This window comes from Pseudomonas sp. Teo4, from assembly GCF_034387475.1.
Classification (GTDB): domain Bacteria; phylum Pseudomonadota; class Gammaproteobacteria; order Pseudomonadales; family Pseudomonadaceae; genus Aquipseudomonas.
Genome location: NZ_JAXCIL010000001.1, coordinates 2,909,909 through 3,140,594 on the forward strand (window position 1 = coordinate 2,909,909; position 230,686 = coordinate 3,140,594).

Annotated in this window: 167 protein-coding genes, 1 other RNA gene and 2 pseudogenes (1 of these 170 only partly in view); 84 read left to right on the forward strand and 86 right to left on the reverse strand. The window is 62.6% G+C overall.

Annotation, left to right across the window (positions count from 1 at the left end; all coding sequences use genetic code 11):
• Positions 1-1,071: the 3' portion of an efflux transporter outer membrane subunit gene (locus tag PspTeo4_RS13175; protein ID WP_322364221.1), read on the forward strand. Its footprint begins 441 nt before the window's first position; only the last 1,071 of its 1,512 coding nucleotides appear in the window; its start codon lies beyond the left edge, outside the window; the stop codon is at positions 1,069-1,071.
• Between the two features lie 272 nt (positions 1,072-1,343).
• Here the strand turns inward: PspTeo4_RS13175 and PspTeo4_RS13180 are convergent, their stop codons facing one another.
• The 18 genes from PspTeo4_RS13180 to PspTeo4_RS13265 form a co-directional block, all read right to left on the reverse strand.
• Entirely contained in the window at positions 1,344-2,039 is a 696-nt protein-coding gene (locus PspTeo4_RS13180; protein WP_322364223.1) for a response regulator, read from the reverse strand.
• Complete coding sequence (locus tag PspTeo4_RS13185) at positions 2,036-4,690, reverse strand: sensor histidine kinase KdpD (RefSeq protein WP_322364224.1); 2,655 nt, start codon at positions 4,688-4,690, stop codon at positions 2,036-2,038. Before PspTeo4_RS13185 ends, PspTeo4_RS13180 begins: the two co-directional genes overlap by 4 nt.
• Positions 4,691-4,839: 149 nt before the next feature.
• A complete protein-coding gene (gene kdpC / locus PspTeo4_RS13190) occupies positions 4,840-5,391 on the reverse strand; it encodes a potassium-transporting ATPase subunit KdpC (RefSeq protein ID WP_322364225.1) in 552 nt (183 codons plus the stop codon).
• 10 nt (positions 5,392-5,401) lie between these two features.
• Positions 5,402-7,456: a potassium-transporting ATPase subunit KdpB gene (gene kdpB / locus PspTeo4_RS13195; protein ID WP_322364226.1), complete on the reverse strand. Its 2,055-nt coding sequence runs from the start codon at positions 7,454-7,456 to the stop codon at positions 5,402-5,404.
• Positions 7,457-7,466: 10 nt separating this feature from the next.
• Positions 7,467-9,161, reverse strand: coding sequence for a potassium-transporting ATPase subunit KdpA (kdpA, locus tag PspTeo4_RS13200; protein ID WP_322364227.1), 1,695 nt, complete (start codon positions 9,159-9,161; stop codon positions 7,467-7,469).
• 9 nt (positions 9,162-9,170) lie between these two features.
• Positions 9,171-9,260, reverse strand: a complete 90-nt coding sequence (gene kdpF, locus PspTeo4_RS13205; protein ID WP_322364228.1) for a K(+)-transporting ATPase subunit F — start codon at positions 9,258-9,260, stop codon at positions 9,171-9,173.
• A 142-nt stretch (positions 9,261-9,402) separates the two neighbouring features.
• A complete protein-coding gene (locus PspTeo4_RS13210) occupies positions 9,403-10,617 on the reverse strand; it encodes a hypothetical protein (protein ID WP_322364229.1) in 1,215 nt (404 codons plus the stop codon).
• A 9-nt stretch (positions 10,618-10,626) separates the two neighbouring features.
• Positions 10,627-12,480: a hypothetical protein gene (locus tag PspTeo4_RS13215; RefSeq protein WP_322364230.1), complete on the reverse strand. Its 1,854-nt coding sequence runs from the start codon at positions 12,478-12,480 to the stop codon at positions 10,627-10,629.
• Between the two features lie 8 nt (positions 12,481-12,488).
• Positions 12,489-13,343: an SH3 domain-containing protein gene (locus tag PspTeo4_RS13220; RefSeq protein ID WP_322364231.1), complete on the reverse strand. Its 855-nt coding sequence runs from the start codon at positions 13,341-13,343 to the stop codon at positions 12,489-12,491.
• Between the two features lie 69 nt (positions 13,344-13,412).
• Positions 13,413-13,589 carry a hypothetical protein gene (locus tag PspTeo4_RS13225; protein ID WP_322364232.1) on the reverse strand — a complete coding sequence of 59 codons (177 nt, stop codon included), beginning with the start codon at positions 13,587-13,589 and terminating at the stop codon, positions 13,413-13,415.
• A gap of 151 nt (positions 13,590-13,740) precedes the next feature.
• On the reverse strand, positions 13,741-14,793 hold the full coding sequence (locus PspTeo4_RS13230; RefSeq protein ID WP_322364233.1) for an AI-2E family transporter: 1,053 nt from the start codon (positions 14,791-14,793) through the stop codon (positions 13,741-13,743).
• Positions 14,794-14,805: 12 nt separating this feature from the next.
• The gene (locus PspTeo4_RS13235; protein ID WP_322364234.1) at positions 14,806-15,600 is read right to left on the reverse strand and encodes a DUF4892 domain-containing protein; all 795 of its coding nucleotides are present in this window, start codon (positions 15,598-15,600) and stop codon (positions 14,806-14,808) included.
• Positions 15,601-15,709: 109 nt separating this feature from the next.
• Positions 15,710-16,564 (reverse strand): alpha/beta hydrolase, encoded by an 855-nt coding sequence (locus PspTeo4_RS13240; RefSeq protein WP_322364235.1) that lies wholly within the window; start codon positions 16,562-16,564, stop codon positions 15,710-15,712.
• On the reverse strand, positions 16,561-17,349 hold the full coding sequence (locus PspTeo4_RS13245; RefSeq protein ID WP_322364236.1) for an alpha/beta hydrolase: 789 nt from the start codon (positions 17,347-17,349) through the stop codon (positions 16,561-16,563). The genes PspTeo4_RS13240 and PspTeo4_RS13245 overlap by 4 nt, the downstream gene beginning before the upstream one ends.
• Before the next feature lie 88 nt (positions 17,350-17,437).
• On the reverse strand, positions 17,438-17,821 hold the full coding sequence (locus PspTeo4_RS13250; RefSeq protein WP_322364237.1) for a hypothetical protein: 384 nt from the start codon (positions 17,819-17,821) through the stop codon (positions 17,438-17,440).
• A gap of 99 nt (positions 17,822-17,920) precedes the next feature.
• Positions 17,921-18,379 (reverse strand): phosphohistidine phosphatase SixA, encoded by a 459-nt coding sequence (gene sixA / locus PspTeo4_RS13255; RefSeq protein WP_322364238.1) that lies wholly within the window; start codon positions 18,377-18,379, stop codon positions 17,921-17,923.
• Positions 18,376-18,723: a DUF4389 domain-containing protein gene (locus PspTeo4_RS13260; RefSeq protein WP_322364239.1), complete on the reverse strand. Its 348-nt coding sequence runs from the start codon at positions 18,721-18,723 to the stop codon at positions 18,376-18,378. Before PspTeo4_RS13260 ends, sixA begins: the two co-directional genes overlap by 4 nt.
• A 34-nt stretch (positions 18,724-18,757) precedes the next feature.
• Entirely contained in the window at positions 18,758-19,783 is a 1,026-nt protein-coding gene (locus PspTeo4_RS13265; protein ID WP_322364240.1) for an NAD(P)H-dependent glycerol-3-phosphate dehydrogenase, read from the reverse strand.
• Positions 19,784-20,192: 409 nt separating this feature from the next.
• Between PspTeo4_RS13265 and PspTeo4_RS13270 the strand changes: the two genes are divergently transcribed.
• The 5 genes from PspTeo4_RS13270 to fabB all read left to right on the forward strand — a co-directional run bounded on the left by PspTeo4_RS13270 (position 20,193) and on the right by fabB (position 27,114).
• Positions 20,193-22,340 (forward strand): TonB-dependent receptor plug domain-containing protein, encoded by a 2,148-nt coding sequence (locus PspTeo4_RS13270; protein ID WP_322364241.1) that lies wholly within the window; start codon positions 20,193-20,195, stop codon positions 22,338-22,340.
• Entirely contained in the window at positions 22,340-23,230 is an 891-nt protein-coding gene (locus tag PspTeo4_RS13275) for an ABC transporter substrate-binding protein (RefSeq protein WP_322364243.1), read from the forward strand. The genes PspTeo4_RS13270 and PspTeo4_RS13275 overlap by 1 nt, the downstream gene beginning before the upstream one ends.
• Positions 23,227-25,158, forward strand: coding sequence for an ATP-binding protein (locus PspTeo4_RS13280; protein ID WP_322364244.1), 1,932 nt, complete (start codon positions 23,227-23,229; stop codon positions 25,156-25,158). Before PspTeo4_RS13275 ends, PspTeo4_RS13280 begins: the two co-directional genes overlap by 4 nt.
• A gap of 208 nt (positions 25,159-25,366) precedes the next feature.
• On the forward strand, positions 25,367-25,882 hold the full coding sequence (gene fabA, locus PspTeo4_RS13285) for a 3-hydroxyacyl-[acyl-carrier-protein] dehydratase FabA (RefSeq protein ID WP_322364245.1): 516 nt from the start codon (positions 25,367-25,369) through the stop codon (positions 25,880-25,882).
• Positions 25,883-25,893: 11 nt separating this feature from the next.
• The gene (gene fabB, locus PspTeo4_RS13290; RefSeq protein WP_050706509.1) at positions 25,894-27,114 is read left to right on the forward strand and encodes a beta-ketoacyl-ACP synthase I; all 1,221 of its coding nucleotides are present in this window, start codon (positions 25,894-25,896) and stop codon (positions 27,112-27,114) included.
• A gap of 212 nt (positions 27,115-27,326) precedes the next feature.
• Here fabB and PspTeo4_RS13295 read toward each other — a convergent pair whose 3' ends face one another.
• Positions 27,327-28,328 (reverse strand): amidohydrolase family protein, encoded by a 1,002-nt coding sequence (locus tag PspTeo4_RS13295; RefSeq protein WP_322364246.1) that lies wholly within the window; start codon positions 28,326-28,328, stop codon positions 27,327-27,329.
• 114 nt (positions 28,329-28,442) lie between these two features.
• Between PspTeo4_RS13295 and PspTeo4_RS13300 the strand changes: the two genes are divergently transcribed.
• Positions 28,443-29,306: a pirin family protein gene (locus PspTeo4_RS13300; protein ID WP_322364247.1), complete on the forward strand. Its 864-nt coding sequence runs from the start codon at positions 28,443-28,445 to the stop codon at positions 29,304-29,306.
• Between the two features lie 108 nt (positions 29,307-29,414).
• Here PspTeo4_RS13300 and PspTeo4_RS13305 read toward each other — a convergent pair whose 3' ends face one another.
• From PspTeo4_RS13305 to PspTeo4_RS13320, 4 genes are all read right to left on the reverse strand, one after another.
• Positions 29,415-30,140 carry a dienelactone hydrolase family protein gene (locus tag PspTeo4_RS13305; RefSeq protein WP_322364248.1) on the reverse strand — a complete coding sequence of 242 codons (726 nt, stop codon included), beginning with the start codon at positions 30,138-30,140 and terminating at the stop codon, positions 29,415-29,417.
• 64 nt (positions 30,141-30,204) lie between these two features.
• A complete protein-coding gene (htpG, locus tag PspTeo4_RS13310) occupies positions 30,205-32,109 on the reverse strand; it encodes a molecular chaperone HtpG (protein WP_322364249.1) in 1,905 nt (634 codons plus the stop codon).
• A 70-nt stretch (positions 32,110-32,179) separates the two neighbouring features.
• Positions 32,180-32,662: a PaaI family thioesterase gene (locus PspTeo4_RS13315; RefSeq protein ID WP_322364250.1), complete on the reverse strand. Its 483-nt coding sequence runs from the start codon at positions 32,660-32,662 to the stop codon at positions 32,180-32,182.
• A complete protein-coding gene (locus PspTeo4_RS13320) occupies positions 32,659-33,135 on the reverse strand; it encodes a PaaI family thioesterase (RefSeq protein ID WP_322364251.1) in 477 nt (158 codons plus the stop codon). The genes PspTeo4_RS13315 and PspTeo4_RS13320 overlap by 4 nt, the downstream gene beginning before the upstream one ends.
• A gap of 154 nt (positions 33,136-33,289) precedes the next feature.
• Between PspTeo4_RS13320 and PspTeo4_RS13325 the strand changes: the two genes are divergently transcribed.
• Positions 33,290-33,574: a hypothetical protein gene (locus tag PspTeo4_RS13325; RefSeq protein WP_023381347.1), complete on the forward strand. Its 285-nt coding sequence runs from the start codon at positions 33,290-33,292 to the stop codon at positions 33,572-33,574.
• 67 nt (positions 33,575-33,641) lie between these two features.
• Here PspTeo4_RS13325 and PspTeo4_RS13330 read toward each other — a convergent pair whose 3' ends face one another.
• The 11 genes from PspTeo4_RS13330 to sdhC form a co-directional block, all read right to left on the reverse strand.
• The gene (locus tag PspTeo4_RS13330; protein ID WP_322364252.1) at positions 33,642-34,391 is read right to left on the reverse strand and encodes a DUF599 domain-containing protein; all 750 of its coding nucleotides are present in this window, start codon (positions 34,389-34,391) and stop codon (positions 33,642-33,644) included.
• Between the two features lie 283 nt (positions 34,392-34,674).
• On the reverse strand, positions 34,675-35,988 hold the full coding sequence (brnQ, locus tag PspTeo4_RS13335; protein ID WP_322364253.1) for a branched-chain amino acid transport system II carrier protein: 1,314 nt from the start codon (positions 35,986-35,988) through the stop codon (positions 34,675-34,677).
• A gap of 444 nt (positions 35,989-36,432) precedes the next feature.
• Positions 36,433-37,317, reverse strand: a complete 885-nt coding sequence (gene sucD / locus PspTeo4_RS13340; RefSeq protein ID WP_023381350.1) for a succinate--CoA ligase subunit alpha — start codon at positions 37,315-37,317, stop codon at positions 36,433-36,435.
• A complete protein-coding gene (gene sucC / locus PspTeo4_RS13345; RefSeq protein ID WP_023381351.1) occupies positions 37,317-38,483 on the reverse strand; it encodes an ADP-forming succinate--CoA ligase subunit beta in 1,167 nt (388 codons plus the stop codon). Before sucC ends, sucD begins: the two co-directional genes overlap by 1 nt.
• Before the next feature lie 172 nt (positions 38,484-38,655).
• Positions 38,656-40,092: a dihydrolipoyl dehydrogenase gene (gene lpdA, locus PspTeo4_RS13350; protein ID WP_003254207.1), complete on the reverse strand. Its 1,437-nt coding sequence runs from the start codon at positions 40,090-40,092 to the stop codon at positions 38,656-38,658.
• Positions 40,093-40,185: 93 nt separating this feature from the next.
• Positions 40,186-41,409 (reverse strand): 2-oxoglutarate dehydrogenase complex dihydrolipoyllysine-residue succinyltransferase, encoded by a 1,224-nt coding sequence (gene odhB / locus PspTeo4_RS13355; protein ID WP_322364254.1) that lies wholly within the window; start codon positions 41,407-41,409, stop codon positions 40,186-40,188.
• Positions 41,410-41,451: 42 nt separating this feature from the next.
• Positions 41,452-44,283 (reverse strand): 2-oxoglutarate dehydrogenase E1 component, encoded by a 2,832-nt coding sequence (locus PspTeo4_RS13360; RefSeq protein ID WP_322364255.1) that lies wholly within the window; start codon positions 44,281-44,283, stop codon positions 41,452-41,454.
• Between the two features lie 246 nt (positions 44,284-44,529).
• Positions 44,530-45,234, reverse strand: coding sequence for a succinate dehydrogenase iron-sulfur subunit (locus PspTeo4_RS13365; protein WP_012315348.1), 705 nt, complete (start codon positions 45,232-45,234; stop codon positions 44,530-44,532).
• Between the two features lie 11 nt (positions 45,235-45,245).
• On the reverse strand, positions 45,246-47,018 hold the full coding sequence (sdhA, locus tag PspTeo4_RS13370) for a succinate dehydrogenase flavoprotein subunit (protein ID WP_016393098.1): 1,773 nt from the start codon (positions 47,016-47,018) through the stop codon (positions 45,246-45,248).
• A 3-nt stretch (positions 47,019-47,021) separates the two neighbouring features.
• Complete coding sequence (sdhD, locus tag PspTeo4_RS13375; RefSeq protein ID WP_322364256.1) at positions 47,022-47,390, reverse strand: succinate dehydrogenase, hydrophobic membrane anchor protein; 369 nt, start codon at positions 47,388-47,390, stop codon at positions 47,022-47,024.
• Entirely contained in the window at positions 47,384-47,770 is a 387-nt protein-coding gene (gene sdhC / locus PspTeo4_RS13380; protein ID WP_077068487.1) for a succinate dehydrogenase, cytochrome b556 subunit, read from the reverse strand. Before sdhC ends, sdhD begins: the two co-directional genes overlap by 7 nt.
• 352 nt (positions 47,771-48,122) lie before the next feature.
• Here sdhC and gltA point away from each other — a divergent pair, with 352 nt between their 5' ends.
• Positions 48,123-49,412, forward strand: coding sequence for a citrate synthase (gltA, locus tag PspTeo4_RS13385; RefSeq protein WP_322364257.1), 1,290 nt, complete (start codon positions 48,123-48,125; stop codon positions 49,410-49,412).
• A gap of 168 nt (positions 49,413-49,580) precedes the next feature.
• Here the strand turns inward: gltA and PspTeo4_RS13390 are convergent, their stop codons facing one another.
• The 9 genes from PspTeo4_RS13390 to PspTeo4_RS13430 form a co-directional block, all read right to left on the reverse strand.
• Entirely contained in the window at positions 49,581-50,186 is a 606-nt protein-coding gene (locus PspTeo4_RS13390) for an START domain-containing protein (RefSeq protein WP_322364258.1), read from the reverse strand.
• A 33-nt stretch (positions 50,187-50,219) separates the two neighbouring features.
• Positions 50,220-50,474: a YkgJ family cysteine cluster protein gene (locus PspTeo4_RS13395; RefSeq protein WP_322364259.1), complete on the reverse strand. Its 255-nt coding sequence runs from the start codon at positions 50,472-50,474 to the stop codon at positions 50,220-50,222.
• A 132-nt stretch (positions 50,475-50,606) separates the two neighbouring features.
• On the reverse strand, positions 50,607-51,086 hold the full coding sequence (locus tag PspTeo4_RS13400; protein WP_322364861.1) for a hypothetical protein: 480 nt from the start codon (positions 51,084-51,086) through the stop codon (positions 50,607-50,609).
• A gap of 62 nt (positions 51,087-51,148) precedes the next feature.
• Positions 51,149-52,591, reverse strand: a complete 1,443-nt coding sequence (locus tag PspTeo4_RS13405; protein WP_322364260.1) for a PLP-dependent aminotransferase family protein — start codon at positions 52,589-52,591, stop codon at positions 51,149-51,151.
• Positions 52,592-52,760: 169 nt separating this feature from the next.
• The gene (locus PspTeo4_RS13410) at positions 52,761-53,573 is read right to left on the reverse strand and encodes an OmpA family protein (RefSeq protein WP_322364261.1); all 813 of its coding nucleotides are present in this window, start codon (positions 53,571-53,573) and stop codon (positions 52,761-52,763) included.
• Positions 53,570-53,923, reverse strand: a complete 354-nt coding sequence (locus PspTeo4_RS13415) for a DUF4398 domain-containing protein (RefSeq protein ID WP_322364263.1) — start codon at positions 53,921-53,923, stop codon at positions 53,570-53,572. Before PspTeo4_RS13415 ends, PspTeo4_RS13410 begins: the two co-directional genes overlap by 4 nt.
• Before the next feature lie 9 nt (positions 53,924-53,932).
• Positions 53,933-54,754: a substrate-binding periplasmic protein gene (locus tag PspTeo4_RS13420; protein ID WP_322364265.1), complete on the reverse strand. Its 822-nt coding sequence runs from the start codon at positions 54,752-54,754 to the stop codon at positions 53,933-53,935.
• Between the two features lie 128 nt (positions 54,755-54,882).
• Complete coding sequence (locus PspTeo4_RS13425) at positions 54,883-55,812, reverse strand: electron transfer flavoprotein subunit alpha/FixB family protein (protein WP_322364266.1); 930 nt, start codon at positions 55,810-55,812, stop codon at positions 54,883-54,885.
• Positions 55,813-56,562 carry an electron transfer flavoprotein subunit beta/FixA family protein gene (locus PspTeo4_RS13430; protein WP_167070356.1) on the reverse strand — a complete coding sequence of 250 codons (750 nt, stop codon included), beginning with the start codon at positions 56,560-56,562 and terminating at the stop codon, positions 55,813-55,815. It abuts the gene before it with no gap.
• Positions 56,563-57,102: 540 nt separating this feature from the next.
• Here PspTeo4_RS13430 and PspTeo4_RS13435 point away from each other — a divergent pair.
• On the forward strand, positions 57,103-58,785 hold the full coding sequence (locus PspTeo4_RS13435) for an electron transfer flavoprotein-ubiquinone oxidoreductase (RefSeq protein ID WP_322364267.1): 1,683 nt from the start codon (positions 57,103-57,105) through the stop codon (positions 58,783-58,785).
• A gap of 61 nt (positions 58,786-58,846) precedes the next feature.
• On the opposite strand, the gene PspTeo4_RS13440 is transcribed toward PspTeo4_RS13435, so the two are convergent.
• From PspTeo4_RS13440 to PspTeo4_RS13460, 5 genes are all read right to left on the reverse strand, one after another.
• Positions 58,847-59,248 (reverse strand): type II toxin-antitoxin system MqsA family antitoxin, encoded by a 402-nt coding sequence (locus PspTeo4_RS13440; RefSeq protein WP_322364268.1) that lies wholly within the window; start codon positions 59,246-59,248, stop codon positions 58,847-58,849.
• A gap of 2 nt (positions 59,249-59,250) precedes the next feature.
• Positions 59,251-59,547, reverse strand: coding sequence for a type II toxin-antitoxin system MqsR family toxin (locus tag PspTeo4_RS13445; protein ID WP_322364269.1), 297 nt, complete (start codon positions 59,545-59,547; stop codon positions 59,251-59,253).
• A 94-nt stretch (positions 59,548-59,641) separates the two neighbouring features.
• Positions 59,642-60,967: an MFS transporter gene (locus PspTeo4_RS13450; RefSeq protein ID WP_322364270.1), complete on the reverse strand. Its 1,326-nt coding sequence runs from the start codon at positions 60,965-60,967 to the stop codon at positions 59,642-59,644.
• A gap of 69 nt (positions 60,968-61,036) precedes the next feature.
• Positions 61,037-61,522 carry a histidine kinase gene (locus PspTeo4_RS13455; RefSeq protein ID WP_322364271.1) on the reverse strand — a complete coding sequence of 162 codons (486 nt, stop codon included), beginning with the start codon at positions 61,520-61,522 and terminating at the stop codon, positions 61,037-61,039.
• 174 nt (positions 61,523-61,696) lie between these two features.
• Positions 61,697-62,170, reverse strand: coding sequence for a sigma-70 family RNA polymerase sigma factor (locus tag PspTeo4_RS13460; RefSeq protein WP_322364272.1), 474 nt, complete (start codon positions 62,168-62,170; stop codon positions 61,697-61,699).
• A 217-nt stretch (positions 62,171-62,387) separates the two neighbouring features.
• Here PspTeo4_RS13460 and PspTeo4_RS13465 point away from each other — a divergent pair, with 217 nt between their 5' ends.
• Genes PspTeo4_RS13465 through PspTeo4_RS13475 form a run of 3 tightly spaced genes read left to right on the forward strand, consistent with a single transcriptional unit; the run spans position 62,388 to position 66,941 of the window.
• Positions 62,388-63,566 carry an efflux RND transporter periplasmic adaptor subunit gene (locus PspTeo4_RS13465; RefSeq protein ID WP_322364273.1) on the forward strand — a complete coding sequence of 393 codons (1,179 nt, stop codon included), beginning with the start codon at positions 62,388-62,390 and terminating at the stop codon, positions 63,564-63,566.
• Complete coding sequence (locus PspTeo4_RS13470; protein ID WP_322364274.1) at positions 63,567-65,531, forward strand: MacB family efflux pump subunit; 1,965 nt, start codon at positions 63,567-63,569, stop codon at positions 65,529-65,531.
• A 3-nt stretch (positions 65,532-65,534) separates the two neighbouring features.
• Entirely contained in the window at positions 65,535-66,941 is a 1,407-nt protein-coding gene (locus PspTeo4_RS13475; protein ID WP_322364275.1) for an efflux transporter outer membrane subunit, read from the forward strand.
• A gap of 149 nt (positions 66,942-67,090) precedes the next feature.
• Here PspTeo4_RS13475 and PspTeo4_RS13480 read toward each other — a convergent pair whose 3' ends face one another.
• Positions 67,091-68,713, reverse strand: coding sequence for a PvdJ/PvdD/PvdP-like protein (locus PspTeo4_RS13480; RefSeq protein ID WP_322364276.1), 1,623 nt, complete (start codon positions 68,711-68,713; stop codon positions 67,091-67,093).
• 169 nt (positions 68,714-68,882) lie between these two features.
• On the opposite strand from PspTeo4_RS13480, the gene pvdM reads away from it, so the two are divergent.
• From pvdM to PspTeo4_RS13505, 5 genes are all read left to right on the forward strand, one after another.
• On the forward strand, positions 68,883-70,235 hold the full coding sequence (gene pvdM, locus PspTeo4_RS13485) for a pyoverdine-tailoring dipeptidase-like protein PvdM (RefSeq protein WP_322364278.1): 1,353 nt from the start codon (positions 68,883-68,885) through the stop codon (positions 70,233-70,235).
• An 8-nt stretch (positions 70,236-70,243) separates the two neighbouring features.
• Positions 70,244-71,524, forward strand: a complete 1,281-nt coding sequence (locus PspTeo4_RS13490) for an aminotransferase class V-fold PLP-dependent enzyme (protein WP_322364279.1) — start codon at positions 70,244-70,246, stop codon at positions 71,522-71,524.
• A 30-nt stretch (positions 71,525-71,554) separates the two neighbouring features.
• Complete coding sequence (locus PspTeo4_RS13495; protein ID WP_322364280.1) at positions 71,555-72,472, forward strand: formylglycine-generating enzyme family protein; 918 nt, start codon at positions 71,555-71,557, stop codon at positions 72,470-72,472.
• A gap of 220 nt (positions 72,473-72,692) precedes the next feature.
• Positions 72,693-74,342 carry a cyclic peptide export ABC transporter gene (locus tag PspTeo4_RS13500; RefSeq protein ID WP_322364282.1) on the forward strand — a complete coding sequence of 550 codons (1,650 nt, stop codon included), beginning with the start codon at positions 72,693-72,695 and terminating at the stop codon, positions 74,340-74,342.
• 105 nt (positions 74,343-74,447) lie between these two features.
• Positions 74,448-76,892 (forward strand): TonB-dependent siderophore receptor, encoded by a 2,445-nt coding sequence (locus PspTeo4_RS13505; protein ID WP_322364283.1) that lies wholly within the window; start codon positions 74,448-74,450, stop codon positions 76,890-76,892.
• 178 nt (positions 76,893-77,070) lie between these two features.
• Here PspTeo4_RS13505 and PspTeo4_RS13510 read toward each other — a convergent pair whose 3' ends face one another.
• The 7 genes and pseudogenes from PspTeo4_RS13510 to PspTeo4_RS13530 form a co-directional block, all read right to left on the reverse strand.
• Entirely contained in the window at positions 77,071-78,015 is a 945-nt protein-coding gene (locus PspTeo4_RS13510) for an alpha/beta hydrolase (RefSeq protein ID WP_322364285.1), read from the reverse strand.
• Positions 78,016-78,079: 64 nt separating this feature from the next.
• Positions 78,080-89,917 (reverse strand): amino acid adenylation domain-containing protein, encoded by an 11,838-nt coding sequence (locus PspTeo4_RS13515; RefSeq protein WP_416196954.1) that lies wholly within the window; start codon positions 89,915-89,917, stop codon positions 78,080-78,082.
• Positions 89,917-91,836 carry an amino acid adenylation domain-containing protein gene (locus tag PspTeo4_RS29905; protein ID WP_416196955.1) on the reverse strand — a complete coding sequence of 640 codons (1,920 nt, stop codon included), beginning with the start codon at positions 91,834-91,836 and terminating at the stop codon, positions 89,917-89,919. Before PspTeo4_RS29905 ends, PspTeo4_RS13515 begins: the two co-directional genes overlap by 1 nt.
• Positions 91,828-94,905: pseudogene (locus tag PspTeo4_RS29910) on the reverse strand (amino acid adenylation domain-containing protein); the annotation flags it as partial. The gene PspTeo4_RS29905 and the pseudogene PspTeo4_RS29910, both read right to left, overlap by 9 nt.
• 36 nt (positions 94,906-94,941) lie before the next feature.
• Positions 94,942-96,321: pseudogene (locus PspTeo4_RS29915) on the reverse strand (condensation domain-containing protein); the annotation flags it as partial.
• A 77-nt stretch (positions 96,322-96,398) separates the two neighbouring features.
• A complete protein-coding gene (locus PspTeo4_RS13525) occupies positions 96,399-99,722 on the reverse strand; it encodes an amino acid adenylation domain-containing protein (protein WP_416196956.1) in 3,324 nt (1,107 codons plus the stop codon).
• Between the two features lie 28 nt (positions 99,723-99,750).
• On the reverse strand, positions 99,751-107,655 hold the full coding sequence (locus tag PspTeo4_RS13530) for a non-ribosomal peptide synthetase (RefSeq protein ID WP_322364291.1): 7,905 nt from the start codon (positions 107,653-107,655) through the stop codon (positions 99,751-99,753).
• A 168-nt stretch (positions 107,656-107,823) separates the two neighbouring features.
• Here PspTeo4_RS13530 and PspTeo4_RS13535 point away from each other — a divergent pair, with 168 nt between their 5' ends.
• Positions 107,824-108,795, forward strand: a complete 972-nt coding sequence (locus PspTeo4_RS13535) for a siderophore-interacting protein (protein WP_322364293.1) — start codon at positions 107,824-107,826, stop codon at positions 108,793-108,795.
• 245 nt (positions 108,796-109,040) lie between these two features.
• Here PspTeo4_RS13535 and PspTeo4_RS13540 read toward each other — a convergent pair whose 3' ends face one another.
• From PspTeo4_RS13540 to PspTeo4_RS13550, 3 genes are all read right to left on the reverse strand, one after another.
• Positions 109,041-110,432 carry an aspartate aminotransferase family protein gene (locus tag PspTeo4_RS13540; RefSeq protein WP_322364295.1) on the reverse strand — a complete coding sequence of 464 codons (1,392 nt, stop codon included), beginning with the start codon at positions 110,430-110,432 and terminating at the stop codon, positions 109,041-109,043.
• A 218-nt stretch (positions 110,433-110,650) separates the two neighbouring features.
• Positions 110,651-111,973: an ATP-binding protein gene (locus tag PspTeo4_RS13545; RefSeq protein ID WP_322364297.1), complete on the reverse strand. Its 1,323-nt coding sequence runs from the start codon at positions 111,971-111,973 to the stop codon at positions 110,651-110,653.
• The gene (locus PspTeo4_RS13550) at positions 111,970-112,653 is read right to left on the reverse strand and encodes a response regulator transcription factor (protein WP_322364299.1); all 684 of its coding nucleotides are present in this window, start codon (positions 112,651-112,653) and stop codon (positions 111,970-111,972) included. The genes PspTeo4_RS13545 and PspTeo4_RS13550 overlap by 4 nt, the downstream gene beginning before the upstream one ends.
• 269 nt (positions 112,654-112,922) lie before the next feature.
• Between PspTeo4_RS13550 and PspTeo4_RS13555 the strand changes: the two genes are divergently transcribed.
• From PspTeo4_RS13555 to dsbG, 6 genes are all read left to right on the forward strand, one after another.
• Positions 112,923-114,269, forward strand: a complete 1,347-nt coding sequence (locus PspTeo4_RS13555; protein ID WP_322364301.1) for a DUF6861 domain-containing protein — start codon at positions 112,923-112,925, stop codon at positions 114,267-114,269.
• Positions 114,270-114,284: 15 nt separating this feature from the next.
• Positions 114,285-114,908: a GAD-like domain-containing protein gene (locus PspTeo4_RS13560; RefSeq protein WP_322364302.1), complete on the forward strand. Its 624-nt coding sequence runs from the start codon at positions 114,285-114,287 to the stop codon at positions 114,906-114,908.
• A gap of 28 nt (positions 114,909-114,936) precedes the next feature.
• Complete coding sequence (locus PspTeo4_RS13565; RefSeq protein WP_322364303.1) at positions 114,937-115,557, forward strand: GAD-like domain-containing protein; 621 nt, start codon at positions 114,937-114,939, stop codon at positions 115,555-115,557.
• A 146-nt stretch (positions 115,558-115,703) separates the two neighbouring features.
• Positions 115,704-117,416, forward strand: a complete 1,713-nt coding sequence (dsbD, locus tag PspTeo4_RS13570; protein ID WP_322364304.1) for a protein-disulfide reductase DsbD — start codon at positions 115,704-115,706, stop codon at positions 117,414-117,416.
• Positions 117,416-118,252, forward strand: a complete 837-nt coding sequence (locus PspTeo4_RS13575) for a prolipoprotein diacylglyceryl transferase family protein (protein ID WP_322364305.1) — start codon at positions 117,416-117,418, stop codon at positions 118,250-118,252. The genes dsbD and PspTeo4_RS13575 overlap by 1 nt, the downstream gene beginning before the upstream one ends.
• A 1-nt stretch (position 118,253) precedes the next feature.
• On the forward strand, positions 118,254-119,012 hold the full coding sequence (gene dsbG / locus PspTeo4_RS13580) for a thiol:disulfide interchange protein DsbG (RefSeq protein ID WP_322364307.1): 759 nt from the start codon (positions 118,254-118,256) through the stop codon (positions 119,010-119,012).
• Between the two features lie 361 nt (positions 119,013-119,373).
• Here the strand turns inward: dsbG and PspTeo4_RS13585 are convergent, their stop codons facing one another.
• Entirely contained in the window at positions 119,374-132,324 is a 12,951-nt protein-coding gene (locus PspTeo4_RS13585) for a non-ribosomal peptide synthetase (RefSeq protein WP_322364309.1), read from the reverse strand.
• Between the two features lie 374 nt (positions 132,325-132,698).
• On the opposite strand from PspTeo4_RS13585, the gene PspTeo4_RS13590 reads away from it, so the two are divergent.
• Entirely contained in the window at positions 132,699-133,229 is a 531-nt protein-coding gene (locus tag PspTeo4_RS13590; RefSeq protein WP_322364311.1) for an RNA polymerase factor sigma-70, read from the forward strand.
• 107 nt (positions 133,230-133,336) lie between these two features.
• On the opposite strand, the gene PspTeo4_RS13595 is transcribed toward PspTeo4_RS13590, so the two are convergent.
• Positions 133,337-134,350 (reverse strand): GNAT family N-acetyltransferase, encoded by a 1,014-nt coding sequence (locus PspTeo4_RS13595; RefSeq protein ID WP_322364312.1) that lies wholly within the window; start codon positions 134,348-134,350, stop codon positions 133,337-133,339.
• A gap of 65 nt (positions 134,351-134,415) precedes the next feature.
• Positions 134,416-135,216 carry an ABC transporter substrate-binding protein gene (locus PspTeo4_RS13600; RefSeq protein WP_322364862.1) on the reverse strand — a complete coding sequence of 267 codons (801 nt, stop codon included), beginning with the start codon at positions 135,214-135,216 and terminating at the stop codon, positions 134,416-134,418.
• Positions 135,217-135,379: 163 nt separating this feature from the next.
• On the opposite strand from PspTeo4_RS13600, the gene PspTeo4_RS13605 reads away from it, so the two are divergent.
• Together PspTeo4_RS13605 and PspTeo4_RS13610 are read left to right on the forward strand one after the other, a co-directional pair.
• Entirely contained in the window at positions 135,380-135,931 is a 552-nt protein-coding gene (locus PspTeo4_RS13605; protein ID WP_322364314.1) for an exonuclease domain-containing protein, read from the forward strand.
• Between the two features lie 76 nt (positions 135,932-136,007).
• Entirely contained in the window at positions 136,008-136,292 is a 285-nt protein-coding gene (locus PspTeo4_RS13610) for a pyrimidine/purine nucleoside phosphorylase (protein WP_322364316.1), read from the forward strand.
• Positions 136,293-136,389: 97 nt separating this feature from the next.
• Here PspTeo4_RS13610 and PspTeo4_RS13615 read toward each other — a convergent pair whose 3' ends face one another.
• Entirely contained in the window at positions 136,390-137,082 is a 693-nt protein-coding gene (locus tag PspTeo4_RS13615; protein WP_322364317.1) for an alpha/beta family hydrolase, read from the reverse strand.
• A gap of 50 nt (positions 137,083-137,132) precedes the next feature.
• On the opposite strand from PspTeo4_RS13615, the gene ccoN (PspTeo4_RS13620) reads away from it, so the two are divergent.
• The 16 genes from ccoN (PspTeo4_RS13620) (at position 137,133) to PspTeo4_RS13695 (ending at position 152,868) form a co-directional block, all read left to right on the forward strand.
• On the forward strand, positions 137,133-138,557 hold the full coding sequence (gene ccoN / locus PspTeo4_RS13620) for a cytochrome-c oxidase, cbb3-type subunit I (RefSeq protein WP_322364318.1): 1,425 nt from the start codon (positions 137,133-137,135) through the stop codon (positions 138,555-138,557).
• 13 nt (positions 138,558-138,570) lie between these two features.
• Positions 138,571-139,179, forward strand: a complete 609-nt coding sequence (gene ccoO, locus PspTeo4_RS13625) for a cytochrome-c oxidase, cbb3-type subunit II (protein WP_023381403.1) — start codon at positions 138,571-138,573, stop codon at positions 139,177-139,179.
• A 5-nt stretch (positions 139,180-139,184) separates the two neighbouring features.
• A complete protein-coding gene (locus tag PspTeo4_RS13630; RefSeq protein WP_023381404.1) occupies positions 139,185-139,376 on the forward strand; it encodes a cbb3-type cytochrome oxidase subunit 3 in 192 nt (63 codons plus the stop codon).
• Entirely contained in the window at positions 139,373-140,314 is a 942-nt protein-coding gene (gene ccoP, locus PspTeo4_RS13635; protein WP_322364320.1) for a cytochrome-c oxidase, cbb3-type subunit III, read from the forward strand. Before PspTeo4_RS13630 ends, ccoP (PspTeo4_RS13635) begins: the two co-directional genes overlap by 4 nt.
• A 632-nt stretch (positions 140,315-140,946) precedes the next feature.
• Positions 140,947-142,389 (forward strand): cytochrome-c oxidase, cbb3-type subunit I, encoded by a 1,443-nt coding sequence (gene ccoN / locus PspTeo4_RS13640; protein WP_322364321.1) that lies wholly within the window; start codon positions 140,947-140,949, stop codon positions 142,387-142,389.
• Complete coding sequence (gene ccoO / locus PspTeo4_RS13645; RefSeq protein ID WP_023381407.1) at positions 142,389-142,997, forward strand: cytochrome-c oxidase, cbb3-type subunit II; 609 nt, start codon at positions 142,389-142,391, stop codon at positions 142,995-142,997. The genes ccoN (PspTeo4_RS13640) and ccoO (PspTeo4_RS13645) overlap by 1 nt, the downstream gene beginning before the upstream one ends.
• A 5-nt stretch (positions 142,998-143,002) precedes the next feature.
• Complete coding sequence (locus PspTeo4_RS13650; protein ID WP_322364864.1) at positions 143,003-143,200, forward strand: cbb3-type cytochrome c oxidase subunit 3; 198 nt, start codon at positions 143,003-143,005, stop codon at positions 143,198-143,200.
• Positions 143,197-144,177, forward strand: a complete 981-nt coding sequence (gene ccoP, locus PspTeo4_RS13655; RefSeq protein ID WP_322364322.1) for a cytochrome-c oxidase, cbb3-type subunit III — start codon at positions 143,197-143,199, stop codon at positions 144,175-144,177. Before PspTeo4_RS13650 ends, ccoP (PspTeo4_RS13655) begins: the two co-directional genes overlap by 4 nt.
• Positions 144,178-144,478: 301 nt before the next feature.
• Complete coding sequence (gene ccoG, locus PspTeo4_RS13660; protein ID WP_322364324.1) at positions 144,479-145,894, forward strand: cytochrome c oxidase accessory protein CcoG; 1,416 nt, start codon at positions 144,479-144,481, stop codon at positions 145,892-145,894.
• A gap of 14 nt (positions 145,895-145,908) precedes the next feature.
• Positions 145,909-146,436 (forward strand): FixH family protein, encoded by a 528-nt coding sequence (locus tag PspTeo4_RS13665; RefSeq protein ID WP_322364326.1) that lies wholly within the window; start codon positions 145,909-145,911, stop codon positions 146,434-146,436.
• A gap of 72 nt (positions 146,437-146,508) precedes the next feature.
• Entirely contained in the window at positions 146,509-148,953 is a 2,445-nt protein-coding gene (locus PspTeo4_RS13670; protein WP_322364328.1) for a heavy metal translocating P-type ATPase, read from the forward strand.
• Positions 148,954-148,966: 13 nt separating this feature from the next.
• Positions 148,967-149,179, forward strand: a complete 213-nt coding sequence (ccoS, locus tag PspTeo4_RS13675) for a cbb3-type cytochrome oxidase assembly protein CcoS (RefSeq protein ID WP_322364329.1) — start codon at positions 148,967-148,969, stop codon at positions 149,177-149,179.
• Positions 149,172-149,855 (forward strand): sulfite exporter TauE/SafE family protein, encoded by a 684-nt coding sequence (locus tag PspTeo4_RS13680; protein WP_322364330.1) that lies wholly within the window; start codon positions 149,172-149,174, stop codon positions 149,853-149,855. Before ccoS ends, PspTeo4_RS13680 begins: the two co-directional genes overlap by 8 nt.
• Before the next feature lie 106 nt (positions 149,856-149,961).
• Entirely contained in the window at positions 149,962-151,344 is a 1,383-nt protein-coding gene (gene hemN, locus PspTeo4_RS13685; protein WP_322364332.1) for an oxygen-independent coproporphyrinogen III oxidase, read from the forward strand.
• A gap of 185 nt (positions 151,345-151,529) precedes the next feature.
• The gene (fnrA, locus tag PspTeo4_RS13690) at positions 151,530-152,264 is read left to right on the forward strand and encodes a Crp/Fnr family transcriptional regulator FnrA (protein ID WP_322364333.1); all 735 of its coding nucleotides are present in this window, start codon (positions 151,530-151,532) and stop codon (positions 152,262-152,264) included.
• Positions 152,265-152,319: 55 nt separating this feature from the next.
• Positions 152,320-152,868: an adenine phosphoribosyltransferase gene (locus tag PspTeo4_RS13695; RefSeq protein WP_322364334.1), complete on the forward strand. Its 549-nt coding sequence runs from the start codon at positions 152,320-152,322 to the stop codon at positions 152,866-152,868.
• A 147-nt stretch (positions 152,869-153,015) separates the two neighbouring features.
• Here the strand turns inward: PspTeo4_RS13695 and recR are convergent, their stop codons facing one another.
• The 3 genes from recR to PspTeo4_RS13710 all read right to left on the reverse strand — a co-directional run bounded on the left by recR (position 153,016) and on the right by PspTeo4_RS13710 (position 156,569).
• The gene (recR, locus tag PspTeo4_RS13700) at positions 153,016-153,618 is read right to left on the reverse strand and encodes a recombination mediator RecR (RefSeq protein ID WP_322364335.1); all 603 of its coding nucleotides are present in this window, start codon (positions 153,616-153,618) and stop codon (positions 153,016-153,018) included.
• 156 nt (positions 153,619-153,774) lie between these two features.
• Positions 153,775-155,082: an OprD family porin gene (locus tag PspTeo4_RS13705; protein WP_322364337.1), complete on the reverse strand. Its 1,308-nt coding sequence runs from the start codon at positions 155,080-155,082 to the stop codon at positions 153,775-153,777.
• A 158-nt stretch (positions 155,083-155,240) separates the two neighbouring features.
• The gene (locus tag PspTeo4_RS13710) at positions 155,241-156,569 is read right to left on the reverse strand and encodes an MFS transporter (RefSeq protein ID WP_322364338.1); all 1,329 of its coding nucleotides are present in this window, start codon (positions 156,567-156,569) and stop codon (positions 155,241-155,243) included.
• 347 nt (positions 156,570-156,916) lie between these two features.
• On the opposite strand from PspTeo4_RS13710, the gene proC reads away from it, so the two are divergent.
• Complete coding sequence (gene proC, locus PspTeo4_RS13715; protein ID WP_322364339.1) at positions 156,917-157,705, forward strand: pyrroline-5-carboxylate reductase; 789 nt, start codon at positions 156,917-156,919, stop codon at positions 157,703-157,705.
• A 108-nt stretch (positions 157,706-157,813) separates the two neighbouring features.
• On the opposite strand, the gene PspTeo4_RS13720 is transcribed toward proC, so the two are convergent.
• Together PspTeo4_RS13720 and dnaX are read right to left on the reverse strand one after the other, a co-directional pair.
• Positions 157,814-158,149 (reverse strand): YbaB/EbfC family nucleoid-associated protein, encoded by a 336-nt coding sequence (locus PspTeo4_RS13720; protein WP_322364340.1) that lies wholly within the window; start codon positions 158,147-158,149, stop codon positions 157,814-157,816.
• Between the two features lie 64 nt (positions 158,150-158,213).
• On the reverse strand, positions 158,214-160,256 hold the full coding sequence (gene dnaX, locus PspTeo4_RS13725) for a DNA polymerase III subunit gamma/tau (protein WP_322364341.1): 2,043 nt from the start codon (positions 160,254-160,256) through the stop codon (positions 158,214-158,216).
• A gap of 125 nt (positions 160,257-160,381) precedes the next feature.
• Here dnaX and PspTeo4_RS13730 point away from each other — a divergent pair, with 125 nt between their 5' ends.
• The 12 genes from PspTeo4_RS13730 (at position 160,382) to PspTeo4_RS13785 (ending at position 174,035) form a co-directional block, all read left to right on the forward strand.
• Positions 160,382-161,137, forward strand: a complete 756-nt coding sequence (locus PspTeo4_RS13730; protein ID WP_322364342.1) for a substrate-binding periplasmic protein — start codon at positions 160,382-160,384, stop codon at positions 161,135-161,137.
• Positions 161,138-161,461: 324 nt separating this feature from the next.
• A complete protein-coding gene (locus PspTeo4_RS13735; protein WP_322364343.1) occupies positions 161,462-162,763 on the forward strand; it encodes a site-specific integrase in 1,302 nt (433 codons plus the stop codon).
• Positions 162,764-163,459: 696 nt separating this feature from the next.
• Positions 163,460-164,152, forward strand: a complete 693-nt coding sequence (locus PspTeo4_RS13740; RefSeq protein ID WP_322364344.1) for an ATP-dependent Clp protease proteolytic subunit — start codon at positions 163,460-163,462, stop codon at positions 164,150-164,152.
• Positions 164,153-164,360: 208 nt separating this feature from the next.
• Positions 164,361-165,176 carry a phage antirepressor KilAC domain-containing protein gene (locus tag PspTeo4_RS13745; RefSeq protein ID WP_322364345.1) on the forward strand — a complete coding sequence of 272 codons (816 nt, stop codon included), beginning with the start codon at positions 164,361-164,363 and terminating at the stop codon, positions 165,174-165,176.
• Positions 165,177-165,508: 332 nt separating this feature from the next.
• Positions 165,509-166,345 carry a helix-turn-helix domain-containing protein gene (locus PspTeo4_RS13750; protein WP_322364346.1) on the forward strand — a complete coding sequence of 279 codons (837 nt, stop codon included), beginning with the start codon at positions 165,509-165,511 and terminating at the stop codon, positions 166,343-166,345.
• A 1,121-nt stretch (positions 166,346-167,466) separates the two neighbouring features.
• Positions 167,467-167,697: a helix-turn-helix transcriptional regulator gene (locus tag PspTeo4_RS13755; protein ID WP_322364347.1), complete on the forward strand. Its 231-nt coding sequence runs from the start codon at positions 167,467-167,469 to the stop codon at positions 167,695-167,697.
• Positions 167,698-168,068: 371 nt separating this feature from the next.
• Positions 168,069-170,090 (forward strand): alkyl/aryl-sulfatase, encoded by a 2,022-nt coding sequence (locus tag PspTeo4_RS13760; protein WP_322364349.1) that lies wholly within the window; start codon positions 168,069-168,071, stop codon positions 170,088-170,090.
• 95 nt (positions 170,091-170,185) lie between these two features.
• Positions 170,186-170,854 (forward strand): DUF3313 domain-containing protein, encoded by a 669-nt coding sequence (locus PspTeo4_RS13765; RefSeq protein WP_322364350.1) that lies wholly within the window; start codon positions 170,186-170,188, stop codon positions 170,852-170,854.
• Between the two features lie 95 nt (positions 170,855-170,949).
• Positions 170,950-171,480, forward strand: coding sequence for a hypothetical protein (locus PspTeo4_RS13770; protein WP_322364352.1), 531 nt, complete (start codon positions 170,950-170,952; stop codon positions 171,478-171,480).
• A 653-nt stretch (positions 171,481-172,133) separates the two neighbouring features.
• Positions 172,134-172,847 (forward strand): recombinase family protein, encoded by a 714-nt coding sequence (locus PspTeo4_RS13775; protein ID WP_322364353.1) that lies wholly within the window; start codon positions 172,134-172,136, stop codon positions 172,845-172,847.
• A gap of 318 nt (positions 172,848-173,165) precedes the next feature.
• Positions 173,166-173,381, forward strand: coding sequence for a hypothetical protein (locus PspTeo4_RS13780; protein ID WP_322364354.1), 216 nt, complete (start codon positions 173,166-173,168; stop codon positions 173,379-173,381).
• Between the two features lie 384 nt (positions 173,382-173,765).
• Complete coding sequence (locus PspTeo4_RS13785) at positions 173,766-174,035, forward strand: hypothetical protein (protein WP_322364355.1); 270 nt, start codon at positions 173,766-173,768, stop codon at positions 174,033-174,035.
• 51 nt (positions 174,036-174,086) lie between these two features.
• On the opposite strand, the gene PspTeo4_RS13790 is transcribed toward PspTeo4_RS13785, so the two are convergent.
• From PspTeo4_RS13790 to PspTeo4_RS13820, 7 genes are all read right to left on the reverse strand, one after another.
• Positions 174,087-174,452 (reverse strand): hypothetical protein, encoded by a 366-nt coding sequence (locus tag PspTeo4_RS13790; RefSeq protein ID WP_322364356.1) that lies wholly within the window; start codon positions 174,450-174,452, stop codon positions 174,087-174,089.
• A 110-nt stretch (positions 174,453-174,562) separates the two neighbouring features.
• Positions 174,563-175,645 (reverse strand): type I restriction endonuclease, encoded by a 1,083-nt coding sequence (locus PspTeo4_RS13795; RefSeq protein ID WP_322364357.1) that lies wholly within the window; start codon positions 175,643-175,645, stop codon positions 174,563-174,565.
• A 273-nt stretch (positions 175,646-175,918) separates the two neighbouring features.
• Positions 175,919-176,015, reverse strand: an RNA gene (gene ffs / locus PspTeo4_RS13800) — signal recognition particle sRNA small type.
• A gap of 241 nt (positions 176,016-176,256) precedes the next feature.
• Positions 176,257-178,587: an NAD-dependent DNA ligase LigA gene (ligA, locus tag PspTeo4_RS13805; RefSeq protein WP_322364358.1), complete on the reverse strand. Its 2,331-nt coding sequence runs from the start codon at positions 178,585-178,587 to the stop codon at positions 176,257-176,259.
• A 234-nt stretch (positions 178,588-178,821) separates the two neighbouring features.
• On the reverse strand, positions 178,822-179,697 hold the full coding sequence (gene zipA, locus PspTeo4_RS13810) for a cell division protein ZipA (RefSeq protein WP_322364359.1): 876 nt from the start codon (positions 179,695-179,697) through the stop codon (positions 178,822-178,824).
• A gap of 203 nt (positions 179,698-179,900) precedes the next feature.
• Positions 179,901-183,389, reverse strand: coding sequence for a chromosome segregation protein SMC (gene smc, locus PspTeo4_RS13815; RefSeq protein ID WP_322364361.1), 3,489 nt, complete (start codon positions 183,387-183,389; stop codon positions 179,901-179,903).
• 3 nt (positions 183,390-183,392) lie between these two features.
• Positions 183,393-184,052 carry a GntR family transcriptional regulator gene (locus PspTeo4_RS13820; RefSeq protein ID WP_322364362.1) on the reverse strand — a complete coding sequence of 220 codons (660 nt, stop codon included), beginning with the start codon at positions 184,050-184,052 and terminating at the stop codon, positions 183,393-183,395.
• Between the two features lie 269 nt (positions 184,053-184,321).
• On the opposite strand from PspTeo4_RS13820, the gene xdhA reads away from it, so the two are divergent.
• From xdhA to guaD, 4 genes are all read left to right on the forward strand, one after another.
• Entirely contained in the window at positions 184,322-185,776 is a 1,455-nt protein-coding gene (gene xdhA / locus PspTeo4_RS13825; RefSeq protein WP_322364363.1) for a xanthine dehydrogenase small subunit, read from the forward strand.
• The gene (xdhB, locus tag PspTeo4_RS13830; RefSeq protein WP_322364364.1) at positions 185,769-188,168 is read left to right on the forward strand and encodes a xanthine dehydrogenase molybdopterin binding subunit; all 2,400 of its coding nucleotides are present in this window, start codon (positions 185,769-185,771) and stop codon (positions 188,166-188,168) included. Before xdhA ends, xdhB begins: the two co-directional genes overlap by 8 nt.
• A gap of 117 nt (positions 188,169-188,285) precedes the next feature.
• On the forward strand, positions 188,286-189,131 hold the full coding sequence (gene xdhC / locus PspTeo4_RS13835) for a xanthine dehydrogenase accessory protein XdhC (RefSeq protein WP_322364365.1): 846 nt from the start codon (positions 188,286-188,288) through the stop codon (positions 189,129-189,131).
• Positions 189,132-189,141: 10 nt separating this feature from the next.
• Positions 189,142-190,446 carry a guanine deaminase gene (gene guaD, locus PspTeo4_RS13840; RefSeq protein WP_322364366.1) on the forward strand — a complete coding sequence of 435 codons (1,305 nt, stop codon included), beginning with the start codon at positions 189,142-189,144 and terminating at the stop codon, positions 190,444-190,446.
• Between the two features lie 6 nt (positions 190,447-190,452).
• Here the strand turns inward: guaD and PspTeo4_RS13845 are convergent, their stop codons facing one another.
• From PspTeo4_RS13845 to PspTeo4_RS13860, 4 genes are all read right to left on the reverse strand, one after another.
• Positions 190,453-191,088, reverse strand: a complete 636-nt coding sequence (locus PspTeo4_RS13845) for a hypothetical protein (RefSeq protein WP_322364367.1) — start codon at positions 191,086-191,088, stop codon at positions 190,453-190,455.
• A 3-nt stretch (positions 191,089-191,091) separates the two neighbouring features.
• Positions 191,092-195,489, reverse strand: coding sequence for a hypothetical protein (locus PspTeo4_RS13850; RefSeq protein ID WP_322364368.1), 4,398 nt, complete (start codon positions 195,487-195,489; stop codon positions 191,092-191,094).
• A gap of 88 nt (positions 195,490-195,577) precedes the next feature.
• A complete protein-coding gene (gene aqpZ, locus PspTeo4_RS13855) occupies positions 195,578-196,276 on the reverse strand; it encodes an aquaporin Z (protein ID WP_322364369.1) in 699 nt (232 codons plus the stop codon).
• A 137-nt stretch (positions 196,277-196,413) separates the two neighbouring features.
• The gene (locus PspTeo4_RS13860) at positions 196,414-197,169 is read right to left on the reverse strand and encodes a GntR family transcriptional regulator (protein WP_085625463.1); all 756 of its coding nucleotides are present in this window, start codon (positions 197,167-197,169) and stop codon (positions 196,414-196,416) included.
• A gap of 282 nt (positions 197,170-197,451) precedes the next feature.
• On the opposite strand from PspTeo4_RS13860, the gene PspTeo4_RS13865 reads away from it, so the two are divergent.
• Together PspTeo4_RS13865 and PspTeo4_RS13870 are read left to right on the forward strand one after the other, a co-directional pair.
• Positions 197,452-198,801, forward strand: coding sequence for an NCS2 family permease (locus PspTeo4_RS13865; RefSeq protein ID WP_322364370.1), 1,350 nt, complete (start codon positions 197,452-197,454; stop codon positions 198,799-198,801).
• A 106-nt stretch (positions 198,802-198,907) separates the two neighbouring features.
• Positions 198,908-199,903: an RHS repeat-associated core domain-containing protein gene (locus PspTeo4_RS13870; RefSeq protein ID WP_322364372.1), complete on the forward strand. Its 996-nt coding sequence runs from the start codon at positions 198,908-198,910 to the stop codon at positions 199,901-199,903.
• A gap of 93 nt (positions 199,904-199,996) precedes the next feature.
• Here the strand turns inward: PspTeo4_RS13870 and uraH are convergent, their stop codons facing one another.
• Positions 199,997-200,350, reverse strand: coding sequence for a hydroxyisourate hydrolase (uraH, locus tag PspTeo4_RS13875; RefSeq protein ID WP_322364373.1), 354 nt, complete (start codon positions 200,348-200,350; stop codon positions 199,997-199,999).
• Positions 200,351-200,746: 396 nt separating this feature from the next.
• Between uraH and puuE the strand changes: the two genes are divergently transcribed.
• The 7 genes from puuE to PspTeo4_RS13910 all read left to right on the forward strand — a co-directional run bounded on the left by puuE (position 200,747) and on the right by PspTeo4_RS13910 (position 207,795).
• A complete protein-coding gene (gene puuE / locus PspTeo4_RS13880) occupies positions 200,747-201,673 on the forward strand; it encodes an allantoinase PuuE (protein WP_322364374.1) in 927 nt (308 codons plus the stop codon).
• Complete coding sequence (uraD, locus tag PspTeo4_RS13885; RefSeq protein ID WP_322364375.1) at positions 201,673-202,188, forward strand: 2-oxo-4-hydroxy-4-carboxy-5-ureidoimidazoline decarboxylase; 516 nt, start codon at positions 201,673-201,675, stop codon at positions 202,186-202,188. The genes puuE and uraD overlap by 1 nt, the downstream gene beginning before the upstream one ends.
• Before the next feature lie 107 nt (positions 202,189-202,295).
• Positions 202,296-202,799, forward strand: coding sequence for an ureidoglycolate lyase (locus PspTeo4_RS13890; protein WP_027921248.1), 504 nt, complete (start codon positions 202,296-202,298; stop codon positions 202,797-202,799).
• Between the two features lie 43 nt (positions 202,800-202,842).
• Positions 202,843-204,162 carry a urate hydroxylase PuuD gene (locus PspTeo4_RS13895; protein WP_322364376.1) on the forward strand — a complete coding sequence of 440 codons (1,320 nt, stop codon included), beginning with the start codon at positions 202,843-202,845 and terminating at the stop codon, positions 204,160-204,162.
• Positions 204,163-204,377: 215 nt separating this feature from the next.
• On the forward strand, positions 204,378-205,733 hold the full coding sequence (locus PspTeo4_RS13900) for a nucleobase:cation symporter-2 family protein (RefSeq protein ID WP_322364377.1): 1,356 nt from the start codon (positions 204,378-204,380) through the stop codon (positions 205,731-205,733).
• A gap of 137 nt (positions 205,734-205,870) precedes the next feature.
• Positions 205,871-206,656: an outer membrane protein OmpK gene (locus PspTeo4_RS13905; protein WP_322364378.1), complete on the forward strand. Its 786-nt coding sequence runs from the start codon at positions 205,871-205,873 to the stop codon at positions 206,654-206,656.
• 356 nt (positions 206,657-207,012) lie between these two features.
• The gene (locus PspTeo4_RS13910; protein ID WP_322364380.1) at positions 207,013-207,795 is read left to right on the forward strand and encodes an outer membrane protein OmpK; all 783 of its coding nucleotides are present in this window, start codon (positions 207,013-207,015) and stop codon (positions 207,793-207,795) included.
• 65 nt (positions 207,796-207,860) lie between these two features.
• Here PspTeo4_RS13910 and PspTeo4_RS13915 read toward each other — a convergent pair whose 3' ends face one another.
• On the reverse strand, positions 207,861-208,175 hold the full coding sequence (locus PspTeo4_RS13915) for a hypothetical protein (protein WP_322364381.1): 315 nt from the start codon (positions 208,173-208,175) through the stop codon (positions 207,861-207,863).
• Between the two features lie 151 nt (positions 208,176-208,326).
• Here PspTeo4_RS13915 and PspTeo4_RS13920 point away from each other — a divergent pair, with 151 nt between their 5' ends.
• Entirely contained in the window at positions 208,327-210,282 is a 1,956-nt protein-coding gene (locus PspTeo4_RS13920; RefSeq protein ID WP_322364382.1) for an LTA synthase family protein, read from the forward strand.
• Here the strand turns inward: PspTeo4_RS13920 and PspTeo4_RS13925 are convergent.
• On the reverse strand, positions 210,272-211,180 hold the full coding sequence (locus PspTeo4_RS13925; protein ID WP_322364383.1) for a DUF808 domain-containing protein: 909 nt from the start codon (positions 211,178-211,180) through the stop codon (positions 210,272-210,274). The genes PspTeo4_RS13920 and PspTeo4_RS13925 overlap by 11 nt on opposite strands.
• Before the next feature lie 132 nt (positions 211,181-211,312).
• Between PspTeo4_RS13925 and PspTeo4_RS13930 the strand changes: the two genes are divergently transcribed.
• Entirely contained in the window at positions 211,313-211,924 is a 612-nt protein-coding gene (locus tag PspTeo4_RS13930; RefSeq protein ID WP_322364384.1) for a TetR/AcrR family transcriptional regulator, read from the forward strand.
• Between the two features lie 152 nt (positions 211,925-212,076).
• Here the strand turns inward: PspTeo4_RS13930 and PspTeo4_RS13935 are convergent, their stop codons facing one another.
• Positions 212,077-212,517: a GlcG/HbpS family heme-binding protein gene (locus PspTeo4_RS13935; protein ID WP_008091653.1), complete on the reverse strand. Its 441-nt coding sequence runs from the start codon at positions 212,515-212,517 to the stop codon at positions 212,077-212,079.
• Positions 212,518-212,774: 257 nt separating this feature from the next.
• On the opposite strand from PspTeo4_RS13935, the gene gcl reads away from it, so the two are divergent.
• The 9 genes from gcl (at position 212,775) to PspTeo4_RS13980 (ending at position 223,903) form a co-directional block, all read left to right on the forward strand.
• A complete protein-coding gene (gene gcl / locus PspTeo4_RS13940) occupies positions 212,775-214,550 on the forward strand; it encodes a glyoxylate carboligase (protein WP_322364385.1) in 1,776 nt (591 codons plus the stop codon).
• Positions 214,551-214,605: 55 nt separating this feature from the next.
• Positions 214,606-215,388, forward strand: a complete 783-nt coding sequence (gene hyi / locus PspTeo4_RS13945; protein WP_322364386.1) for a hydroxypyruvate isomerase — start codon at positions 214,606-214,608, stop codon at positions 215,386-215,388.
• Between the two features lie 175 nt (positions 215,389-215,563).
• Positions 215,564-216,457, forward strand: a complete 894-nt coding sequence (locus tag PspTeo4_RS13950) for a 2-hydroxy-3-oxopropionate reductase (protein ID WP_232856780.1) — start codon at positions 215,564-215,566, stop codon at positions 216,455-216,457.
• Between the two features lie 232 nt (positions 216,458-216,689).
• Positions 216,690-217,964 (forward strand): glycerate kinase, encoded by a 1,275-nt coding sequence (locus PspTeo4_RS13955; protein WP_322364388.1) that lies wholly within the window; start codon positions 216,690-216,692, stop codon positions 217,962-217,964.
• Positions 217,961-219,376, forward strand: coding sequence for a pyruvate kinase (gene pyk / locus PspTeo4_RS13960; RefSeq protein WP_322364390.1), 1,416 nt, complete (start codon positions 217,961-217,963; stop codon positions 219,374-219,376). Before PspTeo4_RS13955 ends, pyk begins: the two co-directional genes overlap by 4 nt.
• Positions 219,377-219,566: 190 nt before the next feature.
• Positions 219,567-220,442 (forward strand): urea transporter, encoded by an 876-nt coding sequence (locus tag PspTeo4_RS13965; protein ID WP_322364391.1) that lies wholly within the window; start codon positions 219,567-219,569, stop codon positions 220,440-220,442.
• 44 nt (positions 220,443-220,486) lie between these two features.
• The gene (locus tag PspTeo4_RS13970; RefSeq protein WP_322364392.1) at positions 220,487-221,308 is read left to right on the forward strand and encodes an ion transporter; all 822 of its coding nucleotides are present in this window, start codon (positions 220,487-220,489) and stop codon (positions 221,306-221,308) included.
• Positions 221,309-221,603: 295 nt separating this feature from the next.
• The gene (locus PspTeo4_RS13975) at positions 221,604-222,602 is read left to right on the forward strand and encodes a sulfate ABC transporter substrate-binding protein (protein WP_322364393.1); all 999 of its coding nucleotides are present in this window, start codon (positions 221,604-221,606) and stop codon (positions 222,600-222,602) included.
• 104 nt (positions 222,603-222,706) lie between these two features.
• The gene (locus PspTeo4_RS13980) at positions 222,707-223,903 is read left to right on the forward strand and encodes an alginate lyase family protein (RefSeq protein WP_322364394.1); all 1,197 of its coding nucleotides are present in this window, start codon (positions 222,707-222,709) and stop codon (positions 223,901-223,903) included.
• 20 nt (positions 223,904-223,923) lie between these two features.
• Here the strand turns inward: PspTeo4_RS13980 and PspTeo4_RS13985 are convergent, their stop codons facing one another.
• Complete coding sequence (locus tag PspTeo4_RS13985; RefSeq protein ID WP_322364395.1) at positions 223,924-224,850, reverse strand: class I SAM-dependent methyltransferase; 927 nt, start codon at positions 224,848-224,850, stop codon at positions 223,924-223,926.
• A gap of 56 nt (positions 224,851-224,906) precedes the next feature.
• Positions 224,907-225,806, reverse strand: a complete 900-nt coding sequence (locus tag PspTeo4_RS13990; protein WP_322364396.1) for a DMT family transporter — start codon at positions 225,804-225,806, stop codon at positions 224,907-224,909.
• 133 nt (positions 225,807-225,939) lie between these two features.
• Here PspTeo4_RS13990 and PspTeo4_RS13995 point away from each other — a divergent pair, with 133 nt between their 5' ends.
• The 3 genes from PspTeo4_RS13995 to PspTeo4_RS14005 all read left to right on the forward strand — a co-directional run bounded on the left by PspTeo4_RS13995 (position 225,940) and on the right by PspTeo4_RS14005 (position 229,123).
• A complete protein-coding gene (locus tag PspTeo4_RS13995) occupies positions 225,940-226,377 on the forward strand; it encodes an Lrp/AsnC family transcriptional regulator (protein ID WP_322364397.1) in 438 nt (145 codons plus the stop codon).
• Positions 226,378-226,845: 468 nt separating this feature from the next.
• Positions 226,846-228,378 (forward strand): NCS1 family nucleobase:cation symporter-1, encoded by a 1,533-nt coding sequence (locus PspTeo4_RS14000; RefSeq protein WP_322364398.1) that lies wholly within the window; start codon positions 226,846-226,848, stop codon positions 228,376-228,378.
• 16 nt (positions 228,379-228,394) lie between these two features.
• Positions 228,395-229,123, forward strand: a complete 729-nt coding sequence (locus PspTeo4_RS14005) for an aspartate/glutamate racemase family protein (RefSeq protein ID WP_322364399.1) — start codon at positions 228,395-228,397, stop codon at positions 229,121-229,123.
• Positions 229,124-229,456: 333 nt separating this feature from the next.
• On the opposite strand, the gene PspTeo4_RS14010 is transcribed toward PspTeo4_RS14005, so the two are convergent.
• Positions 229,457-230,650 carry a D-amino acid dehydrogenase gene (locus tag PspTeo4_RS14010; RefSeq protein ID WP_322364400.1) on the reverse strand — a complete coding sequence of 398 codons (1,194 nt, stop codon included), beginning with the start codon at positions 230,648-230,650 and terminating at the stop codon, positions 229,457-229,459.
• Positions 230,651-230,686: the final 36 nt, after the last annotated feature.

Consider the following 230,686-nt stretch of genomic DNA (forward strand, 5'->3'; position numbering starts at 1 on the left):
CAGCCCTTCACCCTGTATGAAGCTGGTTTCGATGCGTCCTGGGAGGTCGATTTCTGGGGCCGCGTGCGTCGCTCCATCGAGGCTGCCGATGCCCGTGTCGAGCAGCAGCAAGCGTTGCTGGAGAAGGCGCGGCTGGTGGTTGCCAGCGAAGTGGCACGCGGTTACTTCGAGCTGCGCCGGGTGCAGCAGTTGATCAACGTCACCCAGGAAGACCTGCGCGCCACCGAGGAGTCGCTCGAACTGGTGCAGGCCCGTGCCGACGGAGGCCTGGTCGACGACTTCGACCTGGTCCGCCAGCGTGCTCAACTGGAGCAACTGCGCGCCACCCTGCCGCAGCTGCAGGCGGCGCAGACCCAGGCGATCAACCAGCTTGGCGTGTTGGTCGGCGCGCAGCCGGGCGAGCTGCAGGCTCAATTGCTGGCACCTGTGACCAAGCCCTCGTCCTTGCCCGACCTGAGCCCTGGACTGCCCTCGGAAGTTGCGCGCAATCGCCCGGATATTCGCGCCGCCGAAGCCCAGCTGCACGCCGCGACAGCGAACATTGGGGTGGCAGTGGCCGAGCTGTACCCGAGCATTCGCCTGGGAGCCAGCTTCGGCTACTCATCCTTCGAAAGCGGCAAGTTCTCTGACTGGGGCAGCCGCCAGTGGGCGGTTGGGCCAAGCTTGAGCGTGCCGATTTTCGACAATGGCCGACGCCGCTCCCAGGTCACTCTGCGCAAGCTCGAACAACAGGAAGCTGCGGTCAGCTACCAACAGACCGTGCTCAAGGCCTGGCAGGAAGTGGATGACGCCCTCAGCAGCTACGGTGCCGAACGCCAGCGCAACGACCAGCTCAAGGCTCGCCTGGGCAGCGCCGGGCAAGCCTATGACATGGCCAAGGCGCGCTATGCCGGCGGGCTGACCGACTTTCTGGTGGAGCTGGATGCCCAGCGCAACTACCTGCAGGCGCGGCGTGACCTGGTAGACAGTGACAGCCAGCTTCGCCTCGACCTGGTTGCCTTGTACAAGGCCCTGGGCGGGGGGGGACCGCTGGGGACGCGATCCTTGGCGCGAGAATTGCCGCGATCATGAGACCGAGCGCCGCCCGCGCGGCGCATCGCGAGCAAGGCTCGCTCCTACGTTTGTTTCGGGCCAGTAACGTCAGTGACAGCCGCGCGCGACCGCCTTGTTTATACGACGCGATATCGAGTCGTACGCCAAAGCGTTCGCGCACAAATCCCACAGGCATAACTGGCCCGAAACAAACGTAGGAGCGAGCCTTGCTCGCGATGCGCCGCGCGGGCGGCGCTCGATTTATGCACCACCTCAACACTCAAATCAGGCCCTTCCCCCAAGATTCCGGGCTACGCGGCCGGCGTCACCAGCCGATACCCAACCCCCGCCTCAGTGATAATGAACCGAGGCGCCGTAGGGTCATCGCCGAGCTTCTGCCTCAAGTGCCCCACCACAATCCGCAGATAGTGGGTATCGTCCACATGGGTCGGCCCCCAGATGTCCTTGAGCAACTGCTGCTGGGTAATCACCCGCCCCGGGTGCCCGGCCAGTTGCGCCAGCAGCGCATACTCCTTGCGGGTCAGCGCCACCTCTACCCCATCCAGGGTCACCTTGCGAAAGGCAAAATCGACCGTCAGCGGCCCGAAACTCGCCACCACCTCGCCGCCACTGGCCTGAGGCACCTGACGCAGCAGTGCGCGAATGCGCGCCAGGAACTCCTGAATACCAAAGGGCTTGGTCACATAGTCGTTGGCACCACCATCCAGCGCATCGACCTTCTGCACTTCGCTGGCGCGCACCGACAACACCATCACCGGCACCGTGCTCCATTCGCGCAGCTCACGCAGCACCTGCTGGCCGTCCATGTCCGGAAGGCCCAGGTCGAGCACCACGAGGTCCGGCTTGGCCAGGGCGGCCTGCGTCAGGCCCTCGGTGCCGGTGGCGGCCTCGATCACCTTGTAGCCCTGGGATACAAGGCTGATACGCAGGAACTTGCGGATCTGCGGCTCATCGTCGATGACCAGTAAGGTGGCGGTCTGGCTCATGGGGCTTCGCTTTCGGCTTCAGGTTGATCGGGCAGCGGCAAGCATAATGTGATGCAGGTACCCTGACCATCGATGCCTTCACTGACCAGGATCTGCCCACCGTGGGCGCCGATCATGCCTTGGCAGATGGCCAAGCCAAGCCCGGTGCCCTGCCCGCCCCGGTCGCCACGGGCGGCGGTGTAGAACATGTCGAAGATCTTTTCCCGCTCCGCCACCGGAATCCCTGGCCCCTGGTCGCTGACCGCGAAGTGCAATAGCTGCTCATGCACCGACACCTGCAACTCCAGACGCCCCTGTGCCGGCGAAAAGCGCGCGGCGTTTTCCAGCACGTTGATCAGCGCCTGTTCGATCAACGCCGCATGCACGAACAGCAAGGGCAGTTCGGCGGGCACTTCGGTGTGCACGCGCAGGGGCGCCAGCACCGCGCGCAGGCGGTTGAGGGCACTGCCGACGATATCCGCCGGGGCCACCCAGTCGCGGGCAAGCTTCAGCCCGCCATGGCCCAGGCGGGTCATGTCGAGCAGGTTCTGGATGTAGCGGTCCAGGCGCTCGGCCTCGTTGCGCGTGCCTTCCAGCAGCTCGCGCCGATCCGGCGGTGCAATGGCATCGCCCAGTGCCAGCAGGCTGTCGATGCTGCCGCGCATGGCGGTCAATGGCGTGCGCAGGTCATGGGACACCGACGCCAGCAAGGCGCTGCGCAACTGCTCGGTCTCGCCGTGCAGGCGTGCCGCTTCCAGTTGCTCGGCCAGCCGCGCCCGGGCCAGGGCCTGGGCCAAGGGTTGCCCGAGGGCCATCAGCAGGCGCCGGCGCTGGGCGCTGAGCGGCTCGCCGGAACGCGGCCGCACGCCCAGCAGCGCCAGTGGCTGCTCATCCACCGCCAGCGGCCACCACCACCAGCGCCCATGGGGCAAGGTGTCGCTGCCATGGCCCGCGGCCTGGCCGTGCTGCCAGGCCCACTCGGCGGCGGCCCGCTCGTTGTCGGTCAGGGACTGCGCCTCGCCACTGGCCAGGTGCAGAAGGCCTTCGGCATTGCGTTCAAGCAGGCACACTTGCATGTCCTGCAAACCGTTCAAATGCTGGCCGGCCGCGGTGAACACCGCTTGCCGGTCGGTGGCCACGGTCAGCCGGCGCGAGAGATCCAGCAGTTGGCTGGTCTGCGCCTGGGTCTCGCGCAGGGCCTGCAATTGCCGGCGCTGGCGGGCCGCCAGGTTGCCGGTGAGGGCAGCCATCAGCAGGAAGAACACCAGCGTCAGCACGTCTTCTTCACGCTGAATGGTTAACGAGAAGTTCGGCGGAATGAACAGAAAGTCGTAGGTCAGGAACGACAATGCCGCGCAGGCCAGCGCCGGCCCCAGGCTGCTGCGCACCGCCACCAGCAGTACAGCGGCAAGAAACACCAAGGATATGTTGGGCAAAGCCAATATGCTTGCCACGGCCCAGGACAGGCTGGCCGCCGCCGCAGTGGCCAGCACGGCCAACAGGTAATGGCGCCAGACCCACACACGCTTGACCGAAGCACGCGACGCTTGCGGCTGGGCATCGCGGTCGAGCACGTTGATTTCCAGGCCATGGCTTTCACGCAACAACCTGGCGGCCACCCCGGCGCCGAACAAACGTCGACGCAAGCGATCACGGGACTGCCCGACCAGCACCAGGCTGGCCCGGCGTTCAGCAGCATGCTGAATCAGCGTGCGCGCCACTTCCCCCGCACGCAGCACGACCACCTCGCCGCCCAGGCGCTCGGCAAGCTGCTGCGCGGCCTGCAGGCGGTGGCGGGCGGTTTCGTCTCGCAGCCGGCCGTTGTCCACATGCACCAGGCTCCAGGGCAGATGCCGACGCTGGGCAACCCGACAGGCATGGCGCACCAGGCGCTCGGCCTGTTCGTCGCCATCGACCCCGACCAGCAAGCGCCCGCGCAGGGCGGGTGCTTCCTGGCCACGCTGGCGGTAGCCGTGGGCAAGGTCGGCATCCACCTGGGCGGCGGCCGTCTGCATGGCCAGCTCGCGCAGGGCGGTGAGGTTGGTTTGGGAGAAGTAGGCATCGATGGCCGCCCGCGCTTGTTCGGGCACATACACCTTGCCTTCACGCAGACGTGCGAGCAGATCGCGCGGCGGCAGGTCGATCAACACCAGCTCGAAGGCTTCCTGCAACACCCAGTCGGGCAAGGTCTCGCGCACCTGCACGCCGGTGATGTCACGCACCTTGTCGTTCAGGCTTTCCAGATGCTGGACGTTGACCGTGGTGTAGACATCGATTCCGGCGGCCAACAGTTCCTGGACATCCTGCCAGCGCTTGGCGTGGCGGCTGCCTGGGGCGTTGGTGTGGGCCAGCTCGTCGACCAGCGCCAGGGCCGGTGAGGCCTTGAGCAGGCCATCGAGGTCCATTTCCTCCAGCATGACGCCCCGGTACTCGCTGCGCAGCAAGGGTTGCTGGAGCATGCCGCCGAGCAAGGCTTCGGTCTCGGCACGGCCATGGGTCTCGACCACTCCGGCCAGCACCTGCACGCCTTGGCGCTGCTGGGCGTGGGCGGCCTGCAGCATGGCGTAGGTCTTGCCCACCCCAGGCGCGGCGCCGAGGAACACCTTGAGCCTGCCGCGCCCTTCCCGGGGCAGGTTGGCCAACAGCGCGTCTGCGCGGGTGGAATCACTCATGCTTCATCCTTTCTGTGTACAGCCCATACCGCAATTTCGGCACAGCTCATGTGGGAGCGGGTTTACCCGCGAATACGTCGGTGCATTCACTGCACCATTCGCGGGTAAACCCGCTCCCACAGGCCCCTGCCAAATCAATCAGCCCCGTGTCAGTTGCCGATATTTCCGAGCGCCTGGTTCAATGCCAGGACATTGACCACAGGCGGGCCGATCAATGGCCGAAGGGTGGCCTCTTCCACCAAGGCTTGCAAGCGCTCGACGGGCACTTGCCGGGCCGCCGCCACACGTGGCAGCTGATAGGCCACGGCTTCAGGCGGCAGATGCGGGTCCAGGCCGCTGCCAGAGGTGGTCACTAGCGCCAGCGGTACGCCCCCTTGCGCGGATTGGTAAAGCGCCGCCGCATCCCCCTTCACCCGCTCAGCCAACGCCGGGTTGCTTGGCGAAAGGTTGCTCGCGCTGCTCGCCACGGTGGCATAGGCACCCGCCGAAGGACGCGAGTGGAACCAGCCATCGCCCTGGAAGTCCTGGGCGATCAACGCCGAGCCACGCACCTGGCCTTGGCTGTCGCGCACCAGGCTGCCATTGGCCTGTCCGGGGAAGGCAACCTGGGCAATGCCCGTCACCGCCAGGGGATACAACGCGCCGGTGACCAGGGTCATCAGCAGGGCCAGGCTCATCGCCGGACGCAGGTAGGTGTTCATGTCGGCCTCCTCAGACCAGGTGCAGTGCATTGAGCAACATGTCGATGAGCTTGATCCCGGCAAACGGCACGATGAGCCCGCCCACGCCGTAGATCAGCAGGTTGCGCCGCAGCAGCTGGGCCGCACTCGCCGCCTGCACCCGCACACCGCGCAGGGCGAGTGGGATCAGCACGATGATGATCAGCGCGTTGAACACGATCGCCGACAATATCGCGCTTTGCGGGCTGGCCAGGTGCATCAGGTTGAGCACGCCCAATTGCGGATAGATGGCGGCGAACAGCGCCGGAAGAATGGCGAAGTACTTGGCCACGTCGTTGGCGATGGAGAAGGTGGTGAGCGCACCGCGGGTCACCAGCAACTCCTTGCCCACCTGAACCACATCCAGCAGCTTGGTCGGGTCGCTGTCCAGGTCGACCATGTTGGCCGCCTCACGCGCCGCCTGAGTGCCATCGTTCATGGCCATGCCCACATCCGCCTGGGCCAGCGCCGGGGCATCGTTGGCACCATCGCCGCACATGGCCACCAGGCGCCCGTCGTTCTGCTCCTGGCGAATGCGCGCCAGCTTCTTCTCGGGCGTGGCTTCGGCCAGCACATCGTCCACCCCCGCCTCGGCAGCGATGGCCGCAGCGGTCAGGGGGTTGTCGCCGGTCACCATCACGGTGCGAATGCCCAGCTTGCGCAGCTCGGCGAAGCGCTCGCGAATGCCCGGCTTGACCACATCCTTGAGGTGAATCACGCCCAGCAAGCGCTTGTCGATGCATACCAGCAGTGGCGTGCCGCCGCTTTGGGCGATGCGCTCGACTTCGCGGGCCAGCGCCGACGGCATCTCCAGGCGTTGCATGCCGACAAAGGCCAGCACCGCATCGACCGCACCCTTGCGGTAGCGATGCTGCTGGAAATCGACACCCGAAAGCCGGGTCTCGGCGCTGAAGGCGATGGGTACCAGCTGACTCGTGGTCGGTTCGATAAACGCGTGCAGTTGACGCAGGTACTCGACGATCGACTTGCCCTCGGCGGTGTCATCGGCCAGCGATGCCAGCAAGGCGCCCTCCCCTAGTTCCTTGGCCGTCACGCCCGGTGCGGCGTGCAGGGCGCTGCAACGACGGTTGCCGAAGGTGATGGTGCCAGTCTTGTCGAGCATCAGCGTGTGCACATCACCGGCCGCTTCCACGGCGCGCCCCGAGCGGGCGATGACATTGAGCCGCACCAACCGGTCCATACCGGCGATGCCGATGGCCGACAGCAGGCCGCCGATGGTGGTGGGAATCAGCGTCACCAACAAGGCCGCGAGGAAGATCAGCGGCAGGCTGCCGCCGGCGAAATGGGCGAACGGCTGCAGGGTCACGACCACGATCAGAAAAATCAGGGTCAGGCCGATCAGCAGGATGTCCAGGGCGATTTCGTTCGGCGTCTTCTGCCGCTTGGCGCCTTCAACCAGGGCGATCATGCGGTCCAGGGTCGACTCGCCAGGGTTGCTGGTGATGCGGATCAGCAACCAGTCGGACACCAGGCGGGTGTTGCCGGTAACCGCCGAACGGTCGCCACCGGACTCACGGATCACCGGAGCCGATTCGCCCGTGATGGCGGCCTCGTTGACGGCGGCGATACCCTCCAGCACTTCGCCGTCACCGGGGATCAACTCACCCGCCACCACCTTTACCACATCGTCCTTGCGCAACTGGGTCGCGGGCACGCTTTCGAAGGCGCCAGCGCGGTTGCGCCGCTGGGCGGTAAGGCCCTGGCTGCCAGCCTTGAGGCTGTCGGCGCGGGCCTTGCCACGGCCTTCGGCCAGGGCCTCGGCAAAGTTGGCGAACAGCACGGTGAACCACAGCCACAGGGCAATCTGCACCGCCACGCTGGTGCTCACGCCGCTGCCCGGCGCGAAACACAGCACCGTGGTAAGCACCGCCGTGAGGGCGACCACCAGCATCACCGGAGAGCGCTTGAGTTGACGCGGGTCGAGCTTGACGAAGGCCTGCAGCATGGCCGGGCGCCAGAGCGCGGCGAAGCGGGTCTGGTCCTTGGCGCTGGAAGGGGCTTTCACCTCAGGAATGGGCATGTTCATGGTTCGCTCCTCAGAAGCCCAGGCTCAGATGTTCGGCAATCGGCCCAAGGGCCAGGGTCGGCAGGAAGGTCAGGCCGCCTACCAGCAGGATGGTCACCACCAGCAAGGTGGCGAACAGCGGGCCGTGGGTCGGGAAACTGTTCAGCCCTTGCGGCGCGGTTTTCTTCGCCGCCAGGCTGCCTGCCAAGGCCAGCACCGGCAGGATGTAGCCGAAGCGGCCAATCAGCATGGCCAGGCCGATCATCAGGTTATGGAACACGGTGTTGGCGCCGAAGCCGGCAAAGGCCGAGCCGTTGTTGGCGGCGCCAGAGGTGTAGGCGTACAGCAGCTGGCTGAAGCCATGCGCGCCCGGGTTGCTCACCGCCCCCGCAGGGCCCGGCAGGCTGGCGGCGATGGCGCCAAGCACCAGCACGCCCACCGGCATCACCAACAAGGTCGCCACCAGCAGCTGCACTTCGCGGGCTTGCAGTTTCTTGCCCAGGTATTCCGGCGTGCGGCCAATCATCAGGCCTGCCAGGAACACGGCAATCAGCACGAACAGCAGCATCCCGTAGAGCCCCGCGCCGACGCCGCCGAAGATCACCTCACCGACCATCATGTTGGCCATGGCGACCAGGCCCGTCAGCGGGTTGAGGCTGTCGTGCATGGCATTGACCGAGCCGTTGGACGCAGCAGTGGTGGTCACGGTCCAGAGCACGGAACCTGTGGTGCCGAAGCGGCTTTCCTTGCCCTCCATCGGCGCGCTCGCTTGTACCTGTGCGCTCTCCAGTGCCGGGTTGGGTTGGTATTCCGACCACAACGCCGTGCCACCGCCGATCAGGAACAGGGCAAGCATGCAGGCCATGATGGCGCGACTCTGGCGCAGGTCCTTGACGTAGTGGCCAAAGGTAAACACCAAGGCTGCCGGGATCAGGATGATCGACGCCACCTCGAACAGGTTGCTCCAGGCCGTGGGGTTCTCGAACGGGTGCGCCGAGTTCACGCCGAAGAAGCCGCCGCCGTTAGTACCCAATTGCTTGATGGCGATCTGGCTGGCGGCCGGCCCCAGTGGAATGGTCTGGTCGGCGCCTTGCAGCGTCACGGCATGGGCGTAATCGGCGAAGGTCTGTGGTACGCCCTGCCACACCAGCAGCAGCGCCAGCACCAGACACAGCGGTACCAGGCCGTATAGGGTGGCACGGGTCATGTCGACCCAGAAGTTGCCCAGCGTTGCCGCCGAGCGCCTGGCGATGCCACGGCACAAGGCGACCAGCACGGCCAGGCCGGTGGCGGCGCTGACGAAGTTCTGCACGGTCAAGCCGAGCATCTGGCTCAGGTAGCTGACCGAAGCCTCGCCACTGTAGGCCTGCCAGTTGGTGTTGGTGACGAAGCTGACCGCCGTGTTGAAGGCCAGCGACCATTCCTGGCCGGGCAAGTGCTGCGGGTTGAGCGGCAGGTAGCCCTGCAACAGCAGAACCCCGAACAGCAGCACGAACCCGGCCAGGTTGAAGGCCAACAGGGCCAGGGCGTACTGCTTCCAGTTCTGCTCCTGATCGGTGCGCACGCCGGCCAGCTTGTAACAGCCCCGCTCCAGCGGGCCGATTACCGGGCTGAGCCAGGTACGCTGGCCTTCCATCACCTTGTAGTAGAAACGCCCCAGCCAAGGTGCAGGTAACAGCACGATGGCAAAGAAGGCCAACAGCAATGCGTAGTCGTAACTGTGCATGACCGCTCCCTAGCTGCGATCGGCGCGCAGCAGCGCCGTAAGCAGGTAAATCGCCAAAGCCACTGCCAGCAGCAGTGACAGCCCGTCGAGCAAGTTCATGTGTGCTTCTCCCCGTCCGTGCGGCGTGGGCCGCTATGGGGAAATTGTCCGAGCGAGGGGCGTAAAGGGGCGAGATCGGGGGATGGGTCAGCGCATAAAGAGTGCGTAAAGATGCAGCCCGTTACCGGGCTGCAGAGGGGCATCAGTTGGTCTTGAGTTCAAAGCCTTTGTTCACGAACAGCGACGCGAACAGGGTTTTCTCCGGGCGGAAGGTGTATTGCTCTTCAACCGAGCCCTCAGTGGCCAGTTTGGCGACGATGGCGCACTCCGAGTCACTGTACTTCTTCGCCTTGGCGCCGAAGTCGCTTTGCCAGGTCGACAGCCCCATCTGCGAGCAGAAAGCTTCGACTGGCGCCTTGCGGCCGGTGTTGAACGCCTCGAACTGTTCTTTCAACGAACTGAAACCTGTGTAGGTCAGCTCGTAGGTTTCCAGCTTGGCCTTGCGCGCGAAGTTGTTCACCGATTCAGCAAGTACACCTTGCCCGGTGAAAGAGCTGTAGGCACCGACGATGAAGGCGCTCAACGACGACTTCAGCATGTCCTGCACATCGTCCAGCTCTGGCAGCGAGGCAAAATGTGCCTCGCGCACGATCTGGCCGACCTTGCTGCCATCGTTGCGGTGGGTGACCACGAAGGTCATGGTCCCCTCCCCGTCATCCGAGCGCTTGAGGGTCAGGTCCAGGTCCACCGTGTTGCCGAACTCACCGCTCGCGGCGGTCAGGAAAGCCCCGGTAACCGGCATGCGCTGCGCCATGTTGGCGCCCCAGTCGTAGGAGGACTTGACCACATCGCCATACTGGCCGATCTCGTCGCGCGGTTGAATCTCATCGCTGACATCGGCCACCAGCACCACTTCCGCGCCCTTGCTGGACACGTACGGGTTGCTTTGGTCCATGCCCAGCAACTGAACGCGAATTTCGCCGTCCTTGCTGTCACCGGAATGGCTGAGCTTGAGGGCCTCTGCCCGCAAGTAGACGCCCCCTGCCCCACGCCCGGTAGTGGAAGCCATCTGGTATTTGCTCCAGCCCGCCAAGCCTTCGTCGCCAGACGCGCCACGGGCCGACTCGAGCATCGAGCTCAGACCGCGCAGGAACTTCTCAGCGCCGTTGGTTTGTGCCGCTGCCAAGCGAATTTCCGGGTTTTCCACGGTCAGATCACCGGAGAACACCGAATACGAGATCTCGCCTTCGGACAGCACGTCCTGCAGGAAGAAGCGGTCCTTGAAGTCATCGTAATACGCCAGGGCGGCCTTCTTGCCTGAACTGGAGAGCATGGCGGTCGCACCGCCTACCACCACAACCGCTGCGGCGATCGAGGCCAGCAGCAGCTGTTTTTTACTCATGGTCTTGTTGGTCATCACGCAGCCTTACTGGAGTTGGGCGGAAGCATTGTTCCAGGTGTTCACGTACTGCTGGGAAACCTCTGGGGTCCAGCTGAAGTCGATGCCTGCATCGGGGAATTCGCGGCCAAGCACCGCGCCGAAGGACACGCGGTCTGCGCAGGTGTCCTGCTCGCACGCCTCGGGTTCACCCACCGTGTAGGCCCTGAAGGTCGGCATGACCTTGCCATCGACCAGCGGCGCACCGGGGGTCATGTTCGCGACCTGAACCACATACCAGCCGTTGGCAAATTCATAATCGGCCACCAGCCGGCCTTTGCCCGGGAAGTCGATATCGTAGTAATCGCCGTCCTTGCCGGTCACATGCACCATCATCGGGCTGGCACGCTTGGAACTGGCCGGGTCCAGCATGGCCAGTGGTGCGCTGTAGCGAACGCGAATGCCCGCCAGTTGAGCCAGTGCTTCGGTCTCATGCCCTTCATATTCCTTCATGCCCGCCTTGAGCTGCTCGTAGCGTGCCAGTACTCGCGTGTGCAGGTCGGCAAGGCGTTCCTGTTGCCGGCGCAATTCCCGAACCCGTTGCTCCTCACGTTGCACGGCCCAGTTGGCCCCGTCGCGGACATCGAAGAAGAACTGGCCACGGTTTTCACCCAGGCGGTTGCGCACGATCTTGCCTTTGTCATCACCCCATCCAGTGGTCGAGTACAGCGAATCGAGGCTCTTGGCAACGACGAGGGTGTTCACGCCCACCGTGGAGGGCGAAGTCGTCTTGAGCAGCTGGAACACTTCCAGTGCCGCACGTTTGTACTGCGCAGGGTCCAGGGCAAACGATTCGTCCGGGGTGGTCACGACGTAGGAAGGGTCGTAGCCGAACGGCCCCATCACACCGTAGGAACCGCGCTGGAAAGCCAGATACAGCTTCATTTGCCGGGCAGGGATTTCGCCCAGCAAGAACAGCGCCTCGTCAGCTTTTGGCGAAAGGTAGGACAAAGCCTTGCCTTTGACGGCTTCTGCCTGCGCATTGGTGAACATCAAGCCGCTCGGGTGAACATAGACCCGCGTCCAGTTGCCACCACGGTAGGTGTTGGGAACCTTCCAGGCCACTTTGTCGAACTCGCCTTCGCTATAACCGGAAGTCGGGCACGGCATCGCCGGTGTGGACGAAAAGGCCAGGCTACCATCGCTCTGTTCGAGCACCGACTTGCTCATGGCCCACTTGCAACCAGCAGCGTCCGTGACCTGCACCAGTTGGGCGTGGCCCACGACCAATGCGCGGCCCAGGTCGCCGGTTGGCACGGCGGCCACTGCAGAGGGCGCCGCTGGCGCTGGAGCTGGTGCGGCTACCGGCTGTGCTGGGGCGGCAGGCTGCGCAGGCGCCGCCAAGGGTGGCGCAGCGACAGGTGCCGAGACAGCGGCAACGACGGGCGCTTCGACCACGGCTTGTGCCGGGGCTGCCGGCTTGGCTGCCTCGACGACCGGCGCAGGCGGCGGTGCTACCGACTCGACCGGAACTGGAGCCGGTGCTTCGACTTTTGCCGCAGCAGCGGCCAGGGTGACGATCCCCAGGTTGGCTGCAGTGCCCGAGCCACTGGCGTAAAGGTTGCCGGTGGCGTCAACCGCCTTCCAGCTGACCTTCGCGGCCGGGCAGTCCTTACCCAGCACGAACGGCAGCTTGGCCACCAGGCCAGACAAGAGTTCCTGGTTGTCCCAGGCAGGTCGGCTAATGGTCAACTCGATGTCAGATTTACACCAGGTGGTCGCGTCACCTGGAACTTCGACCTTGATGTGATCTTTTTTCGAATAAGCCAGTTCATGGGCGAAAGCGGGCAACGAGAGGCCACACGCGCCAGCAACGGCCAGCGCGAGGGTGCGCTTTTTCATGGTCATGCTCAAATCAGCTCCCAGGTGCCGTTGGTTTGTTTACAGAAGGTGTTCTGCTGTTGCTCGGCCTGGCCGCTCGCAGACTTCAGGTTGACCGTAACCGGCCGGCAGGCGGTTTCGGCGGCAACCTGTTCGGTCGGCAGCGACTGAATGGCGTCCAGGTCGAACGCCTGGGTTTCCTTGCTGGCAGCGACATCCATATCGTCCAGGTTGACCGCTGGAGCCGCGACTTTCGCCACTGCCAGGGCCTTGGGCTGCACGTAGTCTTTGTGTACGTAGCCCACGGTGACCCCTTTACGCCCCACCAAAACCCAATCACCGGTCGAACCGACAGCGGTGAATTCGGTATTGCTCGGCAACCCGCCGACCTTCTCGGCCTTGAGGTTTGGCGCCGCACGCACGTTGAGGCTCGACTTGCTGACGTAAGGTTCGTTGATCAAGGTCATCGACGGCACGGCCTGGATCTTCGGCGCACGCTTCACGGCCACGGTCTGGGTCTTGGTGTATTCCTTGCCTTGGGTGATCTGCGCGGTCGCACCGGAGTGGTCAGAGGACCAGGTGATCGGTTGCGACGTCGATACCACCGGCTGGCTCAGCGCTTCCTGGGTACGCAGCGCCAGCGCCTGCTGGTCCTTCTCGTCCAGCATGTGGCCGATACGGTTGCCGAGGTAACCGCCGATACCGGCGGCGATCAGGGTCGCAGCCACTTTGCCGCTGCCCTTGCCCATGGTGGCGCCGATGGCTGCGCCGGCCAGGCCACCGATCAAGGTGCCGGCCTGTTCTTTATTGATGCCCAGTTGAGCGCAGCCAGCGCTGCCGGCAATGGCGACGGCCAGAACCGAGGCGACAAACTTCTTACGCACGTTGAAACTCCATTTAATAAGTGAAACCCGCACTGCTTTGCGCAGCGGCGATGAGAGGTAGTCGGCAAATCAGGCAGGCAGCGCCCAACCGGGCGAGCTTGCCAAGGTGACAACGGAGAGGTGGATGGATGTCTGCGAAAGCGTTGGCGGGCTGTCCGCCAGGGAGGCGTTGCCAGGCGCTGCGCTGGAGCGCAGGCCACCGGCCAGGTGCACGGTTTTCGGGGCAACGGGCAGAACGAAGTACATCCGACGAATCCTTGTCAGAAAGAGGGGGCATAGTCCTGTATGCGAGGCGAAACATACCGCGAATGGCTGGCACGTGGCCAGCCAAATCGAAAGCAAGCTACTGACGTTCTTTCACCGCTTGCCAAACGATGTGGGGTAAATCGCTGCGGTTCTAGCGCTGAGGCGTCTGCTGCCCCGCGTTGCGGCTCCAGTCCAGCAACAGGCTGTAGCCCACCGCCAGCAGGGTCGGCCCGATGAACAGGCCGATGAAGCCAAAAGCGATCAGGCCACCAAATACGCCAAGCAACACGATCACCAGCGGCAGGTTGCCGCCGCGGCTGATCAGGTACGGTTTGAGCACGTTGTCCACGCCACTGATGACGAAGGTGCCCCAGATGCCCAGGAACACCGCCATGCCGTACTCGCCCTTCCATACCAGCCAGCCGGTGGCAGGCACCCATGCCAGCGGTGGACCCATGGGTATCAGGCTGAGCATGAAGGTCACCAGGCCGAGGATGATAGCGCCCGGAACACCTGCGATGAGGAAGCCGATCAATGCCAGCAGGCCCTGGGCTGCGGCCGTGCCGATCACCCCGTTTACCACGCGCTGCACCGTGCCAGCCACCAGTTCCAGGTAATACTCGGCACGCTCGCCCATCAAGCGCTGCAACAGGCGCAGGACGAATGCCGCCAATCGTGGCCCGTCGCGGTAGAAGAAGAACACGAACACCAGGCTCAGGGTCAGTTCGAGTACGCCACTGCCCAATTGCGCACTACGTGCCAGCAGCCAGTTGCCGACCTGGCCCAGGTGGGGCCTGAGCGAAGCCAGCAGCACTGCGCCCTGCTGGTCGAGGGACTCCCACCAACTGACCAGGCGTCCACCAACCAAGGGGACACCCGCCAGCCAATCCGGTGCATCAGGCAGGCCGTCGACCTGCACATCACGCACGAAAGCCGTGGCATCGCGAATGTGGTCCGCCAGATTGAAGCCTAGCCAGACCAACGGCAAGGCCACGACCAGAATCCAGACACTGGTCAGCAGGCTCGCCGCAAGGGTTTCACGGCCGCCCAGCACGCGGGTCAGCAGGCGCATCAGCGGCCAGCTGGCAAAAGCCAGAATCGCCCCCCACAGCAACGCCGAAATGAACGGCGCCATTACCCACAGGCCGGCCCCCAGCAGCGCCAGCAAGAGAATCTGGATCAACAGGCGGTCATTGTTGGCCATGGTGACGCTCGATCAACGAATCAGTTCAAGGTGCAGGCCATCGGTGGGGGCATTCCCGACCTCCAGCCGGTTGCTGCGCACCCCGGCCTTGACCAGTTGCTCACGCCAGGCTTCGGCCTCGGCTCCGCTGAGGCTGGCGCGCAAGGTGCTGTCGAGGTTCAGGCTGCGCCCAAGCAAGGTCACCCAGGCAGGTTGCGGCGCCCCCAGGTCAGGGTAGTCGAGCTTGCCGGTGTCGCGCATCTCGCGCAGCACGGTAGCTGGCGTGGGCAGCAATTCGCCCAGCGGGCTGCCCGCGACGAACTCTTCGACGTGCAGGTAGGCGCGGCGGTTGCCACGGGTAACGCTGTACAACGCCACCAGCGTGTCGGCCTCTTCGGCCGAGCGGCGCAACAGGATGAATGCCTGCTGCTCGTCACCGCCATTGAGCCGTGCGTTGCCGAACACATCGTTGGCCCACAGGCTGGCTTCGCCGCAATCGCGGCCCTGGCACCAGAACAAGGGATAACCGCCATCATGCTGCAGCTGTTCGCGAGCGCTGGTGAAGGCCTCACGGGCGGTGCGCTCGACGGGCAGTTCGTAGGTCACCGAGCTGACTTGGCCGCGGCTTTCGACCTTTTCGTCGACCCGCAGACGGCCGCTTATCTTGCGTAGCGGGCCCATGGGGTAGACGCGCTCCTGTTCGACGGCCGGGCGTTGGTCGACGACTTTGGCATCTAGTGGAACCGGCAGGCTACCCGCCCATGAAGCGGCGCTGGCAAGCGTGAGGCAGGCGGCGAAGGTGGTGCGGACGAAAACGAATACGCTCATCGGCCACCCATGGGGCGCGTGGTGACGAAGCGAAGCTCCAGGATGTGTGGCATGTGCATGGTTGTCTCCCTGTTCAACCCGCCAAGCCTCGGCACTTGTCCGGTGCAAGTCAAGCAAAGCCAAAGAAGCGATTGAAACAGTCTGCGACAAGGATCGCGCCCTGCTCATCGTTCAGGTGCAAATGATGCCCGCCGGGCAGCACCACCCGCTCAAAGGGTAGCTGCTCCAGCAACTCGGTGTGACGCCCGAGCATGCCATCGGCTGCCACCACCAGACAGCTCGGGCAACTGACCCGACGTACGTAGGCCATCGCCTGGGCCTGATTCAAGCGCACCGGCGAAGGCAAGGTCAGCCGGCTGTCGCTGCGCCAACTGTAGCCGCCGGGCACCGGCATCAGCCCACGCTGGGCCAGCAACTGCGCAGCTTCGTGGCTGACCGCGACCATCCCCTTCATGCGTGCTTGCACGCCCTCTTCCACCGAGGTGTAAACCGACTTGCGTTTGCCATCCAGGCGCAACTGCGCCTGCAACGACATGCCCAGACGCTCGGCCGCGTCCTGCTCTGCGCCGGTAGGCGGTATGACGCCGTCGATCAGCGCCAGGTGGCTGACCCTGTCCGGCAAGGCACCGGCCAGCTGCACCGAGATGATTGCCCCCAGTGAGTGGCCAAGCAGGGCAAAACGCTGCCAGCCAAGCTGCTCGGCAACCCGCAGCACATCGTGGGCGTAATCGGCCAGGGCGTAGCCAGCCCCAGGCGGGCGGTGTTCGGAATACCCATGGCCGGCCAAGTCCAGCGCGACGATGCGCAAACCCTGCAGGCGTGGCGCCAGGCGGGCGAAGCTGTTGGCATTGTCCAGCCAGCCATGCAGCGCGATCACCGGCAGCCCGTCCGGCGGCCCGAACAGGTGTGCGGCCAGCTCGATATGCCCCAGGTTAAGGCGCACCTCTTCGACGTGCAGGCTCATGCCTGGCTCCAGCGGTCGAACAAGCCCTTGATCAGGCTGGCGGTGTCGGCGGGGCGCTCCAGCGGGAACATATGGCCACCCGGTACGCTGTGGTACTCGCCGTTGGGCATGCCGCGCACGGCAAACGTGTGGTGACGACGAATCACCCGGCTACGGTCGCCACGCACCATCGCCAACGGCACCTGCAACTGCCGCGCCGGTGCCGGGCTGGCATGGGGGATGCTGCGGTAGATGCTGATCTCGGTGGCTGGGTCGAAGCGCAGCCGCAGCCCCTCGTCCACCGTTTGCAGGCCATGCTCCAGGTAGGCTTCAAGGCAGTCGGGGTCGAAATTGCGGAACAAGGTCTTGCTGGCAAAATAGTCCCGTGCACTGTCACGATCGGTAAAGGCCTCACGCCGCCCCAGGGTGCGACCCGCTGGTGTGATGCGGTCGATGAAACCAAAACGCTTGGCAGTGCGGATCAGCCATTGGTCTGCGCGGGTCAGCACCGGCGAGTCGAGCATCACCACGCCCCGGTATAACTCCGGGCGGCGCAGCGCGGCATGCAGGTGCAACACACCACCCAGGGAATGGCCGACACCCCAGACCGGCTGGTCCTGACGGGCCAGATGATGCAACAGTTCATCGACCAGGTTCTGCCAGTTGTCATCGACCGGGAAGCGCGGGTCGTGGGCGTGCTGGGCCAGGTGAGTCACCTGGTAGTCCGGCGCCAGCGCGGCGAACAGCTTGCCGTAGGTAGCCGAGGGAAAACCGTTGGCATGGGCGAAGAAGATCTGCTGCGACATGGCGCCAGGTCCGAACCGGGGATGGTCGCTCATTGTCAGCATCGCGAAGGCTCTCGGCAATGTCCGGAAAGGTCATCGCACAGGGCAATCAGGACAGGTCGAAACTGAGCAACGAGCGGCGCAGGCAGGCTTGCATGTAGGCCAGCTGGCTCTCGAGCACTTCACGGGCCAGGCGCTGGTCCTGGTGGTCGAGCTGCAGCCGGCGCAGCGCCAGGCAGCTGGTCTGCAACAGGTGGGACACACGCAAGCAGGCGTCCTGCAGCTTGCGCAGGTCTTCCTCGCTTTGAAGCCGGGTGGCTGGGTCCGGGCAGCTACTGCCCTGGACCTTACCCATCAGGTAATACAACTTGGCGTCCGCCGCTTCTCGCAAAAGGCTGTACTCGGCGAAGTCCAGCATGTCGTTGGCCTGCACTTTGTCCATCATGGGCTGCAAATTCGCACAGCGCACCAGCTCCAACCTTCGACCACTCATCCAGCACTCCCAGCCTCTAACATGCTTCCGTCATCTGGATGCAACGCTAGCAATGCCTCGCCAAAGGCGGCAACTGACAAAAATGCCAGTTGCCCAGTTTCAGTCTGGTGAATTAATCGCGTGCAGGGTCATCAGGCCTGCCAATGGCCACTCCCCTTCCAGCTCCGCCAGGCTGGCAGTGGTCATGGGCGCGGGTTGCTGGCCGTGACCATGCTCCAGCATTCCGACCAGTGTGCCCACCAAGGGTTGGTGGCTGACCAGCAGCACATGCTCGAGGCCCAGGCGCTCGATTTCGCCAATCACCTGCCGCACGTCGCTGTCCGGGGTCAGCCATGACACGGTTTGCACAGGGTCGGCAAAGCCCAGCGTGTCGTGCACCAACGCGGCGGTTTGCTGGGCACGCACATACGGGCTGGCCAGAATGGCTTGCAGGGGCTGGCCCAACAGGCGTGCGGCACTGTGCAGCACCTGCTCGCGGCCATGGGGCGTCAAGCGACGCTCGGCGTCGGTATTGGCCCGCGGTTCGGCCTCGCCATGACGCAGAATCCAGAGTTTCATAGCTTGGGCTCTTCATCGCGTACCGGGTGCGCTGCTGGCGCCACGGCGTGAGGCGCCTCGCCTTCAGGGGCACGCGGCGTCGGCCAGTCGGCGAACGGCCAGGGTTTCTGGTCGCTGTGGAAACTGCCGAAACGACCGATCTGTGCCAGGTACTGGCTGAGGCTGTCGCCGAAGTTCATCAGGCTGGCGCTGGGGGCGCCGTAGACCAGCCGGTAGATGAGCTGCACCAGGACCAGGCCACCCAGCAGCAACTCGGCCAGCTGCCAGACCACCAGAAACACCAGCATCCACAGCACCCGCAGGATGATCGACTCGCGTTGCGCGCGCTCGGGGGTATCGTTCATGTCTTGCTCCTTGCTCTTGTCAGCCGCTGAAGGCTCAGTTGAAACCGCTTGTGGAAATGAAGTCGACGTCGGTCTTGGGTTCGGCGCGCATCAGGTGCTCGATGACCTGGTTCAGCGTACGGCCTTCGAACAGGATCGCGTGCAGGCCTGCCACCAGCGGCATGTACACCTGTACCTCCTGGGCCTTGGCTTTGAGCACCTTGAGGGTATTGACCCCTTCGGCCACCTCGCCCAGGCGGCTGACCGCCTGTTCCAGGCTCAGGCCCTGGCCCAGCGCATGGCCTACCTGGTAGTTGCGGCTCTTGGGCGAAGAACAGGTGACGATCAAGTCGCCGACCCCGGCCAGCCCCAGGAAAGTCATGGGGTTGGCCCCCAGGCTCACGGCAAAGCGGGTCATCTCGGCCAGGGCGCGGGTAATCAGCATGCTCTTGGTGTTTTCCCCCATGCCCAGGGCAACGGCCATGCCGGCAATGATGGCGTAGACGTTCTTCAAGGCCCCGCCCAGTTCGACGCCGAAGCGGTCGCTGCTGGCATAGACCCGGAACGTGCGCCCGTGCAATACCGCCTGCACGCGCTGGCACAGGTCTTCGTCTTCACTGGCGACCACGGTGGCGGTCAGCGCATGTTCGGCGATTTCGCGGGCCAGATTCGGCCCCGACAGCACGCCAATGCGCGCCTGGGGGGCGATTTCTTCCAGAATCTGGCTCATCAGCTTGAAGCTCTGCGCCTCGATACCCTTGGTCAGGCTGACCAGGCACTTGCCGCGCAGCAGTTCGGCATGGGGGGCCAATACACTGCGCAGGGCGCTCGATGGCAGGGCCACGAATATCAGCTCGCAGGACTGCAGCGTAGCCAGCAGGTCGTTGACCGGCTCGACTCCATCAAGCAGGCGAATGCCCTTGAGGTAACGCGGATTCTCGCGATTGACGCGCATGGCCTCGGCCTGCTCGGGGTCGCGCATCCATTGGCGCACCGGCACGTTGTTCTCAGCCAGCAGGTTCGCCACGGCGGTGCCGAAGCTTCCGCCTCCCAGAACTGCAACAGGTTGCTGTTCAGTCATATTCAATCCGTTAAAGCCAAAAAGTTAAGTGGCGACCGGACCATTATACGGTGCGGATGCGACAGGAACAGTGCATGACGTGCGCGCTTCAGTGGCTTTGAGATCGCGCGCCGCCCGCGCGGCGCATCGCGAGCAAGGCTCGCTCCTACGTTTTTTTACGGCCAATAACACCTGTGACTGGCGCGCGCGACCGCCTTGTTTGTACGACGCGATACCGCGCCATGCGCCAAGGCGTTCGCGCGCAAATCCCACAGGCATAACTGGCCCGAAACAAACGTAGGAGCGAGCCTTGCTCGCGATGCGCCGCGCGGGCGGCGCTCGATCTTAACGCCACTACAAAAACACCGACAGGCACCCCGCCCCCCAAAGTCAATCCACAGCACTGGCAAAAGGCCCAAGGTCAGTTAACATGCCTGTTTCATCTCTGATACAAGGCCGTATCGTGTTCCCTGGCACGCCCCCTTACCCGCGCCTGCTGCTGCTGACCGCCCTGCTCGGTGGCCCGGCCATGGCCGATGACTTGTTCATCGACAATTCTGACTTGCCGCAGGTTCTGACCGCCACGCGCCTGAAACAATCCCCGGCGGCGGTACCGGGCAGCATGACCGTGCTCGACAGCGAGCTGATTCGCGCCAGCGGCGCCCGTGATATCCCGGAGCTGCTGCGCCTGGTGCCGGGCATGATGATCGGCTACGGTGCCGGCAACCAGCCGACCGTCAACTATCACGGCAGCAACGTCAACGAAGCACGGCGCATGCAGGTGCTGATCGATGGCCGCTCGGTGTACCGGGCGGGCCTTGCCACGGTGGACTGGAGCGATATACCCGTGGCCCTGGAGGATATCGAGCGCATCGAGGTGTTCCGCGGCCCGAACACCGTCAGCTACGGTGCCAACGCCTTGATGGCGGTGGTCAACATCCTCACCCGCAACCCCGCCGACAGCCACGGCACGCGGGTCAAGCTCACCCGCGGCCAGGACGGCATCAACGACTACTACGCCAGTCACGGCTTCGGCTGGGACGGCGGCGACCTGCGCCTGTCGGTGTCGGGGCAGCAGGATGACGGCTTCGACAGCGACCAGTTCGGCAACGACTACCGCGACAGCCGCCGCCTGAACCGCTTTAACCTGAGCGTCAGCCATAACCTGGCGCCCGACCAGACCCTCGAATGGCAACTGGCGGCCAAGGAAGGCAGCAACCAGCGGCCTTACACCTACCAGCCGGTGTTCGGCAAGTATGCCGCCGGCACCGACGCGGACGTCAACGCCAAGGATTACGCAGGCTCGGTGCGCTGGAACATCGACTTCAACCCAGAGCACAGCTTCTACATTCAAGGGTCGGCTCAACACTTCGACCGCCAGCAAGTCTGGCTGGCGTGCGACGCCCTGATGGCGTTCAGCCCAGCGTTGACCCAGCTCTGGCAGCTGAACCCGGACTTCGCCGAAAAGGTGGCACGCAATCTGTCGACCGGGAATCTGCCGACGACTACCGACCCGACACTTAGCGCCCTGCTGACCCAGGCACAGTCGCAATGGAACAACGGTGGCAAAAGCACTGTCTGTGGCGATGTCGACCAAAGCACCCGCGAAACCCGCTACGACCTGGAAATCCAGGACACCCTGAGCCTGACCGACAACCTGCGCCTGCTCAGCGGCATGAACTACCGCTATGACCGCGCCGACTCGCAGACCTACTTCAACGGCAGCATCGATGACCAGACCTGGCGCGCGTTCGGCCAGCTGGAGTGGCGTGCGGACGAACACTGGATCGTCCAGGGCGGTGCGATGTTCGAGGACTCGCGCCTGTCCGGCAGCTCGCTCACTCCGCGCATGGCGGTGAACTATCTGATTACCCCGCGGCACGGTCTGCGCGCGGTGTACTCCGAAGCGGTACGCTCGCCCGACATGTTCGAGAACAACGTCAACTGGAGCTACACGGTCAAGAACCTGACGCCCAATGCGTTCGGTCTGCAAAATGGCGAATACTTCGTCAAGACCCGCGGCCCCGGTGACCTCGATCAGGAACGCATGCGTTCGCGCGAACTGGGCTACAACGGTTACTTCAGCGACATCGACCTGAACATGGACGTAAAGCTGTTCTACGACGAGATCACAGGAATGATCAGCGAGCCTCTGAGGAACAACCAGTACATCGCCAGTAACGCCAACAAGGCCCGATTCAGCGGCAGCGAGGCGCAACTCGACTGGCGTGCGACCCAGCGCGACCGCCTGCGCCTGACCTACGCCTATGTCGACGCCTGGGCCAGCAACCCGCTGGACAGCGCCAACACCGCCCGCAACAGTGGCTCGGCCGGCTGGATGCGCGAATGGGGTGACGGCTGGTCCAGCGCCCTGTTCTATTACGGCGACGATGCGCTCAACCAGTATCGCTACGAGCGCCTGGACCTGCGCGTGGCCAAGCGTTTCCGTATCCAGGGCAGCAACCTGGAACTGGCCGCGCTGTGGCAGCAGCGTCTGGACGATGAACCGACCACGACGATCCAGAACCGCTACGACAGCCGCCACCGCCTGAGCGTGAGCGCGGAGCTGGAGTTCTGATGGTCCGTCTGCTGCGCCTGCTGCTGATCTGCCTCTGGCCCATGGGGTCGCTGTCCGCCAGCGAAATCCTGTTGGTCGGCGGCGAAGATCAGCCCGGCATTCGCAGCTTCGTGGCGGCCCTGGAGAGCCGCCGCAGCCACGACACGGTGCGTTTTCAGACTACCGCGACCTTGCCCCGCCCCGGCCAGCTGAGCGCCGACCTGCGCCTGATACTGCTCGATGGTGCGGCGCTGGAGTGGCGGCTCGCCGAGCCGGCCGGCCCTCCGGCACTGGCGATGCGTATCAGCCGGGTGCAGGCCCAGCAGCGCCTTGGCAAATCCCGCCCAGCGTACCTGTGCCTGCTGTGGAGCGACCCACCCCTGGCGCGGCAATTACGCCTGGCGCGCTACCTGCTGCCGCAGGCGCAGCGAATTGGCGTGCTGTACGGTGAAAACAGCCACTTCCTGCTCGAAGAGCTGCGCCATGCCGCCCACTCTCTGGGCCTGGAAATAGTCGCGCAGGACTGGCCGGACCAACGAGACAGCCGGCCACTGCAACACCTGCTGCTCAACAGCGACGTGTTGCTGGGCCTGGACGACCCCGACCTGTACAACTCGAAGACGGCCAAGAACCTGCTGCTCAGCAGTTATGGCCGACAGATGGCGCTGATCGGGCCGAACGCCGGTTTCGTTCGCGCCGGCGCCCTGGCCAGCAGCTACAGCGACCAGGATGACTGGCTGGCGGTCCTCGACCAGTTGCTCGACCAACCGCCCTCGCGCTGGCCACGCAGCCTCTATCCGGCGCGCTACGGCGTCAGTGGCAACCAGCAAGTGGCCCGAGCACTGGGCCTTGAACCGATCGATCCGAAGGCCGCTGCCCAGGCCCTGGCCGCAGGAGAATCCACCCCATGAGCAAACGTCTGAGCTGGGATATCCACACCCGCACCCAGATGATCAGCCTGGGCCCTGCACTGCTGCTGACCCTGCTGCTGATCAGTTTCTTCACCTTCGTGCGTATCCAGGACCTGCGCCAGGAGCTCAACCACACCGGGCAGTTGATCGCCAACCAGTTGGCGCCGGCTTCCGAGTATGGCGTGATCTCGGGCAACAACGAGGTGCTCGAAGGCCTGATGAGGGCCACCCTGAGCATTCCACACGTACGCTTTCTCGAGGTGCAGGACAGCCGCAACCATATTCTGGTGTACGTCGAGCAGACCGACGAGAGCAGCAACCGTGCCCAGCGTGTAGAGGTGTTCCAGGCGCCCATACGCCTGCAGCAGATTCGCCTGGACAGCGACTTCCTGCAGCAAGGCAAGGCGCCAACACCCGCCATCGGCGACGATTATCTGGGTCGGGTGATCGTCGGCATGTCCGATGATGCGTTCAGCCAGCGACAACAGGAGATCGTCATCAAGGCCGGCATTCTTGCCTTGTTCGCGCTGTTGTTCACCTTCCTGCTCGCCCGCCGCCTGGCCATGAGCCTGGCCAAGCCGATCAGCGACATGGGGCATGCGGTGAAGGCCATCCAGCAAGGCGAGTACAACGCCCCGCTGCCCGTGGTGGACGACAGCGAGCTTGGCCACCTGGCGCGCCACATCAACAACCTGGCCAGCGCCCTGGAGCAGGCCAGCGACGAACAGAAGCAGGCCATCGCCCAGTTGATCCAGGCCCGCGAGGAGGCCGAACAGGCCAACCGCGCCAAGTCCGACTTCCTGGCGATGATGAGCCATGAGCTGCGCACTCCGATGAACGGCGTCCTGGGCATGCTGCAATTGCTGGAAACCACCCAGCTGACCCCCGAGCAGGCCGATTACACCGCGGTCGCCAGCGAATCCACCGGTCACCTGCTCAAGGTGATCAATGACATCCTCGATTTCTCGCGAATCGAGCGCACCACCCTGGAGCTGGAGCAGATCGACTTCAACCTGGGCGAGCTGATCTCCAGCAGCGTCCAGTCGTTCCAGCACAGCGCCCAGCAGCGCGGCCTCGACCTTCAGTTGCAGTTGCCAGCAGGCATGCGGCAACTTGAAGTCAGCGGCGACCCGACGCGAATCCGCCAGATCCTGCTGAACTTGATCGGCAACGCGCTGAAATTCACCGAACGTGGCCAGGTTCAGGTACAGGCGCGCTGGCAGCCTCTTGACCGGCAATTGATCTGGTTCACCTGCAGTGTGCGTGACACCGGCATCGGCATCGACAGCGAGCGCCTGGAAACCATGTTCGTGGCCTTCCAGCAAGCCGACAGCTCGATTTCCCGACGCTATGGCGGTACCGGCCTTGGCCTGTCGATCGCCCGCACCCTGGCCGAGCGCATGGGCGGCAAGCTGCGTGGAGAAAGCCGCGAAGGGCTGGGTTCGACCTTTACCCTGGAAATACCTTTGACACTGGCCAGCGTGGCCACTGCGGCGTTGCCGGGCAGTGCCGCCGAAGGCAGCCTGGGGGCCGAGGGCGAGCGCATCCTGCTGGTGGAGGACAATCCGGTCAATCAAAGTGTCATCGAGGCCATGTTGCGCAGCCTGGGACTTGAGGTGAGCGTGGCGCTGGATGGCGTACAGGCCGTGGATCAGGTCAGCCAGCAGCGCTTCGCCGCAGTGCTGATGGATTGCCGGCTGCCCCGGCTGGACGGCTATGAGGCCACCCGGCGCATCCGCCAGTTGCCTGATTGCGACAGCCTGCCCATCATTGCCCTGACGGCGAATGCCTTGCAGGGCGACCGCGAGCGCTGCATGGCCGCCGGCATGAACGATTACCTGAGCAAACCCTTTCGTCGCACCGAGTTACAACGCGTGTTACAGCGCTGGTTACCCGGCCGGACAGCCGCGACTGGCGATAAATGCTAAAGTGCGGCAGTCTTAAGGACTGGACAGGACCTTCGTCGGCCCTGAAAATAGACGTTTCAGTGCACACCTGTACTTCTTTTTGCCAGGTGCGCTGTGACTTTCACCACAACGCAATAGTCTACCTGTAGGCTGCCGCCCCGGACTCAACGCACTCCGGGCCGGCCGGGAAGATTCATCCCCTGCCGCAGGGGGTTATTGAGGAGCTCGCATGACCAAACAACACGCCTTTACTCGGGAAGACCTGCTGCGCTGCAGTCGCGGTGAGCTGTTCGGCCCAGGTAATGCGCAACTGCCCGCGCCGAACATGCTGATGGTCGATCGCATCACCCACATCAGCGAAGAAGGCGGCAAGTACGGCAAAGGTGAATTGGTCGCCGAGCTGGATATCAATCCGGACCTGTGGTTCTTCGCCTGTCACTTCGAAGGCGACCCGGTAATGCCAGGCTGCCTGGGCCTCGACGCCATGTGGCAGTTGGTAGGCTTCTTCCTCGGCTGGCAGGGTCTGCCGGGCCGTGGCCGCGCTTTGGGCTCGGGCGAAGTGAAGTTCTTCGGCCAGGTATTGCCAGAAGCCAAGAAAGTCACCTACAACATTCACATCAAGCGCGTCCTGAAGGGCAAGCTGAACATGGCCATCGCCGATGGCTCGGTCAGCGTCGATGGTCGCGAGATCTACACCGCCGAAGCCCTGCGGGTCGGCGTGTTCACCTCCACTGACAATTTCTAAGGGTTATTCGCATGCGCCGCGTCGTTATCACTGGTCTGGGCATCGTATCGTGCCTGGGCAATGACAAAGCTACTGTCACCGAAAACCTGCGCAACAGCCGTCCGGGCATTCGTTACAACCCGGAATACAAGGAAATGGGGCTGCGTAGCCAGGTTTCCGGTTCCATCGACCTCAACCTCGAAGAACTGATCGACCGCAAGGTCTACCGCTTCGTCGGCCACGCTGCTGCCTACGCCTACCTGGCGATGCAGGACGCGATCAAGGACTCCGGCCTGACCGAAGAGCAAGTGTCCAACCCGCGTACCGGCCTGGTTGCCGGCTCCGGCGGCGCTTCGACCCTGAACCAGATGGAAGCGCTGGACACCCTGCGCGAGAAAGGCGTCAAGCGCGTCGGCCCTTACCGCGTAACCCGCACCATGGGTAGCACCGTGTCGGCGTGCCTGGCCACCCCGTTCAAGATCAAGGGCATCAACTACTCGATCTCGTCGGCTTGCGCCACCTCGGCACACTGCATCGGTACCGCCCTGGAGCAGATCCAGTGGGGCAAGCAAGACATCGTCTTCGCCGGCGGCGGTGAAGAAGAGCACTGGAGCCAGTCGTTCCTGTTCGATGCCATGGGCGCCCTGTCGACCAAGCGCAACGAAACCCCGGAACTGGCTTCGCGCGCCTATGACGCCGACCGTGACGGCTTCGTCATCGCGGGCGGTGGCGGCATGGTAGTGGTCGAGGAGCTGGAGCACGCTCTGGCCCGTGGCGCCAAGATCTACGCCGAAATCGTTGGCTACGGAGCAACTTCCGACGGCTACGACATGGTCGCACCGAGCGGCGAAGGCGCCATCCGCTGCATGCAGCAGGCGCTGTCCACCGTCGACACCCCGATCGACTACCTGAACACCCACGGCACCTCGACTCCGGTCGGCGACGTTGCCGAAATGAAGGGCGTTCGCGAAGTGTTCGGCGACAAGGCACCGAAGATCAGCTCGACCAAGAGCCTGTCCGGCCACTCGCTGGGCGCCGCTGGCGTGCACGAGGCGATCTACTGCCTGCTGATGATGGAAAACAACTTCATCGCCGGCTCCGCCAACATCGACGAGCTGGACCCGGAAGTCGCCGACCTGCCGGTACTGCGCAAAACCGAAGAGAACGCCAAGATCGACACGGTCATGAGCAACAGCTTCGGCTTCGGCGGCACCAACGCCACTCTGGTGCTCAAGCGCTGGACTGGCAAGTGATACGCTGATGCGGTAAACGAAAACGCCCCGACTGGTTCGGGGCGTTTTCATTTGTGGTGTCTGTTCTGGCCTCTTCGCGGGTAAACCCGCTCCCACAAGATTGCGCGACACCTGGACTCCCCCCAAGGGTTGGGTTTGTGTCCAACTTCTTTGGGGCAGTCCACACCTGTGGGAGCGGGTTTACCCGCGAAGAGGCCGGCACATACGAAATACTATTGTTTGGGCAACACAGCCAGAAAATTGGCTCGCGCCACCTTGTTCGCCACGTCCTCAGGCAAGGCATCCAGAAACGGCCTGAAGCCGTGCATCTGCTCCCCCAGGCTAGCAAACCGCCCCACCACGTCCGACCCCAGCATGAACCGGTCCGGGTGTTTCTCGACCAATTCGAGCCACTCCTTGCGCGGCACGCCCTTCTTATCCAGCAGATAAGGCTCAAGCACACTCCAGGACAGATCCACGTACAAATTAGGGTAATCCTCCAGCAGTCGTGCCAGCACCGGCAACAGAAAGTCCATCTGCGTCTGATGCCGATGAATTTCCATGCTGCTACCTGCATGCGCCCAGATGAAACGGGTGTGCGGATGATTGCGCAAAGGCTCTTCGATTTCCGCCAGGTAGAGCGGGTTGCGCTCGCGCTTGGAGGTGATGTTGGAGTGCAGCAACACCGGCATGTCGCGCTCGGCCGCCAAGTGATAGATGCGCGCCATGGCTTCGTTGTTGGCCCGCGGCGTGTCGCCACTGGTCAGCGCCGTCAGGTCGTCATGTCGCGTGAACACCTCTCCAATACCCTGCCAAAGCCCCGGGTACAGCTCGAGCATGCGCTCGATATGGCTGACGGCGTTCTTGTCCACGGGGTTGAAGCCGGTCAGAAACGGGTGGAATCGGCGGCGCTCATTGACCGGCAACTTCTCCAGCGCCGCCGCCACATACAAGTCGGTGGCGCTGTACCAATAGGCATCGGCATCATCGCCTGCGTAATAACGCGGGCGCTTGGGTTCGTCTTCGTGCCATTTCTTGGCCACCGGAATACCGGAAATCATCGAATGCTCGACACCCGCCTGATCCATGGCCTTGATCAAGGCAGGCATGCCCTCGGTTTCCTGGAAGAAATCGACGTAGTGCAGATGCGCATCGCTGTAACGATAGTCACGCGCCTGCGCCGCCTGGCCTAGACAGAAAGACAGCAGCACGCAGCCCACCACCCTGACGATCATCGATCCGCTCCTTATCCCGTTACGAAAGGGTAGACCGACCACCTGGCCCAGCGGTTCAGCAACGCCCGGCAAACCGCTATGCTTGGGGCATTTCCACCCTGTCTGGAGCCCATCATGAGCCGCCCCCTGGTCATCCGCCCACGCGCCGAATCGGTCGAGGGCCAGCCGATCCTGCGCCCCCTGCCATCGGCGCAATGCCGAAGCGTCGGCCCGTTCGTGTTCTTCGACCACATGCTGGAAACCGATTACGCGCCAGGCAGCGGCATGGATATTCGCCAGCACCCGCACATTGGCCTATCCACCCTGACCTACCTGTTCGAAGGCGAGATCCTGCACAAGGACAGCCTGGGGTCCGAACAACGGGTACAGCCAGGCGATGTGAGCTGGATGACCGCAGGCAGCGGTGTAGCCCATGTCGAACGCACCCCTGCCGATGCCTTCAGCGATGGCTCCCGGCTACATGGCCTGCAGGTATGGCTGGCATCACCCCGCGAGCATGAACAAGGGGCGGCCAGCTACAGCCATCATCCAGCGGCCAGCCTGCCGGTCAGCGACAACCTGGGCGTACGTATCTGCATGATTGCCGGCAGCGGCTTCTGCCTGGAGTCGCCGGTACCGGTACTCTCCCCTACCCTCTATGCCCATGTGTGCATGCAGCCAGCCACCACGTTGCTGGTGCCGGATGAGCATGTGCAACGGGCGCTGTACCTGCTGGACGGCGAGATGCTGATGAATGACGAAGAAGTCGAACCCTGCAGCCTGGTGGTGTTGCCTGAGGGTGAAGAAGTCACGCTCTATGCCGAGGGCGACTGCCAGCTGGTGCTGATTGGCGGTGCGCCGCTGGATGGGCCACGGAGGATGAACTGGAATTTTGTGGCGAGCGACCCAGAGCTGATCGAGCAAGCCAGGGCTAGATGGGCTGCGGGGGATTGGCCCAAAGTGCCAGGGGAGACTTCACGGATCGAGTTACCCAGATGATGCGGGGCCGCTTCGCGGCCCATCGCAGGCTCCCACGGATTCTCGAACAAACAGAAAGGTGGGAGCTTGCGGGGTCGGGGCACCGAACCGCAGCAGCCCCCACGCTTATCAGCGCTGGAACACTTCGGTCAGCAGATTGTGCATCGAGCGGAACGCCCGCTCCGAAGTGCGCCGGTCGTACTGCATCTTGCCCGGCACGTTGGCATTCGGGTCGGTGAACGAGTGCACAGCGCCGCCATAGCTGAGCAGCTGCCAATCAACCTTCGCCGCGTTCATTTCGTCTTCAAAGGCCGGCAATTGTTCTTTCGGCACCAGCGGGTCGGACGCGCCATGCAGCACCAGCACCGAGCCCTTGATACGCTTGGCATCTTCCGGGTTCGGGGTATCCAGCGTGCCATGGAACGACACCGCCGCCCTCAAGTCCGCCCCCGTGCGAGCCAGTTCCAGCGCACAGCAACCACCGAAGCAGAAGCCAAAGGTCGCCACCTTGCCAGGTTCCAGCAACGCCCTGGACTGCCCCAGCAGCTGCGCCAGAGCCTCTTGCATGCGCTTGCGCAGCTCAGCACGGTCATTCTTCAACGGCATCATCGCCGCCCCGGCTTCGTCGGCATTGGACGGACGCACCGATTGCCCATACAGGTCGGCAATCAGCACCACATAGCCTTTCTCGGCCACTTCCTTGGCGATACGCTCGGCACCTTCGCCAATGCCCATCCAGTTCGGCGCCATGACCAGACCAGGGCGGCCCAGCGCGCCCGGCTCATACACCAGGCGGCTTTCATAGGTCTTGCCGGACAGGTGGTAAACCAGCGATTCGACGATTACCTTGCTCATCAAGCACTCCTTAGGCATTCACCATTAAAAAAGCCCGCCGAAGCGGGCTTTGCAACGCATAAACTCAAGCAGACAGCTCGACCAGCAGCTTATTCAGGCGACGAACGTAAGCCGCCGGGTCCTTCAGGCTGTCACCGGCTGCCAACGCAGCCTGATCGAACAGGATGTGCGACAGCTCGGCGAAGCGGTCTTCGCTCTGCTCGTTATCCAGCTTCTCGATCAGCGGGTGAGCTGGGTTGAACTCGAAGATCGGCTTGGACTCAGGCACCTTCTGCCCGCTGGCCTCGAGGATCTGACGCATCTGCAGGCCCAGGTCCTGCTCGCCGATGGCCAGAATGGCCGGCGAGTCGGTCAAGCGATGCGATACGCGCACTTCGGCGACGCTGTCGCCGAGCGCAGTTTTCAGGCGCTCGACCAGGCCTTCTTTTTCCTTGGCGACTTCTTCCTGGGCCTTCTTGTCTTCTTCCGAATCCAGCTTGCCGAGGTCCAGATCGCCACGGGCGATGTCGACGAATGCCTTGCCGTCGAACTCGCTGAGGTAGCTCATCAGCCACTCGTCGATACGGTCGGTCAGCAGCAGCACTTCGATGCCTTTCTTGCGGAAGACTTCCAGGTGCGGGCTGTTCTTGACCTGCGCGTAGGACTCGCCGGTGAGGTAGTAAATCTTGTCCTGACCTTCCTTGGCGCGGGCCAGGTAGTCTGCCAGGGCAACGGTCTGCTCGCCGTTGTCGTCCTGGGTGGAGGCGAAGCGCAGCAGGCCCGCGATCTTCTCTTTGTTGGCGAAGTCTTCGGCCGGGCCTTCCTTCAGCACCTGGCCGAAGTTCTTCCAGAAGCCCTTGTACTGCTCAGGCTCGTTCTTGGCCAGCTTCTCCAGCATGTCCAGCGCGCGCTTGGTCAGGGCCGACTTCATCGAGTCGATGATCGGGTCTTTCTGCAGGATTTCACGAGAAACGTTCAGCGACAGGTCGTTGGAGTCGACCACGCCCTTGATGAAGCGCAGGTACAGCGGCAGGAACGACTCGGCCTGGTCCATGATGAACACGCGCTGCACGTACAGCTTCAGGCCGCGCGGTGCTTCACGCTGGTACAGGTCGAACGGCGCACGGGCCGGGACATACAGCAGCGAGTTGTACTCCAGCTTGCCTTCGACCTTGTTGTGGCTCCAGGCCAGCGGGTTCTCGAAGTCATGGCCGATGTGCTTGTAGAACTCCTGGTATTCCTCGTCCTTGATCTCGGTACGCGGACGGGTCCACAGGGCGCTGGCGCGGTTGACGGTTTCCCACTCGACGGCTGGCTGCTCCTCACCTTCGGCGGCAGCTTGCTCTTTAGGCAGCTCGATCGGCAGGGCGATGTGGTCGGAGTATTTCTTCACCAGGTTGCGCAGGCGCCAACCATCGGCGAACTCTTCTTCACCTTTTTTCAGGTGCAGGACGATACGGGTGCCGCGCTCGGCCTTGTCGATGGTGGCGACTTCGAACGAGCCCTCGCCCTTGGACGACCAATGCACGCCTTCAGAGGCAGGTTGGCCTGCACGACGGCTAAATACGTCGACCTTGTCGGCAACGATGAATGCGGAGTAGAAGCCCACACCGAACTGACCGATCAGGTGCGAGTCCTTCTTCTGGTCACCGCTGAGGTTCTTCATGAAGTCGGCAGTACCCGACTTGGCAATGGTACCCAGATGCGCGATGACATCGTCACGGCTCATGCCGATACCGTTGTCCTCGAGGGTCACGGTGTGAGCGTCCTTGTCGAAGCTCAGGCGAATCTTCAGATCGGCGCCGCCTTCAAGCAGTTCGGGCTTGGCCAGCGCTTCGAAACGCAGCTTGTCAGCGGCGTCGGAGGCGTTGGAGACCAGCTCACGCAGGAAAATTTCTTTATTCGAGTACAGCGAGTGAATCATGAGGTGCAGCAGCTGCTTTACCTCGGTCTGGAAGCCCAGGGTTTCTTTTTGTGTTTCCACAGTCATGGTCTTCAAAACTCCGATCTGATGGCAGTTGGCGCCTGGCGGCCGAATTGGCCTGCTTTAACGGCGGATGTCATGCAGATGGGGGCTGCCCGGATGATTTCAAGGGCTTTTCCGGTTCGATCTTGAAATGGGCGCGTGCCGTGGCGATCGGTGATTGGCGATCGCCCTGCCAGGCGGTGATGGCGACGTTGGTCACACGCCGGCCCTGGCGCCACAGCTGGCACTGTGCGTAGGTGTCGCGAAAATGCCCGGCTCGCAGGTAGTCGATGGAAAAGTCGATGATCTTGGGAATGCTCGCACTCTCGCTGTAGATCAGCAGGTAAAGTGCCGCGGACAGTTCCATGAAGCCGGCAATCACCCCACCGTGAATGGCTGGCAGCAAGGGGTTGCCGATATTGTCCTGACTGGCCGGCAGGCGGAACAGCAGGTCCTCGCCCTCGCGCTGGCATTCGATGCCGATCAGGCCTGCATAGGGAATCAGGCCCAGCAGCGGCCGGTAGTCACCTACCGCATGGGCCTCGTTCAAACGCTGGCGGACATCCCGTGGAATCATGCGTCTTTCTCCCTGAGGCTGTTGCCGAAATGAAGGCCGCCTTTTATGTCCTGCCCAAGGCGCATGAAGGTACCCACCACCTGGCAGATGGGCTGGCCGGGGTCATCCTGATAGGCCGTGCCACGGGTGAAGATCACATCGCGCGTCACGCGGTAGCACTGGGCGTGCCCGTAGATGTCCTTGCCCGCCTCGGCCGGGTGCATGTAGTCGATACGCAGGTCGAGGGTCGGGCACACCTCGAAACGCGGCAACACGCACAGCGTGGCCATGCCACAGGTGGTATCCATCAATGTGGTCAGCGCACCACCGTGCACGGCACCGGTCTGCGGGTTACCGACAATAGCTTTCGACCAGGGCAAGATCAAAGTCATGCCATCGCCATCGGCATGCGCAACCCGCATCTGTAAAACCTGACAATGTTTCAACGCCGAAAGAAAACGTTCGGCCATCGCCGTCAAGGTTGTATCGCTCATAGGCGCCATCCGTGATCACTGCCGCAGCGGCATAAAATCGGTAAAAAGTCTATATAGAACAAACTTTTATATATCTGTAATCTTCGCGGAACTTATTCCGCACAGTTGAACTCGAAGGAACAAGTCACTTATTCCACCAAGGAGAAACACCCCCATGCGTAAACCTTTTGCTTTTGCTCTGATGCTGGCTGCTGCCATGGGCCTGGCCGCTTGCGATAAAGCGAGCGAAGACAAAGCCCAAGACGCACAGCAACACGCCGAGCAAGCCCAGGAAAAAATGGGCGAAGCTCAGGATAAAATGAACGAGGCCGCCAAGGAAAACGCCGAAGCCGCCAAAGATCAGGCCGAAGCTGAGCAGAAGGCTGCTGAAGAAGCCGCTCCTGCCACCCCGGCTCCAGAAGCTGCACCTGCTACCCCGGCCGAGCCTGCTAAGCAGTAATCGGTTCAAACAAAAAAACCCGACATTGTCGGGTTTTTTTGTTTCTGCTAATTATGGGTTAAACGTTTCAGGCGCTGGCATTGGAACTTTCTTTACCCACCTCTACCGGCGCACTTTCGGTCGGCGTGTATACCATCACTTCCAGTACATCGGAATGAAACTCACGACGGTACAGAATCAACACGACGCCAACGCTCATGACCATGAACAGCCAAGGGCTGATGAACCAGCTCAGCATGGCCATGCCAAAGTAATACGATCGCAAACCAAAGTTGAACTGGTTGGCAGCCAGTGACAACACCCGCGCCGCGCGTGAAGCAAACGCCTTGCGCTCCTGTTCGTTGACCAGGCGCTCACCAATCATGGGGGCAGACCCCACCAGTACCGCGGCAAAGTTGTACTGACGCATACACCAACTGAAAGTAAAGAAGGCATAGACGAACACCATCGCCAGGCACAACAGCTTGATTTCCGACATACCCTGCGAGGTCTGCTGGACCAGCGGCAGGTCGGCCAGCAGTGACAGCGCCCGATCCGAAGCCCCCAGCACGGTGAGGATACCGGCCAGGATAATCAGCGTGCTCGAGGCGAAGAACGAAGCGTTGCGTTCAAGATTGCCGATCACGCTGGCATCCGCGATGCGGTTGTCACGCAGCAGCATGCGGCGCATCCAGTCTTCTCGGTACAGATGCAGGACACTGGCCAGGCACGCGGTGTCACGCCCCTTCCAGATCGCGTAACGGGTGTAGCCGCCCCAGCACAGGGCAAACCAGCCGATGGCCAGCAGGTTGTAGAGGTTGTTTTGAATGAAGTTCATGCAGAGTTCCCGAAAGCCAGGTGCACAAAGAATAGAGACCGCATTTCGACGCCTGCAAGCCTGGAAAGGCACACCACCTTTCTAAAATTTTTGTCTGCTCCGACCTCATCGTTGGCATTACCCCCAAGATCGGCGCAATTCCTGTGGGAGCCGGCTTGCCGGCGATAAGTCCCTCGCAGACAAACAAAAGCCCCGCATCCTCTCGGACACGGGGCTCTCAGGTCTAGACCTCTGGCGCGCACCCTACGGCTTGTGGCCGGTGCCGCCATCAGGCTTCAACACATCAGGCCAGCGCCTCGCGCGGCTTGCCCAGCATACGGTCGCAAGCCACGGCACCCGCCAGGGTCACTACCGAAGGCACCAGCCAGGCCATGCCTGCATCGCTCAACGGCAGGTGAGCCATGAAGTCCGGCAGGACGTGAGCCAGGCTGCTGCCCTTGATTGCATCGACCATACCGAACACCAGCGACACCAGCATGACCGGCGCCAGGATGCGTGTCGGCGAGTTCCACAGATCCTTCACGAAGCTCAGACCTACCACCACGATGCACGGTGGGTAGATCGCGGTCAGCACCGGGATCGAGAACATGATCAGCTTGGTCAGGCCAAGGTTGGAGATCAGCAGCGAGAAGCCCGCCAGGATCACCACCAGCGCACGGTACGACAGCGGCAGAATCTGGCTGAAGTACTCGGCACACGCACAAGTCAGGCCAACCGCGGTCACCAGGCACGCCAGGGCGATCAGCACGGCCAGGAAACCGCTGCCCAGCGAACCGAAGGTATGCTGCACATAGGCATGCAGTACCGCCGCACCGTTGGTAGCACCCGCCGCGATCTCATGGCTGCCCGCACCCAGGCGGAACAGGCTGATGTACACCAGCGCCAGACCCACACCGGCGATCAGGCCGGCAATGATGGCATAGCGGGTGATCAGCTTCGGCGACTCGACACCGCGCGAGCGGATGGCGTTGACGATCACGATACCGAACACCAGGGCACCCAGGGTGTCCATGGTCAGGTAGCCGTCGGAGAAGCCCTTGGAAAACGCAGCGGCCGCATAGGCAGGTTGCGCTTCACCAATGGTACCGGCCGGCAACGCGAAGGCCGCAATACCCAGCACAGCCAGGGCGATGATCTTCAACGGGGCAAGGAAGCGGCCGACCGTGTCGAGCAGCTTGCCCGGGTACATGGACACCGCCAGCACCACGATGAAGTAGACCAGGCTGTAGATGAACAGCGCCAGCGGGCTTTCACCGGTCAAGGGCGCCACGCCCACCTCGAACGAAACGGTCGCGGTGCGCGGAGTGGCGAACAGCGGGCCAACCGACAGGTAGCACACAGCCGCCAACAGGCCACCGAAGAACTTGCCAATCGGGCTGCTCAGGGCATCCATGCCGCCACCGACCTTGGCCAGGGCGACGACGGTGATCACCGGCAGGCCCACCGCAGTGACCAGGAAGCCTAGAGCGGCCATCCATACGTGCGGACCAGACTGCAGGCCGACGATAGGCGGGAAGATGATATTGCCGGCGCCTACGAAAAGCGCAAACGTCATAAAGCCAAGCGCCAGGATATCCTGGCCTTTTAACACTTTCATTTTAAGGAAGTACCACACTGCTGAAATCGGGATTCGAGAAGGGATTTCCCCATGGGTGAGGGAAATGCTGCCCGGCTTGATAGGCCAGACCCGTTTAGCGTGTCGTTCCCTTTTGGGGTACGGGCACAGAGTGAACGCGTAGATTAACCGTTTTACCGGGCAAACGCACTGATACAGTGCTGCTTGTCCGATGTGCGTATGTGTTTGTCGTCTGGATATCCAACTCAGGCGATAATTTATTGCTGATTCAGCTAAATGTCTGGTGGAAAAACCTGATCAAGGTCATCGAATTTTCCGCGACATCCCTGCCGGGCTTTTCGTGGGTAAACCCTCTCTTGTGGGAGCGGGTTTACCCGCGAAAAGGCCGGCACTGAAAAACACAAACGCCAACAACGACAAAGGCCACCCGAAGGTGGCCTCTGTGCGCGTGGGGGGTAAAGCGTATTACTTCTTCATTTCCCAGCCAGTCAGCTCGGCCAGAGCCTTGCCGATGTCAGCCAGGGAACGCACGGTTTTAACACCTGCGTCCTGCAGGGCGGCGAACTTCTCGTCCGCAGTGCCCTTGCCGCCGGAAATGATGGCGCCAGCGTGGCCCATACGCTTGCCCGCAGGAGCGGTAACACCAGCGATGTAGGAAACGACAGGCTTGGTCACGTTGGCTTTGATGTAGGCAGCAGCCTCTTCTTCAGCCGAACCACCGATCTCACCGATCATGACGATCGCTTCGGTCTGCGGGTCTTCCTGGAACAGCTTCAGGATGTCGATGAAGTTCGAGCCTGGGATCGGGTCACCGCCGATGCCGACGCAGGTCGACTGGCCGAAGCCGGCGTCGGTGGTCTGCTTGACCGCTTCGTAGGTCAGGGTGCCGGAACGGGAAACGATACCGACCTTGCCTGGCAAGTGGATGTGGCCTGGCATGATGCCGATCTTGCACTCGCCCGGAGTGATGACACCTGGGCAGTTAGGGCCGATCAGGCGTACGCCCAGCTCGTCGCACTTGACCTTGGCGTCCAGCATGTCGAGGGTAGGAATACCTTCGGTGATGCAGACGATCAGCTTGATGCCGGCGAAGGCAGCTTCCAGGATCGAGTCTTTGCAGAACGGAGCCGGAACGTAGATTACCGAAGCTTCAGCGCCGGTAGCCTCGACAGCGTCCTTGACGGTGTTGAACACCGGCAGGCCCAGGTGGGTGGTGCCACCCTTGCCCGGAGTAACGCCACCGACCATCTTGGTGCCGTAGGCGATGGCTTGTTCGGAGTGGAAAGTACCCTGCGAGCCGGTGAAGCCCTGGCAGATGACTTTGGTGTCTTTATTGATCAGGACGCTCATTACTTGCCCTCCGCAGCTTTGACAACTTGTTGAGCAGCGTCGGTCAGGCTGGTGGCCGCAATGATGTTCAAACCGCTTTCTGCCAGTACTTTAGCGCCCAGTTCGGCGTTGTTGCCTTCGAGGCGAACGACAACCGGAACTTTAACGCCAACTTCTTTCACTGCACCGATGATGCCTTCGGCAATCATGTCGCAGCGAACGATGCCGCCGAAGATGTTGACCAGAACGGCCGCGACATTGCTGTCGGACAGAATGATCTTGAAGGCTTCGGTCACGCGCTCTTTGGTTGCGCCACCGCCAACGTCCAGGAAGTTGGCTGGCTTGCCGCCGTGCAGGTTGACGATGTCCATGGTACCCATGGCCAGGCCGGCACCGTTGACCATGCAGCCAATGTTGCCTTCCAGGGCTACGTAGTTCAGTTCGAACTTGGCAGCGTGGGCTTCACGGGCGTCGTCCTGGGACGGGTCGTGGAAGGTCTTCAGCTTAGGCTGACGGTACATGGCGTTGGCGTCGATGTTGATCTTGGCATCGAGGCAGTGCAGGTCGCCGTCGGCCTTGATGACCAGCGGGTTCACTTCCAGCAGGGCCAGATCGTGATCCTTGAACAGCTTGGCCAGGCCAACGAAGATCTTGGCGAACTGTTGAACTTGCTTGCCTTCCAGACCCAGCTGGAACGCCAGCTCACGACCTTGGAACGGCTGAGCGCCGACCAGCGGATCGATGGTAGCCTTGAGGATCTTCTCAGGAGTTTCGTGAGCGACTTTCTCGATGTCCACGCCACCTTCGGTGGAAGCCATGAACACGATACGGCGGCTCGAACGATCGACTACAGCGCCCAGGTACAGCTCTTTGGCGATGTCAGTGCAGGATTCGACCAGGATCTTGGAGACTGGTTGACCGTTGGCGTCAGTCTGGTAGGTGACCAGATTCTTGCCCAACCACTGTGCAGCGAACGCCTTGGCGTCTTCCTTGCTGCGAACCAGCTTGACGCCGCCCGCTTTACCGCGACCACCAGCGTGGACCTGGGCTTTGACGACCCACTCCGAACCGCCGATCTTGTCGCAGGCTTCTGCTGCTTCTTCAGGGGTGTCGACCGCGAAACCCTTGGAAACTGGCAGGCCGTATTCAGCGAACAGCTGCTTACCCTGATACTCGTGAAGATTCATGCTTTTTACCGTCTTCGTTAGGTACTGCGCTTCGGCGCTGCGCCATTGCTGGCGCCGCACCACCTGTGACCGTTAACCCCGGGTTATCCCATGTAGTTCGGTCCGGCGGACGTTCCGCGGTGAGTCATGCACGCAAGACTCACGACGGGCAGCCCGCCGTGGTTTCTTATAATTAACGCTTCTTACGGTTGGCCACGTGAATGGCGCCGCCATTCACTGCCAGCGCTGCTTCATGCAGCGCTTCGGACAGGGTCGGATGGCTGAAGACCATCATGCCCAGATCCTCGGCACTGGTGCCGAATTCCATTGCGATTGCGCCCTGCTGCACCAGTTCGGCAGCCGATGGGCCAATCACGTGTACACCCAGAACGCGGTCGGTCTTGGCATCGGCGATGACCTTGACGAAACCACCGGTGTCGTTGGCAGCCATCGCACGGCCGCTGGCCGCGAACGGGAAGGTGCCTACGTTAACCTCAACACCCTCGGCCTTCAAGGCTTGTTCGGTCTTGCCGACCCACGCGATTTCCGGGTGGGTGTAGATGACCGACGGAATCAGGTCGTAGTTCATCTGGGCTTTGTGGCCCTTGATGCGCTCGACGACCATGATGCCCTCTTCCGAGGCCTTGTGCGCCAGCATCATGCCGCGAACCACGTCACCGATGGCGTAGACGCCAGGAACGCTGGTAGCGCAGTAGTCGTCGACGAAGATGTAGCCACGCTCGTCGATGGTAACGCCGCTGTCGGCAGCCAGCAGGTCGGTGGTGACAGGACGACGGCCGACCGCGACGATCAGCTTGTCGAAGGTGATCTTCTGCTCGCCTTCGGCGTTGGTGTAGGTCACTTCGACTTCGTTGCCGTTGACTTTCGAACCGGTGACGCGAGCGCCCAGTTTGATGTCCAGGCCTTGCTTGGTCAGGGTCTTCTGGGCTTCTTTCGACACGGCGGTGTCGGCAGCCATCAGGAAGGTGTCCAGAGCTTCGAGAACGGTGACTTCAGCACCCAGGCGAGCCCAGACCGAACCCAGTTCCAGGCCGATGACGCCAGCGCCGATCACGCCCAGGCGCTTCGGTACAGCTTGGAATTCCAGGGCGCCGGTGGAGTCGACGATGACGTTCTGGTCGACCGGAGCCGGCGGAATGTCGATCGGACGCGAGCCGGAGGCCAGGATCACGTTTTCGGCTTCGATGACTTCGGTGGTGCCGTCAGCCTTGGTGACTTCGACTTTCTTGCCAGCCAGCAGCTTGCCGTGGCCCTGGATCGAAGTGACGCCGTTGGCCTTGAACAAGGTGGCAACGCCACCGGTCAGGTTCTTGACGATGCCAGCCTTGCGGCCAACCATCGCGGCGACGTCCATCTTCACTTCGCCAGTGGAGATACCGTGGACGTTGAAGCTCTCTTTGGCTTCCTTGTATTTCCAGGAGCTGTCCAGCAGCGCCTTGGAAGGAATGCAACCTACGTTCAGGCAGGTGCCGCCCAGGGCCAGCTTGCCCTCGGCATCGGTGTACTTCTCGATACAGGCAGTCTTCAGACCAAGTTGTGCGGCCTTGATGGCAGCCACATAGCCGCCAGGACCTGCACCAATTACCACTACGTCGAATTTCTGGGTCATAAAAGATTCCTTATCAGCTACAAGCTACAAGCCGCGAACCGCGCGGCCCTGCTCCTTTCGAAGCCAGGGCCGGCACGGTACGCAGCCAGAGGGTTAGATGTCCAGCAGCAGGCGAGACGGATCTTCCAGCAGGTTCTTGATGGTCACCAGGAAGGTTACCGCTTCCTTGCCGTCGATCAGGCGGTGATCGTAGGACAGTGCCAGGTACATCATCGGGCGAATGACCACTTGGCCGTTGATGGCCATCGGACGCTGGATGATGTTGTGCATGCCGAGAATCGCGGCCTGCGGCGGGTTGACGATCGGGGTCGACATCATCGAGCCGAAAGTACCACCGTTGGTGATGGTGAAGGTGCCGCCGGTCATCTCTTCGATGGCCAGCTTGCCGTCACGGGCTTTCTTGCCGAAGGTGGCGATGCCATTCTCGATTTCAGCCAGGCTCATCGACTCGGCGTTACGCAGAACCGGTACCACCAGGCCACGGTCGCTGGAGACGGCAACGCCGACGTCCGCATAGCCGTGGTAGACGATGTCGTTGCCGTCGATCGAGGCGTTGACAGCCGGGAAGCGCTTCAGGGCTTCGGTGGCAGCCTTGACGAAGAACGACATGAAGCCCAGGCGCACGCCGTTGTGGGTCTTCTCGAACAGGTCCTTGTACTTCGAACGCAGGGCCATGACTTCGGTCATGTCGACTTCGTTGAAGGTGGTCAGCATGGCCATGCTCGACTGGGCTTCGACCAGACGCTCGGCGATCTTGGCACGCAGACGGGTCATCGGTACGCGCTTCTCGGTGCGGTCGCCAGCAGCGACAACAACCGGGGCAGCGGCAGCGGCGGCAGGCTTGGCAGCCGGAGCAGCGGCAGGTGCCGACTTCTTGTTGGCAACGGCAGCAACGACGTCTTCCTTGGTGATGCGACCACCTTTGCCGGTGCCGGCAACGGTAGCCAGGTCGATGCCGTTCTCTTCAGCCAGCTTGCGGGCTGCAGGCGCGGCGACCGGGTCGTCTTCACCCGCGTCGGCGGCAGCGGCCGGGGCAGCAGCGGCGGCAGGAGCAGCAGCCGGAGCAGCGGCAGCAGCACCACCTTCAACGATCGAACCCAGCACTTCGTCGGACAGGACGGTGTCGCCCTCGCCCTTGACGATGGCACCCAGCACGCCGTCGGCGGTGGCCAGGACTTCCAGGACGACCTTGTCGGTTTCGATGTCGACGATCAGCTCGTCACGCTTGACGGCGTCGCCTGGCTGCTTGTGCCAGGTGGCAACGGTGCCGTCGGCGACCGATTCCGGGAAGGTTGGGGCTTTGATCTCGATAGCCATTATCAGTGTTTCCTTAAATTCGGTTTCGTATGCGCGATGGCGTTAGACAGTGAACGCGTCTTGCAGCAGTTTTTCCTGCTGTTCGGCGTGCTTCGATGCGTAACCACAGGCTGGCGCGGCGGAAGCGTCGCGGCCGGCGTATTCCAGGACCAGTGCCTTGTTGTGGCGGCCCAGGATACGGCGCATGTGGTGCTGGCTGCTGTACCAGGCGCCCTGGTTCATCGGTTCTTCCTGACACCAGACCGCATGCTTGAGGTTGGTGTACGGCGCCAGGATTTCCACCAGGTCGTCCTCAGGGAACGGATACAGCTGCTCGATACGCACGATGGCGATGTCTTCGCGGCCTTCGGCACGGCGTTTTTCCAGCAGGTCGTAGTAGACCTTGCCGCTGGCCAGCACCAGGCGTTCGACCTTGGCCGGATCGAGGGCGTCGATTTCCGGGATCACGGTCTGGAACGAGCCTTCGGCCAGGTCTTCCAGGGTCGAGATGGCCAGCTTGTGGCGCAGCAGCGACTTCGGCGTCAGCACGACCAGCGGCTTGCGCAGCGGACGAATGACCTGACGACGCAGCAGGTGGTAGATCTGTGCCGGGGTGGTCGGTACGCAGACCTGGATGTTGTGCTCGGCGCACAGCTGCAGGTAACGCTCCAGACGCGCGGAGGAGTGCTCCGGGCCCTGCCCTTCATAGCCGTGCGGCAGCAGCATGGTCAGACCGCACAGACGGCCCCACTTGTGCTCGCCACTGGTGATGAACTGGTCGATCACCACTTGCGCACCGTTGGCGAAGTCGCCGAACTGGGCTTCCCAGATCACCAGCGCGTTCGGCGTGGTGGTGGAGTAGCCGTATTCGAAGGCCAGAACGGCTTCTTCCGAGAGGAAGGAGTCGTACAGGTCGAAGCGCGGCTGGCCCGGGAACAGGTTCTTCAGCGGTACGTAGGTGCTGGCGTCCTTCTGGTTGTGCAGCACCGCGTGACGGTGCGAGAAGGTGCCACGGCCGATGTCCTGGCCGGTCATGCGGATCGGGTGACCTTCGAACTGCAGGGTGGCGTAAGCCATGGTCTCTGCATAACCCCAGTTGATCGGCAAGCCACCGGCCTGCATCTTCTGGCGATCTTCGTAGATCTTCGCTACCTGACGCTGAACCACGAAGCCTTCCGGCAGCTCCAGCAACTTGGCCGACAGCTCCTGCAGGGTCTTGAGGTCGAAACGGGTGTCGTGACGCGCGGTCCAGGCGTGGCCCAGGTACGGACGCCAGTCGACGAACAGCTCGCGGTTCGGCTCCTTGACCAGGCTCTTGACCACGTGCAGGCCGTTGTCAAGGGCGTTGCGGTACTCGTCGATCTTGGCCTGAGCGCGCTCGCCGTCGATGCGACCGGCCTTGATCAGAGCATCGGCGTACAGCTCACGGGTGGTGCGCTGCTTGCTGATCTGCTGGTACATCAGAGGCTGGGTACCGTTCGGCTCGTCGGCCTCGTTGTGGCCGCGACGACGGTAGCAGACCAGGTCGATGACCACGTCACGCTTGAACTGCATGCGGTAATCGATGGCCAGCTGGGTCACGAACAGCACAGCTTCCGGATCGTCACCGTTCACGTGCAGGATCGGCGCCTGGATCATCTTGGCGACGTCGGTAGCGTACTCGGTAGAGCGCGCGTCCAGCGGGTTGCTGATGGTGAAACCAACCTGGTTGTTGATCACGATGTGCACGGTACCGCCGGTCTTGAAACCGCGGGTCTGCGACATCTGGAAGGTTTCCATGACCACGCCCTGGCCGGCGAACGCAGCGTCACCGTGGATCGAGATCGGCAGAACCTTGTCACCCACGGTGTCGTTACGACGGTCCTGACGGGCGCGCACCGAACCTTCCACCACTGGCGAGACGATTTCCAGGTGGGACGGGTTGAACGCCATGGCCAGGTGAACTTCGCCACCAGGGGTCATCACGTTGGAGGAGAAGCCCTGGTGATACTTCACGTCACCCGAGCCCAGCTCGTTCATCTTCTTGCCTTCGAACTCGTCGAACAGCTCGCGCGGGTTCTTGCCGAAGGTGTTCACCAGGACGTTCAGACGGCCACGGTGGGCCATGCCGATCACAACTTCCTTGGTGCCATAGGAGCCGGAACGCTGGATCATTTCGTCCAGCATCGGGATCAGGCTTTCGCCACCCTCGAGGCCGAAGCGCTTGGTGCCTGGGTACTTGGTGCCCAGGTACTTCTCAAGGCCTTCACCGGCGGTTACGCGCTCGAGCAGGTGAGCCTGCACGTCGGCGGAGAATTCCGGACGACCGCGCACGCTTTCCAGGCGCTGCTGGAACCAGCTGCGCTGCTCGGAATCGACGATATGGGTGAACTCGGCACCAATGGTGCGACAATATGTCTTCTGGAGCGCCTCGGAGATCTCGCGTAGGCTCGCTTCCTCTTTGCCGATGAACAGGTCGCCGGCACGGAAGGTCGTATCAAGATCGGCATTGGTCAAGCCGTAGTGATTGATCGACAGGTCTACGGGCGCAGGGCGCTGCCACAACCCCAAGGGGTCGAGCTTGGCAGCCTGATGGCCGCGCATACGATAGGCCTGGATCAGTCGCAGAACTTCAACCTGCTTCTTCTCGTGTTCACTGCTCACGCTCCCGGCGGACACCGGTTGGGCGCGGCGCTGGTTCTTTGCCAGCAGTACGAAATGGTCGCGGATTGTCGAGTGCGATACATCGGTAGCGGTGCTGCCATCAGCAGGCAACTTCTGGAAGTAAGTGCGCCACTCTTCTGGCACAGCGTTAGGGTCGTGCAGGTAGAGCTCATAAAGCTCTTCCACATATGCAGCGTTACCACCTGAAAGGTGGGCGCTTTCCCACATGCGCTGCATCACGCTTTCTTGCATGCTTGGTCACCCTCGGTTAGGGGACTGATCGGCGAGAGCCACAGCAAACCTGGAAAAGTCCGAATACAGCGACTGAACCACGCCACTTGGATCCTGCTGATTTTCCGGGTACCAGCCCGGAAAGCCCCTGCTGGTCTCATATCTTCATAGGTATCGAGCGCGGGCTTTGTGGGCCCTTGCTCAGGTTTTACCTCAGTGCGGGCTCACCACCCGCACCTCGGCTTACTGCAGTTACAACGCTTTGAATCAGGTGCCGCTTTGCAGCAGCATGTTACGTACGTGACCGATTGCCTTGGTCGGGTTCAGACCCTTCGGGCAAACGTTTACGCAGTTCATGATCCCGCGGCAGCGGAATACGCTGAACGGGTCATCCAGGGACGCCAGGCGCTCCTGGGTTTTGGTGTCACGGCTGTCGGCCAGGAAGCGATAGGCCTGCAGCAGAGCGGCGGGGCCCAGGAACTTGTCCGGGTTCCACCAGAACGATGGGCAGGAGGTCGAGCAGCAAGCGCACAGGATGCACTCGTACAGACCGTCCAGCTTGTCGCGATCTTCCGGCGACTGCAGACGCTCGATGGCCGGAGCCGGAGTATCGTTCTGCAGGAACGGCTTCACCTTCTCGTACTGCTTGTAGAAGATGCTCATATCGACGACCAGGTCACGAATTACCGGCAAACCTGGCAGCGGACGCAGAACCAGCTTGTTGCCCTTGACCACGCCCGACAGCGGAGTGATGCAGGCCAGGCCGTTCTTGCCGTTCATGTTCATGCCATCGGAACCGCAAACACCTTCACGGCACGAGCGACGGTACGAGAAACCCTCGTCCTTTTCCTTGATCAGTGCCAGTACGTCCAGCACCATCAGGTCCTTGCCGCCGGTATCGACGTCGAACGACTCCATCTTGGGCGCCGAGTCGGTGTCCGGGTTGTAACGATAAACTTCGACTTTCAACATAGCAGCCACCCTTAGTAAGTCCGGACTTTTGGTTCGAAGGCTGGAACAGTCTTCGGCGCAAAGTTGACGCCACGCTTGGCAACGCGCTTCTCACCCGGGTAATACAGGGTGTGGCACAGCCAGTTTTCGTCGTCACGGTCTTCGAAGTCTTCACGGGCGTGAGCGCCGCGGGACTCTTTACGGGCTTCGGCCGCAATGGCGGTAGCTTCGGCAACTTCCAGCAGGTTCTGCAGCTCCAGCGCTTCGATACGCGCGGTGTTGAAGGCCTGGGACTTGTCGTTGATCTTCACGTTGGCGATGCGCTCACGCAGGCCAGCCAACTGCTCGATACCCTTGAGCATGTATTCGCCAGTACGGAATACACCGAAGTAGTTCTGCATGCAGCTCTGCAGCTCGCGCTTGAGGCTGGCAACGTCTTCGCCAGTGGAGCGCTCGTTGAGCTTGTTCAGGCGGCTCAGGGCAACATCGATATCGGTGTCGCTGGCGTCGAGGTGCTCGATGCCGTCGCTCAGTGCCTTCTCCAGGTGCAGGCCGGCAGCACGGCCGAATACCACCAGGTCGAGCAGCGAGTTGCCGCCCAGGCGGTTTGCACCGTGAACCGATACGCACGCCACTTCACCTACGGCGAACAGGCCAGGAATGATGTGATCCTTGCCTTCTTCGTCCATGGTGATGGCCTGGCCATGAATGTTGGTGGCAACGCCGCCCATCATGTAGTGGCAGGTCGGAACGACCGGAACCGGCGCGACCACTGGGTCGACGTGGGCGAAGGTCTTGGACAGTTCGCAGATACCTGGCAGGCGGCTGTGCAGCACTTCCTCGCCCAGGTGGTCCAGCTTCAGCAGTACGTGGTCCTTGTTCGGGCCCACGCCGTTGCCGGCGATGATCTCTTTGACCATGGAACGGGCAACCACGTCGCGGCCGGCCAGGTCTTTCGCGTTCGGCGCGTAACGCTCCATGAAGCGCTCGCCGTGGGCGTTGATCAGGTAGCCACCCTCACCGCGACAGCCTTCGGTAACCAGTACACCGGCGCCGGCGATGCCGGTCGGGTGGAACTGCCACATCTCGATGTCCTGCACCGGCACGCCGGCACGCAGGGCCATGCCGATACCGTCACCGGTATTGATCAGGGCGTTGGTGGTGGAGGCGTAGATACGACCGGCACCGCCAGTGGCCAGAACGGTGGCCTTGGACTTGATGTACATGGTTTCGCCGGTTTCGATGCAGATAGCGATCACACCGACGAACGCGCCTTCCTGGTTCTTCACCAGGTCAACAGCGTAGTACTCGTTGAGGAAGGTAGTGCCTGCCTTCAGGTTGCCCTGGTACAGGGTGTGCAGCAGGGCGTGACCGGTACGGTCGGACGCTGCGCAGGTACGGGCAGCCTGGCCACCTTTACCGAAGTCCTTGGACTGACCACCGAACGGACGCTGGTAGATACGGCCAGTTTCGGTACGCGAGAACGGCAGACCCATGTGGTCCAGCTCGAAGACCGCAGCCGGGCCTTCCTGACACATGTATTCGATAGCGTCCTGGTCACCGATATAGTCGGAACCTTTGACGGTATCGTACATGTGCCAGCGCCAGTCGTCGTTCGGGTCGGCCGAAGCGATGGCACAGGTGATGCCGCCCTGGGCGGAAACGGTGTGCGAACGAGTCGGGAACACCTTGGTGACCACGGCAGTCTTGTGACCGCCTTGAGCCAGCTGCAGCGCTGCGCGCATGCCGGCACCGCCGCCACCGATAATGATGGCGTCGAAGGAAATAGTTGGAATGCTAGCCATGGATCAGATACCCCAGAGAATCTGCACACCCCAGACGAAGTAAGCGAACATCGCTACGCCGCATACCGCCTGGAACAGGAAACGAATCGCAGTCGCCGACTTGCCGAACGACATCGGCGTCAGGTAGTCGGTGGCGATGGTCCACATGCCGACCCAGGCGTGAGCGCCCAGGGCAACGAGGGCCAGCAGACTGAAGATCCGCATCGCGTTGTTGGAGAACAGACCGTGCCACTGGGCATAGTCCATGCCCGGGTGAACAACGACGTATCCGATCAGGAACAGGAAGTAAGCCGCGAGAACGACCGCCGAGACGCGCTGCGCCATCCAGTCATAGAGGCCCGAACGCGACAGGTTCGTGACATTGGTTACCATACCCAAACTCCCACCAGAACGATCACCACCACGGAGATGACAATCACGATTTTCGAGCCCAGTTTGCCGCCTTCCAGCGTCTCACCGATGCCCATGTCCATGATCAGGTGGCGTACGCCTGCCACCAGGTGATACAGCAGGGCGGACAGCAGGGCCCAGGTCACCAGTTTGGCCAGCGGGCTGGTCAGACACGCCTTCACCTCGCCGAAGCCTTCCTCGGAACCCAGCGATTTGCCCAATGCGTACAGCATGATGGCAAGGCCGAGGAACAGGATGACGCCGGAGATACGGTGCAGAATGGACGTGTACGCGGTGATTGGGAGCTTGATGGTCCTTAGGTCTAGGTTTACAGGTCGTTGGCTTTTCACGGCTTTTTTCACACTGAAGAGCCCCTAGCGAATCAGGGCAAAGTTGTTGGTAAGTGTACTGGTCAGGTACCCACCACCCAGGGAACGGCGACCCCCAGCAAATCAGGCTTGCAAGCCCTTGGCGGTCGGGTGCCGAGTATAGACAGTTAGGCTGCTTATGACAACGTGACGGGGTAGCCCAAATAGCGCATTGCCTTTAGCGAGCAAAAGGCGTAAATGGGCGAGAATTTCGAGAAAAATCAGGCCTCAGAGCCGCTTTCAACCAGCCTTTAGGCAAATTGACATTCGAATTTATCCCTCTATAGTGGTGCGGGCCCTGCGTGGGGGGTCTGTCTGATGATTTCAAGCATTAATAGGAGGCCACATGGCTGACAAAAAAGCGCAGTTGGTCATCGAGGGCGCTGCCCCCGTCGAGCTGCCCATTTTAACCGGCACCGTTGGTCCTGATGTAATCGACGTCCGCGGGTTGGGGGCCACTGGTCACTTCACCTTCGACCCTGGTTTCATGGCGACCGCCTCGTGCGAGTCGAAGATCACCTACATCGATGGCGACAAGGGCGTGCTGCTGCACCGCGGCTACCCGATCGAACAGCTCGCCGAACAGTCCGACTACCTGGAAACCTGCTACCTGCTGCTCAACGGCGAACTGCCGAATGCCGAGCAGAAGGCCCAGTTCGTCAGCACCGTCAAGAACCACACCATGGTTCACGAGCAGCTGAAGTCCTTCTTCAACGGCTTCCGCCGCGACGCTCACCCGATGGCGGTAATGTGCGGTGTGGTTGGCGCCCTGTCGGCGTTCTATCACGACTCGCTGGACATCAATAACCCGCAACACCGCGAAATTTCCGCGGTGCGCCTGGTCGCCAAGATGCCGACCCTGGCAGCAATGGTTTACAAGTACTCCATGGGCCAGCCCATGATGTACCCGCGCAACGACCTGTCGTACGCGGAAAACTTCCTGCACATGATGTTCAACACCCCGTGCGAGATCAAACCGATCAGCCCGGTGCTGGCCAAGGCAATGGACCGGATCTTCATCCTCCATGCCGACCATGAGCAGAACGCTTCCACTTCCACCGTGCGTCTGGCCGGCTCCTCGGGCGCCAACCCGTTCGCCTGTATCGCAGCCGGTATCGCTGCACTGTGGGGCCCTGCCCACGGCGGCGCCAACGAAGCTGTACTGACCATGCTCGATGAAATTGGCGATGTCTCGAACATCGACAAGTACATCGCCAAGGCCAAGGACAAGAACGATCCGTTCAAACTCATGGGCTTCGGTCACCGCGTTTACAAAAACCGCGACCCGCGCGCCACCGTGATGAAGAAGACCTGCGACGAAGTTCTGAGCGAGCTGGGCATCAAGAACGACCCGCAGCTGGAACTGGCCATGCGCCTGGAAGAGATCGCCCTCACCGATCCTTACTTCATCGAGCGCTCGCTGTACCCGAACGTCGACTTCTACTCGGGCATCATCCTGAAAGCGATCGGCATTCCGACCAGCATGTTCACCGTGATCTTCGCCCTGGCGCGTACCGTTGGCTGGATCTCGCACTGGAAAGAAATGCTCTCCAGCCCGTACAAGATTGGCCGTCCGCGCCAGCTGTACACCGGCCACGAGCAGCGCGACATCGTGAAACTGCAAGACCGCAAGTAAGCCCCAGAGCTGAACGCAAAAAGGCTGCCCTCGGGCAGCCTTTTTTATTGTCTTTTTCCTGTTCTGGCCTCTTCGCGGGTAAACCCGCTCCCACAGGTACGGCGCAGGCTTCAGAATCTGTGGGAGCGGGTTTACCCGCGAAGAGGCCAGAACAGGCAACTCATCACTTCAATTTTTCTCAGCCCGCTCCCGCAGCCCTTTCAGGGTATTGAACGGCGCATCCACTACAAACTTGTTGGCCACCATCGCAGGTACGCTGCCACCTGGCTCGGTGTGCACCTGGTAAGTCACTTCGGTGCTGTCACCCTTGGGCACCAGCTTCCAGAAGCCTTCCACTTTCGCCACCCGCACAAAGCCCTTCTCTTCCGGGACATAGGTCGGCTCTTCGACCAGATTACGGGTCAAGCTGCCATCAGCCCCCTTGACCGTGGTGATATGCAGCACCGAATCACGCGGCGTCACCGGCCACGGCGTGTTGAACTGGGTGTAGGTCCAGCTCTGATCACCTTCCTGCTTGAGCAGCTTTTGCGACTTGCACTCATGAATCCATGCACAGGCGCCGACCACGTCTTCCTGCAACGCCTGCACCTTGGCCAGCGGCGCCTTGATCACGGTCACGCCTTGATAGGCCTTGTACTTGGAACCGGCTACTTCACTGAGGGAAACCTTGATCCCCTCCTCGTCCTTGGCCACCTGCCAGTTTTCCGCCCAGGCGGCCGGCGCCAGCAGAACACCCATGCCACACAGCAGTGCAATACGCTTGAACGATCTCATCATGTTTATCCTTGTTGTCGAAGATCCCGCTTGTCACGCCGCCGTCATCTGCTCCAGCCAACCCAGAATCCTGATTGCCTCGTCGCGATTGTCGCCACACACCTCGATATCCGCCTTGAAACCACCACACACCGCCGGGCGCTCGGGCTTGCCGAAGAGGTCACAGAGGTTTTCCACGGTCAGGTGCAGACAGCGCTCGCCCGCCGGCTTGCCCTTGGGCATGCGCGGCATCGCCGAGCTGATGGATGGGGCAATGCAGCAAGCACCGCAACCCTCACGGCAATTCATGGCAACTCACCAAAATCAGGACTCCCTGGAACAAAACGGGACGAACGCCCCTGGATAGTAACCGCTCAAACAGACGTTTGAAATTGCTGGCCGAATGAAATCTGCGGTGACCCGGCAGTCAGTTCAGCGAAGCTACTGACGGAACTCGAAATCGATCGCCGCCCCTTCCACATCGCGGCGACTGTCGTTGCGCAACTGCAGTTGCATTTCGTTGCTGATCAGCCGGCCATTGAGCTGAAAGGGGCTGTCATCGGTCTGCGGCTTTTCGGTGAACATCGCCGGCAGCAAAGGTTTGCGCCGAGTCGATGCATCGCCGACTTCAGGCTCCAGTTTCTTTACCATTTCAGTAGGCAAGCTCAGATCCAGCTTGGCTTCCGGCAATGGCTGACGGACCGCTTTGCTGACCGGCTTGCGAGCCGGCCTGGCTTTGGCCTTGGCCGACGCCTTGCTTTTCACGGTCGTTTTGGCAGGCTTGCTCGCCGCAGGCTTCTGACTTGCCTTGCCCTTGACGGCTTGCGCCTGGCTCGCAGGCTGCGCAGCCTCGACCCCGCCGACAGGCAGACACAGCGGCAGAAGGCACAACGTCATGGCAAAGCAGCGCAACAGGTTCATGGACATCGACTGGCAGACCGGAAAGGTGCGTATGCTCTCTGTTCCGCAGGCGCCTGACAAGCCTACAAAAGTGCGCTCGTCGACTCGCGGCACAATTGCTGAGCCAACAGACCAAGCGTGATAACCGCCCGCTCCGCCTCCTTGTTCCAGGGAATTGCGCAGTTGAGACGGATACAGTGGTTGAACTGCTCGGTATTACTGAAGATCAGGCCAGGCGCGATACTGATTCCCTGCTCGAGCGCGCGCACATGCAGCTCCTGGGTATTGACCCGCCCCGGCAGGCTCACCCAGAGAATGAACCCACCTGTCGGCCGGGTCATCTGAGTGCCTTCAGGGAAGTGCTGCTGCACCGCCAACTGGTATGCACTAAGGTTCTTGCGATACTCCTGGCGGATGTAGCGCAAATGCCGATCATAACCGCCATTTTCCAGGTAGGCCGCCACCCCCATCTGAGTCACGCTGCAAGCCGAGTGCGTGGTGAAGGTTTGCAGGCGCTGGATTTCGTCCTGATAACGCCCCGCCACCATCCAGCCAACCCGCACGCCCGGCGACAAGGTCTTGGAGAAGCTCGAGCAGTAGATCACCCGGTCGAGCCGATCAAACGCCTTGAGCGCCTTGGTCCGCCCCTGCTCGAACATGAGCTCGCCATAGATATCGTCTTCGACGATCTGGATATCGAAATCCGACGCCAGACGCAGAAGCTGCTTCTGCCGCTCTTCCGGCACGGTGCCACCCAGCGGATTGCTCAGACGCGTGGTCAACACCAACGCCTTGATCGACCATTGGTTGGCCGCCAGCTGAAGTGCCTCGAGGCTGATGCCCGTCGATGGATCACTGGGAATTTCGATGACCTTCAACCCCAGCAGATCCGCCAACTGCAACAAGCCGTAATAGGTCGGCGATTCAGCGGCGATCAGGTCACCGGGACGCGTCAGCACCCGCAGCGACATCTGCAACGCATCCACGCAGCCATGGGTGACGATGATTTCGCGCGGGTCGACCAGCACGCCAGCATCGCGCATGCGAATGGCGATCTGCCGACGCAGCGGTTCGAAACCTGGGCTGAACATGTAACTGAACGCCCGAGGACTGTGGAAGCGAGTGACCTTGGCGATCTGCTGATGCAAGGCCCGAACCGGCAAGTAGTCGACATGCGGCACCGCCGCACCGAAGGGGAACACGCCATCACGGCGCGCCTCGGTCAGCACCTGCTGGATGATGCTGGCACGGGTGACCAGCCCCGGGCGCTCGACCCGAGCTATGTCTGGTGTTTGCGCGGTCAGGGCGGGGGTCTGGTGAACGTAGTAGCCCGACTGAGGCCTGGCGCGAATCAGCCCCTGATCTTCGAGATTGGCATAAGCCTGCAGCACCGTGGCATGGCTGACATTGAGCTGGGCGCTCATCTTGCGCACGGACGGTACGCGCTCACCTGGCTGGTAGACACCACGCCGGATGTCATCGGCCAGTTGCTGGGCGATACGCTGGTACAGCAGCAGGTTGGTCATGGCGATATCTCGACGCTCGGACGGGCTCGTTGTTCTTATGCTGTAGTCTGACAGCAGAGCATACCGTAACAGTTGCCAAGTGTACTGGGACAGATTGCAGGATAGCCAACAAAACCGTTGCGTGACAGCGCCCCTTATCGCCGGCTTTCCGACGATAAGGGGCAAGGGATCACCGTGCCGGCGTCAGTTTGCCCTTGTCATCGGAGAACACGATCTCGACCCGGCGATTCTGTGCCCTGCCCCGCTCCGAGGCATTGGCTTCGATCGGGTACTGGTCACCATAGCCCAGCACTTCGAGGCGTTTCTCGTCGATTCCCAGGTCTACCAACATGTCGGCCACGGCCTGGGCACGGTCGCGGGACAGTTTGAGGTTGTCTTCCGGAGCACCGGTGCTGTCGGTGTAACCTTCGATACGCACCACGCGGCGCGGGTTGAGCTGGAGGAACTGCACCAGCTTGAGCACGGTGCGGCTGGCGGAGTTCTTCAGGTCGGCACGGCCGGTATCGAACAGCACATCGCCCAAGGTCATCACCAGACCACGGTCAGCTTGCTCGGAAGCCATCGCGGCAATCTGTGCTTCGACCCACTTGCCTTGCTGCTGAACACTGGCCAACTTGGCTTCGCGCAGGGCCAGCTGAAGGCGCTGACGCTCCAGGTCGAGCTTGGCGATGCGCTCCTGGTTCAGCGCAAGCTTGGTATGCTCGCGGGCGATCTCGCTATATCGCTGACTCAAGTAAGCGTAGTGACGCACATCGGCACCGGTGCCTATATAGCTGGACAAGCGCTCGGCACGCGCCAGCGACTCACCGGCACGGATCACGTCACGCGGCGCACTGCGCAGCACATCGGAGTCATCCTTGACCTTCTGGAAGGCGGAACTGGCTTCATCCAAGGCAACTTCACTGCGATGGCTGGCACAACCTTGCAAGCCGGCCGACAACGCCAGCATTGCCAGGACGGCTACGGGCTTGAGGCGCATCATGGCTGCACCTCCAACTGCTTGCGCAGGCGCTTGACGCGCGACTGCAATACGTCGAGCTGTTCATCGCTTTTCTGGTTCAGCACCCGTGCTTCAGCCAAACGCGCATCCAGCTCAGACTGTTCGGCGCGCATGCGCGCATCGCGATAGTCTTCGGTGAGCATGTTGGTCTTGGCGCGAGCCAACTTGTCTTCGGCCATCTTGAACTCTGGCACCTGTTCGGTAGCGCCAACGGCCTTGGCCTGTTCCAGCGCCTGCTCGGACAGGCGCATCTGCTCGTTGGGCGCCGGATCGTTGGCGCAGCCGGCCAAGCCTAGCATGGCCAAGGCAAGGATCAGTGGTTGGGTTCTCACGCAATCTTCCTACTGTTTAGGGGTATCCAGCGGCGCCTGCATCTGTGCTTTCCAGCGCTCGACATTGCGCTGCAGCACGGCCTCGGACGCACCGGAGATCGGCAATTCTGTCAGTTTTTTCGCCAGTTGCCCACGCAACCAAGCGTCATTGCAGGCGGAGTTGTGCGATACGGCCAGGTACAACCCCGGGCGATCCACCGGCAGGCCACGGGCGATGAGGTCATTGCTCATGCCCAGGCTCTGGGTCATGGCCATTCCGGAATAGCGGCCAGCCAGCACATAGTCCACCTGCCCAAGCACCAGTTTCTGGAATGCCTGGGTCAGGTTCTGCGCAGGCACCAGCTTGAGTTGCGCCTTGGCGAAGGCTTCGAAGGCTGGCGTGAGCCGCGCCCGCTCCGACAGGCTGCCCTGATACTGCGCCAGGTCCGCCGGGCCATCGAACACCAGGTTGGCATCGTGACGGGTCCAGACCAGGTACTCGTTGAGCTGCAAAGGTGGGTGGATGTAGTCCAGCGCCGTCAATTGGCCGACCTGCATCGGCGTGTCGAGCAACAGGTCCATCCGGCCACTGCGCACCTCATCCAGGGCCTGGTCGCGCCTGCCGGCGTACAGCACCTCGACTTTCACGCCGAGCTCGCTGGCGACTTGGCGCAGCAAGTCGACATTGGTGCCGATCAGGTGCTTAGGATCTTTCGGGTCTTGCCAGGAGTACGGCGGTGCATCTGGACTGCCGGTTGCCACCAGGCGCTCGCATTTGCCAGCCGCCATCGTCATTGGCGACAGCATCGCCACCATGCATGCCAGTAGCGCGTGCGCTCCGCGAAGCCTCATCCTCTCTCCTTGCCTTGTTCTCCAGAGCCTGCATTGGCCTGATTGCCGGCGACAAAGCCGGTATAGACCATAAAAAAACCCGGCCCCCTGAGCGAGGGCCGGGCTTCTTTATAAGTGAAGCAGCCGGATCAGACCAGCTTTTCCAGCTCTGGCACTGCTTCGAACAGGTCAGCGACCAGGCCGTAGTCGGCCACCTGGAAGATCGGCGCTTCTTCGTCCTTGTTGATCGCGACGATCACCTTGGAGTCCTTCATGCCGGCCAGGTGCTGGATCGCGCCGGAGATACCGACGGCGATGTACAGCTGAGGCGCGACGATCTTGCCGGTCTGACCGACCTGCATGTCGTTCGGCACGAAGCCTGCGTCGACCGCAGCGCGCGAGGCACCGACGGCAGCGCCGAGCTTGTCGGCCAGGCTGTACAGGTGCTTGAAGTTGTCACCGTTGCCCATGCCGCGGCCGCCGGAAACGACGATCTTGGCAGCGGTCAGCTCTGGGCGGTCGGACTTGGCCAGCTCTTCGCCAACGAAGGCCGAGATACCGGCGTTGTGGGCAGCAGCGATCGCTTCGACGGCAGCCGAACCACCTTCGGCAGCCACGGCGTCGAAGCCAGTGGTACGCACGGTGATGACCTTGACCGCAGCGCTCGATTGCACGGTGGCAATGGCGTTACCGGCGTAGATCGGGCGCTTGAAGGTGTCGGCCGATTCCACCGAGATGATCTCGGAGATCTGGTCGACGTCCAGCAGTGCGGCAACGCGCGGCAGGATGTTCTTGCCGTTGGTGGTGGCCGGGGCCAATACGTGGCTGTAACCACTGGCCAGCTCGACGATCAGCGGCGCAACGTTTTCCGGCAGCACATGGGCGTAGGCCGCATTATCAGCAACCAGCACCTTGGCCACGCCAGCGATCTTGGCGGCGGATTCGGCGACGCCACCGACGTTTGCGCCTGCGACCAGCACGTGCACATCACCACCGATCTTGGCGGCAGCGGCGACAGTGTTCAGGGTGGCCGGGGCTACGGCACCGTTTTCGTATTCAGCGACAACCAGGATAGTCATTTAGATTACCTTCGCTTCGTTCTTCAGCTTCTCGACCAGTTCGGCCACCGATTTGACCTTGATGCCAGCGCTGCGGGCAGCAGGCGCTTCGACTTTCAGGGTCTTGTTGGTGGAGGCGAGCGATACGCCCAGCGCGTCTGGAGTGACGGTCTCCAGCGGCTTCTTCTTGGCCTTCATGATGTTCGGCAGCGACGCATAGCGCGGCTCGTTCAGGCGCAGGTCGGTGGTGACGATCGCCGGCAGGTTCAGCGATACGGTCTGCAGGCCGCCGTCGATTTCACGGGTGACGTTCAGCTTGTCGCCAGCCACTTCAACCTTGGAGGCGAAGGTGCCTTGGGCGTAGCCGGTCAGCGCGGCCAGCATCTGGCCGGTCTGGTTGTTGTCACTGTCGATGGCCTGTTTGCCGAGGATGACCAGCTGAGGCTGCTCTTTGTCGACAACGGCTTTCAGCGCCTTGGCCACAGCCAGGGAGTTCAGCTCGTCAGCAGCTTCGACCAGGATGGCGCGGTCGGCACCCAGGGCCAGGGCGGTACGCAGTTGCTCCTGAGCGGTAGTCGGGCCGACGGAGACGACGACGATCTCGCTCGCCACGCCCTTCTCTTTCAGGCGGACGGCTTCTTCCACGGCGATTTCGCAGAAGGGGTTCATGGACATCTTGACGTTTGCAAGGTCGACGCCGGAGTTGTCCGCTTTGACGCGAACCTTGACGTTGTAGTCGACCACTCGTTTGACAGCTACAAGAACCTTCATGGATTCCTCGTTACTCTCCGGTGAATAGATAGTCGCCTGGGGCTGAGCCCGGCGATGCGCGTGGGTACAAGGGCACCTCTAAAAACGTATCGGGAGCGGCAAACTTCACAGTGACCGAACAGTCCTGATCGGACTGTTGCGGCAAATACCCACGGGTCATTTTCTGTCGTGGCGTGTAAACTCCACTACAAACCAGCCTGATGGCCGAAAACCCTGCTCCAAACCTGGTCTTTAGAGGTGTACCTGCGCCCGGCTGCAAGCCTACGGCGAACGTAAAACCGCTCGTATCTTGACCGTAACACCCAATCCGGTCAATACGGCAAATCGGTCACCCTCCAGCCGCGTTCCTGTGATTTTACTGGCCTGCGGCAAATTCAAACAAACGTTTGTATTGGACCCGCAGAGTGGTGTAGATATAATGCGCGGCCAAGACAAAACGGTGTAGTTCGTCATTCACGCTGCTACAGGTCCACAGATACCTGAACAGCCTCCCATGACCACCCCCGCACCCAATAAGACAAAGCAACAGCACGAGCCTTGATGAGTAGGAGAGTACCAGTGGAACGCGAATACATGGAATTCGACGTGGTCATCGTCGGCGCCGGCCCGGCGGGCCTGTCCGCCGCCTGCCGCCTGAAGCAGAAGGCCGCCGAAGCCGGTAGCGAGATCAGCGTCTGCGTGGTCGAGAAAGGCTCCGAAGTCGGCGCCCACATCCTCTCCGGCGCGGTGTTCGAACCCCGCGCCCTGAACGAGCTGTTCCCCGACTGGAAAGAACTCGGCGCACCACTGAACACCGAAGTGAAGCGCGACGACATCTACGTGCTCAAGGATGCCGGCAGTTCGACCAAGGTCCCCGACCTGTTCGTGCCCAAGACCATGCACAACCAGGGCAACTACATCATCTCCCTGGGCAACCTGTGCCGCTGGCTGGCCCAGCAAGCCGAGAACCTCGGCGTGGAAGTCTACCCGGGCTTCGCCGCCCAGGAAGCGCTGTTCGACGAAAACGGCGTAGTGCGCGGCATTGTCACTGGTGACATGGGCGTCGACCGTGAAGGCAATCCGAAAGACGGCATGTACACCCCCGGCATGGAACTGCGTGGCAAGTACACGCTGTTCGCCGAAGGTTGCCGTGGCCATATCGGCAAGCAGCTGATCAAGCGCTTCAACCTCGACAGCGAGTCCGACGTGCAGCACTACGGCATCGGTCTCAAGGAAATCTGGGAAATCGACCCGGCCAAGCACGAACAGGGCCTGGTGGTGCACACCGCCGGCTGGCCGCTGGACGTGGTGAGCGCCGACAACACCGGTGGCTCGTTCCTCTATCACCTGGAGAACAACCAGGTGGTGGTCGGCCTGATCGTCGACCTGTCCTACGCCAACCCGTACCTCTCGCCGTTCGACGAGTTCCAGCGCCTGAAGCACCACCCGGTGATGAGCCAGTACCTCGAAGGCGGCAAGCGCATCAGCTACGGCGCCCGCGCCATCTGCAAGGGCGGCCTGAACTCGCTGCCGAAGATGGTGTTCAACGGCGGCGCACTGATCGGTTGTGACCTCGGCACCCTGAACTTCTCCAAGATCAAGGGCAGCCACACCGCGATGAAGTCCGGCATGCTCGCCGCCGACGCCGTGGCCGACGCGCTGATCGCCGGCAGCGAGGGTGGCGACGCACTCAACACCTATGTCGATGCCTTCAAGGCCAGCTGGCTGCATGAAGAGCTGTTCGCCAGCCGCAACTTCGGCCCGGCGCTGCACAAGTTCGGCCCGCTGTTCGGCGGTGCGTTCAACTACATCGACCAGAACTGGTTTGGCGGCAAGCTGCCGTTCACCCTGCACGACACCAAGCCAGACTATGCCTGCCTGAAGCTGGCCGCCGACTCGCAGAAGATCGACTACCCGAAACCGGACGGCAAGCTCAGCTTCGACAAGCTCAGCTCGGTATTCCTCTCCAGCACCAACCACGAAGAGGAACAACCCTGCCACCTGAAGCTGACCGACCCGAACGTGCCGATCGCCAGCAACCTGCCGCTGTACGACGAACCGGCGCAGCGCTACTGCCCGGCCGGCGTGTACGAAGTGGTCACCCAGGAAGACGGCAACAAGCGCTTCCAGATCAACGCGCAGAACTGCGTGCACTGCAAGACCTGCGACATCAAGGACCCGGCCCAGAACATCACCTGGGTCACCCCTGAAGGCGCGGGCGGGCCGAACTACCCGAACATGTAAGGTTGTCCCAACGAAAAGCCCCCGGCTCGCAAGAACCGGGGGCTTTTTGTATGTCGAAGCTTCAGGCGGTACGGACTTCCTCGAACAATTCCGGATGGCGGTCGAGCAGCTTGAACAACTTGATCAGCGCCACCGGAGGCCTGGTTTTGCCGTTCTCATAACGGGAGAATGCATTGACCCCGCCACCGAAAATCTCCCCGGCCTCCCGTTGGTCGAGATCAAATTTCTTGCGCACGGACATGATGAAGTCAGGGTCAACGAACACAGCGTTGACTTGCCGATTGAAGGCAGACATCAGTTCACTAATACGAAGAGCTTCATCATGACTCAGTACTGCCTCACCACAAGCTGAACAGTAATCACCCCTGACATTGGGTATGAGAGTCGATTGCTCCTTGTAGCAATAGGGCATGTCTTGTGTATCGGGTGCGAGCTCCGCACCGCCGCAAATGGGACATCTCATGTTTACAGCTCCTTGAAAGACACGATGAGCACCTCGTCTATCACGGACAGCTTCAGATACACGTACCCCTTTGCTGTTAGCGGTCGATAGACATCTTGCCAGACACGCTGGTCGGCAAGGCTGGTCATACTTTTGTAAAAGTCTTTGCGCTCCAGCCCTGCAATGACTTCAAGCATGTCCGGATATCCCATTCCCAGAGACTGTGCACCCCGCAATGAGGTGGTGGTCGGACTGACTCGGCCAGCACTGACCAGTGCCCATATCCGCTCCAACGGGCAATGAGGCGTTCTCTTTTCCATGAGAAATTAACCTTCCAGGTTAAATTTGGCTAATAGGTTATTCCAATAGCCCCCTCCCGGAAGTCTGCCTCACTGCCCGATACCCCTCACCGCCTCATTTGTCACCACACATGATCGGCATTGGCTCGGCGGCGAAGGTCAGCGGCTCGCGACGCCCGAAATACAGCGCTGTCAGCAACCCGACGGCACCCATGATCAGACAAAAACCGACACACACCCATGGGCTCCACGGCATCAGCGCGATCAATGCCAACGGCGTGGTACTGGCCCACAGTGCGTAGGCGACGTTGTAGGTGAAGGAAATACCCGACACCCGGATCTGCGCCGGGAACAGCCCGACCATCACCGACGGCACCACCCCCACAACACCACAAGAAAGCCCTGCCAGCGCATACGCCAGCCAAACCTCGCCCCACTGCCCTACCAGGCTGGCATAGAGCATGCCAATGCCCAGCGGCAGCAACAGGCTGTAGATCATAAGCGCACGCCAGGCTCCCAGCCGGTCGACCAGCAGCCCCGCCAGCACGCAGCCAATATTGAGGAAGACGATTCCCACGCTGCTCAAGGCGAAGGTATGCCCGGCACTCATGCCGAATCGCTGCTGCATCACCGTCGGGGTGATCACCACCAGCACCACCACCGCCGAGGTCAGCACGCAGGTCAGCAGCGCGGCCGGGACCAGTGCACGACGATGCTCACCCAGCACCCGGCGCAGCGGAAAGGCCACCGGCTGCTCCTGGCGCTCACGCAGGGCCAGGAATACCGGCGTCTCGCTCAGCCAGCGGCGCAGCCACACGCCAATCACACCGAACACGCCGCCCAGCAGGAACGGGTAGCGCCAGGCGTAATCGAGGATTTCCTGCGGGGTGAAGGCCTGGGCCAGCAAGGTTGCGGTCAGGGCCCCCAGCAGGTAGCCAAAGGTCAGCCCGGCCTGCAGGAAGCCCAGGGCATAGCCCCGACGCCCTGGCGGGGCGTGTTCGGCAACGAAGGTCCAGGCACTGGGCACCTCGCCGCCTACCGCAGCCCCCTGCAGGATACGCAGCGCCAGCAGAATCAGTGGCGCGGCATAGCCGATGTCGGCATAGGTCGGCATCACACCGATCAGCAGGCACGGCAGGGCCATCATCAGGATGCTGAGGCTGAACACCCGCTTGCGGCCCAGGTGATCGGCAAAATGCGCCATGAGAATTCCGCCTAGAGGGCGGGCCAGGTAACCGGTGACGAAAATCCCGAAGCTTTGCAGCAAACGTAGCCATTCAGGCATTTCCGGCGGGAAAAACAGTTGGCTCAGCGTCAGCGCGAAGAACACGAAGATGATGAAATCGTAGATTTCCAAGGCGCCACCCAGTGCCGCCAGACCCAGGGTCCGGTGGTCGCTGCGGCTGAACCTGGGCGCAGGAGCGGTAACGTTGGCAGTCATGGCAGGGGTCCGCAAATCGGCAAAGGGCAAGAGAATAGCAAATGCTTACCCTGTGGTACCCCTTGAGGTTCAGTGAGTCCGGCTGAAGACGGTCTGCGGGAAATGCATGCGTGAGTGTGGAAAAGCCACGTGGCTGGCCACGCTCGCTGGCAAGCCTAGCTTGCCGACCAGCACCGGCGCATCGATGATTGCCATGAACGAACCCAGCGCTTCGTCATCCGGCACCTGCGGCAGACTGATGCTCACCGCCTGGCGCTCGGTCTGCGGCACCTCCGGTACTGCCACAGGCTGTGAGTGGTAGAGCAAGGCATGCTGGATCTGCGCACTGACTCGGCAAAAGCGTTCCAGATCAACCCCGCAGTGGCTGCCCAACTCGATATTGCCAACCAACAGGTTGAAGGGTTGAAGTGCACATTGCACCAGGCGCTGCAGTTCTTCGAACGTCTGTACCGGCGCAATCCGGTAGTAGCCCAGGCCATTGAGCAGCCGCTCCAGCTGCAGGCGCTGGCTGGGATGCTCGTCGGCGATAAGGATGCGCATCGTTTTGTTGGGCATCATCCGGACCTGGGCAGCTAGCTAGTGAAGGAAAAATCCCTGACCAAACTGCGCCAACGAGGCAACTACCGAAGCCATGAAGTCGGTAGGGTCTTACTTGATAGTTGTCGGGAACCATCCAGAAATCAAGTTGTCGCGCACAGAATTTTCATTCGTGTTTCACCAGCTTTTCACTTATTCCCACTGCCGCATGCGCAAGCGGCAATGCTTCATCGCGTTGACGATATGTTTTTCCACCACACTCTTGGAAACGCCCAGGCGTTCGGCGATCTGCTGGTGTGAAAGGCCATCGAGCTTACGCATCAGGAAACTGTCGCGACAGGGCTTGCTCAATTCGTCCAGGGCACGCTGCATCAGTGCCAGGCGCTGATCGAGCTGCATCTCCTGGGACGGTGCCGGAATGTGCCAGCGCTCGTCGCTTTCCAGCACGTCCAGCGGTTCTGCCTGACGCACCAGCTGACGCCGGTGACGATCGACCACCAGGTTGAGCGCGGTCCGATAGAGGAACGCGCGTGGATGCTCGATCTGCTGCGCGTCGGTGCGCTCCAGTACCCGCAGATACGCATCGTGGGCAACGTCCTCCGCCGCCTGGCGACTGCCGAGGCGTGCGGAAAGGAAGCTCACCAATTCACGATAGTAATGTTCCACAGCGGCACCTGGCGTCGCCCTGCCCAGCCGGGTGTGCAGGGACGCGGGAATATGTGATATCAGCGTGCAATCTTACAAATTATAATTATTCTCAGCAACAGACAGCCTCCACCCCCCCATCACGGGTAAATCCCGGTTCCTGGTCTTCGTCTAACTGGGACCTCCCTGCGCGCCTCGATTGGCTGCGTGTGGCCATCACCCCTGGCTGGAAGTCCGCATGAGACGCTTACCCAACACTCGCCGCCGCCTCTTCCTTGGTGGCCTGGGCCTGCTTGGCCTGGGCAGCCTGCTGGCCTGGAAGACCCTGCCCTTCGACAATCAGCCGGTCGCCACGGTAGCCGTCACCCGCGCCGATATAGAAAGCAGCGTCACCGCCCTCGGCACCCTGCAACCTCGCCGTTACGTGGACGTCGGCGCCCAGGCCTCCGGGCAGATCCGCCGCTTGCATGTGGAAGCGGGCGATCAGGTCCGCCAAGGCCAGTTGCTGGTGGAAATCGACCCCTCGACCCAGCAGGCCAGGCTCGACGCTGGCCGCTATTCGATCGAAAACCTCAAGGCCCAGCTGGCCGAGCAGCGCGCCCAGTACCGACTGGCCCAGCAACAAGTCAAGCGTCAGCGCGACCTGGCCGCCGCTGGCGCCACCCGCGAAGAAGACCTGCAAACCGCCGACGCCCAGCTCAAGGTGACCCAAGCCCGCATCGACATGTTCCAGGCGCAGATCCTCCAGGCCCAGGCCAGCCTGCGCAGTGACCAGGCCGAACTCGGCTACACCCGCATCTACGCGCCCATGGACGGCACCGTGGTGGCGGTGGACGCCCGCGAAGGCCAGACCCTCAACGCCCAGCAGCAAACGCCCCTGATCCTGCGTATCGCCAAGCTGTCGCCAATGACCGTCTGGGCCCAGGTATCCGAGGCCGACATCGGCAAGGTCAAGCCCGGCATGACCGCCTACTTCACCACCCTCGCTGGCGGCAAGCGCCGCTGGACCAGCACCGTGCGCCAGATCCTGCCGATCCCGCCCAAACCCCTGGACCAAACCAGCCAGGGCGGCGGCAGCCCGACCAGCGCCACCTCCGGCAGCACCGGCAGCCAAGTGGTGCAGTACACCGTGCTACTGGACGTGGACAACCCCGACGGCGCCCTGATGGCCGAGATGACTACCCAGGTGTTCTTCGTCGCCGGCCAGGCCAGCCAGGTCCTGACCGCACCTCTGGCGGCACTGGACGACAGCGACGGCGATGGCCTGCGCATGGCCCAGGTGCTCACCCGTGACGGCAAGGTCGAACAACGCCAGGTGCGCACCGGCCTCAGCGACCGCCTGCGGGTGCAGATTCTCGACGGCGTCAGCGAAGGCGAGCGCCTGGTCATCGGCGCCCCTCGCGCCGCTGGAGGTTGAATGTCCATCCCCCTGATCGAGCTTTGCGACATCCGCAAGGTCTATGGCGGTATCGACACGCCCAAGGTCGAAGTGCTGCGCGGCATCAGCCTGAGCATACACCCCGGCGAATTCGTCGCCATCGTCGGCGCCTCGGGTTCCGGCAAGTCGACCCTGATGAACATCCTCGGCTGCCTTGATCGCCCCTCCTCCGGCAGCTACCGCTTCGCCGGCAAGGACGTGGCCGAACTGGACAGCGACGAGCTGGCCTGGCTGCGCCGCGAAGCCTTCGGTTTCGTGTTCCAGGGCTACCACCTGATTCCCTCGGGCTCGGCCCAGGAAAACGTCGAGATGCCCGCCATCTACGCTGGCACACCGGCCGACGAGCGCCACGCCCGCGCCGCCGCATTGCTCGATCGCCTGGGCCTGGCCAGCCGCACCGGCAACCGCCCGCACCAGCTGTCCGGCGGCCAGCAGCAACGGGTATCCATCGCCCGTGCCCTGATGAACGGCGGCCACATCATCCTTGCCGACGAACCCACCGGCGCCCTCGACAGCCATAGCGGCGCCGAGGTCATGGCCCTGCTCGACGAGCTGGCCAGCCAGGGCCATGTGATCATTCTCATCACCCACGACCGCGAAGTCGCAGCCCGGGCGCATCGGGTCATCGAAATTCGCGATGGCCTGATGGTCAGCGACTCGGCCGATACCCAACCACCGGCCAACCTGCACCAGGGCCTGCAGGCCGAAGACCTGCGCCAGCGCCTGGACCGAGGCGCCACCCAGCGCGGTGCCTGGAAGGGCGAGTTGCTGGAGGCCTTGCAGGCAGCCTGGCGGGTCATGTGGATCAACCGCTTCCGCACCGCCCTGACCCTGCTCGGCATCGTCATCGGCGTGGCCTCGGTGGTGGTGATGCTGGCGGTCGGCGAAGGCAGCAAACGCCAGGTCATGGCGCAGATGGCCGCGTTCGGCTCGAACATCCTCTACCTCAATGGCCGCCACGCCACCCTGCGCGAGCCGGCTGGCGTGGTCACGCTGGACGATGTCGCGGCCATTGCCGAACTGCCCCAGGTCACCCGGATCATGCCGGTGATCGGCAACGACGTGATGGTGCGACACGGCAACAACAACCAGGAATTCTACGTGGGCGGCAACAACATCGAGTTCCCCCACATTCTCAACTGGCCTGTGGTTCAAGGCAGCTTCTTCAGTGACAGCGACGAACGCACCGGCGCTGCCGTGGCCGTGATCGGCCAGAAAGTGCGCGACAAGCTGCTCGAACCCGGCAGCGACCCGATCGGCCAATACCTGCTGCTGGGCAACGTGCCTTTCCAGATCGTCGGCGTGCTCGCCGAAAAAGGCGCCAGCTCGGGCGACCAGAACAGTGACGAGCGCATCGTCGTGCCCTACTCGGCGGCGTCCATTCGCCTGTTCGGTACCCAGGACCCGGAGTACGTGATCATTGCCGCCCGCGACTCGGCCCGGGTGGCCGAGACTGAAGCCGCCATCGATCACCTGATGCGCCAGCGCCACCAGGGCAAGCAGGATTTCGAACTAACCAACGACGCCGCACTGATCCAGGCCGAGGCCCGCACCCAGAACAGCCTGTCGCTGATGCTCGGGGCGATCGCCGCCATTTCCCTGCTGGTCGGCGGCATCGGAGTGATGAACATCATGCTCATGACCGTACGCGAACGCACCCGTGAAATCGGCATCCGCATGGCCACCGGCGCCCGCCAGCGCGACATCCTGCGCCAGTTCCTCAGTGAGGCGGTGATGCTGTCGATGGTGGGAGGCCTCACCGGCATCGCCCTGGCCCTGGGCATCGGCGCCGGCCTGATGCTGGGCGGCGTGGCCGTGGCCTTCGCCCTGCCCGCCATCCTTGGCGCCTTCGCCTGCGCCGTGGTCACCGGCATCGTGTTCGGCTTCATGCCGGCTCGCAAGGCGGCCCGTCTCGACCCGGTCAAAGCCCTTACCAGCGAATAATCCATGACATTGCCAAGCCGCATCAGCCTGCTGACCCTGAGCCTCTGCCTCGCCGCCTGCAGCACGACACCGCCGCCACCCGACAGCGGTATCACGCCACCGAGCGCCTGGCAGGGAGATACCGGCGCCGCCGGACTCGCCCTGCCCCAGGCGCAATGGTGGAAGGCCTTCGCCAGCCCTGAGCTGGACCGCCTGGTCGAACGTGCCCGCCTCAACAGCTACGACCTGGCCGCTGCCACCGCGCGAGTACGCCAGGCCCAGGCCCGTGCCGTGATCGCCGGGGCACCGCTGCTGCCGGAGCTGAGTTTCGGGCTTGAAGGCAGCCGCCAACACCTGCTGCGTGGCGACGGCAGCGACCAGCTCGATGTCAGCAGCAGCGAACGCACCAGCACCTCGTTCGGCACCCAGCTGAGCGCGACCTACGAGATCGACTTCTGGGGCGGACTGCGCGCTGCACGCGACAGCGGCCAGTACGGCCTGGACGCCAGCCGCTTCGACCGCCAGACGGTGGAGCTGACCCTGGTCAGCGCCGTGGCCGACAGTTACCTGCAAGGGCTGGCGCTGGATGAACAGCTGCGCATTGCCCGCCTCAACCTGCGCAATGCCCGCGACGTGCTGGGCCTGGTCGAGGCACGCCAGCGCTCCGGCTCGGCCACCCGCCTGGAGCTGGCCCAACAACGCAGTCTGGTGGCCGCCCAGGAACGCCAGCTGCCGCTGCTGGAGCAACGCCGCCAGGACAACCGCGTCACCCTGGCCACCTTGCTCGGCGACCCGGTGCAGAACCTGCCAAGCAGCGACGAACGCATCGACGCCGTGCAGTGGCCGGCGATTGGCAGCGGCGTACCCAGCGAACTGCTTACCCGCCGCCCCGACATCGCCACCGCCGAAGCGCGCCTGGCAGCGGCCAGTGCCAACGTGCAGGTGGCCAGGGCCGCCATGCTGCCCAAGCTGACCCTTGGCGCCGAGTTCGGTTCGGGGGCACGCACCCTGCCCCAGGTGTTCGACAGCCCCTACTACACGCTTACCTCCGGGCTGGTCGCGCCCATCTTCAACAACGGCCGTCTGCGCGCCGCGCGTGATCTGGCCAAGGCCGAACAGGAAGAACTGCTACAGACCTACCGCAGCAGCATCCTGGCCGGATTCGCCGATGTCGAGAAAGCGCTCAACGCCATCAACGGCGTCGACCGCCAACGGCAGTGGCAGGATGAGGAAGTGCAGCAGGCGCGTCTGGCTTTCGACCTCGCCCAACAGCGTTATGGTGCCGGGGCCGAGACACTGCTGACGGTACTGGAAACCCAGCGCACGCTGTATGAGGCGCAGGATCAGCAAGCCCAGTTGCGATTGGCACGGCTGCAGGGAAGCGTGGCGCTGTACAAGGCGCTGGGGGGTGGCTGGCAGGTGGGGCAGTGAGTTGCCCATGGGTGTAATTGCATGGCACGGGCTTCGCCCGTGATCGCCGGCAAGCCGGCTCCCACAAGGACCGCGCAGATCCTGTAGGAGCCGGCTTGCCGGCGATGGGCCAACAGGCCGTTGCCCCAAGGTGGGCAGCCTGTGAAGCCCTAGGCCAGCAACCCTTTCAATGAAAGATGCCGCGCATACCACGGCCGCTTCGGCACCTGGCGCATGAACCCGGCCAGCTTGCCTTCGTCCTCGCCAAAGATGATGCGCAAGGCCAGCTTCATGGTCTCGACATCCATTTCCACCGACTTGCCCGGCCTGACCCCAGGCACCGTGCTGCAACCATGGGTATCGGGCCCCAGCCAAGGGTCGGCCACGTCCACCCAACGTCCCGGCGCGAACCAGGGCACGCCGTTGACCTGCAGCCGGCTCACCTCGCCAGGATGGAAACGCTCATGGGCGGCGAACCAGTCCTCCAGACGATCGTCGATCCAACCATGGAAACGCCAGAAAACCGGGTGCACGTGGGACGAGAATGGGTCGCCCAGAAAATCGTTTTCCGCCGCGTACCAACGCGGCGCAAAGTCGTCCAGCTCGCGCGCCAACGGCACCGGTGCGCCGTTGGAGGGGTCGCGCGGCACCGAAGCCCAGCGCATGTGCAGCCAGTCGTGCAGGCCCAGCTCCATCTCCGAACCCAGTTGCCCCAAGGTCATCCGCGACAGGTAGCGCGGGTCTCGGTATTGCGACTCCCAGACCGCGAAGTTGCCATGGAACGTCTCGGCCCGCTTGATACCGTTGACCCACTCGCTGAACGAATCGTCCCCCGGCGCCAACCAGGTCGGTGGCACCGAGCAGCCGTCGACGTTATCGAAATAGCGGGCGAACCCCAGGCGGTCACGTTCGAGCTCCGGCTGTGGCAACGGGAAGCTCGGCCAGGATGGCAGCGGCTGCAGGGCACGGGCTGCGGCCAGCATGTGCCGATGCATGAAGAAGAAGTCCTCGCCCGAGCCGTTGCGGTCCTTGAGCTTGCCCCGGGCATCGCGCTCCCGGTCACGGGGGCCTGGCTGCCAGCCCAGGCCGCGCAGGGCGTCGCGTTTTTCATCCGGCAGGTTGTGCCACTTGTCCCGTGAGGCATGCCACAGCTGGTGGAACAGGCGATGCTCCGGCGAAATCAGCCAGTTCAGCAACGGCGGCTCAAGGGCGATGGTCTGACGTGCTTCGGGGACGCGCTGGCGGATGGCGACGAAGCGGTTGTCCTGTAGCGGCAGTGCCAAGGGCCGATCCAGCGCGGAAATACGCCCGCTCAAGGTCTCGCTGCCGGCATTGCCGAACTCGCCCCACACTTCATCGAAGGTGATCGCCATCTCGTAGCCCGGATGACTGCCATCCTCGGGCTTCAGACGCCAGTACAGGCGATTGGGCTCGGCTTCGACCAGGTCACCGATCAACTGGTAGCGCGGCGCCTGTTCGCTGCGCAGGCGCTGGGCGTTGTCCAGGCAACCGCGCACGCCACGCCCTCGCGCGGCAATGTCGATGAACAGTTCCAGCTCCTGGGCCGGCAACCCGGCAAGCCCGGCATCGGCGCCTTCGAAACGGATGGTCCAGATGCCACGCAGGCGGTTGCCCAGGCGCTGGCCCGCAGTGTCGGCAAGCTCCACGCTGGCCTCCCCCGGGGTTATCGGGAACTCTTCCTTGGTCAGCTCGCGGTGTGCGTAATAGGCCGCCGGCACCGCCGCGCCCACCAAGGCCACACCGGCCATGAACCCTCGTCGAGAAATCGTCATTACCCTACCTGTGTCCGCCATGAAGCAGGCTCTATCCCAGCAAGGACGTATGTTCCCCGGCGAAATTTAGCCGTGCCGTGACAACCCCCCGCTAAATTTCCACCTGCCAAGCTCGTCCCTCCCAGATAGCCCAAGCCCCCGGCATTCGCGGACCTGAATCGAGATGGCAATGACAAGACCTCGCTGGAAGAAAACCTTGTACATCGGCGTGCCCCTGGCCCTGCTGCTCGGCGCCGGCGGCTACCTGGCCTGGAACCAGTGGCTGAGCCCTGCGCCCCACTATCCGCGCGAAGTGGTCAAGCAGGCCGATGAGCTGCAAGAGCGGCTGATTTCCTTCGACAGCCACATCACCCTGCCGCTGGACTTCGGCACCCACGGCCAGGAAGCCGACAAGGATGGCGACGGCCAGTTCGACCTGGCCAAGGCGGCCAAAGGGCGGTTGTCGGGCGCTGCGCTGACCATCTTCGGCTGGCCGGAAATCTGGAACGGCGCCAACGCGCCGCACCGCCCGACCGCAGGCTTTCTCGACGAAGCCCGCAACCAGCAAGAGGTACGTTACAAGATCATTTCCGGCCTGGTGCGCGATTTCCCCAACCAGGTCGGTATCGCCTACACCCCCGAAGACTTCCGCCGCCTGCACGGTGAAGGCAAGTTCGCCATCTTCATCAGCATGCTCAACGCCTACCCCCTGGGCAATGACCTGAACCTGCTAGACACCTGGGCGGCACGCGGCATGCGCATGTTCGGCTTCAGCTACATCGGCAACAACGACTGGGCCGATTCGTCGCGCCCGCTGCCGTTCTTCAATGACTCGCCCGACGCCCTGGGCGGCCTCTCGCCCATTGGCAAGCAGGCGGTGCAACGGCTCAACGACCTGGGGGTGATCATCGATGTCTCGCAGATGTCCACCCAGGCCCTGGAGCAGGTCAGCGCCCTGACCCGCGCGCCCATCGTCGCCTCGCACTCCGCGCCACGGGCCATGGTCGACATCCCGCGCAACCTCAGCGACCGCGAGTTGCAGCTGATCAAGAACAGCGGCGGCGTGGTACAGATCGTCGGCTTCTCCGGCTACCTGCGCCCACTGACGCAAAAGACCCAGGACAAACTCAACGCCCTGCGCGCCAAGTTCGACCTGCCACCGCTGCCCAACCTGGCCATGGCCCTGATGCCCGGCGACCCGATCATCGCCGCCTGGCCCGAGCAGCGCTTCGGCAGCTACGCCAGCCAGCTCTACGCCATTCTCGATGAAGAACCCAAGGCCAGCCTGAAAGACCTGGGCGATGCCATCGACTACACCGTGCGCAAGATCGGCATCGACCACGTCGGCATTGCCTCGGACTTCAACGAAGGCGGCGGCGTGCAAGGCTGGGACGATGTCAGCCAAGTGCGCAACGTCACCGCCGAGCTGATCCAGCGCGGCTATTCCGAGGCCGATATCGCCAAGCTGTGGGGCGGCAACTTCCTGCGTGTCTGGGCCCAGGTGGAAAAGGCCGCCAGCCCTTCCCTTTCCTCTACCCGGTAAGCGCAACCATGAGCGACCGCCGCACCTTTCTCAAACACGCCAGCCTGCTCGCCGTCGCCCTGCCCTTGGGCGGCGGCCTCGGCCAGGCTCTGGCCGCCCCTGCCAAGCCGCCGGTGCAGGGTGACCGCTGGACGCAACTGCGCCAGCTGTTCAACCAAGACCCGGACTACCTGCACCTTTCCAACTTCCTGATCACCTCGCACCCCAAACCTGTGCAGGAGGCCATCGACCGCTACCGTGCCAGCGTCGACCGCAACCCTGGCCTGGTGATGGACTGGGACCGCCAGGAGCCGTGGCAGCACGAAGCCCGTGTACGTGAATGGGCCGGCAAATACCTGCAGGCGCGCCCCGGCCAGATCGCCCTGACCGGCAGCACCACCGAAGGCCTGGCAATCGTCTATGGCGGGCTGCACGTGCGCCCGGACCAGGAAGTCCTGACCACCATCCACGAGCATTCCGCCGCCGAAGCGGTGCTCGACTTCCGCACCCAGCGCCAGGGCACCCAGGTGCGCCGGATCCGCCTGTTCAAGGACCCAGCCAAGGTCAGCACCGACGAGATCGTCGGCAACATCGACCACAGCATCCGACCCAACACCCGGGTGCTGGGCATGACCTGGGTACAGTCGGGCAGCGGCGTGAAGCTGCCCCTTGCAGAGATCGGCGCGGTGGTCGACCGACACAACCGCAACCGCGCCGAGGCCGACCGCATCCTTTATGTCGTCGACGGCGTGCATGGTTTTGGCGTGGAAGACCTGAGCTTCCCGCAGATGAACTGCGACTACTTCATCGCCGGCACCCACAAATGGATGTTCGGCCCGCGTGGCACCGGCATCATCTGCGCACGCAGCGAGCAGCTCAAGGACATCACGCCGCTGATCCCGACCTTCTCCCAGGACAGCGATTTCGCCACCAGCCTCACCCCCGGCGGCTACCACGCCTTCGAGCACCGCTGGGCACTGGACGAAGCCTTCAAGCTGCACCTGCAATTGGGCAAGGCCGACGTCCAAAGCCGCATTCACCAGCTCAACAGCTACCTCAAGCAGCGCCTGGGCGAACACCGCCAGGTCGAACTGGTGACTCCGCTGGCCCCGGAGCACAGCGCCGGCTTCACCTTCTTCCGGGTCAAGGACCGCGACAGCGACAAGGTTGCCGCCGCCCTGCTGCGGCAGAAGGCGATTGTCGATGCGGTGTACCGCGACGTCGGCCCGGTGATCCGCTCCGCGCCCGGCCTGCTCAACGACGAAGCACAGATCGACCGTTTCATGACCCTGCTCAGCGCCCAGCTGTGACGCCCGTTTTCCATTAGCACGAGACGACTCATGAGCCCTGAACCGCACGTTCGCCACCGCGCCCTTTGCGCACTCGCACCGCTGGCCCTGCTGGCCCTGCTCACGGCCAGCGCCTCGGCGCAGGCCGCCACGCCCAAGCCCGGCACAGTCTTCAAGGACTGCGAAAAGGGCTGCCCGGAAATGGTGGTGCTGCCCACCGGCTCGTTCATGATGGGCACTCCCGATGACGAAGTGGGCCGCCAGGCCGATGAAGGTCCGCTGCACAAGGTCACCTTCGACAAACCGTTCGCCATCAGCCGCTTCCAGGTCACCTTCGACGAATGGGATGCCTTCATCAAGGCCACTGGCTACAAGATGCCCAGTGGCGACGACCGCCCGGGCCGCCTGTGCCAGGCCGGCACCGCCACCCAGGGTGGACGCCCCACCTACGGCGGCAACCTGAAGGTGACCGGCAAGCACCCGGCCGTGTGCATGAACCTCAATGAAGTGCAGGACTATGTGGCCTGGCTGTCGAAGAAAACCGGCAAGCAATACCGCCTGACCAGCGAATCGGTGCGCGAGTATGCGGCCCGCGCTGGCAGCACCGGCCCATTCCCCTTCCCGTTCGATGAAGGCAAGGAATACAGCATCGCCAAGCATGCCAACACCTACGGCCCGGCCGATGGCTACAGCTACACAGCGCCAGTCGGCAGCTTCCCGGCCAATGCCTTCGGTGTGTACGACATGCACGGCAACATCTACGAGTGGACCGCCGACTGCAAGCACGACAACTATGTCGGCGCGCCGACCGACGGCAGCCCGTGGCTGGAGAAGGACTGCAAGTTCCAGAGCATTCGCGGCAACGACTACGGCGAAGCGCCGGTGTTCTCCCGCTCCGGCAACCGCAACGACCTCTACCCCAACGAGCGCGGCGACTGGATCGGGTTTCGTGTAGTGCGCGATCTCTGACCGAGCCCGAGGGAAAGCCCATCACTCGTGGGAGCTGGCGAAGCCTGCGATCGAGGGCACAGCCCTCGCATAAGCCGATAGTGGGGCCGCCGTGCGGCCCATCGCAGGCTCCGCCAGCTCCCACAGCGGTTATAGCCTCCCAGATTCCCGCTAAATTCCCCCGCCCACCAGTCGTCCTACAGGGAGCCCAAAGCCATTTTCCTAAGCGGAACCCTGCCCCATGACTCAGCCACCCCGCGGCGCCCTCAGCGAATTGTTCGCCCTGCTCAGACCCTTCTGGCCCATCGTCGCCCTCTCCATCGTCCTGGGCATGGTCGGCGGCCTCAGCGTCACCGCCCTGCTCGCCAGCATCAACACCGCCCTGCACAGTGACGGCAACATCACCAGCACCGCCATCGCCGCCTTCGCCGGCCTGTGCCTGCTGGCCCTGGCCTGCTCGATCAGCTCCGACATCGGTACCAACTACGTCGGCCAGAACATCATCGCCAAACTGCGCAAGGAACTGGGCGAGAAAACCCTCGCCGCCCCCATCGAGCAGATCGAACGCTACCGCAGCCACCGCCTGATCCCGGTGCTGACCCACGACGTCGACACCATCAGCGACTTCGCCTTCGCTTTCGCCCCGCTGGCCATCTCGATGACCGTCACCCTCGGCTGCCTGGGCTACCTGGCCATGCTGTCGTGGCAGATGTTCCTGCTGATGGTGGTGGCCATCGCCATCGGCAGCGTCGCCCAGTTCGTCGCCCAGGCCAGCGGCGGCCGTGGCTTCGCCGCCGCGCGTGAAGCCGAAGACACCCTGCAGAAGAACTACAGCGCCATCGCCGAAGGCGCCAAGGAACTGCGCATCCACCGCCCGCGCCGCAACCGCATGTTCAGCCAGGGCGTGCAGGCCACCGCCGACTTCATCTGCAAGACCCAGATCAAGGCCATCAACACCTTCGTGGTGGCCAAGACCTTCGGCTCGATGCTGTTCTTCGTGGTCATCGGCATGGCCCTGGTGCTGCAGTCGCTGTGGCCGAGCAACGACAAGACCGTGATGAGCGGCTTCGTGCTGGTGCTGCTGTACATGAAAGGCCCGCTGGAACACCTGATCGGCACCCTGCCCATCGTCAGCCGCGCCAAGGTCGCCTTCGCCCGCATCGCCCAGCTGTCCGAACAGTTCTCCTCGCCCGAACCGCACCTGCTGCTCGACGCCAAGGCCAGCAAGCCCGAGCCGGTGCACAGCCTGGAGCTGGTGAACGTGGGTTACGCCTTCCCGCCGGTCGAAGGCAGCGAGCCGTTCCGCCTGGGCCCGGTCAACCTGCGCATCGAACAGGGCGACATCATCTTCATCGTCGGCGAAAACGGCTGCGGCAAGACCACCCTGATCAAACTGCTGCTGGGCCTGTACGCCCCGCACCAGGGTGAGATCCGCCTCAACGGCAAGGCCATCGACCCCAGCAACCGCGACGAATACCGCCAGTTGTTCACCACCATCTTCGCCGACTACTACCTGTTCGACGACGTGGTCGAAGGCGACTTGCACATCCCCGACGACGCCAACCGCTACCTGCAACGCCTGGAAATCGGCCACAAGGTCAGCGTGCGCGACGGCAGCTTCACCACCACCGACCTGTCGACCGGCCAGCGCAAGCGCCTGGCCCTGATCAACGCCTGGCTCGAAGAGCGCCCGGTGCTGGTCTTCGACGAGTGGGCGGCGGACCAGGACCCGACCTTCCGCCGCATCTTCTACACCGAGCTGCTGCCCGACCTGAAACGGCTGGGCAAGACCATCATCGTCATCTCCCACGACGACCGCTACTTCGATGTGGCGGACCAGTTGGTGAGGATGAACAGCGGCAAAGTGAGCTCATCCCCCGTACCGGCCTGAGACGACAAAAAAAAATAGCGGCGAATTCTTTCCGGAATTTGCCGCTGAATGCGTCTTCTTATCAACAACCAAAAAATCTGCCGATAACTTACATGAGCATTTGAAATGTCGCCCGTCCACAAGCCCTTGAGCCTCGCCGGCTTCGTCATGCGCTGCACCCTTCGTCTCAAGCCTCTGCCACGCTTCGGCCTGCTGCTGGCACTGCCCATCGCAGCTCAGGTCCAGGCCCAGGAGGCCAGCTTCGATATCCCGGCCCAGTCGCTGGCCAGCGCCTTGCAAACCTTCGGTCGCCAGGCCGACATGCAGATCCTGTTCAACCCCGACGACGTCAGCGGCCTCACCAGCCAGGCGGTCAAGCAGCGTGCAGAACCTGCACGAGCACTGGCCCAGTTGCTCGGTGGCACCGGCATGACCTTCACCCTGCAGGGCAACCCGCAGGTGATCCTGCTGCGCAAGGGCAACAGCACCAACATGGAGCTGGCGCCAACCAACATCAGCGGCGCGGCCCTGGGCGACACCACCGAAGGCACCCATTCCTACGCCACCGGTACTTCCAATACCGCCACCAAGCTGCCCATGTCCCTGCGTGAAACGCCGCAGTCGGTCACCGTGGTCACCCGTCAGCGCATGGACGACCAGAACATGCAGACCCTCGACGACGTGATGAAGAACGCCACCGGTATCACCATCGTCAAGAACGGCGGCGAGCGTTCGATTTACCAGGCGCGCGGTCAGGAGGTAACCAACCTGCAGATCGACGGCGTACCGACCAACATCGGCAACCCCTACTCGATGGACGCCATGTCCAAGCCCAACACCGATATCTACGACCGCGTGGAAATCGTGCGTGGTGCCACCGGCCTGATGGAAGGCGCCGGCAACCCTTCGGCCTCCATCAACCTGGTCCGCAAGCGCCCTACCGCAGAGCCTCAGGCCCTGATCGAGACCTCGGTCGGCTCCTGGGACAACTACAAGACCATGGTCGATTTGTCCTCGCCGTTGAACGAAGCCGGCACCATTCGCGGTCGCTCGGTGATTTCGTACAACAATGCCAACAGCTACCTGGACACCGCCCAGAAAGAAAACCAGCTGTTCTACAGCATCATCGAGGCCGACCTGAACGAGTCGACCATGGCCACCATCGGCTTCACCTACCAGAAGGAACGTAACTCCGGTTACGACTGGTCGGGCCTGCCAACCCAGGAAAACGGCGAGTTCTACCCGGTCTCCCGTTCTACCTCGCTGACCGGCGACTGGAACCACCTGGACAAGCGCAACACCACCCTGTTCGCCGATATCCAGCACACCTTCGACAACGGCTGGAAAGGCGTCGTCGCTGTCAACCAGATGTGGAACAAGTCGGACTTCCTGGGCAACTACACCTTCCCAGGCGGTGGCACCGACCTGTTTACCCTCAATCCTCGGCACTTTCGCTACGACGACACCCAAACCAGCATCGACGGCTACTTCACCGGCCCGTTCCAGCTGCTCGGTCGTCAGCATGACCTGATCATCGGCGGCAACTGGAACAAGGACGACTTCGACTACCACGGCGGGCGCGATGCCACCTACCGCTATATCGTCGACATGAACAACCTCGATGCGTTCGACCCGCCCAAGCCGACCGAGTTGAACGTCAACCAGTGGAAGTACAACCGCACCCAGGAACAGAAAGGCATCTATGTCGCCAGCCGTTTCAGCCTGACCGACACCACCAAGTTCATTCTCGGCAGCCGCCTGAGCTGGTACAGCTTCGACACCCTGAGCGACACCAACGGTGTGCGTGAAGCCAGTGACTATGGCCACTTTTCCAAGAGCGGCGAAGTCACCCCGTACGCTGGCCTGATCCAGGAGCTGAACGAGAACTGGTCGGCTTACGCCAGCTACACCGAAATCTTCAAGCCGCAGGACAACCAGGCTGCCGACGGCAGCATGCTCAAGCCGATGACCGGCAGCAACTACGAGATCGGCCTGAAGGGCGAGTTCTTCGACAAGCGTCTGCAGACCTCCATCGCCGTCTTCCAGGCTGACCAGACCGGCCGCGCCGAACTGGTCTCCGAGACGATCTGCCCCGATGGCTGCTACCGCGCTTCCGACAAGGTCCGCAACAAGGGTATCGAGCTTGAGCTGAACGGTGAGATCCTGCCGGACTGGAACCTGTCGGCGGGTTACACCTACACCCAGTCCAAGTACATCGGCGGCGAGCAGAAGGGTGAAGACTTCAACGGCGCCTCGCCACGTCACCTGTTCAAAGTGGCCACCGACTACCGTCTGCCAGGCGCGCTCAACCACCTGCGTGTGGGCGGCAGCTTCTACGCCCAGAGCAAGATGACCCAGACCGAGGTTGGCGAGACCTACAAGATCCAGCAGGACGCCTACCACCTGACCAACCTGCACGCGATCTACGAGATCAACAAGAACCTCGAAGTTCAGTACAACCTGGATAACGTGTTCGACAAGAAGTACTACCAGACCTTGGGCAACCCCAACTACTGGAACTTCTACGGCGAGCCGCGCAACTTCAACCTGGCGCTGCGGGCCAAGTTCTGATCTAGCCTGACGTTCAATCCCATTGGGGCCGCTTTGCGGCCCATCGCAGGCTTCGCCAGCTCCCACGAGATGGACTGTCGCCAAAGGTTGGATTTGTGTCCAACTTCTTGGGGGGCAGTCCATCTCGTGGGAGCTGGCGAAGCCTGCGATGGGCTGCAAAGCAGCCCCAATCCCTCACCTAGTTCAGGCGCCGCTGCAACGCCTCGGCAATCACTTCCAACGCCTCTTCCGCCTCATCCACCAACGCATCCATGCGCATGAAGTCATGGGTCATGCCCTCATACACCCGCTCCTCCACCTCGACCCCCGCCGCCCGCAAGTGCGCGGCATAGGCACGCCCTTCGTCAACCAGCGGGTCGCACTCGGCAACCAGCAGCAACGCCGGCACACGCAGGCGCTCGGGTGCTTCGAGCAATGGCGAGAAGCGCGGGTCGAAGCGGTCTTCGGCGCTGCGCTGATAGTGCTGGTAGAACCACTCCAGGGTGTCGGCCTCCAGCAAATGCCCGGTGGCATAGCGCTGCACCGAATCGTGCCAGCGGCTGGCATCGGTGACCGGGTAGATCATCACCTGCAGGCGCGGCGCCACCGGCGCGTGGTTGGCCACCACAGTGGCCAGGCTGCCACCGACGCTGTCACCGGCAACCGCCAGGCGCGCGACATCGATGCCAACCTCAGCACCCTGGGCCTGCAACCACTGCCAGGCATCCAGGGCGTCCTCCACCGCGGTGGGGAAGCGCCACTGCGGCGCCAGCCTGTACGCAACCGACAACACCACGCAACCGGACAGCGCAGCCAGCGTGCGGCACAGCGCATCGTGGGAGTCCAGGCCTCCGACCACATAGCCACCGCCATGGAAATACAGCACCCCCGGCTGCAGACGATCACGGTCGATGCCCTGGGCACTGTACAGCCGTGCGGGCAGTCGCGTGCCGTCACGGGCCGGGATTTGCAGTTCTTCGATGAGTTCCAGGTCGTCGCCGCCCGCGCTCATCAGCAGCGACGATTGGTCGAACGCTTCGCGCGCCTGCTCAGGGCTGGCGGCGTGCATGGCCAGGGTCTTGCCTTCGGCGCGGCCGGCTTCGACCAGCTGCAGGTAAGCAGCGATATCAGGGTTCAGGGACATGGTGCGAATGCTCCAGGCCGGTCGGCGCAAGGCACGACCGGCGATTGAGAGGAAAAGGAAGGGGTCAGCAGAGGGTAACGGGCAGGGTCAGGGCATCCAGAGCATCTTCGAGCGCCGCGAGCAACGAAGCCTCGCGCGGGATTTCAAAGTGCCCGCACGGCAACACGTCGCCGGCCAATGGCTGGCCGATCTGCTCCGCCAAGGCCTGGCGCTCGGCATCGCGACCCGGGACCCACCAGCTGACGGGTTCTACAGCCACTTCGCGGCAGCGCGGCAACTGCACCGACAACTGCTTGAGCTTGCGGGCCACCACGAACACGTTGGCCAGCTCGTCGCTGCCCAACACCGCATAGGCCGAACGGGCAGCCTCGCCGGCATCGCGCTCGGCCACCATCTGCGCCATCAAGCGGCGAATGGCGTCGGGGCTTTCCGGCTCAGCAGCGGCAGGTACCCTGGCACCCGGCACCATCACCCCGGCGAAGGACTGCAAGTCCTCCAACCAGTCGTCCTGCACGCTGTGGCTGGCGGACGGCACGAAGCTGTCGAGCAGGCCGACGAAGGCAACCTGCTGGCCCTGCGCTTCCAGCTCGGCCGCCATCAGCAGCGCAAGGGTGCCACCCAGCGACCAGCCGGCCAGGTGATACGGCCCCTGGGGTTGTGCCTGACGCAAGTACGTCACGTAGTCCCGCGCCATGCTCTCCAGCGAGTCGTCCTGCCACTGCGCGTCGAGCAACATGCGGTTGCTGATGGCGATCAGCGTGCGCTTGCCGTTCAGGCGTCGGGCCAGCGGCTCGTAGTCGAACACGGTGCCGAACCCTGCGTGTACACAGAACAACGCCGGCCCTTGCTCGACAACACTGTTGAGCGTCAACAGCGGCGACGCCGAAGCGCTGTCATCGGCCCCCGTCAGCTGGCCGATGGTCGGTTTCTGCACCAGGTCGCGCAGCTTCAGGTTCAGCCCCAGCGCTTTCAGGCGGCGCGCCTTGGCGATCACCTGCAGGCTGAGAATCGAGTCGCCACCCAAGTCGTAGAAGTTGTCCGTCAGGCCCACCCGCTCGACCTTCAGCACCGCCTGCCAGATCTCGGCCAGGGCACGTTGCAGTTCGGTCTGCGGCGCGACGAAGTCATCGCCCTGGCGCACGGCTTCCGGCGCTGGCAGAGCCTTGCGGTCGACTTTGCCGTTGGGGGTCAATGGCAAGCTGTCGAGCACCACCCATTGGGCAGGCACCATGTAGTCCGGCAGGCTTTGCTGCAACTGCGCACGCAGCGCCTCGCACAGCCCCGCCGCCTGGCCGCCGGCCGCCACCACGTAGGCGACCAGTTGCTTGCCGCTGCCGCCCTCGCGGGCCACCACCACAGCATCGGCCACGGTCGGCGCCTGGCGCAGGCTGGCCTCGATCTCGCCCAGTTCGATACGGAAGCCACGAATCTTCACCTGGTTGTCGATACGGCCCAGGTAGTCGTAGACACCATCGGCGCGCTGGCGCACCAGGTCGCCGGTACGATACAGGCGGTCACCTGGGCCACCGAACGGGTCGGCGACGAAGCGCTCGGCGCTCTGCCCGGCACGGTCCAGGTAGCCACGGGCCAGGCCTTCGCCACCCAGGTAAAGCTCACCGGCAGCGCCCACCGGCAATGGGTTGAGGTCCTGGTCGAGAATGTACCCGACCCGTGCCCCGACACAACGCCCGATCGGCGCATAGGCCGCACCGCACGCCTCGCCTTCGGCCGCCTTCCACAGCAGTGGCGTCACCACCGTTTCGGTCGGGCCGTAGCCATTGATGATGTAGCGCGGCTGCAATGCCCGGCGCGCCTGGTCGTAACTGGCCTGCGGCACGGCATCGCCGCCGAAGCAGTAGACCCGCACCGCAGGCGGGTTACCGGCCTGCTCGGCATGTTCGGCCAGCTGTTGCAGGTAGGCCGGCGGGAACGCAGCCACGGTCACACCGTGGCGGTGCATGGCCTGATACGTCTGCTCCGGCGTCCACAGGGTGTCGTCGCGCAGCAACAGGCTGCCGCCGTGGGTCAGGGTGGTCAGCCAACGTTCGTGGGCACCGTCGAAGGCGAACGACATGAAGTGCAGTTCGCAGTCGTGCGGGGTCATCTCGTACAGCTCGCCAATGGCCTGGCAATGCATGGCCAGCGGGCCATGGCTGACCGCCACGCCCTTGGGTCGGCCGGTGGAGCCGGAGGTGTAGATCACGTAGGCCAGGCTGTGGGCATGCAGTTCAACCTGCGGCGCGCTGCGCGGCTGGTCGTCCAGCACCAGGGTGTCGAGGCTCAGCACCTGCAAGGTGGCCGGCACCGGCAGGCGCGGCAGCAGCGACGACTCGGTCAGCAGCAAGGCGATGCCGGAATCCTGAATCAGGTACTCCAGGCGCTCACGGGGGTAGTTGCTGTCCAGCGGCACATAACCTGCGCCGGCCTTGAGCACCGCCAGCAGGGCAATCACCTGCCCGGCATTGCGCGGCATCGCCACGCCCACGCGGATCTCCGGGCCAACGCCACGGGCGATCAGGGCATGGGCCAGGGCATTGGCCCGGCTGTCGAGTTCGGCGAAATCGAGCACCTGCTCGCCGACCCGTACGGCCGGCCGCTCGCCCTGGCTGAGGGCCAACTGGGCAATGCGCTGGTGCACCGGCAGCAAGGCCGGCTCGACCAGCGGCGCTGGCAAGCGGGCGGCGTCGAGCTGGGCCAGGCCTTCGGGCAGGCCGATCTCGCCCAGCAGGCGACCGGCATCGCTGGCCAGCAGCGCCAGCAAGCCCTGCATGTTGGCGCGAATCGATGCTACCGCGGCCTCGCTGAAGTGCTCGCGCATGTACATGTATTCGATCACCAGGCCTTCTTCGAGGGTGACCATCAGGTCCATCGGGAAGTTGGTCACACCGGCGCTTTCCAGGTCGCCGAAGCGCAGCGATTCACCGCTCCACTCGCGCAGGGTGCGGTCCACCGGCTGGTTTTCAAAGACGATGATGCTGTCGAACAGCGACTGGCCGCTGCGGCCCGACCAGCGCTGAATGTCGCTGAGCGGGGTGTACTCGTGCTCGCGCATTTCCAGGTTGTAGTCCTGCAGCGCGCGCAGCCATTGGCCAACCGACTGCCCCGGGACGATTTCCTGAATCACCGGCAAGGTGTTGATGAACAGGCCGAGAATGCGCTCGCTGTGCGCCAGGTTCGCCGGGCGGCCGGCCATGGTCGCGCCGAAGGCCACGGTACGCTGGCCGCTGTAACGGCTGAGCAGCAACAGCCAGGCACCTTGCACCAGGGTGTTGAGAGTGACCTGCTCGGCCTTGGCGAAGGCCTTGAGCTGTTCGGTGGCCTGGGCGTCCAGGCGGGTGTACAGGGCATGGTGGCCCTGCCCGGCCGGTTGCACCGGGAAGCCGTTGACCAGGTAGGTCGGCTCGTCCAGACGCGCCAGCTGACGGCGCCAGAAGCCTTCGGCGGCGTTGACGTCCTGGGCACGCAGCCAGGCGATGTAGTTGCCGTAGGCGACCACCGGCTCCAGCGTCTGCCCGGCATAGTGGGCCAGCACCTCGCCCATCAGCTGCGACGTGCTCCAGCCGTCGATCAGAATGTGGTGGTAGGTCCAGATCAGCTGATGGCTGTCTTCGCCGGTACGCACCAGCACCAGACGCTGCAGCGGCGGCGCTTCGAGGGCGAAGCCACGCTTGCGTTCGGCCTCGGCCAGGGCCTGCACCCGCGCCTCGACATTTTGCTCACCGCGCCAGTCGTGGGTGGTCAGCGGCACCGGCAGCTCGGCCATGACGAACTGCAGCGGCTCTTCCAGGTCCTGCCACAGGAAGCCGGTGCGCAGCACCGCGTGGCGCTGGCTTACGGCGGCCCAGGCGGCGGCGAAACGCTCGCCATCGAGGCCCTGCACCGGAATGCTCAGCTGGTTGACGTACAGGTCGGCCTCTGGGGTATTGAGGCCGAGGAACAGCATGCCCTTCTGCATCGGCGACAGGCTGTAGAGCGCCTCGACCCGCGCATGCTCGATTGGCAGGGCTGCCACTTTCGCATCGCTCAGGCCATGCAGCGGCACCTCGGCTACCGGTGCAGTCGGCGCTTGATCGCTGCTGCCACAGCACAGAGCCAGCTTCTCGATGGTCTGTTGCTGGAACAGGTCCTTGGCGCTGAAGGCGATACCTGCCTGGCGCGCGCGGCTGACCAGCTGGATGGAGATGATCGAGTCACCGCCCAGGGCGAAGAAGTTGTCGGTGACGCCCACCTGCTCCAGCCCCAGCACGTCCTGCCAGATCTGCACCAGGCTCGCCTCCAGGGCATTGCGCGGCGCCACCTGGGCAGCGGCGCCTGAAGCGGCATCCGGGCGCGGCAGGGCCTTGCGGTCGAGCTTGCCGTTGGGGCTGAGCGGCATGCGCGCCAGCACCAGGGTCTGGGTCGGCACCATGTAGTCCGGCAGGTCGCGCAGCAATGCCTGGCTCAGTGCCTCATGCAGGGCCTGCTGGCCTTGCACATCTTCCAGCAGGCTGACGTCGGTGGGCACCAGATAGGTGACCAGGCGCTTGCTGCCATTGAGCTCTACGGCAAGCACCACGGCTTCACGAACCTGTGGTTGCTCAAGCAGGCGCGATTCGATCTCGCCCAACTCGATACGCAAGCCACGGATTTTCACCTGATGGTCGGTACGGCCCAGGTACTCGATCACCCCATCGGCGCGCTGACGGCACAGGTCGCCGGTACGGTACAGGCGTGCACCCGCCACGAACGGGCTGGCCACGAAGCGCTCGGCGGTCAGTGCCGGGCGACGGTGATAGCCACGGGCAAGGCCGGTACCGGCCAGGTACAGCTCGCCGGTCACGCCGACCGGCACCGGTGCCAGTTCGCCGTCCAGCACATAGGTGGCCAGGTTGGCGATGGGTTGGCCGATCGGCACCGTATCGGCGCCTTCGTCACGGCACGTCCAGTGGGTGACGTCGATGGCCGCCTCGGTCGGGCCATAGAGGTTGTACAGCCCCGCCTGCGGCAGGCGCTCGAACACCCGCTGCTGGGTATCCACCTGCAGCGCTTCGCCACTGCACATGATCTGCCGCAGGCTGGCACAGCCCGACAGCTCGGGGTGCTGCATGAAGGCCTGGAGCATGGACGGCACGAAGTGCAAGGTGGTGACCTGCTGCGCTTCGATCAACGCCACCAGGCGCGCCGGTTCGCGGTGGTCGCCGGGCGCGGCCATGACCAGGCGCGCACCGGTCATCAGCGGCCAGAAGAACTCCCACACCGACACGTCGAAGCTGAACGGGGTTTTCTGCAACACACAGTCGTGAGCGGCCAACGGGTAGGCCTGCTGCATCCAGTACAGGCGGTTGCTCAGGCCCCGGTGCGGGTTGCCGGCGCCCTTGGGCTTGCCGGTGGAGCCGGAGGTGTAGATGACATAGGCGAGGTTTTCCGGGCTCAGCGCGACCTGCGGGTCGGCCAGCACCTTGCCATCGAGCGCGTCGGCATAGCCGTCCAGCGTCAGGATGCGCACAGCCTCACCCACCGGCAACCCGGCACGCAGATGAACCTGGGTCAGCAGCAGCTCGATGCCGCTGTCCTCGATCATGTAGGCCAGGCGGTCCTGCGGGTACTCGGGGTCGAGCGGCACGTAGGCGCCACCGGCCTTGAGGATGGCCAACAAGGCGATGACCATCTCCAGGCTACGCTCGGCAGCCACGCCGACCAGCACGTCCGGCCCTACGCCACAGGCGGCCAGGTCGTGAGCCAGGCGGTTGGCGCACTGGTTGAGCGCGGCGTAGCTCAAACTGCGCTCACCACTGACCAAGGCTATCGCTTGCGGCTGCGCCTGGGCCTGACGCTCGAACAGGCGGTGCACGGCAAATTCGTCGGGGTAACGCACGTCGGTGGCGTTCCACTGCCGGACGACGCAGTCATACTCGTCGGCTTCCAGCACCTGGAACTCGCCAAGGGCACGCTCGGCATCGCCGCTCATTTGCAACAGCAGGCGCGCCATCTGGCCAAGCAGGCGCTCGACACTGGTTTGGCCGACGCAGGCACGGTCGTAGCTGATGTTGAACGACAGGGTCTGGCCCAGGTTCACCGCCAGGGTCAGCGGGTAGTTGGTCTGTTCGTGGACATCGACGTCGCCGAATTCCAGGCTTTGCGGCGCGCCTTCCTGCAAGGCTTGCGACACCGGGTAGTTCTCGAACACCAGCAGGTTGTCGAACAGTGCCTGCCCTTCCAGGCCAGCCCAGCGCTGCACATCGAACAGCGCGGTGTGCTCGTGTTCACGCAGCGCCAGGTTGTCGTCCTGCAGGGCTTGCAGCCAGGCGCCCAGGCGCAGGTCCGGGCGAATCGGCGCGATCACCGGCAGAGTGTTGATGAACAGGCCGATCTGTTGCTCGACGCCCTTCAACTCAGCCGGGCGGCCCGCCACGGTGGCACCGAAGACCACGGTGTCGAGGCCGGTATAGCGCTGCAACAGCAGCAACCAGGCAGCCTGCACCAGCGTGTTGAGGGTAACCCGCTGCTGGCGGGCGAAGTCGGCCAGTTGCTGGGTGGTAGCCTGGTCCAGCAGACGGGCGCAGTGGCCGTGGCCGCTCAGGCCCGGCAGCTTGCCGCCGGCCAAGGCCGGCACCAGGCGGGTCGGCTCGCCCAGGTGGCGCAATTGCCCGTCCCAGAACGCCTTGCCTCGTACCGCGTCACGCTGCTGCAGCCAACCGATGTAGTCGCGGAAACGCCCAGGTTGGCGCTGGGCAGGCTGGCCGGCGTAGTGCTGCAGCACCTCGCCCAACAGTTGCGAGTTGCTCCAGCCATCCATCAGCACGTGGTGGTTGGTGTAGACCACCTGGTAGCTGTCCTCGCCGGTGCGCACCAGCACCAGGCGCAGCAGTGGCGCCTGGGCGACGTCAAAGCCGCGCTCGCGCTCGCTGGTCAGCAGCGCGGCCAGGCGCGCCGGCTGGTCGGCTTCGTGGCGCCAGTCGTGTTCGGCGAATGGCAGTTGCAGGTGCTTGCGCACCACTTGCACCGGTTGCTCGAACAGACCGCCCCAGACAAAGCCGGTGCGCAGAATATCGTGACGCTCGAGCATGGCCTGCCAGGCCTGCGCGAATCGCTGCGGGTCGAGACCACGCACTTCCAGACACAGCTGGTTGATGTAATGCCCGTCGCCCTGCTCGTACAGGCTGTGGAACAGCATGCCTTGCTGCATCGGCGACAGCGGGTAGATGTCTTCGATCTGCCCTGCCTCAAGGTCCAGGCTGTCGAGCTGCGCCTGGGTCAGGCGGGCCAACGGGAAGTCCGACGGGGTCACGCCCTGGCTGCCGGCCTGGCAGCAATGCTCCACCACGCGCCGCAGGGCAACGCCGTAGGCATCGGCCAGGGCCTGCATGGTCTGCTGCTCGAAGCGCTCGCCGCTGAAGGTCCAGTTCAGGCTCAGCTCGCCGTCATAGACGCGGCCGTTGACGGTCAACCAGTTGCCCAGCGGTGCCGACGGGCTTTGCTCCTCGCCCGCCGACTCCGGCGCCGGGGTGAACAGTGCGCCCTGCTCGGCATCGAAGCTGCCGTCGAACTGGCCGAGGTAGTTGAAGGTCACCCGCGGCACCGGCAGCGCCTCGATGGCCTGGCGCACGTCGGCACCCGCCAGGTAGCGCAGCACACCAAAGCCCAGGCCCTTGTCGGGCGCTGCGCGCAGTTGTTCCTTGATGCGCTTGATCGAGCTGCCGAGGTCGGCCGCTGGGGTCAGGTGCACCGGGAACACGCTGGTGAACCAACCGACGGTGCGGGTCAGGTCGATCGCATCGTCCAGCGTCTCACGGCCGTGGCCTTCCAGCTGGATCAGCGCCGAGCCATGCCCACTCCAGTCGCACAGCACCTGGGCCAGGGCGGTCAGCAGCAGGTCGTTGACCTGAGTCCGGTAGGCCGCCGGGGCGCGTTGCAGCAGTTGGCTGGTGAGGCCTTTGTCGAGCACGGTGTGCACGCTCACGGCATGGCGCTTTTCCTGGCTGGCCGACAGGTTGCGGCACGGCAAGCCCTCAGGGGCGCCCTGCAGGCGTTGCTGCCAGCCTTCGAGTTCCTGCAGCAAACGTGGGCTGTGGGCGTGTGCCTGAAGCTGGGCGGCCCAGGCCTGGTAGGCACTGGTCTTGGCCGGCAGGCGTACTGCCTGGCCCTGGACGATCTGCTGGTAGGCGCTTTGCAGGTCCTCGAACAGGATGCGCCACGACACGCCATCCACCACCAGGTGGTGCACCGCCAGCAGCAACCGCTGGCTGCCATCGGGCAAGGTGGCCAACACCGCACGCACCAGTTCGCTGCTGGCCAGGTCGAGGCTAGCCTGGGCCTGGTTGGCCACGGCATCGAGCGCGTCGAGCGAGTCCGGGCTGACCTGCCACAGCAGTTGCGGGCGTGGGCCCGGTTCGCCATGGTTGGCACTCCACACACCGTTTTGCTCGACGAAGCGCAGGCGCAGCGCGTCATGGTGCGCGAGCAGCGCATCCAAGGCCTGGCCCAGCGCTGCGGGGTCCAGTGGCTGCTGCGGTTGCAGCAGCACGGCCTGGTTCCAGTGGTGACGCTCGGCCATCGGCTCGGCGAAGAATGCCTGCTGCACCGGCAGCAGCGTGATCGGGCCGGTCACCGGCCCTTGGTCGACCTGGGCGATACCGTCATCGACCTGGGCCACCGTCGCCAGGCCTTCCACGGTCTGGTGCAGGAACAGGTCCTTGGGGGTGAAGCGAATGCCGATCTGCCGCGCCCGGCTCACCACCTGGATGGAGATGATCGAGTCGCCGCCCAGCTCGAAGAAGTTGTCGCTCAGGCCGACGCGTTCAAGCTTGAGCACGGTCTGCCAGATCTCGGCGATGCGCTGCTCCAGTTCGGTACGCGGCGCCACGTAGGTTTGCTGCAGCAGGCTGGCGTCCGGCTTGGGCAAGGCCTTGCGGTCGAGCTTGCCGTTGGGGGTGACCGGGAAACGCTCAAGGAACAGGATATGCGCCGGCACCATGTAGTCAGGCAGCAGCGCCTTGAGCTGGCCGCGCAGGCGCTCGGCCAGGCCCTCGCGGGCTGTGTCCGGCTGGGCGATCACGTAGCCGATCAGCTGTTTGCCGGTATTGCCGTCCTGGGCCGCGACCACGGCGTCGGCCACCTCGGCCAACCCTTGCAGACGGGCTTCGACCTCACCGAGCTCGATACGGAAACCACGGATCTTGACCTGGTTGTCGATGCGGCCGAGGTAGTCGAACACGCCGTCCTGACGCTGGCTGACCAGGTCGCCGGTACGGTACAGGCGACCGCCCTGGCCATCGAACGGGTCGGGCACGAAGCGTTCGGCAGTCATCGAAGGCCGGTCCAGGTAACCCCGGGCCAGCCCTTCGCCGCCCAGGTACAGCTCGCCCTTGGCGCCCGGCGGCAGCAGGTTCAGTTCGAGGTTGAGAATGCAGGTGCGGCGGTGGCCGATACGGGTGCCGATCGGGGCGTAGGCAGCCGCGCAGACATCGCTCGCCGCCGCCTTCCAGATCAGCGGCGTGACCACGGTTTCGGTGGGGCCGTAGCCGTTGATGATGTACTGCGGGCGCAACACTCGCTTGACCAGTTCGAAACTGGCCTGGGGCACCGCGTCGCCACCAAAGCAGTAGACGCGCACCGCCGGCGGGTTGCCCTCGCGCTCGGCATGCTCGGCCAGCTGTTGCAGGTACACCGGCGGGAATGCCGCCACGGTCACGCCGTGTTCGTGCATCTGCCGGTAGGTCTGTTCCGGGGTCCACAGGCTGTCGTCGCGCACCAGCAGGCGTGCGCCGTGGGTCAGCGCGGTCAGCCAGCGCTCCTGGGCACCGTCGAAGGCGAACGACATGAACAGCAGTTCGCAATCATCGGCACGCATCTCGTAGCGCTCGCCGATGGCGCGGCAGTGCATGGCCAGCGGGCCATGGCTGACCGCCACGCCCTTGGGCAGGCCGGTGGAGCCGGAGGTGTAGATCACATAGGCCAGGTTGCGCGGGTCGATGTCCACCTCGGGCGCCTGGGGCGGCAAGGCACTCAGGTCGAGGCTGTCGAGCAGCAGCACGGCGACCTGCTCGGGCACCGGCAGCTGCGCTTGCAGGCTAGTGTCGGTGAGCAGCAGGCCGATGCCGGCATCGCCCATCAGGTAGGCCAGGCGGTCGCGGGGGTACTGGCTGTCCAGCGGCACGTAAGCGCCGCCCGCCTTGAACACCGCCAGCAGGGCCACGATCAGGTTTTCGCTGCGTGGCAAGGCCACCGCCACCCGGGTTTCCGGGCCGACGCCACGGGCGATCAGGGCATGGGCCAGGCGGTTGGCCTGTTGGTCGAGCTGGGCGAAGGTCAGGGTCCGCCCGCCAAACACCACCGCCGGGGCATCCGGGGTGAGACGCGCCTGTTCGGCAATGCGCTGGTGCACCAGCGGCGCCTGGACATCGCTCTGCGGCTGGCCATCGAGCAGCAGGGTGCGCTGTTCGGCGTCACTTAGCAGCGGCAACGCCCCCAGGGTTTGTGCTGGGTTGGCGGCGATGCCCTGCAGCAGGTTGAGCCAGTGGTCCACCAGACGCTGGGCGGTGGCCGGGCTGAACAGGTCGGTGGCGTAGACCAGCTTGGCCGACAGCCCTTCGGGGCCTTCGACGGTGTCCAGGGTCAGGTCCAGGTGGGCGCTGCGGATCTCCCAATCCAGGCCCTCCACGCTCAGGCCCGGCAACTGGCCCAGCGACTGGCCGGCGCCCTTGCCCGCGCTCTGGTGGTTGTACATCACCTGGAACAGCGGGTTGTAGCTGAGGCTGCGCTCAGGCTGCAAGGCTTCGACCAGTTGCTCGAACGGCAGCTCCTGATGCTGCTGGGCTTGCAAGGTGGTGGCACGCACCTGGGCGAGCAGGTCGAGGAAGCTCAGCTCGCCATGCAGTTCGGCTTTAATGATTTGGGTGTTGACGAAGAAGCCGATCAGACGCTCGGTTTCCACGCGGTTACGGTTGGCCAGCGGTACACCGATGCGGATGTCCTGCTGGCCGCTGTAGCGGTACAACAGGGTATGGAACGACGCCAGCAGCAGCATGAACAGGCTGGCGCCTTGCTGCTGCGCCAATGCCGAGAGCTGGTCGCTGAGCGCGCGGCTGAACGGCACCTGCAGGCGTGCGCCCTGCATGCTCTGCACCGCCGGGCGCGGGTAATCGGTGGGCAGTTCCAGCACGGGCTGGGTCGCGCCGAGCTGTTCACGCCAGTAGGTCAACTGGCGTTCCTGCTCGCCGGCTTCCATCCAGTGACGCTGCCAGATGGCGTAGTCGGCATACTGGATCGGCAACTCCGGCAAGTCGACGCTGCCACCGGTGCTGAGCGCGGCATACACGCGGATCAGCTCGTCGACCATGATCTGCATCGACCAACCATCGGAGACGATATGGTGCTGGGTCAGCACCAGTACATGGTCGTCGTCGGCCAGGCGCAGCAGCTTGACCCGCAGCAACGGGCCGGTGCCCAGGTCGAATGGGCGCTGGGTCTCCTCCTCCACCGCGGCGCGAATCTGCCGGTCGCGTTGCTCAGGGTCGGCCGAGCAGGCCAGCGGCTCGGCGACGATGTTCGGCGCGCTGGGCTCGGCGATCACTTGCACCGCCTGGCCATCGTGCTCGTGGAAAGTGCTGCGCAGCGGCTCGTGGCGGGCGATCAGGTGGGCGAAGGCGCCTTCGAGCGCCGCCAGGTCGAGGGCGCCATGCAGGCGCAACGCACGCGGAATGGCATAGGCGCTGCTGTGCGGCTCCATCTGCCAGATGAACCACTGGCGCTGCTGGGCGAACGACAGCGGCACATGCTCGAACTGGGCACGGGTGCGGGGGATGGGCAGGTTGGCCGGGGAAATGCCTTCCTGAGCCATTTTCTGCAAGTAGATCCGGCGTTTTTCCAGCGGTAGCAGGATGAAGCGCTCGGCGATCTTCAGTGCAGCTGCTTTATTGTCCATCATGCTTCATCCACCTCATCCAGCAAACTTTCCAGTCGATTCAAACGGTCCGCATCCAGCACGCCGGCGGGCGGTTCCAGGTGATCGACGAATTCATTGAGTACAGGGAACTGGAACATCAGCTGCGGTGCAGCGCCGATGCCCAGCTCCAGTTGCAGGCGCGACAGCACGCCCATGACCAGCAGCGAATGGCCGCCCAGTTCGAAGAAGTTGTCGCCCAGCCCTACCCGCTCGACCTTGAGCACGTCCTGCCAGATCTGCGCGACCTGTTCCTGCAGGGGGGTCTGCGGTGCCTGGTAGGCCACGCGGGCGGCATCCAGGTCCGGGGCAGGCAGGGCCTGGCGGTCGAGCTTGCCGTTGGCGGTCAGCGGCAGGGCTGCAAGGCTCACCACGTGGGCCGGAATCATGTGTTCGGGCAGGTGCTGGCGCAGGTAGGCCTGCACCTGCTCACGCAGCACACCTGCGTCCGCTGGCGCCACCACATAGGCCACCAGCTGCTTGCCCTGCTCGGTGTCACGGGCCACCACGGCGGCATCGACCAGTAGTGCCATGCCGCGCAGGCAGGCACCGACTTCACCGGGCTCGACCCGGTAACCGCGGATCTTCACCTGGTCATCGATACGGCCAAGGGTTTCAATCGCACCGTGGTGGATGCGTACCCGGTCGCCCGTGCGGTACAGCCGCTCGCCGTTGCTGGCTTGCGGGTCCGGAACAAAGCGCTCGGCGGTCAGCCCAGGGCGGCCCAGGTAGCCTCGGGCCAGGCTCGGCCCGCCCACGTACAGCTCGCCATGAACCCCTTCGGCCACCGCCTGCAGGTTGGCGTCCAGCAGTTGCAGGCGCACGTTGAGCAGCGGGCGCCCCAAGGGCACGCCCGGCAATTGCGCAGCCGCCGGCAGTTCAGTGGCCAGCACACCGATGGTGGTTTCGCTCGGGCCATAGTGGTTGACCACCCGGCACGCCGGCGCCAGTTGCTGAACCTGTGCCAGCAGTTCGACGCTGCTGGCTTCGCCACCCAGCACCAGGCAACGACGCGGCAGCACCTGGGCCGGCTCGGCCACCTTGAGCAACGATTGCAGGTGCGATGGCACCAGCTTGATGAAGTCGATCGCCTCGCGGCTCATGTACTGCGCCATGCCCTGGGCGTCCATGGCCAGTTGCTCGTCGAGCAGGTGCAGGCTGCGACCACTGCACAGGGCTGCGAACAGGGTGGTGTAGCCCAGGTCGGCGGCCAAGGTGGAGGCCAGCGCCATGCGCTCTACCCCTTCCAATGGCAGCAGCGCCAGTGCAGAAGCCAGGTAGTCGGCCAACGCGCCCTGGCTGACCAGCACGCCTTTTGGCCGGCCTGTGGAGCCGGAGGTGAAAATCACATAGGCGGCCAACTCGGTATCGCGCTGTACGGCATTCAGCGAACCACCTTGCGGCAACTGGGCGAGCTCTTCGAAGGCCAGGCCACGCACCGCAGGCAAGGTGGCGTGCTCGATCAGCCAGGCAGCCGGCCCCAGCAGCAGGCTCGCCTGGCTGTCTTCGAGCATCTGCCGGGTGCGCGCAGGTTGTGCGCGCAGGTCCAGCGGCAGGAACGCCGCACCGGCCTTGAACGCCGCCAGCAGGCCGACCACGAACTGCGCCGAACGCTCGGCGGCAATCGCCACCACACGTTCCGGGCCGATACCGTTGGCTTGCAGGTGCACGGCCAGGTCCACAGCGCGATGGTTCAGTTCGCCGTAGCTGAGGTGCTGTTCACCACACACCAGCGCGACCTTGGCTGGATTAGCTCGTGCCTGTTCTTCGAACAGCTGCAAGGCCTGCGACGTCTGGCTGTCGGCCCGCACGTCGCCCTGGCACAACATAGCCAGTGCCTGACGCGACGCCTCGCTGCCCAATCGCGGCTCCCCGAGCGGCTGGCCGGCGTCGGCCACCATCGCCTGCAACAGACGCTGCCAGTCAGCCAGCAGGCGCTGGGCGGTGGCCAGGTCGAACTGGTCGGCGGCATATACCAGGGTGGCGATCACACCCTCGGGGGCTTCGACGGTTTCAAGGTTGAGGTCGAACTTGGCCTCTTGAACGTCGGCGGCCAAGGTTTCGATATTCAGCCCGGCCACCACCGGGCCTTGTGCCTGGGCACCCTGGGCACGGTGGTTGAACAGCACCTGGAACAACGGGGTATGGCTCAGGCTGCGCTCAGGCTGCAAGGCTTCGACCAACTGTTCGAACGGCAGGTCCTGATGGTCCTGGGCCTGCAAGGTGGTCTGGCGCACCTGCTCGATCAGTTGCCCGAACGGCAGACGGCCATCGACACTGGCACGCATGACCAAGGTGTTGATGAACACCCCGAGCAGGCCCTCGGTTTCCTGGCGGTTGCGGTTGGCCACCGGCACACCGACGCGAATATCGTCCTGGCCGCTGTAGCGGTGCAGCAGCGCCTGGAAACCGGCGAGCAGCACCATGAACAAGGTCGCCTGGTGACGCTGGGCGAGCTGGCGCAGGCCGTCGCTCAAATGCGCGTCCAGTTGCAGTTCAAGCTGCCCGCCACGGTGGCTGGGCTGGGCCGGGCGCGCACGGTCGCCGGGCAGTTGCAGCACAGGCTGCTGCTCGCCCAGTTGTTCACGCCAGTACTGCAACTGACGCTCGCGCTCGCCGCCCTCCATGCGCTGGCGCTGCCACAGGGCGTAGTCGGCGTACTGGACCGGCAAGGCGGCAAAGCCTGGATCACGGCCTTCGACCTTGGCGGCGTAGCTGCGCACCAGCTCATCGACCATCACCTGCATCGACCAACCGTCAGAGACGATGTGATGCTGGGTCAGTACCAGCAGGTGCTCCTGCGCCCCCAGCGGCAACAGGGCTACACGCAGCAACGGGCCGTTGACCAGGTCGAACGGCTGACGCACCTGCTCATCGATGAAGCGGCTAACAGGCGTGCTTTCGTCGGCCAGGGCGTGTACCTGAATCTGCACCGGCAGCGTGGCATGCACCACCTGACGCACACCGTCGGCGTCATGGGCGAAGGTGGTGCGCAGCGGCTCGTGGCGAGCGATCAGGTTGTCGAAGCTGGCGCGCAGGGCCTGGATGTCCAGCACGCCACGCAGGCGCAGGGCGCGCGGCAGGTTGTAGGCGGCGCTGTAAGGCTGCATCTGCCAGAGGAACCACAAGCGCTCCTGTGCGTACGACAACGGCAACACGCCTTCACGCGGCGCTCGGGTGATACGTGACCCGCCGCTCGACTGCAAGGCTTCGAGCATGGCGGCTTGGGCTTGCAGGGTGCTGTTTTCGAAGACCTGGCGCAGGCTGGCCTCGCGCCCCAGTTCGTCACGAATGCGCGACACCAGCTGGGTAACCAGCAGCGAATGCCCGCCCAGGTCGAAGAAGTTGTCGTGCAGGCCGACCCGTTCCAGCTTGAGCAAGGTTTGCCAGAGGGCGGCCAGTTGCTGCTCCAGCACGGTACGCGGCGCCACGTAGGCCTGTTGCCATTGGCTGGCGTCCGGCTTGGGCAGTGCCTTGCGGTCCAGCTTGCCGTTGGGGGTCAGCGGCATGGCTGCGACGAACATCATCTGCGCGGGCACCATGTACTCCGGCAATTGCGCCTTGAGCCGGCCCTTGAGCTGCTCGCGAACGGCATGCTGGATGGCGCTGTCGGCCTGGGCCAACGCCGGGTCGTGCGCCACGACATAGCCCACCAACTGGTCGCCGCCAATACCTGGCTGAGCGACCACAGCCACCTCGCGTACCGCTTCGCAGCCCAGCAGGGCCGACTCGATCTCGCCCAGTTCGATACGGAAACCGCGAATCTTCACCTGGTGGTCGGCGCGACCGATGTATTCGTACTCGCCGCCAGCGTTCAGCCGCGCCACGTCACCGGTGCGGTACAACCGCTCGCCCTTGTCGGAGAACGGGTTGGGCAGGAAACGCTCGGCGGTCAGCGAGGCGCGGTTGAGGTAACCACGGGCCAGGCCCTGGCCGCCGATCATCAGCTCACCGGCCACACCCTCGGGCACCGGGCTGAAGTCAGCACCCACCACATACAGTGCGGTGTTGCCAATCGGTTGGCCAAGCAGTGGCCGTGGATGCTCGGCATCCAGACGGTAGCGCGCCGACCAGATGGTGGTTTCGGTCGGGCCATAGAGGTTCCAGACCGGGCCGATGGCCTGCAGCATGCGCGCGGCCAGCTCTGGCGCCAGCGCCTCGCCGCCGCACAGGCACTTGCAGCCTGCCAGTGCCTGGGTGTCGCCATGGTCGAGCAGCATGCGCCAGGTCGACGGCGTGGCCTGCAACGCGGTCACCGACCAGCGCCGCGCCAGTGCCAAGGCGGCCGCCGGGTCCTGGGCGATGTCCTTGCCGGCCAGCACCACCTGGGCGCCACGGGTCAACGGCACGTACAACTCCAGGCCGAAGATGTCGAACGAGAAGGTGGTCAGCGACAGCATTCGGTCGCTGGCGTCCAGGCCAGGTTGCTGCGCCATGCTGGCGACGAAGTTGGCCAGGGCGTGGTGGCTGATCACCACGCCTTTGGGGTTGCCGGTGGAGCCGGAGGTGTAGATCACATAGGCGGCAGAATCGGCGGGCAAGTGCAACTGCGGGTCGTCCTGTGCCAGCGCGGCTTCCGGCAGGCGGTCCAGGCACAACAGCTGCGGGCCACGACCTTCGAAGCGCGGCGCCAGGGCTGCGTGGGTCAGCAGCAGGCCCATGCCGCTGGCCTCGATCATGTAGTCCAGGCGCGCCTGCGGGTAGGCCGGGTCCAACGGAATGTAGGCGCCGCCCGCCTTGAGGATGGCCAGCAGGCCGACCACCAGGTCGACCCCGCGCTCGACCGACAGGCCCACCATCACTTCAGGGCCAACACCCAGGGCAATCAGGCGATGGGCCAATTGGTTGGCGCGCAGGTTCAGTTCGGCGTAGCTCAAAACCTGCTCGGCAAAGGCCAGCGCCGGGGCATCCGGGGTGCGCGCCGCCAGGGCGGCGAACTGCTGGTGCACCGGCAATGCCGGCACGGCCATGGCCGTGGCGTTGTTGCCGTGAACCAGTTGCTGCCAGTCGGCGGCGTCGAACAGCGCCAGGGCATCGACCCGTTCGGCGGGGTTGGCCAGCAAACCCTGCAGCAGGTTTTGCCAGTGACGGCCGAGGCGCTCTACCGTGGCGCGGCTGAACAGGTCGCTGGCGAACACCAGCGAAGCACCGATGCCGTCGGGGGTTTCGACGGTTTCCAGGGTCAGGTCGAACTGCGCGGTGTGCTGGCGGGCTTGGTAGTTGCTCACCTCAAGGCCCGGCAGGCGGGTCACCGAGGCTTCACCGACCTCCTGGCCACGGTGGTTGTGCATGACCTGGAACAACGGGCTGTGGCTCATGCTGCGCTGAGGCTGCAGCAACTCGACCAATTGCTCGAACGGCAGGTCCTGATATTCCCGGGCCTGCAAGGTGGCCTCGCGCACTTGTGCGAGCAACGCAGTAAAGGGTTTGCTGCCATCGACCACGGCGCGCAGTACCTGGGTGTTGACGAAGAAGCCGATCAGGCCCTCGACCTCGGGACGATTGCGTCCGGCCACCGGCACACCCACGCGCACATCTTCCTGGCCGCTGTAGCGGTACAGCAAGGCCTGGAAGGCGGCCAGCAGCAAGGTATAGAGCGTCACGTCCTCGCGCCGGGCCAGGTCCTTGAGACCACGGGTCAGTGCTGGTGAAAGCTGGAAGTCCACCCGGTCGCCGCGATAGCTCATGGCCTGCGGCCGTGGGAAGTCGATGGGCAATTCAAGCACTGGCTGGTGGCCACCCAGTTGTTGCTTCCAGTACGCCTGCTGGCGCTCGCGCTCGCCGGCATCCATCCAGCTGCGCTGCCACAGGGCGTAATCGGCGTACTGCACTGGCAATGCCGCCAGCGCCGCCGTGGCGCCCGAGACACGGGCGCTGTACAGCTTGATCAGCTCGTCGATCATGATGCGCATCGACCAGCCATCGGAAACGATATGGTGCTGCACCAGCGACAACACGTGTTGCTGGTCATCCAGGCGCAGCAGCTTGACCCGCAGCAGCGGCCCTTCACGCAAGTCGAAAGGCTGTTGCCCATGGGCCTCGATCAGCTCGGCCAGGCGTGCCGGGTCGGCCACCGCCTGGTGCTCGACCCGGATCCGGCCTTGGCCATCGACCAGCTGCACCGCCTGGCCATCGACTTCGGCAAAGCGGGTGCGCAGCGACTCGTGCCGGGCGACCAACTCGTCGAAGGCCGCCTGCAGGGCATCGCTGTCCAGCGAGCCGTGCAGGCGCAGTACCGACGACATGTTGTAGGCACTACCGGCAGGGTCCAGTTGCCAGAGAAACCACAGACGTTCCTGCGCATAGGACAAAAGCAGCGGCTGGGAGGCATCACGCTTGAATATCGGCGCCAGGCCGAACAGATTGATCCCTTTCTTCCCAAGCATCACGGCGAGGGCTTTCCTTTCGGTCAAGGACAGCCCTTCCACCGACTCGATCAACTTTTGCACGCGCAACCCCCAAACTAGGAAATCAGACTTTCAAGCTCTTGTGCTGATAGACGTTTGAGGGCCTCCAAGGATTTAGCCAACTCGTCTTCAACGGGCTGGACGTCTGTTTGCAACTGCTGCACCTGCTCGGCGAACTGCTCCAGGCTGGCGGTCTGGAGCAGGGCTTTCAGCGGTACGTCGACCCCCAGCTGCTGGCGAATCTGCATCATCATCTGGGTCGCCAGCAGCGAGTGGCCGCCGAGGTCGAAGAAGTTGTCGTGCAGGCCGACCTGTTCGAGCTTGAGCAGGGTTTGCCAGACCTGCGCCAACTGCTCTTGCAGCGGGGTCTGCGGTGCCACATAGGCCTGCTGACGCTGGCTGCTGTCGGGCGTCGGCAAGGCCTTGCGGTCGAGCTTGCCGTTGGGGCTCAGCGGCAGGCTGGCCAGCAGCACCATATGCGTGGGCACCATGTAGTCGGGCAGCAGCGTGCGCAGGCGGGCCTTGAGCTGTTCGACCAGCTGAGCCGAATCGGCCTGATGCGCCACCACGTAGGCGGCCAGTTGCATGTCGGCACCGGTACCGACCGCCAGCACCGCGGCTTCGCGCACCTCTTCCTGCTCCAGCAGGCGCGCTTCGATCTCGCCCTGTTCGATGCGCAGGCCGCGGATTTTCACCTGGTGGTCGATGCGCCCCATGTACTCGATCACCCCGTCGGCACGCTGGCGCGCCAGGTCGCCGGTGCGGTACAGGCGCTGGCCGGTGCCGAACGGGCTGGCGACGAAACGTTCGGCGGTCAGCCCTGGGCGGCGATGGTAGCCCCGCGCCAGGCCCTCGCCGCCCAGGTACAGCTCGCCCACCAGCCCGGCCGGCAGCGGCGACAGGTCGTCGGCCAGCACGTAGGTGCCCAGGTTGGCGATGGGCTGGCCGATCGGCACGCTGTCCAGGCCTTCGTCGCGGCAGGTCCAGTGGGTGACGTCGATGGCCGCCTCGGTCGGGCCATACAGGTTGTACAGCCCGGCATTCGGCAGCTTGGCGAACACCTGCTGCTGGGCATCCACCTGCAGCGCTTCGCCACTGCAGACGATGCGCGACAGGCTGGTGCAACGCGACACGCCTTCGTCCTGCAGGAACACCTGCAGCATCGACGGCACGAAGTGCAGCGTGGTGATGTTCTGCTGTTCGATAAGCCGCACCAACCGTGCCGGCTCGCGGTGATCGCCCGGTGCTGCAACCACCAGGCGGGCGCCGACCATCAGCGGCCAGAAGAACTCCCACACCGACACGTCAAAACTGAACGGGGTTTTCTGCAGCACGGCGTCCGTGGCGCTGAGGCCATAGGCCTGCTGCATCCAGCACAGGCGGTTGGTCAGGGCCTTGTGGCGGTTGCCGGCGCCTTTCGGTTTGCCAGTGGAACCCGAGGTGTAGATCACATAGGCCAGGTTTTCCGGCTGCGGTTGTACGCCCGTGGCCTCGGTGGAGCATGCAAGGTGCCCCTGCTCGTCCACATTCAAGGCTCGAACCGAACCGGGCACCGGCAGCTGGTCGCGCAGATGCGACTGGGTCAACAGCAGTGCTATACCGCTGTCTTCGAACATGTAGGCCAAGCGTTCGCGCGGGTATTCAGGATCCAGCGGCACGTAGGCGCCCCCTGCCTTGAGCACTGCCAACAGGCTCACCACCATCTCGAGACTGCGCTCGACGCAAATGCCCACCAGCACGTCGGGGCCGACACCCTGCCCGATCAACTGATGCGCCAACTGGTTGGCCTGCCCATTCAGTTCGCGGTAGCTCAGCTGCCGTTCGCCGAACACCAGCGCCACGGCATCCGGGGTCTTCTGCGCCTGGGCCTCGATCAGGGTGTGCACGCAAGTGTCCGACGGGTAATCGACGAAGGTGTCGTTGTAGCCGTGAACCAACTGCTGCAACTCGACGGCATCGCACAATGGCAGGGCTTGCACCCGCTCGACGGGGTTGGCCACGACCCCTTGCAGCAGGTTCTGCCAGTGACGCAGCAGGCGCTCTGCGCTGGCGCGGTCGAACAGGTCGGTTGCGTAGGTCAGGCTCGCCACCAGGCCCGTGGCGCTTTCGACGGTGTCCAGGCTCAGGTCGAACTGCGCTGAGCGCTCGTCGCGCTGCACCGGCTGCACATCCAGACCCGGCACGGCCATACCCTGGCCTGCACCTGCGACCTGGTGGTTGAACATCACCTGGAACAACGGGCTGTGGCTCATGCTGCGCTCAGGGTGCAGCGCCTGAACCAACTGTTCGAACGGCAAGTCCTGGTGCGCCTGGGCCTGCTGCGCCGACTCGCGCACCTGCGCCAGCAGGGCTTCGAACGGTTGCAGGCCGTCGATGCGCGCCTTCATCACCTGGGTGTTGACGAAGAAGCCGATCAGCCGCTCGGTCTCCATGCGGTTGCGGTTGGCCACCGGCACGCCAACATGGATATCGGCCTGCCCGCTGTAGCGATGCAGCAGCGCCTGGAACGACGCCAGCAACAGCATGAACAGGCTGACATCCTGGCGCTGGGCCAACGCTTTCAGCGCCTCCAGCAGCGCCGGATCAAGGTTCAGGTCAAGTACCGCGCCCCGCTGGCTGGCCTGGGTCGGGCGTGGCCGGTCGGTGGGCAGGGTCAGCACTTCAGGCGCCTCACCCAACTGGCCTTTCCAGTAGGCCAGCTGGCGATCCCCCTCCCCCGACTCCAGCCACTGGCGCTGCCAGGCGGCATAGTCGGCGTACTGGATCGGCGCCTCGGCAAGGTGCGCGACCTGGCCTTGCAGGCGGCTGGCGTAGCAGGCCAGCCATTGCTCGATCAGCACGTTGATCGACCAGCCGTCGGCGATGCTATGGTGCAAGGTCAGCACCAGCACATGGTCATCGGGCGTCACGCGCAGCAGATTGACCCGGGCCAGCGGGCCCTGCATCAGGTCGAATGGCTGGGCTGTGCAGCGCTCGGCGTACGCCTTGATGGCCGGCTCGGCTTCATCGTTCGCGCTCAGTTCATCAACCACCAGCGCCAGGCGCAGCGCATCATCGAGCAGCTGGCAGACCTGCCCCTGATGCTCGACGAAGCGTGTGCGCAAGCTGCCTTGATGAGCCACCAGGTCATCCAGGCCGGCCTGCAGCGCCGCCATGTCGAGGGCCCCTTTCAAACGCAGCACGGCAGGAATGTTGTAGGCGCTGCTCGTCGGCTCCAGCTGCCAAAGGAAATGCTGGCGCTGCTGGGCGTAGGACAGCGGCTGCGGCCCCTGCTCCAGGGCTGGCACGATGGGCAGGCGGGCAACGCTGACACCGGCCTGGGCCAGCTTGGCAAACAGCTGCCGACGGCGTTCGCCATCCAGGTTACGCAGACGCGCCACCAGTTCCTGTGTACGGTCCTGCTTGTGCTCAGGCATTGCTTTCCTCCAGTTCGTCGAGCGCGCCGAAGATCAGGTCCAGCTCATCGGCCGCCTGACCGGCATCACCTTGCAGATGTGCCGCCAGCTGTCCGAGCTGGCGTAGTTCGTAGAATTCCTTGACCGGCAGCTCGACCCCGAACGCGCCGCGAATGCGCGACAGCAGCATCACTGCTTGCAGCGAATGGCCACCCAGGGCGAAGAAGTCGTCATCCAGGCCAACCCGCTCAAGGCCCAGTACGTCCTGCCAGATGTCCGCCAGCTGGCGCTCCAGCTCGCTTTGCGGGGCGCGGAACTGCGCGCTCGCCGCTGCTGCGCTGATGGCCGGCAAGGCCTTGCGGTCGAGCTTGCCGTTGGGACTCAGTGGCAGGCTGTCGAGCAGCACAATGTGAGTGGGCACCATGTAATCGGGTAGCAGCGTGCTCAGGCGGGCCTTGAGTGCCTGGCCCAGTGGCGCGGCATCGTGTTGATGAGGCACCACATAGGCGGCCAACTGCATGTCGGCACCGCTGCCAACCGCCAGCACTGCCGCTTCGCGCACCTCTTCCTGCTCCAGCAGGCGCGCTTCGATCTCGCCCAGTTCGATGCGCAGGCCGCGGATTTTCACCTGGTGGTCGATGCGCCCCATGTACTCGATCACCCCGTCGGCACGCTGGCGCGCCAGGTCGCCGGTGCGGTACAGGCGCTGGCCGGTGCCGAACGGGCTGGCAACGAAGCGCTCGGCGGTCAGCCCCGGACGGCGGTGGTAGCCCCGCGCCAGGCCCTCGCCGCCCAGGTACAACTCGCCCACCAGCCCGGCCGGCAGCGGCGACAGGTCGTCGGCCAGCACGTAAGTGCTCAGGTTGGCAATCGGCTGGCCAATCGGCACGCTGTCCAGGCCTTCGTCGCGGCAGGTCCAATGAGTGACGTCGATGGCCGCCTCGGTCGGTCCATACAGGTTGTAAAGCCCGGCCTTCGGCAGCTTGGCGAACACCTGCTGCTGGGCATCCACCTGCAGCGCTTCGCCACTGCAGACGATGCGCGACAGGCTGGTGCAGCGCGACACGCCTTCGTCCTGCAGGAACACCTGCAGCATCGACGGCACGAAGTGCAGCGTGGTGATGTTCTGCTGTTCGATCAGCCGCACCAGCCGCGCCGGCTCGCGGTGATCGCCCGGTGCTGCGACCACCAGGCGGGCGCCGACCATCAGCGGCCAGAAGAACTCCCACACCGACACGTCGAAGCTGAACGGGGTTTTCTGCAGCACTGCATCGGTGGCGTTGAGGCCATAGGCCTGCTGCATCCAGCACAGGCGGTTGGTCAGCGCCTTGTGACGGTTGCCGGCACCTTTCGGTTTGCCGGTGGAACCGGAGGTGTAGATCACGTAGGCCAGGTTTTCCGGCTGCGGCTGCACCTGCGGCGCGGTCAGCGGGTAGCCCAGGTGCCCCTGCTGGTCGAGGCACAAAGTGCGCAGGCCCGCAGGCAACGGCAGCTGAGGCAGCACGTCGGTCTGGGTCAGCAGCAGCGCGATGGCACTGTCTTCGAACATGTAGGCCAGGCGCTCGCGTGGGTACTCGGGGTCCAGCGGCACGTAGGCGGCGCCGGCCTTGAGCACCGCCAGCAGGCCCAACACCATCTCGATACTGCGCTGGGCGGCGATGCCCACCAGCACGTCCGGGCCGGCGCCCTGCTCGATCAATTGATGAGCCAGCTGGTTGGCCTGCTGGTCCAGTTCGCGGTAACTCAACTGGCGGTCGCCGAACACCAGCGCCACGGCATCCGGGGTCTTCTGCGCCTGGGCCGCGATCAGGGTGTGCACGCAGGTGTCCGACGGGTAATCGACGAAGGTGTCGTTCCACTGCTCGACTACCTGCGCTTGCTCGGGCGCGGCCAGCATGTCCAACTCGCCCAGGGCACGCTTCGGGTCCTGCGCCAGCGCACTGAGCAGCTGGGCCATGTGGCCGTTGATGCGGCGAATGCGCTCGGCACTGAAGTGCGCCAGGTCGAAGCTGTAATGCAGCGCCAGGCGATCACCCAAGGTGACGCCCAGGGTCAGCGGGTAACTGGTCAGGTCGCTGTGCTTGGCCGGGCCAAAACGCAGGCCTTCCGGCGCGCCACGCTCCAGTGCCTCGGAGACCGGGAAGTTCTCGAACACCAGAATGTTGTCGAACAGCGCCTCGCCGCTGTGGCCGACCCAGCCTTGCACTTCGAACAGCGCGCTGTGTTCGTGCTCACGCATGGCCAGGCTCAGGTCCTGCAAGCTGTGCAGCCATTGCGCCACGGTCTGTTGCGGGCGCGGGCTGGCGGCCAGCGGCAGGGTGTTGATGAACAGCCCCAACTGGCTTTCCACGCCGGGCAGATCGGCCGGGCGACCGGCCACGGTGGTGCCGACGGTGACGCAGTCCTGGCCGGTGTAACGCTGCAACAGCAGCAACCAGGCCGCTTGAACCAGGGTGTTGAGGGTGACCTTCTGCTGCCGGGCGAAAGCGTTCAGGCGCTGGGTGGCGGCCGCGTCGAAATCATGGTGGAACAGCTCGTGGCCGCTGCCACTGGCGGGCTCGGTGCCTGTCTTGGTCAACAAGGTCGGCGCCTCAAAGGCCGCAAGGCGCTCTTTCCAGAAGCGCTCGCTGCCTTGGGCCTCGCGCTGTTGCAGCCACTCAATGTAGTCGCGATAACGCCCCAGCGGGCGCTCCGGCGCCTGGCCGTGGTAGCGCTGCATCACCTCGCCCAGCAACTGCGAGCTGCTCCAACCATCCATGAGGATGTGGTGGTTGGTGAACATCAGGTGATGGCTATGTTCTGCGGTGCGCACCAGGGTCAGGCGCAGCAGGCCTGGGCGGGACAGCTCGAAACCACGGGCGCGGTCCTGCTCGGCCAGCGCTTGCAGGGCCATGGCCAGGTCGGCGCGGCCACGCCAGTCATGGCAGGTGAAATCCAACGGCAAGTGGCGGTGAATGATCTGCAACTGCTGGCCACCGCCCTGCCAGGCGAAGGCGCTGCGCAGGATGTCGTGGCTGTCCATCGCCGCCTGCCAGGCGGCGCGGAAACGCTCGACGTCCAGGCCGTCGACATCCACGCACAGCTGGTTGATGTACTCGCCGCTGCCCTGCTCCAGCAGACTGTGGAACAGCATGCCTTGCTGCATGGGCGACAGCGGGTAGATGTCTTCGATCTGGTTGGCGGGCACATCCAGCGCATCCAGCTGCGACTGCTCGATGCCCGCCAGCGGGAAGTCGGACGGCGTCACACCCATCACCCCAGGCTGGCAGCAATGGGCGACCACGGCGCGCAGCTGCTCGTCGAAGCAGGCGGCCAGGCGGTCGATGGTGGCGGTGTCGAACTGGTCGCGGCTGAAGGTCCAGCGCATTTCCAGCTCGCCGTCGTAGACCTGGCCCTCCACTTCCAGCCAGTTGCCCAGCGGCGCGTCTTCGCTCAATTCGGCACCCGCGCCTTCGCGGGCCGGCACCAGCAGCGCATCGTCGTCGAAGCTGGCGTCGAACTGGCCAAGGTAGTTGAAGGTCACGCGCGGCTGCGCCAAGGCTGCCAGGGCATCGCGCAGCGGCTGCGAGCCAAGGTGGCGCAGCACGCCGAAGCCCAGGCCCTTGGCCGGCACAGCGCGCAGCTGCTCCTTGATGCCCTTGAGGCTGGTGGCCAGGTCGTCATGGGCGGTGAGGCGCACTGGGAACAGGCTGGTGAACCAGCCGACACTGCGGCTCAGGTCGATGTCGGCGAACAGGTCTTCGCGGCCATGGCCTTCAAGCTGGACCAGTGCGTCGGCATGGCCAGTCCAGCCACCCAGAGTGCGGGCCAGGGCGGTAAGCAGCAGGTCGTTGACCTGGGTGCGGTAGGCGGCGGGTGCCTGCTGCAGCAACTGGCGGGTGGTGTCGCGATCAAGGCGGCCGCGCACTACTTGGCGGTGGCGGCTTTGCAGGCTGCCTTGCGGGCGATCGCACGGCAAGTCGACTGGAGCGTCACGCAGTACGCCGGCCCAGTAGCCCAGTTCGTCTTGCAAGGCCGGGGTTTCTGCCAATGTACGCAAGCGCTCGGCCCAGGCCTGGGTCGAACTGGTCTTGGCCGGCAGCCGCACCGCTTGGCCCTGAAGCAATTGGCTGTAAGCCTGCTGCAGGTCTTCCAACAGGATACGCCACGACACCCCGTCCACCACCAGGTGGTGAATGGCCAGCAACAGGCGCTGGCTGCCATCGTCCAAGGTCGCCAGCACCGCACGCAGCAACGGCCCCTGGGCAAGGTTCAGGCTGGCTTGCGCCTGAGTGTTCACGTCGCTCAGCTGCTCAAGGGTCACGCCATCGCGCAGCCACAACAAGTCGCCATCGCCCAAGCCCGGCTCGGCAATCTGCGCTTGCCAGCACCCGGCTTGCTCGACGAAGCGCGAACGCAGTACATCGTGATGGTTGACGATCAAGGCCAGCGCCTGGCGCAAGGCTTCAGGCTGCAACGCCTGCTTGGGCTGCAGCAGCAACGCCTGGTTCCAGTGATGGCGCGCCGGGATCGGCTGGGCAAAGAAGTCGCACTGAATCGGCAGCAACCCCAGCGGCCCTTTCACCGGCCCCTGGTCGATCACCACGCTTGCATCGCCCTGGCGAGCGACGCTGGCCAGCCCCTGCACGGTCTGGTGCTGGAACAGGTCCTTGGGGCTGAACAGCAGCCCGGCCTGACGGGCGCGGCTGACCACCTGGATCGACATGATCGAATCGCCGCCCAACTCGAAGAAGTTGTCGGTGACGCCCACCTGTTCGCGCTTGAGCACATCCTGCCAGATGGCCGCAATCTGCTGTTCCAGCGCGGTGCGCGGCGCCACATGGCTGTGCTGCAACTGGCTAGCGTCGGGGCGTGGCAGGGCCTTGCGGTCGAGCTTGCCGTTGGGGCTGAGGGGGAACTGGGCCAGCAGCAGCAACTGCGCGGGCACCATGTAGTCGGGCAGGTGCTCTTGCAAACCGCTGCGGATGGCCTCGCGCAGGGCAGCTTGGGTTGCAGGGTCTGCGTCGACCAAGCCGTGTTCGGCCGGCACCACATAGCCGACCAGTTGCAGGCCATTGGCGCCCGGCAGCGCCAGCACCAGGGCATCGGCGACTTCTTCACGCTCCAGCAGGCGGGCTTCGATCTCGCCCAGCTCGATGCGGAAACCTCGGATCTTCACCTGGTGGTCGATGCGGCCGGCGTATTCGATCACCCCTTCGGCATTGAAGCGGGCCAGGTCGCCGGTGCGGTACAGGCGCGCGCCAACGCCGCTGTAAGGGTCGGGAATGAATCGTTCGGCGCTCAGCCCCGGGCGCTGGAAGTAACCCCGCGCCAACAGCTCGCCGCCGATCACCAGCTCGCCGACCACGCCCACCGGCGCCGGCTGGCCGTTGTCATCCAGCACCAGAATGTTGCGCCCCGGCAGCACGGTACCGATCGGCAAGGTCAGTGGAATCGGGCGCTTGCCGTGCACATACTCGTCGCAATCCAGGGTGGTAGCGGTGACGGTCGCTTCGGTCGGGCCATAGGTGTTGAGCAGGCGCACATGACCCAAACCGGCCTGACGCCAGGCCAGCAGGCCTTCCGGCGGCATCGCTTCGCCGCCGCCATGCACCTGGCGCAGCACGCCATAGTCACGCGGGCCGACCGCGGCAAACTCCTTGGCCAGCATGTGCCAGTAAGCGGTGGTCAGGTCCATCACGCTGATGCGTTGCTCGATCAGCTGGCGGTAGAGCGTTTCGCTGTCCCAGATCTCGCTGCCGCGGATCACCACCGAGGCACCGCAGATCAGGGCCGGGTAAAGCTGCTCGACGAAACCGTCGAAGTTGAAGGTGGCGAACTGCAGGACCCGGTCGGCGGCGCTCAGATTGAAGAAGCCCAGCGACACGTGGGCGTGGCGCACCAGCGCGCGGTGGCTGATGCCCACGCCCTTGGGCCGACCGGTGGAGCCAGAGGTGAACATGACGTAGGCCAGGTTGTCGGCCAGGGCCTGGTTGGGCAGGTCGCTGGCATCGGTGTGCGCCCAGGCTTCGTCGTGGTCCAGGCACAGGGTCTGCACGCCCACGGGCAGCGGCAGGCGTTGCAGCAGGCTGGCCTGGGTGAGGATCAGGCGGCTGCCGCTGTCCTCGATCATGCATTGCAGGCGGTCGGCCGGGTATTGAGGGTCGAGCGGTACATAGCCGCCGCCAGCCTTGAGCACCGCCAGCAGGCCGACCACCATGTCCAGGCCACGCTCAAGGGCGATGCCCACCAGCACTTCGCGACCCACGCCACGCTCGACCAGGGTCCGGGCCAGGCGGTTTACCCGTGCATTGAGCTGGCCGTAAGTCAGTTGCTGGCCGTCGAAAATCAGCACGACCGCTTCCGGCGCACGCGCCGCCTGGGCCTGGAACAGCTCATGCACAGTCAGTTCGTTGGGGTAGCGGGCTTCATTGCGGCCCCAGCCCTCGACCACCTGGCTGTATTGCTGCTCGTCCAGCAAGGCGATTTCGCCAATGCGTTGGCCTGGGTTGGCAACCATTGCTTGCAACACCCGCAGCCAGTGGCCTGCAAGGCGCTCGATGGTCGGCGCCTCAAACAGGTCGCAGGCATAGGTGAAGGCGGCATTCAGGCGACCGCCTTGCTCGTAGGTATCGAGGCTGAGGTCGAACTGGGTGGTGCGGCTTTCCCATTCGATGACGCCCAGCTCCAGGCCTTGGCCCACGTTCAGGCGGGTGACATCGGCGACTTCCGGCTGGTGGTTGTACATCACCTGGAACAACGGGTTGTAGCTCAGGCTGCGCTCGAGCTTGAGGGCGTCCACCAGGCATTCGAACGGCAGGTCTTGGTGGTCCTGGGCGCCCATGGAAGCGGCCTTGATCTCGGCCAGCAGCTCGGCTACCGAGGTCATGCCGTCGAGGCGCGAACGCAGCACCTGGGTGTTGACGAAGAAGCCGATCAGGCCCTCGATTTCGTTGCGATTGCGGTTGGCGATGGGCACGCCGATGCGCAGGTCGCCCTGGCCGCTGTAGCGGTGCAGGACAATGTTGAACGCGCCCAACAGCAGCATGAACAGGGTCACGCCCTGTTGCCGTGCCAATGCACGCACCTGCTCGACCAGCTGCGCATCGAGGGTCAGTTCATGGCGGCGCCCCTGATAGGTCGGCTGCACCGGGCGCGGGTGGTCGGTGGGCAGTTCCAGCACCGGGTGCTCGTCACCCAGTTGCGTCATCCAGTAATCCAACTGACGCTGCTGCTCGCCCGCCTCCAGCCAGCGACGCTGCCACAGCGCGTAATCGCTGTACTGCACCGCCAGCGCCGCCAGCTGTGGCGAGTGGCCTTGGTCGTGGGCGTCGTAGAAACGGCAGAACTCATCGATCAGCACGCTCATCGACCAGCCATCGGAGACGATGTGGTGCAGGGTCAACAGCAACACGTGTTCCTGATCATCCAACCGCAGCAGGCGCACCCGCAGCAGCGGGCCTTGAGCCAGGTCGAACGGCTGCTGCGCCTGGGCTTCGGCCTCGGCTGCCACTTCGGCTTCGCGCTGCTCAGGCGACAATGCCTCCAGGTCGCGCCAGGCAATGGTCAGCGCCTGCTCGCACGGCACCTGGCACAGGCTGTCGTCCGGCATCTGGCGGAATACCGTGCGCAGGGTTTCGTGGCGTTCGACCAGGCTGGCGAACGCCTGCTCAAGGGCCTTACGGTTGAGCACGCCTTTCAGGCGTACCGCGGCCGGCAGGTTGTAGGCGCCGCTGTGCGGGTCCAGGTGCCAGAGAAACCACATCCGCTGCTGGGCGTAGGACAAGGCTTGCCGGTCGTGGGCCTCTACATCGCGCGGGATGGGGAACTGGGAAAAGTCCACCCCTTCCTTGCGCAGCGCCGCCAGGAATACCTGGCGTTTTTCCACGGGCAGGCCGATGAACCGGCGAGCGAGTTTCAGGGCGTCTTCAGCATTCATTTCATGGCATCCGGAGCGTGGGTCGAATGACCCGATGACAGGTCGTCCCTATAGAACGAACCCAGGCCGGAAAAATTAGCGTTGGCCCGACAGCGCGGGCCGGGTAGCGGCTAAATTGCCCGGCGCAGCACTCGTCCAATCGGTGAACCCGATGCCAAAGGACCGACCATGTCCACCTCCTCCTCCCTCGCCAGCGCCATGCAGCGCGGCTTGCGCAAACTGGCCGGCGGCCTGGGGCAAAAGCCCAGCGCCTACCGGCTGTTCGACCTGCAACTGGTGCACAAGATTGAGCTGAGCCCTTCGCTGTGCCGACTGGTGTTCACTGGGCCCGACGTGAACAGCATGCAGTGCAGCGGCCCCGACCAGCGGGTCAAGCTGTTCTTCCCTGCTGCGGACGGCAGCCTGCCGGCGCTGCCCCATGACAGCCACTGGAACGACGCCCGAAAACAGCTGCCGGAAGCGGCCCGCCCGCCGATGCGCACCTACACCATCCGCGCCCTGCGTCGAGCCCAGGCGCAGGTGGATATCGACTTCGTCATGCACGGCGTCAACGGCCCCGCTTCAGCCTGGGCGACACACGCCCGCAGAGGTGATCGCCTGCAGATGCTGGCGCCCAACCTGGCTTACCCCAAGGACCCCGGTGGTTACGAATGGAATCCGCCTGCCGGGGTGGATCGCGTGCTATTGGTGGGCGACGAGACGGCCCTGCCCGCTATCGCTGGCATCCTCGAAACACTGGCCGCGAATAAACAGCCGCCGCAGGTCCAGGCGTTCGTCGAGGTACCGTTGCAGGCAGACTGCCTGGACCTGGAATGCCCCCGCGACACCCACCTGCACTGGCTGCCGCGTGATGTACTGGGCAGCGACCACGGCGCTGCCATGCTGCATGCCGTCGAGCATCTGGCCGAGCTGCCGCAGGCGCAGGCAACGGGCAAGGCCCGCCCGCTGGAAGAGATCGATATCGAGCAACGTCGGCCTTGGGAGTTGGCACAGGCCCGGCGCGGTGACTTCTATGCCTGGGTGGCCGGGGAGTCGGCGACGGTGATGCAAATTCGTCGGCACCTGGTCAACGACCGGCAATTGGACCGTGCCTGCCTGACGCTGATGGGCTACTGGCGGGCGGGGCGTTCGTTCGAGTAGTTGAAGGCCCATTGCTGGCAAGGCTCCACAGCGCTTGCTGAAGCCCGTGGGAGCTGGCGCCAGCCTGCGATCGAGTGCGAAGCGCTCGCAGCTGCCTCAGAGGGGCCGCTACGCGCCCCATCGCAGGCTTGCGCCAGCTCCCACCAAACAAAAGCTATCTCATTGATTGGGTGAGATATCTGTGGGAGCTGGCGCAGCCCTCGCATGATCGCGAACCAGGGCTGCTACGCAGCCCCAGGCCACTATCAGATAGCCGCAGCCAACGCCTCGGCAAACCGTTGAGCTACGTCGTCGATCTGTTCGGCGCTGATGATCAGCGGCGGCAGGAAGCGCACCACCGCGCCATGACGCCCACCCAACTCCAGAATCAGGCCACGCTTGAGGCACTCGCGCTGCACCTTCGGCGCCAGCTCGCGGTTCGCTGGTGGGTGGCCCAGCGCATCGACCTTGCCTTGCGGGTCGACCAGTTCCACACCCAGCATCAAGCCCCGGCCACGAATATCGCCCAGCTGCGGGTAGTCCCGCTGCAGACGCTGCAGATGACCGCGCAAGCGCTGCCCCATGGCCTCGGCATGCTCGGCGAGGCGGTGCTCGGTCAGGTAGTTGATCACCGCCGAACCCGCGGCCATGGCCATCTGGTTGCCACGGAAGGTGCCGGCGTGGGCGCCTGGTTTCCAGGTGTCGAGCCAGTCGCGGTACACCACCACCGCCAGCGGCAGGCTGCCGCCAATGGCCTTGGACAGCGTCACCACATCCGGAACGATGCCGGCGTGCTCGAAGGCGAACATCCGCCCGGTGCGGGCGAAACCGCTCTGGATTTCATCGACGATCAGCGCCACGCCGGCCTGCTCGGTGATGCGGCGTACGCCCTTGAGCCACTCGATATCGGCCGGAATCACCCCGCCCTCGCCTTGCACCACTTCCAGGATCACCGCAGCCGGCAGCGGCACACCGCTTTCCGGGTCGAGCAGCAGGTTTTCCAGGTAATGCAGGTTGGCCTTCACACCCGCCGCGCCACCCAGCCCGAATGGGCAACGGTAGTCGTACGGATACGGCATGAACTGCACGCCATTACCCAGCAGTGCGGCCAACGGCTGCTTCGGGCCGTGGCTACCCATCAGGCTCAGCGCGCCCTGGCTCATGCCATGGTAGGCGCCGTGGAACGCCAGCACCGTGCTGCGCCCGGTGGCGGTGCGCACCAGCTTCAGCGCCGCTTCCACCGCATCGGTGCCGGTCGGGCCACAGAACTGCACTTTCGCCTCGCGACGCAGCGCCTCGGGCAACACGCCGAACAGGTCCTGGACGAAACGGTCCTTGACCGGGGTGGTCAGGTCCAGGGTGTGCAGTGGCAGCTCGTCGGCCAGCACGCGCTGGATCGCTTCGATCACCACCGGGTGGTTGTGGCCCAGGGCCAAGGTGCCAGCACCGGCCAGGCAGTCGATGAACTGGCGGCCTTCGATGTCCTCGACATGGATGCCACGGGCGCGCTTGAGCGCCAGCGGCAGGCGTCGCGGGTAGCTGCGGGCGTTGGATTCCTGCTGTTGCTGGCGCTGCAGCAACGGGGAATCGGCGAACTCGTACAGGGGTTGCGGCGCGCTGGCCGGCAGGACCTGGGCAAGGCTGGAAGCGGTCGACATCGGTAAATCCTCGCAAGCAAGCGAATGTGCGGGTGGTCGTCGCTTGAAAAACGCTTGAGTGCGCAGAGGATTTAGCGGTTGTTGCGGGATTTTTCGGAAGCTGGCCCGGCCTATTCGCGGGTAAACCCGCTCCCACAGACTGAGCGCTGCCCTCAAGAACAGCCGAGTACCTGTGGGAGCGGGTTTACCCGCGAATAGGCCAGTTCAGGCAAAGAAGATCAATGGCCAGACCGCGCTGGCACCTGCAACAAAACCCGCAGCCCATCGCTGCGGCTGTCGAACCTGAGGCTACCGGCGCAACGCTGAACAATCGCCTGCACGATGGCCAACCCCAACCCGCAACCACCGCTCTTGCCATTGCGCCAGAAGCGCTCGGTCAGGTGCTCCAGATCCTGCTCGGCAATACCCGGCCCATGGTCGCGGACCATGAACCCCACCTGCCCGTCGGCCATCTGCACATCCAGCTCCACCGCCGCCTCGCCGCCATGGCGCAAAGCGTTGTCCAGCAGGTTGCGCAGTGCCGCCACGGCCAGTGGCGCGGGCATGCCCAGGTAGATTTGCGCGGCTTCATCCGGCAGGTGCAGGACGATACGCCGATTGTCACCGCCACCGGCATCCTGCACCGCCTGGCGGGCGACCTGCTCGGCACTGCACTGCACGCCATCCTCGAACGACAGGCTGCCCTCCACGCGGGCCAGCATCAGCAGTTGCTCCAGCGTACGGTGCATGCGGTCGGCGCCCTGCTCGGCATGCTCCAGCGCCTGCTCGCGCACCGCGCCGTCGGTCATCCGCGCGACCTGCAGGTGGGTCTTGATGGCGGTCAGCGGGCTGCGCAGCTCATGGGCAGCATCGTCGGTGAGGCGCCGCTCGCGCTCGATCGTCTGGGCGATGCGCAGGAACAGCTGGTTCTGGGTCTCCACCAGCGGCTGCAGTTCGCTGGGCATGCCCGCCACCTGCAACGGCTCGACGCTGTCGGCGCGGCGCCTGCGCAAGGCATCGCGCATGCGGTTGAGCGGCTCCAGGCCCTTGCCTAAACCAATCCACAGCAAACCCAGGCTACCGAGCAAGGCCATCAGCACCGGCGCCGAAGCCGCCAGCAGAATCGACTGGTTCAGCGCCTCTCGCTCCATGTGGCGGTCTGCCGTGGTAATGCGTACATCGCCGTGGTTGTAGGTGAAGGTGCGCCACGATGCACCGTCGATGGTCTGGTTGCGAAAACCACTGCGCTCGTCGTCCATGGCACCGTCGTGCTTGTGGTTGCTGGCCAAGATTTCGCCCCGCAACGAGCTGACCTGGCAAGCCATGCCGTCCGGCACGCTGAACTGGTCGGCCGAGAAATGCGCATCTTCGCCCTTGGCGGTCAGAGGCTGCGGCAACTGGTCGACCAGGCCAGCGACCATGCGCGCCGAGGCCACCAGGCGCTGGTCGAGGGAAAACATCATCTGCTGACGCAGGTCACGCAGCATCCAGGCGGCGGCCAAGGCCCAGATGATGATGAAGGCGCTGCCCAGGATCAGGCTCAGGCGCACGCGCAGGCTCATGGCGCGACCTCCTCCGGCGCCTGGGCCGGGCCAAGGCGGTAACCCAGGCCGCGCACGGTTTCGACTATACCGTTGCCGAGCTTGCGTCGCAGGTGATGGATGTGCACGTTCAGGGCGTTGCTTTCAACCTCGTCACTGAAGCCGTACACACAATCCTTGAGCTGCTCGCTGGACAACACCCGCCCGGGGTTCTGCAGCAGGGCCTGGAGCAAGGCCTGCTCACGCCGCGACAGGTCCACCGGTTTGCCGGCCAGGGTCGCTTCGCAACTGCTGGGGTCATAGTGCAGCGGGCCATGCTCGATGACGTTCACCGCCCGCCCGGCCACCCGCCGCAGCAAGGTATGCAGGCGCGCCGCCAGTTCGCGCAGGTCGAAGGGTTTGAGCAGGTAGTCGTCGGCGCCGGCCTGCAAGCCGTCGACCCGGTCGGTGACCGCATCGCGGGCGGTGAGTACCAGCACCGGCAGGTCCACACCCTGCTGGCGCAGGCGGCGCAGCAGCTTCAGGCCGTCTTCGTCAGGCAGTCCCAGGTCGAGGATCATCACATCGAACTGCGCAGCCTGGAGCATGGCCCGCGCGCCCGCCGCATTGGCCACCCGGTCCACGGTCAGGCCTTGGGCGGTAAGGCCGGCGCAGATGCCGCTGGCGATCAGGTCGTCGTCCTCGCAGAGAAGAACGTGCATGGTGGTGCTCCCGGACTGGTGTGGCTGGCATTGCACTATAGGGGGATTAAGAGGGGATTATGTACCCTGGGAAACGTGGCGGCGATAGCGGGTTGTCGAGGCGTTTGATCAGCATTGTTTACATTTCAAGTCAGAATATTTCCCTCTAAATAATTAAAACTATTTCAACCATCAATACGAAAGAGAAACTTCCTACAAGTAACTCGGAAATGTCTTCTGACGATCCATGATCTGATTTCTCCCTGCACACACTGTCAGGGAGACAGTTCATGTTCATATGGAACATCGTGCCCTCTTGGCATGAAATCGAGTCCCGTATTACCGATGAAATGGGTTATCAAGGAGGCGCCCATTTCCGCACTTACCTGAACGAGCAAGTTCCCTCACTCGCGCTCAACCTTAGGCGTGTCGACAGTGTTCGACAGGCATTCGACCAGGCCGAGTGGCAGGCAGCACACATGCTGCGCCAACGCTTTGCCGACCTCGATATAGCCAGCATCGTCGATGAGCTGCTGGTCGTCGTCCGGCAGATGGCGATGATCGTGGCCGGCAGCGCCCTCACCGGTGGTGCCATTGGCGCGGGTATCGGGGTCTTTGGCGCAGGGGCCGGCACAATACCGCTGGGGGCCGCAGGCGCGGCCATGGGCCTGAAGGTCAGTGGCTGGATCCTCGGGATGCTCGGGCTGGCATCGATTGCCGAGTTCTTCGTCGATGGCCTTCCACGTATTGGCGAGTACTACCTGCAAGGCATCCAGATCGCCTGGGAGGGGACACACGGCGATGAAGGGCTGAGCGCGTTCAGCCAGGACTCCCCGTATGCGATTTCCCAGGCGGCCCACTACATCGCCATCGGCCATGTGGAGGTGGTGGTACTGCTGCTGGGGGCGATCGTGGCCTACCTCACCCGCGGACGCGGGGATGCACGGGTGCTGGCCCAGGAAATGGCGGCCAGTAACAAGGGGGCAAGGCTGGGGCAATGGATGCTCAAGCATGAGGAGGGGTTGAAGACACGGCCGGATCTGCAAGTGCCGGAGCGGCGTAATGGGGGGCTGGGTGATCGTGATTCAGGGCAACCGAATCGCCCTGGCGGGAAAGACAAGGAGCCTTCGAAGGGAAGTCTCGGCACTATGGCGTTGCATAATGTCGAATGTTTCAAACCTGGAAAACTACCAGAATACAAAATAGGTGAGTTCAAACGACAGCTTAATGGTCAAGAGGACGGAATAAACTGGATGACCGTTGAGGAATTTTTAGAAAAAATCGAAAACCCAACCCAAAGAAATCAAGGGATTGCCAAAAAAGCCAGACAAAAGTATCAAGAGACTATCCAAGAGAGCATTGAAAAGGAACTACGGAAAAGCATGGATCCATTCGAAGCACAATCAACCGCAATTGAAAAAGCCAGAAATCGCATGTCATTCATAGCAGCCTTGCACAACCCGGACCTCATAGCAGGAGGCAGGGACATCATAGCAGACTTCGGGGACCGCCAGGTAAACTCAACTATCGGCCCCCAGTGGAGAACAAAAATTCCAGACTTAAAAAAAGCTGCCGAAAGTGTACCTGCTACCCTCAGAGGCTCAACCCGCATGAATGTAAGACTTCGAAAGTGCTAACACAAGGAAACAGAAATGGACAAGTATTTTGCAAGATTTCTTGAAAATTTCGGCCCTCCCATCGAGCGACGTGAAGTGCCTCCCTCCACTATCGAAAGATACAAAGGCAAGCTTCCTTCAAAACTTTTGGATTATTGGTCCGAGCACGGATGGGCGGGTTACGGCGACGGAATTTTTTGGACAGTAAACCCGCAAGAATATGAGCCCGTGGTTTCATCCTGGATAGAAGGCACTAAATTAAACACGCATGACACATACCATCTTATTGCGCGAAGCGCATTTGGAGACCTCTATTTATGGGGCGAGCGAACTGGATTTTCGTTGGAAATCACAAGTGTCAGCTCTCGTTTCGTTTTCTACAAAACCAGCTTTACCAAGGAACAATTAGATGCAGAGCTACAGGGATTCATTTTGTCGAGAAAAGTCGCATCCAATGATTTTAATGACTTATTCAAGCCTGCGCTAAAAAGTCTTGGCACACTGGCCCATGACGAAATGTACGGATTTTTCCCCGCCTTGATGTTGGGAGGCTCTGACTCTCTTAAGTTTTTGCAGAAAACCAAGGCCATTGAACACCTGATTTTTCTTTCACAACTGACGAACCTCATCCCTTATGAGTTTTCTGACGAAATACAGTAACCCCTAAAAACCCAAAGGAGCACTACTCATGGACGTAATCTTTTCCATTTTCCAAGAAACCTTCGACAACCCCATCGGGACACAACAAGTCCCACTGCCCATCATTGAAAACTACCAAGGAAAGCTTCCCAACCAATTAATTACATACTGGAAGGAGCACGGTTGGCGCGGCTACGGCTCAGGCCTTTTCTGGATGGTCAACCCGCAGGAATATGAAGAGGTGGTCGCCCACTGGCTGTCTGGTACCCACTTTGAAACCCGTGACACCTATCACCTCATCGCCCGCAGCGCCTTCGGCGATCTGTACCTGTGGGGTGAACACACAGGGTCGCTCCTGACCATTGCCGCCTACCACTCTCGCTACATCGACGGCGCATACAGTTCATCTGCGGAAGATATGGATGGGAAGATCCAGGCATTGCTTATGTGGGTAATGACCGAAAGCATCAACTTCAACGATCTGTTCAAGCCTGCAAGGGAGGCGCTGGGCGATCTCGCCAGTGACGAGATGTATGGCTTCGTTCCCGCGTTGATGCTCGGAGGGTCCGGCACTCTAAAACACCTCGAAAAACTCAAAGCCGTAGAACACTTGATCATCCTTTCGCAATTCACCGACCTTTTGCCCTATGAGTTTTCAGACGACGAGTAAACCGGTCATTGCCGAGCAACCGGGGCGGGATCGCAACAAAGGCAACCGCTACCCGCCTCGCAGTCAACCGCACAACCCCCGGTTAACCCTGTGTTAATGCTTCCAGGCCAGCATGGCCTCACTCCCAGCATTGCCAAGGCGAAGACATGCGCGTCCTCCTGCTCTTCCTGACATTCCTCCTGGCCGGCCCGCTCCAGGCCAACCCGTTCGACGTCAAACCCGACTTCCTGCCGGTAAACCAGGCCTTCGTGCTGACCCACGACCGCCAGGCCGACGGCCAGATGCGCCTGTTTTTCCAGATCAAGCAAGGCTACTACCTCTACCAGAAGCGTCTGAAGTTCGACGGCCTGCCCACCGAACAACACCCGCAACTGCCCCCTGCCCTCAACCATCACGACGAGTTCTTTGGCGACAGTGCGGTGTACCGCGACCAGCTTGAACTGCTGATTCCGGCCAACGCCAAGGGCGAGCTGCGCCTGGGTTGGCAGGGCTGCGCCGACGCAGGGCTGTGCTACCCACCGCAAACCACAGCCATCGATCTGGGCGGCAGCGCCACGCCAGTCGCCGACCAGGCCAGTGACCAGGCGCTGGCCAGCGGTTTGCAACAAGGCAGCCTGGCCTGGAGCCTGCTGGCTTTCTTCGGCCTTGGCCTGCTGCTGGCCTTTACCCCGTGCTCGCTGCCAATGCTGCCGATTCTGGCCGGGCTGGTGCTGGGCAACGGTGCCAGCGCCCGGCGTGGCTGGGTGCTGGCGGGGGTGTACGTACTGAGCATGGCCCTGGTGTATGCGGCGCTTGGCGTGGTCGCCGCGCTGCTGGGCGCCAGCCTGCAGGCATGGCTGCAACAACCTTGGCTGCTGGGTAGCCTGGCGGGGTTGTTCGTGGTCCTGGCCCTGCCGATGTTCGGCGCCTTCGAACTGCAACTGCCCGCCGTCCTGCGCGACCGCCTTGACCGTGCCGGGCAAAGCACCCGTGGCGGCAACCTGTATGGAGCGGCGTTGCTGGGCGCGCTTTCCGGGCTGCTGCTGGGCCCCTGCATGACCGCTCCGCTGGCCGGGGCGCTGTTGTACATCGCCCAGAGTGGCGACGTCGTCGAAGGCGGGCTAGTGCTGTTCACCCTGGGGCTGGGCATGGGCGTACCACTGCTGTTGCTGGTGACCCTGGGCAACCGCTACCTGCCGCGCCCCGGCGCCTGGATGAACCGGGTAAAAGGCGTGTTCGGTTTCGTGTTCCTGGCCATGGCGTTGTACACCGTGCGCAGCCTGTTGCCCGCGACCCTGTTGCTGGCCCTGAGCGGCGCCTGGCTGATTGCCCTGGCGTGGGCCGCCTGGCCGGCCTTGCAGCGCCTGCCTGCACTACGGGCAGTGCCCCTGCTCGGCGCGCTGTGGGGCGGCTTGCTGTTGGTCGGCGCTGCCGCGGGCGGTGACGATCTTTGGCAACCGCTACGGCCATTCGCCGGTGGTGGCGCCGCCACCACGTCGCAGCACGCCGAGGACGCGTTCACCACCGTCAGCCGCCCCGAAGACTTGCAACGCGAGCTGGACGCCGCCAAGGCCCGTGGCCAATGGGTGATGCTCGACTACTATGCCGACTGGTGCGTGTCGTGCAAGGTCATGGAGAAACAAGTGTTCGCCCGTGGCGATGTACAGGCCAGCCTGGCCGGCGTGCACCTGTTGCGCCTGGACGTGACCGCAGATTCGCCGGCCAGCCGCGACCTGCTGCAACGCTACCTCGTACCCGGCCCGCCCAGCATCATCTGGATCGGCCCCGAAGGGCAGGAACGTCGGGCGCGGCGCATCACTGGTGAGGTGGATGCGCCGGCATTCCTGCAACACTGGACCCAGACCAGGAGCCAAGGTTGATGCTGACCGTCACCCTCGGGCCATTGACCATGGCCCTCAACCATCTGCTGATGCTCAGCGCCCTGGCCGTGGCCTGCCTGGTCGGCTGGTGGGTCGCCCGGCGCGGCGGCGAAAGCCCGGAGTCGGCACTGTTCAACCTGTTCCTGATCGGTTTGCTCTGCGCACGCCTGGGCTTCGTGCTGGCCTACTGGCCGATGTACCGCGATGACTGGGTACAGGTCATCGACATCCGCGACGGCGGTTTCCTGTTCTGGTCCGGCCTGGTCGGCATCGTACTGGCCGCCCTGTGGCAAGGTTGGCGCCAGCCTGGCCTGCGCCGCTCTCTGGCTTGGGCACTGTTCAGCGGCGCGCTGTTCTGGGGCTTGGCCAGCCTGGGCAGCCATCTGTACAGCAAGGGCACCGAGTTGCCAGACTTGAGCCTACGCAATGCCGGCGGGCAATCGGTGGCGCTGCACAGTTACCGTGGCAAACCGCTGGTGATCAATATCTGGGCCACCTGGTGCCCGCCCTGCCGCCGTGAGATGCCGGTGCTGCAGCAGGCCCAGGGCGACTACGCCCATGTGACCTTCCTTTTCGTCAACCAGGGCGAAACGCCGGAAAACGTCAGCACCTTCCTCGCCACCACCGGCCTGAGCCTGACCCACGTGCTGTTCGACGGCACCGGCCTGCTGGCCCAGCGCGTCGGCTCCATGGCCCTGCCCACCACGCTGTTCTATGACGCCGATGGCCGGTTGATCGGCAGCCACTTGGGCGAGCTGTCCCGCGCCAGCCTGCGCCATGCCCTGGAACCTTTCGAACGGGCCGCCGAGCCCGCCCCTGCCGCACAAGGAAAATGACATGCGACTGACTGCACTGCTGCCCCTGAGCCTGGCCCTGCTGGCCACCCCGACCTTGCAGGCCGAAGAGCTGCCCAAGGCGATCCAGCAGATACAAGCCAAGGGCGCCGTGATCAAGGGCAGCTTCGATGCCCCCAACGGCCTGCGCGGCTATGCCGCCCAATACCAGAACAACGGCATCGCCCTGTACCTGACCCCGGACGGCAAGCATGTGCTGGTCGGCAGCCTGTTCGACGAACAGGGCAAGGACCTGAGCGCCGAACCGCTGGAAAAGCTGGTGTACGGCCCGATGACCAAGGCCATCTGGGCGAAGATGGGAAAGACCGCCTGGATTGCCGATGGCAAGGCCGATGCACCGCGCAAGGTGTACCTGTTCAGCGACCCGAACTGCCCGTACTGCAACATGTTCTGGCAGCAGGCACGGCCTTGGGTGGAGTCGGGCAAGGTGCAACTGCGCCATATCATGGTTGGCATCATTCGCGAGGATAGCCCGGGCAAATCGGCGGCGTTGCTGGCTGCGAAGGACCCGGCCAAGGCACTGGCCGAGCATGAGAAAGCCGGTAAAGGCAGTACGCTCAAGCCGCTGGAGAAAGTGCCCGAGAAGGTGCAGAAGCAGCTGGAGGAGAACCTTGCCTTGATGGAAGAGCTGGGGTTGCAGGCTACACCGGCGATTTTCTATCAGGATGAGCAGGGGAACCTGCAGAGCCAGCAAGGGGCGCCGCGGCCGGAGATGTTGGGGAAGATTCTGGGTAAGCGGTAGTTGCCTGGGAGTGCATGCCGTTAGCCTTTGGGCGCCTATGAGATCGAGCGCCGCCCGCGCGGCGCATCGCGAGCAAGGCTCGCTCCTACGTTTGTTTACGGCCAGTAACGCCTGTGACAGGCGCGCGCGACCGCCTTGTTTATACGACACGATATCGAGTCGTACGCCAAGGCGTTCGCGCACAAATCCCACAGGCATAACTGGCCCGAAACAAACGTAGGAGCGAGCCTTGCTCGCGATGCGCCGCGTGGGCGGCGCTCGATCCACGCATCACCTCAAAACCCAAGACAGGCTCTTCACAGCGCCACTCCCAAGATTCCGTGGAGAACCAAAAAAGGGGCGCTAAGCGCCCCTCCTCACTTCAAAGCCCCTCCAACTCCGCCATCAGGTCACTGAGCCGGTCAACCTTGTCCTCATCCAGCGCACTGTCCTGCAGCCCCCGCACATACTCGGCCAACTCCTCCACCGTGCTGCACTCGAACATCGCCCGCAGCGGTACGTTCAGCTGCAACTGCTTCTGCACCCGCGAGGCGATCTGGGTGGCCAGCAAAGAATGCCCGCCCAGCTCGAAGAAGTTGTCCAGCACCCCTACCCGCTCGGCCTTGAGCACATCGGCCCAGATCCCCGCCAGGGTCTCTTCCAGGTCATTACGCGGTGCAACATAAGCCTGGCTGTGCTGCCCACCGATGTCGATGGCCGGCAGGGCCTTGCGGTCGAGCTTGCCGTTGGCGTTGTGTGGCAGGCTGTCGAACCAGCCCCAGTGCAACGGCACCATGTACTCCGGCAGCTCGCTGCGCAGGCGTTGCTTGACCTGTTCCAGCAGCGCGGCGTCGGCTACAACGCCCTGATGGGCCACCAGGTAGCCGACCAGGTGCTTGCCGTTGACGCCCTCCTGCACACCGACGGCAGCATCGCGAATCTCGGCCTGCTCATGCAGGCGCGCCTCGATTTCGCCCAGCTCGATCCGGTAACCGCGAATCTTCACCTGATGGTCGATGCGCCCGACATACTCGAACACGCCGTCCGGCCGCTGCCGCGCCAGGTCGCCGGTGCGGTACAAGCGCTCACCCGGCGCACCGTACGGGTGCGGGATGAAGGCCAGTGCCGTGCGCACCGGGTCGCTCACATAACCACGGCCCACACCGGTACCCGCGACACACAGCTCGCCAACCGCGCCCAACGGCACCAGTGCCTGGTCTTCGCCGAACAGGTACAGGCGGTTGTTGTCGGTCGGGGTGCCGATGGGCAGGTAGCTGCCACGGGTGGAGTCGACATCGACGCGGAAGAACGCCACATCGTCCGAACACTCCGCCGGGCCGTAGGCGTTGACCAGGCCGATGGCCGGGTAGCGCTGCAGCCACTGCGCCGCCAGTTCCGGTGGCATGGCTTCGCCGGTGGGCAGCATCCAGCGCAGGCCGTCGAGGGCCTGGTGGTCGTTGGCCAGCATGCCTTGGATCAGCGAGGGCACGCTTTCCAGCACGGTGATGCCGGTGGCCTGGACATGCGCCAGCAAGCCTTGCGGGTCGTGGGCGATGGCGTTCGGCACGATCTCGACCTTGGCGCCGAACAGCGGCGCGGCCAGGAACTGCCAGACCGAAATGTCGAAGCTCTGCGAAGCGGTCTGGGCGATCACGTCCTGCTCGCTCAGCGCCAGGTACGGCACCTTGCTCAGCTGGTTGTTGAGCATGCCACGCTGTTCGACCATCACCCCTTTCGGCAAGCCCGTGGAGCCGGAGGTGTAGATCACATAGGCCAGGTTGTCCGGCCCGCTGTAAAGGCCGGGGTTGTGGCTGGCGATGTTGCTGGCCTGCACCTCTTCCCAGACCAGCAGCTTCGGCCGCGTCACGCCGCCCAGTTCATCCAGCAATTGACGCGCCTGCTCGGCACAGGCCGCGCTGCACACCAGCACCGGGGTGCGGCTGAGCTCGACGATGCGCTGCAGGCGGGTCGCCGGCAAGCCTGGGTCCAGCGGCAGGTAACCGGCACCGGCCTTGAAGCTGCCGACGATCATGCCCAGCAGCGGCAGGCTGCGTTCGGCCAGCAGGGCCACCGATTGGTCGATGGCCACACCGGCTGCCACCAGGGCATGGCCCAGGCGGTTGGCCGCCAGGTTCAGGCCGGCATAGTCGTACGAGGCCTCCAGGCAACGGGCGACGGTGCGTTCAGGGTGGGCGGCGACCTGCGCCTCGAACAGCTCGACATAGCTCTGCTCCAGGGCATAGGCCCGCTCGGTGCGGTTGCAGTCTTCGAGCAGGAAGCGTTGCTCGTCGGCCCCCAGCAGCGGCAGTTCGCTCACTTCGCCTTCGAAGCCTTCCACCAATGCCAGCAACAGGCGCTTGAATTCGGCCAGCAGACGTTCGACGGTCGGGTAGTCGAAGTAACGCTGGTCGAACGACAGGTGCAGGCCCAGGTCATCACCTGGGTAGCACACCGCGGTCAACGGGAAGTTGGTATGGGTTCGGCCCGAGTCGGAGCTGGCGTTCAGGTGCTGGGCGTGGTCGAGCACGGCGGTTTCCACCGGGGCGTTCTCGAACACGAACAGGCTGTTGAACAGCGGCTGGCCCTTGGGCAGTTCGCTGCATTCCTGGATCGCCACCAGCGGCAGGTATTCGTACTCGCGCAGCTCCATGTTGCGTTCGAGCAGCCCTTGCAGCCATTGGCGCACGCTGCGGCGCTGGCCCGCTTCGGGCAGTTGCACGCGCAGGGCGATACTGTTGATGAACAGGCCGACGGTGCGCTGCATCTGCGGCATGCTCACCGGGCGCCCGGCGACGGTCACGCCAAAGGCCACGTCCCGTTCGCCGCTGTAGCGCGCCAGCACCAGCGCCCAGGCCGCCTGGGCGAAGGTGTTGACGGTGAGCTGGTGGGCCTGGGCCAATTCGCGCAGGCGCACGCCTTCGCTGACCTCCAGGCGGGTGTAGCAATCGCCGACCACCATGCCGTCACCGGCGTGGTCGTGGCGCAGCGGGCGGTCGCTTGGAATGGCGGTGGCACGCTCGAAGCCCGCCAGGTTGGACTGCCACCAGGCCCGGGCTTCATCCAGGTCCTGACGTTGCAGCCAGCCAATGTAATCACGGTAGCGCGGCGGCACCGGCAGTTGGGCCTGACGCCCTTCGCCGAGGGCCTGGTAGAGCTCGAAGAAGTCGTTCATCAGCAGCGAGCGGCACCAGGCATCGATGAGGATGTGGTGGTTGCTCATCATGAACCAGTAGCGCTCATCGGCGACACGCACCAGGCGCAGGTGGAACGGCGCTTCGCGCAGCAACTCGAAGCCGGCCTCGCGTTCCTGCTTGTGCAGGGCCTGCAGGCGTGCTTCCTGGGCGGCGTCATCGAGGCCGCGCCAGTCCTGGTAGTCCACCGGCGTCTTGCCCGGTTTGTGGATGATCTGCAGCATCGCCTCGCCCGCGTTCCAGCTGAACGAGGCGCGCAAGGCTTCGTGCCGCGCCACTACGGCCTGCCAGGCCTGGGCGAAGCGCTCGGGGTCGACCGCGCTGTTGATGCGGTAACGGTCCTGCATGTAGTAGATGCCGGTACCTGGTTCCAGCAGGGTATGCAGCAGCAGGCCTTCCTGCATCGGCGTCAGCGGGTAGACGTCTTCGATGTCGGCGGCAGGCACCGGCAAGGCGTCGATCTGCTCCTGGGTCAGATGCGCCAAGGGGAAGTCCGACGGCGTGAAGCTGCCGTTGCCATCGACCAGGCAGTGGGCGACCAGGGCCAACAGCTCCTGGCGATAGGCCTCGGCCAGATGGGCGATGGTCTGTTCGTCATAACGCTCGGTGCTGTAGGTCCAGCGCAGTTGCAGGGCGCCGCCATACACCTGGCCATCGACACTAAGCCAGTTAGGCAGCGGCGCATCGAGGTCGTGGGCCAACCCGGCCGGCGTATCCAGGGGCTGGAACAGCGCGGCGGCGTCGAATTGTTGGTCGAACTGCCCGAGGTAGTTGAAGGTGATGCGTGCCTGCGGCAGTGCCGCCATCCGCTCGCGCCCCGCGTCATCGGCGAGGTAGCGCAGCACGCCGTAACCCTGGCCTTTGTGCGGCACCTGGCGCAGTTGCTCCTTGATGCGCTTGATGGACGCGGCGCGGGAGCTGTCGTCTTCACCCACTGCTGGCGTGAGGCTCAGCGGATAGGCGTTGGTGAACCAGCCGACGCTGCGGGTCAGGTCCATGTCCTCGAACAGCCCATCGCGGCCATGGCCTTCGAGCTGCACCAACACGGTTTCGTCACCACTCCAGCGGCACAGGGTGCGGGCCAGTGCGGTCAGCAACAGGTCATTGACCTGGGTGTGGTAGGCCGCCGGGGCCTGCTGCAGCAAGCGACGGGTCTGCTCCACGTCCAGGCCGATGGCCAGCGTGTGCGCATGCCGGTGCAGGTTGCCGCCCTGTGGGTGGTCGCAAGGCAGTTCATGGCGCACGTTGCCAAGCTGGCCATGCCACCAGTTCAGCTCGTCGCGCAACGAATCGCTGCCGGCATAGTTGGCCAAGCGCGCCGCCCAGTCGCCCATGGCGTGGGTCTTGGCGGCAAGCGATTGACCACGGTAGAGCGCTTGCAGGTCTTCAAGCAGCACACGCCAGGAAACGCCGTCGACCACCAGGTGGTGGATCGCCAGCAACAGGCGCTGGGCGCCCTGCCCGTCGCTCACCAGCAGGGCTCGCAGCAGCGGGCCTTGCTGCAGGTCGAGGCTGCGCTGCACGTCGGTGTACAGCGCCTGGCAATCGTCGAAGTCGCTGACTGTGGCGGTCCACAGCAACTGCTGGGTGGCAAGTGCCGCGTACTCGGCTTGCCAGCGGCCGTTGGCCTGGCTGAAGCGCAGACGCAGGCTGTCGTGATGCTCGACCAATTCAGCCAGGGCGCGTTCCAGTGCACTGCTGTCCAGCGCTTGGCGCGCCTCCAGCAATACCGCCTGGTTCCAGTGCTGAGGCTGGGCCACCTCGCTGTCGAAGAACCAGTGCTGGATCGGCGTAAGGCCAGTGCGTCCCTGACGCAGGCCCTGCTCGATGTCGCTTGGGGCTTCACTCCGGCTGACCACGGCGGCCAGGGTCTGGATGGTCTGGTGCTGGAACAGGTCACGCGGGGTGAACTGCAGGCCCAACTGACGCGCGCGGCTGACCACCTGGATCGACAGGATAGAATCGCCGCCCAGCTCGAAGAAGTTGTCCTGCACCCCCACGCGGGAAGCGTTGAGCACCTCGCACCAGACTTGCGCCAACTGCGCCTCGACCTCGTTGCTCGGGGCCAGGTAATGCTGTTGGGCCTGCTCCAGGTCCGGCAGCGGCAGCGCACGGCGGTCGAGCTTGCCGTTGCCCATCAGCGGCAGGCTGTCGAGCAGCACCAGGTGCGCCGGCACCATGTAGTCCGGCAGGTGCTGGCGGGCATCGGCCTTGACCGCTTCGCGCAACGAAGCCTGGGCCTCGGCGCCTGCCGTGGCCTGCTTGCACACCAGGTAGCCCACCAGCTGCTTGCCTCCGGGCAGGTCGAGGGCCAGGACCACGGCTTCGTCGACATCGGCATGCTCTTGCAGGCGGCTTTCGATCTCGCCCAATTCGATACGGAAGCCACGGATCTTCACCTGCTGGTCGGCACGTCCGATGTACTCCACCAGCCCGTCGGCCCGCAGGCGCACCAGGTCGCCGGTGCGGTACAGGCGGCCGCCCTCGTGACTGAACGGGTCAGCGACGAAGCGCTCGGCGCTCAGGCCCGGCCGGTCATGGTAACCCTGGGCCAGGCCGGCGCCGCCGACGTACAGCTCGCCAATGCCGCCTTGCGGCAGCAGGGCCAGGTCCTCGTCGAGGATGTAGGCGGTACGGGCACCGATGACCCGGCCGATCGGCACGCTGCCAGCATCGGCAGGCAGCGTCTGCGGCGACAGGCAGGCCAGTGGCATCACCACCGTTTCGGTCGGGCCGTAGGCGTTGAAGAACTGCTCCGGCGCAAAGGCCTGGCGAATGCGCTGCAGGTGCTCGCCGGTCAGCGCTTCGCCGCCAGTGATGACCAGGCGCACCGGCAATTGCTCGCCCTGCCCTGCCAGGTACTGGGCCAGCTGGCTGCCGTAGCTCGGGGTGAAGCCAAGCACGCTCACCTGTTGCTCGCGCACCAGTTGGCAGATGTCCTCGGCACCCCACTGCCCCTGGGCACGCAGCACCACGCGGGCACCGCACAGCAACGGCACCAGCAGACGCTCGCTGGCGGCGTCGAAGTTGATCGAATAGAAGTGCAATTCGCAGTCGTCGCTGCGCATGCCGAAGGCGGCGATCACCGCCTGGCAGTGCATGGCGATTTCACCATGGCTGACCACCACACCCTTGGGCTTGCCGGTGGAGCCGGAGGTGTAGATCAGGTAAGCCTGATGCTGCGGGAGGTTGAGGTTGTCCAGCGGTGCGTCACTGTAGGCGGACAGGCTGGCGGCATCGTCTTCAAGGCTCCAGCGGGCCACGCCATCCGGCAGTTCGCCGAGGGCGTCCAGCAGTGCGCGCTGGCTCAGCAGCAGGCCGATGCGGCTGTCCTCGATCATGTAGTGCAAACGGTCGAGCGGGTATTCCGGGTCCAGCGGCACGTAGGCGCCACCGGCCTTGAGAATGGCCAGCAGGCCGACGACCATTTCCAGCGAGCGCTCCAGGGCCAGACCCACGCGCACCTGCGGGCCGACACCACGCTCGCGCAGGGCACGGGCCAGGCGGTTGGCCTGTTGGTCCAGCTCGGCGTAGCTCAGGTGCTGGCCGGCGAAGGTCAGGGCAAGGGCCTGCGGCGTGCTGGCGGCCTGGGCGGCGAACAGGCCATGAATCGTCTGGTTGAGTTCATAGTCATGCTCGCCCTGCAACTGGCCCACCAGCACCTGCTGTTCGGCGTTGCTCAGCATCGGCAGCTCGCACAGGCGTTGCTGCGGGTCGTCCAGCAGGCCGACCAGCAGCTGCTGCCAGTGTTCAGCCATGCGCGCGATGCGCGGCTCGTCGAACAGGTCGCGGCTGTAGGTCAGGCAGCAGCCCAGACGGCCATCGAGGTCGGTGACTTCCAGGTACAGGTCGAACTTGGTGGCACTGGCGTCGTTGACCAGGTAGTCCACCTGCATGCCGGCCAGCTCGCGGCTTTGCTGGAAGGCCCAGCGCTGGACGTTGCACATCACCTGGAACAGCGGGTTGTAGGCGCTGCTGCGCGGCGGCTGCAGGGCCTCGACCAGTTGGTCGAACGGCAGGTCCTGGTGCGACTGGCCTTCGATGGCGGCCTGGCGCACCTGGTCGAGCAACGCGGCGGCGGTCATTTGCCCGTCCAGCTCGCAACGCAGCACCTGGGTGTTGAGGAAGGCGCCGATCAGCCCTTCGCTCTCCGGGCGAATACGGTTGGCCACCGGCGCACCGATGCGCAGGTCGCGCTGGCCACTGTAGCGGTGCAGCAATGCGGCCAGGGTGGCGGTCATGGTCATGAACAGGGTCAGGCCACGCTGGCTGTTGAAGGCATGCACGCGGGCCACCAGGGCCGGGTCGAGGTCGAAACGGTACAGCTCGCCACGATGGCTCTGTACCGCCGGGCGCGGGCGATCGGACGGCAAGGCCAGCACTGGGTGCTCATCACCCAAGCGGGCCTTCCAGTAGGCCAGCTGGCGTGCACCTTCACCGCCCTCCAGCCACTGGCGCTGCCACACGCTGTAGTCGAGGTACTGCACCGGCAGCGGCGCCAGCGGCGATTCACGCTCGTCGACAAAGGCCTCGTACAGCTCGCCCAGCTCGCGGGCGAAGATGTCCATGGCCCAGCCTTCGGTGACGATGTGGTGCAGGGTCAGGACGAAGAAGTGCTCGCGTTCCTCGGTCTTGGCCAGGCAGGCGCGCAGCAGCGGGCCGCGCTCCAGGTCGAACGGCTGGTGCGCCTGATCGTCGGCCAGTTGTTGCAGACGCTGCTGGCGGGCGTCGGCGGGCAAGGCGCTGAAGTCCTGCCAGTCCAGCTGCAGGCCGCTGTGTTCGGCCACGCACTGGTACGGCACGCCGTCGATGCTGGGGAAGGTGGTGCGCAGGGTTTCGTGGCGCACGATCAACGCCTGCAAGGCGCGCTCGAAGGCCTCCACATGCAGGGTGCCACGCAGCCGCGCCATGCCGCCGACGTTGTAGGCCGGGCTGTCCGGTTCCATTTGCCAGAGGAACCACATGCGCTGCTGCGAGTACGACAGCGGCACGGCCTGACGGCGGTCGACGCGGGCGATCTCGCCTTGCAGGTTGCGTTCGCCCGCCTCGCGGATGCGGGCGATCTCGGCGCAGAACGCGCCCAGTTCGCTGGCTTCGAACAGCACCTTGAGCGGCAGCTCGACATCGCAGGCCTGACGGGTGCGGGAGACGATCTGGGTGGCCAGCAGCGAGTGGCCGCCGAGGGCGAAGAAGTCGTCCTGCAAGCCAATTTGCGGCAGGTTCAGCACTTCACGCCAGATCGCGGCAACCTCTTGCTGCAACGGTGTTTGCGGCTCGACATGCTCGCGCTGCTGCCAGACCGGTGCTGGCAGGGCCTTGCGATCGACCTTGCCGCTGGGGCCCAGCGGCATGTGCGCCAGCGCGATCAGTTGCGCTGGCACCATGTAGGCCGGCAACTGCTCGGCCAGGGCCGCGGCCAGCCCATCAGGCTGAGCGGTACCACTGTAGTAGCCGACCAATTGCGCGCCGACGGCATCCTTGTGGATCAGCACCAAGGCCTGGTCGACGCCTGGCTGGCTCAGCAGGCACGCCTGGACCTCTTCAGGTTCGACACGGAAACCGCGCACCTTCACCTGCTGGTCGAGTCGACCGAGGTACTCCAGCGCCTCGACCTGCACCTGCCAACGAGCGCGGTCGCCACTGCGGTACAGGCGCTCGCCGTTGCCATCGGCCTGGGGCACGAAGCGCTCGGCGGTCAGCCCTGGGCGGCCCAGGTAGCCTCGGGCCAAGCCCACGCCGCCCAGGTACAACTCGCCTGCCACGCCGGGGGCCGTCAATTCCAGCTCGTCGTCCAGCACGCGGCAGAGCACGTTGCCCAGCGGGCGACCGATGGGCGAGCGCTCGCCATCCGTTGCCTGGCAATGCCAGTGGGTGACGTTGATCGCGGTTTCGGTTGGGCCATAGCGGTTGTGCAACTGAACCTGCGGCAGCAGTTGCAGCACTCGGTCACGCAGGTTCGCCGACAGCGCTTCGCCACCGGAGAACACCCGGCGCAGGCTGGTGCAGTTGGCGGTTAGCGGCTCTTGCACGAACACTTGCAGCAGCGGTGGCACGAAGTGCAGCGTGGTCACGCCATGCTGCTGTACCAGCGCCGCGATGCGCTGCGGGTCGCGGTGCTCGCCTGGCCCTGCGAGTACCAGCTGGCACCCGGTGACCAGCGGCCAGAAGCACTCCCACACCGACACGTCGAAGCTGATCGGCGCCTTTTGCATCAGCACGTCGCTGTCGTTCAGTGCGTAGGTGGCCTGCATCCAGCCCAGGCGTTCGGCCAGGGCCGCGTGGGTGTTGCCGACGCCCTTGGGCTGGCCGGTGGAGCCGGAGGTGTAGATCACATAGGCGAGGTTGTCGCCATCCAGGTGCAGGCCGGGGGCCTGGCTAGGCCAGCTGTCCAGGTGCAGCTGGTCCAGGGCGATGGCGCTGACGCCTTCGACCTGGGGCAGTTTGTCGAGCAGGCCGCTGTGGCTCAGCAGCAGGCCGGCCTTGCAGTCTTCGAGCATGTAGGCCAGGCGTTCGGCCGGGTAGTCGACGTCCAGCGGCACGTAGGCGCCGCCGGCCTTGAGGATGGCCAACAGGCCGATCAACAGTTGTGGCGAACGCTCTACGGCGATGGCAACGCAGGTGTCGGGGCCGACGCCCTTGTCACGCAGGTAGTGGGCCAGGCGGTTGGCTTGCTGGTGCAGCTCGGCGTAGTCGAGGCTGCCGCCCTCCCACACCAGCGCGGTGCGTTGCGGGGTCAGCCGTGCCTGTTCGTTGAGTTGCTCGACCAGCAGGCGCTGCGGCGTCGGAGCCGGTGCCTGGCCCCAGCTCAGCAATTGCGCACGGGCGGGTTCATCCAGCAGTTGGACCTCACCCAAAGCTAGCTGCGGCTGGGCGCAGACCTGCTCAAGCAGCGCCAGCAGGTGGTGAGCCAGACGCTTCACTGTACTGGCTTCGAACAGCTCGGCGGCGTAGTCGAAGGCCAGGCTCAGGCGGCCCTGGTGGTCTTCTTCGCTGTGCAGCTGCAGGTCGAACTTGGCTTCGCGGCTGTGCCACGGCAGTTCTTCGGCCAGCAGGCCGGGCAAGCGGCGCAGGGCCGACAGGTCGCGCTGCTGGTGGTTGAACATGACCTGGAACAGGCCTTGCTCACGCGCCTCAGGCAGGGCTTCGAGCAGTTGTTCGAACGGCAGGTCCTGGTTCGCCTGGGCTTCAAGGGTGGCCTGGCGCACCTGTGCCAGCAATTGCTGGAACGGCAGGCGGCCATCGAGCTGCGCACGCAGCACCTGGGTGTTGATGAAGAAGCCGACCATGCCTTGGGTTTCCAGGCGTGGGCGGTTGGCATTGGGCACGCCGACGCGCAAGTCGCCTTGGCCGCTGTAGCGGTGCAGCAGGCCTTGCCAGGCGGCCAGCAGGACCATGAACAGGCTCGCCTGTTGCTCGCGGGCCAGTGCCTTGATGGTGTCGCCCAGCTTGGCGGGCACTTTCAGGCTGAAGCGCGCGGCACGTTGGTCGCGTTGGTTGGCACGCGGATGATCGGTGCACAGGTCGAGCACGGGCAGTTCATCGCCCAGTTTGTTCTTCCAGTAGGCCAGTTGGCGTTCGGCCTCCCCGTCCGCCAGCCACTGCCGTTGCCAGCTGCCGTAGTCGGCATAGCCCAGCGACAACGCTGCCAGGTTGGCCTCCAGGCCTTGGCAGCGCGCGGCATACAACTTGGCGAACTCATCGAGCAGGATGTTCAGCGACCAGCCGTCGGCGATGATGTGGTGCAGGGTCACCCACAGCTGGTGGTCTTCGTCATCCAGGCGCACCAGAGTCACGCGCAGCAGCGGGCCGCAGGCCAGGTCGAAGGGCCGCTGAGCTTCCTCTTCGCGTCGTGCCGCCACCTCGGCGGGGGACTGGCCTTCGAGGTCCAGGTGACTCAGGTTGAAAGGCTGCTCGGGCAGAATGCGCTGCACGGCCTGGCCGTCTTCTTCGCCGAACAGCGTGCGCAGTGATTCATGACGTGCCACCAGCGCCTGGAATGCAGCCTCCAGCGCGGCCTGGTCCAGCTCGCCACGCAGGTGCAGGCCAGCGGGAACGTTGTAGGCCGCCGACTGCGGCGCCAGCTGCCACAGAAGCCACATGCGGTTCTGCGCCAGCGACTGCGGCAGGGCCTTGCCTCGGCTCAGGGCGCCGATGGCGGTTTTGCCGGTGCCTTGGGCGAGTACCTGCGCCACGGCGGCGCTGTAGTCGGCCAGGGTCGGTGCTTCGAACAGGGTGCGCAGGCCCAGGTCGATGCCCAAGTCGTCAGCCAGGCGTGCAGTCACCTGGGTGGCGGCGATGGAGTTGCCACCCAGCAGCAGGAAGTGGTCGTCCGCAGCCACCGCCTCAATCTTGAGTATTTCGCGCCAGACGGCAGCAATCCGCACCTGCAGGTCATCGGCCGGCGCAGCGGCCTGGGCCGACTCGGCAGATGCCGGGAAGCGTGCGTAGCAGTCCAGGCTGCCATCGTTCATGCGCAGGCGGCAGGCCGAACGCTGCAGTTTGCCGCTGGAGGTCTTGGGCAGCGCGCCCGGGTTGAGCAGCAACACCACGGCGGGTGCCTGGCGGCAAGCGTCGGCGATCACCTGACGCAGGGTCTTGATCAGCTCCTGAGGCTTGATGGCCTTCTGCACGTTGCGGCTGATTTCCACCGCCACGCCGATGCCCTCCTCGCCCTGATCGTCGACGGCGAACACTGCCACGCGGCCTTTGCGCAGCACTTCGACTTCACGCTCAAGGGTTTTTTCCAGGTCCTGCGGGTACAGGTTCTGCCCGCGAACGATGAGCATGTCCTTCAGGCGACCAGTGACGAACACTTCGCCATCGCGCATGAAGCCAAGGTCACCGGTGCGCAGCCAGGTCTGGCCGTCCATTTCGACGAAGGTGCGGGCACTGGCCTCGGGGTTGCGCCAATAGCCCAGGGCGATGCTCGGGCCGCCGGCCCAGATTTCGCCCACCTGGTTGTCGCCCAGCACTGCAAGCCGCTGCGGCTCGACGATGCGCACGGCGTGGCCAGGCTGCGGATAGCCACAGCTCATCAGCACGCTGCCCTTGCCTGGCTCGGCGCGGTTGGCGGCGAACGCTTCGGCATCCAGTTCCAGGGCACCGATGCCCTGGCCACGACGGCTGCCACTGACGAACAGCGTGGCCTCGGCCAGACCGTAGCTGGCGAAGAAGCTGCTCGGGTCGAAGCCGCAGGCGCGGAATTTGTCGGCGAAGGTGTCGAGGCTGTCATGGCGAATGGGCTCGGAGCCGGAATAAGCCACGCGCCAGCGGCTCAGGTCGAGTCCGGCCAGGGCCGCCTCGCTGACCCGCTCGCTGCACAGGCGGTAGGCGAAGTCGGGGCCACCGCTGATGGTGCCGCCGTACTCGCTGATCGCCTGCAACCAGCGCACGGGCCTTGCCAGGAAGTAGCCGGGCGACATCAGCACGCACGGCACACCGCTGAAGATCGGCTGCAGCAGGCCGCCGATCAGGCCCATGTCGTGGTACAGCGGCAGCCAGCTGACGATCACATCGTCCGGGTTCACGTCGATGCCGAAGCCATGGCGAATCAGTTGTTCGTTGGCCACCAGATTGCCGTGGCTGACCTGCACGCCCTTGGGCAGCGCGGTGGAGCCGGAGGTGTACTGCAGGAAGGCGATGTCATCGCCTTGAAGCGTAGGTTCGCGCCAAGCATTGGCCAGTACCGGGTCCAGGCTGTCCACAGCCAACAGTTCTGGGGCGTTGTCCGCCGCCAGGGCTTCCAGGCCCTGCAGGCTTTCATGCAGCGCCGTGACGGTCAGCAGCAGCCGTGGTTCGGCGTCGTCGATGATCGACAGCAGGCGTTCCTGATGGTGGCGGCGCGACGACTCAGGCGGGTACGCCGGGACGGCGATAACACCGGCATACAGGCAACCGAAGAACGCCGCGACGTAATCCGGGCCACTGGGGAACAACAACACCGCACGGTCACCCAATACGGCGCGTGCCTGCAGGGCGGCGGCGATGGTGCGTGCGCGCGCGTCCAGGTCCCGATAGCTGAGCACGGCCTGCTCGCTGGGGTCATCGGCCAGAAAGCGCAAGGCGATCCGGTCCGGGGTCTGCGCGGCGCGTTGCGCCAGGGCCTGGACCAGCGTGAGCGGGAGTTCGAAGGCGTCCGTCATGGGGTGTTCCTGCCAGTGTCTGGTGAAGTCGGCCGGCTGCCCCGCACGCGTTGGGCGGGCAGCGCTCGGCGGCCGGATGTACACAGGGGAACGGATGGGCGCAGGAAGAAATTAGCGTTTGCCGGGGTTGGGTGAGGGGCTGCAAGTGCAAGTCTCGAGAGTTGCTGCGCTCTGCAGATCGAGCGCCGCCCGCGCGGCGCATCGCGAGCAAGCTCGCTCCTACATTTGTTTCGGGCCAGTTATTCCTGAAAAGTATAGATACTAATTACGTTTCGTATTTGACAATCATTATCATTCTGAATAGCTTGTCGCACGTCGTAGGAAGCTTCCCAAATCTGGAGGCGACCTCTCCCCTCTGAGACAAGGTGATTTCCATGGCGGAACAACTATCCACAAGTAAGTGCGATTCACCATTACTTCAGGCATTCGTCGACAATCGCAGCATTCTGGTGAAGATCGCGGCACGCATCACCGGCTGCCGTTCGCGCGCCGAAGACGTGGTGCAGGATGCATTCTTCCGCCTGAGCGCCGCACCGCAGATCACCTCGTCGTTCAAAGCCCAGCTCAGCTATCTGTTCCAGATCGTGCGCAACCTGGCCATCGACCATTACCGCAAGCAGGCGATGGAGCTCAAGTACTCCGGCACTGAAGAGGAAGGCCTCAATGTGGTCATCCAGAACGCTTCGCCGGAAGCCACGCACATCAACCTCGCCACCTTGGAACACATTGCCGACGCGCTCAACGAGCTGCCGCAGCGCACCCGCTATGCCTTCGAGATGTACCGCCTGCATGGCGTGCCACAGAAAGACATCGCCAAGGAACTGGGCGTGTCGCCGACGCTGGTGAACTTCATGATTCGTGATGCCCTGGTGCATTGCCGCAAGACGGCCAGCCGCCAGGCCTGAGTTTTTTCATCCAGGGCCTTATCGCCGGCAAGCCGGCTCCCACATGGACCGCGCTGATCTTGAGATCACTGCCATACCTGTGGGAGCCGGCTTGTCGGCGATTGCGGTCAAACCAACTTGCAGTGATCGAAGAACCGCTCCCGCCCCAGAATCATCAGTGCCGCACGCTTGTGCGGGAAATCGAACTCCTTCTCGCAATGGAAGCACTGGTCGTGCATGTAGCCGATCATCTTGCCGTTGTCGGCACGCGGCTCGGCCACCACCCGCTGGGTGCGCGGGTCGTCCAGGAACAAGTAGTGCACCAGGGCCGACAACCAGCTGGCCACCTTGTGCGGACCACGGTGCGCCTCTTCACCCACCAGCATGTGAACGCCGCGGTCGTAATCGTCCGCCGGGTAGAACGGCGCGATGCGGTCTTCTTTCGCCCAATAGGCTTCGAAGTAGGCGAAGGGCTGGTCATCGAAACAGCCGATCAGGGTCAGGGTGTGCGGGTCGGCGTCGAGCTTTGCCAGGTACTCGCGATGCTGCTCGAGCGAACCGCCCTCCTGCCAGAACTGCTCCACCCGCGGGTTGTTCTGCCAGCGGTTGAATCGCTCCAGGTCCTGGTCGATTTCCAGGGTGCGCAGCGAAACCCAACTGCCCAGACGGGCATCGAAACGACGGTATACCTCACCGCGAGGTTTCGGTGCACGGCGCGGGTGGCGCTTGCCATTGCTGATCTGCATCTGCTGCGGGTAGGCCCCAGTGGCAGCCTGGCCCAGCCAGGGCTGAGGCAATTGCCAGAACAGGGTGCGCTCGCACAGGTACTGCCCCGGCTGCTCGGTGCTCAGCAGCAGGCCGCTGGCCAGTGCCTGGGGCATGGGCTCGGCCAGTTGCCAGGTCAGGCGCTGGCGCGCCGGGTCGCGTGACAGCAACCAGTAGCACGCCGCCCACAAGGCCTGGTAGGGGCGCTCCGGGCACAGGCTTTCGAGGTGAACGCGCAGGGATTCAGCCGGCTCCAGGCGCACCCGGATCAGCGGGCGACCTTCGAGGGTCAGGCTCAGCCAGCAGTCACCCTCGTCGGCACTCAGGCTGCGCCAGCGTGGCAGGGACAGGGGCTGCGAAGCGGCATCGAACGGCATGGTAATGGCTCACAGGTAGAGGAAAGGAAGGCTCACACCTGAAAACGTGGCCACCCTCCAGGAATTTAGTCGTGGGGCGCTTCGACGCTGATGCGGTAAGGCTGGAAGATGCGCGTCAGCTCGCCGGTGTCGCGCAGGTAACGCAACAGCGCCGCGAACGCCTCGTCGCTGATCGGGGCACCGGGGCGTAGCAGCGCGTAATGATGGTAAATCTGGTCGACCCGCTCCGAAGCCATCAACTGCCCAAGGCTGTCCGGGTTGCGCACCAGAAAATCGCTCAGGTAGGAGCGAGTCACCAGGGCGATGTCGGAGCGGCCAGCCTGAACCATCAGCAGATTGCTGTCGTGGGAATAGGTCAGCGTCGCGTTGTAGGTTTTGCGCAGGTAATTTGGGTCGGGGTTGAAGCTGGCGAATGCATAGTGGTAACCATTGAACAGCGCCAGGCGCTTGCCGCTCAGGTCATCGAAGTAGTGTTGGTCGCGGTTGCCGAGCTTCTTGGCGACGAACACCTCGGCATCCTCAAGGCCCATGTCGACGGTCTGATGCGGAATCTGCTGCCAGCCCCATTGCGGGTTCTCGAAAATCGCCATGTCGGTGCGACCCTGCTGCAAGTCGCCGAAACGCCGCTGGATGGAGGTGGGCACCAACACGAAACGGTAGTCCTGCTGCAACCGGTTCAGGGCCTCCACCAGTTGTGGCAGCAAACCGGTGTCCGCGCCCTGCTCAGGCCGTACGGTATAGGGAGGAAAATGCGCGGCACCGATTTTCACTTCGATGGCCTCGCCAGCCCAGGCAGGCGCTACCAGCCACAACGCGGCGAGTGCAAAGAAAGAACACAACACTTTTAGGCCGGGCGCTGGAGTCAAGACGGACACTCATCACGGTTCGTACCTGGATGCGCCTAAACTAGGCGTTTTCCCGGCAAGGCACAACCGCTGGTTATGCCAAAGTGAGGGCATTTTGCCAGGGGATGCCGAGGGGCCGGACATTGGCTACGCTGCTCTGGCATGTATGGCAAGGGAGCCAAGTATGGGCCATTGGTTGGTGATCGACCTGGAAGCCACCACCGACGACGGTGGCTGGCCGGTCACAGAGATGGAAGTTATTGAAATCGGCGCCAGCCTGGTGACCCGCGAAGGCCGCGAAGTCGACCATTTCCAGCGCTTCGTCAAGCCCAGGCGGCGTCCCCAGCTGACACCGTTCTGCCGCGAACTGACACATATCAGCCAGGCCAGCGTCGACAGTGCCGCAGGCTTCGCTGACGTGTGGGCCGCTTTTGAACGGTGGCTGGGGCACCATCAAGGCCAGTTGCAGGCGTGGGTCAGTTGGGGCGACTACGATCGCCAGCAGTTGCTGCAGGAATGGCAGCAGCACAAGGTCGACAGCCTGCTGCGCACCCTGCCACACATCAACCTCAAGCAGCGTTTTGCCAAGGCTCGCCACTTGCAGCGCCCAACCGGGCTGAACGGTGCCCTGCAACTGGCCGGGCTGCAGTTTTGCGGGCAACAACACCGGGCCCTGGAGGATGCTCGCAATACGGCGCGCCTGCTGCCCTTGAGCCTGCCCGCCCACGGCACCTGAAAGCAGATGACGGCGCCAGTGGCCTTGGGCATACTGGCCAGCCCTTTTTCATCCCCCTCATTTCAGGAGTCGCCCTATGTTCAAGGTCAACGAGTACTTCGATGGCACCGTCAAGTCGATCGCCTTCGAAGGCACTGAAGGTCCGGCCACCGTTGGCGTCATGGCACCGGGCGAATACGAGTTCGGCACCGCCAAGCGCGAGATCATGCATGTGGTATCGGGCGCCCTGACCGTCAAGCTGCCGGGCAGCGACAACTGGGAAACCTTCAATGCAGGCGACAAGTTCAATGTTGCCGCAGACAGCAAGTTCCAGCTGCAGGTCAAGGTTGATACCGCTTACCTGTGCGAGTACCGCGACTGATTGATTCGTCTGTCCCGGCCTCTTCGCGGGTAAACCCGCTCCCACCGGTTTAGTCTGTGGGGGCGGGTTTACCCGCGAAAGGGCCGGGACAGCCAGCTCAGTCCATCAGAAATTCTGCCACCCTTTCAGCCGCCGCCTGCATATGCTGCTCATGGCTGAACCCCGAAGCCTTCAGTGGCTTCAAGTCATGATCCGCCGCCACCAGCCAGCTCACCTCGATCGCAGGCGACAGCGCATACCCCTGAACCGCCTCCCGATTACCCAGTGCATCGCGCTCGCCTTGCACGATCAGCGTTGGCGTGCGCAGCCCTGCCAGATGCTCGACCCTCGGCTTTTCCGGCTTGCCCACGGCGTAGAACGGATACCCCAGGCACACCAGCGCATCGGCACCGAGCTCATCGGCCAGCAAACTGGCCATGCGCCCGCCCATGGACTTGCCGCCAATGGCCAGCTTTCCCGTGACCAAAGGTCGCACCTGCCGGTACACCTCGTGCCAGCATTCCAGTAATACCTTCTGCGGATTGGGCGGCCGTTTGCCGCCACTCACCCTGCGCTCGGCCATGTAGGGAAACTCGAAGCGAATCACCCCCACCCCAAGCGCCGCCAGCCTTTGCGCCATGTCCTCCATGAACGCGCTGTCCATGGGCGCACCCGCGCCGTGGGCCAGGATCAGGCAGCCTGCGGGGCCTTCACCCAGGCCTGTGCGCGGTGGGTCGCAGCGCAAGCCTGGGACATTTCCGATATTCGCCCATTGATCCCCGTCAATACCGGCACTTTGCCCATTAATCATGCTTGCCTCGCTGTAAAGCCTGCCAAATAACCGTGGATGGGAACCCATACATGAACACAACCAGCAGTACCGCCTATAACTACAAGGTGGTCCGCCAATTCGCCATCATGACGGTGGTGTGGGGAATCGTCGGGATGGGGCTCGGCGTCTTCATCGCCGCCCAGCTCGCCTGGCCTTCCCTCAACTTCGACCTCCCCTGGACCAGCTTCGGCCGCCTGCGACCCCTGCATACCAATGCGGTGATCTTCGCTTTCGGCGGCTGCGCGCTGTTCGCCACCTCCTATTATTCGGTGCAACGCACCTGCCAGACCACCCTGTTCGCACCGGGCCTGGCCGCGTTCACCTTCTGGGGTTGGCAGTTGGTGATCCTGCTCGCGGCCATCACCCTGCCGCTGGGCTACACCAGCTCCAAGGAGTACGCCGAGCTGGAATGGCCGATCGACATCCTGATCACCATCGTCTGGGTCTGCTACGCCATCGTGTTCTTCGGCACGCTGATGAAGCGCACCACCAAGCACATCTACGTGGGTAACTGGTTCTTCGGCGCCTTCATCCTCACCGTGGCATTGCTGCACGTCGTCAACAACCTGGAGCTGCCGGTCAGCCTGACCAAGTCGTATTCGGTGTATGCCGGTGCCACCGATGCCATGGTGCAGTGGTGGTATGGCCACAACGCGGTGGGCTTCTTCCTGACCGCAGGCTTCCTGGGGATGATGTACTACTACGTGCCCAAGCAGGCTGAACGGCCGGTGTATTCCTACCGCCTGTCCATCGTCCACTTCTGGGCGCTGATCACCCTGTACATCTGGGCCGGCCCGCACCACCTGCACTACACCGCCCTGCCCGACTGGGCTCAGTCGCTGGGCATGGTGATGTCGCTGATCCTGCTGGCGCCGAGCTGGGGCGGCATGATCAACGGCATGATGACCCTCTCCGGCGCCTGGCACAAACTGCGCAGCGACCCGATCCTGCGCTTCCTGGTGGTGTCGCTGGCGTTCTACGGCATGTCCACCTTCGAAGGCCCGATGATGGCCATCAAGACGGTCAACGCCTTGTCGCACTACACCGACTGGACCATCGGCCACGTGCATGCCGGCGCCCTCGGCTGGGTGGCGATGATCTCCATCGGCGCGCTGTACCACACCATTCCGAAAGTGTTCGGTAAAGAGCAGATGCACAGCATCGGCCTGATCAACGCGCACTTCTGGCTGGCCACCATCGGCACCGTGCTGTACATCGCCTCGATGTGGGTCAACGGCATCGCCCAAGGCCTGATGTGGCGTGCGGTGAACAGCGACGGCACGCTCACCTACTCGTTCGTCGAAACCCTGGTGGCCAGCCACCCAGGTTTCATCGTGCGCTTCGTCGGTGGCGCGATCTTCCTCAGTGGCATGTTCCTGATGGCCTGGAACACCTGGCGCACCGTGCGCGCGCCGGCTGCTGAAGCCACCCCTGCCAACGCCCAGCTGGCCTGAGGAGACCTGCCTGATGAAACATGAAGTCATCGAGAAAAACGTCGGCCTGCTGGCCCTGCTGATGGTGTTCGCCGTCAGCATCGGCGGCCTGACCCAGATCGTCCCGCTGTTCTTCCAGGACGTCACCAACAAGCCGGTCGAAGGCATGAAGCCCTACACCGCGTTGCAACTGGAAGGCCGCGATATCTACATCCGTGAAGGCTGCGTCGGTTGCCACTCGCAGATGATTCGCCCGTTCCGCGCCGAGACCGAGCGCTACGGCCACTACTCGGTGGCCGGCGAGAGCGTCTGGGACCACCCGTTCCTGTGGGGTTCCAAGCGTACCGGCCCGGACCTGGCCCGGGTCGGCGGGCGCTACTCGGACGACTGGCACCGTGCGCACCTGTACAACCCGCGCAACGTGGTACCTGAGTCGAAGATGCCGTCGTACCCGTGGCTGGTCGCCCAGCAGGTCGACAACAGCCACACCGACACCAAGATGCGCACCCTGCGCACCCTCGGCGTGCCGTACACCGACGAAGACATCGCCGGTGCCCGCGATGCAGTGAAGGGCAAGACCGAGATGGATGCCCTGGTCGCCTACCTGCAGGTGCTGGGCACCGCCATCAAGAACAAGAGGTGAATGCGATGGAACTGGACATCGGCATGATCCGCGGCTTGGGCACCCTGGTGGTGATGATCGCCTTCATCGGCCTCTCGCTGTGGGTGTTCAACCGTCGCCGCGACCGAGATTTCGCCGAAGCGCGCCTGCTGCCCTTCGTCGACGACCGCCTGCCCCCGGCCGGGCAGGAACCTGCCATGAGGAATGAACGGCAATGACCACCTTCTGGAGTACCTACATCAGCGTACTGACCCTCGGCAGCCTTGTTGGCCTGGCCTGGCTGTTGCTGGCCACCCGCAAGGGTCAGAGCAACAACACCACCGACCAGACCATGGGCCACAGCTTCGACGGCATCGAGGAGTACGACAACCCGCTGCCGAAATGGTGGTTCTACCTGTTCGTCGGCACCCTGGCCTTTGGCGTCGGTTACCTGATCCTGTACCCGGGCCTGGGCAACTGGAAAGGCATCCTGCCCGGTTACGAGAATGGCTGGACCGGCGCCAACGAATGGCAGAAGGAAATGGAAAAGGCCGACGCCAAGTTCGGCCCGATCTTCGCCAAGTTCGCCGCAATGCCGGTGGAGGAAGTGGCCAAGGACCCACAGGCCCTGAAAATGGGTGGCCGCCTGTTCGCCTCCAACTGCTCGGTGTGCCACGGCTCGGACGCCAAGGGCGCGTATGGTTTCCCCAACCTGACCGACAAGGACTGGCGCTGGGGCGGCGAGCCGGAGACCATCAAAGCCTCGATCATGAACGGTCGTCACGGCGTGATGCCGGCCTGGGCCGAAGTGATTGGCGAGCAGGGCGTGGCGGATGTGGCAGCCTACGTGCTGACCAACCTCGACGGCCGCAGCCTGCCGGAAGGCGTGAAGGCGGACGCGGCCAAAGGCAAGGAAATCTTCGCCGCCAACTGCGTGGCCTGCCACGGGCCTGAAGGCAACGGCACGCCCGCCATGGGCGCACCGAACCTGAACCACCCGCAGGCGTTCATCTACGGGTCGAGCTTCGCCCAGCTGCAGCAGACCATCCGCTATGGTCGTCAGGGCCAGATGCCGGCGCAAGCCGAGATCCAGGGCAATGACAAGGTGCACCTGCTGGCGGCTTATGTGTATAGCCTGTCGCAGGGCGAAAGTGTCGAAACGGTGAGTGCCAAGTGAGTATGTCGGGAGATATCTTGCGCCTGTGAGACCGAGCGCCGCCCGCGCGGCGCATCGCGAGCAAGGCTCGCTCCTACGTTTGTTTCGGGCCAATTATTCCTGTGGGATTCGCGCGCGAACGCCTTGGCGCATGGCTTGATATCGAGTCGTACCCACAAGGCGGTCGCGCGCGGCTACAGGCGTTATTGGCCCGAAACAAACGTAGGAGCGAGCCTTGCTCGCGATGCGCCGCGCGGGCGGCGCTCGATCTACGCCCCACCGCAAATCCCAAGACATCCACCTCCCCACCCCAACGCGCACCAAAGCCCCCTCCCTTGCACCCCCTCCGATCAGAACTAAGCTTGTTGCCTCAGTAGCCCTCGCTGCCAATCCAGCGAGACAGACGCGGCGCACGGCCTGACGCCGCCAGCAAAAAAAGCTTGACCGATCGATCAGAAAAAAGCGAAAAACGGTACACATTACAAATATTTATTTGTGTACAATCGTTCGAACCCCAACACCGCGGGACATCGGTGGACGGGTTTGGACACGGGTCGGCGCAAGGATCCTTGCGTTGCCATAACCCAGGTGGTTATCGATACTGGCGCCGATTTTTCAACCAACAAGAACACCAAAACCGTGGAACCTTAGCAATGAGCACAGCAATCAGTCCGACTGCTTATAACTATAAGGTCGTCCGCCAGTTCGCCATCATGACGGTGGTCTGGGGGATCCTTGGCATGGGGCTTGGGGTGTACATCGCCTCGCAGCTGGTATGGCCACAACTCAACCTCGACCTACCCTGGACGAGCTTCGGCCGCCTGCGTCCCCTGCACACCAACCTGGTGATTTTCGCCTTCGGCGGCTGTGCACTGTTCGCCACCAGCTACTACGTCGTGCAGCGAACCTGCCAGACGCGGCTGATCTCCGACGGCATGGCCGCCTTCACCTTCTGGGGTTGGCAGGCGGTGATCCTCGGTGCGCTGGTCACCTTGCCGATGGGCTACACCACCACCAAGGAATACGCCGAGCTGGAATGGCCGATCGCGATCCTGCTGGCCATCGTCTGGGTCACTTACGGGTTGGTGTTCTTCGGCACCATCGTCAAGCGCAAGACCAAGCACATCTATGTCGGTAACTGGTTCTACGGCGCCTTCATCGTGGTCACCGCGATGCTGCACATCGTCAACCACATGTCCCTGCCGGTCAGCCTGTTCAAGTCGTACTCGGCCTATTCCGGCGCCACCGATGCGATGATCCAGTGGTGGTACGGCCACAACGCCGTGGGCTTCTTCCTCACCACCGGTTTCCTGGGGATGATGTACTACTTCGTGCCCAAGCAGGCCGAGCGGCCGATCTATTCGTATCGCCTGTCGATCGTGCACTTCTGGGCGCTGATCACCCTGTACATCTGGGCCGGCCCGCACCACCTGCACTATACCGCCCTGCCCGACTGGGCTCAGTCGCTGGGCATGGTGATGTCGATCATCCTGCTGGCACCGAGCTGGGGCGGCATGATCAACGGCATGATGACCCTCTCCGGCGCCTGGCACAAACTGCGCACCGACCCGATCCTGCGCTTCCTGGTCGTCTCGCTGGCGTTCTACGGCATGTCCACCTTCGAAGGCCCGATGATGGCCATCAAGACCGTGAACTCGCTGTCGCACTACACCGACTGGACCATCGGCCACGTCCACGCCGGCGCGCTTGGCTGGGTGGCGATGATCTCCATCGGCGCGGTCTACCACATGATCCCCAAACTCTACGGCCGCGAGCAGATGCACAGCGTCGGCCTGATCAACGCGCACTTCTGGCTGGCCACCATCGGCACCGTGCTGTACATCGCCTCGATGTGGGTCAACGGCATCACCCAGGGCCTGATGTGGCGCGCAATCAACGATGACGGCACGCTCACCTACTCGTTCGTCGAAGCCCTGCAAGCCAGTCACCCGGGCTACATCGTCCGTGCACTGGGCGGTGCGTTCTTCGCCTCCGGCATGCTGCTGATGGCTTACAACGTGCTGCGCACCGTACGCGCCGCCAACCCGGCGCAGGCTGAAGAAGCCGCCAAGATCGTCGTCGTGGGAGCGCACTGATGAAGCATGAAGCAGTCGAGAAGAACATAGGCCTGCTGGCCTTCTTCATGGTCATCGCCGTGAGTGTCGGTGGCCTCACCCAGATCGTCCCGCTGTTCTTCCAGGACGTCACCAACAAACCCGTTGAAGGCATGAAGCCGCGCACCGCGCTGGAGCTTGAAGGCCGCGACATCTACATCCGCGAAGGCTGCGTCGGTTGCCACTCGCAGATGATTCGCCCGTTCCGCGCCGAGACCGAGCGCTACGGCCACTACTCGGTGGCCGGCGAAAGCGTCTGGGACCACCCGTTCCTGTGGGGTTCCAAGCGTACCGGCCCGGACCTGGCCCGCGTCGGCGGCCGCTACTCGGACGACTGGCACCGCGCGCACCTGTACAACCCGCGCAACGTGGTGCCTGAGTCGAAGATGCCGTCCTACCCGTGGCTGGTGGAAAACAAGCTCGACGGCAAGGACACCGCGAAGAAGATGGAAGTGCTGCGCACCCTCGGCGTTCCGTACACCGACGCCGACATCGCCGGTGCCCGCGACGCGGTCAAGGGCAAGACCGAGATGGACGCCATCGTCGCGTACCTGCAAGGCCTTGGCACCATCATCAAGAGCAAACGGTGACGCTGATGGATATCGGGATGATTCGCGGCCTGGGCACCGTCGTGGTGATGGTGGCCTTCGTGGGCCTGGCGCTGTGGGTGTTCAACCCACGGCGCAAGCGGGAATTCGACGAGGCGACGCTGTTGCCGTTCGCGGATGATCCAGAGGCCAGCCGGCACGTCGAACAAGCGCAAGACAAAGCTTCTGGGAGCAAACAACAATGACAACCTTCTGGAGTCTGTACGTCACCGTCCTGACCCTGGGCACCATCTTCTCGCTGACCTGGCTGTTGCTGTCGACCCGCAAGGGCCAGCGCGAAGAGGTCACCGACGAAATCGTCGGACATGCCTTCGATGGCATCGAGGAATACGACAACCCGCTGCCGAAATGGTGGTTCTGGCTGTTCGTCGGCACCATCATCTTCGCCCTTGGTTACCTGGTGCTCTACCCCGGCCTGGGCAACTGGAAAGGCGTGTTGCCGGGTTATTCGTACCTGGATAACGACAAGAAGTCCGAGTTCGCCAATGGCCAGCCAGGCTGGACCGGCGTGCACGAGTGGGAAAAGGAAATGGCCAAGGCCGATGCCCGCTTCGGGCCGATCTTCGCCAAGTTCGCCGCCATGCCCATCACCGAGGTGGCCAAGGACCCTCAGGCCCTGAAGATGGGTGCGCGACTGTTCGCCTCCAACTGTTCGGTGTGCCACGGCTCCGACGCCCGTGGCGCGTACGGCTTCCCTAACCTCACCGACAACGACTGGCGCTGGGGCGGCGAGCCGGACACCATCAAGACCACCATCATGGGCGGTCGCCATGGCGTGATGCCGGCCTGGGCCGAGGTGATCGGCGAGCAGGGCGTGGCGGATGTGGCCGCGTTCGTGGTCAGCAAGCTCGATGGCCGCAGCCTGCCGGAAGGCGTCAAGGCCGATGCCGAGAACGGCCAGAAGATCTTCGCCGCCAACTGCGTGGCCTGCCACGGGCCAGAGGGCAAAGGTACGCCGGCCATGGGTGCGCCTAACCTGACTCACCCGCAAGCGTTCATCTACGGTTCGAGCTTTGCCCAGCTGCAGCAGACCATTCGCTATGGTCGCCAGGGTCAGATGCCGGCCCAGGAACAGCTGCAAGGTAACGACAAGGTGCATTTGCTGGCGGCTTATGTGTACAGCCTGTCGCATCAGCAGCAGGAGCCTGAGAAGGCTGAGTAAGGCTTATAGCCTGCACTGGCCTCATCGCCGGCAAGCCGGCTCCCACAAAGATAAGCGGTGCTTTTGTGGGAGCCGGCTTGCCGGCGATGAGGCCAGTGAATTCAAGCACTTGATGACCTGGATCAATTGACACCCGCCATAACACGATTCACACCATTAACCCAACGCGACTAAGTGTCGCAGCGCGACCCCGATGTGCCACCACCGGCGTATCATGGGGCGCAGAGCGCTAGCAGAATGCGCGAGACTGCGGCCGGCACGCACTGGCCGCGGCATTTCTCCACTGCCGTGGGACTTGATGATGAGCAAGCAAATTCCGGTACATGACGTCACCCCGCCTGCCAGCAAAGGGAAGGATTCCGTCGACCTCTATGCCTCCCGAGAGAAAATCTACACCCGCGCCTTCACCGGCGTGTTCCGCAGGCTGCGCATGGTCGGCGGCGCAGTACTGTTCCTGCTCTACTTCGGCACTGTGTGGCTGAACTGGGGTGGGCACCAGGCAGTGTGGTGGAACCTGCCGGAGCGCAAGTTCTACATCTTCGGCGCCACCATCTGGCCGCAGGACTTCATCCTGCTTTCCGGCATTCTTATCGTCGCCGCCTTCGGCCTGTTCTTCGTCACGGTTTATGCCGGTCGGGTCTGGTGCGGCTACACCTGCCCGCAAAGCGTGTGGACGTGGATTTTCATGTGGTGCGAAAAAGTCACCGAAGGCGACCGCAACCAGCGCATGAAGCTCGACAAGGCCCCCATGAGCGGCAACAAGTTCCTGCGCAAGTTCGCCAAGCACAGCCTGTGGCTGCTGATCGGCTTCGTCACCGGCATGACCTTCGTCGGCTACTTCTCGCCGATCCGCGAACTGGCCATCGAATTCTTCACAGGGCAAGCCGATGGCTGGGCCTACTTCTGGGTCGGCTTCTTCACCCTCGCCACCTACGGCAACGCCGGCTGGCTGCGTGAGCAGGTGTGCGTGTACATGTGCCCCTATGCCCGCTTCCAGAGCGTGATGTTCGACAAGGACACCCTGATCGTTTCGTACGACCCGCGCCGCGGCGAAACCCGTGGCCCACGCAAGAAAGACGCCGACTACAAGGCCCAAGGCCTGGGCGACTGCATCGATTGCACCATGTGCGTACAGGTTTGCCCCACCGGCATCGACATCCGTGACGGCCTGCAGATCGAGTGCATCGGCTGCGCCGCCTGCATCGACGCCTGCGACAGCATCATGGACAAGATGAACTACCCCAGAGGCCTGATCAGCTACACCACCGAGCACAATCTGTCCGGCCAGAAGACCCACATGCTGCGCCCACGGCTGATCGGCTATGCCGTGGTGCTGCTGGTCATGATCGGCGCCCTGGCCACCGCGTTCGCCACCCGTTCGCTGGTCGGTTTCGATGTCAGCAAGGACCGGGTGCTGTACCGCGAGAATGCCCAGGGGCGAATCGAGAACGTGTACAGCCTCAAGGTGATGAACAAGGACCAGCGCGACCACGTCTACGTGCTCGATGCTGCCGGCCTGCCGGACCTGAGGCTCGAAGGCCAGCGCGAAATCCGCGTGGCCGCTGGCGATATCGTCAGCCTGCCGGTGCAGCTGTCGGTCGCGCCCGAGAAACTGCCCTCGACCACCAACGAAATCACCTTCATCCTCAAGAGCGCTGACGACAGCGACAGCCAGGTTGAAGCCAAGAGCCGCTTCATCGGCCCACAGATCCGCTGAGAGAGAACCACACAATGCCTGCCGCCACCGCCGCCAGCCCCTGGTACAAGCACCTCTGGCCCTGGATCATCATCGGCATCCTCACCACCTCGGTGTGCCTGAGCCTGACCATGGTCAGCATCGCCGTGCGCAACCCGGACAACCTGGTCAACGACAACTACTACGAGGCTGGCAAAGGCATCAACCGCTCGCTGGACCGCGAACTGCTGGCCCAGACCCTCAACCTCAAGGCCAGCGTGCACCTGGACGAGCTGACCGGCGAAGTGGACGTGCGCCTGACCGGCAACAGCGACCCGCAGAGCCTGGAGCTGAACCTGATTTCGCCCACCCAGCCGGACAAGGACCGCAAGGTGCTGCTTAGCCGGGCCGAAGCCGGACGCTATGTCGGCCAACTGGATGACAAGGTTGATGGGCGGCGCTTCGTCGAGCTGCTGGGCAGCCAGGACGAGCACGTGTGGCGGCTGTTCGAGGAGGAAAAGGTCGAGCATGGTACGACCTTGCAGCTGGGTGATGAGGCGCTGCAAGGTGCCGAGCACCAGTAATCGCAGCACCCCCGCTCTCCTGTGAGAGCGGGTCCGTTTCAGGCCGGCCGTTTTGTGTAAGGCAATGATGTCATGACCCACCCCACCCCCTGCTACCACTGTGCCCTGCCCGTCCCCGCCGGCAGCCGCTTCACCGCTGTGGTCCTCGGCGAACCGCGGCAGTTCTGTTGCCCCGGCTGCCAGGCGGTGGCCGAGTCCATCGTTGCCGGGGGCCTGGAGCACTACTACCAGCACCGCAGCGACACCAGCGCCAACCCCGAAGCGCTGCCCAGGCAGTTGCAGGATGAACTGGCGCTGTACGACCGCGCCGACGTGCAACGGACCTTCGTCCGCCACAGCGGCGAACTAGCCGAAACTACACTGCTGGTCGAAGGCATCAGCTGCGCCGCCTGCGGCTGGCTGATCGAAAAACACCTGCGCAACCTGCCCGGCGTCGCCGAAGCGCGGCTGAACCTGTCCAACCACCGCCTGCTGCTCAACTGGGATGACCACCAGTTGCCGCTGTCACGTCTGCTCGCCGAACTGCGCCAGATCGGTTATGCCGCACACCCCTACCAGCCCGACCAGGCCGCCGAGCAACTGGCCCGGGAAAACCGCAGCGCCCTGCGCCGCCTGGGTGTGGCCGGGCTGTTGTGGTTCCAGGCGATGATGGCAACCATGGCCACCTGGCCGGAATTCAACATCGACCTGTCGCCCGAACTGCACACCATCCTGCGTTGGGTGGCGTTGTTCCTGACCATCCCCATCGTGTTCTACAGCTGCGCCCCGTTCTTCAAGGGCGCCGCCCGCGACTTGCGCACACGCCATCTGACCATGGACGTCTCGGTCTCGCTGGCCATCGCCCTGGCCTTTGGCGCCGGTATCTGGACCGCCATCACCGGCAGCGGCGAGCTGTACTTCGACACCGTGGGCATGTTCGCCCTGTTCCTGCTCACCGGCCGCTACCTCGAACGGCGCGCCCGCGAGCGTACGGCGGCGGCCACCGCGCAGCTGGTGAACTTGCTACCCGCCTCCTGCCTGCGCTTGGATGCCTATGGCCACGCCGAGCGCATTCTGCTCGGTGAACTGAAATGCGGCCAGACCGTGCAGGTCTTGCCAGGCGCGGTGATTCCCGCCGACGGGCGCATTGTCGAGGGCCGCTCCAGTGTCGATGAGTCGCTGCTGACCGGCGAGTACCTGCCCCAACCTCGCCGGGTGGGCGAGCGCGTCACCGGCGGTACGCTGAACGTGGAAAGCACGCTGAACGTGGAAGTCGAGGCTCTTGGCCACGATTCGCGGCTGTCGGCTATCGTGCGCCTGCTGGAACGCGCCCAGACGGAAAAGCCGCGCCTGGCGGAAATCGCCGACCGCGCCTCGCAATGGTTCCTGCTGTTCAGTCTGGTCGCAGCCGTGGCCATTGGTCTGTGGTGGTGGCACCTGGACCCGACCCGGGCGTTCTGGATCGTCCTGGCCATGCTGGTGGCGACCTGCCCGTGCGCCCTGTCCCTGGCCACGCCCACTGCCCTCACCGCCGCCACCGGCACCCTGCACAAGCTCGGCCTGTTGGTGACCCGCGGCCACGTGCTGGAAGGCCTGAACCAGATCGACACAGTCATCTTCGACAAGACCGGCACCCTCACCGAAGGGCGCCTGGCGCTGCGCAGCATCCGCCCACTGGGCGCGATGCCCGCCGACCGCTGCCTGGCCCTGGCGGCCGCCCTCGAAAACCGCTCGGAACACCCCATCGCCCGTGCCTTCGGCCGTACCGCCGCGTCAGCCGACGAGGTGCAGAGCGTGCCGGGGCTTGGTCTGGAAGGGCTGGTGGACGGCCAGCGTCTGCGTATCGGCCAGGCCACCTTCGTCTGCGCCTTGAGTGGCGCCGAGGTCCCTGGCGTGCCAGAGCCCCGCGGCCAATGGCTGCTGCTGGGTGATCGTCAGGGCCCACTGGCGTGGTTTGGCCTGGACGACCGCCTGCGCGAGGATGCCGCCGACCTGTTGGCCGCCTGCAAGGCTCGCGGCTGGCGCACCTTGCTGCTATCGGGCGACAGCTCGCCAATGGTCGCCGAAGTCGCCGCGCAGTTGGGCATCGACCAGGCCATCGGCGGCCTGCGCCCGGACGACAAGCTAGACCGCCTCAAGGCGCTGCAGGCCGCAGGCTGCAAGGTGCTGATGCTGGGAGACGGGGTCAACGACGTGCCGGTGCTGGCCGCCGCCGACATCAGCATCGCCATGGGCAGCGCCACCGACCTTGCCAAGACCAGCGCCGACGCGGTGCTGCTGTCCAACCGCTTGCAGGCATTGGTACAAGCCTTCGACCTGGCCCGCCGCACCCGCCGCAACATCCTCGAGAACCTGCTCTGGGCGACCCTGTATAATGGCCTCATGTTGCCGTTCGCCGCGCTCGGCTGGATTACCCCGGTGTGGGCGGCCATCGGCATGTCGGTCAGCTCGCTGATCGTGGTCCTCAATGCCCTGCGCCTGACCCGGCTGCCCGGCTTGCCGACCGCCAGCAGCCACCCGCAACCCGCCACGGCCTGACCAGGAGCCCGCCATGCCAGCCCTCTATGTCATGATCCCGGCCGCCCTGCTGCTTGTTGGCGTGGCGGTGTACATCTTCTTCTGGGCGGTGGACAGCGGCCAGTACGACGACCTCGAAAGCCCTGCCCACAGCATCCTGTTCGACGACCAGGACCCGCGCCATCAAGCCGCCGTGAAGGGCGACGAAGCCCAAGCCGAAGACAAGGAACCGCCACCTCGTGCCTGAATTGTTTCCCCTGCTGGGCTCGGCACTGGTACTTGGCCTGCTCGGCGGTGGCCACTGCCTGGGCATGTGCGGCGGCCTGATGGGCGCCCTGACCCTGGCCATCCCTCCCGAACAACGTGGCCGTCGCCTGCGCTTGCTGCTGGCCTACAACGTCGGGCGCATCCTCAGCTATGCCTGCGCCGGCCTGCTGCTGGGCCTGGCCGGCTGGGCCGTGGCCAGCAGCCCTGCCGCCCAGGCGCTGCGTGTGGTGGCCGCGCTGCTGCTGATCGCGATGGGGTTGTATCTGGCTGGCTGGTGGAGTGGGCTGACCCGTATCGAAGCACTGGGGCGTGGCCTGTGGCGGCACATTCAGCCGGCCGCCTCGCGCCTGATGCCCGTCTCCAGCGTGCCACGCGCACTGTTGCTGGGAGCGCTGTGGGGCTGGTTGCCGTGCGGCTTGGTGTATAGCACCCTGCTGTGGTCGGCCAGCCAGGGCAATGCCGGCTATAGCGCGGCGTTGATGCTGGCATTCGGGCTGGGAACCTGGCCGGTGCTGCTGGCCACGGGTTTGGCGGCGGAGCGTGTGAACGCAGTGCTGCGGCGGCGTAGCGTGCGCATGGCAGGGGGTGTGCTGGTAATCCTGTTTGGCATCTGGACCTTGCCTGGGCCGCACCAGCATTGGTTGATGGGGCACTGAAAGGGGGCTGCGCAGCGGCCCCCATTGCCCTTGATACAAATCAACACAGTTTCCTACAGACGACCCTAGACTCCGGACACTGCAGCTCTTTCCGGGGACCGCCCACATGCTCGACGACCTACGTTGGGATTCCGACCTGATCCGCCGCTACGACCTGGCCGGACCACGCTACACCTCCTACCCGACCGCGGTGCAACTGCACAGCGAAGTGGGCTCGTTCGACCTGCTCCATGCCCTGCGCGAGAGCCGCCGAGCCGTGCGCCCACTGTCGCTGTACGTGCATGTGCCGTTCTGCGCCAACATCTGCTACTACTGCGCCTGCAACAAAGTCATCACCAAGGACCGCGGTCGCGCCGCACCCTACTTGCAGCGCCTGGAGCAGGAAATTCAGCTGATCGCTTGCCACCTGGACCCTAAACAACGTGTTGAACAGCTGCATTTCGGTGGCGGCACGCCGACCTTCCTCAGCCATGTGGAACTGCGCCAGCTGATGGCCACCCTGCGCCAGCACTTCAACCTGCTGGACGACGACTCGGGCGACTACGGCATCGAGATCGACCCGCGCGAGGCCGACTGGTCGACCATGGGCCTGCTCCGCGAGCTGGGCTTCAACCGCGTCAGCCTCGGCGTGCAGGACCTGGCCCCAGCCGTGCAACGAGCGGTCAACCGCCTGCAGAGCCTGGAGCAGACCCGCACCCTGATCGAGGCAGCCCGCACCCTGCAGTACCGCTCGGTGAACCTGGACCTGATCTACGGCCTGCCCAAGCAAACCCCGGAAGGTTTCGCCCGCACCGTCGAAGAAGTGATTCGCCTGCAACCCGACCGCCTTTCGGTGTTCAACTACGCCCACCTGCCCGAGCGCTTCATGCCGCAACGGCGCATCGACAGCAACGACCTGCCGAGCCCCGCGGCGAAACTGGAAATGCTCCACGCCACCATCGACCAGCTCACAGACGCCGGCTACCGCTACATCGGCATGGACCACTTCGCCCTGCCCGACGACGAGCTGGCCATCGCCCAGGAAGAAGGCACCCTGCAGCGCAACTTCCAGGGTTACACCACCCACGGCCACTGCGACCTGATTGGCCTGGGGGTTTCGGCCATCAGCCAGATCGGCGACCTGTACTGCCAGAACAGCAGCGACCTCAACACCTACCAGGACGCCCTCTCCAATGCCCAGCTGGCCACCCAGCGCGGCCTTTTGTGCAACCACGACGACCGCGTGCGGCGGGCGGTGATCCAGCAGCTGATCTGCCACTTCGAACTCGACTTCGAGCCCATCGAACAGGCCTACACCATCGATTTTCGTGGCTACTTCAACGACCTCTGGCCACAGCTGCTGACCCTTCAACGGGACGGCTTGATCCGCCTTGACGACAAAGGCATCCGCATCCTGCCAGCGGGCCGTCTGCTGGCGCGCTCGGTGTGCATGGTGTTCGATGCCTATTTGGCCATGCACAACCACCAGCGCTTTTCACGGGTAATCTGAACCAGACGAGTCGAATAACCGCATGGACAACCTACCTTGCCAGGCACACTATGGGCAGGTCGCAAGCCAAGGCACACCCTGCTGAGGCTTCGCCAGTTCGCACCAAAACTGCGCACACTGGCCTACAACCTATGCCGTGGGTTACCCTTACGGCTTATGTGTGTTTCCCACAAGGATCGATTCAAATGTCCGAGCCAGTCAAACTGCGCCCACACAGCCAGGCCCATTGCAAGGATTGCAGCCTGGCCCCTCTGTGCCTGCCTCTTTCGCTCAACCTGGAAGACATGGATGCACTGGATGAGATCGTCAAGCGTGGGCGACCGTTGAAGAAAGGCGAATTCCTGTTCCGACAGGGTGACAATTTCGGTTCGGTCTACGCGGTACGCTCCGGCGCCCTGAAAACCTTCAGCCTGAGCGACAGCGGCGAAGAGCAGATCACCGGGTTCCATCTTCCGAGCGAGCTGGTTGGCCTGTCGGGCATGGACACCGAGGCATACCCGGTGTCGGCCCAGGCCCAGGAAACCACCTCGGTCTGTGAAATCCCGTTCGAGCGCCTCGACGAGCTTTCGGTGCAGCTACCGCAGCTACGCCGCCAGCTGATGCGGGTGATGAGCCGCGAAATCCGCGACGACCAGCAGATGATGCTGCTGCTGTCGAAGAAAACCGCCGATGAGCGCATCGCCACCTTCCTGGTCAACCTGTCCGCCCGCTTCCGCGCCCGCGGTTACTCGGCCAACCAGTTCCGCCTGAGCATGTCGCGCAACGAAATCGGCAACTACCTGGGCCTGGCGGTGGAAACCGTGTCGCGGGTGTTCACCCGCTTCCAGCAGAACGGCCTGATTCGCGCCGAGGGCAAGGAAGTGCACATCCTCGACCCGATCCAGCTCTGCGCGCTGGCCGGTGGCGCAATGGAGGCCTGAGGCTTCGGCGAACGAGGTATACTTGCGCATTCGTTTTCCCAGGATACCTGCAACAATGCACAGCGACGCCTTCGACCTCAAAGCCCTGATCCGCCCGGTAGTGGACTTCCCCAAGCCGGGCGTGATCTTCCGCGACATTACCCCGCTGTTCCAGTCGCCACGCGGGCTGCGCTATGTCGCCGACCAGTTCATCGAGCGCTATGTCGAGGCTGAGTTCAGCCATATCGGCGCCATGGATGCGCGGGGCTTTCTGATCGGCTCGATCATCGCCCACCAGCTGAACAAACCGCTGATCCTGTTCCGCAAGCAGGGCAAGCTGCCGGCCGACGTGCTGTCGGAGGGTTACCAGACCGAGTACGGCGAAGCCTTCCTGGAAGTGCACGCCGACAGCCTGTGCGAAGGCGATTCGGTGCTGATCTTCGATGACCTGATTGCCACCGGCGGCACCTTGCTGGCAGCCGCCAATCTGGTGCGCCGTACCGGTGCCCAGGTGTTCGAGGCGGCGGCGATCATCGACCTGCCGGAACTGGACGGTTCGCGCAAGTTGCAGGCGGCTGGGGTGCCGACTTTCTGCCTGACCGAGTTTTCGCTGAGCGAATACTGAGTCGTGTTTCGGGCCGCTTTGCGGCCCATTCGCGGGTAAACCCGCTCCCACAGATTCCGCGCAACCTTGCTTATCAGCGCAGCACCTGTGGGAGCGGGTTTACCGGGGCGCCGGACCGGCGCGAACACGGGCCAAGCCCGTGCCAAATCACAACGAAATCGGCTTGCGCCCCGCAAAAGCGTGCGCCAGTGTCCCGCCATCCACCAACTCCAGCTCCCCGCCCAGCGGTACCCCGTGGGCGATGCGCGACGCCACCAGGCCTTTCTCGGTCAACAGCTGCGCGATGTAATGCGCAGTCGCCTCCCCTTCCACCGTCGGGTTGGTCGCCAGGATCACTTCAGTGAATGTGCTCTGTTCTTCGATCCGCGCCATCAACTGCGGCACACCGATCGCCTCAGGCCCGAGGCCGTCAAGCGGCGACAGATGCCCCTTGAGCACGAAGTAACGGCCGCGATAACCCGTTTGTTCCACGGCGTACACATCCATCGGCCCTTCCACCACACACAGCTGGGTGTCGTCACGACGCGGGTCGGCGCACTGCGGGCACAACTCCTGCTCGGTCAGCGTGCGGCACTGACGGCAATGCCCAACACCCTCCATGGCCTGGCTCAGAGCCTGGGCCAGGCGTGTACCACCGCTACGGTCACGCTCAAGCAGTTGCAGGGCCATGCGCTGGGCAGTTTTCTGGCCGACACCGGGCAAGATTCGCAGGGCGTCGATCAGTTGGCGGATGAGAGGGCTGAAACTCATGGGAAAGGCCTGACAATTCAATAAGAGGCGGTTTATACCGGCCAGGGCAGGCAGCGTCAAATCAGCCACGACAGCATCGGAAACCAGCTACCCGATATTGCTGTCGACCCACGCCCACCTGCCCCGGTTCACCACCTCGGCATTACCCGTGCACGGTTACCAGATCGGCACCGAGTAGCTGATGGTCAGCCGGTTATGGTCAGCATCCCCACCCACCTCACTGCGCAGCATGGAGTTGCGCCAGGCCACCCCCACGTTCTTCAAGGGGCCGGACTGAATCACGTAGCCGAGCACCAGGTCACGCTCCCACTCCTTGCGGTCGGCGCCACCTGCGGTCTTGATCTGGTCGCCCTTGAGGTACGCAAGGTTAAGGTTCAACCCTGGCACACCGGCCGCTGCGAAGTCATAGGTGTACTGCCCAAGCAGTGTGCGCTCACCGGCATAGTTGAAGCTGGCCGTGAGACGATCGGTAATCAGGTACAGCGAGGTTCCTCCCGCACCTTCGCCAGGCAGGCTGCCTTGGTTGAGCTGGACGAAATTGCTGCCATCGGACACCTCCTGGTAGCCCAGGCTGAAGGCATGGCCACCCAGGCCATAGGTGAACATCGCGCTCCAGGTATCGTTGTCGATCTCACCGTCGTTGCCCTTGGTGTAACCCGATGTGCGGTATCCCGCCTTGCCTTGGGCATTGGCACCGTCGGAGCCGGTGCGGAAGTAGCGAAGGTCGGTCTTCAACACCTGGCCCGGGGCAATAGGCAAGGTGTGCAGCGCGCCAACGAAGTGCTGTTTGTAGTAGTCCTCGAGGTTGGCGTAGTAGTACTGCAGGGTCAGGTCCTTGATGCCCTTGTAATCACCGCCGGCAAACAGGAACTTGTTGCTCTGCTCAAGGCCGCCAGCCACCGCCATTCCGGTGAAATTGCTCGACATTCGCCCCACCACATGCTCGATCTGCCCAGCTGTCAGCGTCACGCCATCGATCTCGTTGGACGTGATGACACCGCCCTCGAACAGCTGCGGCAACAAACGTGCATCGTTGCTGGTCAGGATCGGCAACTTGGGCTGCAGGATGCCGTAGCGCGCATCTGTCTTGGAGAAGCGCAGCTTGCCGGTCAAGCCGCCACGACTGAAATCATCCACGGCCTCGGCGCGCCCCTTGGCATCGGTGTCTTCAGGAAACACCGAGCCCTGCCCTGGCGCGTCGAGTTTGACGCCGAGGGTACCGATGGCATCGACCCCGAAACCGACCGTGCCTGGGGTGAACCCCGACTGCACGTTGAGCACGAACGCTTGCCCCCACTCGCGCACGCTGTCCTTGTCGACATCCCGGTAATCATGGTTGTAGTAGAAGTTGCGCAGATCGAGCCGGGCCGAACTGTCTTCGATGAACCCTGCGGCGTTCGCCGCCCAGGGCTGTGTTGCCAGCGCGGTGCTCCCCACAGCCATCGCCAGTAACGTCTTCTTCATTGCGGTCGTCTCCCAAGTGTTGCGTTTTATGGTTATTGCACTGGAATTGCGGACGAACGCTCCCTCAGGCGAGGCGTGTGCCACCTGGACGGAGCGGGCATTACGAAGTGGACTGCAGATACCGACCGGGGCCCGTTGCGGGCCCCGATCACTTCAACTCATGACGACTTGACGGCGCCGCGCACGGCCTGTCCTTCATTGTCACGCTGGGTGCTGCGCACGCACAGGACGGCCACCAGCGAAACCAGCACGGTACCCAGCAGGTACAGCGCCACAGGCTGCCAGCTCCCCGCGTAGCGGCTGAGCAGGAAGGTCGCGATCAATGGTGCGGTACCACCGGCCAGCGCCGCCCCCAACTGGTAGCCCAGGGTGATGCCGGTATAGCGCACGCGGGTCGAGAAAATTTCCGAACTCATGGTGCCCAGCACGGCGGTGACCGGCGCCCAGAGCACACCGAAGGCGATCACCGTGGCCAGCATCAAGCCCCAGGTGGTGCGGGTATCGAGCAGTTTGAAGTACGGCACGATGAATGCGGCGATCAACAGGATGCCTGCGATGTAGACAGCCTTGCGGCCTACCTTGTCCGACAGCCAGCCCATCAGCGGGATCATCAACGAGGCAACCGCCGCGCCGACCATCACCGCATTGAGGGTGCTGACCTTGTCGTAGCCCAGGGTGGTCACCGCATAGCTGACCACGAAGGTCGAGAAGATATAGAACGGCGCGGTTTCCACCACCTTCAGGCCCGCCGCGATCAACACTTCGCGCCAGTGGTCGCGCAGGGTTTCCACCAGCGGCATCTTGGCGACGTTGCCGGTTTCCTTGGCCTTCTTGAAGTCGGGGGTTTCGTCCAGGCCATGGCGAATCCACAGGCCGAGGAACACCAGGCCCGCGCTCAACACGAACGGCACGCGCCAGCCCCAACTGAGGAACTGGTCTTCGGGCAACATGGCCATCAGGCTGACCGCCATGGTCGCCAGCAGCATACCCACGGTAACCCCTACCTGCGGCACGCTGCCAAACAGGCCTTTGCGCTTGGCTGGCGCATATTCGTAGGCCAGCAGCAGCGCCCCGCCCCATTCACCACCGATACCCAAGCCCTGGATCACACGCAGGGAGATGAGCAGGATCGGCGCCCACACGCCAATGTGCTCGTAAGTCGGCAAGCAGCCGATCAGCACGGTTGCGCCGCCCATCAACGACAGGGTGATAACCAGGGTTTTCTTGCGGCCGATGCGGTCACCGATGTGGGCGAACAATACCCCCCCGATAGGCCGCACGAAGAAGGTCAGCGAGAACGACAGGTAGGCCAGCAGCAGGCCGACCACAGGGTCGAAGTTGGGGAAAAACAGCTTATTGAATACCAAGGCGGCGGCGGTGCCGTAGAGGAAATAGTCGAACCACTCGATCGAGCTGCCGGTAAGGCTGGCGATCAAGGCGCGACCACGCCCCTGGGTTGCAGCGGGGGTTGCACTGGACGGCGTCATGCGAGTCTCCGTTTTTTTGATGTTATGTCGGCGAGCACAGTGTGAAACCGGGCAAAAGAGCAACCGGGTTGCACCGATGCGAGCGGATCTTATTCAAACTTCAAAAAAAGGTGCAACCCAGATTAAACGTTTAACCTTTAATTATTTTGAAAAATAAAAAGAGATGCGCTGTTTTGAACCATAAAAAAAGCGAAAACCGCTGATAGCACCAAAAGAGTGCGTCATGACTCACAAGTCACAAAGTTACCTTTTAAGTTTTCAAAAGAAAGGGTTGCACCCAGTTGCACCTAATCTCGAAAAACCCTTAACCTGAAAAAGAACACAACAACAAACTTCGGAGACTACCGATGAAAGCGCTGTTTATTGGTTACGGGCGAATGGGTAGCGCACTGGGCGACGCCTGGCTGCGCACGGGGTTGATCGAGCAACTGAGCATTGTCGACCCCGGGCTCGCAGGCGCCCCAGAAGAAAGTCGCTTCACCCGCCTCGAAGAGGCCCCCGAGGATGCCTTCGACCTCATCGTGCTGGCTGTCAAACCTGGTTATGCCAGCACCGCTCTGGCCGGACTGAGTGATCGGCAATGCAGCCAGGCAATGGTGATCTCGGTCGCCGCCGGGGTGACGCTAGCGACCTTGAGCCAAGCGCTGGACGAGCGCTGCCCGGTGGTACGGGCCATGCCTAATACTCCGGTGCTGGTAGGTGCCGGTTGCACTGGCCTGTACGCTGGCGGCGGACTGGGCGAGGTACAACGAGAGCGTATCGGGCAATTGTTCGCAGCGGTCGGGCAAGCGTACTGGGTGGAACAAGAAGGACTGCTGGACGCCGTCACCGCCATCAGCGGCAGCGGGCCGGCTTACTACCACCTGTTCAGCGAAGCGCTTGCCCAGGCCGGAGCCAAACTTGGCCTGCCCACAGAACTGGCCCACCAACTGGCCGCACAAACCGCTTTTGGCGCAGCCACTTTGCAACAACAAGCGCATGCCGATTTCACCGAACTTCGCCTCGCGGTAACTTCACCGAACGGCACTACCGCAGCCGCCATCGAAGTATTCGAAGCCGATCAAAAGTTACGCGCTTTAGTGGACGCGGCAACAACTGCTGCCTTCAACCGTTCAGTGGAATTATCGGCACACTGATACTGCGTACATTTTTATTATTCAGTCATTCAAATAAAAACCGATAATAAAAAAGCGCCCGCTGCTTTTGGCAACGGGCGCTTTTAAGTTCAACCTGCAAAACGCAGATCAGAACGGCATCTTGAAGCCCGGCGGCAGTTGCATGCCGGCGGTCATGCTGCCCATCTTGTCCTGGCTGTTCTGCTCGACCTTGCGCACGGCGTCGTTAAGCGCCGCGGCGATCAGGTCTTCGAGCACTTCCTTGTCATCTGCATCGGTCGACATCAGGCTCTGATCGATGCTGACGCGCTTGACGTCGTGACGACCGGTCATCACCACGCTCACCAGGCCGCCACCGGACTGGCCGGTGACTTCGGCGTTGGCCAGCTCTTCCTGCATCTTCTGCATTTTTTCCTGCATCTGCTGGGCCTGCTTCATCAGGCCGGCCATGCCACCTTTCATCATGGGGGTATACCTCGATTGGGTCATGTAATGCAGCCCGGCATGTGGCCGGGCGCATGGTTATCCGTTACTGGCCCTGGCTGACCAGGGCGTCTACAGGCTCAATAGTATCGTGCCGGACCTTGGCGCCGAACTGCTTGATCATCTGCTGGATCAACGGGTCCTGTTCGATCGACACCACCGCTTCATGCTGACGCTCGGCACGCTTGCGCGATGCGGCCTGGGCGGGTGTCTCCTGCTCGGGGCGCACCAGCTCGATCCTGAGGTTCAGCGTGCGCCCCAGGTGCTGATTGAGCGCCTCGTTCAAGCGGCGTTGCTGAGTGCTGTTGAACAGGGCGCCCTGCCCTGGGTCCAGATGCAGCAGCCAGTCATCACCGTCCGCCGCAATCAGCGTACAGTTTGCCGCGATGTTGCCTGTCATACCGGAGACAGGCAACTGTGGGAATAATTCCAGCCATTGCAGGGCCAGGCCGGTGGCCGGCTGGGCAGCAGGCAGCGGTTCTGGTGCAGCGACGGGGTGATCTTCCTGAACGTGTTCAGCCAGCTCGTCAAGGTAGCTGAAGCCCATTGGCTCGCTGTCACCACCATAGTAGTCGTCATCCATCGGCGGCTCATCGTCACGGTCCATGCCCGCAGGAGCATAGGCACTCGGATCGAACGGAGGCGGTTCGATGGCTGGCGGTACGTTCTGTGGCTCGGCAGCCGCGGGTGCGGGCGCCGGCGCTGGCTCGACAGCCTTTGGAGCCGGCGGCGCTGCAGGCTCTTCCCATGGCAGGTCGACAACCTCTTCCACGGGAGCGGGCACAGGCTCGGGCTGAGCTATCACAGGCACAGGCTCAGGTTCCGGAGCCGGCTCAGGCTCAGGCTCGACCGGCACCTGCTCGACCAAAGGCGCTGACGCTACCGGTGCTTCGACAACGGGCGGCGCAACGACAGCCGCTGCCGCTGCCACCGGCCTTGCAGAATCAGCTGTGGCCTGGCTGATCCCCACCGGCTTTAGTACCGGTTTCGGTGCATCGTCGGTATCGGCTGGACGGAAAGCCAGCATGCGCAGCAGGACCATCTCAAAGCCGCCACGCGGGTCCGGCGCCAAGGGCAGGTCACGTCGGCCAATCAGGCCCATCTGGTAATAGAACTGCACGTCCTCGGCGGGTAACGCCGACGCCAGGGCCAGCACGCGCTCGCGATCGCCCTGGCCGTTGTCCACCGCCTCAGGCAGCGCCTGGGCAATGGCTACCCGGTGCAGCACGTTGAGCATCTCGGCCAGCACGCCACTCCAGTCCGGACCTTGCTCGGCCAGGTTGCGCACGGCCTCCAGCAGCGCGCGCGCGTCGCCTTCGAGCAGCGCCTGCAGCACACCATAGACCTGGCCATGATCGAGGCTGCCGAGCATGGCACGCACATCGGCAGCCAGCACCTTGCCCTCACCAAAGGCGATGGCCTGGTCGGTAAGGCTCATGGCATCACGCATCGAACCATCGGCGGCGCGGCCGAGCAACCACAGCGCATCCGGCTCGAACGGCACGTTTTCGGCCGTAAGCACGTGGCTCAGGTGCTCGACCACCCGTTCGGGGCTCATGTTCTTCAGCGAGAACTGCAGGCAGCGCGACAGGATGGTGGCCGGCAGCTTCTGCGGGTCGGTGGTCGCCAGGATGAACTTGACGTAGGGCGGCGGCTCTTCCAGCGTCTTGAGCAAGGCGTTGAACGAGTGGGTGGACAGCATGTGCACTTCGTCGATCAGGTAGACCTTGAAGCGCCCACGGCTGGGGGCGTACTGCACGTTATCGAGCAGCTCGCGGGTGTCTTCCACCTTGGTGCGGCTGGCGGCGTCGATCTCGATCAGGTCGACGAAACGACCCTCGTCGATCTCCCGGCACACCGAACAGGTGCCGCAAGGCGTGGACGTGATGCCGGTTTCGCAGTTCAGGCATTTGGCGATGATACGGGCAATGGTAGTCTTGCCGACCCCGCGGGTGCCGGTGAACAGGTAGGCATGGTGCAGGCGCTGATTGTCCAGCGCGTTGATCAAGGCCTTGAGCACATGGGTCTGGCCGACCATTTCGCGGAACGAGCGCGGACGCCATTTACGTGCAAGAACCTGATAACTCATCGAAAAACCATCGTAGCCTGATCGAGCGAAAGATCGCTAATGCTAGCGGAGCGGGGGCAAAATTGCACCCTGCATGGCTCGTCTAAGCTAAGGAACTGGCGCAGGAAGTTCAGGGAGGATAGCCATTGCGAAGACTGCTGGCCCTGTTGTTGTTCTGGACCACCCACAGCCTGGCGGAGCAGCCGGTGCTGCGCTTCTCCGTGGCCGAAAGCTGGAGCATGCCGCTGATCCGCACCGAAGACGGCCAGCCGGTGGAGGGCTTGCTGTACGACCTGATGCAAGCCATGGCCCGCGAAGCCGGCGCCCGCCCCGAATATCACATGCTCGCCCGCCTGCGCCTGCAACAGGCGATGGACGATGGCGATATCGACGTGCGCTGTTACGTCAGCACCCAGTGGTTCAACGACCGGCCGGGTAATTTTGTCTGGAGCATTCCACTGTTCGTGCAGCGCGATCTATTAGTCGCCCGCCCTGCCGACAGCGCCCCCACCCGACCTGAGCAATTGCCACCGCAAGCGATCGGTACCGTGCTCGGGTATACCTACACGACCCTGGAGCCGCTGTTCGCCACCGGCAAGCTGCACCGCGAGGACAGCCGCAATCAGGAGCTGGCACTGCAAAAGCTCGAGATTGGCCGCTATCGCCATGCGGTGAGCAATCAGTTGTCACTGGGATGGTTCAACCAGCGACTACCTGCCGAACAACGCTTGCAGGCGGTGGCGGTGCTGGAGGAGCAATCACTGGGGTGCATGGTGCGCAATGACCCGGCGATACCGACACAAGCGGCATTGAGGGCGCTGGTGAGGCTGAAGCAGTCAGGGGCGATAGAGCAGATTACCCGGCGGTATGGGGCTGCGGAGTATTCGGTGGCTCGGCCTTGATTGCGGTGATACCCGCGACCTCGGAGCAAAACCTGGAGCAAGGATCAAGAACAGAAGACAGGGGCATTTTTCAACCCCAGAAATGGAGGCGGCCCCACCAGCCACACCCCGGCACTCAATGTCCCCGCCTTGGCTGCTCCCTTCCGGGCCTGACCAGGTGGCATGCAAGCATGCTCGGTAATCAATGCAGGGCTTATGGGGCGAGGGTTTCAGGCTGATGAGGTAGTTCGCCACCCACCTTTGCAGCCACTCAGCATAGGGGCTCAAAAACCGGGGTGTAGCCAGCACTGTCACACTTTGCTGTAACACTTTGGTGTCACACCCATGGCCTACATCATCAAGCGCGGGGCGCTCTACTATCTGAATTTCAAGCTGCCGAAGCACCTCTTCCCGAGGTGTAACACTTTGCGTTTGAGCCTGAACATCAGGCACCGGCAGAGCGCCCTGTTCATTGCCGCAGCACTGGTCCAGCGACTGCATCACTACCTTAGCGAGCACCCGCTAACAGACCTTCAGACACTTCGTGCACTATGTTCGCAGTGGCGGGACTCAGCCCCCACACCTGCCATTCCTGTAGCACTACGGGCGAGTTCGACGACTCCAGTGAAGGCCGGACACGACAACCCTACCCTCGCCGCCCTATCGAGGCTCTATATAGAAGAAGGGAAACGTGGCGGCACATGGCGGCAGGTCAGTGCGGATGAAGTCGAGCGTGCGTTATCTGACCTGTTCGAGCTAATGGGTGACATGCCTGCCATAGCCTTCGATGCTCAGCAAGCACGCACACTCAAGGAGAGGCTAAGCCGCTGTCCCCAGTACTTTGGCTTACGCCCCGAGTTCAAGGGGAAGACCCTGAGGCAGGTGGTCGAGTCGGACAGCAACTACAAGACCATCACCGCCGTAACGGTGAACAACCGGCTACGCAAGCTCACCGCCTTCATGAACTGGTGCAAATCAAACGGCTATATAGCCGAAAATCCTCTAGCCGGGATTAAGGTGATGACGGGATCAGCGAAGGATGCACGACTATCCTTTGACCGCCACGACCTTGTAGCCCTGCTCAACCACGAAGCGCTGCAAAAGGAAGCCAGCAAGCACCCTTGGCGATACTGGTTGCCACTTCTCGGGCGAGCCACCGGAGCACGACTGGAAGAGCTCTGCCAACTGCGCATCGATGACTTCATCGAGCAGCACGGCATCCAGTGCATTCGCATTGACGACTCTCGTGAAGGCCAGAACCTAAAGAATGCAAGCAGCCGTCGCGTGCTCCCCCTGCACCCTACCCTGATCGACCTTGGCCTGTTACAGCACGTTGAGTCAGTCAGGGTTACCGGGGGTGATCGCCTGTTCCCTGAGTTGGAAGCCGTGCGAGGAAAGCTGGGCCACGCACCATCGAAATGGTTTGGCCGCTACAAGGTGAAGCAAGGCATCACCGACCCCAAGAAAACGTTTCATAGTTTTCGCCACACATTGATTGACGACTTGCGGGATGCAGGCGTTCAGGACTCTCTCATCAAGCGTATTGCCGGCCACGAGGACGGAGCGGTAACCTTCAGTATCTACGGAAGCCGTAACCCACTGAAGGCGATGCTTGACGTAATCCGCCATATTGCCGTACCCCTATGATTTCCGCGAAACAAGCCTGTGCATCAGCTCGCTGGAGCTGCCAGGTATAGAGGGAGGGCCGCTCCGATTAGCCTAACCGGATGCGGCACCACTAAGACCAGAGACCAGAGAAAGGCCGAAATATTTTCGCATAAGGGGGTTGACTCCATGTAAGCACTCGCGTAGATTCTCGCCATCACCAAGTGACAGGTGATCAACAAGGCCCGCATTGGCCAACTGCAACACCCACCTCCCTGCAGATTCGTTAAAACAACGAATGGTTAGCACGGAGGTTTCGTCGTGTCCGGAATTCAGCAAGTTCCGACCGCATCAGCCCTAGTTTTAATTACTTGAGTAACCACCATGCCATGATTGCAAGATGAGTCCGTGCCCGAAAAACGCCTTCAAAACACCGCCGGAGAACAACTGTATGACGTAAGAGAATCGCCCTTCATACCTGGCTGAGCATAGAGCCAGTACATCAGTACGATTCCATATACCACCAGCACGACGGAACTTTAAGTTTCCGTGACGGCACCCTGCGACCCAAAAAACACAACTAAACCGACCACAGGATAGACAGATGCATTAGCCACTTCACCGACACTTACACCGACACCCACAAACTTAATTCAACAGGCCACCCAAACCCGCACAAGCTCTTAATTTCGAGCGACGGTTACCTATTGCCTGAAATCCGTAAAAGAAGATAACCAAATGAAATACCAAGCCAACATTGACGCCATAGAACTCGAAAGCATTTACCGCCCGAAGAACATCCTAGCCAAGCAGCGAGTTTCGACGCAATACGTTGTCCCGCTCACCGGCCCTATTGGCGAAATCCATGAGTATGGCGAGTTCATCAACATCCTTGCCCATGCGGGAGAGGAAGATCAAGTATATATCCAACTCTCATCACCAGGCGGAAGCCTGGAGACTTGCGACTATCTTTGCCGTCGAATGGAAGAATGCGAAGCTCACATCACTGTAGAGATTGGAATGACTTGCGCCTCAGCTGCTTCTGCTATAGCCCTACAAGCCGAGGACTGGGTGATTTACGATAGCAGCACTATGATGATTCAACCTTATTACTACTCACCAGGGTACGGAAAGGAATCGGACATCCGGTCGAGAATGGAATACATGGATCGACTAAATTGGGAATGGATTGAGCGAACCTACGAAGGCTTTCTCTGCGAGGAAGAAATTATCGAAACCCTAGAACACGGCAATGATCTATATCTCTACGCAGACGATCTACGGGAACGAATGCCGCTACTCAATGAGTATCGCAAGGAGCTTAAGACCCGACGTTCCGAAGAGATCATGCAACACTGGGAACACCAAAAAAACAGCAACAGCATAGAGGCGTTATATCATTTAGACCCCATTACCACCAGCAAGAGTTAACTCTAAGTATTCGCAAGGACATTCCGCCGCCCGAATAAACACGAACAACCAACTAGTGGAGACAGCCATGACTTAGACCCAACCTAAACCGCAACGACCTCGCCCAGCGCCTAATCAATGCGCGAGACAACTTTAAACGCCCATTCTAATCGCTACCAAACCATCGCGACGGGCTGCTACACCCAAAATTTAAGAGATGAGTTATATCATGCAAACTAATACCTTTCCTGAGCAGAGCCAAATCGTAAACCCAATCACCACCTCCAACTTCATGGCATTCGATACTCCGCTTCAGACACTGACAGTTGATTACGATAACCACACAATCAACCCAATCGCCATGAGCAGCATGGAGATCGCTGATCTGGTGGGGAGCCGTCACGACAATGTGAAAATCAGCATCGAGCGACTGGTAGATCGCGGAGTAATTGAAGCTCCTGCATTGCAGGACCTTCGCACTTTGAGTGGCCAAGCTAGCAAGGAATATATTTTCGCTGGTGAACAAGGCAAGCGTGACAGTATTGTTGTCGTCGCTCAGCTCTCACCAGAGTTCACCGCAACCTTAGTTGATCGCTGGCGCGAGCTGGAGGCAGAGAAAAAACATGACTCCCTTGCTATGCCGAACAATCTTAGTGGAGCCCTGAATCTTGCGTGCATGCTTGCTTATAAAGTAGAGGCACTGGAACAGCAGGCTACCGAAAACCTCGACAAGCTTGAATTCTACGAAGAGATGGTAAATACGACGCAGCTATTCAGCGTATCTACAGTTGCCAAAACGCAAGATACAGGGCCGATTCGCTTGTTTGCCTACATGCGTGACCACAAAATCCTAATGTCGAAGCGCTATAAGTTCAATGAGCCCTACCAAGTACATTTGGATGCTGGGCGATTCCATGTAAGGTGGGCTCACTACAAAGACGAGTTGACTGGTGAAATTGAGTTGAAAGCAACTCCATACTTCACAGGCAAAGGAGTCACTTGGATCAAACAGTTCATCGCCAAGCACGGTCGCGACGGATTGTAAGGACATGGGTCACGCTCACGAGCTTGAGCCCCCTAGCTTGTAATCCTCGGGTTTGCCTCGCTAAGCGCTAACAACATGGACGTATTTCCCCAGGACGACGTTATGCACCGATCTGGACGTAATACTCATTAACGGTGGCTGGCGCAATCAAACCAGCCATCGCCTAGCGCCAAACTTCAAATAGCCACAGCTAGCTCACTCAAAGTCAATAGCCCACTGAGCAGAGCGGATTTCGTGCCGCCTGCAATTTTGGCTACAAGTTCCTGCCGCTAACTAACGGAACACAACTGAGGGTTTGCATATGAACTGACACCAGACAAATAGCAAAATACATGAAACAGAACCACCTTAATAGCGACACTATCGAACTACTCTCCCAATCTGAACTCAAAGCGCTAGACGCACGAATCGGAGCCAACGCTGACAAATGGCTTAAAGATCACGCACCGAAGACCAAGAGCAAGGCCAAACGTGAGCCCAAGAGTAATCGTGGAAGAAAGCCAAAGGTAGTTGAAAATCCTTTCTTCGGATTCATTGGCAGTACATCGCACTGGGGTCGCTACCCAGTGTTTGCAGAAAGCATCATCGAAGGAGCTGCACGACTGGACTGGCATGATCGCCCTATCGGAAAGGGTGGAAAGTCCATGCCATTGTCTGTAAGCAACATCGCTGTGATCCTGGAAAGCTTGCCAGTCATTTCAAACGAAGCTGTGGAAGACTTGTTGCACTTGGGTGAGCGACACGCTCGACGTTACTTTAAAGCGATGCAACTCATCATTCCTCAAATGATGGAGAGACGCCCTCGCTCACTCATCAATGAGATGGATGGTGTCGAGCCTGAACCAAAAGCCTGCGAATGGGAGGACCGTGATGATGCGTGTGCCCCAAGCGCCGAAGCGCTGGACAAGCTGCACCATGACCTTCGTACCTTGACTGAATACAAGACTGCTGAAGAATACGAGGCGGAGTTTTACTCTTTCACCACTCAGTCGAACTCAGTCAACTTCTCCACTCGCCAACAGCACCCAATGAAGGCCAAAGTGGTGCAGATGCTACTGGAGGGCGCCACATGCAAAGCTGTTGAGCAAGAGACTTCGGTATCCGCGAAGACAATCAGGAAGTGGCGGGACGAGATGATCACTGCACAAGGACCGCTGCAAGCCGCCTGATCCACGCCCGTCGGGGGGAGTAATTCGGCCGCATGTATCAAAGGCCAAGTGCCAACTTCCGCCAATGGGCGGAATGGGGCACAATCGCCAAAGCGGAAGCTTTGAGATTAACCACTTCTACTTATTATTTCGTGGCGTGAACGCCACAGCAGGACCGCATGTGCCTGAAGCACGACTAACAACTCTATTAAGCAGGGGAAGAAAGGGGCAAGCAAGCCCCTTCCCGCTCTTGATCTTCCTTTCAACCTTGCTTAGAGCTGTAGAGGTTACTACAACGTGACGGAACGTCACCATGTATCGGCACAGTTCAAATCAAAAGCTCCGGGGGGCTTTTCTGCCCTGCCCCCCTGATTACAAGCATGCCGTAAGGCAAGGTAACGATTCTAGGTAGCAAGTGGGAGCGGGGCTACACTGCCCCTCCCCGCTCTTGATCTTACTTCTAATTCTACAATCATCGCGTGCAACACAATCTAGTAACGGTACGTTACATCTAATTCTACAGCTGAACCCAAGTTGATCGGGGGCTTTCACCTCTGCCCCCGCCTCTATAACTATCATGCCGCAGGCATTCGAGGAACGCTAACTATGCAGGACGGTGTGGTGCGTCACCACCCACATCTAATCCAGGCAGACAACACCAGAAGCCAAGAGTGACAACTCTGCTCAGCCCCTACAGCACACTCAAACCCGTTCTTCGGGCTTCATCACCTGAAGAACAAGGGGGCTAATGATGCACTCAAGTGGACCGCCCGGTTCGATACTCACATTTACCAAGTCGATCCAGCCCCCATCGACAAGGTGAGCGAGTTCCTTGGTGAGCTTACGGAGGGTAACGTCGCACTCATGGGCGATAGCAGCCTGTGACACCCGCACTACTCCGCCCTCTCCCACGTTCGACCAAAGGGCAAGAAGGATGGCACCACAAGAACGGTGTGAAAGCACCAGCTTAAGGGCGCACCTCATGGCTTCAGGCGTGAAGTACACGGAGCCCTGGGATACAGGGGAATTAGAAGCTACCTCGGTCATCGGCTCGATCCTTAGGCACCCGCGAGGGCTGACCCTTCAACGAATGTCACGATTAGTGTGTGTCCGATTAGATCACATCCGCTGACCATGAGGGAATGCCTGCACCACCACCCTACCCAGCGCTTCAGCATCAGTTCGGCACCCGAATCAGGGAGCTGCGTATGGCTATGGGCATGAGCCAAGAAGCCTTTGCTGATCGGTGCGGTTTCGCCAGGACGTACATGTCTCGCATTGAGACTGGCGGTGCCAATCCATCCATCAACGCCATCAAGGTGCTGGCCGATGCCTTGGGTGTGAGCATCGCGGCCCTATTCGAGGGAATGTGAGCGATCTTTCAACATGACTGGCCAGGTTTTTTTGGCACAGCAGCGCCCACCTACACCACATCAGCAAGGTCTGCCGAGAGCCGTTATCTGACGACCACTATCGACCCAAAGCGACCCTTGGTGGAGGGCAGCAAAGGGCCAAACGTCACCGTTCGACTTGATCCACTTCCTACGCTAACTCAGCCAATCTTTAAGCATTCAGTGAAGCCACTGCATTGAATGATAGCAATTTGACCTCATTTTCTTGGATTTCCGAAACTTTAGATGCGAAGAGGACGAATTTAGAATCGTAGCTACGCTATCCCAAGAACCTGAATCCCCTGCTGGCAGTTGCCAAACCGGTACAGCGCTTTAGTCAAAAGGAGCTTGCAATGACTTATTTCGCGAAACCGAGCAACTATGGCCGCTCTGCGTCGGCGGGCAGAATCTGGAAACTCAGTTCGACTTTCTTCTTGGCGACCGCCATTGCCATGGCATCGCAGGCCTGGGCGGAAGAAAAGGCCAAGCCGGCCACTGCCGCAACCAAGGCCGCGAACGACGCTCTGCTCAAGGAACTGCCGTTCAACGACAAGACTTCCTTCGAGCTGGCCCACAAGGGCTTTATCGCCCCCTTACCTGCGGAGCCGATCAAGGGCCCTTCCGGCAACATGATCTGGGACCCGGCTAAGTACGGCTTCATCAAGGAAGGTGCAACTGCACCGGCCACTACGAACCCGAGCCTGTGGCGGCAGTCGCAGCTGATAAATATTTCCGGCCTGTTCGAGGTCACCGATGGTCTTTACCAGGTGCGCAACTACGACCTGTCGAACATGACCATCGTCGAGGGCAAGGAAGGCATTACCATCATGGACCCGCTGATCTCCTCGGAAACCGCCAAGGCGGCCTTGGAGCTGTATTACAAGCACCGACCGAAGAAGCCAGTGGTCGCGGTGATCTACACCCACAGCCACGTCGACCATTACGGCGGTGTGCGGGGTGTGGTAAACGAGGACGACGTCAAGGCTGGCAAGGTCAAGATTTATGCGCCCAAGGGTTTCCTCGAACATGCCGTAGCCGAGAACGTGATGGCCGGTACAGCCATGAGCCGTCGTGCCAGCTACATGTACGGCAACCTGCTGCCGCCTAGCGAAACCGGCCAGCTCGGTGCTGGCCTGGGCACCACCACTTCCGCCGGCACCGTGACCCTGATTCCGCCTACCGACATCATCGAGAAGACCGGCGAAAAGCACACAATCGACGGGTTGACGTACGAGTTCCTCTACGCGCCGGGCAGTGAGGCGCCAGCGGAGATGCTCTATTACATCCACGAGAAGAAGGCGCTGAATACCGCCGAGGACTCGACGCACACCTTGCACAACACTTATTCCCTGCGCGGGGCGAAAATTCGCGAACCGCTGCCGTGGTCCAAGTACCTCAACGAAGCGCTGAAAATGTGGGGCGACGATGTACAGGTCATGTACGCCATGCACCACTGGCCGGTCTGGGGCAACAAGGAGGTCAAGGACCAACTATCGTCGCAGCGTGATATGTACCGCTACATCAACGACGAGACCCTGCGTCTGGCCAACAAGGGCTATACCATGACCGAGATCGCCGAGCAGGTGAAACTGCCGCCCTCGATCGCCAACCGTTTCTCCAACCGGGGCTACTACGGCTCGCTCAACCATAACGTCAAGGCCACCTACGTACTGCACCTGGGCTGGTTCATCGGCAACCCCGCCACCTTGTGGGAGCTGCCGCCTGATGAGCAAGCCAAGCGCTACGTCGACATGATGGGCGGTGCCGATGCGGTACTGAAAAAGGCCAAGGAGTACTACGACAAGGGGGACTATCGCTGGGTGGCTGAGGTGGTCAACCATGTGGTCTTCGCCGACCCGAGCAATCAGGCGGCCAAGAACCTTCAAGCCGACACGCTGGAGCAGCTGGGCTACCAGGCCGAGAGTGGCCCATGGCGCAACTTCTACCTCACCGGTGCCCAGGAACTGCGCAATGGCGTGCAGAAACTGCCGACACCGGACACCGCCAGCCCCGACACCGTCAAGGCGATGGACCTGGACCTGTTCTTCGACTTCCTGGCCATGCGGTTGAAAGGGCCTGAAGTGGGCGACAAGCACATCACCCTCAACCTGGACTTCACTGACCTCAAGCAGAAGTACACGCTGGAAATGGTCAACGGTGTCCTCAACCACACCGAGGGCGTGCAAGCGAAGAATGCCGACGCAAGCATCAGCCTGACCCGTGACACCTTGAACAACATCATGCTCAAGCAGACCACGCTCAAGGACGCGGTCAGCAAAGGCGACGTGAAGGTCGACGGTGCCGAGGGCAAGCTTGAGGAACTGATGAGTTACATGGATAACTTCGAGTTCTGGTTCCCAATCGTTACACCGTGAATGCTCCCTTGACGCAGTTAGGCGTCAAGCAGGACATCGAGTAATCGGTGTCCTGCTCTTTTTTTAGACCGGAGTAACGCAGAAGGAGAAGTAGCATGAAGAGCAAATCGTTGGTTGCAGTAGTGTGCCTCGCCTCGCTACTGCTGCATGGCTGTGCCAGCAAGTACGTCGAGCCGGACCAGTATTCGGGCTTTCTGAAAGACTACAGCAAACTCAAAGAGGATAAATCGCCATCGGGCGCGGCGGTCATGCGCTGGATCAAGCCGGGAATTGATGCCAGCCAGTTCAGCAGTGTGTATGTCGAGCCCAGCCAGTTTTACCCTAAACCACAGCCAACTGAAAAAATCCCACAACAGACGTTGACAGGGATCACCCAGTACTACGATCAGGCGTTGAAAACCCAGTTCTCCAAAGCCCTGCCGTTGGCCACCAGCCCAGGACCGGGGGTGCTGGTGGTACGCCCGGCAATCACAGGGGTAAGCGCCAAAACCAAGGGCCTGCGTCCTTATGAAGTGATTCCGATCGCGCTGGTCGCTGCTGGCATCAGCACGGCCACGGGTATCCGCGACCAAGATACTAGTGTTGCCACCGAGGCTGCTTTCATCGATGGTCGCTCCAATGAAGTCGTCGCCGAGGTGGTACGCAAAGGCGCCGGTACCGACCTTGAAAACTCCTCGCAAGTAATGCAGGCCAAGGATGCTCGCGTTGTGCTCGACGGTTGGGCGAGAGACATGGTCAATGCATTCCAGGCGCTGAAGAAATAGCTCTTATGTCCTCCTGGCGTGCTGGCCGCGACAGGAGGACTTAGAGGCCTTGAGTAGACTTCAAGTGAGAGGCTTCACTTACTGGAGGAGCGGCAATGAATACCGTGTTGCTAAAGCTCAAACATGAATTCATGAAGGTGCTTCCCCCGACCCTGTTCTTCTTTGTGATCCTGCACATCGTGGCGCTGATTCGTGCACTGATGATCAAGGGCTCAGGGGTCGAGTTGCCTGTTTCAGCTTCCGTGCTGATCGCGTCCATGGTCCTTGGCAAGTCAGTACTCGTTGCTGACATGCTGCCGTTCATCAATCGATTTCCCGACAAGCCGCTGATCTGGAACGTCGCCTGGAAAACCGCAATGTATGCCTTGGTAGCCCTGATCGTTCACTATCTGGAGCGACTGTACGATTACTGGAAAGAGTCGCCCGGGTTTGTCGATGCCAATGCTTTGTTATGGTCGTCGATGAACTGGCCGCGCTTCTGGGCGATTCAGATTCTGTTGATCACCCTGATCTTCATGTACTGCGTAATCGCAGAGCTGGCACGAGTAATTGGTCGTGGTCGACTGAAAGTGATGTTCATCGGCCCACTGCCGCCAAAAACCGCTGAATCTACGGAGGGCGCCTGAGGGTCAGTCACTGGTTCGGGGAGGATTCTCAGGGGCATGCTCGAACGTCCGCTACGGGGCGATAGCAGTCATTCGCCACAACGCTATTACATTATCTATTGGCTATCTATTCGTCGCCCGACTAGACACGCGCCCCACTACCGGCCACCTAAACCCTCGCCACCCGAAAATACTGGGATTGAGCCAGGTGGAGCTAAGCTGAAGCCCCTTGAACGATTAACCATTCAAAACATATGGTTTATATGCGGATGATCTCTCCCTAGCAGTACCACACTTGAAGTGGTGAAGCTATCGGTTCATCTGATCAAGCCAGACCGCATGGTTGACCTAGCACCGGGATAGTATCTGGGCATAACTGGCACTGGTTGAAGCCAGCCGATGACGAGTCAGCAACGCAGCGCACAAAGGCTCGCCGACTATCAAAGGAGTAGACAAGTCTGGTAGCAGGACAGCCCATCACACAGCACTCTCGCAAAGCTATCGGGGATAGTCATACGCTGAGACCCTTATTGGTCCATGGCCCCAGAGTGCAAACCGGAAACCCCACAAAGCCGAAGGTTCGCAACCGAGTGCACGAACATTAACTTAACACTTCGTAGACGGTCGTTAGCAATATGTTATGATTGCCATACAGCAGACGATCACGCGAGACGATGATGCAGGTAGTGGCCTATGCAAGGATGAGTACAGACGACCAGTGCTTGTCGGTAGGTGGCCAGTTCGCAGCCATCAAGATCGCAGCAGAAACCCACGGATGGGAGATTCTCGCCCAGTTCACTGACGAAGGTGTATCAGGTGCCATCGATCCCCAGGACCGACCACAATGCCGGCTGGCTCTCGCTATGGCGAAAGGGCTGGACTGCCCAGTTGTCGTGCATCGAATCGACCGCCTCACACGCGATCATGCTCACTTCGTCACACTTCAGAAGAAGTACACCTTCATCGAGGCAGAAGACGTACATAGCAGCGGCCTGCTGCGGAACATCAAGTCATTACTCGCTGAAGAAGAGCTGCTGAAAATCCGTGCCCGTACAAAGGCTGGCCTGGCCGAACTGAAGAAGCTCGCCGCCAGTGGTGATACTGAAGCTCAGGAAAAGATCGCCCGTCGTGACGCTGGCCGTGCGAAGGCGTGGGCAGTGGGCAACGGTGCCGCTATAAAGGCTAAGCAGGTTCATGCAGACAGTCGGGCTGATGCTATCGCTCACCACATCAAGGCGTGCTTGTACGATGGTTGCACTTCGTTTGCTGCCATTGCCCAGTGCCTCAATTCCAAGGGCGTGACCACAGCTCGGGGCAGTGCATTTCAACCCATGACTGTATCCCGCTTGATGACTCGCCTTCAGTTGTCCTTCGACACTAAGGGCTGATACCAGCTTGTAGCCTCACTGGGAGCGATTTCAGCAAAGCTCCCTGTAAGACCCTGATATTTTAAAATCATGCTCTACCGGTCCCTCCTGGCCCGTGAAGGGGATTAAGCACCGGGAGCCACACGGCTGATCTCAGCCGCTCCTTCATTGCCTCTTATGATATTCCTACCCACGCACACAGGCGATATTCTCGATAGGGTACGTTGCCTCCGAATTGTTTCAGGTAACACCGAGATTGGAAAAGTATCCTATCCTGCCTGCAGGCCCTATCGCCTCGTAAAATAGTGCAATGGTGCAACAGCATAGAGAACACCTAATATGGAAAACAAGGCCCCAGCAATCGCAGACGCACTTGAACTGCTATATTTAAATCAGATTGCTTTGAGAGCGGCCATCGAAGAAATCAGTACCTGGGTCCGCCAGCGTGGGTCCGTGAATGCCCACGAAAACGCCATGGGCGCCTTAGCAACGCTTGATACAAATGAAGATGCCCTCAACGCCGCAATTTTACGATTACGCTCCCAGCTCCTCTAGCTCCTTGCCGCCTTCGGGCGGTTTTTTTGTCTTTCACGGCTGAGCTAGGCTTTAGACCAGCGTGAAGCGCTAGCCACATAGCAGGCTATGCTATCTAGGAAGGTACAGACTGCATGCCAACCACTGGTCAGTGATCAGTACGTGAGATGGGTACTCTGATTGATAGGGCCAAGACGGAAATGAGATTTCAGATCGACTATTCGCTCAAAGGTGAATCGAGGGTGTGGCACTGCGAAGGCCCGAGAAATGATCTATCGCTAGACGATGCATTGAAGGCGCTGATCCAGCTTCACACACCCTTCATAACGCAGCTCTTACAACCTGACTGCATGCGATCAACCGACGACGAGCGAAAGCTGGCGATCCAGAACTTAGGGATATCTGATGTCAGAATTCAAGCACTTCACCCTTGATGATCTTCGTCAAGCCGATGCACTCTCCCACCCCGCTCATGACTTTCCGCGATTCTTCCTGATTTTCCTAACCATGCTGGACAACGGTGGCCCGATTGCTGCCGATGAGATTGCTCGGGTTTATGAACTGGAAATGGACAACCTAAAAGCTTACTGCCGTCAAGCTGCTGAACTATTGAATTCGGAGCGCGGATTTCTTCATGCTAACGAAAAGGTGCTAGCAGATTGGGCGGGCTATTAGCCACGCCCCCATATGGCATCGCGCATTCCGCCGCGATCAGCTGACCAGCCCTTAGCTCGGGTTAAACTCTGGAATAGGACGCTCATGCCAATGCAATCGCTCTTCGCCATCTTCCTCTTCGAGACGAAGATTGCTGACCATTCGCCCAAGTAAAAATGGATTATCCCCACACGTGATTCTACCCTGCCAAGGAACACCATTAATGACATCGAACGAGGCAGGATAGGGGTTTACGCTTCTGTCTTTCGCATATGCCAGCTTTTCAGCATCCGAGAAGTTCCTCGACACGTACAGCTGCTCCATCAAGTCTTTCACATATGCACCCTGTCGCCGATGGCTGACGACAGCAACGACCTTGTCTGCTACAGCAGCGTGATCACCCATCCATTCCCACGTGATTAGCCATGCTGTTTTCATCACGAGCCTCCATACTGAAGTGCATGCGACACCTAACCAAGTGCCACATCAAGCGACTCATAACTCATGCCAACACTGAGCCTGCATTGGCATGAGCCAGCAGGCAACAACTATTCGTAGAGTGAAACGGAGCCTTTCAGTTGCTCGGCAAAGGTGTAGATTTCATCGAGAGATGAGATTGGATGCCGAGTTTCATTTTTATCAGAATCGAACAGGCCAATATACTTCTGACTCCGATTGAAGTGTAATCGACAGATGGGCTTTCGATTATTGTCATCAAGCAAAATACCAAAGTAACTCTGTGTATCGCGATGCACTATTCGCTTCGCATCAACAACTGCCCGCACAATCGCCTTGACGATATGGAATCCTTCAAGCTCATCAAGGGTGGTTTGAATACGATCTTCATCAACTTCTTCGGCAGGCTCTGCTGACACAGTAGATTGAACTGCACTCATCGCATAGGACGGCTCGACGGCGCCACTCATTGCAGACTTGAGTCGATCATTAACCTGATCCCCTAGAAACTGAATTGCAGCCTTACGGGTCAAAGTGGTGAACTGCTCTCTAACCTTCTGGGTGATGATTCCATCGTAAACCCGAGTAGCGAAAAACTTAACGAAGTCATCACTCGGCTGACTGAACTGCGAAGCCATCTCTTTCTTGATCTGGCCAACGTACTTCAGTTCTCCAGCTGCACTGATGATCGAGTCAACATCGAACGCAGACTTGGTTAGCTTCTGAAGCTCAGGAAGGGCGTGCTCATCCAGATCGAGAAGGTCCAGTTCCAGGAACGGCTTCTCATCCATCTTGTTAGGGGCATCGAGGTCGGTGAAGAACCGGTAGACCTGGCCATTGGTAAGGATCGAGATACGGGCGGTGGTGACGTGGAAATACCGGAAGAGCTGGCTAGCGTGATTGATATGCAGCGGCTCGCCGATCTTCTTGCACTCGATCAGAATCTGAATCTCGCCGTTCTTCATGATGGCGTAGTCGATCTTCTCGCCCTTCTTAGTCCCAACGTCGCAGACGTACTCGGGCGTCACCTCGGAAGGGTCGAAGACATCGTAGCCTAGGACAGTGTTGATAAAGGGCATGACGAAGGCAATCTTGGTCGCCTCTTCCGTTTGGATTGCAGGCCCCTGCTGGCGGATTTTGGCTGATAACGCGTTCAGTCGCTCTACGAATTCCATCTCTCGCTCCTCGCTCAGATGCCACATCCTAGTAGCACAGCCGCCGTACTGGCAATTACAAATCACAGCGAGCTAAAGGGAAAAGCGGGGCACTAGCGGATGACAGAGCTTCGCCGAGATTGGCGTAACCGCAGAGGGGTATTGGAGAGGAATGATAACGAAGCTAGAATTCCCAGCACAGTGCACCACTTAGGTGTACCTAAACGCTGTCACACTTCGAGATTTTTGAGCGAGAAACCCTTGAGAATTCAAGGGCTTGCGTAATGGAGGCGGCCCCACCAGCCACACCCCGGCACTCAATGTCCCCGCCTTGGCTGCTCCCTTCCGGGCCTGACCAGGTAAACGGGTAATCAATGCGGGGGGACCGATGGAGCCACCACTACGCTGCTCGCCATGTGACGAGCCGCGCCATTGTACCGGTCTGAGGCGAAGTTACAACCTCTTCAGTGAGAAAAAGTCATCATTTCTCAATGACTTGTCCTGACGCACCGGCCTCATCGCCGACAAGCCGGCTCCCACGTGGACCGCGACGCCCTCAAGATCACCGCAGTACCTGTGGGAGCCGGCTTGCCGGCGATGAGGTCGGCAAGGTCAAAACAAGACAATGCGCTTCAGACGGCAATACCCTGTTCGCCCAGAAACGCGACGAACGCATCCTCATCCAGCACCTTCACCCCAAGCTCACTGGCCTTGGCCAGCTTGGACCCGGCACCAGGCCCGGCGACCACGCAATGGGTCTTGCCAGACACGGAACCTGCCACCTTGGCGCCCAGGCTTTCCAGCTTGTCCTTGGCGATGTCGCGGCTCATGCGCTCCAGGGTCCCGGTCAACACCCAGGTCTGACCAGCCAGCGGCAGCCCTTCGGCCACCTTTTTCTCGCTGTTCCAGTGCATGCCGAAGGCCTGCAACTGGGCCTCGATAGCACGCGCCAGCTTCTGGTTGGCCTCGTCGCGGAAGAACTCGCGCACGGCATCGGCCTGCTTGGTGTTCAGAGCCTGGCGCAAATCGATGCCATCGGCCTCGATGATCTTGTCCAGGGTGTCGAGCTTGGCCACCAGCTTTTCCGCGCCAGTCGGGCCGACCGAGGCGATATCGAGCTTGGCGATCATCCCGGCCAAGGTGGTGCTGGCGGCGAACTCTGCCGCCAACTCGCCCTCGTCCTGCAACTGCATGCCGCAAGCGAGCAACTGCTCGATCACCTTGCGGTTGTGGTCGTCTTCAAAGAAGTTGTGAATCTCGTAGGCAACCTCAAGACCAATGTCCGGCAGATAGGTCAGCACCTGCGGCAGGGCCTGCTGGACGCGCGCCAGGCTACCCAGCGAGCGGGCCAGGACCTTGGCGGTTTCCTCCCCTACATCTGGAATGCCCAAGGCGTAGATGAAGCGTGCAAGGCTCGGGCGCTTGCTGGCTTCGATGGCATCGAGCAACTTCTTGCTGGACACCTCGGCAAAGCCTTCCAGGCCGACGATCTGGTCGAACTCCAGCTTGTACAGGTCTGCTGGCGAGCCGATCAGCCCTTCATCCACCAGCTGCTCGACGCTCTTCTCACCCAGGCCATCGATATCCATGGCGCGACGGGAAACGTAGTGAATGATCGCCTGCTTGAGCTGGGCGCCACAGGCCAGACGGCCGACGCAGCGGTACACCGCGCCCTCGCTGGTGGTTTCCTTGCCCTTGCTGCGCTTGATCAACTGGGTGCGCTCGACCTGCGAGCCGCACACCGGGCATTCACTCGGCACCTCGACCGGGCGGGCATCTTCAGGACGGCGCTCAAGCACAACCTGCATGACCTGCGGGATAACGTCTCCGGCGCGGCGGATGATCACCGTGTCGCCGATGCGCAGCCCCAGACGGGCAATTTCGTCCATGTTGTGCAACGTGGCGTTGGAAACGGTTACGCCCGCGACCTTGACCGGCTTCAAGCGCGCCACCGGCGTGACCGCACCGGTGCGACCGACCTGGAATTCGACATCCAGCACTTCGGTCAGCTCTTCCATGGCGGGGAACTTGTGGGCAATGGCCCAGCGTGGCTCGCGGGCACGGAAGCCGAGTTCGCGCTGGGCCGCCAGGCTGTTGACCTTGAACACCACACCGTCGATTTCGTACGGCAGGCTGTTACGCCGCTCGCCGATGTCGCGGTAGTAAGCCAGGCACTCTTCGATGCCTGCCGCGTGCTTGAGCTCGCGACTGATGGGCAAGCCCCATTGCTTGAGTTGTTCGAGAATACCAATGTGGCTTTCGCCGATGCTTTCGGAGACCTGGCCAACGCCGTAGCAGCAGAACTCCAGCGGACGGCTGGCGGTGATTTTCGAATCCAGCTGGCGCAGGCTGCCGGCAGCTGCGTTGCGCGGGTTGGCGAAGGTCTTGCCGCCAGCCTCGGCCTGGGCGGCATTCAGGCGGTCGAAACCGGCCTTGCTCATGTAGACCTCGCCGCGCACTTCGAGCACCGCTGGCCAGCCTTGCCCTTGAAGCTTGAGCGGGATATTGCGCACGGTGCGCACGTTGGCACTGATGTCTTCACCGGTGGTGCCATCACCACGGGTGGCACCCTGTACCAGTTGGCCATCACGGTACAGCAGGCTCACCGCCAGGCCGTCCAGTTTTGGCTCGCAGCTGAAATCGACCGCACCGGGTTGATCGAGCCCTTCCACCACGCGACGACCGAACTCACGCAGGTCGGCTTCCTCGAAGGCGTTGCCCAGACTGAGCATGGGCACTTCGTGACGGACCTGACTGAACGCCGCCAGGGCTTGACCACCCACACGCTGGGTCGGCGAGTCAGGCGTCACCAGATGAGGGTGTTCGGCCTCCAGGGCTTTGAGTTCGTTGAACAGTCGGTCGTACTCGGCGTCTGGAACGCTGGGTTCATCGAGCACGTAGTAGCGGTAGTTGTGCTGGTCGAGCTCGGCTCGCAGTTCGAGAATTCGGGTTTGGGCGGTCATTTTCTGGTTCTCTTGCAAAGCAAAAGAGCAGCCTGGAAGGATGGCTGAGGCTTGGAATTGCGGCTGCCTGACCTGACCCTATCGCCGGCAAGCCGGCTCCCACAGGTACCGCACAGAACTCAGGGCCTGTGTTATTCCTGTGGGAGCCGGCTTGCCGGCGATAGGGCCAAACCAGGCAACGGCAATACCCGAACCAACCAGCACGCCCTCAGGCTGCTCTTTCGCTTGGATCTATCAACGCTTCTGAGTCAGCGCACGGCGCTCGAACTCGACGATACGCTGGCGGTAGTGCTCGATAGTCTGGGCGGTCAGCACGCTGCGCTGGTCGTCCTTGAGCTCGCCATTGAGCTCATGGGCCAGCTTGCGCGCGGCGGCCACCATCACGTCGAAGGCCTGCTTCGGATGGCGCGGGCCTGGCAGACCAAGGAAGAAGCTCACGGCGCGGGTGCTGAAGTGGTCGATGTCGTCCAGGTCGAAGATGCCTGGCTTGACCGCGTTGGCCATCGAGAACAGCACCTCGCCATGACCGGCCATGCTTTCGTGACGGTGGAAAATGTCCATTTCGCCGAAACGCAGGCCGCTTTCGAGGATGTTCTGCAGCAGCGCCGGGCCTTTGAAACCACCTTCATCGCGGGAAATGACACTGATCACCAGCACTTCTTCGACAGGCGGCAGCTCTTTGGCCGCATTGCCGCTGGCGGCGAAACCGCTGTTGCGGTTGTTGTCGGCAGCGAAGCTTTCATCGGCATCGTCGAACAGGTCCGGCTCACGCTGCTCGGCAACCAGGTTCAGGTCGCCCTGCGGGGCTTGCGCTGCACGCTTGTTGCGCTTGCCGGCCTTGGCAGGCTTGGGCTCGCGTTCACGCTCAGGTGCACTGACCGAAGGCAAGTCGCTCTCGTCCAGCTCTGGCTCTTTATGAGTGTCCAGCACCCGCGATGGGCCAAGCACCTCGGCACTGCCTTCTTCGTCCGGCAGGTTGGAGTAGCTGCGATCCAGACGGAACTTCAACTTGCCTTTACCGCCGCGCATGCGGCGCCAGCCGTCGAAAAGAATACCGGCGATGACAATGATGCCGATGACGATCAGCCACTCGCGCAGACCGATTTCCATGTAATCCCGTGCCTCTATAAAAATATGCTTGAAAACAAAGGGTTCAAAGCCCTTTAACACGTGGCGCCAACTCTATGTTCTGACAGGCGTTTTACCCACGCAAAAAACGAGTGACATTAAGCTAGCACGACCAAAGACAACTTTACACCGTCTGTCGCACATGGCGGGGCATTTGCCTACACATTCTGCCCTATCTTCGCTTATCAGGCGTCGACCATGGCCAGCGCCTCCTCCACATCAACTGCAACAAGACGTGAGCAACCGGGCTCATGCATGGTCACCCCCATCAATTGATCGGCCATCTCCATGGCAATCTTGTTATGGGTGATGTAAATGAATTGCACGCTTTCACTCATGTCCTTGACCAAACGGGCGTAGCGCCCGACGTTGGCATCGTCCAGCGGCGCGTCGACCTCGTCGAGCATGCAGAACGGTGCGGGGTTCAACTTGAAGATGGCAAACACCAGCGCAAGAGCGGTCAGTGCCTTCTCGCCGCCGGACAGCAGATGGATGGTGCTGTTCTTCTTGCCCGGCGGGCGCGCCATGATCGTCACCCCTGTATCGAGTAGATCTTCGCCCGTCAGTTCCAGGTAAGCGCTGCCGCCACCGAAAACTTTTGGAAAAAGTGCCTGTAATCCGGCATTTATCTGATCAAAGGTATCCTTGAAGCGGTTGCGGGTTTCCTTGTCGATCTTGCGGATGACGTTTTCCAGGGTCTCCAGCGCCTCGACCAGGTCGGCGTCCTGAGCGTCCAGATAGCGCTTGCGTTCGGACTGCTGCTCGTATTCTTCGATGGCGGCCAAGTTGATCGCGCCCAGACGCTGGATACGCGCCTCCATCTGCTCCAATTCCTGTTCCGTGCCCTGCTCGCTGGCTTCGGGTTCGAGCGTGGCAAGCACGCCTTGCAGATCGTAGCCATCGGCCAGCAGTTGCTCCTGCAGGGTCTTGCGGCGCACGTCCAGGCCCTGGCACTCCAGGCGCAGCTGTTCCAACTGGCCACGCAGCAGCTGGGCCTGCTGCTCGGCCTGGGTTCGGCGCTTCTCGGCGTCGCGTAGCTCGCGGTCGGCCTCGTCCATGTGCAGCCGTGCCTGGCGCATTTCCTCGTCGACGCTCATGCGCCGCTCCAGCAACTCCTCCAGCTTCAGACGAAGCTCTTCCAGCGGGGCCTCGCCCTCCTCCAGGTTGAGGCTCAACTGTTCCTGACGCTCGCTCAGGCGCGCCGCTTGTTGCTCCAGACGCTCCAGAGCCTGGCGAGTGGAGTCGTGCTGGGCCCGCAACGAGCCAAGGCGCACGGCCAACTGATGGGCGTGATCCTTGTGCTGACGGGCTTCCTGACGAATACGGTCAAGGCCCTCGCGCAAGGTGTCGCGCCGGGCCATCAGCGCTTCGCGCTGTTCGGAGTCCTGCGCCATGACTTCAAGCGCCTCTTGCAGCACCAGGCGCGCTTCGCCCAGCTGTTCGTGCTCAAGGGCACGCTGCTCCTGCAGCTCGAGCAGCTCTTCCTGCAAACGGCTGCGGCGCAGCTCCAGCTGCTCGGCTCGGGCGCGGGCGGCTGACAGGCGCGACTTGAGCTCGCCGTGCTGACGGGTTTCTTCCTGGGTGCGGCGGCGCAGTTGCTCACGCTGTTCTTCGTGATCCAGTTGCTGCTCTCGCAGGGCCTGCAACTGCTGCTCCAGAAGCTCCAGCGCAGCCTCTTGCTCGCCCTGCTCCAAGCCCAGGCGCTCGATTTCCTGGCCACGGGCCAGCACCCCACCCTGGGCATCGCCGCCACGGCTGATACGCAAAAAGTGACGACCGACCCAGTAGCCATCGCGGCTCACCAGGCTTTGGCCTTCGCCCAGCGAGGCTCGCAGGGCCAAGGCTTGAGCGAGGTCTTCCACTGGCTTGACCTGGGCCAGCCAAGGGGCAAGATCGGTTCGGCCTTCGACTTTTTCCAGCAGGCTGCCGGCCTGGCGCGCGCCCTCCTTGCTCGCAAGCAGCAAACGCAGCTCGCCCTGCTCCAGCTGGGTGAAATCGAGTTGGGCGAAATCGTTCACCAACACCGCTTGCAGGTCGGCGCCCAGCACCGTTTCGACGGCCAGCTCCCAGCCCGGCTCGACGCGCAACCCTTCGGCCAGCCGCGGCTGCTGGTCCAGGCCTTGTTCGCTCAACCACTGCGCGGTGCCGGCCCCTGGTTCGAGGGCAGCCTGCTGCAGGGCTTCAAGCGAGGCCAGCCGCCCGCCCAGGCGTTGCAGATCACCCTGCGCCTGTTGCTGCGACTGGGTAGCCTGTTGCAATTGCTCACGCACGCTTTCCAGGCGCTCGATCACCTGTTCTTCCGCCAATTGCAGCTCTTCAAGCAGCAACTCACTGCTGGCCAACTGCTCGCCCAGCGCAAGCATGTCGGCATCCTGCGGGTCGGCGCCCAACTGGTCGCGCTCCTCGCCGAGCTTGCGCTGGCGCTCAGCCATGCGTTCCAGGCTGGCCTCCAGCTGCTGCAGGCGTGCCTGCTGCACCTCGGCCTGACGCCGCGGTTCGGCAGAGCGGGTATTGAAGCTGTCCCATTGCTCTTGCCAGCCATGCATGCCTTGCTCGGCTTCTTCCAGAACGGCGGCGGCTTCCTCGGCGGCGGCCAGGGTCAGCTCCTGTTCGGGCACCAGCATGTCCAGTTCTTCGCCCAGGGTGGCCAGCAAGGTGCGATCGTGGCCCAGGTGCGACTCTGTCTCCAGGCGTGTGCGCTCGGCTTCCTTGAAGTCGTCCTGCAACTGGCGCAGGCGTTGCTGACCGTGCTGGATACTCTGCTCGACCCGGGCGATGTCCCCGGCCACCGAGTAGAAGCGGCCTTGAACCTGATTGAAGCGCTCGGACAACTCATGGTGGCCATCACGCAAGCGCTCGATGCTGGCGTCGGCATTGCGTTGCTCGGCTACCAGCGCCTCGTGGGCCACATCCTGGTCGCCAATCACCGTCTCGCGCTGACGCACGCGCGCATCCAGGTCTCGCCAGCGCAAGGCCGACAGGCGCGCCTTGAGCTGGCGCTCCTGTGCCTTGTACTCGCGGTATTTCTCGGCGGCCTGGGCCTGGCGGTGCAAGCGCTCCAGCTGGCGCTCCAACTCTTCGCGCAGGTCGGTCAGGCGCGCCAGGTTTTCCTGGGTACGACGGATGCGGTTCTCGGTCTCGCGACGGCGCTCCTTGTACTTGGAGATGCCAGCGGCTTCCTCGATGAAGTTGCGCAGCTCCTCGGGCTTGGCCTCGATCAGCTTGGAGATCATGCCCTGTTCGATGATCGAATAGCTGCGCGGCCCCAGGCCCGTGCCCAGGAAGATATCGGTGATATCACGCCGACGGCACTTGGCGCCGTTCAGGTAATAGGTGTTCTGCCCGTCGCGGGTAACCTTGCGGCGGATGGAGATTTCGGCGTAGGCGGCGTATTCGCCCACCAAGGTGTTGTCGCTGTTGTCGAACACCAGTTCGATGCTGGCCTGGCTCACTGGCTTGCGGCTGGTGGAGCCGTTGAAGATGACATCGGTCATCGACTCGCCACGCAGGTTCTTCGCCGAGCTTTCGCCCATCACCCAGCGCACCGCATCGATGATGTTCGACTTGCCGCAGCCATTGGGGCCGACCACGGCCGCCATGTTGCTGGGGAAGTTGACCGTGGTGGGGTCGACGAACGACTTGAACCCGGCCAGGCGAATGCACTTGAGGCGCATCGGTCAGCCCTTGGCCAACGCCGCCAGCACCAGTTCGCAGCTGCGCTGGCCGTAGGCGGTGAGCACCTCGCGGATGCGCGGCAGGTCGCGGGCGACCACAGCGTCGAGCAAACGGGCGAACAGGTCCAGGTAATCGATCATGTTGGCCTTGCGCTGGTCCAGGGCCAGGTAATAGGCACGGCTCATGGCCGGCTGCAGGTTCTCGACGGTTTCCTGCAGGTAGGGGTTGTCAGCGAACGGATACGCCGCACGCATCACGGCAAAACTTTCAGCCACGAAGGCCTTGATGTCCTGCTCGCCATGGGCGTGGCGCAAACGCTGCTGGATGCCCAAAAACGGCATCAGGTCGCTGTCGGTGCGCCATTTTTGCGCAACGGCGTTGCCCAATAGAATGTAGAACTCGCTCATCAAGCTGCACAGACTGCGCACGCTGCGCTCATCCAGTTCGGTCACATGGGCGCCACGACGCGGCAGGATCGCTACCAGATGGCGACGTTCGAGGATCAGCAGCGCTTCACGCACCGAACCACGGCTGACATTCAGCGCTTGGGTAACCTTCTGCTCCTGGATGCGTTCTCCCGGCGCGAGTTCGCCGCGGATGATCCGCTCGGCCAGGTAGTCGGCGATCTGCTCGGAGAGGCTGTCCGGCGCCTTGAACGTCATGGTTTTCCTTCAAAATCATTGAACTGGGGACAAGGGCGCGATTGTAGCGCACTTGCAGACCAATCGAGCAGTGGGACCACAGGCTTTGTTGGCATCGCTGGATACCCTGAACGGCGGCCCGATCTATGCTTAGGAAAAGGACTGGTTCGGTGGAATCGGGTGGGGTGCAAATAATTTCCTGACCTTTGGGTCAGAAAAATATTGACCTGGAGGTCAGCCCTGCTTAGAGTCCGCCCGAACAACAATAAAACCATTGCGAGGCCTTCCCCGTGATCCAGTTTCTCGTCAATCAGGAGCTGCGTAGTGAGCACGCCCTGGACCCGAACATGACGGTGCTGCAATACCTGCGCGAGCACCTGGGCAAACCCGGCACCAAAGAGGGCTGCGCCAGTGGCGACTGCGGCGCCTGCACCGTGGTGGTCGGCGAACTGACCCAGGACGACGTCGGCAACGACACCCTGCGCTACCGCAGCCTCAACTCGTGCCTGACGTTCGTCTCGTCGCTGCACGGCAAGCAACTGATCAGTGTCGAAGGCCTCAAGCACCAAGGCCAGCTGCATAGCGTGCAACAGGCCATGGCCGACTGCCACGGCTCGCAGTGCGGCTTCTGCACCCCAGGCTTTGTCATGTCGCTGTTCGCCCTGCAAAAGAACAGCGAAGGCCACGACCTGCACCAGGCGCAGGAAGCCCTGGCCGGCAACCTGTGCCGCTGCACCGGCTACCGCCCGATCCTCGACGCCGCCGAACAAAGCTGCGCCAAGCCCTGCCGCGACCAGTTCGATGCCCAGCAGGCACAGACCATCAGCCGTCTTAAAGCCATTGCCCCGACCCAGACCGGCGAACTCAACAGCGGCGACAAGCGCTGCCTGGTGCCGCTGACCGTGGCCGACCTGGCCGACCTGTACAGCTCGCACCCCGAGGCCCGCCTACTGGCCGGAGGCACTGACCTGGCACTGGAAGTCACCCAGTTCCACAAGACCTTGCCGGTGATGATCTACGTCGGCCACGTCGCCGAACTCAAGCGCATCGAAAAGACCGCGGGCCACCTGGAAATCGGTGCCGCCACCCCGCTCACCGACTGCTACGGCGCGCTCAACGAGGAATACCCGGATTTCGGTGACCTGCTGCACCGTTTCGCCTCACTGCAGATTCGCAACCAGGGCACCCTGGGCGGCAACATCGGCAACGCATCGCCCATCGGCGACTCGCCGCCCTTGCTGATCGCCCTCGACGCGCAGATCGTCCTGCGTCAAGGCCAGCGCCAACGCACCCTGGCGCTGGAAGACTACTTCATCGACTACCGCATCACCGCCCGTCAGGACAGCGAGTTCATCGAGAAGATCATCGTGCCGCGCGCCAGCGCTGACTGGGCGTTCCGTGCCTATAAAGTGTCCAAGCGCCTGGACGACGACATTTCCGCCGTGTGTGGCGCCTTCAACCTGAGCATCGAGAATGGCGTGGTCAGCGGTGTGCGCATCGCCTTCGGCGGCATGGCCGCCATTCCCAAGCGTGCCCGTGCCTGCGAAGCCGCACTCCGCGGCAAGCCCTGGACCCAGGCCAGTATCGAACGCGCCTGCCAGGCGCTGACCGAAGACTTCACCCCGCTCAGCGACTTCCGCGCCAGCAAGGAGTACCGCCTGCTGACCGCGCAGAACCTGCTGCGCAAGTACTTCATCGAACAGCAATCGCCGTACATCGAAACCCGGGTGACCGCTTATGTCTAACCATCACGCCGTCAAGAGCCAGGCCGAGATGGCCGAACTGTTCAGCCAGGACCTCACCACCGGGGTTGGCCGCAGCGTCAAGCACGACAGTGCCGACAAGCACGTGTCCGGCGAAGCGGTGTACATCGATGACCGTCTGGAATTTCCCAACCAGCTGCACGTCTATGCCCGTACGTCCGACCGCGCCCATGCGCGCATCCTGCGCATCGACACCACGCCGTGCTATGCCTTCGAAGGCGTGCGCATCGCCATCACCCACGAAGACATCCCGGGCCTGAAGGACATCGGCCCGGTGGTCGCCGGTGACCCGCTGCTGGCCATCGACAAGGTCGAGTTCTTCGGCCAGCCGGTGCTCGCCGTGGCTGCCCGTGACCTTGAGACCGCACGCCGCGCAGCGATGGCCGCCATCGTCGAGTACGAGGACCTGGAGCCGGTGCTGGACGTGGTCGAAGCGTTTCGCAAGAAGCACTTCGTACTCGACAGCCACACCCATCAGCGTGGCGATTCAGTCGCCGCCCTGGCCAGCGCCCCGCATCGCCTGCAGGGCACCTTGCACATCGGCGGCCAGGAACACTTCTACCTGGAAACCCAGATTTCCTCGGTGATGCCCACCGAAGATGGCGGCATGATCGTTTACTGTTCGACGCAGAACCCCACCGAGGTCCAGAAACTGGTCGCCGAAGTGCTGGACGTGCCGATGAACAAGATCGTGCTCGACATGCGCCGCATGGGCGGCGGCTTTGGCGGCAAGGAAACCCAGGCCGCCAGCCCGGCCTGCCTGTGTGCGGTGGTCGCTCGCCTGACCGGGCAGCCGACCAAGATGCGCCTGCCGCGGGTCGAAGACATGACCATGACCGGCAAACGCCACCCGTTCTATGTCGAGTACGACGTGGGCTTCGACGATGACGGCCGCCTGCACGGCATCAATTTCGACCTGGCCGGCAACTGCGGCTATTCCCCGGACCTGTCCGGTTCGATCGTCGACCGCGCCATGTTCCACTCCGACAACGCCTACTACCTGGGCGATGCCACCGTGCACGGCCACCGCTGCAAGACCAACACCGCCTCGAACACCGCCTACCGTGGTTTCGGTGGCCCGCAGGGCATGGTCGCCATCGAGCAGGTGATGGACCACATTGCCCGCCACCTGGGCCGCGATCCGCTGGCGGTGCGCAAGGCCAACTACTACGGCAAGACCGAGCGCAACGTCACCCATTACTACCAGACGGTCGAGCACAACATGCTCGAAGAGATGACCGCGGAACTGGAAGCCAGCAGCGACTATGCCGAGCGCCGCGAGTCGATCCGTCGTTTCAACGCCAACAGCCCGATTCTCAAGAAAGGCCTGGCGCTGACGCCAGTCAAGTTCGGCATCTCGTTCACCGCCACCTTCCTCAACCAGGCCGGTGCGCTGATCCACATCTACACCGACGGCAGCATCCACCTGAACCACGGCGGTACCGAGATGGGCCAAGGCTTGAACACCAAGGTCGCCCAGGTGGTGGCCGAGGTGTTCCAGGTCGACTTCAGCCGCATTCAGATCACCGCCACCAACACTGACAAAGTGCCCAACACTTCGCCGACCGCCGCCTCCAGCGGCGCCGACCTGAACGGCAAGGCGGCGCAGAATGCCGCCGAAATTCTCAAGAAGCGCCTGACCGAGTTCGCCGCCCGGCACTACCAGGTCACCGAAGAAGACGTGGAGTTCCGCAACGGCCATGTGCGGGTGCGCGACCAGATCGTCAGCTTCGAACAGCTGGTGCAGCTGGCGTACTTCGCCCAGGTTTCGCTGTCCACCACCGGTTTCTACCGCACCCCGAAAATCTACTACGACCGCAGCCAGGCGCGTGGCCGGCCGTTCTACTACTTCGCCTTCGGCGCCGCGTGTGTGGAAGTGATCGTCGACACCCTGACCGGCGAGTACAAAATGTTGCGTGCCGACATCCTGCACGACGTCGGCGACTCGCTGAACCCGGCCATCGACATCGGCCAGGTGGAAGGCGGCTTCATCCAGGGCATGGGCTGGCTCACCACCGAGGAACTGGTGTGGAACGCCAAGGGCAAGCTGATGACCAACGGCCCGGCCAGCTACAAGATCCCGGCAGTGGCCGACATGCCGCTGGACCTGCGAGTGAAACTGGTCGAGAACCGCAAGAACCCGGAAGACACCGTGTTCCACTCCAAAGCCGTGGGCGAGCCACCGTTCATGCTCGGCATCGCTGCCTGGTGCGCGATCAAGGATGCCGTGGCCAGCATCGCCGACTACCGCGAGCAGCCGAACATCGATGCGCCGGCGACGCCGGAGCGGGTGTTGTGGGGTTGTGAGCAGATGCGCAAGGCCGTAGCTGTCGAGCAGCCCACCGCCCAGGAAATGGAAACCGTGACGCACTGACAGTGCGAAACCCTGTGGGAGTGGGTTCACCCGCGAATGCGGCGGCGAATGCATCATCGCATTCGCGGGTAAACCCGCTCCCACAGTGCCCGCGGCGCAACGTAGAGAGGTTGCATCATGCACCAATGGATCAACGCCCTCGCCGACCACCAGTCCCGCGGCGAACCCTGCGTCCTGGTGACCATCATCGAGGAACGCGGCTCCACGCCTCGTAATGCTGGCTCGAAGATGGTCGTTAGCGCCAGCGCCCTGTATGACACCATCGGCGGCGGCCACCTGGAATACAAGGCCCTGCACATCGCCCGGCAGATGCTCGAGGAGCACCGCACCACCCCGCACCTGGAGCGCTTCAGCCTTGGCGCCAGCCTCGGCCAGTGCTGCGGTGGCGTCACCGTGCTGCTGTTCGAGCCCATGGCCGCGGTGCAGGCACACATCGCGGTATTCGGTGCGGGCCATGTCGGCCGTGCTCTGGTACCCTTGCTCGCCGCACTACCCTGCAAGGTGCGTTGGATCGATTCACGCGAGCAGGAATTCCCCGAACTCATCCCCAACGGGGTGAGCAAAGTCGTCAGCGAGGAACCGGTCGACGAAGTGGCCGACCTGCCAGCAGGTTGCTACTGCATCGTCATGACCCATAACCACCAGCTCGACCTGGAACTGACCGCCGCCATTCTCAAGCGCAACGATTTCACCTGGTTCGGCCTGATCGGCTCGAAGACCAAACGGGTCAAGTTCGAGCACCGCCTGCGCGAGCGCGGCTATGACGATGCCGTCATGGCACGCATGCGCTGCCCGATGGGCCTGGCCGAGGTCAAGGGCAAGCTGCCGATCGAGATCGCCGTGTCGATTGCCGCGGAAATCATTGCCACCTACAACGCCTGCTTTGGCCAGCACGATGCTGCCGCCAACGCCGGCCCCATTGCCCAGTTGCTGCCGCCCTCTCGGCGCAGCCAAGCTATTTGACGAGTGTTTTATGACTGCAACCCGCAAAGCCTACCGTGCCGCCATCCTGCACAGCATCGCCGACCCGGCCGAGGTCGGCCTGGAGGCGTCCCACGAATACTACGAGGACGGTCTGCTGGTGATCGACGATGGCCGCATCGCCGCCCTTGGCCATGCCAGCGAGCTGCTGCCAACTCTGGACGCCGGCATCGAGGTGGTACACCACCAGGACGCCCTGATCACCCCAGGTTTCATCGACACCCATATCCATTTCCCACAGACCGGCATGATCGGCTCCTACGGCGAACAGCTGCTGGACTGGCTGAACACCTACACCTTCCCGTGCGAGAAGCAGTTTGCCGACAAGGCCCACGCCGACCAGGTGGCGAAGATCTTCCTCAAGGAACTGCTGCGCAACGGCACCACCACCGCCCTGGTGTTCGGCAGTGTGCACCCTGAGTCGGTCAACGCGCTGTTCGAAGAGGCCGAGCGCCTGGACCTGCGCCTGATCGCCGGCAAGGTGATGATGGACCGCAATGCCCCCGACTACCTGACCGATACCGCCGAATCCGGCTACACCGAGAGCAAGGCACTGATCGAGCGCTGGCATGGCAAGGGCCGCCTGCACTATGCAGTCACCCCACGTTTCGCGCCAACCAGCACCCCGGAACAGCTCACCCTGGCCGGCCAGTTGCTCAAAGAGCACCCAGGCGTGTACATGCACACGCACCTGTCCGAGAACCTCAAGGAAATCGAGTGGGTCAAGGCGCTGTTCCCGGAGCAGAAAGGCTATCTGGACGTCTACGACCACTTCGAACTGCTGGGCGAACGCTCGGTGTTCGCCCATGGTGTGCACTTGTGCGACGAGGAGTGCCAGCGCCTGTCCGAGACCGGCTCGGCGATTGCCTTCTGCCCGACCTCCAACCTGTTCCTGGGCAGCGGCCTGTTCAATTTGCCCCAGGCCGAGCGCTTCAAGGTCAACGTGGGCCTGGGTACCGACGTGGGCGCCGGCACCAGTTTCTCGCTGCTCAACACTCTCAACGAAGCCTACAAGGTGATGCAACTGCAGGGCGCCCGCCTGCACCCTTACAAGTCGCTGTACCTGGCCACCCTTGGCGGCGCCCGCGCACTGCGCCTGGACGACCGCATCGGCAGCCTGCGCCCAGGCAATGATGCCGACTTCGTGGTGCTCGACTACAAGGCCACGCCGCTGCTGGACTACCGCATTCAGCAGTCCAACAGCATCGAGGAAACCCTGTTCGTGCTTACCACTCTGGGTGACGACCGCACCGTGCGCGAAACCTATGCCGCCGGGCGCTGCGTACACCAACGCTAAGACGCGCTAGAAATCGGCCAGGCGCATAACCGCGACCTGGCCGTTGTGGCGCCCAGCCCCCAACCGCAAGGTCACCACCAGCCGCACCAGCCGGCTCTGCTCGATAGCCTGCTGCAGCGACTGTGCAGCTTGCTCCCCCAACTGCGCCTGCCACCGCGTGAGCCACACCTGCGACAAAACGGCCGTGCCCTGCTCGAACGCCACTTCGACCACAGCGTCCTCCCTCACACTTAGGTGCGCAATGTACACCCTGCCCGTCGAGGGCTGGTTGTACTGGATGATGCTACCGACACGGTGCTGGCGCACCAGGCCGTAGCGCCTGAGGATATCGTCCACCACGGTGGTGGCATGCTGACGCATGCGCCGACCACTCACCGCGCCCAGCAGATCCTGCACGCCTTGCTCCACCGCTCGCAGATAGTAAATCCATGGGCTGGCAGTCGGCACATTAACTGCCAGAGGCAGGCTCCAGCTTCGCCCGCTGTCCAGGCCCAACGGGCGCTGTGGCGTGAGCAGCAGCAACGGGTCCGCCAGATCGCCGGCCGCCCGCGTATCACCCAACCAGTTACCCAGTACTCGCTCCAGATGCAGCAGACGAGCATGCTCAGTCCCCTGGAAACCTTCGAACACCGAGCGGGCCACGTTTTACGCACTTTGCTGCGTCAAACCAGGCCTGGCCCGTGTTACCTGGCGGTCCAGATTCAACATGAACAACGCACGTCGCACCGACCAGCCTTGTTGGCTACGCACGACCAGCCAAGGCTGTTCGCCATAGCTTTGCCGAATACAACGTTCCAGGTCATCGAAACTCAAGGGAGCCGCTAACCGCTGAGAACGGGTGAGCAGAATGTTGCTGGTGCCTTCGACGGGGAAGATCGGCACCCAGCGCCGTTCGATGCTCACGCCATGGGCCAGCGTATCGCCTGCCCTGCCGTACAACCCCGAATGAGGCACCAACTCCTGATCCGTCGCCAGCAGGTCACGGGCACTCTGCCGCCAGCTGCGCCCCGGCGGCACAACCTGATCATTGCCAAGGCTCAGGCGTATGCGTTGCCACACCAGCTCAGTGGTATTCGGACCATCCAGGTGCAGCCCTCCCACTATCGGGTGCAGCAAGCCTTGTTGACGCGCTGAGCGCATCGCTGAAGCCGCGCGGAGATTGACCCGCGACAGCAGTTCGTCAAGCCAGACGTCACCAAGCTGCACCATGCCATTGCGGCCCATCAGGGACATTTGCCCCATGTGCTGGTGCTGCAACAGCACATATACATGACGCTGCCCTGGGCGCAGGAAAATCGCGACGTACCGGCCATGGTGCGCGCCCTGCTCGATGACCAGATAGCCCCGAGCAGTGAGCAAGCGGGTCATGCTTTCCTGGAACGGCTGCATGGCTTCAAGGCCGATGGCATTGCGCAGCGCGAAGGCCTCGGTATCGGCAAGGGACCACCGCCATTCGTTGTAATGGCCTATGTTGATTTGCTGGTCCATATTGAATGCCAATGCGCGAACGACCCGCTCATTGACCACCTGCAACGGCTCGGACCCAACGTCATCGATCCAGCGCTCCAGCTCCTGAAGGCTTATCGAACTCCAGCCACTGCGGCGCAAGGCATTTTGGTACAGTGCCTCGCCCATTGCTGACCGTGCATGAGGGTTCATCTGGGGATAACGCCTCGCCAGACGGGCACTGAAGGTTTCGGTGAAGCCACCCAGTACCTGAGGTGCAGTAACAGTATCGGCACCCAGCTCCACACGTACGGGACCACGCCCCTGTTCGATCAGAGCATCCAGATCGCGCAGCCGCGCCGGAGGCGTTCCCGGTTGCGCGATGAAGCGCACTCGGCTCGATGCCGAGCCATTGAGGATCGGATAGTAATTGCCTTCGATCCGCACACCCGGCACGGGTATGGCAGAAGCGTTGCCGATTCGTACCCGCACTTCTCCTCCGTAACTGCCTGAGCTGTTGACGATATCGTCGGTACCGATATTCCAACGCAGCCGCTGCCACGGCTGGGCAGCTACAGCACCCGTGCCCGAAGCGCCACCCGAGCCACCCGCCCCAGTGCGATAGGCTCGTGACCAGTCAGGTGGTGCACCATCGGCCAAGTAGGAAATAGCGAACTCGGCCTCCTGCTGGCTGCCTCGAAAGTCATACTCGGCAAGTACTCGTCGACCTCGGGCTAACGCCCTCTCTCTACTCACACCCGCAAAACCTGGATGACGGCTGCTCGGCCCCCAGTGTTTGAACAAGGCTTCGGCTTCACTCAGCTTGCCGCCCCCTCCCCGCAATCCGACCTGGGCATGCAGCACCCAGCGCCCGCCATCCAGCCGCACCGGCGCCTCGTAACGACGAGTAGCGGTCGCCTTCAAGCGCAAGGTACTCTCGCCCGCTCGACGATAAACGGCATACACACGCCCGTCTTGGCGGATGTATTGCTGTCCATCGAGCGTCCAGATGCCTTCGTTCTGCCCTTCAAGCCGGCTCGCGCCACGTAGCTTCAGGTGTGCCTCGTAACCGGCCAGCGGGCGACTGACGTGCAACTGACGGATACGCAGGCGCGCCGCGCGGCGCAGACTCCACAGCCCCCCTGCGACAGGTACGGCTGTCAGCAGAATGTCGATCACCCCGCCGGCCACACCGATGGCTCCCCAACCCAAGGCCTCGGCATCCTTGGCTCGCCATGCCTGGCCGATCGCCTGCGCACTGTGTTCGATATCCTGCAAGGCGATGGCCACATTGATACCAGGCACCAGCGCCAACCCGGCCCTGAGGTAACCCACATGACGCTCATGCGCGCTTCGGTCGCCATCGATGCGGATGCCCACCTGGCTACGCCCCTGCTGCCGGGCCTGGTCGATCAACCGGGCGCAGCGCTCTTTGAGTTGCAGGCTTACCAGGTGGTCAATCGCTTCAGGCGCTCGGAGGTAGCCTGCATAACCCTTGGTCGCAGCCTGGCGGAAGTAGCTCAACAACCTGGCCGGCTCGTTGGAGCAACGTCGTGCAATGTATTCGGCCATATCGGTACGCGTACGAATGGCCAGGCGCAGGTAGTCAAGCGCTTGCTCAAGGCTTTCGCGTTCGATCAAGGTATTGCCCTTCGGCGCACCGGGAAGGTACAACACCGTCAGCCCGGTAGCGATGTCAACCAGGGCACCGGCCCCCTTGGCCTCCTTTCCCTGCTCTTGCCCGCTGTGGATCGTCAACCAGTGCAACCGCATGCCAGCCCGCACCAGTTCGTCGTGGCTCAGCGCATCCGCAGCCTCCATCACCATGCGTGACGCTTGTACGCTCAGGTCACGCCGCCAGCGCGTTGACGAAGCCAACAGTTTCAGCTCAAGCACATAGGGGCGGCGCAGGCGCTGAACATCCTTGGACTGTTCGGGTGCAAACGCAGCGAACACCGCCTGTTCGAAGTGCTTGAGCGGGTCGAGCTTGACCAAGGTGCGGGAAAGATAGCTGGCGGAGATACCCGCGACTTTCCACTGGGCCATCTCCAGGCGTTGTTTCTCGGAATCATCGCTGGCGTCGAAACCCTCGCATGCCAGCTGTGCGACAGTTACGTCCTCCCATTCGTCGCTCGCCACCCAGGAAAAGGCAGGCCCTGGCGACTCCAGAGGCTCCGCCGAAAAGCCAAAATCGCCACCCGGCGATGGTTCCAGCCCCGTGCCAGGTGCCAACCAGTAGTGGTTGACACTCACAGGCCGGTGCAGCAGTACCGTGTCAGAGCCCAGTTCGATGCCAAGGTCGCTTTTCACCTGGGCGCACAAGCGTTCGCCAGCGAAAGTCGCAAATGGCTGTACTTGTTCTTCCAGCCAGCCCTCCAGATCGATGGCCGATTGCTGATAGCCGCTCAATTGAGCGGCGTAAGCGTGTCGCTCGGCATCGCTACGATTCAACAGCCAGTCCGGCATGTGCTGAGCCAGCGTGTCGGCCGCCCAAAGGCGCTCGACCACCATCACGGCGGACTGCCGACAGGTGTCGGCCGGAATGGACAGCGCCGCACGAGCCAGGTCCTGACGGCGCTCGGCATCCTGCTCGGCCGACAACGGCTCAGGCTCAGCGTGAGTTTCCTGCTCTGCCATCAGCTGACCGTTCCAGTGATCCAGCAGAGACTTCACCATGCCCGTCAAACCGTCCGACGCCGGAGCCAGCTGAACCTTGGCATCGACGTCCGCCAATTGGCCGAAGGCAGGCAAGTGCGCCACAGACAACGTAAGCTCCAAGCGCTCACAGAGCATTGCTTGGTCATGCAGACAAACCAAGCCGCCTCCGTCTCCGTGCACCCATGCTGCCATGGGGGTGTGTTGCAGCCCGGCTCGCCAGGCGCTCGACTGCACCACAACCCACACACCAGGCAATACCTGCTCTCCTGCTCTGGCTTCAAGCCATTGCACAGATTGGTCGGCTGCGGGGGCGAACAATTGGGTGTGGTCCTGTTGTGACAGTTGCCCCTCCAGAACCTGCAAGCTGGCCTCAGCACTCATCGCTTCGCCGATGGCAGTTTCAAGCTGGCCAAGTACGCCTTCCCATGGCCCCGGCTGGGCGGCCAGAGCTTCTTGAATGCTCTGCTGCGCTGCCTGGCGGCGGGTTCGCAGCGCCAGCCAGGGCGCCAAAACCTGCTCAGTGGGTGCTGCATCACCAAAGCTCTTCAGCAATCGTTGAAGGTGTTGCTCCCGGCGGACTTCGCGCAGGCGCTCGGGGTAGCTATCGGGCAAGCTCCCCAACAGCAGCAGGTCTTGATAGACCCGCGCCTGGACTTCAAGAGCAGTATCCAACGCGCTGCGCCATAGAGAGTCGGCCGATTCGATGTGCTCTGCATGCTCAGCCAACCCAGGAGGCAGAAGCTGCTGCCACTGCGCATCCTCGGCCAACTTTGCCCGTAACGCATTGGAGGCCTGGTTCAGCCAGTCGACAGGGGCATCCGCATCGGCAAGGCCCGCACTCAAACAGCGCCTGGCACACGCCAGGTCCTCATCGTCGATGCTCGAGACTTCTGTGGGCTCTGGGGTAATTGCGTCAAACAACTCGTCCGGTAACGTCATGAAGGTGGCTCCTGAAAAAGAGCCACCAGTCTGCGGACGAGGTCAGCAAATAAAGCGGTACATCTTTGTTGGCTGGCACCTAGATGGCTTACGGCTCACGTGCCAGGCCGCGATACAGCGCACCGCCAATCGCAGCACCGATCAGCGGCGCCAGCCAGAACAGCCAAAGCTGCTGCAAGGCCCAACCGCCGACGAACAATGCCGGCCCGGTGCTGCGCGCCGGGTTGACCGAGGTGTTGGTCACGGGAATCGAGATCAGGTGGATCAGCGTCAGCGCCAGGCCGATGGCGATCGGTGCAAAGCCAGCGGGTGCACGGGCATCCGTGGCGCCCATGATGATCACCAGGAACATCGCCGTCATCACCACTTCACTGACGAACCCCGCTGCCAGCGAGTATCCACCCGGCGAGTGGTCGGCATAACCGTTCGAGGCCAACCCCGACGAAAGCTCGAAGCCGGCCTTGCCGCTGGCAATGAAGTAGATCACCGCCGCCGCGAGGATGGCGCCGATCACCTGGGCGATCACGTAGGGCAGCAGTTCCTTGGCCGGAAAACGCCCGCCCACCACCAAGCCGAATGAAACTGCAGGGTTCAGGTGGCAGCCAGAGATGTGACCGATGGCGAATGCCATGGTCAAGACGGTGAGACCGAACGCGAAAGCGACACCCAGAACGCCGATGCCGATGGGGGAACTGGCCGCCAGCACTGCGCTGCCGCAGCCACCCAACACCAACCAGAAGGTGCCGACCAGTTCGGCCCCCATACGTTTACCGAGGGACATGCTCATGAATCCTTTCCTCAAGTAGTTGAACGCAATGAATGCGCAAGCCCAACTGCTTGATGAAGGTTTGCAGGAGTGAATCTAGCAGAGCTTTGGCCAATGGCCAGTCACGCGCGGGGCCGCTTCAAGGCCCCGGCAAACGATCAACCCTTGGCCGAGACCTTGGGCTTCTTCAACAGATGCGAGAACACCGCGTGCAGATCATCCGAAGCGCTCTCCTCGTCGAGGTTGAGCTTGCTGTCGATATGGTCCATGTGGTGCATCATCAGGCTCACCGCCTGCTCCGCGTCACGGGCCTCGATGGCGTCGATCAGTTGCATGTGCTCGTCATAGGAGCAATGCGAGCGGTTGCCGCTTTCATACTGGGCGATGATCAACGAAGTCTGCGACACCAGGCTGCGCTGGAAGCTGACCAGCGGCGCGTTGCCTGCCGCCTCGGCCAACTTGAGGTGGAACTCGCCCGACAGGCGAATACCGGCACCCCGGTCACCGCGGGAGAAACTGTCGCGCTCTTCGCGCACCATCTGGCGCAACTCGTTGAGCTGTTCGAGGGTGGCGTGTTGGACGGCCAGCTCGGTAATGGCGCGCTCGACCATGCGCCGCGAGAAGAACACCTGACGCGCCTCTTCCACCGTCGGGCTGGCAACTACCGCCCCACGATTGGGCCGCAACAGCACCACGCTTTCATGGGCCAGGCGCGACAGCGCGCGGCGAATGATGGTGCGGCTGACGCCGAAGATCTCGCCCAGCGCTTCCTCGCTCAACTTGGTGCCCGGAGCCAGACGCTGCTCGAGGATCGCCTCGAAAATGTGCGCGTAGACGATGTCGTCCTGGGTACCGCTGCGGCCGGCCTTGCCAGCGCGTGCAGGTTTCTTCAGAGGTTGGAGCTGTTCGTTCATGGGCTCTCGAGGCACGAAGGAAAGTATGGCGCCATTGTACACAGGCTGAGCCGTTTCTGCAGGTGGCCTTTTAGCCATATAGCCATTGCACACCGGTTTTCGCACACAAAAGATAAAACATTATTTGCATTCTTTGTACACAAAAGCATAATCCAGCGAGCAACATCTTGACCCATGAGTCAACAAAATGGTCAGACGTCTGCCTTCCCTCTCGGAGCCGCCAAGTGCTTTGCGCAGGATAATGGCTCTACAACAACAAGAAAGACTTGAGGAGTACTCGCTGTGGAACGCCACAAATCCGAAGCCCCTACGCTGGATCTCGCCCCACCGCTCGAAACGGGCTGGCTGGAGCGGATTTTCAAACTCAAGCAACATGGCAGCACCGTCAGAACCGAACTGATCGCCGGGGTGACCACCTTCATCACCATGGCCTACATCATCTTCGTCAACCCCAACATCATGGCCGACGCCGGCATCGACCATGGTGCCGCCTTCGTCGCCACCTGCATCGCCGCCGCCCTGGGCTGCCTGTTGATGGGCCTGTACGCCAACTGGCCGGTGGGCCTGGCACCGGGCATGGGCCTGAATGCCTTCTTTACCTACACCGTGGTCGGCACCATGGGCTACAACTGGGAAACCGCGCTCGGGGCGGTGTTCGTCTCGGGGGTGCTGTTCATGTTCCTGACCTTGTCGAAGGTTCGCGAGTGGCTGCTCAACAGCATCCCGGTGAGCCTGCGACATGCCATGGGTGCCGGCGTCGGACTGTTTCTCGGACTGATCGGCCTCAAGACCGCAGGCATCATCGTCGACAGCCCGGCCACGCTGATCAAGCTCGGCTCGCTGCATGAGCCTGGCCCGTTGCTGGCGGCCCTGTGCTTCCTGCTGATCGCAATCCTCAGCTACAAACGCGTGTTCGGTGCGATTCTGATCAGCATCATCGGTGTCACCCTGGCCGGCTGGGGCCTGGGGCTGGTGAAGTTCGGCGGCGTGATGTCGATGCCACCGAGCCTGGCACCGACCTGGATGGCCATGGATGTGGCGGGCGTGTTCAACGTCAGCATGATCAGCGTGGTGCTGGCGTTTCTGTTCGTGCACATGTTCGACACCGCCGGCACCTTGATGGGCGTGGCGCAGCGGGCCAACCTGGTGGCGCCTGACGGACGCATCGAAAACCTGTCGCGCGCGCTCAAGGCAGACAGTGCCTCCAGCGTGTTCGGTGCCGTGGTCGGCGTGCCGCCAGTGACCAGCTATGTGGAAAGTGCTGCAGGCGTCGCGGCGGGTGGCCGTACCGGCCTGACGGCGGTGGTGGTCGGCATCCTGTTCGTCGCTGCAATGTTCTTTGCACCGCTGGCCGGCATGATTCCGGCCTATGCCACTGCTGGCGCGCTTATCTATGTGGCGATGCTGATGATGGGCAGCATGGCGCACATTCATTGGGACGAAGCCACCGACAGCATTCCGGCGATCGTCACGGTGATCATGATGCCGCTGACCTTCTCCGTCGCCGATGGTATTGCCCTGGGCTTTATCAGCTATGTGGCGTTGAAGGCGGGTACTGGCAAGTACAAGGAGATCTCGGCCAGCCTGTGGGTGCTGTGTGCGATTTTCATCGCGAAGTTTGTGTTCCTATAAAGCCTAAGCAACCACTGCGGACATGTGACCTGATAATTTTGTCAGGTCACATGAGGGCGCCGAACCATTATCCTCCCGATACCAGAGAGATCACTCGTGTCGTCCCATGCCAAACAAACCAACCTTTTGGTTCTACAACAAACACCTTCTCACGACCCAAGTTAAGGATGCAGTCGCGGTCAGTGTGATGCGTCACGAGAGCCTGCCTTTGGCGCAAATCTCCAACCGCGAACCCGCAGCTCTGTTTGCCTGCGACCCTCAGTGTTCCACCCTGAGTTCATCCACACTAAGCATCCTTACTCACTTTCGCTACGGGCCATTTGGATACTCACCCGCCGACACAAGTGAAACATGCCTACTCCAGTTCAACGGTGAACGCCTAGAGCATCTCTTGGGCTGCTACTTGCTTGGCAACGGCCATCGCGCCTTCAACCCAAAGATGATGCGCTTCCACAGCCCAGATCACCTGAGCCCCTTTGCCGCAGGTGGCTTGAATAGTTACATGTACTGCCACGGCGACCCAATTAATCTTCGAGATCCGAGTGGAAAATCGATATTCCACGTGCTGTTCAAGCCCCTGACCCCCTTAGTAAAAATTACTATTGGCGGCTTGACGATCGCGTTGACAAAACAGAAATCAGACTTCCTTTTGGAAGTAAAACTCACAACACAACACGCGCTCACGCGAGGCCCGATCCAACCACATGATTTCCCGGTTGAGCGGAAATTTCTAATGCAATACTCCAACAAATCGTCTCGCCCATTCGACAAGGCCGTAAATGGCGTCAACTTCAATCTGGCCACACACGGCGATGCAAGCCTGACCATGGAACAAGCCACTTACTACATAAAGGCAACACATTCAGGCAGTTTAAACACAGCATCGCACTGGGGGAGCACCAAAGGATGGGGAAAGGGTTACATCGAGACCGGCCAACCGCAGGCAGCAGTAGGTGCAGGTTTCAATTTTATTGCAACGGTCGTTTCCGGCCCGCTAGACCACGCGGCCTACAAAACTGGCAAATACCTATCCACCCAAGAATTCAACATGCCTGCTGAAGTGCGCGATAAATTGCGCGAATTCACCTCCCCCGCCAAATAGACACCTAAGGTAACGAAATTTCTGGCAGACGAAAAAAAGCCCGCCAGTGTGAGAGCGGGCCAAAGGACCTACGAAGATTCTTCTAGTGACCAACTAGCTTCCACGATAGGTCGAGTAGCTGTACGGCGAGATCAGCAGCGGCACGTGGTAGTGATCCTGCTTCTCGTCGATGCCAAAGCGCAGCACCACAACATCCAGAAACGCCGGCTCCGGCAACTGCACGCCACGGGCACGGTAGTAGGCGCCTGCGCTGAATTGCAGCTGGTAGACGCCAGTACGGTAATCGTCACCCTGCAGCAACGGCGCGTCGACGCGGCCGTCGCTGTTGGTCAGGGCAGTGTTCACCAGCTCCAGTTGCTGGCCTTCGACGCGGTAGAGCTCGACCTTGATCGAGCTGCCTGGGCAGCCGTGCGCGGCATCCAGTACGTGTGTGGTCAAACGTCCCATTGCTTGTCGCCTCTTGTGCAGATCGTGGGCAGAAAATACCCGGCAGGCACCAAAATGGGCCTTACCGTATTCGGGAATGCAGCCATTAAGACATTTTCGCAAAAGATTGTACACAATTTTTTGAACCCATCCGCCGCCCCTGCCGTTACGCCCCGGCAAACCGGTCACCAGTCGCTAATACAGGCGCTATGCCGACGTCAACACCATTAACTGACCAAATGGGCAGGTTTCTTGCAAAGGCTTTCCAGGCAAGGCTCATGCGACAAATGGGAAGAAATGCGGAAAAACAGGCTTACAAAAGATTTCAGAAGTTGTATACAATCAGCCCATCCGGTGGTGCGACATCCCGACGCGGCCCGCCCACCCCCGCACTAACGCACAAGAAGGAAGACTGCAGTGAGCGCTGACTACCCTCGCGACCTGATCGGTTACGGCAACAACCCACCTCACCCGCAATGGCCGGGCAATGCCCGCATCGCTCTGTCTTTCGTGCTCAATTACGAAGAAGGCGGCGAACGCAACATTCTGCATGGTGACAAAGAGTCCGAAGCCTTCCTCTCCGAAATGGTTGCCGCCCAGCCACTGCAGGGCCAGCGCAACATGAGCATGGAGTCGCTGTACGAGTATGGTAGCCGCGCTGGCGTCTGGCGCCTGCTCAAGCTGTTCAAGGACAGTGGCGTGCCGCTGACCATCTTCGCCGTGGCCATGGCCGCCCAACGCCACCCCGACGTGATTCGCGCCATGGTCGAAGCCGGCCATGAAATCTGCAGCCACGGCTACCGCTGGATCGACTACCAGAACATGGACGAGGCGCAAGAGCGCGAGCACATGCTCGAAGCCATCCGCATCCTCACCGAACTGACCGGCGAGCGCCCGCTGGGCTGGTACACCGGCCGCACCGGCCCGAACACCCGCCGTCTGGTGATGGAGGAAGGTGGCTTCCTCTATGACAGCGACACCTATGACGACGACCTGCCCTACTGGGAGCCGAACAACCCCACCGACAAGCCGCACCTGGTGATTCCCTACACCCTGGACACCAACGACATGCGCTTCACCCAGGTACAGGGCTTCAACTGCGGCGAGCAGTTCTTCCAGTACCTCAAGGATGCCTTCGACGTGCTGTACGCAGAAGGCGCCGAGGCACCGAAGATGCTTTCCATCGGCCTGCACTGCCGCCTGGTCGGCCGCCCAGCGCGCCTCGCCGCGCTCAAGCGCTTCGTCGACTACGCCAAGAGCCACGAGCAGGTCTGGTTCGCCCGTCGTGTGGACATCGCCCGCCACTGGCACACCACCCACCCGTACAAGAAAGAGAATGCCTGATGACCGCCTTCAAGACCCTCAAGCCATCCGCCCTGGACCGTGACGCCTTCGTCGAGGCTTTCGCCGATATCTACGAGCACTCGCCGTGGGTCGCAGAAAAAGCCTTCGACCTGGGCCAACCGGGCGAACTGGACGAGATCGAGGCGCTGCACCAGCGCATGAGCGACATCCTGCTCAGCGCCAGCCACGCAGACCAGCTGGCCCTGATCAATGCTCACCCGGACCTGGCCGGCAAAGCCGCCATCCAGGGCGAGCTGACTGAATCGAGCACCAACGAGCAGGCCGGCGCTGGCATTCACCAGTGCACCGCCGAAGAGTTCGCCCGGTTCACCGAACTGAACGATGCCTACAAGGCCAAGTTCCAGTTCCCGTTCATCATGGCGGTCAAGGGCAGCAACCGACACCAGATTCTGGCCTCGTTCGAAAAACGCATTCACAACGATGCCGAAGCCGAGTTCAAGGAAGCCCTGGCGCAGATCAACCTGATTGCCCTGTTCCGCCTGCTGCAGCTTTGAGGACTGAGCGCAGCCCTGACCCGAGTGCGTGACGCGTCCGTACCCAGGGCCTGGGCTGCAAGCCGGTCCACCTATTCAAGAACAACGAACATAGAAGAGATAACCGCATGCGCACCCTGATGATCGAGCCCCTGACCAAAGAAGCCTTCGCCCCTTTCGGTGACGTGATCGAAACCGACGGCAGCGACCACTTCATGATCAACAACGGCTCGACCATGCGCTTTCACAAGCTCGCCACGGTCGAGACCGCCGAGCCTGAAGACAAAGCGATCATCAGCATCTTCCGCGCCGACGCGCAGGACATGCCGCTGACCGTGCGCATGCTGGAACGCCATCCGCTGGGCAGCCAGGCTTTCATCCCGCTGCTCGGCAACCCCTTTCTGATCGTGGTCGCGCCCGTTGGCGATGCACCTGTATCAGGCTTGGTCCGTGCCTTCCGCAGTAATGGCAGGCAGGGCGTTAATTACCATCGCGGCGTTTGGCACCACCCGGTGCTGACGATCGAAAAGCGGGATGACTTCCTGGTGGTTGATCGCAGTGGTTCTGGCAACAACTGCGACGAGCATTACTTCACCGAGGAACAGATGCTGATCCTCAATCCCCACCAATAAGAAAAGGTCGGTCATCGTTTGGTGACCGGCAGAGGTACATACTGTGGAAGCACACCTTCACGAATGGCTGAACCTGAGCATTCGCTGGGTTCACATGATCACCGGTGTCGCCTGGATCGGTGCATCGTTCTACTTCGTCTGGCTGGAGAACCACCTGAACCGAAGCAACCCGCGCGATGGGTTGTCGGGTGATCTCTGGGCAATTCACGGCGGTGGTATCTACCACCTGGAGAAATACAAACTCGCACCCCCGAAAATGCCCGAGAACCTGCACTGGTTCAAATGGGAAGCCTACTTCACCTGGATGTCCGGTATCGCCCTGCTGTGCGTGGTGTTCTACTGGAACCCGACCCTGTACCTGCTGGCCCCCGGCAGCACCCTGAGCGGTGCCGAAGGCGTCGCCATCGGTATCGGTTCGCTGATCGCCGGCTGGTTCATCTACGACTTCCTGTGCGACTCGCCGCTGGGTAAAAAGCCTGCGCTGCTCGGTGCCGTGCTGTTCGTCCTGATCATCGCCGCCTGCTTCGGCTTCAGCCTGGTGTTCAGCGGCCGTGGCGCCTACCTGCACACCGGCGCGATCATCGGCACCATCATGGTCGGCAACGTGTTCCGCATCATCATGCCGGCCCAGCGCCAGCTGGTGGCCGCGATCGAGAACAACCAGACCCCCGACCCGGTACTGCCGGCCAAGGGCCTGCTGCGCTCGCGCCACAACAACTACTTCACCCTGCCGGTGCTGTTCATCATGATCAGCAACCACTTCCCGAGCACCTACGGCAGCCAGTACAACTGGTTGATCCTGGCCGGCATCGCGGTAGCGGCGGTACTGATCCGTCACTACTTCAACACCCGCCACGACAGCAACAAGTACGCCTGGACCCTGCCTGTCGGTGCCCTGGCGATGATCTGCCTGGCCTATGTCACCGGTCCCAAGCCGATGGCCGTTGCGCCTGAGCAGGCTGCTGCGAAGATCGAGTACCAGCCTTTGCCAGCCACTGCCGTAGGTGGCAAGACTGCTGCCGAACTGCGTGCCGAGGAAGCGGCCAAGCCGGTCGAGGCCCCCGCCGAAGCACCAGCCCAGGCAACCGCCCAGGCCGGTGGCGACGCCTTCGACAAGATCCACACCGTCATCCAGGAACGCTGCACAGTGTGCCACTCGTCCAAGCCGACCAGCCCACTGTTCAGCGCCGCCCCTGCTGGCGTGATGTTCGACACCCCGCAGCAAATCCAGGCCCAGGCCGCGCGCATTCAGGCGCAAGCGGTCGCCAGCCAGATCATGCCGCTGGGCAACATCACTCAGATGACCGCCGAAGAGCGCAAGCTGGTCGGTGACTGGATCGCCAAAGGCGCCCCGGTGAACTGATGCACCTCTCCCGCCGGGGCGTCCGCGCGCCCCTGTGGGAGCGGCCTTGCGCCGCGAAAGGGCCGGTACTGCCGGCCCAACGTTTGAAGAAACACGCAACAAGCAAGCATCGAGCGTTCGGGCTTCATGCGGGAACCCCAGGCTTTCTACCGAAAGCTTGCCGCCTGCAGCCTGACGCTTGGATCCGAGAATAAAAACAAAACTCGAGGTGCTGCATGTCCGAGTCACGCAAGGCGTACATTCCAGTTGCGCCGCCGCGACAGCCTCTGCCCCTGTTCCAACTGATTCTGGTAGGCCTGCAACACGTTCTGCTGATGTATGGAGGCGCGATTGCCGTGCCTTTGATCATCGGCCAGGCTGCCGGACTGTCTCGCGAAGAAGTCGCCTTCCTGATCAACGCCGACCTGCTGGTTGCCGGCGTTGCCACCATTATCCAGTCGTTCGGTATCGGCCCGGTGGGCATCCGCATGCCGGTGATGATGGGCGCCAGCTTCGCAGCCGTCGGCAGCATGGTGGCCATGGCCGGCATGCCCGGTGTGGGCCTGCAGGGAATCTTCGGTGCGACCATCGCCGCCGGGTTCTTCGGCATGCTGATCGCGCCGTTCATGTCCAAGGTCGTACGCTTCTTCCCACCGCTGGTCACTGGCACGGTGATTACCTCCATTGGCCTTTCGCTGTTCCCGGTTGCGGTCAACTGGGCCGGTGGCGGCCAAGAAGCGGAAACCTTCGGCTCGCCAATCTACCTGCTGGTGGCCGGCCTGGTGCTGGCGGTAATCCTGCTGATCAACCGCTTCATGCGCGGGTTCTGGGTGAACGTATCGGTGCTGGTGGGCATGGGCCTGGGCTACATCCTGGCCGGTTCCATCGGCATGGTTGACCTGTCCGGCCTGTCCGAAGCGCCTTGGTTGCAAGTCGTCACGCCACTGCATTTCGGCATGCCGACCTTCAGCCTGGCGCCGATCCTGTCCATGTGCCTGGTGGTGGTGATCATCTTTGTCGAATCCACCGGCATGTTCCTGGCCCTGGGCAAGGTCACCGACCGCGAAGTCACCCCCGGCATGCTGCGTCGCGGCCTGCTGTGCGATGCCGGCGCGTCGTTCGTGGCGGGCTTCTTCAACACCTTCACCCACTCGTCCTTCGCCCAGAACATCGGCCTGGTGCAGATGACCGGCGTGCGCTGCCGCTACGTCACCGTGGTGGCCGGTGCTCTGCTGATCCTGCTCAGCCTGCTGCCCAAGGCGGCTTTCCTGATTGCCTCGATCCCGCCTGCGGTACTGGGCGGCGCGTCCATCGCCATGTTCGGCATGGTCACCGCCACCGGGATCAAGATTCTCCAGGAAGCGGACATCGGCGACCGTCGCAACCAGCTGCTGGTTGCGGTCAGCGTCGGCTTCGGCCTGATCCCTGTGGTCCGTCCGGAGTTCTTCGCGCAGATGCCACAGTGGATGGAACCCATCACCCACAGCGGCATCGCCATGGCGACAGTCAGTGCGCTGGTGTTGAACGTGCTGTTCAACATCCTCGGTGGCACCGACCGCGCCGTGCACAACGACGCCTGTCACCAACATTGAGTTACCGGGCGGCGCAATGCCGCCCTTTCTCACTTCTGCAATAACTGCGACACCGTCGGCCCGCCGGAATGGGCCGCCCGGGGCGCCTGCGCGCCGAAAAAACCGCCAACAAAAACAATAAGTCCGGGAATCACAACATGAAACGCATCACCTCGTCCCTGCTGTTGGGCAGCAGCCTGCTGGCCACCCTCCCCTCGCATGCAGGCGAATGGCTGCAGTGGCATGGCGAAAGCCTGTCCTACCTGTATGGCAAGGACTTCAAGGTCAACCCCGACATCCAGCAGACGATCACGTTCGAGCACGCCAACAAATGGAAATACGGCGACACGTTCCTGTTCATCGACAAGATTTTCTACAACGGCAAGGCCGACCCCAGCAAAGGCGTGACCACCTATTACGGTGAGTTCAGCCCGCGCCTGTCGTTGGGCAAGATCACCGGCCAGAACTTCGCGTTCGGCCCGATCAAGGACGTGCTGCTGGCCATGACCTACGAGCGTGGCGAAGGCGATAACGAAGCCTACCTGATCGGCCCCGGCTTCGACCTGAACATTCCCGGATTCAACTATTTCACCCTCAATTTCTACCTGCGCAACACCGAAGGCAGCCGCCCGGGTGACAACGTCTGGCAGATCACCCCGACCTTCTCCTACACGATTCCCGCCGGCAAATCGGACATTCTGATCGACGGCTACATGGACTGGGTGGTGGACAACGACCAGACCCGACGCGGTACCTACCATTCCAACCTGCAGTTCAACCCGCAGGTCAAGTATGACCTGGGCAAGGCCATGAACCTCGGCGCCAAGCAGCTCTATGTTGGCTTCGAGTACAGCTATTGGAAGGACAAGTACGGCATCGACAGCCAAGGCAATGTGCAAAGCAACCAAAGCGTGTTCAGCGCCCTGGTGAAAGTGCATTTCTAAGAAGCTGACCAAACGCCCAAGTTTGCATCACTGTGCTCCAGGACGGAGCACTTGAGACAAGGCGCGCAAGTGAGTAATCTGCGCGCCCCCTCGATCAGGGCAGGATGGATTCTGCCTGCGTTTACTGACCGCTCAGTCAATGAATACGGGCGGTTGGCCAACGTGTTGCCAGCCTGAAATACCCTTTTCATCCGTTCAGAACGACGTCGAGCAGGATGGTTGCGCCCAACCCGGAAAAGTTGGCGCAGCTCTTGCCAAACAACTGTGGCTATTCGAAAAAAACTGACTCAAAAGACAGAAAAAAAGCGCCAACACCACGCGCTGACAACAATTCAATCAAGGGAGCGACACTCGCAATGCGTACCATCAACAGCCTGATTCTCGCGGGCGGCCTGCTGGCCTGCGGCACCTCTTTCGCCGGTGACCTGCTGCAGTGGCAGAACAACAGCCTCACCTACCTGTGGGGCAAGAACTTCAAGGTCAACCCAGAGATCCAGCAGACCGTCACCTTCGAGCACGCCGACGCGTGGAAGTACGGCGACAACTTCATCTTCGTCGACAAGATTTTCTACAACGGCAAGGCAGACTCCAGCAACGGCCCGAACACCTACTACGGCGAGGTCAGCCCACGCCTGTCGTTCGGCAAGATCCTCGACCAGAAGCTGGAGTTCGGCCCGGTCAAGGACGTGCTGCTGGCCATGACCTACGAGTTCGGCGAGGGTGACACCGAGTCCTACCTGATCGGCCCAGGCTTCGACCTGGACATCCCGGGCTTCGACTACTTCCAGCTGAACTTCTACCAGCGCACCACCGACGGCAGCCGTGCCGGTGACAACGTCTGGCAGATTACCCCGGTGTGGTCGTACACCATTCCTGTGGGCTCGTCCGACATCCTGATCGACGGCTTCATGGACTGGGTGGTCGACAATGACGAGAACCGCCGCGGCGAATACCACGCCAACCTGCACTTCAACCCGCAGGTGAAGTACGACCTGGGCAAGGCGCTGCACCTGGGCGAGAAGCAGTTGTACGTAGGTTTCGAGTACGACTACTGGAAGAACAAGTACGGCATCAAGGATTCCGACGGGTTCACCACCGACCAGAACACTGCAAGCTTCCTGGTCAAGGTTCACTTCTAAACAGCTGAATCGTGACAGCGCCATTACATCGTGGCGCTGTCAGCGTCAAACTTGTAAGAACTTTCTTACAGTCTTTTAAGATCAAACCTACTTACTATTGAGCCTGCCTTTATGGTCAACATGATTGTGGCCGGCAGGAACATGCCAAAGATCAACAGCCCCCATTCCACCTGACGGTGTTCCAGCACCCTCAGAATATCCAGCACCAGCATTACCGAGCAGATCGTCAACGTCAGGCCCAACAGTGCAAAGCCCCCATACCGGGCCCACGAACCGGTGCCGCGCAGCAGAATCCACAGACCCAGCGCGCTCCAGGCCATTACCGCGAGCAGGTAAAGTGCCAGATGGTAGACATCGTAGGTCAATACATTGCCGAACATGAACTCACCTCCCCGTGTGTACGAAGCGCGACAAGTCCCGACTATAAATCCGACCTTCCATTACTGCACTGCAAAATTTTGACATTTTTTTTGCATTCACCAACTTATCTTGCCTGCCTTCACACATAAAAAACGAAAACAGGCCAACTTGATGCGCACTTCCCTCGCCGCTTCCTGGCGCTATCTGCTGCTGCTTTGCTCACTCTGGTTCGGCATATTCCTGCTGACGCGCCTGGTGTTGCTGGCTACCCATCTGGATGAAGTCAATGGCGATTACTTCTCATTGTTTTTCACCGGGGCCATCTACGACCTGAGCTTCCTTTCCTACGCTGCACTGCCCATGGCCTTGTACTTCGCACTGTGCCCGGCAACGCTGTGGCGCACACGCGTCCATCGCTGGCTGTTGAGCGCGTTGCTGGTGGTCAGCTTGTTCGCGATGCTGTTCGTCAGCGTGGCCGAGTGGCTGTTCTGGGATGAGTTCGGGGTGCGCTTCAATTTCATTGCAGTCGACTACCTGGTGTATTCCAAGGAGGTGCTCGACAACATTCGCGAGTCCTATCCCCTGCCCATGCTGCTCGGTGGCATCGCACTGGCAGCTACGTTGCTGGCACTGGTGCTGCGCAACGCCTTGGCCAAAGCCCTGTCGGCCCCCGTCGCAACCCTGCGTCAACGAGGGCTGGGGCTTGCGCTTTTTGCCGGTGTGGCGGCGCTGAGCATGTTGCTCATCGACCAGCAAGTCCCTCGCGGTCAAGGTGGCAATGCCTACGAACGCGAACTGGCCAGCAACGGCCCTTACCAATTCTTCGCCGCGTTCCGTAACAACGAACTGGATTACACCCAGTTCTACGCAAGCCTCGGCGCCGCAGAGGTGGGTGCACAGATGCACCAGGAACTGGCCGAACCCAATGTGCAGTTCCAATCCACTGCGCCCCAGGACATCCGCCGGCACGTCAGCGCCAAAGGCCCGCAACGCACGCCAAACATCATTCTGGTGACCATCGAAAGCTTCAGCGCCAAGTACATGGGCAGCAATGGCGACCCACGCAACCTCACGCCAAACCTCGATGCCCTGCGCCAGCAGAGCCTGTACTTCAATAATTTCTACGCCACCGGCACCCGTACCGACCGTGGCCTGGAGGCCATCACCCTGTCAGTCCCGCCCACCCCAGGGCGCTCGATCGTCAAGCGCATCGGCCGTGAAAGCGGTTATGCCAGCCTTGGCCAGCAGTTGGTCGCCAAGGGCTACGACGCCGTGTTCGTTTATGGCGGGCGCGGCTACTTCGACAACATGAACGCGTTTTTCAGCGGCAATGGCTACCGCATCGTTGACCAGAGCAGCGTTGCAGAGAACGAAATCAGCTTCAAGAATGCCTGGGGCATGGCTGACGAGGACCTCTACCGGCAAACGCTCAAGCTGGCCGATGCCGACCACGCCAGGCAGCAACCGTTTTTCCTGCAACTGATGACCACCTCCAATCACCGGCCTTACACCTACCCTGACGGGCGCATCGATATCCCCTCTGGTGAAGGCCGCGAAGGCGCGGTGAAATACACCGACCATGCCATCGCCCAGTTCCTGAGGGAGGCCAGAAGCAAGCCCTGGTTCGACAACACACTGTTCATTTTCGTCGCCGACCACACCGCAGGCAGCGCAGGGGTGGAAGACCTGCCGGTCAGCAACTACCAGATTCCGCTGTGGATCTACGCGCCGAAACTGATCGAAGCAGGAGAAAACAACACGCTGGCCAGCCAGATCGACCTGGCGCCAACCCTGCTTGGCCTGCTCGATTTCGACTACACCTCGACCTTCTTTGGGCGCGACCTGCTACGCGAAAACGCCTTGCCGCCACGGGTGCTGATCGGCAACTACCAGCACCTTGGGCTGTTCGACGGCAAGGATCTGGCCATCCTTAGTCCGCGCGGCGGCATGCGGATTCACCAGAACGCCCTGGGCAATAGCCGAGAGTCCCGCGTCGACGCGGACAATCCGCTGGTACGCCGGGCAATTGCCTACTACCAGAGCGCCGCCTACGACTTCGGCCAGGGCTTGCTGGCCTGGAAAGGGGAGGAAAGCTCCGAAAAGAAAGGCGTCGCCGTCAGCCCCTGACTGCACGCCATATTTTGGATACGACGCTGACCGCTCCCAGCACCACGGCGCCGGCCACCACGCCGGCCAAACCGTTGAGCAGCGCTCCGGTCAGCGCACCACCGCGCCCTTCGCTGAACGCCTCGATGGCGTGATGCAACGGCGCGATGCCGTGGACCAGAATCCCGCCACCGACCAAAAACATCGCGGCAGTGCCGATCACTGACAAGCTTTTCATCATGTAGGGTGCAGCGCGCAGAATGCCGTTGCCAACCGCCTGGGCCACACGCGACGCTTTCTGGGTCATCCACAACCCCAGGTCATCGAGCTTGACGATACCGCCTACCAGGCCGTACACACCGATGGTCATGACGATGGCAATGCCCGACAGCACGATGATCTGCTGGGTCAACGGGGCATCCGCCACAGTGCCCAAGGTAATGGCGATGATTTCTGCCGAGAGGATGAAGTCGGTACGCACCGCGCCTTTTATCTTGTCCTTTTCGTACGCCACCAGGTCAACGTTCGCATCGGCGACCGCCTCCTTCAGCGCACTGTGCTCGGCTGCCTCGTCTTCCTTGCTATGCAGGAACTTGTGCGCCAGCTTCTCGAAACCCTCGAAGCACAGGTAGGCGCCGCCGATCATCAGCAGTGGCGTGACCGCCCAGGGGATGAAGGCACTGATCAGCAGCGCAGCCGGAACCAGGATCAGCTTGTTGACGAACGACCCCTTGGCCACCGCCCACACCACCGGGATCTCGCGCTCGGCGCGCACTCCGGTCACCTGTTGGGCGTTGAGCGCCAGGTCGTCACCCAGCACGCCCGCCGTCTTCTTCGCCGCGACCTTGGTCATCACCGACACATCGTCGAGTACCGTGGCAATGTCGTCGATCAGAACCAGTAGACTGCTTCCTGCCATGTTTGCCTGTTCCGAAAAGGTTGAGTGGGCCAGATTCTAGCCGAAAGTCGCTGCCTTGAGCGCCCGTCGGGGCCGGTGCTACCATGGCCGATCCCTCTTTGAGGTGGCCAGACACGAGGAAGACCCCCGACAATGAGCACCATTCGCGAGCGCAACAAGGAACTGATCCTGCGCGCGGCCAGCGAGGAATTCGCCGACAAGGGCTTCGCCGCCACCAAGACCAGCGATATCGCGGCCAAGGCCGGCCTGCCCAAGCCGAACGTGTATTACTACTTCAAGTCCAAGGACAACCTCTACCGAGAGGTCCTGGAAAGCATCATCGCGCCGATCATGCAGGCGTCGACGCCGTTCAATGCCGATGGCGACCCGAAGGAAGTGCTGAGTTCGTACATTCGCTCGAAGATCCGCATCTCCCGCGACCTGCCCCATGCCTCGAAGGTGTTCGCCAGCGAGATCATGCATGGCGCGCCGCACCTGTCGCCGAGCCAGGTGGAACAGCTGAACGAGCAGGCACGCCACAACATCGAGTGCATTCAGCGCTGGATCGACCGCGGGCAGATCGCCCATGTGGATGCGCACCACCTGATGTTCAGCATCTGGGCCGCGACCCAGACCTATGCCGATTTCGACTGGCAGATTTCGGCGGTGACTGGCAAGGCGAAGCTGGCTGACAGTGATTATGATGCAGCGGCGGAAACCATCATTCGGATGGTATTGAAAGGGTGTGAACCCGAAGTGGCCTGACCGGTTTTGGGGCCGCTTTGCGGCCCATCGCAGGCTGCGCCAGCTCCCACGGAGCTATGAAAAGCCTTAGTACAACAACTGCTCAGCTCATCAATCAGTGGGAGCTGGCGTAGCCTGCGATGGGCTGCAAAGCAGCCCCGGCACTCCAACGCCTATGCGGCCACCCCCGCATCCGCCTTCAACCCAACCTCCTCGATCGCACTGATCGCACACTGCTCGTCGATATCCGACGTATCCCCGCTGATCCCGACCGCTCCCAGCACCTTCCCGTCCTGGTCGCGAATCAACACACCACCCGGCGCCGGCACCACAGGCCGCTCACCCAACCCGTTCAATGCCGCGAAAAACGCCGGCCGCTGCTGCGCATCCAGCGCCAGCAAACGCGAGCCCTTGCCCAGGGCAATCGCGCCCCAGGCCTTACCGGTTGCCACCTCCGGGCGAATCAGGCTCGCCCCATCTTCACGCTGTAACGCAAGCAGGTGCCCGCCAGCGTCCAGCACCGCCACCGTCAACGGTGCGGCGTTGATCTTGCGGCCCGCAGCCAGCGCGGCGTTCACCAGGCTGACGGCGACTTTGAGGTTCAAAGCGTTCATGGAAAGGTCCTCTTCTTGTTGTGAGAAGCCCTAAGGGCAGTTGAAAACTGATAGGACAAATAGAACACAACCACAAATATTTTTGTATACAATAATTTGAAACGATCGTATGCGATCACGCAAATAGCCGTTTTCACGGGCGCTCGGACGAAAGCCAGCCGAGCCGATGAAAATCAATTGACCTGAGCCGCCAGGCATGAATACACTCTGGCACAAAGCAAGTTGTATACAATTACAAAATCGATGAGGCACAAACCATGAGCAAAATGAGAGCAATCGATGCAGCCGTTCTGGTCATGCGCCGTGAAGGTGTAGATACCGCGTTCGGCATCCCGGGGGCTGCCATCAACCCGCTGTACTCGGCCCTGAAGAAAGTCGGTGGCATCGATCACGTCCTCGCTCGTCACGTCGAAGGCGCCTCGCACATGGCCGAGGGCTACACCCGTGCCAATCCGGGCAATATCGGCGTGTGCATCGGTACCTCCGGCCCTGCCGGCACCGACATGGTCACCGGCCTTTACAGCGCTTCGGCCGACTCCATTCCAATCCTCTGCATCACCGGCCAGGCTCCGCGTGCTCGCCTGCACAAGGAAGACTTCCAGGCAGTCGATATCACCAACATCGTCAAGCCAGTCACCAAGTGGGCAACCACCGTTCTGGAGCCGGGCCAGGTGCCTTACGCCTTCCAGAAGGCCTTCTATGAAATGCGCACCGGCCGCCCAGGCCCTGTGCTGATCGACCTGCCGTTCGACGTGCAGATGGCCGAGATCGAATTCGACATCGATGCCTACGAGCCGCTGCCGGTGCACAAGCCGTCCGCTACCCGCGTACAGGCTGAAAAAGCCCTGGCCCTGCTCAATGACGCCGAGCGCCCACTGCTGGTGGCCGGTGGTGGCATCATCAACGCCGATGCCAGCGACAAGCTGGTCGAGTTCGCCGAGCTGACCGGTGTGCCGGTCATCCCGACCCTGATGGGCTGGGGCACCATTCCGGACGACCACGCGCAGATGGTTGGCATGGTCGGCCTGCAGACTTCGCACCGCTACGGCAACGCCACCCTGCTCAAGTCCGACCTGGTGTTCGGTATCGGCAACCGCTGGGCCAACCGCCACACCGGTTCCGTTGACGTTTACACCGAAGGCCGCAAGTTCGTTCACGTCGATATCGAGCCAACCCAGATCGGCCGCGTGTTCACCCCAGACCTGGGTATCGTTTCCGATGCTGGCAAGGCGCTGGACGTGTTCCTGGAAGTGGCCCGCGAGTGGAAAGCCGCTGGCAAGCTCAAGTGCCGCAAGGCCTGGCTGGAAGACTGCCAGCAGCGCAAGTCGAGCCTGCAGCGCAAGACCCACTTCGACAACGTGCCGGTCAAGCCGCAGCGCGTTTACGAAGAGATGAACCAGGTATTCGGCAAGGACACCTGCTACGTCAGCACCATCGGCCTGTCGCAGATCGCTGGCGCGCAGTTCCTGCACGTGTACAAGCCACGTCACTGGATCAACTGCGGCCAGGCCGGCCCACTGGGCTGGACCATTCCTGCTGCCCTGGGTGTGGTGAAAGCCGATCCGAAGCGCAAGGTCGTCGCGCTGTCGGGTGACTACGACTTCCAGTTCATGATCGAAGAGCTGGCGGTGGGCGCGCAGTTCAACCTGCCATACGTTCACGTACTGGTGAACAACGCCTACCTGGGCCTGATTCGCCAGGCGCAGCGTGGCTTCGACATGGATTACTGTGTACAACTGGCGTTCGAGAATATCAACTCGACCGACGCCGCCACCTACGGTGTCGACCATGTCGCCGTGGTCGAAGGCCTGGGCTGCAAGGCCATCCGCGTATTCGAGCCAGGCGAGATCGCCCCGGCCCTGCTCAAGGCACAGAAAATGGCCGAAGAGTTCCGTGTACCGGTCGTGGTCGAAGTGATTCTCGAGCGTGTGACCAACATTTCCATGGGCACCGAGATCAACGCGGTTAACGAGTTCGAAGACCTCGCCCTGGTCGGCAACGACGCGCCGACCGCCATCTCGCTGCTGGACTGATCGCCTGACGCCCCCAGGCATTGCGCTGGGGGCCTTCATCGCAAGGAGACAACTCATGCCTCGCTTCGCTGCCAACCTGTCCATGCTGTTCACCGAACAGGACTTCCTGGCCCGCTTCAAGGCTGCCGCCGACGCTGGTTTCAGCGGTGTCGAATACCTCTTCCCGTACGACTTCAGCGCAGCTGAAATCAAGCAACAGCTTGACGCTCACGGCCTGACCCAGGTGCTGTTCAACCTGCCCGCAGGCGATTGGGCCAAAGGCGAGCGTGGCATCACCTGCCACCCCGACCGCGTCGAAGAGTTCCGCGCCGGTGTCGACAAGGCCATCGAATACGCCAAGGTCCTGGGCAACACCCAGGTCAACGCCCTGGCCGGCATTCGCCCGCAAGGCCTGGACTGCGCCACCGTGCGCAAGACCTTCGTCGAAAACCTGCGCTACGCGGCTGACAAGCTCAAGGCCGCCGGTATTCGCCTGGTCATGGAAATGATCAACACCCGCGACATCCCGGGCTTCTACCTGAACACCACCCAGCAAGCGCTGGAGATTCAGGCTGAAGTGGGCAGCGACAACCTGTTCCTGCAGTACGACATCTACCACATGCAGATCATGGAAGGTGACCTGGCCCGCACCATGGAAGCCAACCTGAAGCTGATCAACCACATTCAGCTGGCTGACAACCCAGGCCGCCACGAGCCAGGCACCGGTGAAATCAACTACCGCTTCCTGTTCGAACACCTGGACCGCATCGGCTACCAGGGCTGGGTGGGCGCGGAGTACAAGCCGCTGACCACCACCGAAGCGGGTCTGGGCTGGCTGAAGACCCACAACGCAATCTGATCGATCCTCTGTGGATGCTGGGGGCTGCATTGCAGCCCATCGCAGGCTTCGCCAGCTCCTACAGAAACAGCCCCGGTGGGAGCTGGCGAAGCCTGCGATGGGCCGCAAAGCGGCCCCAATTAGCCCGCACACATTGCAGCGCCTGAACTGAACAAAATTAAAGAGGCACATTCTCATGGCTAAAATCGGTTTCCTCGGCACCGGCATCATGGGCAAACCCATGGCCCAGAACCTGCAGAAAGCAGGTCACAGCATCTTCGTTTCCACTCACCACGACGCAGCGCCAGCCGACCTGATCGCCGCAGGCGCAGTCGCCCTGGCCAACCCGAAGGAAGTGGCCCAGGAAGCTGAATTCATCATCGTCATGGTCCCGGACACCCCGCAGGTCGAGAGCGTCCTGTTCGGTGAGAACGGCGTTGCCGAAGGCGTTGGCCCGAACAAGGTCGTGATCGACATGAGCTCGATCTCCCCTACCGCCACCAAAGCCTTCGCCGAGAAGATCAAGGCCACCGGCGCTGCCTACCTGGATGCCCCGGTATCCGGCGGTGAAGTCGGCGCCAAGGCCGCGACCCTGAGCATCATGGTCGGTGGCTGCCCGAAAGCCTTCGAACGCGCCCTGCCGCTGTTCGAAGCCATGGGCAAGAACATCACCCGCGTCGGTGGCAACGGCGATGGCCAGACCGCCAAGGTCGCCAACCAGATCATCGTCGCCCTGAACATCCAGGCAGTCGGTGAAGCCCTGCTGTTCGCCGCCAAGAACGGCGCCGACCCAGCCAAGGTGCGTGAAGCCCTGATGGGCGGCTTCGCGTCCTCGAAGATTCTGGAAGTGCACGCCGAGCGCATGATCAAAGGCACCTTCGACCCAGGCTTCCGCATCAACCTGCACCAGAAAGACCTGAACCTGGCCCTGCAAGGCGCCAAGGAGCTGGGCATCAACCTGCCCAACACCTCCAACGCCCAGCAAGTGTTCAGCACCTGCGTGGCGCTGGGCGGCGGCAACTGGGACCACTCGGCGCTGATCAAAGGCCTGGAGCACATGGCCAACTTCTCGATCCGCGACGACAAGTAAGCCTGTACCGGCCTCTTCGCGGGTAAACCCGCTCCCACAGGTATTCCGCAGGCCTGAGGGCAGCAGTAATCCTGTGGGAGCGGGTTTACCCGCGAAGAATCCAACACTGATTGACCTGCGACCACAGGTTCAACAGTGGTACCGAGCAACACCCGCCCCTGGTTCGGCCTGCACGGAGGCAGTTCCAGGGGCGTTTTCGATTCTGCAGAACAAAAACAATTGGGAGCCTGCCATGTCGGTCGATCCGCAAAAAATTCTCCGCGAGCTGTTCGACACAGCCATCGCTGCCGCCCACCCCCGCCAAGTCCTCGAACCCTACCTGCCCGCCGACCGTAGCGGCCGGGTCATCGTCATTGGCGCCGGCAAGGCCGCAGCCGCCATGGCCGAAGTGGTCGAGAAAAGCTGGCAGGGCGAAGTCTCCGGTCTCGTCGTCACCCGCTATGGTCATGGCGCCAACTGCCAGAAGATCGAGGTGGTCGAAGCCGCCCACCCGGTACCCGATGCCGCTGGCCTGGCCGTGGCCAAGCGCGTGCTCGATCTGGTCAGCAACCTGACTGAACAAGACCGCGTCATCTTCCTGCTGTCCGGCGGTGGCTCTGCCCTGCTGGCCCTGCCGGCCGAAGGCCTGACCCTGGCCGACAAGCAACAGATCAACAAAGCACTGCTGAAATCCGGCGCCACCATCGGCGAGATGAACTGTGTGCGCAAGCACCTCTCGGCGATCAAGGGCGGCCGCCTGGCCAAGGCCTGCTGGCCAGCCACCGTCTACACCTACGCGATTTCGGACGTGCCGGGCGACCTGGCCACGGTCATCGCCTCTGGCCCCACCGTTGCCGACCCAAGCACCTCGGCCGATGCGCTGGCAATCATCAAGCGCTACAACATCGATGCGCCGAAAGCGGTCATCGACTGGCTCAACAACCCAGCCTCGGAAACCGTCAAGGCCGATGACCCGGCCCTGGCCCGCAGCCACTTCCAGCTGATCGCCAAACCCCAGCAATCGTTGGAAGCCGCCGCCGTCAAAGCCCGCCAAGCCGGTTTCAGCCCGCTGATCCTCGGCGACCTGGAAGGCGAGTCGCGCGAAGTGGCCAAGGTGCATGCCGGCATCGCCCGGCAGATCGTCCAGCACGGCCAACCGCTCAAGGCACCCTGCGTGATCCTGTCCGGCGGCGAGACCACCGTGACCGTGCGCGGCAATGGCCGTGGCGGGCGCAACGCCGAGTTCCTGCTCAGCCTCACCGAAAGCCTCAAGGGCCTGCCGGGCGTCCATGCCCTGGCCGGTGACACCGACGGCATCGATGGCTCGGAGGAGAACGCTGGCGCCTTCATGACCCCGGACAGCTACGCCCGTGCCGAAGCGCTGGGCCTGTCCGCCAGCGATGAGCTGGACAACAACAACGGCTACGGCTATTTCGCCGCGCTGGATGCGCTGATCGTCACCGAGCCGACCCGCACCAACGTCAACGACTTCCGCGCCATCCTCATCCTTGAGACTGCCCAATCATGACGCCTGATAAAAAAGTCAAAATCCTCGCCACCCTCGGCCCTGCGATCAAAGGCATCGACGACATTCGCCAACTGGTCGAGGCCGGCGTGAACATCTTCCGCCTCAACTTCAGCCACGGCGAGCATGCCGACCACGCCCTGCGCTATCAGTGGATTCGTGAAGTCGAGCAACAGCTGAACTACCCGCTGGGCATCCTCATGGACCTGCAAGGCCCGAAACTGCGCGTAGGCCGGTTCGCCGAAGGCAAGGTTCAGCTGCAACGCGGCCAGGCCCTGCGCCTGGACCTGGACAAGACACCGGGCGACAGCCGCCGGGTCAACCTGCCGCACCCAGAGATCATCGCCGCACTGGAACCTGGCATGGACCTGCTGCTGGACGACGGCAAGCTGCGCCTGCGCGTTACCGCCAAGCACAGCGATGCCATCGACACCGAAGTGCTGGCCGGTGGTGAGCTGTCCGACCGCAAGGGTGTGAACGTACCGCAAGCGGTGCTCGACCTTTCCCCGCTCACCGAGAAAGACCGCCGCGACCTGGCCTTCGGCCTGGAACTGGGTGTGGACTGGGTGGCCCTGTCGTTCGTGCAGCGCCCTGAAGACATCGTCGAAGCACGCCAGCTGATCGGCGACCGTGCCTACCTGATGGCGAAGATTGAAAAACCGTCGGCGGTCGAGCAGTTGCAGGCCATTGCCGAGCTGTCCGACGCCATCATGGTGGCCCGTGGCGACCTGGGTGTGGAAGTACCGGCCGAAAGCGTGCCGCAAATCCAGAAACGCATCATCGGCACCTGCCGTCAGCTGGGCAAACCGGTGGTGGTGGCCACCCAGATGCTCGAATCCATGCGCTTCTCCCCGGCCCCGACCCGCGCCGAGGTCACCGACGTGGCCAACGCCGTGGCCGAAGGTGCTGATGCAGTGATGCTGTCGGCCGAGACTGCCTCCGGCGACTACCCGCTGGAAGCCGTGCAGATGATGAGCAAGATCATCCGCCAGGTGGAGAACGGCCCGGACTACCAGGCTCAGCTCGACGTTGGCCGTCCGAAAGCCGAAGCGACCGTGTCGGATGCCATCAGCTGCGCGATCCGTCGCATCAGCGGCATCCTGCCGGTGGCGGTACTGGTCAACTACAGCGAGTCGGGCGCCTCGACCCTGCGCGCTGCACGCGAGCGGCCACGGGCACCGATTCTCAACCTGACGCCAAACCTCAACACCGCTCGCCGCCTGAGCGTGGCCTGGGGCGTGCACTCGGTGGTCAACGACCGCCTGCGTCAGGTGGACGAGGTGGTTTCCACTGCCTTGGAGATTGCCCAGGCGCAAGGCATGGCCAGCCGTGGCGACACGCTGCTGATCACGGCCGGTGTGCCTTTCGGCAAGCCAGGCTCGACTAATACGCTGCGGATCGAGACCTTGATCTAGTTTTTGGGGCCGCTCTGCGGCCCATCGCCGGCTTCGCCAGCTCCCACGGATACTCACACCATACCCGTGGGAGCTGGCGAAGCCGGCGATGGAGGGCAACGCCCTCCCCCATTCACTGATGTAACAGAACTGCGGAAAACCGAGGCCCAAAAGAGGCCCACCGCTCCCCCATCAACCTCACTGACTGCCCATGTACACCAAAAATTTCGTCAACCCGTGCCCCGACTGGGCCACGGCGTTACTCAACGGTTTCAGCCAAGTGCTGCTGCTGCGCAACCCCCTGTGCGGCCTTTGCTGCCTGCTGGCCATCCTGCTCACCGCCCCCAACCTGGTCGGCGGCGCCCTGCTCGGTGCCCTCGCCGGCCTGTTGACCGCGCAGCGGCGCGGCTATGAGCGGGCGGACCGCCAGGCCGGGCTGTACTGCTACAACGGCGTGCTGATCGGCATTCTGATCAGCGTCGTATTGCCCTGGTCGGCAATCATGCCACCGCTGATCATCGCGGCGGGTGGGCTTTCCAGCATCATCACCCACCAGTGGCGCAAGCGTGGTGGCAAGTTGTTGATCGCCTATACGGCGCCCTTCGTGCTGCTTGGCTGGGCCACTCTGCTGGTAGCAGAGCCGTCAGCCAATGGCTTTGTCGAAGCCGACCCGGTCTTTGCTCTGCTGCGGGGTGTGGGCCAGATCTTCCTGTTGGACAAACCCTTGGCCGGGCTGCTGATTGTCATCGGTATGTACGTCGCCAACCCCTATGCCGCCACCTGGGCGGTGATCGGCTCAGTGATCGGAGGTGGTGTGGCGTTGCTGGCCGGTGAGGCACAGGCTGCGTGGATGGGGTTGTATGGCTTCAATGCGGCGTTGGCTGCGCTGGCGTTCAGTCGTCAGGGTGAAAAGCCCTGGGTTACGCTACTGGCCATTGCCCTTGCCCTGCTGCTGCAGCCACTGTTCAACCTACTGCCGATTGCAGGCCTCACTGCCCCCTTTGTCGTCGCGTGCTGGTTGATGCACTTGGGCAACCACCTGACACAACGCAACCCACACCACCACGTGCGTCGCTTGCACAGCTGAAACGCACCCCCTAGGCTCAATCCATTGCACAGCGGAATGAGCCCATGACTACCCCTTCGAGCTTGCGCGAGCAGCTCTACATCATCGTCTTCCAGACCGACACCAAGGCTGGAAGACGCTTCGACAAGATCCTCCTGCTGATCATCCTCGCCAGCCTGGTCACGGTAATCCTCGACAGCATCGACGAGGTGCACCAAGGCTACGCCGGCCTGCTCGCCATCATCGAATGGGGCTTCACGGCGATCTTCCTGGCCGAGTACATCACCCGCCTGTACTGCTCGCCCAAGCCCATGCGCTACGCCTTCAGCTTCTACGGCCTGGTCGACCTGCTGGCGATCGTGCCGGGGATCATCGCGCTGTACTACAGCGATGCGCAGTACCTGCTGATCATCCGGGTGATCCGGATGCTGCGGATATTCCGCGTGCTCAAGCTCAGCCCCTACCTGAAGCAGGCCCATTACCTGATGGAGGCGCTGCGCGGCAGCAAGCAGAAGATCATCGTGTTTCTGGTCAGCGTGTCGACCCTGGTTACGGTGTTCGGCACCTTGATGTACGTGATCGAAGGCCCGGAGCATGGCTTCACCAGCATTCCCAAGGGCATCTACTGGGCCATCGTTACCCTGACCACCGTGGGCTTCGGCGATATCGTGCCGAAAACCCCGCTGGGCCAGGTGCTGTCGTCGCTGGTGATGATTACCGGTTACTCGATCATCGCCGTGCCAACCGGGATTTTCACTGCCGAGCTGGCCAATGCCATGCGCGGGGAGCAGTTGCAGCACGACTGCCCGACCTGCAGCAAGAAAAGCCATGAGCATGGGGCGGCGTTCTGCTCCAGGTGTGGGAATGTGTTGTTTCCCAAACAATAGTGGTGTCAGTACTGGCCCTATCGCCGGCAAGCCGGCTCCCACAGGTTTCACCACAGGCCTGTGGAAGCAACTGTCTTGAGTTGCCTGTACCGGCGCCATCGCCGGCAAGCCGGCTCCTACAGGTACTGCAATGATCTTGAGAACGTCGCGGTCCATGTGGGAGCCGGCTTGCCGGCGATAGGGCGCGCATGGCCAACGGCATAACCAAAGTGTTTTTTGTTCTTTAACCCGCTCAATGCCAGCCGCTATAGTCGCTGGCAAACTGCCCGCAAACTTTCAAGAACAAGGAAGCATCGTGAAGAAACTCTTCAGCGCCTCGCTGCTCGCCGCAGGCCTGGCCCTCGGCAACCTCGCCCAAGCCGCCCCCACCCTGCTCAACGTTTCCTACGACGTGATGCGCGACTTCTACAAGGACTACAACCCAGCGTTCCAGAAGCACTGGGAAGCCGAGCACAAAGAAAAGGTCAATGTACAAATGTCGTTCGGCGGCTCCAGCAAGCAGGCGCGTGCCGTGATCGATGGCCTGCCAGCCGATGTCATCACCATGAACATGGCCACCGACATCAACGCCCTGGCCGACAACGGCAAACTGGTACCGGACAACTGGGTGACCCGCCTGCCGAACAACAGCGCGCCGTTCACCTCGGCCACCGTGTTCATCGTGCGCAAGGGCAACCCGAAGGCCCTGAAAGACTGGCCAGACTTGCTCAAGGACGGCGTGCAGGTGATCGTGCCCAACCCCAAGACCTCGGGTAACGGCCGCTACACCTACCTGTCAGCGTGGGGTTATGTGCTCAAACAAGGCGGTGATGAAGCCAAGGCCCGCGATTTCGTCGGCAAGCTGTTCAAGCAGGCACCCGTGCTCGACACCGGTGGACGCGCCGCCACCACCACCTTCATGACCAACCAGATTGGCGACGTGCTGGTGACCTTCGAGAACGAAGCCGAGATGATCGCCCGCGAGTTCGGCCGCGACCAGTTCGAAGTGGTTTACCCAAGCGTGTCAGCCGAAGCCGAGCCACCTGTCAGCGTGGTCGACAAGGTGGTGGCGAAAAAAGGTACCCAGGCGGCCGCCGAGGAATACCTCAAGTACCTGTGGTCGCCAGCGGCTCAGGAAATTGCTGCACAGAACTACCTGCGTCCACGTGACCCAGCCGTGCTGGCCAAGTACACCGACCGTTTCCCGAAAGTCGACTTCCTCTCGGTGGAGAAGACCTTTGGCGACTGGCGTACCGTGCAAAAGACTCACTTCAATGACGGTGGCGTGTTCGACCAGATCTACAGCGGCCAGTGAATCTCTGTACGCCACCGCAACCATGATCATTGGCACACGCTTCCCGGTTAAATGAGCGTCAGCCACTGCCCACCATGGCTCCTGTCATTTCAGGAGCCATGGATATGTACCGCACGAACCGCTTTACCTCCCTCCCCGCCAAAGCGGCCTTGCTCGTCCTTACCAGCTGCGCCTGGCAAACAGCCGCAGCAAATTTGGTGCACCCGGGAATTCTCGTAGACCGCGCGCAATTGCAATACGTCAAAGCCCGTTTGCATCAGCAGCCCTGGCAACAAGCGTTTCAACAGGCCAAGGACAGTGTCTGGGCCAACAAAGCCTATCAACCCAAACCTTGGCACACGGTCGAGTGCGGTTCCTACTCCAAGCCCAACTATGGCTGCTCCGACGAAACCAACGATGCCGCAGCCGCCTACACGCAGGCATTGCTCTGGTCATATACCGGCGAAACAGTGTACGCAGAAAATGTTCGACGCATTCTCAATGCCTGGGCTAACACGCTGGCCGGTGGCCACACCAACAGCAACGGCCCGCTACAGGCAGCCTGGTCGGCCACGCAGTTTTCCCGAGCGCTGGAAATCACCAAATACAGTTACGCACAATGGCCAAAAGCAGAACAGGACAAAGTGGCCCAGATGCTGGTCACTCAGTATCGCCCCAATATCCTGCGGATGTTCACCCCAGGAGCTGGGTCAACGTGCCACAACAAGAACTGGCACGCCTCAGGCATCGAGGCGCTGATGAGCATCGGTATCGTCACCGATAACAGGCAATGGATGGAGGACGCTATCCAGCGCTGGAGAAGCCTCGTGCCTGCCTACATCTACCTCCCGACAGATGGCTGGCGGCCCGTCGATGCCACATGGTGCACACGTTCCGACAGCCGGATCGCTGCACATTGGCATTCACCCAAAGCCTTCGTCACGGGCCTGAGCCAAGAAACCTGTCGCGACCTAGCGCACACCGCGATGGGCCTGGCAGCCATCGTCAATGTCGCAGAAACAGCCCGACTGCAAGGCATCGACCTGTACGCCGAACAGCAGTACCGAATCATTCGCGCCCTCGAATTGCACAGCAGCCATCAGAACGGGAACCTCACCCGTCAGCTCTGCAGTGCACCCCTCAAAGCAACGATCAACGGCACCTTTGAAATCGCCTACAACCACTACGCACTACGCCGGGGTATCCGTATGCCCGAAACCCAGACCTTCCTGGCCAAGTCGCGCCCCATGCCGGGAGGTTTTCATCTTCGCTGGGAAACACTGACACACGGCCTGACAGGAACCAGGCAACGGGGTAACTAACGCGGCTGCCCGTGATCCAGTCACTTCTGCTGGAACACCAGTGCCTTCAACCCACCCGCCGGGTCCACATCCGGAAACTCCGGCGGGTTTTCCAACCGCTCCACGAAAGCCAACCCTGGCGCCTGCTCCGCCATCCCCTGAATGAGAAACTCCGGCCCGATACCTGGGTCGTTCACACAGGCCAGCACCGTCCCACCCTCGGTCAACAGCTCCGGCAAACGCCGCAGGATCTTCGCGTAATCCTGGGTCAGCACGAAACTGCCCCTCTGGAAAGTCGGTGGATCAATGATGATCAGGTCGTAAGGCCCGTACTTGCGCACCTTGCCCCACGACTTGAACAGCTCATGCCCCAAGTAGGCGACGCGCGACGCGTCATGCCCATTGAGGCGGTGGTTGTCGCGGCCACGGGACAACGCCGACTTGGCCATGTCCAGGTTCACCACCTGCTCCGCGCCGCCAGCAATGGCCGCCACCGAAAAACCACAGGTGTAGGCAAACAGGTTCAGCACCCGCTTGCCGGCCGACTGCTCACGCACCCAGCGACGGCCGTAGCGCATGTCGAGGAACAGGCCATTGTTCTGCCGTACACCCAGGTCGAGCAGGTAGGTCAAGCCATCCTCGATCACCTCACGCTGCTGGCAAGGTTCGCCCACCAGCCACTGCCCAGGGCTGTCCGGCAGGTAGCGGTGTTGAATGAGCATGGCCTGGCCCGTCCATTGCGGGCGCTCGGCAAGTGCTTTGAGCATGGCCTCCAGTTCGGCGAGCTGGCCCTCGGGCGGTTCGCGAAACAGCGCCACCGACAACACGCCTTGCAGCCAGTCGACCGTGATCTGCTCCAGGCCTGGCCAGCAGCGACCACGGCCATGGAACAGGCGGCGGGTTTCCTGAGGGGCGGGGTCCAAGGCAGTGAGCAGATGCTGTTCGAGGGTGTGGATCGGCGAGGTCATGGCGGGTTCGAGGATAAAAGGGAGGCATTGTACGCTGAAGAGGCCACTGTGTGGCCTCACACTTCTTTGACCAACGCCGGTTTCCGGCGCCACCACCAGCCCTGCTGCATGCCTGCCGCCGCCAGCAAAATCAGCGCCACGCCCAACCATTGCAGCGGCGCGAGACGATGCCCGAAGGCCATCCAATCAACCAGAATCGCCGCAATCGGATAGACGAACGACAGCGCCCCGGTCAACGCCGTCGGCAGACGCTGGATTGCGCTGTACAGCAGCACATACATCACCCCCGTGTGAATGACACCCAGCGTCACCAGGCTACCCAGCGCCGAGGGTCCATCTGGCAAACCGCCCAACTGCACCCAGGGCGCCAGCAGCAACACCCCGGTGGCCACCTGGATCAGGGCGATCAGGTGTGGCGGCGTTCCACTCAGGCGTTTGATGATCAACGCGGCGATGGCATAAAGGAATGCGGCGCCCAATGCCAGGGCGATGCCCAGCAGGTAATCACTACCACTGGCCTGCCCTGCACCATGTGCACTGACGATGGCCAACATGCCCAGGAACGCCACGCTCAGCCAGGTCACCTTGGGCAAGGTGATTTTTTCACCGAGAAACAGCGCCGCCAGCCCCACCAGCATGAACGGCTGCACGTTGTACACCGCCGTGCCGATGGCGATGGAGGCCCGGGAATAGGATGCGAACAACAACACCCAGTTGCCAACAATGGCCACACCACTGGCAATCGCCAGCAGGAACGCGGTCCGGCTGATGACACCGGGTTTGAGGAAGCCGAATGCAGCGCAAATCAACAGCAAGGTGCCGGTGCCGAACACGCAGCGCCAGAACACCACCTCCAACACAGGTTGCCCGGACACCAGTACGAACCAGCCAATGGTCCCCGAGATCAGCATGGCAGCGAGCATTTCCAGCGAACCACGGCGCAGTGAACTGTCCATCTCACACCTCCTGTAGACGATGGCAACAGTATGCAGAGGGTGCCCATCGACCTTCCAGCGGATATCAAAGGTAAAAACAGCGGCCTACCTTTACTATCAAGGCAAACAACCATAACAACCTAACGAGGCGAACATGACCGATGCCATCGACCAACTGCTGATCAATGCCTTGATGGAGGACTCACGCCGCTCGCTCAAGGCACTGGCGCAGATCAGCGGCCTGTCCGCCCCCAGCGTCAGTGAGCGCCTGCGGCGCCTCGAAGAACGCGGCGTGTTGCGCGGTTACACCGTGGATGTCGACCCGCGAAGCTTCGGCTACCAGTTGCAGGCCATCGTGCGTATTCGGCCGCTACCGGGGCAGTTGCAGGAGGTAGAGCGACAGATCATCGCAATTCCCGAGTTCACCGAATGCGACAAGGTCACCGGCGAGGACTGCTTCATCGCCCGGCTGCACGTGCGCTCGATGGAGCAGCTCGACACCTTGCTCGACCGCATCAACGTACTGGCCGAGACCAATACCGCGATCATCAAGAAAAGCCCGGTGAAACGCCGGTTGCCGCCGATGGATTGAGCCCGCGAACACCAGCCAGCCCACAAAAAATCCTGACTATTTTTTGTACACAAGAATGTAACCTTAGGTGCCATTTTTGTGTGCACTTTCTTAAGTAACGCCCCAATACGTTACACAGCGTCGCCAACTAAATTTGACCTGAAAATCAACTAAATGAGTTCCAAAAATTTAAACCTGTTCAAATGGTCAAGTTATAACAGTTTAATTTCATGAAGTTACATTCCAACTAAGTCTATTCCAAAAAGCATCCTGCACTACGCTGCGCTTTACCTGGCATGGAACTCGCTTTTGTGTGTTCGTGTTTTGTATACAAACCAAACAAAACATAAATACACAAAAGCCCGCGACGCCGGTCCAAAACCGGACGCCGCGCCCAGAACCCAGTGATGCCAACGCTGCACCGACGAGATGGCGAGCCCGTGCGCATGCCCGCTCATCGCAGTTCGCGCGCATCAGGAGCCTGCCGGAATGAGTACCAGCCTCGACCTTGCCCCTGAACTATCCGTTGCCAGCGCCAACCCCTCTTCCACCCTTGCCGGTACCGCGCCGGCCATCGAACTGAGCCCACGCCTGCATAACCGCGACCTGGCCCCGACCCGAATCGAAGGTCGGCGCTGGGGTGGTTACAGTATCTTCGCGTTGTGGACAAACGATGTGCACAACATTGCCAACTATTCCTTCGCCATGGGCTTGTTCGCCCTCGGCCTGGGTGGCTGGCAGATTCTGTTGTCACTGGCGATCGGCGCAGCGCTGGTGTACTTCTTCATGAACCTCTCCGGCTACATGGGGCAGAAGACCGGGGTCCCCTTCCCGGTCATCAGCCGCATTGCATTCGGCATCCATGGCGCGCAGATTCCGGCGCTGATACGCGCAGTCATCGCCATCGCCTGGTTCGGCATCCAGACCTACCTGGCATCGGTGGTGCTGCGCGTGCTGCTCACGGCGGTATGGCCGCAAGTGGCCACCTACGACCACGACAGCATCCTCGGTCTGTCGAGCTTGGGCTGGGTGTGCTTCGTGGCGATCTGGCTGGTACAACTGGTGATCCTCGCCTACGGCATGGAGATGGTGCGCCGCTACGAGGCCTTCGCCGGCCCGGTGATCCTGCTCACCGTGGCCAGCCTGGCGGTGTTCATGTACTTCAAGGCCGACGCACGCATTGCCTGGTCGGTGGCCGAACCGCTGTCCGGCTATGAGATGTGGCGCAACATCTTCGCCGGCGGTGCCCTGTGGCTGGCGATCTACGGCACCCTGGTGCTGAACTTCTGCGATTTCGCCCGCTCTTCGCCATGCCGCAAGACGATCCGCGTCGGCAATTTCTGGGGCCTGCCGGTGAACATCCTGGTGTTCGCCGCCATCACCGTGGTGCTGTGCGGTGCGCAGTTCCAGATCAACGGCCAGATCATCGACAGCCCCACGCAGATCGTCGCCAGCATTCCCAGCACCCCGTTCCTGGTACTCGGTTGCCTGGCGTTCCTGATCGTCACCGTGGCGGTGAACATCATGGCCAACTTCGTCGCCCCGGCGTTCGTGCTCAGCAACCTGGCACCGCGCCACCTGAACTTCCGCCGCGCAGGGCTGATCAGTGCCACCCTGGCGGTGCTGATCCTGCCGTGGAACCTGTACAACAGCCCGCTGGTGATCGTGTACTTCCTGTCTGGCCTCGGCGCCCTGCTCGGCCCGCTGTACGGCGTGATCATGGCCGACTACTGGTTGCTGCGCAAAGGCCGCATCAACGTACCGGAGCTGTACAGCGAGAACCCGACTGCCGCCTACCACTACAGCAAAGGCATCAACCTGCGCGCCGTAGCCGCGTTCGCACCGGCGGCGTTGCTGGCCATCGTCCTGGCCCTGGTGCCCAACTTCCATGGCATAGCGCCGTTCTCCTGGCTGATCGGTGCCGGTATCGCCGCCGCGCTCTATCTGCTGATCGCGCCGCGCAATGGCCAATACCACGATGTCAGCGGTGAGTGCATCGCCGTCGACCACAGCAGCCACTGATCAAGGAGGATTAACCATGCGAATTCTGATTGCCAACGTAAACACTACCGAAGCCATCACCGAGGCCATCGCCGAACAAGCCCGCAGCATGGCCTCGCCCGGTACCGAAATCGTCGGCCTCACCCCGTGGTTCGGCGCCGAGTCGGTGGAGGGCAATTTCGAAAGCTACCTGGCCGCCATTGCCGTAATGGACCGCGTGCTGGCTTACGAGGGCCCCTACGATGCGGTGATTCAGGCCGGTTACGGCGAGCATGGCCGTGAAGGCCTGCAGGAGCTGCTGAACGTGCCGGTGGTGGACATCACCGACGCCGCCGCCAGCACCGCGATGTACCTGGGCCATGCCTATTCGGTGGTCACCACCCTGGACCGCACCGTGCCACTGATCGAAGACCGCTTGAAGCTTTCCGGTCTGTACGATCGCTGCGCATCGGTGCGCGCCAGCGGCCTGGCGGTGCTGGAACTGGAAGCCGACCCACAGCGTGCGGTGGAAGCCATCGTCGACCAGGCCGAACGCGCCGTGCGCGAGGACAAGGCCGAAGTAATCTGCCTGGGCTGCGGCGGGATGGCCGGGCTCGACGAACAAATCCGCCAGCGTACCGGGGTGCCGGTGGTGGACGGTGTGAGCGCGGCGGTGACCATTGCCGAATCGCTGGTGCGGATGGGGCTCAGCACGTCCAAGGTGCGAACCTACGCCACACCGCGTGCGAAGAAGGTGGTGGGTTGGCCGATGCGGTTCGGGCGCTGACAGATCCGGGCCCGTAACTCCCATCGCCACGACAAGCCGGCTTGTACCTGTGTTGCGCTGGCCTCAGGTGCGACGCTGTACCTGTGGCCGGCTTGCCGGCGATGCAGGCAACGAGGTGCATGGCACCGGCTTCGCCGGTGATCGCCGGCAAGCCGGCTCCCACTTGGACCTCGTCAACCTTGAGATCACCGCTGTACCTGTAGGAGCCGGCTTGCCGTCGATGAGGCCGGTAAGGCAACACAAGACAGTTGCTCCCACAGGGATCGCGCCAGCTTTTAGAAATTGAGCAAGACAGTTGCTCCTAAAACTCAATTTCTGTAGGGGCCGGTGACGTCAGCACATCAACCGCGCCAACCGCTCCCCGCTACCGCAGGCCAAGGTAAAGCCCAAGGCCCCATGCCCCAGGTTCAACCACAGGTTGCGATAACGCGTTGCCCCGAGGATCGGTACCCCCGTAGGCGTCGCCGGTCGCATCCCCGCCCACTCCACCGCCCGCCCATAGTCCGCCGCCTCAGGTAACGTATTTCGAGCCAACCGAAGCATGCTCTGATACCTGCGCGCATCCACCGTTTCGTCGAAACCGACGATATCCACCATCGCCGCGACCCGCAGTTGCTCACCCAGCCGTGCGTAGACGATCTTGCGCTCGTAGTCGGTGATACTCACCTCCGGCGCCCGGTGGTTCGATGCAATGGGCGCTGTCAGGCTGTAACCCTTCAATGGGTAGATCGGCAGTTTCAACCCCGGCAATGCCAAGCCCGGGCTTCGATGCCCGGCACATAACACCAGCTGCTCCACATCCAGTTGCTCATGGCCCAGTAGCAACCCGGTCACCTCATCGTTGCGCCTGATCAACCGCGTAACCGGCCGGCCCAGTAAAAACCGACACCGCCCCGAGGCACGCAGGCGCTCGGCCAGTTGCTGGCAAAAACGATGACAATCGGCAACTTCCTCATCTTTCGTATACACACCACCGATAAAGGGCGTGCCGACCAGTGACGGCTCCAGTGCCTGAATATCTGTTGCCCCCAGCACCTGCTGGCTCACCGGGTCGAGTAGATGCTCACGCCCACGGGCAAAAGCATGCTCGCTACGAAAAGCGACCAGTTTGCCATTACGCCGCCAGGCGAAATTTCCCAGCCCATCGTCCTCGCGCCAACGTTCGAGCGTCGCCTGGCTGTGCAGGGCCAGTTCCAGCAACACTTCAGTATTTCGCCGGTTCACCGAACGCCGACAGGCCATCATGAACGCCACCAGCCAGCGCCATTGAGCCGGGTCCAGCCGCAAGCGCAGGCGTAAAGGCGACTCACCCTGAAGCAACCAGCCCAGTGCCTGCCAGGGCACACCCGCATCGGCCAGTGGCGCGACATAGCGATAGGAAAGCTGCCCGCCATTGGCAAAACTGGTGGCGCTGGCCAGGCTGTCACGCGCCTCGACAAGGTCGACCGACAAGCCCTCGCGCACCAGCGCGTAGGCCGTCGCCAGGCCGATCACCCCGCCGCCGATTATCGTTACCCGTTGGCTCATACTTCATCCCTGTCATGGCCTCCACGACCAGACAGT

Excerpts from the sequence above, each read along its gene's own strand:
- PspTeo4_RS13180 (WP_322364223.1), bottom strand. The coding sequence starts at position 2,039 with ATGAGCCAGACCGCCACCTTACTGGTCATCGACGATGAGCCGCAGATC.
- PspTeo4_RS13185 (WP_322364224.1), bottom strand. The coding sequence starts at position 4,690 with ATGAGTGATTCCACCCGCGCAGACGCGCTGTTGGCCAACCTGCCCCGG.
- kdpC (WP_322364225.1), bottom strand. The coding sequence starts at position 5,391 with ATGAACACCTACCTGCGTCCGGCGATGAGCCTGGCCCTGCTGATGACC.
- kdpB (WP_322364226.1), bottom strand. The coding sequence starts at position 7,456 with ATGAACATGCCCATTCCTGAGGTGAAAGCCCCTTCCAGCGCCAAGGAC.
- kdpA (WP_322364227.1), bottom strand. The coding sequence starts at position 9,161 with ATGCACAGTTACGACTACGCATTGCTGTTGGCCTTCTTTGCCATCGTG.
- kdpF (WP_322364228.1), bottom strand. The coding sequence starts at position 9,260 with ATGAACTTGCTCGACGGGCTGTCACTGCTGCTGGCAGTGGCTTTGGCG.
- PspTeo4_RS13210 (WP_322364229.1), bottom strand. The coding sequence starts at position 10,617 with ATGACCAACAAGACCATGAGTAAAAAACAGCTGCTGCTGGCCTCGATC.
- PspTeo4_RS13215 (WP_322364230.1), bottom strand. The coding sequence starts at position 12,480 with ATGAAAAAGCGCACCCTCGCGCTGGCCGTTGCTGGCGCGTGTGGCCTC.
- PspTeo4_RS13225 (WP_322364232.1), bottom strand. The coding sequence starts at position 13,589 with ATGTACTTCGTTCTGCCCGTTGCCCCGAAAACCGTGCACCTGGCCGGT.
- PspTeo4_RS13230 (WP_322364233.1), bottom strand. The coding sequence starts at position 14,793 with ATGGCCAACAATGACCGCCTGTTGATCCAGATTCTCTTGCTGGCGCTG.
- PspTeo4_RS13235 (WP_322364234.1), bottom strand. The coding sequence starts at position 15,600 with ATGAGCGTATTCGTTTTCGTCCGCACCACCTTCGCCGCCTGCCTCACG.
- PspTeo4_RS13240 (WP_322364235.1), bottom strand. The coding sequence starts at position 16,564 with ATGAGCCTGCACGTCGAAGAGGTGCGCCTTAACCTGGGGCATATCGAG.
- PspTeo4_RS13245 (WP_322364236.1), bottom strand. The coding sequence starts at position 17,349 with ATGTCGCAGCAGATCTTCTTCGCCCATGCCAACGGTTTTCCCTCGGCT.
- PspTeo4_RS13250 (WP_322364237.1), bottom strand. The coding sequence starts at position 17,821 with ATGAGTGGTCGAAGGTTGGAGCTGGTGCGCTGTGCGAATTTGCAGCCC.
- sixA (WP_322364238.1), bottom strand. The coding sequence starts at position 18,379 with ATGAAACTCTGGATTCTGCGTCATGGCGAGGCCGAACCGCGGGCCAAT.
- PspTeo4_RS13260 (WP_322364239.1), bottom strand. The coding sequence starts at position 18,723 with ATGAACGATACCCCCGAGCGCGCGCAACGCGAGTCGATCATCCTGCGG.
- PspTeo4_RS13265 (WP_322364240.1), bottom strand. The coding sequence starts at position 19,783 with ATGACTGAACAGCAACCTGTTGCAGTTCTGGGAGGCGGAAGCTTCGGC.
- PspTeo4_RS13270 (WP_322364241.1), top strand. The coding sequence starts at position 20,193 with ATGCCTGTTTCATCTCTGATACAAGGCCGTATCGTGTTCCCTGGCACG.
- PspTeo4_RS13275 (WP_322364243.1), top strand. The coding sequence starts at position 22,340 with ATGGTCCGTCTGCTGCGCCTGCTGCTGATCTGCCTCTGGCCCATGGGG.
- PspTeo4_RS13280 (WP_322364244.1), top strand. The coding sequence starts at position 23,227 with ATGAGCAAACGTCTGAGCTGGGATATCCACACCCGCACCCAGATGATC.
- fabA (WP_322364245.1), top strand. The coding sequence starts at position 25,367 with ATGACCAAACAACACGCCTTTACTCGGGAAGACCTGCTGCGCTGCAGT.
- fabB (WP_050706509.1), top strand. The coding sequence starts at position 25,894 with ATGCGCCGCGTCGTTATCACTGGTCTGGGCATCGTATCGTGCCTGGGC.
- PspTeo4_RS13295 (WP_322364246.1), bottom strand. The coding sequence starts at position 28,328 with ATGATCGTCAGGGTGGTGGGCTGCGTGCTGCTGTCTTTCTGTCTAGGC.
- PspTeo4_RS13300 (WP_322364247.1), top strand. The coding sequence starts at position 28,443 with ATGAGCCGCCCCCTGGTCATCCGCCCACGCGCCGAATCGGTCGAGGGC.
- PspTeo4_RS13305 (WP_322364248.1), bottom strand. The coding sequence starts at position 30,140 with ATGAGCAAGGTAATCGTCGAATCGCTGGTTTACCACCTGTCCGGCAAG.
- htpG (WP_322364249.1), bottom strand. The coding sequence starts at position 32,109 with ATGACTGTGGAAACACAAAAAGAAACCCTGGGCTTCCAGACCGAGGTA.
- PspTeo4_RS13315 (WP_322364250.1), bottom strand. The coding sequence starts at position 32,662 with ATGATTCCACGGGATGTCCGCCAGCGTTTGAACGAGGCCCATGCGGTA.
- PspTeo4_RS13320 (WP_322364251.1), bottom strand. The coding sequence starts at position 33,135 with ATGAGCGATACAACCTTGACGGCGATGGCCGAACGTTTTCTTTCGGCG.
- PspTeo4_RS13325 (WP_023381347.1), top strand. The coding sequence starts at position 33,290 with ATGCGTAAACCTTTTGCTTTTGCTCTGATGCTGGCTGCTGCCATGGGC.
- PspTeo4_RS13330 (WP_322364252.1), bottom strand. The coding sequence starts at position 34,391 with ATGAACTTCATTCAAAACAACCTCTACAACCTGCTGGCCATCGGCTGG.
- brnQ (WP_322364253.1), bottom strand. The coding sequence starts at position 35,988 with ATGAAAGTGTTAAAAGGCCAGGATATCCTGGCGCTTGGCTTTATGACG.
- sucD (WP_023381350.1), bottom strand. The coding sequence starts at position 37,317 with ATGAGCGTCCTGATCAATAAAGACACCAAAGTCATCTGCCAGGGCTTC.
- sucC (WP_023381351.1), bottom strand. The coding sequence starts at position 38,483 with ATGAATCTTCACGAGTATCAGGGTAAGCAGCTGTTCGCTGAATACGGC.
- lpdA (WP_003254207.1), bottom strand. The coding sequence starts at position 40,092 with ATGACCCAGAAATTCGACGTAGTGGTAATTGGTGCAGGTCCTGGCGGC.
- odhB (WP_322364254.1), bottom strand. The coding sequence starts at position 41,409 with ATGGCTATCGAGATCAAAGCCCCAACCTTCCCGGAATCGGTCGCCGAC.
- PspTeo4_RS13360 (WP_322364255.1), bottom strand. The coding sequence starts at position 44,283 with ATGCAAGAAAGCGTGATGCAGCGCATGTGGGAAAGCGCCCACCTTTCA.
- PspTeo4_RS13365 (WP_012315348.1), bottom strand. The coding sequence starts at position 45,234 with ATGTTGAAAGTCGAAGTTTATCGTTACAACCCGGACACCGACTCGGCG.
- sdhA (WP_016393098.1), bottom strand. The coding sequence starts at position 47,018 with ATGGCTAGCATTCCAACTATTTCCTTCGACGCCATCATTATCGGTGGC.
- sdhD (WP_322364256.1), bottom strand. The coding sequence starts at position 47,390 with ATGGTAACCAATGTCACGAACCTGTCGCGTTCGGGCCTCTATGACTGG.
- gltA (WP_322364257.1), top strand. The coding sequence starts at position 48,123 with ATGGCTGACAAAAAAGCGCAGTTGGTCATCGAGGGCGCTGCCCCCGTC.
- PspTeo4_RS13390 (WP_322364258.1), bottom strand. The coding sequence starts at position 50,186 with ATGAGATCGTTCAAGCGTATTGCACTGCTGTGTGGCATGGGTGTTCTG.
- PspTeo4_RS13395 (WP_322364259.1), bottom strand. The coding sequence starts at position 50,474 with ATGAATTGCCGTGAGGGTTGCGGTGCTTGCTGCATTGCCCCATCCATC.
- PspTeo4_RS13400 (WP_322364861.1), bottom strand. The coding sequence starts at position 51,086 with ATGAACCTGTTGCGCTGCTTTGCCATGACGTTGTGCCTTCTGCCGCTG.
- PspTeo4_RS13405 (WP_322364260.1), bottom strand. The coding sequence starts at position 52,591 with ATGACCAACCTGCTGCTGTACCAGCGTATCGCCCAGCAACTGGCCGAT.
- PspTeo4_RS13410 (WP_322364261.1), bottom strand. The coding sequence starts at position 53,573 with ATGATGCGCCTCAAGCCCGTAGCCGTCCTGGCAATGCTGGCGTTGTCG.
- PspTeo4_RS13420 (WP_322364265.1), bottom strand. The coding sequence starts at position 54,754 with ATGAGGCTTCGCGGAGCGCACGCGCTACTGGCATGCATGGTGGCGATG.
- PspTeo4_RS13425 (WP_322364266.1), bottom strand. The coding sequence starts at position 55,812 with ATGACTATCCTGGTTGTCGCTGAATACGAAAACGGTGCCGTAGCCCCG.
- PspTeo4_RS13430 (WP_167070356.1), bottom strand. The coding sequence starts at position 56,562 with ATGAAGGTTCTTGTAGCTGTCAAACGAGTGGTCGACTACAACGTCAAG.
- PspTeo4_RS13435 (WP_322364267.1), top strand. The coding sequence starts at position 57,103 with ATGAGTAGGAGAGTACCAGTGGAACGCGAATACATGGAATTCGACGTG.
- PspTeo4_RS13440 (WP_322364268.1), bottom strand. The coding sequence starts at position 59,248 with ATGAGATGTCCCATTTGCGGCGGTGCGGAGCTCGCACCCGATACACAA.
- PspTeo4_RS13445 (WP_322364269.1), bottom strand. The coding sequence starts at position 59,547 with ATGGAAAAGAGAACGCCTCATTGCCCGTTGGAGCGGATATGGGCACTG.
- PspTeo4_RS13450 (WP_322364270.1), bottom strand. The coding sequence starts at position 60,967 with ATGACTGCCAACGTTACCGCTCCTGCGCCCAGGTTCAGCCGCAGCGAC.
- PspTeo4_RS13455 (WP_322364271.1), bottom strand. The coding sequence starts at position 61,522 with ATGCCCAACAAAACGATGCGCATCCTTATCGCCGACGAGCATCCCAGC.
- PspTeo4_RS13465 (WP_322364273.1), top strand. The coding sequence starts at position 62,388 with ATGAGACGCTTACCCAACACTCGCCGCCGCCTCTTCCTTGGTGGCCTG.
- PspTeo4_RS13470 (WP_322364274.1), top strand. The coding sequence starts at position 63,567 with ATGTCCATCCCCCTGATCGAGCTTTGCGACATCCGCAAGGTCTATGGC.
- PspTeo4_RS13475 (WP_322364275.1), top strand. The coding sequence starts at position 65,535 with ATGACATTGCCAAGCCGCATCAGCCTGCTGACCCTGAGCCTCTGCCTC.
- PspTeo4_RS13480 (WP_322364276.1), bottom strand. The coding sequence starts at position 68,713 with ATGACGATTTCTCGACGAGGGTTCATGGCCGGTGTGGCCTTGGTGGGC.
- pvdM (WP_322364278.1), top strand. The coding sequence starts at position 68,883 with ATGACAAGACCTCGCTGGAAGAAAACCTTGTACATCGGCGTGCCCCTG.
- PspTeo4_RS13490 (WP_322364279.1), top strand. The coding sequence starts at position 70,244 with ATGAGCGACCGCCGCACCTTTCTCAAACACGCCAGCCTGCTCGCCGTC.
- PspTeo4_RS13495 (WP_322364280.1), top strand. The coding sequence starts at position 71,555 with ATGAGCCCTGAACCGCACGTTCGCCACCGCGCCCTTTGCGCACTCGCA.
- PspTeo4_RS13500 (WP_322364282.1), top strand. The coding sequence starts at position 72,693 with ATGACTCAGCCACCCCGCGGCGCCCTCAGCGAATTGTTCGCCCTGCTC.
- PspTeo4_RS13505 (WP_322364283.1), top strand. The coding sequence starts at position 74,448 with ATGTCGCCCGTCCACAAGCCCTTGAGCCTCGCCGGCTTCGTCATGCGC.
- PspTeo4_RS13510 (WP_322364285.1), bottom strand. The coding sequence starts at position 78,015 with ATGTCCCTGAACCCTGATATCGCTGCTTACCTGCAGCTGGTCGAAGCC.
- PspTeo4_RS13515 (WP_416196954.1), bottom strand. The coding sequence starts at position 89,917 with ATGGACAATAAAGCAGCTGCACTGAAGATCGCCGAGCGCTTCATCCTG.
- PspTeo4_RS29905 (WP_416196955.1), bottom strand. The coding sequence starts at position 91,836 with ATGGTGGCCGACGCCGGCCAGCCGCTCGGGGAGCCGCGATTGGGCAGC.
- PspTeo4_RS13530 (WP_322364291.1), bottom strand. The coding sequence starts at position 107,655 with ATGAATGCTGAAGACGCCCTGAAACTCGCTCGCCGGTTCATCGGCCTG.
- PspTeo4_RS13535 (WP_322364293.1), top strand. The coding sequence starts at position 107,824 with ATGTCCACCTCCTCCTCCCTCGCCAGCGCCATGCAGCGCGGCTTGCGC.
- PspTeo4_RS13540 (WP_322364295.1), bottom strand. The coding sequence starts at position 110,432 with ATGTCGACCGCTTCCAGCCTTGCCCAGGTCCTGCCGGCCAGCGCGCCG.
- PspTeo4_RS13545 (WP_322364297.1), bottom strand. The coding sequence starts at position 111,973 with ATGAGCCTGCGCGTGCGCCTGAGCCTGATCCTGGGCAGCGCCTTCATC.
- PspTeo4_RS13550 (WP_322364299.1), bottom strand. The coding sequence starts at position 112,653 with ATGCACGTTCTTCTCTGCGAGGACGACGACCTGATCGCCAGCGGCATC.
- PspTeo4_RS13555 (WP_322364301.1), top strand. The coding sequence starts at position 112,923 with ATGTTCATATGGAACATCGTGCCCTCTTGGCATGAAATCGAGTCCCGT.
- PspTeo4_RS13560 (WP_322364302.1), top strand. The coding sequence starts at position 114,285 with ATGGACAAGTATTTTGCAAGATTTCTTGAAAATTTCGGCCCTCCCATC.
- PspTeo4_RS13565 (WP_322364303.1), top strand. The coding sequence starts at position 114,937 with ATGGACGTAATCTTTTCCATTTTCCAAGAAACCTTCGACAACCCCATC.
- dsbD (WP_322364304.1), top strand. The coding sequence starts at position 115,704 with ATGCGCGTCCTCCTGCTCTTCCTGACATTCCTCCTGGCCGGCCCGCTC.
- PspTeo4_RS13575 (WP_322364305.1), top strand. The coding sequence starts at position 117,416 with ATGCTGACCGTCACCCTCGGGCCATTGACCATGGCCCTCAACCATCTG.
- dsbG (WP_322364307.1), top strand. The coding sequence starts at position 118,254 with ATGCGACTGACTGCACTGCTGCCCCTGAGCCTGGCCCTGCTGGCCACC.
- PspTeo4_RS13585 (WP_322364309.1), bottom strand. The coding sequence starts at position 132,324 with ATGACGGACGCCTTCGAACTCCCGCTCACGCTGGTCCAGGCCCTGGCG.
- PspTeo4_RS13590 (WP_322364311.1), top strand. The coding sequence starts at position 132,699 with ATGGCGGAACAACTATCCACAAGTAAGTGCGATTCACCATTACTTCAG.
- PspTeo4_RS13595 (WP_322364312.1), bottom strand. The coding sequence starts at position 134,350 with ATGCCGTTCGATGCCGCTTCGCAGCCCCTGTCCCTGCCACGCTGGCGC.
- PspTeo4_RS13605 (WP_322364314.1), top strand. The coding sequence starts at position 135,380 with ATGGGCCATTGGTTGGTGATCGACCTGGAAGCCACCACCGACGACGGT.
- PspTeo4_RS13610 (WP_322364316.1), top strand. The coding sequence starts at position 136,008 with ATGTTCAAGGTCAACGAGTACTTCGATGGCACCGTCAAGTCGATCGCC.
- PspTeo4_RS13615 (WP_322364317.1), bottom strand. The coding sequence starts at position 137,082 with ATGATTAATGGGCAAAGTGCCGGTATTGACGGGGATCAATGGGCGAAT.
- ccoN (WP_322364318.1), top strand. The coding sequence starts at position 137,133 with ATGAACACAACCAGCAGTACCGCCTATAACTACAAGGTGGTCCGCCAA.
- ccoO (WP_023381403.1), top strand. The coding sequence starts at position 138,571 with ATGAAACATGAAGTCATCGAGAAAAACGTCGGCCTGCTGGCCCTGCTG.
- PspTeo4_RS13630 (WP_023381404.1), top strand. The coding sequence starts at position 139,185 with ATGGAACTGGACATCGGCATGATCCGCGGCTTGGGCACCCTGGTGGTG.
- ccoP (WP_322364320.1), top strand. The coding sequence starts at position 139,373 with ATGACCACCTTCTGGAGTACCTACATCAGCGTACTGACCCTCGGCAGC.
- ccoN (WP_322364321.1), top strand. The coding sequence starts at position 140,947 with ATGAGCACAGCAATCAGTCCGACTGCTTATAACTATAAGGTCGTCCGC.
- ccoO (WP_023381407.1), top strand. The coding sequence starts at position 142,389 with ATGAAGCATGAAGCAGTCGAGAAGAACATAGGCCTGCTGGCCTTCTTC.
- PspTeo4_RS13650 (WP_322364864.1), top strand. The coding sequence starts at position 143,003 with ATGGATATCGGGATGATTCGCGGCCTGGGCACCGTCGTGGTGATGGTG.
- ccoP (WP_322364322.1), top strand. The coding sequence starts at position 143,197 with ATGACAACCTTCTGGAGTCTGTACGTCACCGTCCTGACCCTGGGCACC.
- ccoG (WP_322364324.1), top strand. The coding sequence starts at position 144,479 with ATGAGCAAGCAAATTCCGGTACATGACGTCACCCCGCCTGCCAGCAAA.
- PspTeo4_RS13665 (WP_322364326.1), top strand. The coding sequence starts at position 145,909 with ATGCCTGCCGCCACCGCCGCCAGCCCCTGGTACAAGCACCTCTGGCCC.
- PspTeo4_RS13670 (WP_322364328.1), top strand. The coding sequence starts at position 146,509 with ATGACCCACCCCACCCCCTGCTACCACTGTGCCCTGCCCGTCCCCGCC.
- ccoS (WP_322364329.1), top strand. The coding sequence starts at position 148,967 with ATGCCAGCCCTCTATGTCATGATCCCGGCCGCCCTGCTGCTTGTTGGC.
- hemN (WP_322364332.1), top strand. The coding sequence starts at position 149,962 with ATGCTCGACGACCTACGTTGGGATTCCGACCTGATCCGCCGCTACGAC.
- fnrA (WP_322364333.1), top strand. The coding sequence starts at position 151,530 with ATGTCCGAGCCAGTCAAACTGCGCCCACACAGCCAGGCCCATTGCAAG.
- PspTeo4_RS13695 (WP_322364334.1), top strand. The coding sequence starts at position 152,320 with ATGCACAGCGACGCCTTCGACCTCAAAGCCCTGATCCGCCCGGTAGTG.
- recR (WP_322364335.1), bottom strand. The coding sequence starts at position 153,618 with ATGAGTTTCAGCCCTCTCATCCGCCAACTGATCGACGCCCTGCGAATC.
- PspTeo4_RS13705 (WP_322364337.1), bottom strand. The coding sequence starts at position 155,082 with ATGAAGAAGACGTTACTGGCGATGGCTGTGGGGAGCACCGCGCTGGCA.
- PspTeo4_RS13710 (WP_322364338.1), bottom strand. The coding sequence starts at position 156,569 with ATGACGCCGTCCAGTGCAACCCCCGCTGCAACCCAGGGGCGTGGTCGC.
- proC (WP_322364339.1), top strand. The coding sequence starts at position 156,917 with ATGAAAGCGCTGTTTATTGGTTACGGGCGAATGGGTAGCGCACTGGGC.
- PspTeo4_RS13720 (WP_322364340.1), bottom strand. The coding sequence starts at position 158,149 with ATGATGAAAGGTGGCATGGCCGGCCTGATGAAGCAGGCCCAGCAGATG.
- dnaX (WP_322364341.1), bottom strand. The coding sequence starts at position 160,256 with ATGAGTTATCAGGTTCTTGCACGTAAATGGCGTCCGCGCTCGTTCCGC.
- PspTeo4_RS13735 (WP_322364343.1), top strand. The coding sequence starts at position 161,462 with ATGGCCTACATCATCAAGCGCGGGGCGCTCTACTATCTGAATTTCAAG.
- PspTeo4_RS13740 (WP_322364344.1), top strand. The coding sequence starts at position 163,460 with ATGAAATACCAAGCCAACATTGACGCCATAGAACTCGAAAGCATTTAC.
- PspTeo4_RS13745 (WP_322364345.1), top strand. The coding sequence starts at position 164,361 with ATGCAAACTAATACCTTTCCTGAGCAGAGCCAAATCGTAAACCCAATC.
- PspTeo4_RS13750 (WP_322364346.1), top strand. The coding sequence starts at position 165,509 with ATGAAACAGAACCACCTTAATAGCGACACTATCGAACTACTCTCCCAA.
- PspTeo4_RS13755 (WP_322364347.1), top strand. The coding sequence starts at position 167,467 with ATGCCTGCACCACCACCCTACCCAGCGCTTCAGCATCAGTTCGGCACC.
- PspTeo4_RS13760 (WP_322364349.1), top strand. The coding sequence starts at position 168,069 with ATGACTTATTTCGCGAAACCGAGCAACTATGGCCGCTCTGCGTCGGCG.
- PspTeo4_RS13765 (WP_322364350.1), top strand. The coding sequence starts at position 170,186 with ATGAAGAGCAAATCGTTGGTTGCAGTAGTGTGCCTCGCCTCGCTACTG.
- PspTeo4_RS13770 (WP_322364352.1), top strand. The coding sequence starts at position 170,950 with ATGAATACCGTGTTGCTAAAGCTCAAACATGAATTCATGAAGGTGCTT.
- PspTeo4_RS13775 (WP_322364353.1), top strand. The coding sequence starts at position 172,134 with ATGATGCAGGTAGTGGCCTATGCAAGGATGAGTACAGACGACCAGTGC.
- PspTeo4_RS13780 (WP_322364354.1), top strand. The coding sequence starts at position 173,166 with ATGGAAAACAAGGCCCCAGCAATCGCAGACGCACTTGAACTGCTATAT.
- PspTeo4_RS13785 (WP_322364355.1), top strand. The coding sequence starts at position 173,766 with ATGTCAGAATTCAAGCACTTCACCCTTGATGATCTTCGTCAAGCCGAT.
- PspTeo4_RS13790 (WP_322364356.1), bottom strand. The coding sequence starts at position 174,452 with ATGAAAACAGCATGGCTAATCACGTGGGAATGGATGGGTGATCACGCT.
- PspTeo4_RS13795 (WP_322364357.1), bottom strand. The coding sequence starts at position 175,645 with ATGGAATTCGTAGAGCGACTGAACGCGTTATCAGCCAAAATCCGCCAG.
- ligA (WP_322364358.1), bottom strand. The coding sequence starts at position 178,587 with ATGACCGCCCAAACCCGAATTCTCGAACTGCGAGCCGAGCTCGACCAG.
- zipA (WP_322364359.1), bottom strand. The coding sequence starts at position 179,697 with ATGGAAATCGGTCTGCGCGAGTGGCTGATCGTCATCGGCATCATTGTC.
- smc (WP_322364361.1), bottom strand. The coding sequence starts at position 183,389 with ATGCGCCTCAAGTGCATTCGCCTGGCCGGGTTCAAGTCGTTCGTCGAC.
- PspTeo4_RS13820 (WP_322364362.1), bottom strand. The coding sequence starts at position 184,052 with ATGACGTTCAAGGCGCCGGACAGCCTCTCCGAGCAGATCGCCGACTAC.
- xdhB (WP_322364364.1), top strand. The coding sequence starts at position 185,769 with ATGTCTAACCATCACGCCGTCAAGAGCCAGGCCGAGATGGCCGAACTG.
- xdhC (WP_322364365.1), top strand. The coding sequence starts at position 188,286 with ATGCACCAATGGATCAACGCCCTCGCCGACCACCAGTCCCGCGGCGAA.
- guaD (WP_322364366.1), top strand. The coding sequence starts at position 189,142 with ATGACTGCAACCCGCAAAGCCTACCGTGCCGCCATCCTGCACAGCATC.
- PspTeo4_RS13850 (WP_322364368.1), bottom strand. The coding sequence starts at position 195,489 with ATGACGTTACCGGACGAGTTGTTTGACGCAATTACCCCAGAGCCCACA.
- aqpZ (WP_322364369.1), bottom strand. The coding sequence starts at position 196,276 with ATGAGCATGTCCCTCGGTAAACGTATGGGGGCCGAACTGGTCGGCACC.
- PspTeo4_RS13860 (WP_085625463.1), bottom strand. The coding sequence starts at position 197,169 with ATGAACGAACAGCTCCAACCTCTGAAGAAACCTGCACGCGCTGGCAAG.
- PspTeo4_RS13870 (WP_322364372.1), top strand. The coding sequence starts at position 198,908 with ATGCCAAACAAACCAACCTTTTGGTTCTACAACAAACACCTTCTCACG.
- uraH (WP_322364373.1), bottom strand. The coding sequence starts at position 200,350 with ATGGGACGTTTGACCACACACGTACTGGATGCCGCGCACGGCTGCCCA.
- uraD (WP_322364375.1), top strand. The coding sequence starts at position 201,673 with ATGACCGCCTTCAAGACCCTCAAGCCATCCGCCCTGGACCGTGACGCC.
- PspTeo4_RS13890 (WP_027921248.1), top strand. The coding sequence starts at position 202,296 with ATGCGCACCCTGATGATCGAGCCCCTGACCAAAGAAGCCTTCGCCCCT.
- PspTeo4_RS13900 (WP_322364377.1), top strand. The coding sequence starts at position 204,378 with ATGTCCGAGTCACGCAAGGCGTACATTCCAGTTGCGCCGCCGCGACAG.
- PspTeo4_RS13905 (WP_322364378.1), top strand. The coding sequence starts at position 205,871 with ATGAAACGCATCACCTCGTCCCTGCTGTTGGGCAGCAGCCTGCTGGCC.
- PspTeo4_RS13910 (WP_322364380.1), top strand. The coding sequence starts at position 207,013 with ATGCGTACCATCAACAGCCTGATTCTCGCGGGCGGCCTGCTGGCCTGC.
- PspTeo4_RS13915 (WP_322364381.1), bottom strand. The coding sequence starts at position 208,175 with ATGTTCGGCAATGTATTGACCTACGATGTCTACCATCTGGCACTTTAC.
- PspTeo4_RS13920 (WP_322364382.1), top strand. The coding sequence starts at position 208,327 with ATGCGCACTTCCCTCGCCGCTTCCTGGCGCTATCTGCTGCTGCTTTGC.
- PspTeo4_RS13925 (WP_322364383.1), bottom strand. The coding sequence starts at position 211,180 with ATGGCAGGAAGCAGTCTACTGGTTCTGATCGACGACATTGCCACGGTA.
- PspTeo4_RS13930 (WP_322364384.1), top strand. The coding sequence starts at position 211,313 with ATGAGCACCATTCGCGAGCGCAACAAGGAACTGATCCTGCGCGCGGCC.
- PspTeo4_RS13935 (WP_008091653.1), bottom strand. The coding sequence starts at position 212,517 with ATGAACGCTTTGAACCTCAAAGTCGCCGTCAGCCTGGTGAACGCCGCG.
- gcl (WP_322364385.1), top strand. The coding sequence starts at position 212,775 with ATGAGCAAAATGAGAGCAATCGATGCAGCCGTTCTGGTCATGCGCCGT.
- hyi (WP_322364386.1), top strand. The coding sequence starts at position 214,606 with ATGCCTCGCTTCGCTGCCAACCTGTCCATGCTGTTCACCGAACAGGAC.
- PspTeo4_RS13950 (WP_232856780.1), top strand. The coding sequence starts at position 215,564 with ATGGCTAAAATCGGTTTCCTCGGCACCGGCATCATGGGCAAACCCATG.
- PspTeo4_RS13955 (WP_322364388.1), top strand. The coding sequence starts at position 216,690 with ATGTCGGTCGATCCGCAAAAAATTCTCCGCGAGCTGTTCGACACAGCC.
- pyk (WP_322364390.1), top strand. The coding sequence starts at position 217,961 with ATGACGCCTGATAAAAAAGTCAAAATCCTCGCCACCCTCGGCCCTGCG.
- PspTeo4_RS13965 (WP_322364391.1), top strand. The coding sequence starts at position 219,567 with ATGTACACCAAAAATTTCGTCAACCCGTGCCCCGACTGGGCCACGGCG.
- PspTeo4_RS13970 (WP_322364392.1), top strand. The coding sequence starts at position 220,487 with ATGACTACCCCTTCGAGCTTGCGCGAGCAGCTCTACATCATCGTCTTC.
- PspTeo4_RS13980 (WP_322364394.1), top strand. The coding sequence starts at position 222,707 with ATGTACCGCACGAACCGCTTTACCTCCCTCCCCGCCAAAGCGGCCTTG.
- PspTeo4_RS13985 (WP_322364395.1), bottom strand. The coding sequence starts at position 224,850 with ATGACCTCGCCGATCCACACCCTCGAACAGCATCTGCTCACTGCCTTG.
- PspTeo4_RS13990 (WP_322364396.1), bottom strand. The coding sequence starts at position 225,806 with ATGGACAGTTCACTGCGCCGTGGTTCGCTGGAAATGCTCGCTGCCATG.
- PspTeo4_RS13995 (WP_322364397.1), top strand. The coding sequence starts at position 225,940 with ATGACCGATGCCATCGACCAACTGCTGATCAATGCCTTGATGGAGGAC.
- PspTeo4_RS14000 (WP_322364398.1), top strand. The coding sequence starts at position 226,846 with ATGAGTACCAGCCTCGACCTTGCCCCTGAACTATCCGTTGCCAGCGCC.
- PspTeo4_RS14005 (WP_322364399.1), top strand. The coding sequence starts at position 228,395 with ATGCGAATTCTGATTGCCAACGTAAACACTACCGAAGCCATCACCGAG.
- PspTeo4_RS14010 (WP_322364400.1), bottom strand. The coding sequence starts at position 230,650 with ATGAGCCAACGGGTAACGATAATCGGCGGCGGGGTGATCGGCCTGGCG.